The following is a 227,720-nucleotide window of genomic DNA, read 5'->3' as shown; positions in this document are numbered from 1 at the left end:
GCCCTGGCGGTGCAGGCCGTTGAAGCGGATGCCCCACTGCTTCTCTTCGCCAAAGCGGCGGCTCAGGTCCACCGCGCCGCCCACCTGGGCGTCGGAGGCGTAATCGAGCGTGAAGCGCGTCAGGTCGGTGGCCAGCGGGCGCTTGGGCACGATGTTCACCACGCCGCCCACACCGCTGTTCGGCGACATGCCATACAGCAGCGCGCCGGGGCCCTTCAGCACTTCCACGCGTTCGATGTATTCGGTGAACAGGTGGTAGTTCGGCGACACGCCATAGACGCCATCGAACGCAATCTCGGACAGATTGCCCTCGTTGATCGGGAATCCGCGAATGAAGAACGAGTCCGTGACGCCACCGGTCTGCCCGGTGAAGCGGACCGAAGGGTCGCTGTTCAGCACGTCAGCCAGCGTCACGGCCTGTTGATCCTCGATGCGCTGGGACGTGTAGTTGGTGGTGGCGAACGGCGTGTCCAGCACGTCCTTGTTGCCCAGCATGCCCATGCGCCCGCCGCGCGCCACCTGACCGCCCGCGTAGGCCGGCGGCAGGTCGCCCTCGGTGGTGGCGGAGACCGTGACGGCCGGCAGCGTCGGCGCGTCCGGGGCGGCGGCCGGCGCGGTGGTCGGCGCGGTTGTTGGAGCGGCGGCCGGCGATTGAGCCTGCGCGGCCCCGGCGATCAGGCCAAGACACAGGACGGCGCCGTGCACGGCCAGTGTCAGCGGCGTGAGCTGCGGCGCGCTGCCAAGGCGGGGGGTACGGGCGATAGTGGCAAGACGGTTGACGAGCATGATTCCCTGTTCCGGTATGAATGGAGTTCCTGAAGAACAGGCCGGACGAGAATCCAGATCCCCTCAACATTTCTTGATTTTTTTAGCGAGACGGCCACGGCTAGCCGCCACTGCCATCTTGCGGCCCCACCACGACCCAGAAGCGGGTGCGATAGGACACCCTGACCGGCAAAGTCTGGGACAGGAAGGCCAGCGCCCTATCGGTATCGTCGACGTGATAGGCGCCGGACACCCGCAGGTTGGCCACCCGTGGATCGCAGACGAGGCGCCCGGTCCGGTAGCGCGCGAGTTCGGCGAGCACATCGGCAAGGCGCATGTCGTTGCCGGCGATCACTCCTTCCGCCCACCCATCGGCCGCGAACGGCTGGGCCGGGGCCAGCGCGACGCTGTCCTCGGCCAGCCACCACGTGGTGCCCGGCCGGGCGATGTCGCCGGCCCCGCCGCCACCCGGATGCAGCGCCACGGCGCCCTCCTGCACGCTGACGCGGGAGCGGTCGCCGTCGAGCCGGACCATGAACCGCGTGCCCAGCGCACGCATGCTGCCGGATGGCGTGCGGACCCAGAATGGGCGGTCGTCGTGCCCCGTCGTGACGAGGATTTCGCCCCGGCGCAGCGTGATCACGCGGCGGTCCGCCTCCAGCGCGATGCCGACGGCGGTATCCGTGTTCAAGACCAGCGTGGTGCCGTCCGCCAGCCGCAGCGTTCGTTGCTCACCCGTGGCGGTACTCGCGTCCGCCACCCAGCGCTGCCAGGGCGCCAGCTCGCGCACGCCGGACGCGGCAACGACGCTCACGCCTGCCAGCGCCATCACGCGGAGTACCTGGCGGCGCTTGCGGGCGCGCGCGGCCCGGAGGGCATCGGCGGACTGGAGGGTATCGAGGGCCAGCCGGGACGGCACGCCGGAAAACTCCGCCCGCATCGACTGGATGCGCCGCCATGCCTGACCGTGGAGCGGGTCCGCCTGCAGCCATTGCTCGAACGCCCGCTGCGCGGCGGGGTCGGGCTCGCCAAAGTTGAGCTTGACTGCCCAGTCGATCGCGCGATCGACGATAGGCAGGGGAATGGATGGCGCGTCGGCCTCAGACATCGAAACGCATGGCGTAGCACTGCCGCAGCGCCGCCGCGACGTAGCGCTCGGCGGTGGCCAGCGAGACGCCCATGCGCTCCCCGATCTGCCGGCAAGTCAGCCCTTCGAGCTGCGCCCACAGGAACGCGGTGCGCACCTTGGGCTTCAGCGAATCGAGCATGCGGTCGATGGCGATCAGGGCTTCGAGGAACTGGAGCCGGCTTTCCGGGGATGGCGCGTGGGCCTCCGGCAGTTGGGCGAGGGTCTCGAGCCAGGCGGTCTCGAGTTCCCGGCGCCGCCACAGGTCGATCACCAGACCGTTGGCGATGGCGCTCAGGTAGGTGCGCGGCTCCTGCACCTTGCAGGGCTGCCGGCACAGCAGGCGCACGAAAACGTCCTGCGCGAGGTCGGCCGCATCGCAGGCATTGCCAAGCTTGCGACCGAGCCATCCCTGCAGCCACCGGTGGTGGCCCTGGTAGAGCGCGTCGACGTGTTCCTGGATTGCGGGTTCAGCGGCGGCAGCCATGCGCCCTCTGGAGTGAAATGCCTGGCGCAGCCAAACACAAATGAGAATTGTTCCAATCTTAAAAGATGGGCAAGCCCCCGGCAAGCGCGCCGCCGCCGCTTCGCGCACAAACAACGCTTTGGCGTGGGCGATTCCGGGAACGCAAGCGGCTTTGCGGTAAAATAGAATGATTCTTATTTAGTACTGCCCTGCCATGGATGTACGCCCCAGCATCCTCCTGGTCGACGACCACAAGAACATACGTGACCCATTAGCCACCTATATGCGCCGCTTCGACTTTGAAGTCGAGGCAGTGGAGGATGGCCGGGCCATGCGCGAACGGCTGGAGGCGCGCAGTTTCAGTCTCATCGTGCTCGATGTGATGCTGCCCGGCGAGAACGGCCTGTCGCTGTGCCGTTATGTGTCCGAACATCTGCGCACCCCGGTGATCCTGCTGACCGCCGTGACCGATCAGGCGGATCGCATCGCCGGACTGGAAATTGGCGCGGACGACTACGTGGTCAAGCCCTTCGACCCCCGCGAACTGGTGGCCCGGATCCGCAGCGTGCTGCGCCGTAACCAGGCCCCCGTACTGCCCGCCGATGCCTGGCGCGCGCCGGCGCCTTCCGAAGTCCGCTTCCTCTTCAGCGGGTGGACTCTCGATACCCGCGCCCGCGAACTGCGCAATCCCTCCGACGAGGAAGTGCCGCTCAGCACCGCCGAATATCACCTGCTGCGCACCCTGCTGGAGCACCCCAACCGCGTGCTGAGCCGCAGCCAGATCCTGGACCTGACCCAGCGTACCGACACGGTGGCCTTCGATCGCAGCATCGACAGCCAGATCAGCCGGCTGCGCAAGAAGCTGGAATGCGACCCCCGGCGCCCGGCCATGCTGAAAACCGTGCGCGGCGACGGCTACCTGCTCGCCACCCGGGTCACGGTCGAAAAATCATGAAGTGGTTGCCGCGCAGCCTGTCCGGGCAACTCGTGGCGTTGTGGTTGCTGGCGATGCTGGCCGCCCATGTCATCGCCGTGCTGGTGCTGTCCTGGTGGCGTGCCGACAACGAGACCATCCACCCCTTGTACGTCCGCTCGATCGAGACGCGGATCCAGTCCGCCTACCGCGCGGTGGGCCGTTCGGCCGATCCGGACATGCTGCTGGAGGACATCAGCCTGCCGGATTCCACGTTCCGGCTGGCCACCGCGCCGCGCCCCGATCATGCCGATCATGCCGATCATGCCGATATCGCCGAGCCGAGCGACCAGGAACGCGCGCTGGCGCAGCGGCTGCGCACCCTGCTCAAGCTGCCGGCCGATGGATCGGTCAAGGTCCATCTGCGGCAGGTGGAATCCGCCCAGCGCGTGGCCGGCAACAGCAACTGGCTGGAGCGGGAATTCCGCGGCACGCACGCGTGGGCGCTCGATGTCGATCTCAAACTCGCCGACGGGCAATGGCTGGAGAGCCGGCACTGGCCCACCATGCTGCCCGCCCACTGGAGCCGGGTGCTGACCTTCTCGCTGCTGGTGGGCATGCTGCCCACGGCGCTCATTGCGCTGCTGTTCGGGCGGCGCATCATGCGGCCGCTCCGGCTGCTCACGGAAGCCTCCCGACGCGTCAGCCGGGGCGAACAGGTGGTGCTGCCCCGGCCGGACGGGCTGAGCGGCGTGCGCGAGATCACCCAGGCATTCAACGACATGCAGGAGAACCTGGTGCGCTTCGTCAACGGGCGCACGCAGATGATTGCCGCCATCGGCCATGACCTGCGGACGCCGCTGACCTCGCTGCGCATCCGGGTAGAGCTGATCGACGATGCCGAACTGCGCGAGGCCATGATCCAGACGCTCGAGGAAATGAGCGTAATGGTGGAGGAAACGTTGCAGTTTGCCCGCGACGATGCCCTGCAGGAGGCCACGCAGGACGTGCCGATCGGGGAACTGGTTGGCGACGTGGTGGACAGCCACCGCATCCAGGGCCGCGACGTCGCCTGGAGCGCGCACGTGGATACGGCGGCGTTCTACCGCTGCCGCCCCGTGCATCTGAAGCGCGCGCTGAACAACCTGATCGACAACGCCGCGCGCTACGGCGCCGTGTGCGTCACGGTCCTGGCGGACACGCTGGGCCAGACCTTGCGGATCGAGGTCGACGACAGCGGCCCCGGCATCTCGCCGGAACATCTGGGCCGGGTCTTCGAGCCGTTTGCCCGGCTGGACTCCGCACGCAGCATGGACACGGGTGGCATGGGGGGCGGACTGGGCCTCGGGCTGGCCATCGCCCGCTCCTGCATTCGCGCACATGGCGGAGACGTCACATTGCAAAATCGCCGGGAAGGCGGCCTGCGTGCGGTGATCGAACTGCCGAACTAGGCGCCGGCCCGCCGCCRTCGCTTTTCACAGCGCTGCAACATTTCGCCACAATCGAACAAACTCGGACAACATTAAATGCTAATCATTCTCATTTTGACGTGATGACTAGTGCCCGCCTTATCGGCGGCGATGTGCATTCCACCTTCTGACGGGGAAGGTCTCTGGTCCAGTTTGGGCACGGCAGAACGTCAAGTCCGTTGTCAATCAAGCTGGAGTCACAGTGCAACAAAAAGCAATATCGGGCGCGATCCGCCTGCTGGTCTCGGGCGCCTCCGCAGGCCTGGTCATGACCGCCACCACCCTGCCGCTGGCCGTCCACGCCCAGACGGCAGGCAAGGAAGACGCGCCCGCCGGCACGGCCAAGCCCAGCAACGTCCTGCCCCCGGTCACCGTGGTCGGCCAGTCCTCGCGCAACACCAACGAGGCGACGCTGGGCATCTCCCGCCTGCAGGACACGGTCAAGGAAACGCCGAAGACCATCAACGTGGTGCCGCAGGAGATCATCGAGCAGCAGCACGCCACGTCGCTGGAGCAGATCCTGAAGAACGTGCCGGGCATCACCATCTCCACCGGGGAAGGCAACGGCGGCCAGAACGGCGACCAGTTCCGCATTCGCGGCCTGTCGGCCAAGGGCGATATCTACGTCGATGGCCTGCGCGACTTCGGCGCCTACAAGCGCGACGCGTTCAATACCGAGAGCGTGGAAGTCATCAAGGGCCCGTCCGGCGAGAGCTTCGGCGTGGGCAACATCGGTGGCCTGATCAACCAGACCACCAAGAAAGCCAACCTGAACACCAGCACCAGCATCGACCAGGGCTTCGCCACGGACGCGACCTATCGCACCACGCTGGACAGCAACTTCCGCCTGAACGATACGACGGCGCTGCGCGTGAACGGCGTGTTCCAGAACGGCCGCGTGGCCGATCGCGATCACGTGGACGACGACCGTCGCGGCGTGGCCATCGACTTCGGCACGGGTCTGGGCACCAGCACCGAATGGCACCTTAACTACTCCTACCTGCACCGCAGCGGCGCGCCGGACTACGGCGTGCCCGTCGCGGCCGGTGCCGACGGCATCTATCGCCCGCTGACGCAGTACGGCGTGCCGGGCATCTCGTCCTCCACCTCGTACATCCGCAACACCGACCGCGACACCACCGACGCGCACATCGTCTCGTCGAACTTCTTCACGCGCCTCGACAACGGCATCACCATCAGCAACGACACGCGCTTCAGCTTCTACGAGCGCGACTTCTCGTCGACCGCCCCGGCCGCCCTGTCCTACGCCAACCTCCAGTCCCTGATGGCAGGCCGCAACGTGGCCCTGTCCTACGGTGCCGGCGGCGGCTCGAGCTACCTGCAGCGCGGCTGGGGCGTCCAGAACGTGCTGAGCGCCAAGGGCGAGTTCCATACCGGCAGCTTCCGCCACAAGGCGATGGTCGGCCTGGACACCATGTACCAGCGCGATCACCGCGACCAGGGCACGTGGACCGGCCGCATGAACAACCAGACGGTGGTGAACCCGGTCTTCTACAACAGCCCGAACGCCACGGTGGCCTACAACAGCACGCGCGATGCCAACGCCATCGACGTCGGCGTGTTCATGAACGATCGCGTCTGGCTGACCGAACAGATCTCGGTGCTCGGCAGCCTGCGCTGGGATTACTTCCGCAGCGAGTACGCCACGAGCGCCTCGTCGCTGGGCGGCGCCGCCGACTCGAAGAAGCTGAGCCCGGCCATCAGCGCGATCTGGGAGCCGACCAAGGACTACATGTTCTACACGTCGTTCTCGCGCACGTATCGCCCGGTCGGCACGGACATCGCCGTGGCGGTAGGCGGCGTGGCCTCGGAAGTGCCGCAGAACGGCGTCAACAGCGAGCCGGAACGCGCGGACACCATCGAAGTGGGCGCCAAGCTCGACTTCCTGGACAAGCGCCTGGGCGTGACCGGTGCCCTCTTCCAGACGAAGAAGACCAACGCCTACACGGTGGACCCGACCACCGGCGACATCACCAACGGCTTCTCCGATACAGGCGAAGGCCGCCGCATCCGTGGCCTGGAACTGGGCCTGAGCGGGCGCATCGTCGGCGGCTGGACGGCCAACGTGGCCTACGCCTACCTGAACGGCGAGGTCACGTCGGCCTCCACCGCTTCCACGGTGGGCAACGTGGCGCCGGGCGTGGCACGTCACAACGTCACGCTGTGGACCGCGTACGACATCCCCCACTCGATCCTGCCGGTGCCGGGCCAACTGACCATCGGCGGCGGCCTGCAGTACGCCACCGGCTATTGGGCCGATTCGGCGAATACCACCAAGATGCCGGACAACTTCTCGCTGGATGCCATGATCGGCTACAAGCAGGGCAAGTACCGCATCTCCCTGAACGGCTACAATCTCACGAACCACCTGAACTACCAGTCGTCGTTTGGTGCCGTGCGTGCCGTGCCGACCTCGCGCCGCACGTTCCTGCTGAACGTCGGCATGACGTTCTAAGCTGAAGTACCGGGCCGGCCGGACAGCCGGCCCTCACCGTTTCATCGTCTCAAACGCCATGCTTGTCCAGATTCCCGATGTGCTGACCCCTGCCGAGATCCAGTATTGCCGAGGCCGCCTCGAGCAATCGCAATGGATCGACGGGCGCGTGTCGGCCGGTGACCTCGCCGCCAGGGCCAAGCGCAACCTGCAGATTCCCGTCGAGAGCGCCGAGGCGCAGGAACTCGGCGAACTCGTTCTCAATGCCCTGGGCCGCAGCGAGCGCTATCACTCCGCCGCGCTGCCGCTGCGAGTGCTGCCGCCGATGTTCAATCGCTACGAAAGCGACATGACCTTCGGCAACCACGTCGACAACGCCATCCGCACCGTGCCCGGCACGGGCGGCATGCGGATTCGCGCCGATGTGTCCAGCACGCTGTTCCTGTCCGATCCGGACGAATACGATGGCGGCGAACTGGTGATCCAGGATCTCTACGGCTCCCACTCGGTGAAGCTGCCGGCGGGGCATCTGGTGGTCTATCCGGCGTCCTCGCTGCATGCCGTGACGCCCGTCACGCGCGGCGCGCGCTGGGCGTCGTTCTTCTGGGCTCAGTCGCTGGTCAAGGACGAGGGCCAGCGCAGCATGCTCTACGAACTGGACCTGGCGATCATCGAGATCCGCAAGGAACTGGGCGATGACAAGCCTGCCGTGCTGTCCCTCGTCAACCACTATCACAACCTGCTCAGGCGCTGGTCCGAGCTGTGAGCGCGATGCAGATTCCCCCGGACACCGTGTCGCTGGGCGACTATGAGCGCCACTTCCACGCACGGGTGGAGCCGTCGATCCGGGCCTACATCGCCGGGGCGGCGGCGGATGGCATCACGCAGCGCGAGAACGGCGCCGCATTCCAGCGCCTGCGGCTGATGCCACGGGCGCTTGTCGAACTGTCGGGAGCGTCCGCGCAGCAGACCCTGTTCGGTGAAGCCCTCGCCTATCCGATCCTGATGGCCCCCACCGCGTACCACAAGCTGGTGCACCCGGACGGCGAACTGGCCACGGTGCAGGCGGCCTCGCTGACGCGCACGTGGATGACGGTCAGCACGCAGGCCAGCGTGACGCTGGAGGAAGTCGCGCGTGCCGCGACGGTGCCGCTCTGGTTCCAGCTCTATTTCCAGACCCGGCCGCAGGACACGCAGGCGCTGGTGCGCCGGGCCGAACAGGCCGGCTACAAGGCGATCGTCCTGACCATCGACGCCGCTGTCAGCGGCATCCGCAATATCGAGCAGCGTGCGGGATTCCGCCTGCCGGACGATGTCCGGCCGGTGAACCTGGACGCCTTTCCGCCGAATCCGCCCGCCCGGGCCACGCACGGCAGCCCGGTCTTCCAGGGCATGCTGGACCACGCGCCCACCTGGGCCGATGTCGAGGCGCTGTGCCGGCAGACGGCGTTGCCGGTGCTGGTCAAGGGGCTGCTCAATCCGGCCGATGTCGGCCCGGCGTTGGACGCCGGCGTCTCGGGCATCATCGTCTCCAACCATGGGGGCCGGACGCTGGACACCGTTCCCGCGACCATCGACTGCCTGCCCGCCGTCGCCACGGCGGTGGCCGGCCGCGTGCCGGTGCTGCTCGACGGCGGCGTGCGGCGTGGGACGAATATCGTCAAGGCCATCGCACTCGGGGCTTCGGCCGTCCTGGTCGGACAGCCCGTACTGCATGCGCTGGCCGTGGGCGGCATGCCCGGCGTGGCCCATATGCTGACGTTGCTACAAGCCGAACTGGAAGTGGCCATGGCGCTGGCGGGTTGCCCCACGCTCGCAGCCATCGGCCCTTCCAGCGTGCTCTAACGGCCCTCTGCCAGCAGCCGCGCCAGCGCCGGTGGCAAGCCCGTGTTGGGCTTCTGCGGGGGCCGCGCGAAGCTGCCCTCCCGCGCGCTGCCGGCCTGCAGGGCCACCAGCGACTCGCAGTGCCGCACGGCGCTGCTCACGCCATCCACCACGGGCACCGGAATCTTCCCCTTGAGCGAGCGCGCCAGCCCGGCCAGCGGCGCACCGGCCACGATGATCACATCGGCGCCGTCCTCGCGCACCGCTTGCAGGCTCATCGCCTCCAGCCGTTCCGCATGGTCCTCCTGCACGCTGCCGATATCGCGCAGCGGCGACTGCAAGGAGCGGATGCTGGCCAGGCGCGACGTCAGGCCATTGGCGGCCACGCACTCCCGATACCACGCTTCAATGCGATGCGAAATCGCGATGATCGAGAAGCGCTGCCCCAGCAGGCAGGCGCTGGCCAGCGCGGCTTCGGTCATGCCGACGACCGGCACATCGAACAGCTCCTTCAGGCCGGCCAGACCGGGATCGCCGAAGGCGGCGACCACCAGCCCGTCGAACTGGCCGGCATGCTCGGCCGCCGCGCACGCGGTGGCATAGCCGCCCACCAGCGCCTCGAAGCGGGTTTCGATATAGGCCACGCCAAACGCCGCCGTGGCCATCGTGATGCGGGTGTCCGGCGCGGCGGTACGCTGCGCCTCCGCGTGGATCAGGTCGGTCACCGACGCGCTGATATTGGGATTGACGATCAACAGGTTCATGGTTTGCGCCATCAGATCTCGGGTTGGCCCGCTTCGAGGAACCGGCCACGGCCGGCCGTCGGTTCCAGGTATTCGCCATTGCGCACGATCATCTCGCCCCGCGAGAACGTGGTCATCGGCCAGCCGGTCACCTCGATGCCCTCGTACGGCGTGTAGTCCACGGCGTGGTGCAGGTTGCTGTTGGCGATGCGCACCTGGCGCGCCGGGTCCCACAGCACGATGTCGGCATCGGCGCCAATCGCGATGGTGCCCTTGCGCGGATAGAGCCCGTACAGCTTGGCTGGCCGGTACGCCGTCAGTTCGACGAACTGGTGCAGGGACAGCTTGCCGCGCGCCACGCCATCGAACAGCAGCGGCAGGCGGGTCTCAATGCCTGGCACGCCGTTGGGGATGTGGTCGAACGGTTGCGCCGTCCCGCCGAGCTTCTTGCCCTCGGGATCGTCGTAGTTGAACGGGGCGTGGTCGGACGAGAACACGCTGAACACGCCGTTGGCCAGCGCGCGCCACACGGCGGCCTGGTTCTCCGGGTCGCGCGGCGGCGGGCTGCACACGCACTTGGCGCCTTCGTAGCCGTCGTCGCCGGGCAGGCCCATGTCTTCGGCGGTCAGGTACAGGTATTGCGGGCAGGTCTCGGCGAGGATCTTCATGCCACGGCCCTGCGCCCAGCGGATCTGCTCGATGGCTTCCTTGCCGGACACGTGCACGATCAGGATCGGCACATCGACCAGTTCCGCGAACGAGATCGCGCGATGCGTGGCTTCCCGCTCCACCACGGCGGGGCGCGCCAGCCCGTGGAAGCGCGGCGCGATGCGGCCTTCTCCCACCAGCTTGTCGGTCAGCCACGAGATGCAATCGGCATTCTCGGCATGCACCATCACCAGCGCCTTGTTCTGGCGGGCCACGTCCAGCACTTCCAGCATTTCGCGGTCCGACAGCTTCAGGTCGTCGTAGGTCATGTAGACCTTGAACGAGCTGTAGCCCTGGCGGATCAGCGCCGGCAGCTCGTCCTGCAGCACGGCGGGCGTCGGGTCCGCCACGATCAGGTGGAAGGCGTAGTCGATCACCGCGCGGCCCTCGGCGCGGCGATGGTAGTCGGCCACCGCCGCACGCAGCGAATGGCCCTTCTCCTGCGCGGCGAACGGGATCACCGTGGTGGTGCCGCCGCACACCGCCGCGCGCGTGCCGGTGAAGAAATCGTCGGCCATGCGCATGCCTTCCGGCATGGGCTGGTCCAGGTGGCAATGGCCGTCGACGCCGCCGGGCAAGGCCAGCAGGCCCGTGGCGTCGACTTCCGTTGCGGCGGCGGGCAGGTCGTGCCCGAGCGCCACGATGCGGCCGTGGCGCACGCCGATGTCACAGCGGAAGCGGTCCGAAGCGGTGACCACGTCCGCATTGCGGATCACGAGGTCAAGAATGTTGTCTGCAGGCATGGTCATCCCTCCGTTACGCGTCCTTCATTACTCGACTTCGCGGAACAACCGGCCCCAGCCCTTCAGGGCGCGGGTGTCCACGCCGGCCAGGCGCAGCGACTTCCACACGACCGTGGAGATCGTGTCGTAGAGCGGGATGCCCGTCTCGGCTTCCAGTTCCTCCGCCAGATGGGCGGCGTGCAGGTTGGTGCAGAACGTGGAGATGGCCTGCACGTTCTCCTTCGCCAGCGCGCGCACCATCGTGCGGATGGTGTCTTCCTCGACCTCGGCGAAGCTGTAGTTCACGTGGAGGTCCAGGTGGCGCTCCGCCGAGCAGTCGATGCCGCTGCGCTGGTAGTTGGCGATGATGCGCTGCTGCACATCATCGAGATAGGGCGTGGCCAGGCCGAAGCGGCGCGCGCCGGTCTTCTCGAGGATTTCGTTCAGGGCCAGGACCGAGGTAGTGGCGGGAATGCCGGTGGCTTCGGTGATCTGCTTGCACAGCGCCTGGTCACGGTCGAAGCCGAGCCAGCCGGACGACGTGCCGTTCCACGCAATCACGTCGACACGGGCATCGGCCAGCAGGCGGGCCGCCGCGAGGATCTTCTCCAGGTCGAACTGACCCAGCGCCTGGTCACGCAACGAAATCTCGGTGACAGTGAAGCGCGAGAAATGCGCGCTGACGTTGGGCAAGCCGCTGACCATCGCGCTGGTAATAGGCTCCAGCGCGGTGTTGGAAGACGGCGTCAGCATGCCAAGGCGAATCTGTTTGCTCATGGTTGGTTCTCAGGAGTTTGCGGGCACCGTCTGGGAGCGGCGCCTCTGCGGGTTGTATTGGTTTTATTGTTCGGGCTTGTCGTTGAAGGCGAGCTGCGTGCCGGGCACGCCCTGGCTGGTACGCGCCAGCTCCAGTTCCCGCTTCAACGCGGCTTGTCGCGCGGCGTCCGGCTTAACGGTGTTGCCGGCCTGCAGCGCGGGAAGCACGTAGTCGTTAACCATCTGGCGATAGAGGTCCAGGTACTTCGCATCGCGCAGGCCGCCCTGCGTCGACATGATGCTGTTCATGACGATCACCGCGTTCTGCTTGGGCAGCACCGTGATGAACTGGCCCTTGTAGCCCATCGCGCTGAACTCGCGCTCGCTCTTGACGATGTTGTTGACCCAGCAGTAGTAGCCATAGTCCCCGGCGGGGCCGGACGGCGTGGTCATCTGGGCCACCCACGAGGCGGGCACGATCTGCTGGCCGTTCCAGCTGCCCTGGTTCAGCATCAGCATGCCGAGCCGGGCCATGTCGAGCGAGCGCAGGCGCAGCCCCCAGCCACCGGACACCGCGCCTTTGCCGTCGGCACCGTCCCAGCGGTAGTGCGACATCCCCAGCGGCTTGAACAGGCGCTGCGCGGCGTACTGCTGCTCCGGCATGCCCGTGACCTGGCTGATCGTGGCGCCGACCAGCACCGGGTTGACGTCGATGTAGTCGAACTCCGTGCCGGGCCTGGCGCGCACACTGGCCGAGGCGGCCACCTTGAGGCGGTCCGGCACGCCGTAGTACAGCGTGTCGGTGCCCTCCACCAGCTTGTACGACAGCCCGCTCGACATCGACATCAGGTGCCGGAGCTGGATCTGCTGCTTGTCCGCCAGTGACGGGGCCAGGTCGGGGCGCGCGGCGGCCAGCCTGGGGGCCGGCGCGTCGCTCGCGCTGAGCTTGCCGTCGCCGACCAGCGTGCCCACCAGCAGCGCGCTGATGAACTTGGTGACGGAGTAAAGCTCGTGGTTGTAGTCCCGCGAGAGGCCGTCGCCGTAGCGCTCGAACACAATCTTGCCGTCCTTGATGACGAGCAGGCTGCGCACGTCGAGCTTGTCGCGCCGGATCCATTCGGACAAGGCGACGAGCCGCGTGGAATCCACGCCGACCGACTCGGGCTGTGCCGTGGGAATGCCTTCGACGGTGGCAGTGGCGGTGCCGGCCATGGCCGGCTGGGCCAGCAAGGCGCCAGCGGCCAGCAGCGCCGCCACGACAGGGTGGAATCGTTGCATGATGGTCTCCTCCAGACCGATGCCCGTCAGACCGGGATCTTCTTTTCGTAGTCGATAGCCGTGGACGACAGCAGCAGGCCCACGCCGGCGGCGGCAAAGAACATCAGCGCCAGGAAGTACGAGCCGGTGAACTGCACGATCATGCCGACGATGATCGGCACGCAGATGCCGCCGATATTGCCACCGAGGTTCATCACGCCGCCCAGGAAGCCGATCTTGTCACGGGTACCCAGGATCGACGGGATGCACCAGAACAGGCCGCACCAGCGCAGGAAGAACAGCGTGGAGGACAGCAGGGCCACGACCACGGTGGCGTTGGTGACATAGGCCACGGAGAAAATCGACACGGTGGCGACCACGGCGGCGATGCCGAACAGCGTACGCATCACCACGTTGGGGCGGCCGCCGGCCTCCTTCCACTTGTCCGCGATCCAGCCGCCGATCAGTTCGCCGACGAAGCCGCTGAAGAAAATGATGAAGCTGGCACCGCCCATCGCCTTGATGTCGAACCCGTGCACCTTGTTCAGGTAGTTGGGCATCCACGTCAGCAGGCCGTAGAACACGGTGTTGAAGCACATCCAGCCGATGGCCATGCACCAGACCGAGCGGTACTTGAAGAAATCGAGCGAGCGGCCCGACAGGTTGGCCGGCTCGGCGCGATGCTCGCTGGCCTGGGCTTCCTCGATATAGCGGGCCTCGAGTTCGTTGACGCCCGGGTGCTGGCGCGGGGAATTGCGGATGTACCACCAGGCCACGGCGCCGGCGATGACGGTGCCCACGCCGGCGACGACGAAGGCCAGGCGCCAGGAGTCGAGCGCGGCAATCAGCCAGGTGATGATGATGGCGCCCAGCGCGGCACCGAGCGGCGCGCCGCCATCAAGCAGCGTGGCACCACGGCCGCGTTCGTTCTGCGTCATCCAGATGGCGTTGAGCTTGCCGCCGGCCGGATAGATCGGCGCCTCGGCGGCACCGAGGCCCAGGCGGGTCAGCAGCAACGTCGTGGCGCTGGTGCACACGGCGGCCATGGCCTGGAACGCGCCCCAGAACACGGTGGCGCAGGCAATCACGATGCGCGGCTTGTACTTGTCCGCCAGCATGCCGCCCGGCACCTGCATCAGGGCGTAAGTCCAGAAGAACGAACTGAGGATCAGGCCCTGCATGGTGGGACTGAGGTCAAACTCCTTCGCGATCAGCGGCATGGCCACGGACAACGACGCGCGGTCGATGTAGTTGATCGCGATCAGGAACAGCATCATCAGGAAGATCTTCCAGCGGACGGTGCTGCGCGGGGCCGGCATGGTGGCGGCGGCCTGGCTCGTGGATGGCATGACGGGGGTCTCCTTGCTCCTTGGTGCTGCGTTGTCGAGGCGTTTCTAATCCGGGTGTCGCGCAACTGTGACGGAGTATAGGATACGTAATCTGTAATTACAACGCGCGTAAGTCATTGATTTATATGCATAGGGTAAGCACCAATTCCGGGTGTGATACGCTTCGCTTCAGTGCAATTTCCCCATTCTGGTGATGTCCGTGACACAAGCGCTGCCCAAAACTGCCCGACTCCGCACACTTGGCATGTCCGCCGAAATCGCGGCGCGGCTGCGCACGATGATTCAGGAGGGCGAGCTGCCGCCCGGGGTCCGCATGGACGAGAAAGCGTTCTGCGAAGCGTTCGACGTGTCGAAGACGCCCCTGCGTGAGGCGCTGAAGGTGCTGGTGTCCGAAGGGCTGGTGCTGCATCGCCAATACATCGGCTATCGCGTGGCGCCGCTGGACCTCGAGGAACTGCGCGAAACCTTTGAAACCCTGCACGGGCTGGAAGCCCACGCCGGGGGACTGGTGGCGCGGCGCATGAGCGATGCGGCGCTGGCGAAGATCGAGCGCAAGCACCAGTCCATGATCGACGCGCATGCGGCCGGCCGGCGCACGGATTACTTCCGCATCAACCAGGAAATCCACCAGCTGATCGTCGATAGCGCGGACAACGCCGTGCTGTCCGGCATCTACGCCACGCTGATGAGCAAGGTGCATCGCGCCCGGGGCGCGGCCAACACCGAAATGCTGCGCTGGCAGGAATCGCACGAGGAACACGAGGCCATCATGGCCGCCCTGCGCGAAGCGGGCCGCCCACGACTGCCGCAGATCCTGCGCGAGCATTCCGAAAATACCGCGAAGGAAGTCCTGCGGGTACTCGAGCAGACCCTGGCCGAACCTGCCGCGCGGGTGGCCGGCGCCTCGCGCTAGCGCCTCGACGATCCAGTGCTACTACGGCAACGGCCGCACGGTGATTGCCACGGTGATTGCCACGGTGAGCACGCGCTGGTAAGCCGGCGCGGCAGGCTTCACCGCACCTGCAGGCGGTCCAGCCGCAGCCGATGCCGGGCGTCGGTCAGCCGCCACGCGGCCAGCCAGGCGGCCAGCACCACCGCCAGCAGGCTGCCGCCGGCCAGCAGGAACATCAGCAGGATCTGGTAGCGTGCGGCGTCGATCGGGTCCATCCCCGCGAGGATCTGGCCGGTCATGATGCCGGGCAGCGTGATGATGCCGGCCGCCGCCATGGTGTTCACGGTCGGCAGCAACCCGCTGCGCACGGCCTGGCGAAGGATGGGGCGCAGGGCCGTGTGGCGGTCGTCGCCCAGTGCCAGCCGCGCGTCGATGGCCTGGCGCTGGTGCCAGGCGGCCGTGAAGGTGGCCTGCAGCGTCAGGCTGGCGGCATTCATCGCATTCCCGAGGATGATGCCGGCCAGCGGGATGGCGTGGCGGGCGTCGTACCACGGTGAAGGCCGCAGCGCCGTGACCAGCGCCAGCACCGTGATGACCAGCGTGGGCACGCTCACCGTGGCCAGCCCRATGATGAACTGCCAGCGCGCATCGAAGCGGCGCTCCTGCCGGCTGCCGGCCTCGCGCGCGGCGGCCAGGATCATGGCCAGCACCACCACCAGCGTCACCCACGGCGACGACAGCTCAAATACCGCCCGCAGGATCAACCCCACCAGCATCAGCTGCACCACCATGCGCACCGCCGCCCACAGCAGGGTGCGATGGATGTGCAGGGACATCACCAGCGACAGCGCGGCGCCCGCCACGATCAGCAGGCTGGCGAGCACCAGATCGCCCGTGGTCAACAGGATCGGACTCATGGGGACACGGCCTCCAGCCCGTTCTGGCACAGCCGGAACTGCGCATTGCGCAGCCGGGCCGCCTGTTCCTCGTTATGGGAGACCACCAGGAGGCCGATGCCTTCGGTCATCACCCGCTTCAGCACCGCTTCCACGGCGAGCGTGGTATCGCGGTCCAGCGCGGACGTGGGCTCATCGAGCAGCAGGAAGCGCGGCCGGCGCATGACAGCCCGCAGCAACGCCAGGCGTTGCCGCTCGCCGGTGGAGAGATGGCTGACGGGGGCCGCGAGGATGTCCGCGCGCAGGCAAAGATGCCGGGCCAGTTGGTCGAGCCGGGGGTCGATCGCGTCCTCTTCGCCGAAATGGGCGCGCACATCGTCGGCCCACCAGCCCGACTCGGCGGCCACATAGATGACCTCGCGCCGCCAGGCCGGTCCGCTCAGGGCCTCGCGCGACAGATTGCCGAGCCGCACGTCGCCGTCATTGGGGTCGAGGTCGGCAATCATGCGCAGCAAAAGGCTCTTGCCGCTGCCGGACGCGCCAGACAGCACCGTGCACTTGCCCGGCGGCACGTCGAAGGTATAGGGACCCCGGCCATGGCCGGTCAGGTTGTGGATATGAAGATGACCGTCCATCGGGCGCACGGGTGAGCGTCGGCACAGTTGTGGGGACCACAGCCTACCGCGATTTCCTTAAGCGCAGATTATCGGTCCGCGCGGTCTTGCTCTCATCGCCCACCCGCCCTTTTTGTTGGTCAGTCGACGGTGATGTGGTTGGTGCGGATCACGTTGCCCCAGACCGAGACATCGTCGCGCACGGTCTGCGCGAACTGCTCCGGCGTCTTGACCGGCGGCATCGCCATATTCAGCAGCAGGAAGCGCTCGCGCATGGCCGGGCTGGTCAGGATCCGGTTCACCTCCGCGTTCAGCCGCTGCACGATGGCGGCGCTAGTGCCCGCCGGCGCGAACATGCCGTACCAGCTATTCGTCTCGAATGGATAGCCCTGCTCGGTCATGGTCCGCACCTCGGGCGTGGCCGGCCCGCGCCGGGTGCCGCTGATGGCCAGCGCGCGCAGCTTGCCGGCACGGATCAGCGGCACCGACGAGGAGGTATCGACAAAGGCCACCCGCACGATGCCACCCTGCATGTCGTTCAGGATCTGCGGCACGGTCTTGTACGGCACATGCCGGAGGCGGATGCCCGTCTGCATCTTCAGGGCCTCCATGGTCAGATGGCCGCCGGAGCCGATGCCCCACGACGCGTAGTCGTAGGCGTCCGGCCGCGAGCGCACGTGCTCGACGAAGGACTTCAGGTCGCGCGCGGGGAAGTCCGGCGTTACCGCCAGGAAGTTGCCGCCGCCGCCGACCTGCACCACGGGGATCAGGTCGCGCAGCCCGTCATACGGCATCTTCGGCTGCAGGGTCTGGTTGATGACCACCGTCGCCGCGTAGGTGAACAGCAGCGTATGGCCGTCCGGCGCGGCCTTGGCCACGATGTCATTGCCGATGATGCCGGTGGCGCCGGGCTTGTTGTCGATCACGAAGGACTGGCCGAGGACCTTGCCGAGCTGGTCGGCGATAGGCCGGGCGAACAGGTCCGGACCGCTGCCGGCGGACCCCGGCACCACCAGCCGCACCGGGCGGGACGGCCACGGGTTGGCGGCACGGGTCGCTCGGATCGGATTCACGGCGGCGGCGAGCCCAAGCATCGCCATCGACTTCAGCAGCCTGCGGCGCCCGGCGTCTGTGTCGTCGTCATCGGGAAGGGAAAGGAGTCGTGTCATCGCCATCCCTCAATGCATGCCGAAGTTGTCATCCACAGCCGTCGCGCCCGCCTCCAGCACCGTGGCCGCAGCCACGTACAGGCTGCGCGACACGTAGCTCTGCACCTGTTTGGCCCGTGCGCGCAGCCATTCCGCCTTGAGCTGGCGCGCCTCGACCACGTGCGGCGCATCGCCGGGCGCCAGCGCCAGCAGGTCGATCACATGCAGCGCCAGTTGCAGGTCGCCACGCGCGGCCAGCGCCTGGGCATGGCGCACCACCGCGCCATGGTTGTCGATGGCCGCCGCGATCTCGCTGGCCACCTGCTGCGGCGGGGCTGGATGCAGCGTGGTGGCGTTGCGGTCCCACCAGCCATTTTCGGAGCGATAGATATCGCGGGCGATATAGCTCGGGTCGCCGTAGGTCGGCCGCATCCACGGCTGCTCGAACAGGTCCGGCGGCGGCCGCAGCGCGGCCAGCATCTCCCGCTCGTTGCAGCCGGCGTTCATCAGGCGGACGACTTCCTGGCGCATCCAGCGCAAGGCCCGCGCCGTGTGCAGCAGCACGTGCTGGCAGATGTCCTCCCCTTCCAGCGTGGCGCCGAACTCGCGCACCACGGTCTGCGGGCGCAGGCCGGCCAGCCGCTCCAGCGTCTCGGCCCAGCGCACGGTGTCGCGCATGGTGCGGAACGGGGTGCCGATATTGGGAATGGAATCGATGATGGCCGGGCCGCCATAGAGCAGCCGCCGGCCGGGCAGCCAGACCGCCACGGCGTCGTCGGTCTCGGAGGGTGCCCAAAGAATCTCCGCGCGCTGTTCGCCATGGCCCACGGTCATGCCGTCCCGGAACGTCTCGGACGGCGTGGTATGCCGCAGCTTGCCAGCGAGTGCCCCGGCGCGATGCCGGAACTGGATCTCGGCCATGCGCTCCTGCAGCCGCTGCGTTTCGCGGTAGCGGCTCTGGCGCGCCAGCACGTTCACATGGGCCAGCACACGCGGGGCCGGTTCGCCGCGCTGCGCGGCATGGTCGATCCACTGCTGCACGCCGGCGTTGTAGCCGAGGTGGCCGTGGCTGTAGCAGAGCGCGATCACCGGCAGTTCGGTCTGCGTGCGCAGCGCCTCGATCATGCCGGCCGTCACGGACCCGCCGGGGCCGCTGTCCACCACCAGCAGGCCGTCGCCGACGTCAGCGACGAAGGTCTGGCCCTGTCCATGCAGCAGCCAGACACCCTCGGCAATGCGGTCGATCCCCTTGCCGGTGATCAGTGCGGCCGGACGATCCTCGATCTCGTTCATGGCATCCCTCCCAGTTTGGCGAAGGGATATTCACGCGCAGACGGCGCACTATCGTCAGTGGGGAAAGTCCCCGGCCGGCACGGCGCGCAGCCTGCGGCGCCAGCAACAGCGCGCCCTGGCGGTGGATCGGAAATATTCGCTGTGAACCGCCGGTTATCACCTGCGTGGCGCAGGGAGTTCCCGGCGCGCGGTGGCTGCGCTAGCCAGCCGCCATCGGGGCGATCGGGGCGATCGGGGCCGGGGTGGCGCGGGCCGCAGGTGCCGGGTGCGGCACCTGTCGCCGCAGCGGGCTGTCCGGCATCTTGCTCATGTAATGCACCTCGCGGCGCAGCAGGGTGGCGAACTGCTCCGCCACCGGCGTCATCGGCGAATCGGCGCGGTAGATCAGGCTGACCGCATGGCTCGGCAGCGGGTCTTCGATCGGCAACGCCACCAGACCAGCCGTGGCCAGGCGCCCCGGCACCAGTTGGCGCGGCAGCAGGCACAGCAGCGAGCGGTCCTGCAGCAGCGTCTGGATCATGCCGATGGTGTCGCAGCGCACCGCCACGCGGGGCAGCGGCAGGTCGAGCGCGCGGAAGGCGTCCAGGATCGCCGCGCCCGGGCCCTGCATGCGCCGACCGGTCAGCACCCAGTCGGAATTGACCAGCTCGCGCAACGTCCGCGCATGGCGCAGCGGATGCTCCTGATGCGCCACCACCACCGAATCGTTGTGGTACAGCGTCTCGCAGACAAATTCGCGTTCGATGCCTTCATCGGGAATCGGGCTCACCGCCATGTCCATCACGCCGGCGCGCAGGTCGGCCAGATGCTCGGGATAAACGCCGCTGTCGATGCAGACCTGCACGTCCGGATGCTGGGTGCGGAAGCGCTTCAGCACCGCCGGCAGCAGCAGGTTGGCCGGCCCGCCCGTGGCGCCGATGCGCACCGTGCCGTTGCGCGTGCCCAGCATCTGGGTCATCTCGTCCGTGGCCTTGCGCGCCTCGGTGGCGATCAGGCGCGCCCGGCGCAGGAACGCATCGCCAAAGCGGGACAGCACCACGCCGCGCGTGGTGCGCGTCAGAAGTGGCACGTGCAGCTCTTCCTCGAGCTGCCGGATGCTCTTGGTGATGGCCGGCGCCGACACGTCGCGCACCTTGGCGCCGGCGCGAATGCTGCCGCTTTCCGCCACGGCAATGAAATCCTGCAATTGGCTCAGACGCATGACTCGCCTCCTCCCGAAAGACCGTGTGATAACGCCCTGCTCCGCGAGCATAGCGGGATTTGCGGGCATCAGTGATAACCCGAGGTGCTAACCGTGGGTTCACACACCGCGTGTTGCGGAGGCTATTGGCATTGCAATGCGTGGCCCATCATCCCCTTCCATCGATGCCCCGCATCGTCATGAAACGAGAGATCGATGGCAATTCCAGAAGACCTGCCCCTGGCAGGCATCCGCGTGGCCGAGTTCGGCCAGTTCATTGCCGCCCCCGGCGCCGCGATGATGCTGGCCGACCTGGGCGCCGATGTGATCAAGGTGGAACCGCTGCGCGGAGACAGCGCGCGGCGCTTCGACGGTACCAGCTCGCAAAGCCCGATGTTCCTGGCCTACAACCGTGGCAAGCGCGGCATGGCGCTGGACCTGCGCCAGCCGGCGGGCGCGGAAGCCGCCCGCCGGCTCGCCTTGTCTTGCGACGTGGTGCTTCACAACGCGCGGCCGGGGACGATGGAATCGATCGGCCTCGACGCCGCCACGCTGCGCACCGCGAAACCGGCGCTGATCCATGCCTCCGTCACCGGCTTTGGCACGCGCGGTCCGTCGCGCCTGCGGCCCGGGCTCGACATCGCGGCCCAAGCCGAAAGCGGCATGATGTCGGTGACAGGCGAAGCGGGCGGCCAGCCCCTGAAGGCCGGCTTCGCCCTGATCGACGCCGCCACGGCGCTCGCCACCTCGAACGCCATCCTCGCCGCGCTGTTCCGGCGCCTGCGCACCGGCCAGGGCGAAACCATCGAGACCTCGCTGCTGACCGTGGGCATCCAGCTCCAGGCGCAACTCTGGTCCGAATACCAGTGCTCGGGCGCCCTGCCGGTGCGCAGCGGCAACAGCCAGCCGAAGGCGGCGCCGGCGGCGGATGTTATCGCCGTGGCCGATGGCCATATCGTGCTGTCGGCCTATCTCGACGAACACTGGGCGCGGCTGTGCGATGCCATCGGACAACCCGCGCTGGCCCAGGATCCGCGTTTCGCGAGCAACCCGCTGCGGGTGAAAAACCGCCCTGCCCTGCTGGACGTGCTGCACGCCGCCCTGCGCGGCTACACCGGTGAACAAGCGCGCGCGCTGCTGGAACGCCATCAGGTGGTGGTGGGCGTGGTGCGCGACTACCAGCAGGTGGAACGCAGCGCCGATGTGCTGGCGAGCGGCCTGCTGATGCGCGTCGGCGACGGCCTTGGGGGCGAGATCGCCCTCCCGGGCCTGCCCTTCACGATGGCCAGCCTGCCTCCCGCCGCCACGCCCGCCGTGCCGCGGCTGGGCGAGCACACCGCAGCGGTGCTGCGCGAACTCGGCTATGACGACGTCGCGATCCGCACGATGGCGCAGGCACGCGCCATCGCCATTGAATCGCTCGACACCACGGAGGCCAGCGCATGACAGCCGACACCCCCATCCTGATCGACCGGCACGAGGGCTGGGCCGAGATCACGCTGAACCGGCCGGAAACCCGCAACGCCATCGACATGGCCACCGCCGAAGCGCTCGGCGAGGCCATCGAAACGCTCGAACGCGAGCCCGGCTTGCGGGCGGTGGTGCTGCGCGGCGCCAATGGCGCGTTCTGCTCCGGCCTCGACTTGAAAGCGTTGCAGGCCCATCCGGCCGGCATGAACGGCTTCGCAGCACGCTGGGACCGCGTGCATGGCGGCCTGATGCGCAGCCGCAAGGCGTGGATCGTGGCGCTCGAACGGCACGCGGTGAACGGCGGCGCCGCGCTGGCGCTGGCTGGCGATCTGCTCGTCTGCGGGGAGCGCGCATTCCTGCAGATCGCGGAGGTGCGCATCGGCATGAATGCGCCGCGCAATATCGCGTGGCTGGCCCTGCGGCACAGCGAGGCCGTGGCGGCCCGGCTGTGCCTGCTGGGCGAGCGCGTGCCGGCCAGCGACCTGCTGCGGCTGGGCATCGCGACGGAAGTCATTGCCGACGCGGACGTCGTCGCTCGCGCCCAGACCTTGGCCACCACGATTGCCGGCTTCCCCGCCGAAGCGGTGGCCGCCATCAAGGGCAGCCTGCGCGCCGCCAGCACGCGCCGACCGCCGGCCGAATGGTTCGATGCCTGCGCCGACAAGGAGACCCCTCATGGCTGAGTTCGAAGCACTGCGTCACGAGGTCCGCGCCTTCGTGGCGGAAGCCCTGCCCCCGCCCGTGCGCGAGAAAGTGCGCCTCGGGCTGGAAGTCAGCAAGGACGAGATGATCGACTGGCAGCGCCGGCTGGCCGCGCGCGGCTGGCTCGCGCCCCACTGGCCCCAAGCCTGGCAAGGGGCTGACTGGAGCGCCGCGCAGCGCGCCGTGCTGCAGGAAGAGCTGGTGCTGGCCCACGCGCCGGAGACCGGTGGCATCTCGATCGAAATGATCGGCCCAATCCTGATCCGCTACGGCACGCCCGCGCAGCAGCAGCATTTCCTGCCGCGCATCCTCAATCTCGAACACTGGTGGTGCCAGGGCTACTCGGAGCCGAATGCCGGCTCGGATCTCGCCTCGCTGGGCACCCGCGCGGTGCGCCGCACGCGCCCGGACGGCACCGAGGTCTACGTGGTCAACGGCAGCAAGATCTGGACGTCCTACGCCCAGTACGCGGACTGGATGTTCTGCCTCGTGCGCACCGACACCGAGGCGCGCGCCCAGCAGGGCATCAGCTTCCTGCTGATCGACATGCGCAGCCCCGGCGTCAGCGTACGGCCGCTGATCGGCATTCACGGCTGGCACCTGTTCAATCAGGTGTTTCTCGATGACGTGGAAGTGCCGGTGGACATGCGCGTCGGCGAGGAGAACGCGGGCTGGTCGATCGCCAAGTCCCTGCTGGAACATGAGCGGCTGAACCTCGCCCGCGTGGCCGAGAATCGCCGGCGGCTGGCCAAGGTGCGGGCGATTGGCGCCGAGGTGGAGGAAGCCGGCGAACCGCTGATGCGCCGCCCGTGGTTCGCGCGGCGGCTGCGGGAACTCGAAGTGCGGCTGGAAACGCTGGCCGCCACGGTGCTGCGCTTCCGGCGGCTCGAACGGGCCGGCGGCGCACTCGGCCCGGAGACCGGCATGCTCAAGCTGATCGGCAGCCGGCTGATCCAGGACATCGAGAACCTTGCGGTGGATGCGCTCGGCCCGGACACGCTGGCCTATGACCGCGCCGCGCACTTCGAACCGCCCGCCACGCAGCCGGATCGTTCGCAGTACGCGCCCGCCGCCTCGGCGCGCCGCTTCGTGACGCGTGGCTACACCATCGCCGGCGGATCGAGCGAGATTCAGCACGAATTGCTCGCCAAGCAGGTACTCGGACTCTGAGGGACGGCACCTCCACACGACATGACAGGACACTCAAGCATGGAAGACCGCGACGACGCGCGCATCGAAGAGCGCCGCATGCTGCAGGAAAGCGTGGAGCGCTTTGTGGCGCGCGGCTATGACTTCGCGCAGCGCCGGGCCGCGCTGGCAGAGCCCGATGGATTCTCGCGCAAGCATTGGCGCACCTTCGCCGAGATGGGCTGGCTGGCGCTCGGCCTGCCGGAAGCCTGTGGCGGACTCGGTGACGACATGGATCAGGCCCTGCTGGCCGAGGCGCTGGGACAGGCCATGCCGGCCGAGCCGTGGCTGGCCAACGTCGCCCTGTGCGCGCCGCTGCTGGCGAACGCCGGCAGCGCGGCGCATCTCGCCATGGCCGAGGCCATCGCCGCCGGTGAGAGCTTCGCCGCGCTGGCCGCCTTCGAGGTGCAGGGCCGCCACGACGCCTTCGACGTCACCACGCAGGCCGAACCGCGCGGCGCGGCGCAGTGGGTGCTCGACGGCAGCAAGACGCTCGTGCTCGGGGGCGGATGTGCCGATGTGCTGCTGGTCCTGGCCCGTACCGAAGGCACACGCCGCGACCGCCAGGGGCTGACCCTGTTCGCGGTGCCGGCCAGCGCGCGCGGCGTCAGCGTGCAGGCGTTACCCACCTACGACGGCCGCCAGACCGCCACCGGGACGCTGCGACGCGTGCTGGTGGCGGACGACACGCGCATCGGCCCGGTCGGCGCGGCCTGGCCGATGGTGCAGGCCGCCATCGACCGCGCCACCGTCATGGCCTGCGCCGAAGCGGTGGGCGCGATGACGCGGGCCTTCGCCCTGACACGGGAGTACGTGATGACGCGCCAGCAGTTCGGCCGCCCGCTCAGCGCCAATCAGGTGATCCGGCACCGGCTGGTCGACCTGTTCGTCAGCATCGAGCAGGCCCGCGCCATCACGGAAGCCGCCGCCGCCACCTTGCAGGCCGATGACGCCACGCGCATGCGCGCGGTGTCCTGCGCGAAGGCGTTCGTTTCCACGGCCGGGCGCGCGCTCGGCGAAGACGCGGTGCAACTCCATGGCGCTGTGGGCATGACCGACGAGATGGAGGTCGGCCACTGCTACAAGCGGCTGGCCGCGCACGCAAACCTGTTCGGCGATGCCGACTGGCACCTCGCCCGGCTGGACGCACTCGAATCCGCCGCCCCGGCATCCGCCTGAGCGGCATTCACCCGGGCCCACTGCATGTGGGCCCAACCACGACATGCCGGCAACGTACCGGCTTGCGCGGCCAATGCGCCGCGACGGAGACAGCATGATGAAAAGCCAGCACACTGGCACGCGCGGGGTGTTACCGACCCTTGCCTCAACGTTCGCCACGCTCGCCACGTTGTCCGGCCTGGGCCCCGCGCTGGGCCATGCCGAAACGGCGCCCTACCCCAATCGGCCCATTCGCATGATCCTGCCGTCTGCGGCCGGCAGTGTGACGGACCAGACCGCACGTCTCGTGGCCGAGCGACTGTCGATTGCGCTGAAGAAGCCGGTGGTGGTGGATAACCGCCCGGGCGCCAACGGCATCATCGCCAGCGAGATGGTTTCCCGCGCCGAGCCCGACGGCTACACGCTGCTCTTCACCTACTCGGCCACGCTGACCGTGAACCCGTGGATCACGGCCAACCTGCCCTACGATCCGCTCAAGGACTTCACGCCGATCGCCCGGCCCAGCGCCCCCGGGGGCAACCTGCTCGTCGTCACGTCCACCCTGCCCGTGCACAACCTCAAGGAGCTGATCGCCTACGTCAAGGCCAGCCCCACGGAGCTGGCGTACTGCTCCTGGGGCGTGGGCTCGGGCGGCCACCTCACCATGGAGTACCTGAAGGCCAAGACCGGCATGCGCCTCCGGCACGTGCCCTACAAGAGCGCCGTCCAGTGCACCAACGACCTGGCGGCCGGGCACGTGACGATTGCCTTCACCGATTCGCTCTCTGCCGTGCCGCACCTGAAATCGGGCCGCATCCGGGCCGTGGCCGCCTCCGGCCCGGAGCGGGGGCTGACCACGCCGGACGTGCCCACCATGGGCGAACAGGGCACGCCCTTCAATCAGGCCAGCTGGCTAGCGCTGTTCGGCCCGAAGAACCTGCCGGCGCCGATCGTCAATCGCCTCAACGCCGAGGTGAACCGCATCCTCCAGTCCCCCGAGGAACAGCAGCGCTTTGCCGCGATGTACCTGAAGCCGGGCAAGCCCTCCACGCCCGGCGAACTCGGTGAGCTGGTGCGCGCCGACCTTGGGGCTTGGGGCGAGGTGGTGAAGGTGTCCGGCGTAACGCCTCAGTAACCGAACGTCAAAGCACAACATCCAAAACAAAGAACGGGAGACAGCAATGAGAGAGAAGTCGAGCCGCTGGCGAAGCGTGCAACGTGCCATCGGCATGGGGCTGGCCGTGGGATGCGGCAGCGCATCTGCGGTGACCGTGCAGTTGTTCGGTGTGGTCGATGCATCGATCGAGTACGCCAAGGGGTCGGAGAGCGTGGTGCGCATGCGCGAGGGCCAGCAGGCCGCGTCGCGCTGGGGCCTGCGCGGCATCGAGGATCTGGGCGGCGGCACCAAGGCCAACTTCCTGGTCGAATCGGGCTTCAATATCGACACCGGCGTCGAGTTCTTCGGCAATGGCCGCCTGTTCGGCCGCCAGTCGTGGATGGGACTGTCCAACGAGACGTGGGGCGAGTTCCGGCTGGGCCGCCAGTACACGCCATCGTTCTACGCGCTGCTGCGGCTGGACCCGTTCCTGCTCAACGGCATGGTGTCGCCGTTCAACCTGCTCAGCGCCACGGCGTCGCAGGGCACGGGCCAGGTGGCCTATGGCGCGCGCTTCGACAATGCCGTGCAGTACTTCTCGCCCACCTGGGGCGGGTTCTCGTTCGGCGCCGCGGTGGCGCCGGGGGAAGTACCCGGCGCCCCGCGCTCCGGCACGAACTTCGGCATGAACGTGGCCTATGAGGCCGGCAACGCCTACGCGTTCTACAGCTATCAGGGGATGTACACCGGCGCGGCCACGCCGCAGGTGGAGACGGCGCTGACGTCCAACCACTTCGTCGGCGGCTCCTACCGCTTCAAGCCGGTGGAAGTCGGCGTGCTGTTCAGCACCGCCAACAGCCGCCTGCCCAATACCCGCGTGGCACGCCACTATGGCGTCACGTTCAACTGGAACGTCACCGCGAGCGACACCTTCAAGGCCGCCGCGCTCAAGCGGCAGGTGCTCGGCGGCGGCGAGCGGCCATGGTCGATGACCATCGGCTGGGACCACGACCTGAGCAAGCGCACCACCGCCTACCTGCGCGCGGTCTACGTCCACAACAGCCCGGGCGGCAGCGTCTCCAACAACAGCATCGCGATCGATCCGGGCAGCGGCGATGACGCGCGCTCGATCAGCGTGGGCCTGCGGCACCGCTTCTGACGCCAGCGGCAGGCACGTCGGCGGGCCGGTATCGGAACGCCGGCGATCGGTCTATATTTCTGCAAAAGCGGTGCCCCACGCCGCGCCATACGGAGACAACATGCTGGATCTGGAACCCTTGCTGCGTCCACGCTCGATTGCGGTCATCGGCGCCTCCACACAACCCGAGAAGGTGGGCGGCATGCCCATCCGCCTGCTCGGCGAACTCGGCTATGCCGGCCGCGTCTATCCGGTGAATCCCGGCGCGGACACGGTGCAGGGGCTGCGCGCCTATCCCACCATCGACGCCATCGGCGAGCCGGTGGACCTCGCCATCGTGGCCGTGCCCGCCGCCAGCGCGGCGGACGTGATGACGCAGCTTGGCCGCGCCGGCACCCGCGCTGCCGTGGTGTTCACCTCCGGCTTCGCGGAAGTCGCCGGCGGCGCGGCGCTGCAAGAAACGCTGGCGGCGAACGCCCGGGCGCACGGCGTGCAACTGCTCGGCCCCAACTGCCTCGGGGCGATGAACCTGCGCGCGCGCATGTTCGCCACGTTCTCGCCCATCCCGCTGACCGGCGTGCCGCCCGTGGGCGAAGTCGGTCTGGTCAGCCAGAGCGGCGCGTTCGGCGCGTATGCGTTTGCGCTGGCGCGCGAGGCCGGGCTTGGCCTGAGCCACTGGGTCACCACCGGCAACGAAGCCGGCGTGCAGGTAGCCGATGTGATCGAATGGCTGGCGCACGACCCCGACACCCGGGTGATCCTGACCTATATGGAAGGCGCCCGCGACGGCGCACGGCTGCGCCGCGCGCTGGCAGCCGCGCGTGACGCCGGCAAGCCGGTGGTGATGACCAAGGTCGGCACCACAGCTGCCGGCGCCAGCGCCGCGCAATCTCACACCGCCAGTCTGGCGGGAGAGGATGCGGTCTATCAGGCCGTGTTCGACGAATACGGCGTGCACCGCGCGCCAACGCTGGAAGCGTTCTTCCGCCTCGGCTACACGCTGGCGCGTGGGCGCCGGCCTGCGCGCTGGCACGCGCGCGGCGGCTTGCCGGCCGATGCCGTGGCGCCGGTGGCCATCGTCACGGTCTCCGGTGGCGTCGGCATCATGATGGCGGACAGCGCCGAGTCGCTGGGGCTACCGCTGCCGCCCATGCCCGACGCAGCCGCCCACGCGTTGCGCACCGCGATTCCGTTCGCCAGTACCGCCAATCCGATCGACGTGACCGGACAGGTCGTGTCGCAGCCGAAGATCTTTCTCGATGCGCTGGCCGGCGTGGCGCGTTGCGGCGAGTACGGCAGCGTGGCGGCGTTCCTGGCCGGCGGCGCCAACGCGCCCCGCCTGTGGACCGAGTTGCAGCAGACCGTGGCCACGCTGGCCACGGAAGCGGAGTCCGCCCCGCTGCTGGTATCGGGCGTGATGGACGACGAGAAGCGCGCCTGGCTCGAATCCCGTGGATGTTTGGTGTTCCGCGAACCGGCTCACACGATGGAAGCGGTGGCTACGCTCGCAAAGGCGGCGGCAATGGAAGCGTTGGCTGGCGTCCCGGCTGAGGACAGCTCGAAGCCCGCTGCCATCGCCCCGCCCGATTTCCCCGATGACGCTACCGCGCTGTCAGAAGCCGAAGCGATGGCGTGGCTGGCCGAAGCCGGCGTACCGGTGGCCGCGCATGGCGTGGCGCACGACACCGACGAAGCCGTGCGCATCGCGGAATCGCTCGGCTATCCGGTGGCCGTGAAGCTGTGCTCGCGCACCATCCTGCACAAGAGCGACATTGGCGGCGTGGTGCTCAACCTCAAGGACGCAGCCGCCGTGCGCGACGCCTTCGCGCGCGTGCAAGCCGCCGTGCTGCAGTCGCGCGATGCCGATGGCCAGCCCGCGCACTTCGAAGGCGCCATCATCGCCCGCATGGTGCGCGGCTGGGGCGAGATCATGGTCGGCGTGCGGCGCGATCCCGTGTTCGGCCTCGTCGCACTGGCCGGCATCGGCGGCACGGCCGTCGAGATTTTCCGGCAGATGGCGTTCGGACTCGCCCCGCTGAGCCGCGCCCGCGCGCGCGCCATGCTCGCACAGAGCCGGGCGGAGGCGCTCTGCACCGGGCATCGGGGCCACCCGCCCCTCGATCTCGACGCGGTGGCGGAGGTGCTCGTCAAGGTCTCCCGCGCCGCTGCCGCCCTCGGGGACCGGCTCGATACGCTGGAGATCAACCCATTCATCGTCGGCGCCGATGGCCTCTGCGCCGCCGACGCCGTCATCACGCTCCGCCAACCCGGCTGACTCCATTCCCCCTTGCCCAACGACATGAACCATCCCGCACCGCCCGTCTTCGCCGCGCCCGTCCATGCCAGCCCGCAGGAGGCCCTGGTCGCCGCCGCCGCGCTGCCGCTCGTGATCTACGGCTATCCGCTGATCGAAACGCTGCGCACCTGCCGCCTGCAAACTTCCGTCGATGCGCCCACGCGCTATGGCCGCGCGCCGATGAACACGCTCTCCGCCAGCGCGCGGCTGTGGACGCACGAAGACCGCGACATCGTGACGCCCGCCAATGACCTGCTCTACTTCTGCGGCTGGCTGAATCTGGCCGATGGTCCCGTCACGCTGCGCGTGCCGCCGCTCCCTGATGCCGACCGCTACTACGTCATCGAACTGCTCGACGCCCACACCAACAACTTCACGAACCTCGGGCCGCGCAACGTGCCGCTCACCGGTGCGGACGTGCAACTGCTCGGGCCCGGACAGCAGCCTTCGGGCGCGCACGCGCAGGTCGTACACGCGCCGACCTCGCTGGTCTGGCTGATCGGCCGCGCGCTGGTGCAGGGCCCCGACGACCTCCCGCGCGCCTATGCGTTCGAACAGGGCTTCGAGATCCTGCGCAGCGCGGGGCCGGCGCGCCCCGCAAGCGTTCAGCAATGGCAGGACAGCGGCGACGCGGCCATCGACTTCTTCCAGAACCTGTACCGCGCGATGGGCGATTTCCCGCCCGCGCCGGCCGAACAGGGACTGTTCACGCTGCTGCGCAAGGCGGGGCTGCGGCTCGGGGAGGATGTCGACTTCGCCTCGCTGCGGGCGTGGGTCGTCGCCGGCCTGCGCAGCGCCTACCAGCAGGGCCTGGCCATCATCGAGGCACACACGCGCAGCCAGGGCCACAAGGCCTGGGGCTACAGCATGCGGCTCGGCACCTATGGCGACGACTGGCTGTTGCGCGCCTGCACGGCCATGAAGGGGCTGGGCGCGCTGCGCGCGGACGAAGCGGTCTATGCCATGGCAGACTTCGACGCCGATGGCGAGCGGCTCGATGGCCGCAACGCCTACGAGCTGCGCTTTGCGCCGGGCATGCTGCCGCCGGCCGATGCGTTCTGGTCGGTGTCCCTCTATGGCGAGGACCGTTTCTTCACTGCCAACGCCATCGGCCGCTATGCCGTGGGCGACCGCACGCCGGGCCTGCGCATGGAGGCCGATGGCACGCTGGTGATACCGGTGGGCCACGCGCGGCCCACGCAGGATGACAACTGGCTGCCGGCGCCGGCAGGCCCGTTCTACCTGATCCTGCGGCTCTATCATCCGGCTCAGGCATTCATGGAAGGCCAGTACACGATTCCCGCCGTGCGCCGCGCCGGCTGAGCAGTCCATCAGAACAAGACAGGAGACACCATGCCCCAAGAGGTAACCGGCACACCCGCGCTGGCGCGCGATGCCGTGATCTACACGCTGCCGCTGTACGAGATGGCGCGCATGCGTGCGGCCACGTGTCCGCGACGCAACCGCGCCGGCAAGTTCGCTGGCGACGGCCCCGAATCCACGCTGCGCTGGATCAACCACGTGATCCACACGCGCGAGCTGCTGGGCCCGCAGCACCGGCAAGTCGTCACGCCGAACAACGACACGCTCTACACCAACGCGTGGCTCGATCTCTCGCAGGGGCCCGTTGTGCTGCATGTGCCGGACTTCAACGGGCGCTACTACGTGCTTGGCCTGCTCGACTTCTACACGAACCCGTTCGGCTATATCGGCAGCCGCACCACGGGCACGGCGGCGGGACGCTTCCTGCTGCACGGGCCGTCGTGGCGTGGCGAGGTGCCGGCGGACATGCAGGCCGTGCCCTGCCCGACCGATGGCGTCTGGATGATCGGCCGCCTGTTGGTGGATGGCGATGCGGACCTGCCGGTGGTGCACGCGCTGCAGGACGCCATGCACCTGACCACGCTCGATGGCGCCGACGCCGCGCAGCCGTTCGATACCGGCATGCATCCGGCCGAGCAGCTCGGGGATCCGCAACGCTTCGCCGAAGTCGTCGCGCGGGCGCTGCGCGAGAATCCTCCCCCGGCTGCCGAGGCGGGGCTGGTGGCAAGCTTCGCCAGCGTCGGCCTCGGTCCGGATGTCGTGCCCAATGCCAGCCAGCGCGATGGGCTGGGCGCGGCGCTGCACAACGTGCTTGAGGCGCTGGCCGTGCCCCAGTCTTCGGACATGGGCGGCGGCTGGGCGATGTCGGTCGAAGTCCGCGACTCGTATGGCGACAACTTCGCACAGCGTGCGCACGTGGCGCGCAACTATATCGGCGCATTGGGCGTGCAGGAGGCGATGTACGTGATTGCGGACCGCAGCGGCGATGGCGAGCCGCTCGACGGCCGGCACGGATACCGGCTCGACTTCCCCGCCGACAATCCGCCGCAGGTCGGCGCCTTCTGGTCGCTGACGATGTACGACAAACAGGACTGCATGCTGGTGCCGAACGCGATCGGCCGCTATTCGCTCGGGGACCGTTCGGCATCGCTCCAGCGCGGTGCCGATGGGGGCCTCACGCTGTGGCTCTCCGCGCAGCCGCCGGCCGATCCGGCGCGGCACGGCAACTGGCTGCCGGCACCGCCGGGGCCGTTCTACGTGGCGCTGCGGCTCTACGTGCCGCAGGCCGCCCACCTCGACAAGGCCTACCGGTATCCGGTCATCCAGCGCACGGGAGGTGCCGCGTGACGCCACGACAACTGACGCGCCGCCGCCTGCTCGGCGCCATGGCCCTGGCGGGCGTGGCGCCCGCTGCGTTCGGGGAGACCTACCCCGCCAAGCCGGTGCGGCTGATTTCGCCCTACGGGGCCGGCGGGTCCAACGACACCTCGGCGCGCGTGCTGGCCGAGGCGTTGAGCCGCAAGTATGGCCAGCAGGTGGTCGTGGAGAACAAGCCCGGCGCCGGCACGCGGCTGGCCAGCGAGACGGTGGCCCATGCCGCGCCTGACGGCTACACCCTGCTCTGGGCCGCCGCGCCGTTCGCGATCAACACGGGCGCGGGGCTGTCGCAGCGGTTCGACATCCACAAGGACTTCGTCGCCGTGGGGCCGCGTGTGCTCGGGCCGATCTTCCTGATCGTCAACGCCAGCTCGCCCGTCAAGACGGTGGCGGACTTYGTGAAACTGGCCCAGAAGAAGCCCGATGGCGTGACGTTCGCCTCGCCCGGCATCGGCTCCGGCCCGCACCTGACGGCGGAACTGTTCGCGCAGCAGGCCAGGTTCAAGGCGTTGAACGTGCACTATCGGGGCGACGCCACCGCCTACACGGAACTGCTGGCCGGCCGCGTCGATGCCACCCTCACCGCGATCACCACGGCACTGCCGTTCATCCAGGCCGGCAAGCTGCGCGTGATTGCCGTGGCGGCGGAGGCCCGCACGCCGGTCTATCGGGATGCGCCGACATTCGCCGAGCAGGGCGTGCCCGGCGTGGTGGGGCACGGCTGGTTCGGAATCGTCGCCCCGGCGCGCACGCCGGCGGCCATCGTCCAGCAGGTGAACCGGGATGCGACGCAGGCGCTGGGCGACCCGGAGGTCACCAAGCGGCTGCTGGCGCTCGGGCTGCAGCCGGCGCCCGGCACCAGCGCCGACTTTGCCGGATTCATCGACAGCGAAGTGGCCAAGTGGGGCGCGCTGGTGAAGGCGCGGGGGATTGTGCTGGAGTAAGGGCGCTGTCGGGGCTACTTAGGCTGGTCCACGCGTCGCGTGGCCAGCCAACAGAGGATGGACCCGCCACAGACCATCGACGCGCCCTTCCAGAACGCGAGGGACAGCGGCGTCTGCAACAGCGCCGCCGCCAGCGCCGCAGAGAGCACCGGAATAAAGTACGAGGCGCCGGCCAGCACAGTCACGTTGCCATGCAGGATGCCGACGTTCCACGCCGCATAGCCGAAGCCCATCGCGCAGGCCGCCAGCGCCAGGTAGATCAGGCCGGCATAGCTGAACACCATCGTCTCCCCATGGGTGAACAGGTACTTGCCCCACAGGGCGAGCGCCGTGAGCATGAAGAACAGCGTGATGGCGTTCTTGCCTTGCGCGATGCGGCTGGTCACCGTGCAATAGCCGGCCCAGATCACGGCGCCGACGAACGCCAGGCCGTAGCTGAGCGGGTTGTCCTGCACGTTGCGCGCCATCTCGCCCAGATCCCAGCCCTGCTCGCCGCCGAGCACCCATGCAATCCCCAGGATCGCCATCAGGAAGCCCGGTACGATCGGCCAGTTGGCGCGCTGCCGGTTGAAGACGATGGCGGCCAGCATCGTGAAGCTTGGCCAAAGGTAGTTGACCATGCCGACCTCGATGGCCTGCCTGCCGCTGTTGGCGTAGCCGATGGACAGCGACAGGCACAGCTCGTAGGACACGAACAGCAGGCTGCCCCAGATCAGGTAGGCGCGCGGCAGCGTCCGGATTTTGACGGCGCCGACGGACAGCCAGAGCAGGGCCGAGGCCACCGTGTAGATCAGCGCCGCCCCGCCGGTGGCGCCAAAGCTCTGGCTGACGCCCCGGATCAGGCCAACGATCGAACTCCAGAGGAGGATTGCGAGCAGCCCGATCAGCGTGGCCTGTTTTCTGCTATGCGTGACTGCCATGTGTTCGGATACAACGATGTGGACGGTTGGAGCGGCATTCTAATCGTCCCGGGCAGTGGCTTCCCGAAATTGGGTCGACTGGTAGCGGGCACGGAGCGGGCACGGGAGCGTAGAATCTCGCCCGTAGACGCCACCGAGAGACGTCACGTCATTGCCCATCATTTGAGGAGATTCCGTTGAAGCCGTCGCGCACTACCCCGCACACTACCCTTCTCGCCTTGCTGCTCAGCATCGCCAGCACCGCCCACGCCGCCTACCCGGACCGTCCCATCAAGCTGATCGTGCCCTTCCCGCCCGGACAGGCCACCGACATCTTCGCGCGTGCCCTGGCCGAGAAGCTCGGCAAGCAGCTCGGCCAGTCCATCGTGGTGGAAAACCGCGCCGGCGCCGGCGGCAATATCGGCATGGAAGTGGCCGCGAAAGCCACGGCCGATGGCTACACGCTGGTCATGGGCGGCAGTGCGATGGCCATCAACCAGACGCTCTACAAGAAGATCAACTACGATCCGCGCCAGGATTTCGCGCCGATCTCCGGGGTGTTTTCGGTGCCGCTGGTCTTCCTGGCCACGCCGCAGTCGGGCTTCCAGTCCTTGCATGAACTGATCGCCAAGGCCAAGGCGGCCCCGGGCAAGTACAGCTATGCCAGCGCCGGCATCGGCGGCACGCAGCACCTGTCCGCCGAGATGCTCAAGGCGCAGACCGGCGTGTTCATCGTGCATATTCCCTACAAAGGCAGCGGCCCGGCGCAGGCGGATTTCCTCGGCAACCAGATCCCGCTGATGGTCGATTCCGTGACCGCCGCCATGCCCCTGATCCAGTCCGGCAAGGCCGTGCCGCTGGCCGTGACCACGGCGAAACGCGTGCCCCAGCTGCAGCAGGTGCCGACCGTGCGAGAAGAAGGCGTGCCGGGCTTCGAGGCGCTGGGCTGGGCGGTGATGATGGCGCCGGCAGCCACGCCGCCGGCCATCGTCAACCAGCTCAACACGGAGACGGTGAAAGCGCTGCAATCGCCAGAACTGCGCAAATTCATCACCGACCGCGGCTCCGAGCCGATGCCGATGACCCCGGCCGAGACCGGCAAGTTCGTGGACAGCGAGATCCGCAAGTGGTCGACGGTGGTGAAGCGGTCGGGGGCGACGGCGGACTGACAGACCTGGCCGCCCCATGCGGCCACCCCCCCAAAAGCCCGGCCAAAAGCCCGGCAGCCCATCAGGCTGCCGGGCTTTTTTCATTGTGGCGCCCCGGGCACCACCGCAGGAACCGGCCCCACGGATTTCTAGGGAATAACCCTTGTCTTCACCAAAATACATCACAACATGATGTATCTTTCGGAACTCCAAAAACAGAGTCGGTTGTGTCGGCGCGTTGCGCGTCGTCCGATCCGCGCGCCCCCAAGGAGACCTCGCATGCGCATACGCAGGCAGACAGACCTACTTTCCGGGCTGATGTTCGTCATCGTCGGACTCAGCTTTTCCTTCGTTGCCCGTGGCTACTCCATGGGCACAGCCGCCAAGATGGGGCCGGGCTACTTCCCGTTCTGGCTCGGCATCGTGCTGGCCTTGCTCGGCGCCGTGGTGGCGGCCGGGTCCATGTCCCGCGAAGGTGAAGCGGATCGCATGGCGCGCTGGGACATCAAGACGCTGCTGTGGATCCTGGGCTCCGTGGTCCTGTTCGGCCTGCTGCTGAAGCCGCTCGGCATGGTGCTGTCGGTGCTGGCGCTGGTGCTCGTCTCGTCGATGGCCAGCCATGAATTCACGTGGAAGGGTGCCGCGCTCAATGCCGTGGTGCTCGTGGTGATCAGTACCGTGGCATTCGTCTACGGCATCAACCTGCAGATGCCGGTGTGGCCGGCGTTCCTGATCAACTAGGAGCCATGGAATGGAGTTGCTCAGTCATCTCGCGCTCGGCTTTTCCACGGCGCTCTCGCTACAGAACGTGGCCTATGCCTTCCTGGGCTGCGTGCTGGGCACGCTGATCGGCGTGCTGCCGGGTCTGGGGCCGCTGGCGACCATCGCCATGCTGTTGCCCATCACGTACACGCTCCCCCCGGTGGCCGCGCTGATCATGCTGGCCGGCATCTACTACGGCGCGCAGTACGGCGGTTCCACCACGGCCATCCTGGTCAACCTGCCGGGCGAGTCGTCCGCCGTGGTGACCACGCTGGACGGCTACCAGATGGCGCGCCGCGGCCGTGCCGGCGTGGCGCTGGCCACCGCCGGGCTGGGTTCGTTCTTCGCGGGCAGCGTCGCCACGCTGATCCTGGCCGCGTTTGCCACGCCGCTCTCCGAGCTGGCGTTCAAGTTCGGGCCGGCGGAGTACTTCTCGCTGATGGTGCTCGGTTTGATCGGTGCGGTGGTATTGGCATCGGGCTCGCTCGTCAAGGCAGTGGCCATGATCGTCCTTGGCCTGCTGCTCGGCCTCGTGGGCACCGACGTGAACTCCGGCGCCGCGCGGTTTTCGTTCGATGTGCCCGAGCTGACCGATGGCATCAGCATCACCGCGCTGGCGATGGGACTGTTCGGCTTTGCCGAGATTATCGCCAACCTGGAGCAGAAGGAACACCGCGAGACCTTCACGGACCGCGTCACCGGACTCTTCCCGAGCAGGGAGGATTTCCGGCGCATGATCCCGGCGGTGTTGCGCGGCACCCTGCTGGGCTCGGCGCTGGGCATCCTGCCGGGCGGCGGTGCTTCGCTGGCCTCGTTTGCGGCGTACTCGCTGGAGAAGAAGACATCGAAGTACGCCCATGAGTTCGGCAAGGGCGCGATCGAAGGCGTGGCGGGTCCGGAATCGGCTAACAACGCTGCGGCGCAGACGTCCTTCATCCCGCTGCTGACGCTGGGTATTCCGCCCAACGCCGTGATGGCGCTGATGGTGGGCGCGATGACGATCCACAACATCCAGCCCGGCCCGCAGGTGATGACCAGCAACCCGGCGCTGTTCTGGGGCCTGATTGCTTCCATGTGGATCGGCAACCTGATGCTGGTGGTGCTGAACCTGCCGCTGATCGGCGTCTGGGTCAAGCTCCTGACGGTGCCGTATCGTTTCCTTTATCCGGCCATCCTCGTGTTCTGCAGCATCGGCGTGTACTCGGTCAACAACACGGTGTTCGATGTCTTCGCCGCAGCGGCTTGCGGCCTCATCGGCTATGTGTTCCATAAGCTGAAGTGCGAGCCGGCGCCGCTGCTGCTCGGCTTTGTGCTCGGGCCGATGATGGAGGAGAATTTCCGGCGCACCTTGCTGCTGTCGCGCGGCGACTACACGGTGTTCACGACGCGTCCGTTGTCGCTCGGGCTGTTGATAGCGGCCGCGGCGCTGGTGGCAGTCGTGGCGCTGCCCGCGATCAAGGCCAAGCGCGAGGAGGCATTCCAGGAGGAGTAAACGCGAACGCGGACAGGCCGTCAGGCGCTGTCCGCGTTTGTCACTTCTGGGGGTGCTGGCTTTCCAGCAGTTCCACCAATGCCACGATGATCTGGTTGACCGGTGTCGGCACGCCCCGCGCGTTGCCGCGCCGGACGATGGCGCCGTTCAGGGCCGCGATCTCGCTGGCGCGGCCCCGGGCGAAGTCCTGCGCCATCGACGAGTACTGGCCAAGAGGGATGGTGCGGCGAATCCGTTCAAGCTGGCCATCCGCATCGAGGTCGATGTCGACGCCTTCGGCGTGCGCTACCGCAAGACACTCCGCGATGAGGTTGCGCATCGCTTCCTCGGCGGACGCCACGCCGCGAATCTCGCCGTAGGGCAGGTTGACGATCGCGGACAGCGCGTTGTAGGCGCAGTTCAGGATCAGCTTCTCCCAGAGTGCGCGCGCCACATTGGCCGAGACCACTGTGGGCACGCCGGCGTCGTGGAACAGGCGCGCCACCAGCTCGCTGCCCTGCTCCTGCCCGATCACCAGGTCACCCCGGCCGTGATGCCGGAGGTGCCCATCGCCGGCCATCTCGCTGGCGACGTAGACGGCGGCGGGTATCACTGGGCGTGCCAGCACCTGCTCCAACTGCCCTGCGTTGTCGATGCCATTCTGCAGGGACACGACCAGCGCTTCGCGCTTCAAGTGGCTGCGGATCTCGTCGGCAACCTGCTCGGTGTCGACGGATTTCACGCAGACCAGCACGATATCGGCGTCCTCCACGGACGCCGCGTTGGCGCTTGCCGCGATGGTCACCTGTTCATCGAACAGCCTGGATTCGAATCGCAGGCCACGCGCCCGGATGGCATCGACATGCCGCGGCCTGCCAATCAGCACCACATCCTGACCGGCCCGCGCCAGCATCCCGCCATAGAAGCAGCCCACCGCACCTGCGCCAATCACCGCGATTTTCATGTGTCGTTCCTCGCATGGTTTGGGAATGCCTGCGCAGCGGACTGCCCTGCCGCCTGCCTTACTGCAACCTGTCTTACTGCTTCTGCACCGTCTGCACGGCGTCGAGAATGACCTTCGCCACATCGGCCGGCCGGGACTGCTGCGGCACGTGGCTGGTCGGCAGCGTCGTCACCTTCGCGCCGATCTTCTTGGCCATTTCACGTTCGAGCGCGGGCGGGATCATCCGGTCGTTCTGGCTGACGATGTACCAGGAGGGCCGCGTGGTCCATGCGGCGACGGTGGTCTTCTCGCCAAACGCCTTCGCCTGGATCGGGCCCTGCGTGGCGGCCATGACGCGCGCCTGGGCGGCCGGCACGTCCTGCGCGAAATCGCTGGCCAGCGCCTCGGGCGGCAGCGAGAGGTAGCCCTCCGCATCGGCGACGATCTTGCCGATACCCGGCGCGGGCGGGTGAGCCTTGCCCGCTTCCTCCGTGGACTGGCCCGCATCCGGTGCGAAGGCGGCCACGTAGACGAGCGCGGACACCTTGTCGACGGCGCCCGCCTCGGTAATCACCGTACCGCCCCACGAATGGCCGACCAGCACGACTTTGCCGGGTTGGTTGTTGATGGCGCGGCGCGTGGCCGCCACGTCGTCCGCCAGCGAGTTGAGCCCGTTCTGCACGGCCTGCACCCTGACACCCTTGGCCTGCAGCAGCGGAATGACCTTGGCCCAGTCGGAGCCATCGGCAAACGCGCCGTGCACGATCACGACCGAGGTGGGGGCCTTCTCTGCTGCGTAGGCGGCCGAACCGGCCGAGAAAGCGAGGGCCGCGACGGCCAGCGATGCAAGCGTGCGAGTCAACATGTCGATCCTTTCAATGGGTGATGGGACACAGGCGGCGGCGTTGCGTGGCTGCCGTCTGCCATGCATGCATTGAATCGCGCCCATGTATCGCCCCCGTGTGATGAATGCATGGATGGGTATGCGGATGTATCGGCGGACAGCCCGGATACATGCCGATACAAAGGCTCGGCTCCCCGCATCCGCAGTGCCCGATCCACAGCGAGCCGGATGCTACCGGAATCCGCCGCGCGATGCGCTGAAGCGCCTTTTGCAGCAGGCGCCTCCGCGAAAGGTGCCTGATTCGCTACAAAGGTTGCGGGGGCTCGGCGCGACATACTGCAAGGCAGAACAGGCATTCCGCGCCTTTGCATTGGGCGGGATGCAAGCGCAAAATCCCCCCACTTCATATTTCGATCCTGGACGCGGCCCCGCCGCCAGGGACCCGCTCGTGCGCTTTGATCTCGTTGACCTGAAGCTTTTCACCCATATCGCGGAGGCCAGCAGCCTCACTCGCGGCGCCGAACGCTCCCACCTCTCGCTCGCGGCGGCCAGTACCCGGATCAAGAATCTGGAGGAACACGTAGGCGTGAAGCTGCTGAGCCGGAGCAGCCATGGGGTGAAGGTCACCGGCGCCGGGGAGACGCTGCTGGCCCATGCGCGGCGCGTGATTCGCCAGCTCGAACAGCTCAGTGGCGACCTTCAGGAGTACGCGTCCGGCGTGAAGGGCCATGTGCGCGTGTTCGCCAATACCACGGCGATGAGCGAGTACCTGCCCGCCGTGCTGCGGACCTATCTGGTGAATCATCCTGATGTGACGATCGACATGCAGGAGCGCCTCAGTCCGCACATTCTGCGTGCGGTGCAGGAAGGCGCCGTCGATATCGGCATCGTCGCGGGGAATCTCCGTGCCGAAGGGGTGGAGATGATGCCCTACCGGAATGACCGCCTCGTGCTGGCGGTGGCACTCAGCCGCCCGCTGGCGCAGCGCAAGCGCGTGGGCTTCATCGAGGCGCTGAAGTTCGACATCATCGGCCTGCCCGAGGCCAGCGCCATCCATACCTTCCTGCAAGGCGCCGCCGCTGACCTCCAGCGCTCGCTGCGCTGGCGGGTGCAGGTCAGCAATTTCGAGACGGCCTGCCGGATGATCGAGGCGAACGTGGGCATTGGCGTGCTGCCGGAGAGCACGGCCGTCCGGCACGCCAAGTCGATGGCGCTGAGCATCGTCCAGCTTGAGGACGACTGGGCGGAGCGCCGCCTCCAGATCTGCGTGGCGGACCTGGCCGCGCTGCCGCTGTTCGCCCGCAAGCTGGTCGATCTGCTGGTCGAGGACGGCCAGGGCCGCCAGGACTAACGTGGCGGCGGGCGCCTACCCCTGCACGGCCAGCATTTCCCTTAGCTGGTGCTTGAGCAGCTTGCCGCTGGCTGTCTTCGGAATCGCGCCCAGGCGCAGGTAGCGCTCCGGCCGCTTGTAGGGCGACAGCCGATCCATCACGAAGGCACGCAGCGCGTCCGCGTCGAAGCTCTCCCCCTCCTTGATCTCGACGAAGGCCACCACTTCCTCGTTGCCGTCCGACGTCGGCACGCCGACCACCGCCGACACCAGCACCGCCGGATGGGCGTTCAGCACCGACTCCACCTCGATCGGATAGACGTTGAAGCCCGAGCGGATGATCAGGTCCTTGGTCCGGCCGACGATGTATAGCGCGCCGTCCGGCCCGAGCCGGCCGATATCGCCGGTATTGAGCCAGCCGTCCTCGCTGATGACCTGCCTGGTCAGTTCCGGCGCGAGATAGTAGCCAAGCATGACGCCCGGCCCCCGGACCCAGATTTCGCCCGGCGTGCCCGTCTCCACCGGCTGGCCATCCGCGCCGATCAACCGCACTTCGGCCCCTTCCACGATCTCCCCCGCCGCGCAATCGGTGCGCGGGCGATCCATATGGGTGACGAACAGCGAGCCGGCGTACTCGGTCATGCCGTAGCCGTGATGCAGCGGCTGGCCGAACATGCCCTCCACTTCCTGCTTGAGCGTGGGGTCGAGCGGCCCGCCGCCGGTATACAAATAGCGCAGCCGGGTGGAGGCCAGCCGTTGCACCCCGGCCGCCCGCAGATGGGCGAGGATGCGGTGGAACATCGTCGGCACGCCTTGCAGGATCGAAATCGACCCGGCTTCGATGGCCTGCGTCACATCGGCCGCATTGAAGCGGGACGACAGGTACAGGCTGGCGCCCGCCTGGAAGGTGGCGAGCAGCACCGTGCCCATGCCGAAGATGTGCGACATCGGCATGACCGCGTAGGCGCAGTCGTCCGGCACCATGCGCCGCGACGCCACGGTGACCCGCGCGAAGTGCAGCAGGCCGCGATGCGACACCATCACCCCCTTCGGCTGGCCGGTGGTGCCCGAGGTGTAGATCAGCGCCGCCACTTCCTGCGCCAGTGCCTCAGGCACGCGCTCGCTGGTCGGGTCCACCGCGCCGGCCATCAGCGGGCCCAGGCCCGGCGGCGCGGTTTCCCGGGCGCGGTAGGTCACGCCGTGCCGCAGGGCATCGGGCGAGGCGCCATGGGTGAACAGCATCAGCCGGGGCCGGCAATGCGCGCGGATGACCTCCACCTCCCGCTCGGACAGCCGCGCATTGACCACCACCGGCCACGCGCCGATCTCCGACAGCGCGAACAGCAGCGTCACCACGGACAGCGAGTTCTCCGCGACGATCATCACCCGGTCGCCGCCGGCCACGCCCTGCGTGCGCAGATACTGCTGCGCGGCCTCGATATCGGCCCAGAGTTCGCCATAAGACACGGCGCGCCCTTCCTCCACCACCGCCGGGCGGTCAGGCGTGGCGAGCGCCCAGTGACGGGGGATGTCGCTGATGCGTTGGGCGGGGGTTCGGTCCGAACACATGTCTGGGTCTTCCTCGATCAATGAAGGCTGGCTTTGGCTTGAGTGCCGCCAGTGTAGGGGCGGTGCATCTGGCGTGCAACGGACAAGGTCGATTGCCGCTCAGAACGAGCGCGGCAGGCCCAGGATGTGCTCCGCCACATAGGAGTAGATCAGGTTCGTGGAGATCGGCGCCACCTGATAGAGGCGCGTCTCGCGGAACTTGCGCTCGATGTCGTACTCGCAGGCGAAGCCGAAGCCGCCGTGGAACTGCAGGCAGACATTGGCCGCCTCCCAGCTCGCCTTGGCGGCCAGGTACTTGGCCATATTGGCCTGCGCGCCCATCGCCGCGTGCGCGTCGTACAGTTCGCAGGCCTTCCAGCGCATCAGGTTGGCGGCTTCCAGTTCGATGAACGACTCGGCAATCGGGAACTGCACGCCCTGATTCCGCCCGATGGGCCGGTCGAAGACCTGGCGCTCGGTCACGTACTTGGTCACGCGGTCCATGAACCAGTAGCCGTCGCCGATGCACTCGGCGGCGATCAGCGTACGCTCGGCGTTCAGGCCGTCGAGGATGTACTTGAAGCCCTTGCCTTCCTCGCCGATCAGGTTCTCCTCGGGGATCTCCAGGTCCTCGAAGAACAGCTCGTTGGTCTCGTGGTTGACCATGTTCGGGATCGGGCGCACCACCATGCCCTTCTTCTGGGCCTCGTGCAGGTCCACCAGGAAGATCGACATGCCTTCGCTCTTCTTCTTCACCTCGTCCAGCGGCGTGGTGCGCGCCAGCAGGATCATGAAGTCGCTGTGCTGCACGCGGCTGATCCACACCTTCTGGCCATTGACCACGTAGCGGCCGTCCTTCTTGATGGCCCGGGTCTTGATCTTGGTGGTGTCGGTGCCGGTAGTCGGCTCGGTCACGCCCATGGACTGCAGGCGCCACTCGCCCGAGGCGATCTTCGGCAGGTACTTCTGCTTCTGCGCGTCCGAGCCGTGGCGCAGCAGCGTGCCCATGTTGTACATCTGGCCGTGGCAGGCGCCCGAGTTGCCGCCGCATCGGTTGATCTCCTCCATGATCACCGACGCTTCCGTCAGGCCAAGCCCCGAGCCGCCATATTCCTGCGGAATCAGCGCCGCCAGCCAGCCGGCGTCGGTCAGCGCGTTGACGAAGGCTTCCGGGTAGGCCCGCTGCTCGTCGATCTTGCGGAAGTACTCGTCGGGGAACTCCGCGCAGAGGCTGCGCACGGCGTCCCGGATTTCCTGGAAGTTATTCGATTGGGTCTGTTCGATCATGGCGCGTCTCCCGCTTTTGTTGGCGTTGCCATGCTCGCGAGGTTTGGCGTGTGGCGCAATCAACGTTTGCGGAACCGGGCCTTTGCCGGAGCAGAAGGCAGCCCGCCAGGCAGCCCGCCAACCCGCGCCGGCACGCTGATTTCGCAACAGGCGAAGTCCGCCATTGGCATTCTCAAATAGCGCCGGCGCGCAAATGCCAACATGCTCCAGCCCATACCAAAAAATGACAAACAGGAGACACGCCGGAAATGGATGCCCACTCGGATGCCCACTCGCTGGCCGCCGCGCTGCGCGCCCTGATCCGCCCCGGCGACCGCATCTGGTGGGGCCAGGCCACCGCCGAGCCGCTGACGCTCACGCGGGCGCTGGTGGCCCATCGGCACGCCATCGCCCAGGGTGGGCGGCTGGGTGTCTTCGTCGGCATCGGCCAGTCAGACACGCTCCGGCCGGACCAGTCCGATGTGATCGACTTCTTCGGCTACGCCGCCAGCGGCCCGCACCGCCAACTGGCCCGCGCCGGCCTGCTGGACATCGTGCCGTGCCATTACTCCCACCTGCCCGGGCTGATCCGGTCCGGCACGCTGCCGGTGGACGTGGCGCTGGTGCAGGTCTCCCCCGCCGATGCGGAGGGCCGCCATAGCCTCGGGCTGGTGCACGAATACCTCCCCGCCGTGCTGGATCGGGCACGCGTGATCATCGCCGAGGTCAACCCGGACGTCCCGTGGACCCATGGCAGCCGCTCCCTGACCGCCGACGACATCGCCCTGACCGTCGATGCGCAATATGCGCCAATCGACCTCGAACGCGGCGCGCCCTCCGAGGTGGAACTGGCGATTGCCCGCCACATCGCCGGCCGGATCGAGGACGGCACCACGCTGCAGATGGGCATCGGCAACCTGCCCGAAGCGGTGCTGGCGGCGCTGCACGGCCACCGTGACCTGGGCCTGCACAGCGGCGCCGTGGGCGATGGCGTGGTGGCGCTGGCCGAGTCCGGGGCGCTGACGCACGCACGCAAGACTGTCGATACCGGCGTCGGCATCGGCGGCATCCTGATGGGCAGCGAGCGCCTGCGCCGCTGGGCACATCGCAACCCGCTGCTGCAGCTGCGCGAAACCACCTACACCCACGATCCCGAGGTACTGGCGCGCCAGCACAAGCTGGCGGCCATCAACGGCGCCATCGAGGTGGACCTGACCGGCCAGATCAATGCCGAGGTGGCCGGCGGCGTCTACATGGGCGCCGTGGGCGGCGCCGCGGACTTCCTGCGCGGTGCCGCGCGCAGCCACGGCGGCCTGCCGATCATCGCGCTGCCGGCGACCGCGAAGGGCGCCAGCCGCATCGTCGCGCAGCTATCCGGACCGGTCAGCACGGCCAGATCGGACGCCGGGCTCATCGTCACCGAATACGGCGTGGCCGACCTGCGCGGGCTGCCGCTGTCGCAGCGCGTGCGCCGCATGATCGACATCGCCGCGCCGGAACACCGCGAGGCGCTGGACCGCCAGGCCCACGCACTGCTGCGCCAGTGCGGCGCCGCGTTCGTCACCGTGCCGGCCGCCGCCTGATTGCTATCGATTCCTATCGATTCCCACCGATTTCCATCCCAGACCAGATCCACAGGAGACCCACCATGCGCAGAGCCGCAATCGTTACCCCCGTCCGCACCCCGGTTGGCACCTTCGGCGGCAGCCTGCGCCCGGTGCCCGTCGAGGAACTGGCCGCCACCACCGTGCGTGCCGTGGTGGAGCGCAGCGGCATCGACCCCGCGCGCATCGACGATGTGGTGTTCGCCCAGTCCTACGCCAACAGCGAAGTCCCCTGCGTGGGCCGCTGGGCCGCGCTGCAGGCCGGCCTGCCGGTGGAGGTGCCGGGCATGCAGCTCGACCGCCGCTGCGGGGGCGGCTTGCAGGCCGTGGTCACGGCGTCGATGATGGTGCAGAGCGGCGCCGCCGACGTGGTCATCGCGGGCGGCGTGGAGAGCATGAGCAATATCGAGTACTACACCACCGACATGCGCTGGGGCGCGCGCTCGGGCAACGTCCGCTTCTACGACCGGCTCGACCGGGGCCGCGAACGCTCCCAGCCGGTGTCCCGCTTCGGCGAAATCTCCGGGATGATCGAAACCGCCGAGAACCTGGCGCGCGACTACGGCATCAGCCGCGAAGCCGCGGACGCCTTCGCGCTGCGCAGCCACCAGCGCGCCGCCGCCGCGTGGGAAGCCGGCCGCTTCGACGCCGAGATCGTTCCCGTCTCCGTGCCGCAGCGCAAGGGCGAGGCCCTGCGCTTCGCCCGTGACGAGGGCTATCGCCCCGAATCCACCACCGAATCCCTCGGCAAGCTGCGCGCGCTGATGCCGGGCGGCACGGTGACCGCCGGCAATGCCAGCCAGCAGAACGACGCCTCCGCCGCCTGCCTGATCGTGGCCGAAGACAAGCTGGCCGAACTGGGCCTGACGCCGATGGCCACGCTGGTGGGCTGGGCCGCCGCCGGCTGCGAGCCCTCGCACATGGGCATCGGCCCGGTGCCGGCCGTGAAGAAGCTGCTGGCCCGCCTGAACCTGCGGCTGGACCAGATGGATCTGGTCGAACTCAACGAAGCCTTCGCCTGCCAGGTGCTGGCCGTGCTGAAGGGCTGGAACTGGCAGGACCAGGGCGAGATCGACAGCAAGCTCAACGTCAACGGCTCGGGCATTTCGCTCGGCCATCCGATTGGCGCCACGGGCGTGCGCATCCTGACCACGCTGCTGCACGAACTGCAACGCCGGGGCGGCCGCTACGGCCTGGAAACCATGTGCATCGGCGGCGGCCAGGGCATTGCGGCCGTTTTCGAGCGCTACTGACAACAAGAAGGATGAAGGAGACAACCATGCACACATCATTTCGACGGACCTTGCTTTCGGGCCTGATCGTTGGCGCCGCCGTGCTGGGCGCGGGCGCTGCCATGGCCCAGTCCAACCCGCCGGTCCGCCTCGTGGTGGGCTACGCGGCCGGCGGCCCGGCTGACCAGGGCGCGCGGCTGTTCGCCGCCGCGCTCGGCAAGGCCCTCAACGCCACGGTGGTGGTGGACAACAAGCCCGGCGCTAACGCCACGCTGGCCGGCCACGAGGTCGTGCGCGCCAAGGCCGACGGCAACACGCTGTGGTTCGCGGCCAGCGCCGGCATCACGGTCGCCCCCAACATCATGAAGCGCATGCCGTTCGATCCGGCCAAGGACCTCACGCCGATCGCCCCGGTGGCGCGCTACTACAACATGCTAGTGGTCAACAACAGCGAGCCGTTCACCTCCACCAAGGAACTGGTCAGCTACGCCAAGGCCCATCCGGGCAAGCTCAGCTACGGGTCGTCGGGCGTGGGCAGCTCCAACCACGTGGCCGCCGCGCTGTTCGCCCGGCAGGCCAATGTCGAGCTGAACCACATCCCGTACAAGGGCAACGCGCCGGCCATGACGGACACCATCGGCGGCCAGATCGACATGCTGTTCGACATCATCAGCACCGCCAGCGGCTACGTGAACGGCGGCAAGGTCCGCGCCATCGCCGTGGGCTCGCCCAACCGCAGCCCGGCGCTGCCCAACGTGCCCACCTTCCGCGAATCCGGCATTGCCGGCCTGAAGGACTACGAGGCCGGCGGCTGGTACGCCGTCTACGCGCCCAAGGGCCTGACGCCCGAGGTCACCCAGAAGCTGACCGTCGCCGTGAAGCACGCCGTGGCCGACCCGGACCTGCGCAAGCGCTACGCCGAACTGGGCTACGAGCAGTGGAACGGCACCACCGAGGATCTCGTCAACACCGCCGCACGCGAACGCACCCAATGGGCCAGCGTGCTGCAGGGCGTGACACTTGACTGACCGAGACGAAGCAAAGGACGACCAACCATGATCCGCGATAACGACACCCTCGAAGCCCTGCTCGACAGCGTGCGCCGCTTTGTGCGCGAGCGGCTGGTCCCGGCCGAGGCACTCGTGGCCGAGACCGACGAAATCCCCCAGGACATCGTGCAGGACATGCGCGAGATGGGCCTGTTCGGCATGACCATTCCCGAGCGCTTCGGCGGCCTGGAACTGACCATGGAGGAAGAGGCCCGCGTGGTGATGGAGCTGTGCCAGACCGCGCCGGCCTTCCGCTCGCTGCTGGGCACCACGGTCGGCATCGGCTCGCAGGGCATTCTGATGGATGGCACGCCCGAGCAGCAGGCCGCCTGGCTGCCCCGGCTGGCCACGGGCGAGATCCTCGCCTCGTTCGCGCTGACCGAGCCGGACGCCGGCTCGGACGCCGGCTCGCTGCGCACCTCCGCCGTGCGGGATGGCGACGACTACGTCGTCAACGGCACCAAGCGCTTCATCACCAATGCGCCGCAGGCCGGCATGTTCACGCTGATGGCGCGCACCGATCCGTCGATCAAGGGCTCGGCCGGCGTCTCGGCCTTTATCGTCGATGCGAAGTCGGCGGGCATCAGCTTCGGCAAGCGCGACGTGAAGATGGGCCAGAAAGGCGCCCATACCTGCGACGTGATCTTCGAGAACGTGCGCGTGCCGGCTGCCAACCTGATCGGGCTCAAGGAAGGCCAGGGCTTCAAGACCGCCATGAAGGTGCTGGACAAGGGCCGCCTGCATATCTCGGCCGTCAGCGTGGGCGTGGCAAAGCGCGTGCTGCGGGATGCGCTCAACTACGCCGTCGAGCGCCAGCAGTTCGGCCAGCCGATCTGCGACTTCCAGCTGATCCAGGCCATGCTGGCAGACAGCCAGGCCGAACTCTACGCCGCCGAGTGCATGGTGATCGACGCCGCACGCCGCCGCGACGAAGGCCGCAACGTCTCCACCGAAGCCTCCTGCTGCAAGCTGTTCGCCACTGAAATGGTCGGCCGCGTGGCGGACCGCGCGGTGCAGATTCTGGGCGGCGCGGGCTATATCGCCGAGTACGGCATCGAGCGCTTCTACCGCGACGTGCGCCTGTTCCGCCTCTACGAAGGCACGACGCAGATCCAGCAGGTCATCATCGCCCGCAACATGATCCGCGACGCGCGCAACGGCTGAGCCCCATGACCACACCCCAAGCCCAGATCCACCCCGACCTACCCCACCCGTCCCCGCAGACCGGCGCCCTCAGCCACCTGCGCGTGCTGGACCTCTCGCGCGTGCTCGCCGGCCCCTGGTGCACCCAGAACCTGGCCGACATGGGCGCCGACGTCATCAAGATCGAGAAGCCGGCCGAAGGCGACGACACCCGCCTCTGGGGCCCGCCCTACCTTACCGGCGATGACGGCCCGACCGCCCAGGCCAGCTACTTCGCGGCGTGCAACCGCAACAAGCGCTCGGTGACCGTGGATATGTCCACGCCCGACGGGCAGGCCATGATCCGCGAGCTGGCCAAGCAGAGCGACGTGGTGGTCGAGAACTTCAAGACCGGCGGCCTCAAGCGCTACGGGCTCGACTACGAGACGCTCAGCGCGCTGAATCCGCGCCTGATCTACTGCTCGATYACCGGCTTCGGCCAGACCGGCCCGTACGCGGCCCGCCCCGGCTACGACCTGCTGGTGCAGGCCATGAGCGGGCTGATGAGCATCACCGGCCATGCGGACGGCGAGCCCGGCGGCGGCCCGATGAAGGTGGGCGTGGCCGTGATCGACCTGTTCACCGGCATGTACGCCACCACGGCCATCCTCGGCGCGCTGGAAGCCCGCCACCACACCGGGCGCGGCCAGTGCATCGACGTGGCGCTGCTGGACGTCGCCATGGCGGTGCTGGCCAACCAGGGCGCCGGCTTCCTGAACGCCGGCAACGTGCCCACGCGGCAGGGCAATGTGCATCCGAGCGTGGTGCCCTATCAGGACTTCCCGACGGCCGATGGCAACATGCTGCTCGCCATCGGCAACGACGGCCAGTTCGCCCGCTTCTGCGAGGCCGCCGAGGTCGACTGGGCGACGGACGCGCGCTTCGCCACCAACAGCGCCCGCGTGACCCACCGCAAGACGCTGATCCCGATGATGGTCGCCGTCACGCGCGGCAAGCCCACGAACGACTGGATCCGCCTGCTGGAAGCCAAGTCCGTGCCGTGCGGCCCCATCAACAACGTCGAGCAGGCGTTCGCCGATCCGCACGTGCAGCACCGTGGCCTGCAGATCGAGCAGGAACGCTATCGGGCCGACGAACCGCGTGCCGGCGACCCGGTCAGCCGCGTGCGCACCACCGCCAGCCCGCTGCGGCTCTCGGACACGCCCACCACGCTGCGCTACGCGCCACCGGCGCTGGGCCAGCATACGGATGAGGTCCTGCGCGACTACCTGCAACTCGCCCCGCAGGACGTGGCCGCGCTGCGGGCCAGGGGCGTGGTGTAGCGGCACGCCGACAAAATCCCCGGTCAGGCGCCCTTGACCTGCGCGATCACCACCAGGATCACCGCCGCATTGCCAGGCTGCTGGGTCTGGGAATAGGCGGCGCGGGCATGGCCGGCGCGTTCGCCCAGCACCTCGGCGAAGAGGTCGGACGCGCCGTCGAGCACCGCCGGCTGGTCGAACGACCCCGGCGCGCTCGTCACATGCCCTTCCAGCCGGACGATGTGATCGAGCCGGTCGAACCCGCCCAGATGGGCGTGGATCTGCGCCAGCACGTTCAGGGCGGCCAGCTCGGCCGCCTGCCGGCCCTGCGCCACGGTCAGGTCCTTGCCGACCTGGCCCTGCCAGACCACCTTGCCGTCCTGCAACGGCAGCTGGCCGGAAATGAACAGCAGGTCGCCGGCACGGCTGACGGCGGTATAGCTGCCCAGCGGCTGCGGGGGCGGCGGCAGCGTCAGGCCGCGCGCGGCGAGTCTGGATTCGACGGTCATGATCAAGCTCCTATATCGATACAGCGGTTCCTTGGAAGCCACTATAGGAGCGCGCCATGTGCCGATAAACCCGCTGGGCAGAACTTGAATTGATACACGGCGGAACAAGTCCGCACGGGCCGGCCCCGCAAAGCGCACATGCCGATTTGCTTCCGTTCGCCACCGAACACAGAAATGTTTCCTTTGGCATTTTTATCATCTATCCCTGATGAGATTCCCGGCCAAAGGAGCCAGCATGCGCAGATCCACGCCGCTTGGCATGCTGGCCGCCTGCCTGTGCGCCGGCCTCGCCGCCTGCTCGCCCTATCTCTACAAGTCCGAAGTCGAGAGCTTCCGCGCCGGGGTCAATGACCTCGCCACGGCCTACCAGTCCGGCACCAAGGGCGTGGCGGCGGAGCGGGCTGTCATCCAGCAGACACAACTGACGCCAACGCGCACGCGCGTGGCGCTGAGCCCCGGCTGCGCGCTGCCTGCCACGGTCTCGGCCGCCCCAGCGGCGGATAACGCGCTGCCCTGTGCCCTGCAGCCGGCCGACCCGGCAATGGCGCCGCGCCAGTCGGCCCCGCGCGAGTCCACCTCCGCCGCGCCGCTGATCCACGCGCTGCGCGACTACGCCGATGCCCTCGCCGCCATCACCAACGCCCAGGACCAGGAGGCGCTGGAGGCCGCGAATTCCAAGCTGACCGGCTCGCTCGCCGGGCTGGCCAACACGGCCAAGGTGGGGCTGCCGAACGAGTTCGGCGCGATTGCCGGGCTGGCGTTCAGCGTGGGCGTGGCCACGCTGAACCAGCGGCGCTTCGACATGCTCAAGCGCGGCGTGACCGCCGCCAACGAGCCGGTTGCCGTGCTGGGCGATGCCATGGGGCAGGCGCTGGACACCCTGCGCAAGGCGCGTGCCGACGGGCTGCTGCTGGCAGGCACGACCCTGGCCGGCCAGATCAACGCCAAGATGAGCCCGGACGACTACACGGCCGCCCTCACGACCTTGCAGGCGAAGACGGATGCCATCGAAACGCTCCGGCGCACCAACGCGCGCGCGGCGGCTGACGACATGGTCAAGGCGCATGCGGCGCTGGCGCAGGCGCTCAACGACGACACCCGGCAGGTGGCCGCCGTGGTCACCGCCCTGAAGACGTTCCGCGAGAAAGCCCGCGCGGTTCAGGAAGCCTTTGCGAGCTGATCGGAGACAGACATGGCCGAATGTGGAGCCTTCGCGTTTGGGGTGGTGCTGGGCTGGTTCGTGTACTTCACCAATCGCTACCGCAAGGGGGATGTGCAGTTCAGCGACCTCATCGCGCTGCTGGGCGTGATTGGCGGCGCAGCCGTGACGGCGCTGTTCGGCGGCGCCAGCGGCACGCTGTTCGGCTACTACGGCGTGGGCCTCGCGGTGGGCTTCTTCGCCTACTTTCTGGTGCTGGTGTTGATGGTGGCGCGCTCGGACCAGTTCGACGCCACCTGGTTCCTCGACGGGCGCCGCAAGGCGCTGCCCGATGGCTGGGTCATCCCGGGCGACGTGCGCGCGACGACCGCCCCCATGGCGCCCCAGCGCCCCGGGCCGAGTGCCGCCGCCCCGATGGCCTTCGGCGCGCCCGAGCCGGTCGGCCCATCCACCGAATCCCCCCGCGCGCGCCTGAACGCCGCCCGCGACCAGACCCTGACCGCGTTGACCGTGGCGCAGCGCGAGCTGCTGCGCCGCATCGGCCTCGCGTCCACGGACGCCGAGCGCAACAGCCTCCAGGCCAGTCTGGTCGACATCACCGATCAGCTCGACACGCTGGCGCAACTGCGGCTGAAAGACATCCTGGAATCGGACGAAGTGCGCGCCAGCCTGAAAACGCTGGAGGGCATCACCAGCGACCTCACGCGCACGGCGGGCGAAATGCGCCAGGCCACGGACGTCCTGACCAAGGCGTCGCAACTGATCGACCGTGCCACCAAGGCGGTGGGGGTTATCACAAACCTTGTGGGTGGGATTTTGTAGTCAAAAATGGAGCATGCACCATGAGCAACGACAAGCGTTTCTGCGCCGGCTTCCCGATGACGAACGGCGTGCCCGGCAAGATTGCCATGTTGACCGGCAAACGGTGGCAGCCGGGTACGGTACTCACCATCAGCTTCCTGTCCGGCTCCCGCGCGCTCCAGGACCGCGTGATGAACGCCGCCAATATCTGGCTGCAATTCGCCAACCTCCAGTTCGATGTCCGGGACAGCGGCCCGACCGACATCCGCATCGACTTCCTGGAGGGCAAGGGCTCGTGGTCGTTCATCGGCACCGACGCCCGCCTGATCCAGGCGCCGCAGCCAACCATGAACTACGGCTGGTTCACCGACGACACCGAGGAAGACGAAATCCTGCGCGTGACGCTGCACGAGTTCGGCCACGCCATCGGGCTGATCCACGAGCACCAGAACCCGCTCAATGCCATCCAGTGGAACCGCGAGCAGGTGATCAAGGATCTGTCCGGCCCCCCGAACAACTGGGACAAGGCCACCATCGAAAACAATATGTTCGCGGCGTTCAATGCCGCTGACGTGGCCGGCACGGCGGTGGACCCGAGCTCGATCATGATGTATCCGATCCCCCCCGCCTGGACGCTGAACGGCGTGACGGCCGGCATGAACTCGGCGTTGTCCGAGTCGGACAAGGACTTCATCCGCCAGGCCTATCCGCAGTAGGGCCTGCCCGCCGCGCCATGAATGCCGACGACCAAGCCATCCTGATCGGGATCAATCATTACCCGCAGCTCGGCGAGCCGGGCGCGGACGCGAATCTCCACGGGCCCGCGAACGATGTCGATGCGGTGAAGGCGTGGCTGATGGACCCCAACGGCGGCGCCTTCGCCAGCGAGGACCAGATCCAGGTGATCAAGTCCCGCCTGACCGAGGCGGGCGACACCGCGCTGCCGACCACCGACGAAATCGAAACCGCCTTTGGCCGGCTCAACGCCATCGCCCGGGAGAACCAGGCCAAACGGCGCGGGCTGCGGGTGGGCCGCCGGCTGTATATCTTCGTCTCCGGCCACGGCTTCTCGCCGGGCCGCGAGCGCGGCTGCCTGTTCGCGGCCAACGCCAGCGCCACGCTCGGCACCTTCAACGTACACGCCACGGGCTGGCTGAGCTGGCTGCAGGACGCCGGCTACTTCCGCGAGTTCGTGCTGTGGATGGACTGCTGCATGAACCGGGTCTCCTTCCTGCAGCCGCGCGACCCGCAGCTCTCCCCGGTACAGGCCACGGACCCGCCGGCGGCCACGTTCGTCGCCTTCGCCGCGCAGCGCCCGCTCAAGGCCATCGAGATCGGCATTCCCGAAGATGGCGACAAGATCCACGGCGCCTTTACCTGGGCGCTGCTGCAAGGGCTGCGCGGCGCGGCATCCGACGCCAACGGACGCGTCACCGGGCGCAGCCTGGCGGACTGGCTGCGCAACGCCCTCTGCGCCCGCATGACGCCGGCGCATCTGCGCGATGGCGACGTGGCCAAGGAGCCGGAGATCGTGCAGGAAGATGCCGGCCTGATCTTCGCGCGCGGCGTGGCGCCGCCGCGCTACACGGTCACGCTCACCCTGCCGCCCGAGGCCGCCGGCAAGCCGCTGCGGCTGTGGTCTGGCACGCCGCCCCGCGCGGAGGCGATGACCGCGCAGCCCGCCATGACCTTGCCCCTGTCGCCGGGCCTGTACGTGGTGGAGGTGGCCGAAGCCGGCCTGCGGCAGGGATTCGACGTGACCAACGATGTGTCGATTGCCATCACGGCATCCGGCCCGCCCGTCACGCAGGCCGCCGACGGCACGATGTTCCCGCTCGACATCGACCCGGCCGACCCCGCCGCCGAGATCTTCGTCATCGACAGCCGCTTCTCGCTGGTCGACAACGGCATGTCGAAGCTCTCCACGCCGCTGCCGTTCGGGCTGTTCAAGATCAAGACGCGGATCGGGCGCAGCCTGGCGCAGCACGTGATCCTGCTCGACAGTGACCGCCCGCCGCTGGCCGTCGCGCAGATCGCCAAACCCGCCTCGTCGGTGCTGCCGCCGGTGGGCCTGCCGGAGGACGGCGCCCAGGAGCGCGACCGGCAGGTGGCGCTGGCCACCGCACTGCGCCTGCAGAGCGAGGGCGACGGCAAACAGGCCACGCTGATGGTCATGGCGCGCGCGGCGAGCAGCGCCGAGGTGCCCCAGCAGAACATCGCGCCCTGGCGGGACGTGCAGGTGGTGGATGCCGACGACAACCTCGTCATCAGCATGGAGCGCGGCAGCGCGCGCAACACCGATGCGGACTCCCACGCCTGCGCCGTGCAGGCGGTGACGCCCGGCGCCTACTACCTGCGGCAGAAGGTGGACAACGGCCCGGTCATCGAACAAAGCCTGATCGCCTGCGAATCGTGGGGGCTGGAAGCCTACGTCCTGCGCCGCACGCAGCCCGGCGAGCATGCGCCCAGCGCGCGGCCCCGGGTGTCGCTGATGATGCGGCGGCCAGACCAGCAGCCCGATGCCACGCTGGAGAAGATCATCGAGACCGCCCGGCTGGCGCTGGCCGATGAGCGGCGCATCCTGAGCCCCGAGCTGGAGGACATCCTGCTGCGCAACTGCACCAACCCGATTGCCGGGATGATCGGCGGCCATCTGCTGCTGGTGGAGCGGGAGCGCGACCCGGGCCGTGACATGTCCGGGCTCGATGTGGTGGTGACGCGCCTGCGCAAGCTGGTGGGCGATCACCATCCCGATGTCGCCGCGCTCGGCCAGCAATGCGCGACGGCGAGCCTGCGGCGCTTCGGCCCGCTGACCGGCCCGCCGATGTTCCAGCGGAGCTGGAAGCTGCTGGTGACGGCGGCGCAGCGGCGCGAGGACTGGATTCCCGAGGCGATGTGGCGGCGCGTGGTGGCGCAGACCGCCCTGCCACCGCTGATGGTCTGGGCTGCCGACGACAGCGTGCGCCAGACCGCCACCGATAGCCTGCGCACCGTGCCGGCCCGGGCACTCCGCGCGAGCGTGCCGCCTGCGGGCCTGCGGGTGCTGACGGCCTGAAGGGAAAGAGGAAGGGAAACAGGAAGGGAGAGAGGAAGGAAGAGAATGACGGCGAGGATCAAAACCACGGGCAGACCCTGCCCCCCCGCCTCGGGGAGGTCTGAAGCTGGCCTCCGGCGCCATGATCGCGCATCGCTCGACTGCACTGACACGGAGACCGGAATGCTACGCAATACCTTCCCGACGCGGTGGCTGGCCGCCGCCATCCTGCTGGGTGCCCTACCCGCCACGGCACCCACCCCCGCCCATGCCGAGGCTTACCCCGAGCGGCCGGTCAAGATCGTCTCGGTGACCAGCGCCGGCACCGGCATCGACGACTACACCCGCCTGCTCGCCAAATACCTGCACAAGAAGGCCGGGCGCAGCTTTATCGTCGAGAACAAGCCCGGCGCCAACACCATCATCGCGGCGGACTACGTCGCCAAGTCCGCACCGGACGGCTACACGCTGCTGTTCGCGTCGGCCTCCACCATGGCGGCCAACCCCTACCTGTTCAAGTCGATGCCGTACAGCCCGCGCGACTTCGTGCCCGTGGCGCGCCTCTCCACCGTGCCCGTGGCGCTGGTGGTATCGGCAAACTCGCCCTACCGCACCGTGGCCGACCTGACCGCCGCCGCGCGCGCCAAGCCGGGCACGCTCAACTACGGCACCAGCAGCGCCGGTTATCGCGTGATGCTGGCCGCCTTCAACGATGCCGCCGGCATCCGCACCCAGGACGTGCCCTACAAGGGCATGGCCAACCTGCTGCCCGACCTGCTCGGCGGCACGCTGGACTTCACCGTGCTGGAGATCTCCGCCGCCGTGCCGATGATCGAATCACGCAAGATGCGCGCGCTGGCCGTGATGAGCGACCGCCGCGTGCCGATCATGGGCGATGTGCCGACCATGGCCGAAGCGGGCCTGCCGGCCATCACCGTGGTGAGCTGGACCGGCCTGTTCGCGCCCAAGGGCACGCCGCCCGAGGTGCTGGACAAGCTGCAGGCCTGGACGCTCGAATTCGTCAATTCGCCGGAAGCCGCCGCCCACCACGCCCAGCGCGGCACCAATGCCTACCCGGCGCCAGGCGCGCAGCTGGCCCGCGCCATCGTCGAGGATCAAGGCAGCTGGCAGCGCATGATCAAGCTGGCGGGGATTCAGCCCGAGTAGGCGGCGCCGCGTTCGGCGAATCGGGCGTACTCGTCCGGCGGCACGAACAGGCCGCCGGTCGTCCACACCAGATGGGTGGCCTGCGGCATCACCGTGTCCAGGGCGTGCCGGGCGAGGTAGGCGCGGCCGGCTGCGCTGTCCGTCAGCATGCGCGGCCCGCTGAAGCCGGCGGCGGCGGATGGCTCGATCCGCAGCCCTTCCGTCTCGCGCACCCGGTGCAGGTCCAGGAACAGCCGTTCGTCCGGCACCGTGCACACCCCGGCCAGCAGCGGGCCCATGGCCTCCGCGGCCAGCTCGGAGGCGCGCGGCACGGCCAGCCCATCGGCCTCGGTGCGATTGGTCAGGCCCACGTCATAGACCGAGGCGCCGGGCGCCAGCATCTCCACGAGGAAACACGGCGACTGGGTCGGCTCGACAAAGCACGCATGCACGTGCGGGCCATACAACTGCCAGAGCCCGAAGGCGATGCCAGCCGGCGCGCCGCCCACGCCGCACGGCAGGTAGACGAACAGCGGATGGTCCGCGTCCACGCGCAGGCCGGCCGCTTCGAGCTGATCGTGCAGATGCAGCGCCGCAGCGCTGTAGCCGAGCAGCAGCGAGAGCGAGCGCTCGTCATCGACGAAGTAGCAGTGCGGATCGCCCTCCGCCTCGCGCCGGCCAGCGGCCACCGCCGCCGCGTAGTCGCCCGTGTGCTCGACCACCTCCACGCCCCGCGCGCGCAGGCGCGCTTTTTTCCATGCCTTGGCGTCGGCGGACATATGCACCGCCGCCCGGAAACCCAGCGCCGAGGCCATCACGCCGATGCTCAGGCCCAGGTTGCCGGTGGACCCCACCGCCACCTGATAGCGGCCGAACAGCGCGCGCGCCGGGGCGTCGGCCAGCACGCCGTAGTCGCCATCCACATCGACCAGCCCGTGGCGCAGCGCCAGCGACTCGGCGAACTCGAGCACCTCATGAATGCCGCCGCGCGCCTTGATCGACCCGGCGATGGGCAGGCTGTGGTCGGCCTTGATCCACAGCGAGCCGTGGCGGGTGGGCAGGCCGAGCGCCTGTTGCATGTCCGGCGCGCCCAGCAGATCGGATTCGATCCGCCCCGCGCTGGCCTCCAGCTCCGGGAACAGCCGCACCAGCAGCGGCGCGAAGCGGGCGAACCGCGCCTGTGCTGCACGCATATCAGCTAGACTAATGCGCCGCCCATCCACCACGGTCTGGACGTCGGCCTCCGCGCTGCGGTGCGGATTCGTCCACATCAGCGGTCGGGCGGCTTGCAGGTCGGCCAGCAATGCAGCCGAAATCGAGGACAGATGGAGCGTCATGGCAGGCGGACGAGAAGGAGACCACTCATTGTTGACGCCCCCGCCCCGCCCGACAAACGATTTGTACTGATCCATCCATTAGTTTTGCTGATGACAAACACCCTCAACGCCTCCGTCCTGAGCTGGCTGCGCTGCTTCGAGGCGGCGGCGCGCCATGGCAGCTTCACGCTGGCCGCCCGGGAGCTGTGCGTGACGCAGGGCGCGGTCAGCCAGCAGGTGAACAAGCTGGAACAGTGGCTCGAACGGCCACTGTTCGTGCGCACGCCGCGTGCGCTGGTGCTGACGCCCGAGGGCGAGCGGCTGCGCGGTGTGGCGCGCGAGTCGTTCCAGGCGCTGGATAGCACGCTGGCGCAACTGCGCAAACCCGGGCATCGCCCGCCGGTGGCGCTGTCCTGCTCGCCCTCGTTCGCCATGGTCTGGCTCACGCCGCGCCTGGGCGACTTCTTCCGCCAGCACCCGGAGATCGGCCTGCGCGTGCATGGCGAGTTCCACGCGCTGGATCGTTCGCGGATGCTGCGCGAGGGCATCGACGCCGCCGTGCGCTTCGACCCCGGCCACTACCCCGACCTCCGCGCCACGCCCTTCCTCGACGAATGGCTGCTGCCGGTGGCCAGCCCGGCCTATCTGGCGGCCAACCCGGCACTCCGTTCGCCGGACGGCCTGCGCGCCTCGATGCTGCTGCACGACGCCAGCCCGTGGGAAGGCGCCGGCGAGAGCCACGAATGGCAGGTCTGGCTGCGGCACGCGGGCGTGACGCTGCCCGACATGGCGGGCGGCCAGCACTTCAACCTGTCCCAACTGGCCATCGGCGCGGCACTGGCCGGCCAGGGCGTGGCCATGGGCCGCACGGCGCTGGTCCTCGACGAACTGGCCTCGGGCCGGCTGGTGGACCTGTGGGGCCTGCATGTGCGCAGCGAGGCCGCCTACCACCTGGTGCGCGCCCACACGCCGACTCATTCCGCACAGGTGGCGGATGTCGAAGCCTGGCTGCTGGCCGAAGGTGCCGCCTTCGACACGGCACGACGGCGCCTGCTGGCGCTGAACGGTTCAGCCCCCAAATAAGCGTAACTTGGAAGCCGGCTTTTAATCGGTTACATTGGATCGGCACAGGAGAACGCCATGCCCGCCTCGAACACCCCTCCCCCCAAACCTGCCAATCCCGCGGCCACCCCGGAAACCGGCCCCCGCCTGCTGGCCGATCACGTTGCGCTGGACCTGCTCAATACCATCGAACGGGCCGACACCACGCCGCGCGACCACTGGCAGACCGATGCCGATGTGCTCGCCTGGCTGAAACAGGTGGCGCTCTGGCCCGGCGACGATCGCGCCGCGCCGCCCAAGGGGCTGGCGACGGCGGCACGCGCGCTGCGCGAGGCCGTCCGGCTGATTGTGGCCTGCAAGGCTGACGGCAAGGCCGGCGGCAAACCGGATCTGGCGCCGCTGAATGACGCGCTGGCGGCCGGCGGCAGCCATCTGGCCGTGCATCCGCTGCCCGACGGCGGCGTCCGCATCGCCCGCATCCACGCCGCCGGTAACGCCGCGCAATGCCTGGTGCCGCTGGCGGAAGCCGCCGCCGACCTGCTCGCCCACGGCGACTTCGGGCGGGTCCGCCAATGCGAGAGCGACGAATGCACGCTCTGGTTCTATGACCGCACCAAGTCGCACCGGCGCCGCTGGTGCAGCATGGCGGTCTGCGGCAATCGCCACAAGGTCGCCGCCTTTCGCAAGCGCGAGGCGGCTGCCGATGAGGACGCTGCATGACGCCATGCCATCGGGCATTCGTTGGTAACCGTTAAAATTAAGTTTGACAGGTTACAAAATTGGCATACACTTCGGAACCAAGCCGATGACGGCCCTCGTTCCCGCTTCCGCTTTCGCTTCCGGAGAATTGCCATGACTGCCAGCCCTCAGGTCCACATCCGCTACGCCGACGCCGACGGCGTGCGCGTCTTCTACCGTGAAGCCGGCGACCCGCAGGCGCCCGTGATGCTGCTGCTGCACGGCTTTCCGACCTCGTCCCACCAGTTCCGTCACCTGATTCCGCAACTGGCGAGCCATTTCCGGGTGATCGCCCCAGACCTGCCCGGCTTCGGCTTTACCGAGGTGCCGGCCGCGCGCCAGTACCGCTACACCTTCGACAACCTCGCCACCACGCTCGGCGCCTTTGTCGATGCCCTCGGGCTGGAGCGCTATGCGATGTACGTGTTCGACTACGGCGCGCCCACCGGCTTCCGGCTGGCCGTGGCCCACCCCGAGCGCGTGACGGGCATCGTCTCGCAGAACGGCAACGCCTATCTCGATGGGCTGGGCGATGCGTGGGCGCCGGTCCGCCAGTACTGGGCCGAGCCCAGCGCGGCCAACCGGCAGGTGCTGCACGACGCCATGCTCCATCTGGAAGGCACGAAGTGGCAGTACGTGCACGGCGTGGCCGACCCGGACAGCGTGGCGCCCGAGTCGTACACGCTGGACGCGGCGCTGCTGGAACGGCCCGGCAACAAGGACATCCAGCTCGACCTGTTCCTCGACTACGCCAACAACCTGAAGCGCTACCCCGATTTCCAGGCGTTCTTCCGCCAGGCGCAGGTGCCTACACTGGTAATCTGGGGCCGCAACGATCCGTTCTTCATCCCGCCCGGCGCCGAGGCGTTCCGCCGCGACAACCCGACCGCCGTGGTGGAATTGCTGGACACCGGCCACTTCGCGCTGGAGACGCATGGCCAGCACATCGGCCAACGGATTCTCGACGTGCTGGCTCGCTAATTCGCCGCTAACCCCCTCCCTCTTTGCCCTATGAAGCGCCAATTCGACGACCTCCAGCTCGGCAGCATCGAACTGTTCTGCCTGGCCGCGGAACTGAGCAGTTTCACCGCGGCGGCGGTGGCGGCGGGGGTCACGCCGGCGGCGGTGAGCCGCAGTGTGTCGCGGCTGGAGGAGCGCCTGGGCGTGCGGCTGTTCGTGCGGACCACGCGGCAGATCCGGCTCACGGACGAGGGGCGGGTCTATTTCGAGCAGAGCCGGCCGGCGCTGGCGCAGCTGGTGGACGCCGAGCGCCAGATCAGCGGCCAGCACGGCACGCCCGCCGGGCGGCTGCGCATCAGCCTGCCCACGCCCTACGCCCACTATCGCGTGCTGCCGGTGCTGCCGGCCTTCCGCGAGCGCTATCCCGAGGTGGACGTCGAGATCCATATCAGCAACCGCAATGTGGACTTTGCCGATGACACCTTCGACCTCTCCGTGCGCGGCCGGGCGCCCGACGACTCCACGCTGATCGCCCGCAAGCTGGAAGACGCCGAGATGGTGGTGGTGGCCACGCCCGCCTACCTGCGCAAGCACGGCACGCCGGCCACGCCGGACGACCTGCCGGCGCACGAATGCATCCAGTTCGATGTCCCGAGCAGCGGCCGGCGCCTGCCATGGATCTTCCAGCAGGAGGGCGAGACCCTGGAGATGGTGACCGCCGGCGCCTATGGCACGGCCGAGGACGCACTGGGCGGCGCCACGCTGGCCCGCGCCGGTGCCGGCCTGTTCCAGACCTACCGCTTCGTGGTGGAGCAGGACCTGCGCGACGGCACGCTGGTGGAGGTGCTGCAGGCCTACGGTGGCTGCACGCGGCCCTTCATGCTGCTCTACCCGCACGCGCGCCACGTCTCGCGCCGGGTGCGGGCTTTCGTCGATTTCCTCGTGGACAAGTTCGCGGCTTGATCCAGGGTAAACCCCTAGCAACGCTCGCCGCGTCGGCGACATGTCTGTCTCGCGTCTCTCCTAGACTGAAGGTCTTTGTCACTCCATCTAGAAAAGGAAGACCATGGCCGCGATCGAAGTGAAGGTGCCGCAGCTCTCCGAATCCGTTTCCGAAGCCACGCTGATCCAATGGAAAAAGCAGGCCGGCGAGGCCGTGACCCGCGACGAGATCCTGGTGGAACTGGAGACGGACAAGGTCACGCTGGAGGTGCCTGCGCCCGCCAGCGGCGTGCTGGCCAGCATCGTCCACCCGGACGGCGCGACCGTGCACGCCGACGAGGTGATTGCGACCATCGATACGGAAGGCAAGCCGGGGGTGACTTCGGCCCCGGCTACCGCCGCAGCGCCGCCCAAGGCCGCACCCGCTCCCGCTGCGGCCTCCGCCCCGGCCGTGCAGGGCGGCGGCGCCGGTGCTGCCGCTTCCGCCACCGCTGACTTCGACGTGATCGTGATCGGCTCCGGCCCCGGCGGCTACATCGCCGCCATCCGCGCCGCGCAGCTCGGCAAGACCGTGGCCTGCATCGAGGAATGGAAGGACCCGGCCGGCAAGCCCCGGCTGGGCGGCACCTGCCTGAACGTGGGCTGCATTCCGTCGAAGGCGCTGCTGGCCTCGTCCGAGCACTTCGAGCAGGCCCAGCACGGGCTGGCCGAGCACGGCGTGCAGGTCAAGGGCGTGACGCTGGACCTTGGCACGATGATCGCGCGCAAGGCCGCCATCGTGGACAAGTTCACAGGCGGCGTGGAGTTCCTGTTCCGCAAGAACAAGGTCACCTGGATCAAGGGCCACGGAAAGTTGCAGAGCCGCGCGGACAACGGCGTGGTCACCGTGGAAGCCAGTGAAGATGGGGGCGGGGGCGGGGGCGGGGGCGGGGGGGCGGCCAAGGCCAAGACCTACACCGCGCGCAACGTGATCATCGCCACCGGCTCCCGGGCGCGCCACTTGCCCAACGTGCCGGTAGACAACGTCATCGTCTCCGACAACGAGGGGGCCCTGTCCTTCGATGCGGTGCCCAAGAAGCTCGCCGTGATCGGCGCCGGGGTGATCGGGCTGGAACTGGGCTCGGTGTGGCGCCGGCTGGGTTCGGAAGTGACCATTCTTGAGGCGCTGCCGACCTTCCTCGGCACCGTGGACGAAGCCATCGCCCGGGAGGCCGCCAAGCAGTTCAAGAAGCAGGGGCTCGCCATCCACCTCGGCGTGCAGATCGGCGAGATCAAGCGCAGCGGCAAGGGCGTGAGCATCGCCTACACCGACCAGGACGGCAAAGCGCAGACACTGGACGCGGACCGGCTGATCGTCTCCATCGGCCGGGTGCCGAACACGGACAACCTCGGGCTGGAGGCCGCGGGGCTGGCCGCCGACGCGCGCGGCTTCGTCCCCGTGGACGATCACTGCCGCACGTCGGTGGCCGGCATCTACGCGATTGGCGACGTGGTGCGCGGCCCGATGCTGGCCCACAAGGCCGAGGACGAGGGCGTGATGGTGGCCGAGGTGATCGACGGCCAGAAGCCGCATATCGACTACAACTGCATTCCGTGGGTGATCTACACCGAGCCGGAGATTGCCTGGGTGGGCAAGTCGGAGGCGCAGCTCAAGGCCGAGGGCCGCGAGATCCGCACCGGCCAGTTCCCGATGTCGGCCAACGGGCGCGCGCTGGGCATGGGCCGGCCGGACGGCTTTATCAAGATGATTGCCGACGCGAAGACGGACGAGCTGCTGGGGGTGCATATCATCGCCGCCAATGCGTCCGACCTGATCGCGGAGGGCGTGGTGGCGATGGAGTTCAAGGCGGCGTCCGAGGACATCGGCATGATCAGCCATCCGCATCCGTCGCTGTCCGAGGTGATGCGCGAGGCCGCGCTGGCGGTGCAGAAGCGTGCGCTGAACATGTAGCGGCCCGGTGATAAGCTGCGGGGCATGGACGCCAAGACCGCTCCGCCGCCCCCAGCCACCCACCTCGACGACCTGCTGCTGTTCCTCCACGTAGTGGAGGCCGGCGGCTTCAGCGCGGCCGAGCGCCAGACCGGCATCGCCAAATCCCGCCTCTCGCGCCGCGTGGCCGAGCTGGAGCGCGCGCTGGGCGTGCGGCTGCTGCACCGATCCACGCAGGCGTTCGGGCTGACGCCCGTGGGCGAGGCCGTGGCCGGCCATGCGCGCCAGGCGGCGGCCCATGTGGCCGAGATTGGCGCGCTGACGCGCCAGTCGCTGGCCGAGCCGTCCGGCGTGATCCACCTCCACACCTCCGTACTGATTGCCGAGACCACGCTCGCGCCGATCCTGGCCGCGTTCGCGCGGGCGCATCCGCAGGTGCGCGTGCAGCTCACGCTGTCCAACCGCTTCGTGGACCTGACCGAGGAGCGGCTCGACCTCGTGATCCGCGCGGCGGTGGTGCCGCTGGCCTCGGAGGACGTGGTGGCGACGCCGGTCGCCACGTCGCGCTCGCTGGTGGTCGGCCATCCTGACCTGTTCCGCGACGCCGGCCTGCCCGCCTCGCTCGACGCCCTGGCCGGCTACCCCTGCCTGGCGCAAGGCACGCTGGCGCAGCCGCGCCCGTGGCAGTTCGTCGACGATGCCGGCGAGCCGTTCGACTGGCCGATCACGCCTGCGATTGCCGTGGACAACCTGATGGCAATGCGCGAACTGGCGATGCGCGGCGCCGGGCTGGCGCAGTTGCCGATGACGATGTGCCGGGACGCCATCGAAGCCGGCACGCTGGTGCCGGTGCTCGGCGCGGTACGCTCGCGCGATGCCACGATCTACGCGATGTACCCGAGCCGGCGCGGCATGACCTCCGCCGTGCGCGCCCTGCTGGCCCTACTCCGGGAGCAGTGGCCCGACGAGGGCTGACTCCCTCGCCCACCCGTTCCAGAATCGGAACGCGACGTTCCAGTCTTCCAGCTTCCCGCACCGGGGGCGCCCCGCTACCTTGTCCGTCATCGACAACCTGGTAACGGAGCAACAATCATGTCCCTGCAAGACAAGGTAGCGGTGGTCACGGGCGCCTCGCGCGGCATCGGCAAGGCCACGGCGCTGGCGCTGGCGGCGCGCGGCGCCCACGTGGCGGTGGTCTACAAGGCGCAACGCGCGGCGGCGGAGGCCGTGGTGGCCGCGATCCGGGCCGCCGGTGGGCAGGCGGACGCCTTCCAGGCCGATGTGGCCGATCCGGCCTCGGTGCGCGCGCTGGCGCAGGCGGTGGGGCAACAGCACGGGCGCATCGACGTGCTGGTCAACAACGCCGGCGTGTTCGGCGCCCGCCCGCTGGCGGAACTCGACGCGGCATTCTTTGCCGAACAGTTCGACAACAACGCGCTCAGCGTGATGCTGACGACGCAAGCCTTCGCCCCGCTGTTTGGGGATCATGGCGGCAGCATCGTCAACGTGTCGAGCAACCTCGCGCACGCGCCCACCGCGCCGACCAGTGTCTACTCGGCCAGCAAGGCCGCCGTGGACGCCCTCACCCGCGCCTTCGCCATGGAGCTTGGCGCGCGCCGCATCCGCGTCAATGCCGTCGCCCCGTTTATCACGCGCACGGACATGACCGCGGGCATTCCCGACGACGAACGGCGGCACCTCGCCGCCGAAACCCCGCTGGGCCGACTGGCCGAGCCGGAGGACGTTGCCCGTGTGATCGTGGCGCTGGCGTCTCCGGACATGGCCTGGGTCACCGGGCGGTCGATCCTTACCGATGGCGGCTTCACCGACTGACGCCGCCATCCCCCTCAGGAGTTTCCTCCCCCATGTTGTTGCCGATTCTGCTGCTGGCTGCGGCCGGCTTTACCGTGCTGACCACGGAATTCCTGATCGTGGGCCTGCTGCCCGGGCTTGCGCGCGACCTCCACGTCAGCGTGGCGCAGGCCGGGCTGCTGGTCTCGCTGTTCGCCTTCACGGTGGCCGTCACCGGCCCGCTGCTGACCGCGCGCGTGGCGGCGCACATCGGCCCACACACCGGCCCGCACGCGCGGCGGCGCGTGTTCGTGGTCATCCTCGTGCTGACCGCGCTCTCGAACGCGCTGGCGGCGATGGCGCCGAACCTCGGCGTGCTGGCCATCGCGCGGCTGGTGCCGGCGCTCGGCGTGGCCGTGTTCTGGTCGCTCGCCTGCGAGACCGCCGTGGCGGCGCTCGGCGCGGCCCGGGCCGGGCGGGCGTTGTCGATCATGGCCTATGGCATGGTCGGTGCCACCGTGTTCGGCATTCCGCTCGGCACGCTGATCGGCGATGCCTTCGGCTGGCGCACCGCCTTCGGCGTGCTGGCCGCGCTGGCGCTGGTCAAGGCGCTGCTGCTGACGCGCCTGCCGCCCACCGCCGCCACCCCGCCGCTGCCGTTCGCGGCGCAGCTACGGCTGGCGCGGCAGCCGGCCATCCTCGGGCACGTGGCGCTGTCGGTGCTGTCGTTCACGGGGATGTTCATCGCCTACACCTATCTGGCCGATTTCCTGGAGCGGCTGGGCGGGCTGTCCGGGCCGGCGGTGGGCTGGACGCTGATGGCGTTCGGCGCGATGGGGCTGGTCGGCAACCATTTCGGCGRCCGGCTGGTGGACCGCAGCGCCCTGCGCGCGACGCTGGTGTTCAGCGGCTGGCTGGCACTCAGCCTGGCGCTGGTGGCGTGGGCCGCGCCGTGGTCGCCCGCCCTGTTCGCGGTGCTGGCGGTCTGGGGCATCGCGCAATCGGCGCTGTTTATCGTCAATAACGTCCGGCTGATGCAGGCGGCACCCTCGGCGCAGGCGCTGGGCTCCGCGCTCAATATCTCGGGCGCGAACGCGGGCATCGGCATCGGGGCCATCCTGGGCGGGCGCGTGATCGACGGGCCCGGCATCGCATGGATCGGCGTGGCGGCGGCAGTCGTGGTGGCGGGGTCGGCGGTGCTGGCGTGGCGGTTGCTGGGGCGACCGACCGCGCCTGCCGTCAATCGGCGGTCGAGGCGTGACGCTTGCGATAGTCCGCAGGCGTCACCCCCACCACGCGCATGAACGCGCGGCGCAGCGTATCGACACTCGAAAAGCCGCACTCACCCGCTACCTGCTTGGGCGCGAGGTGGCCGGCCTCCAGCAGTTGCCGCGCGGCAGTCACGCGTGCTGCTTCTACCCAGCTGGCCGGCGTGACGCCGACTTCCTCGCGGAACAGCCGCGTCAGGTGGCGCGGACTCACGCCGACGCGCGCGGCGAGGCTGGGCACATCGTGGGAATCCGCCGGATGCGCGGCCACCCAGCGCTGGAGTTCCTGCAAGGCCGAGCGGTTGGCCAGCGCGGGCGCCGCACTGCGGCGGAACTGCGCCTGCCCGCCGGGCCGCTTGAAGAACATCACCAACTGGCTGGCCACGCGCATGGCGAGTTCGCGCCCGAGATCCTCTTCGACCAGCGCCAGCGCAAGGTCCAGCCCCGCCGTCACGCCGGCCGCCGTGCGCAGCTTGCCGTCGCGCACGTGGATGGCGTCGGCATCCACGGTCACGCCCGGGAAACGCGCCGCCAGCCGGTCCGCGCCCGCCCAGTGCGTGGTTACGCGCCGCCCCTCCAGCAGGCCGGCATCGGCCAGCAGAAAGGCGCCGCTGCACACCGAGCCGTAGCGGCGCGCGCGCGGCGCCACGGCGCGAATCCAGTCCAGCACGATCGGTTCGGTCGGGGTCTCGCCCGCATGTGGCGCACCCGCCACCAGCACGGTATGGGGACGGGACAGCGCCGCCCCGAGCGGGTCTTCCTCGACCAGCAGATCCGCCAGCAGCCGGACGCCTGACGAGGCCCGGATCGGCCCGCGCCGCACGCCAACCACCTGGAGTGCATAGACCTGCCGGCCGGCCTGGGCATTGGCTTCCGCGAAGACGTCGAGGGGCCCGGAGACATCCAGCAACTGCACGCCTTCGATGGCCAGCAGCACGATGGTGCGGGGGGTGGTCATGGTGAAAAATCCCTGAGCATTGCTGTCGCGTCGCGATCCGTCCGGTTTGGCCCAAAACGTCGCACTACGACGATTGAAGACATGGTACTCCCGCTCCTACACTCGTTTCAACCCCAAACGAAAGGAGCCAGCCATGCAATTCACCCTGGGCGACATCGCCATCCCTGACAGCCAATTGGCCCGCGACATCACGCAACTGGTCCGCGACACCGAATCCACGCTGCTGTTCAACCACTCGAGCCGCGTGTACTACTTCGCGGCGCTGGCCGGCAAGCAGCGTGGCCTGCCATACGACCCCGAACTGCTCTACGCGGGCACGATGTTCCACGACATGGGCCTGACGCCGGCGCACAGCAGCCCGGACAAGCGCTTCGAGGTGGATGGTGCCAACGCGGCGGCGGACTTCCTGCGCAGCCGTGGCATCGCGCAGGCGGACATCGACAAAGTCTGGACAGGTATCGCGCTGCACACCACGCCCGGCATTCCCGAGTTCATGGACCCGGTGGTGGCGCTGGTGACGGCTGGCGTGGAGATGGACGTGCTGGGCATCCGCTACGAGACGTTTGCCGATGAAGACCGCGAGCGCGTGGTGCAGGCGTATCCGCGCACCCCGCACTTCAAGGAAGACATTATTCAAGCGTTTTACGATGGCATTCGCCACAAGCCGGACACCACGTTCGGCAACGTGAAGGCGGATGTGCTGGCCGACAAGGACCCGCACTTCCATCGCGGCAATTTCTGCAGCGTGATCCGCTGCTCGCACTGGCACGGCTGAGGCCCGCGCGCCCCCCGCTCTCTATATCTATATAGAGAGATAGCGGCTCACCACGGCGCGGAGGGTCTGGAAGCTGACCGGCTTGGACAGCACCGTATCGATGCCGGCCCGGAGGCAGGCCAGGCGCGCCTCCGGGCCGGCCGTGGCCGTGATGGCGACGATGGGCAGCCGCCCGGCGCGCTTGCCGCCCTCCGCCGCCCGGATCCGGCGGGCCAGCGCCAGTCCGTCCAGCCCCGGCAGGCCCAGGTCCGTCAGCAGCAAGGCGGGCCGTGGGTCCTGCTGCACGGCGGCCCACGCTTCCTCGCCGGAACGGCAGGGCTGGGCCACGCAGCCGCCGATGCCGGCGAGCTGGTCCTCCAGCACCAGCAGGCTGACCGGATGGTCCTCGGCCACGACGATGCGGGGAACGGGTAGCTGGGAAGACTGGGAGGGGGCAGGCACGGCGGCGGCAGGCAGGTGGCAGAACATGCTGTCATCCTGCCTGCGGAAGTCGCCGCAGAGGTGCGGAAATTTCTGCAAATGGCTGCGGAAATTTCCGAAGATGGTGTCCGATTTGTTACGACACCGCGTTGCGGAGCGGCGTCTGCGTGATCCAGCGGCCCAGGTTGTCGAGGAAGATCTCGACCACGCGCGCCGCGTTGCCATCGGAAAAGCCGGCGCTGTGCGGCGTGGCGATGACGTTGGGCAGCGTCCAGAGCGGCGAATCCGCAGGCAGCGGCTCGTGGGCGAAGACATCGAGATAGGCACCCGCCAGCCGGCCGCCCTGCAGCGCGGCGATCAACGCCGGCTCGTCCACCACCTCGCCACGCGACACGTTGACCAGCCGCGCGCCCTTCGGCAGGCTGTCCAGCGCGGCGGCGCTCAGCAGCCCGCGCGTTTCATCCGTCAGCGGGCAGGCCAGCACCAGCCAGTCCGTGCGCGGCAGCACCGCCGGCACATCGGCGAAGGTCACGGTCTCGAAGCCCTCCCCCGCCGGCGTGGCGCGCTGGCGCACCACCACCACCGACATCCCGAACAGGCGCAGCACCGCGCCGATCTGCTGGCCGATCGGCCCCCAGCCGACGATGGTCGCCGTCTGGCCGTGCAGGTCGCGCGGCATGTCGGCGCCCATCAGCGGGGCCCAGCGGCGTTCACGCTGGGTGGCCAGCATCTGCGGCAGGTGCCGCGCCAGCGCCAGCAGCCCGGCCAGCGCCGTCTGCGCCACCACGCTGGCATTGGCACCCGACGAAGTCGTCACCGTCACCCCCTGCTGGCGCAGTTCGCCGAACACCGGGCGGTCGGCGCCGGCCGAGTGCGTGTGGGTCCAGCGCAGCGAGGGCGCCTCCAGCATCGCGGTGTAGAAGCGCCGCGTGGCCGGTTGCACCTCGTGCTTGGTCGAGCGCCCCGTCACATCGCGCGAGACGAAGGCGATGTCGGCGTCGATGGGCCGGGCGTCGTCCACGGCCGGCGGGGCCACGGGAACCCAGTCCCGGCCTGCCATGGCGGCGGCGATGGTGGCGGTGATCGCGTCGCCATGGGCGCGCAGCGCCGCTTCGGAGAGCAGGATGCGCACGGGCGCAGCGGAGGCGGAGGAGGCAGCGGATGCAGTCATGGCGTCAGTCTACCGTCGCTCCCGAGGCTTTGACGACCACCTTCCACTTGTCATACTCCTTGCGCGTGAACTTGCCGAACTGCTCGGGCGTGCCGCCCACCGGGTCGGCGCCCTCGCGGATCATCTGCGCCTGCAGCGACGGCAGCACCTCGTTCACGGCCTGATTCACCTGCGTGATGACGGTCTTCGGCGTGCCCTTGGGCGCGAAGATGCCGAACCACGAGCCGGCCTCGAAGCCCGGGAAGCCCTTCTCGGCCACTGCCGGCACCTCCGGCAGCGAGCGCGAGCGCTTGGCGCTGGTCACCGCCAGCGCGCGCAGCTTGCCGGCCTGGATGTGCGAGATCACCGACGGAATCGTCGCGAACATGAACTGGATGCGGCCGGACAGCAGGTCGTTCAGGGCATCGGCGCCCTTGTAGGGCACGTGCGTGGCCGGCGCGCCGATGCGCTCCGACAGCATGAAGCCGGACAGGTGCGACGAGGTGCCCACGCCCGTCGAGCCATAGTTCAGCTTGCCCGGATTGGCCTTGATGTAGGCGACGAACTCCTCGAAGGTCTTGGCCGGCACCGAGGGATGCACCACCAGCACGTTCGGCACGTCGGCGATCTGCACCACCGGCACGAGGTCCGCCAGCGGGTCGTAGTTCAGCTTCTTGTAGAGCGTCTGGTTGATCGAGATCGGGCCGACCGAGTCCACCAGCAGCGTGTAGCCGTCCGCCGGGGCGCGCACCACGTACTCGGTGCCGATGTTGCCGCCCGCGCCGGGGCGGTTTTCCACCACGAACGATTGCTTGAAGCGCTGGCCCAGGTGCTGGCTCACGCTGCGGGCCAGCATGTCGGTGGTACCGCCGGCGGTGAAGGCCACCACCACGCGCACGGGCTTGGTCGGGTATTCGTCGGCGGCCTGGGCGGGGGCGGCCAGGGTGACCAGCGCGGCGCCGGCAGCCAGTGCCGCGCTCAGGTAGGGGGTCAACCATCGACCGGGGGCGAATCGAGGCATGTTGGTTCTCCTGTTGATGCGGCAGCCGTCTTCGCGGCCGCCGTCGTGGTGATAAGACGCAAAAATCAATGCTTAGCCGAAGTCGTACAGCCGTGCCGGGTTGTGCACCAGCACGCGCTCGCGGCTGGCGGCGTCCGGCAGCCAGCGCGCCAGCAGGTTGAACAGCACGCCGTCGTCAGGCATCTGGGCGGACTCGAAGTAGTTGATGTGCGGCCAGTCGGAGCCCCACACCACCTGCTCCGGGTTGGCCTGCATCAGCGCCGCGACGAAGGGATCGACCTGTTCGTACGGCGCGCCGGCGGGCTGGAGCCGGTCAGCGCCCGAGATCTTGGTCCAGGCCACCCCTTCCGCCAGCAGCGCGCAGAGCGCCTGGAAGCCGGGGTCCGCTACCCCGCGCGAGGTGGCCATGCGGCCCATGTGGTCGATCACCAGCGGCAGGCCCAGCGCCTTGAGGCGCGGGCCCAGCGTGACGAGGTCCGGCGCATGGATCCAGATCTGCGCGTGCCAGCCACGCGCGGCGAGGCGCGGGGCCAGCGCTTCGAGCACCTCGATGCCCACGCCGTTGCGATACACGGCGTGGCCATCCACCTGATACAGGTTGATGCGCACGCCGCGCACGCCGGCGGCGTGCCAGGCGTCCAGCTCGGCGTCCGTGGTGTCCGGCGACGGCACCACGATGCCGCGCAGGCGCGTGGGGTACTGGCGCAGGGCGTCGGTCACCACGCTGTTGTCGGTGCCGCTGGCGCTGGCCGTGACGAGCACGCCGCGCGTGAGCCCGAGTTCGTCCAGATGGGCGATAAAGGCGTCGGCGGGATGCTCGGCCGGCGTGTAGCTGCGGTCCATCGCGAGCGGATAGCGCGCGAACGGGCCGAACACGTGGGCATGGCTGTCACAGGCGCCGGCGGGCGCGCGGAACACCGGTGCGGTGAGGGTCTGGAGCGGGGGCAGGCAGGGGCGGGTCATGGTCGATGGCGTCCGGTCGATACGTTCGGCGTTATTCCGGGGCCTTCAGGCGCCCGGCGGCGGCCAGCGTCTGCGCGCGGGCATCCTCGCGTTGCAGCGAGGCCAGCAGTTCCTGCGGCGACGAGGCCTGCGCCACGCTGCCCACGGTCAGCAGGCGGCTCTTGACGGCGCCTTCGGCCAGCACCTTGCGCAGCGCGCTGTTCAGCGTCTCGATGACCGCTGCCGGCGTGCCGGCCGGGGCCAGCAGGCCCGTGGCCGTGGTCGCCTCGAAGTTGGCCAGCCCGGATTCGCGCAGCGTGGGCACCTTCGGCAGCGCGGCATCGCGCTCGCGCGACATCACGGCCAGCGCACGCAGGGCGCCGGACTGGATATGCGGTGCCGAGCTGGTGAGCTGGTCCACCACCATGTCGATCTGGCCGCCCATGAGGTCGATCAGCGCCGGCGCGGAGCCTTTGTAGGGCACCTCGTTCAACTGGATCCTGGCGGCGTCCTCGAGCTGGAGCGTGGCCATGTGGTTGGTGGTGCCGGGGCCGGCGTGGCCGGTGGTGGTCTTGCCGGGGTTGGCACGCGCGTGGGCCAGCAGCGCGCCGATGTCCTTGAAACGCGTGTCGTTGCCCTTCACCACGATCACCAGCGCCGTGGTGGACACCAGCCCCACCGGGCTGAAGCTGGCCAGCTTGAAGCTGGTGCGCGTCATCTTCGGCAGCACCACGATGGCGTTGGGCGTGGTCACCAGCAGCGTGCTGCCGTCCGGCTCGGCGCGGGAGACCGCCGTCGCGCCGATCACGCCGCCAGCGCCGGGCCGGTTATCGACGATGACGTTGCGGCCGAGGCTCTGCTCCAGCGCCGGGGCGATGGCGCGGGCCACCACGTCCAGGTTGCCGCCCGGGGCGAACGGCACGACCAGCGTGATCGGCTTGTTGGGCAGGCCGCCTTGCGCGCGGGCCGACATGACATAGGGGGCGACGCCGAGCGCAAGCATTTGCGCCAGCAGGGTTCTGCGTTTCATACATCTCACTCCGTTCAGGGCTTTCTTCTGACCTGATTCATCGTTCAAGGCGAGGCCGCCCTGCAATCCCGTTCCATGCGGCCCCTGGGGGACTCCGCCGCCGTCTGATTTACGTCTTAGTCGCGGTAGCTGGGGTCCAGGCGATCGAGCTTGCGCAGCAGCGCCGGCCATTCCATCACGCCGTACGGACGGCGCGTGCCGGGCTGGTAGTTGTTCCAGGTTTCCTGCAGCACGTCTGCCGGCACATCGCGCAGCGGCGTGCTGCACGACATCGCGGCCACCTGCGAGCGGCAGGCCAGCTCCAGGCGGTGCATCCAGTTGAAGGCTTCGCCCACGGTGTTGCCCACGGTCATCGCGCCGTGGTTGCGCAGGATCAGCGCCTCGCCCGTGCCCAGGTCGGCAATCAGCGATTCCTGCTCGGCGGTGTCGAGCACCACGCCCTGGTACTCGTGATAGCCGATCTTCAGGAAGCGCATGGCGGTCTGGGTGATCGGCAGCAGCCCGCAGTCGAGCGAGGAAATGGCCATCGATGCCCAGCTATGGGTGTGGATGACACACGCCACTTCCGGGCGCGCGTGGTGGACGGCGCTGTGGATCACGTAGCCGGCCTTGTTGATGCCGTAGCCGAGGTCGCCGAAGTCCGGCTTGGCGAGGATCTTGCCGTCGTGGTCCACCTTGATCAGGCTGGACGCGGTGATCTCCTCGTACATCATGCCGTAGGCGTTGATCAGGAAGGCGTTCTCCTCGTCCGGCACGCGGACGGAGATATGGTTGGCCATCATGTCTGCCATGCCATACAACTCCACGAGGCGGTAGCAGGCGGCCAGGTCCACGCGGGCCTGCCACTCCGCCTCGCTGCACTGGCCGCGCATCGACGGAATGTTCAGCACACCGGGCTTTGTCATGATGAGTCTCCTTTGGGGATGGTTGGATTCTGTGCGAGCTTGTCAGTCTGCGCCGAGCGCGAGATCGCTAGGCCGACGCTTCTCGATATTCCACTTCAGCAATGCCGCGCTGCGGAAGATGCCGTGGGCGAACTTGCCATACGGCAGCGTCAGGAACAGCGCCATCACGATGCCCAGGTGCACGGCCAGCAGCGCGGCCATGGCGGATGTGTCGCGCCAGGCCAGCAGCGCCAGGCCGCTGGCGCTGGTCAGGAACAGCAGCGCGATGAAGCCACGGTCCATCGGGCGCTGGCTGGCATCGCCCGTGTTGGGGTCGCGGCGCAGGTTCAGCCACAGCAGGCCGGCCGGGCCGACCAGCAGCCCGATGCCGCCCGCGATGCCCAGCAGCACCGGCAGGCTCGTCACCGGGTACGGCGCGTGGTAGTCCAGCAGGTAGTGGTACAGCGTGGCCACCGTGGTGGCGGCGAAGCACAGCATGAAGCCGTAGAACGTGAAATGGTGGAAGCGGCGGCGCGCCAGCGTGAAGGCATCGTCGGCATTGTTGCAGCCCTGGCCATGACCGCCGTCGAGGTACTTGAGCCGCAGCGCGTCGTGCGCGGCGCCGCCAACAGCCGAACCGCGTGACTCGCCCGGCCGCGTGCCCGGCGAGACCTGCCGCCAGAAGCGCGTGACACCCACGCCCAGCGCGCCGATCGCGAACAGGAACACCACGCCGAACATCGCCGCCAGCAGGTTGTGCGGGAAGATCGCGTAGAAATTGCCGGCCAGCGGTGCATGCAGCAGGCTGCCGCGCATGGCGAGCACCATCAGCAGGAACAGCGCCAGCCCGCCGGACAGCGCCAGCGCCGTGGTCAGGCCGGCGCGGCGGTACAGCCCGCCCAGCGCAGCCGGGAACGCGTAGTCGCCATAGGTCTGCACGCGCACCTTGGCCATCGCCTGGGGGATGTTCACCGCGAACTCGTGCGGCGGCGCGTACTGGCAGGCGTGGTAGCAGGCGCCGCAGTTGTGGCAGAGGTTGGCCAGGTAGTGGATGTCCGCCTTCGGGAATTCCAGCCGGCGCGTCATGGCCGGGAACACGGCGCAGAAGCCCTCGCAATAGCGGCAGGCGTTGCAGATCTGCAGGGTCCGGGCGACTTCGCCCTCGTCGGCGGTCAGCGGCAGCACGCCCTGTGCCAGCGCCGCCGCCTCGCGCGTCAGCGCTTCAAGATGTTGCATGGTCGAATTCCTGTGATGCACGGGCGCGTTGGCCCTTTGCCGGGGCGAGTGCCGCCTTGGCTGCCTGCGTGCCGGCGATGCGGCCGAACGCCGTGCCGATGGCCATCCCCACGCCGGCCGTATAGCCCTTGCCGAGCACGTTGCCGGCCATCATCTCGCCGGCCACGAACAGGTTGTCGCTGGGCTGGCCGCCGAAATGCACGGCCGAATCCTCGTTCACCTTCAAACCCAGGTAGGTGAAGGTGATGCCGGGGCGCAGCGCGTAGCCGTAGAACGGCGCGGTATCCAGCGGGCGGGCCCAGTGGGTCTTGGACGGGGTCACGCCCTCGGTGTGGCAGTCGTCGAGCACGGTGTGGTCGAACTTGCCCACGCGGCAGGCGGCGTTGTAGTCGTTGATCGTGCGCATGAAGGTGGCTTCGTCGAGGCCGAGCTTGCGCGCGAGTTCCGGCAGCGTGTCGGCCTTCACGCCCGGGAACACTGGCGGCATGAAGCGGCCCACGGCCTTGGCGTCGATGATCGAGTAGCCGATCTGCTGCGGCTGCTGGGCCACCAGCCGGCCCCAGATCGCATAGCGCTTGGGCCAGAAGTCCTCGCCTTCGTCGTAGAAGCGCTCGGCATTGGCGTTCAGCACCACGCCCAGGGACACGCAGTCGATCCGCGTGCAGATGCCGCCGTCGTAGAGCGGCGCGCGGGCGTCGATGGCCACGCAGTGCGACTGGGACGGATCGCCGATGGCATCCGCGCCCGCCTCGATCATGTATTTCAGCAGCACACCCATGTTGAAGCGCGTACCACGGATCAGGAAGTTGTCCGCCGGCCATTCGCCGCGCTCGTTCTGGCCCCAGGCCTCGCGCAGCCATTCGCGGTTCGACTCGAAGCCGCCGGCGGCCAGCACGCAGGCGCGGGCCTCGATCCGCTCGGCGCCGATGCGCGCCGCCACGAAGCGGCCGCCATCCAGCTCGATGGCATCGACCGGCGCGTTGTAGCGGATCTGCACGCCGAGCTGCTCGGCGCTGCGGTAGTAGGCGTTGACAAGGGCCTTGCCCCCGCCCATGAAGAAGGCATTGGTGCGCGCCACGTGCAGCGCGCCCGAGAGCGGCGGCTGGAAGTGGACGCCATGGCTGCGCATCCAGTCACGGCAGTTCGACGAGGCCCGGATGGCCATCCGGGCCAGCCGCTCGTCGGTCAGCCCGCCGGTGACCTTGAGCAGATCCTGCCAGTACTCCTCCTCGGGGTAGGCATCGATCAGCACGTCTTGCGGCGCGTCATGCATGCAACGCAGGTTACGGGTGTGCTGGGAGTTGCCGCCGCGCCATTCGCGCGGGGCGGATTCGAGCAGCATCACGCTGGCGCCGGCCTCGCGGGCCATCAGCGCAGCGCACAGGGCAGCGTTGCCGCCGCCAATCACAAGGACGTCGATCATGGCCGGGCGCCCTCGCGGGGAGTTTGAGTGGGGTTGGACACGACTTTTTCTATGGCTTCGGGAGTCTGAGCCGGACTGTATCCGCCCGCCGGACCGCTGCTAACCCCTTGATGGGCATGGGGGTATCACGATTTGTGATGGGGGTCCGGGGAAGTTCCGGGCGGGTCCGGGGAAATTTCAGAGCTGTCTCATAGGCAAGGGGCTCGCGGTGGGGGAAAGTTGCGTTGGCGGCACCTTCCAGGTGCCCGCTTCCCCGACTTTTGGAGTCCAAGACCATGAACGAACATCCCACCGACCCGGCCACCCTTCCCGAGCCGCCCAAACCCTTGACGATTGAGGAAATAGACGATGCCATCGGCGACGCCATTGTTGAATCGGTGCTCCGGAAACTCAATGGGCCGTACGAGGACGACCCGGACGACGGGCCGCTGAGCCCCGAGGAAATCGCGGACATTGAGGCGCGGCTGGAAAAGGTGTTGCAGAGATATGCTGCGGAGGAGCGCCAATGATAGGACTCGACACTTGTGTGCTAGTCCGGCACTTCACGCAAGACGATACCCCTCAGGCTCGACACGCCAGCCGCGTGATCGCATCGTTTTCCAGTGGGTGCCGCGGTTTTGTGCCGCTGGCCGCCCTCGTTGAACTCGTCCGGGTGCTCAAGAAGCGATACGCCTTCACCCGCAAGCGCATCACGCGCGTGCTGGTGGCCTTCCTCGAATCCCACTGGATCGTCCTGGAATCGTACGCAACCGTATGCCGTGCCATGGTCCGCTACGGGAAGACAGGCATCGACTTCGGCGATTGCGTCATTCGGGAAAGCTGCCAGAGCATGAGATGCAGATTCATCTACACGTTCGACAGGCGCGCGTCACGCGTGCCTGGCTTCCGCCGCGTTCCAGACTGAGCCGCATGTCACCCCTCGATCAACCGCGCCCCTCTCCACCCCCCGGACTTCACCAGTCCGCGGGCGGTGTCGGCCAGCACCACCCGCAGCGCCAGGGCGGCGGGCGACAGTTCGTCGTCGGACAGGCTGCACAGCAGGTTGCGTCGGCCCACGCTCGGGTCGTCGATCTGGGCGAGGTGGAAGCGCGTGGCGGCGTCCGGGTACCGTCCTACCGCCGCCCAGGGCTGGAGCGTGGCGCCGAAGCCCATGTCCACGGCGGACATCAGCATCGCCAGCGAGTCCACCTCCTGGATCACGCGCGGCGCCACCTTGGCGCGGGCGAACGCGGCGTCCAGCGTGCTGCGCAGGCCGTGCACGCCGGTCGGCATGATCAATGGCACCTCGGCAAGGTCCGCCATGCCAAGCTGGGTGGGCGGCTCCGCCTTGCCCTGGGGCAGCGCCTGCCGGGACTGGATCAGGAACAGCGTCTCCTCCAGCAGCGGCAGCACGGTCCAGCGCCGGGCGGCATGCGTGTCGAACAGCACCGCGAGGTCGAGCTGGCGGGCGTTGAGCATGGCGGTCAGGTGGCCGGACAGGCTTTCGACGATATGCAGGCGCACATCGGGGTAACGCTCCCGCATGGCGCGGATCAGCGGCACGCCGATCACCGACGCCGTGGTCGGCGCCAGCCCCACGCTCACGGTGCCGGAAAGGCGCGCGTGATGGGCCGCGCGCCGCGCCTGCTCGGCATGGCGCAGCGTCAGCTGGGCTTCGTGGAAAAAGGCCAGGCCGGCCTCGGTGGGGGTCACGCCCTGCGGCGTTCGGCGCAACAGCCGGGTGGAAAGCTCGCCTTCGAGCCGGCTGATCTGCTGGCTGACGGCCGACTGCACCATGTCCAGCTCGAGCGCGGCACGGCTCATGCTGCCAAGCTCGACCACCCGGACGAAATACTGAAGCTGGCGCAGTTCCATCGGTCTCCCCCGTTCTCGCGGATCCCTGCCGCGCCGGCGGGATTCGACCTGTTGTTCCGGGGTCTTATACCAGATGTACGGGGGCCGCGCGTGGCGCGGGCACCCCGGGCGCCGTCAGGCTTCGTCGGCGCCGCTGTACCAGTCCACGGTCTGGTCGAGGTAGACCAGACCCTTGGCCGCGAGGGCCGGGCGCATGTTGTACATGTCCACGCCGAGTACGCCGGAGGCGAGTTTGTCGCGCTTGGACAGCTCCAGCGCCTCGCGCTCGGCCGCCTTTTGCGCGATGTCCTGCGCCTGCGGGCGCGCCACCACGACCACGCCGTCGTCGTCCGCCACGATCACGTCGCCCGGCCGCACAGTGGCGCCGGCGCAGACCACCGGCACGTTCACGGCACCCACGGTTTCCTTCACGGCGCCCTGCGCGTGCACGGCGCGGGACCAGACCGGGAAGCCCATCGCGTTGAGGGTGCTGACATCGCGCACGCCGCCGTCGATGATCAGGCCGCGCGCGCCGCGTGCCTTCAGCGACGTGGCCAGCAGGTCGCCGAACAGGCCATCGGTGCAGTCGCTGGTCAGGGCCACCACCAGCACGTCGCCCGGCTGGATCATTTCCACGGCCACGTGGATCATCCAGTTGTCGCCGGGGTGCATCAGCGCGGTCACGGCGCTGCCGGAGATCGCCGTGCCGGACTGGATCGGCCGCAGGTACGGCTTCATCAGGCCGGTGCGGCGCTGCGCCTCATGCACCGTGGCCACGCCCAGCTTGCCGAGCGACTCGATCGCGGCGGGTGCCGCGCGCAGGATATTGCGGTAGGCAATCGTCTTCATGCCAGCACCTCCGAAACTTGGGGAAACACGCGTGCATAGCCTTCGCCGTACTGCACCTTGCGATCGGAATTCCGCGTGGCCTGCGCCCCGCGCTGGAGCGCCACCCTGGTGTAGTACTCCCACAGGTGCTCCTGCGCGGCCATGGTCGTGAACGCGCGCTGCTTCTTCTCCCAGACAGAGGAGATGTCCAGCAGCACGTCCGGCTTCCAGTTGCACTGCTCAGGCTGGTGCGGCTCGAACAGGAACACCGGCGGCGCGCCGATCACCGGCACTTCGGGCTTGTAGCCGTGGGCCTGGGCGATCACGCGTGCCTCTTGCGCCACATGCGTGGCGAGCGGGTGGTCGAAGTTGTAGATGTCCTCGCGCGAGTGGCTCAGCACCAGTTCGGGACGGATGTCGCGGTAGATGTCGGCCAGACGCAGCAGCGCCTCGTCGGGCACGCGCATCGGATAGTCGCCGAGGTCGAAGCACTCCAGCGTGCCACCGAGGATCTCGGCGGCGCGCTGCGCCTCTTCATGACGGGCGGCCTTCACGCGGTCCATCGTCATGCCCGGCTGGCGCCACATCTTGGCCGATTCGCCGCGCTCGCCGAACGACAGGCAGACGATGCGCACGTGGTAGCCGCGCTCGGCGTAGAGCGCGATGGCGCCGCCGGCGCGCCAGACGAAGTCAGCCGCGTGGGCGCTGACAACCAGGATGGACGGCTGGGTAGCCGCGGCCGTGGCAGTGGAAGGAGCAGTGTTTTGGGACATACCTAATACCAGTCAGGGTGAGACTCAGTCGGCCGTGATACCGGCCTTGCGGATAACGCCCGCCCAGGTCGTGGTTTCGGTGCGCACGAACTGGCCGAAGGCTTCCGGCGTGCCGGGCAGGATGGTCACGCCCAGTTGGGTGAGCTGCTTGCGCACGTCGGCGTCGGCCAGCGCGGTGTTGGCGGCGGCATTGAGCTGCTTGATGATCGCGGGCGGCGTCTTGGCGGGCGCCACGAGGCCCCACCAGACCGAAGCGGTGAAGTTGGGCAACCCTTCCTCGCGCGAGGTCGGCACGTCCGGCAGCAGGGCCGAACGCTTGGCGCTGGCCACGGCCAGCGGGCGCAGCGTGCCGGCGTGGATATGGGTGATGACCTCGAGCGGGTTGATCGGCATAAAGGTGATCCGTTCGCCGAGCAGGTCGGTGATGGCGGGGGCGCCACCCTTGTACGGCACGTGCAGCACGTCGATGCCGGCGGTGTCCTTGAGCATTTCGCCGGCCAGATGGCCGGAACTGCCGTTGCCGGCGGACGCGTACGCCAGCTTGCCGGGCTGGGCCTTGGCCTGGGCGACGAGGGTCTTCAGCGAGTCGATCTTCGACTTGGCCGGCACCACCACGACCAGCGAGGCCTCGCCCACGCGCGCCACGGGCGCGAAGTCGGTGGCGGGGTTGAAGGACAGCTTGGCGAACAGCGCCGAATTGGTGGCGAGGCTGTTGGACGCCATCATGATCGTGTAGCCGTCAGCCGGCGACTTGGCGACGATGTCCAGGCCGATATTGGTGCTGGCGCCCGGGCGGTTGTCGACGATGATCGGCTGCTTGAGCGCCTGGCTCATCTTCTGGCCGACGGCGCGCGCCACGATGTCCACCGCGCCGCCAGCGGCGTACGGCACGACCAGACGGATGGGCTTGTCCGGATACGCCTCGGCGGCCTGCGGGGCCGAGACGGCCAGGCCAAGGGTGGCGGCCAGCAGCGTGGCGAGCGAGTTGATCAAGAACGGGCGGCGCGCGCCCTGCGAAACACGACGACGAGCGGACCCGCGCATTGTCTTCTCCAGGTTTCTTTTAAGTGCGCCCATTCTGTGCAGCCGTCGTGATACTGTCCAATATGTTTTCAGATGGCTTGTTATTTCGATTTCGAATCATGGACTTTCGCCAACTCCGATATTTCGTGGCCGTCGCCGAGGCGTTGAGCTTCAGTGAAGCCGCCCGCAAGCTGCATGTGAGCCAGCCGCCACTCAGCATCCAGATCAAGGCTTTGGAGGAGGAATTGGGCAGTGCGCTGCTCGAACGCTCCCGCCATCACGTGGCGCTGACGCCCGCCGGGGCGCTGTTCCTGGACAAGGCCCGCGATGCGCTGGCCACGCTGGATCAGGCGCGCGAGGTGGTGAAGCAGGTGGCATCGGGCGATGCCGGGGAGATTCGGGTGGGATTCACGGCATCCGTGCCGATGCATGACGTCTTTCCGCGCGCCGTGCATCAGTTCCGCGAGGCACACCGCAACGCCACCCTCCAGTTGGTGCATATGTCGACCGGGCAGCAACTGCAGCAGCTTGAGCAGGGCGAGATCGATATCGGCTTCCTGCGGCCGTCGCCACAGTTTCGGCCACCGGCCAGCATCACGGTGCGGGAGGTGCTGGCAGACCGCCTCGTGGCCGTACTGCCGGTCAGCCATGCGCTGGCGCGCGAAGGGAGCGATGACCGGGATGGCGCGGCAGGTATCGACATCGCCGAGCTATCCGCCGAGCGCTTCCTGCTATTCCCGCGCGGGCTGGGCTGCGGGCTGTTCGACCATGTGACCACGCTGTGCAACCGGGCCGGCTACGCGCCCAACGTCGCGCAGGAGGCGCGCGAGGCCACGACCATCATCGGGCTGGTGGCCAGCGGCGCCGGGGTGTCGGTGCTGCCCGAGATCTACGCGCGCACCGGCATTCCCGGCGTGGCCTACCTGCCGCTGGCCGGCCCGGACGCCGGCAGCCGGGTCCTGATGGCCCACCGCGCCGGCGCCCTGTCGCCAATCATGGCGCGGTTTATCGGCTATTTCTGATCGAACGGACGAAGCGATCAGGCCCGTGCCTTCTCGGGCCGCTGCGAGAACGTCCGCTCGAACACCGATTCGGCGATGCGGTTCTTGAGGATCTCGATCGACCCGCCGGCGATCATCCAGCCGCGGCAGCGGCGCTGGCAGTACTCCACCAGCGCTTCCTGGCTGTAGCCCATGCCGCCCATCACCTGGATGGCCTCATTGGCGATGTCGAAGCCAGCCTGGTTGCAGAACGCCTTGGCAATCGCGGTTTCCTCGGCGGACGGGATGCCGCTGTCGGCATTGGCGGCGGCACGGTAGAGCAGCAGCTGGCCGGCGTCGAGCTTCATCTTCATCTCGGCGAACTTCCATTGCAGGCCCTGGAACTCGCACAGCAGGCGTCCGAACTGCTTGCGCTGCATGGCCCACTGGCGCGCTTCCTCGTAGGCATAGCGGCCCAGCGCCAGCGAGCGCGCCGTGTTCCCCATCCGCTCCACGTTGAAGCCGGCAATCTGCTTCTTGAAGCCGCCCTCGCCCAGCAGCACGTCCTCGGGCGCCACGTACACATCGTCGAAATAGATCTGTGCCCACTCCTCGCCCGACATGAACTTCGAGCGCTGGCCGATGCGTACGCCCTGCGCCTTGGTGTCGATCAGCACCGAGCCGATGCCGCCCACGCCCGGGCCGAAGCGCACGTAGGCCAGGATCACGTCCGCATGGGGGCCGTGTGTGGTGAAGACCTTGCTGCCGTTGATGCGGAAGCCCGCGCCGTCCGGCGTGGCGCTCGTCTTCAGCTCGGTCACGGCGGAGCCGGCCTCCGGCTCGGTCATGCCCACCGAAATCAGCGCGCTACCTTCCAGCAGCGGGGCCAGCCACTTGGCCTTCTGCGCCGCCGAGCCGTACTCGGCCAGCACGCGGATCGCGCCGAAGTTGCCGGCCTGGATCACGTCGGCACTGCGCGGGCAGTGCGCCGCCACGGCCTGGATGGCGATGATGGCGTCCATCAGCGTGCCACCCTGCCCGCCGTCGGCCTCGGCAATGGTGATGCCGAGCAGGCCCTGCGCGGCCATCTTCTTCGCCACGTCCCAGGGGTAGGCATCGGTATGGGCGCGCTGGTGGGCGCCGGGGCGCAGTTCCTTCTCGGCGAAGCGGCTGACGGCGTCCTGAAACTCCTGCTGTTCCGGGGTGAGGGTGAAGTTCATGTTGAGTCTCCGAATTTTAGAAATTTGTGATGATTACGACGCATCTGGCGTGGCGCTGAGCCGCAGCACGCAGTCGACACCGACCACGCCCTCGGCGCGCACGAACAAGGGGTTGATCTCGGCTTCGTCGATGCGCACGCCCTGCACCACTGCCAGCCGCGAGAAATCGACGATGGCGCGCGCCAGCGCATCCACATCGCCGCGGGGCAGGCCCCGGAAGCCACGGATCAGGCGTGTGGAACGCACCTCGCCGATCATGTCGCGGGCTTCTTCAAGGCTGACCGGCGCCGGCCGCAGGCTCACGTCCCGGTGCAATTCCGCCGTGATGCCGCCCGCGCTCAGCATGACCATCGGGCCGACCAGCGGGTCGTGCCGATAGCCGAGCATCAGTTCCAGCAGCCGGTGTTCCATGCGCTGGACCAGAATGCCGTCCAGCCGCGCGGCGGGGGCGCCCCGCCCGGCGTTGTCGACCAGCCGCGCCGCCGCGCGGGCCAGTTCCTCGTTGTCCCGCACGCCCACTTCCACGCCGCCGATTTCGGTCTTGTGCAGGATGTCGCGCGAGCAGATCTTGGCAACCACCGGGTACGGCACCGCGTGTTGCAGCGCGTTGGGCTGCACCAGCGCCATCGGGGCGATCGGCACGCCCAGTTCGCCAAACGCGGCGGCGGCTTCGAACTCGGACAGGTCGCCATGCGTCGGCAAGCTAGCGGGCCACGCCACGGGCTCGGGCGGCGTGCCAGCGTCCAGCGGCGTGCGTGCGGCGCGGAACAGGCAGGCCAGGGCGTCCGCGCAGGATTCGGGCGTGCGGAACGCCGGCACGCCGGCTTCCTGCAACAGCGTCAGCGACTGTCCGGCCTCCGGGGCCAGGAAGGCCAGCAGCGGCTTGCCCTGCACCGCGGAGGCCTCGACGATCGGCCGCACCGCGTACGCCGGGTGGAACTGCGCCGACGAACCCGCCACGCACAGCACCGCATCGCACCAGTCACTCTGGAGCATCTGCTCCACGAGGTCGCGGTACTGCGCCGGCGAGGCGGCCAGCGTCAGGTCGAGAATCGGCGTCTGGCGGATCTTCAGGCCCCGCGCGGCCATGTGTTCGATGAACGCCGTGGGCGGCGCCACGGCCTCCACATCGGCCAGGCCGAGCCGGTCCACCACCGTGGCCGCGCCGCCGCCCGTGGTGGTGACCACCGCGATACGCGGATTGCGGTCCAGCGGCGGGATGGCGCTGGCGTAGCGGCGCGCCAGCGGTGCGGCCTCGAACAGCGTCTCCAGCATCTCCACGCGCATCGCGCCGTGCTTGCGCAGGAAGGCATCCACGGCGGCGTCGTTGCCAGCCAGCGCGCCGGTGTGGGACTGCGCCAGCGCCTCGCCCTGCGCGGAGCGGCCCAGCTTGTAGACCAGCACCGGCTTGCCGGCGGCGCGGGCGCGGCGCAGGGCCGGGCCGAGCACGGCGGCGTCGCGGATAGTCTCCAGGAACAGCAGGATCACCTCGGTGGCGCTGTCATCGACCATCAGGTCGACCAGTTCGCCCACGCCGATGTCCGCCTCGTTGCCCACCGACACCAGCTTGGCGAAGCCCAGCCCGCGCGCCGCGCCGCGCGACAGCAGCGCGCCCAGCATCGACCCGCTCTGCGAAATCACGCTGATGCCGCCCGCGTGCAGGGTGTCGGTCTCCAGCACGGCGTTCACGGACAGGATGGCGCCGCTGTGCACGTCCACCACGCCGATGCTGTTCGGGCCGAGCAGCCGCACGCCCAGCTCCCGGGCGCGCAGTGCCAGCGCCTGCTGGGCGGCCATGCCGGCCTCGCCAAGTTCGGCAAAGCCATCGGAAAACACCGTCACCACGCTGGCGCCGCGCGCGGCGCATTGCTCCAGCACCTCGGGCACGTGGCGGCCCGGCACCATCACAAAGGCATGGTCGATGGTCTCCGGCAGCGCGGCCACGCTCGGGTAGGCGGGCAGGCCCATCACCTCGGTGCGGCCCGCGTTGATCGGGAAGATGCGGCCCGAATAGCCGTGCTTGCGCATGAAGCGCAGCGGCCGGGCGGTGTTCTTGCTCTCGTCGGCCGAGGCGCCCACCAGCGCCACGGCGGCTGGCGTGAACAGCGCCCGGGCCAGCGCGCTGCCGGTCACCGTCGCGTCCGGCGCCACGTGTTCGTCCACTCTCGTCATATCGGTATCTGTCTGTAGGGTTGCGGGTCAGCCGGCGCGCAGCTGGCCGAGGCCGAGCGCCCGCACCGGGCGGTCGCCGAGTTGCCAGAGCGCGTCGAGCAGGCGTGCGGCGGGGCCGGCGCCGATCACGGGCGCGCCGAGTTCCATGAATTTGTCGGTCAGCATGGCGTCGTCGAGCGGCGCCTCGGGGTCGCCCCGGCGGTACGGGGCGAAGTGGGTGTGCCGGCTCCCATCGGCCATCTCGATCTCCACGCGCGCGGCGCGCTGGCGCGGGAAGGCGGCGGTCAGATCGGCGTCGGCGGTCAGCGTGATGCGGGCCATCAGCGCGCGGATGGCGGGGTCGGCCATGCGCTGGGGCTGGAAGGCATCGAGCCGCACGGCGCCGTGCAAGAGCCCGTGCGCCACCACGTAGGGCAGGCTGAAGCGGGCCTCGAAGGCGGTGGTCGGCTGGAAATTGCCGGTGACGTCGAGCGCCACCTGGTAGGTCGCCACGCGTACGGCGGCGATGCGAGCCGGATCGAGCCCGTGGTCGCGCACGATCTGCATCGCGGCATCGATGGCGGCGAAGGTGTGGCCGCAGCAGCCGTGGTTCTTCTGGGTGATCCGCGTGATATTGAAGTCGGTGCCGAGGCCGGCGGTAACGTCGCGCCAGTCGGGCTTGCCGCACAGCGCGGCGCCAAAACCGGCGTCGCCCTCAAGGATGTCGTGCACGCCGTTCACACCATGCGCGGCGGCCTGGGCTGCCTGCACGCCCACCTGCGCGGCGTGGCCGGCGTGGAGCGCCTTGGTCATGGCATCGGAGCGGAACGCCTGCTGGAGGCCGGAGGCGAACGTCGTGGCGGTGGCCATGGCGTCGGCGGCCACGCGTGCATCGCCCGGCGCCGCCAGCAGCGCGCCGGCCGCCGCCGCGCCCAGGCAACCCACCGTGCCGGTGGTGTGGAAGTAGCGATAGTGCGCCGGCTGGATCGCGGCGCCGATGCGCGTGGAGACCTCGTAGCCGGCGATCACGGCGCGCAGGAAATCGGTGCCGCTGGCGTCGGCCTGCTCGGCCAGGGCCAGCGCCGCCGCGATGGTCGGGCAGCCCGGGTGATAGACGGCATCGCGGAAAATGTCGTCGAATTCGGCCGCGTGGGACGCGCTGCCATTGATCCACGCCGCCAGCGCCGGAAACGCCGTGGTGGCGTGGCCGACCACCGTGGACGCGCCCACGCCCAGTTCCGCGCTGTGGGCCCGCACCAGCGGCTGCCCCGGCGCCATCGGTACGCCAGCCAGCAGCGCGGCGAACCAGTCGATGACCGCGCGGCGTGCGTGATGCAGCACCGGAGCGGGCAGCTCCGCCGTGGCGGCACGGCTCACGTAGGCGGCGAATTCGTCTATCAGCATGTGTTGTCTCCTTGTTCCGGGGCGCCTTTCTCCCCTCTCCCTCTGGGAGAGGGGTCGGGGGAGAGGGACGGCGTATCGTCGATGCGATACCGCGCATTCCGCTCCTGCCMTCTCCCCCGGCCCCTCTCCCGCAAGCGGGAGAGGGGAGAAAAGCGGGGCGCCTCAATGCCTCACATGGTAGGGACGCCGCCGGCGCGAGCTTTGACATTTGGAGAACGCTCCCGCGCCGCGCCGTGTATTCCGGGGTATGCGGGGCCGGTGCATACTCCGCAGGCGCGCCGTGCGCCGATGCCGTGCGATTCCGGGAAAACCCGCATCGCCAGATCCGCCGCCCGGCCGCGCGCCCCGGAACCCTTTCCGTCTGGAGAACGCCCGCGCCCATGGACATGGATATCCCCTCGCTCGCCATCCTGATCGCCGCCGTCGAGGAAAAAAGCCTCTCGCGCGCCGCGGAGCGCGAGAACCTCGTCACTTCCGCCGCCAGCAAGCGCATTGCCGAACTGGAGCGCCGCGCCGGCACCGCCCTGCTGCGCCGCCATGGCCGGGGCGTGGAGCCCACGCCGGCCGGCGCCATGCTCTACCAGCGCGCCAAGGCCATCGTGCGGAGCGTGCAGCTCGCGCAGGATGCGCTGGCGGCCTACTCCACCGACGGCATCGCCAAGATCCGCCTGGCCTCCAACCGTTCCACAGTGCTCCAGTTCCTGCCGACCGACATCAGCGGCTATCTCAAGCACGACCCGGAGGCGCGCATCGACCTGGTGGAGTCCTTCAGCATGGATATTCCGCGCATGGTCTCCAATGGCGACGTGGACATCGGCATCTATCACGCGCGCAGCCCCAGCCCCGGCGTGTACTCGCTGCCGTACCGCAAGGACCGTGTGGGGCTGGTGGTGCCGCGCGGGCATCCGCTGGAGGCCAAGGGCGCGCTGCTGCTGGAAGAGGCGCTCGACTACGACTTTCTCGGCTACTTCCCCCGGCATACCTTCGATGCCTTCCTGACGCTGGTGTCCGGCACCATCTCCCGGCCGCTGACCGTGAAGACGCAGGTGTCGAACTTCGAGGCGCGCTGCCGCATGGTGCGCGAGGGGCTCGGGATCGCCGTGGTGCCCGAGGGCATCGCCCGAAACTATCTGGCGATGATGGGCCTGTCCCTGCTGACGCTGAACGATGCCTGGGCGGTGCGGGATTTCTACGTGTGCGTGCGCGACAAGGACTGCCTGCCGGCGGGCGTGGGACGGCTGCTGGAATACCTGAGCCGGTGCGCGGCGATGGAGCAGCACTTCCAGAAACCGAGGTAGGGGGCATTCCCCCGGGCGGCCCAATCAGGGTTTTCCGCCATGCGCGCAAAGAACGCTGCGTTGCTCTTTTTTCAAAGCTGGCGGCTGGCGGCTTCCTAACATGGCTGACATAACGACACGATTCGGAGACAGCCATGAACAAGATCCTGCGGCGCACGGCCGCCGGCCTGCTGCTGTGCTGCGCCGCCACGGCGGGCGCCCAGCAACCCTACCCGTCCAAGCCGGTGCGCATGGTGGTGGCCTTCACCGCCGGCGGCACCACTGACATCCTGGCGCGCGAAGTCGCCCAGCAGCTTGGCCAGACGCTCGGCCAGAGCGTGGTGGTGGAGAACCGGCCCGGCGCCGGCGGCAATATCGGCACGGACTACGTCGGCCGCAGCGACCCGGACGGCTACACGCTGCTGGCCACCTCGGTCGGCCCGGTGGCGATCAATCCCACGCTGTACAGCAAGCTCAAGGTCAATCCGCAGACCGACCTCGCCGCCGTGGCGCCCATCGCGGACGTGCCGAATGTGCTCGTGGTCAGCCCCACGCTGCCGGTGAAGACCGTGCAGGAACTGGTGGCCTACGCCAAGGCCCACCCCAACACCCTGAATTTCAGTTCGACGGGGGTGGGTACGGCGGCGCACCTCTCTGGCGTGCTGTTCAACGAACGCACTGGCGTGAAGACCACTCACGTGCCTTACAAAGGCGCCGATGCCCTGAACGACCTGCTGGCCGGCCGCGTGCAGTTCATGTTCGCGACGATTCCGTCGGTGATCTCGCACATCCGCGGCGGCGCGCTGCGTCCGCTGGCGGTGACCTCGCGCAAGCGCTCCGCCGCCCTGCCGGAGATCCCGACCATGGCCGAAGCCGGCGTGCCGAACCTGGTCACCGGTGCGTGGTTCGGGCTGTTCGCCCCCAAGGGCACCCCGAAGGCCATCGTCGCCACGCTCAACAAGGCGGTCAACGATGCACTGAACAAGCCGGAAGTGCGCACGAAGATGTCCCAGCAAGGCGCCGAGGCCATGCAACTGGCCCCGGAAGCCTTCGGCAAATTCGTGCTGGCGGAATACGAACAGTGGAAGCCCGTGGTGATCCAGTCGGGGGCGCGGATCGATTGATTGGCGGGGCTACCCCCCCACCCCAACCAACCCATCCGCCCGGAACATCGACTTGATGCCCCTCACCGCCTGGCGGATGCGGGATTCATTCTCGATCAGGGCGAAGCGGACGTATTCGTCGCCGTAGTCGCCGAAGCCGATGCCCGGCGATACCGATACCTTGGCCTTTGCCAGCAGTTGCTTGGCGAACTCGAGGGAGCCCAGCGCGCGGTAGGGTTCGGGGATGCGGGCCCAGATGTACATCGACGCCTTGGGGATCTCCACCGGCCAGCCGGCTTCGATCAGGCCCTTGGCCAGCACGTCGCGGCGGGACTGGTATTGGGCGGCGATGTCCTTCACGCATTGCTGGTCGCCCTCCAGCGCGGCAATTGCCGCCACCTGGAGCGGCGTGAAGGTGCCGTAGTCGTGGTAACTCTTGATGCGCGTCAAGGCGGCCACGAGGTCCGGGTTGCCGACCATGAAGCCAATACGCCATCCCGCCATGTTGTAGCTCTTGGACAGCGTGAAGAACTCCACCGCGATGTCCTTGGCCCCCGGCACCTGCATGATCGACGGGGCCTTCCAGCCGTCGAACACGATGTCGGCGTAGGCCAGGTCGTGGACCACGAAGATGTCGTGCTTGCGCGCCAGCGCGATCACCCGCTCGAAGAAGTCCAGCTCCACGCAGGCCGCCGTCGGGTTCGACGGGAAGCCCAGCACGATCATCTTGGGCTTGGGATAACTGCCCCGGATGGCGCGTTCCAGTTCGGCGAAGAAGTCGATGCCGGGCGACAGCGGCACCGAGCGGATGTCGGCGCCGGCGATCACCGCGCCGTAGATGTGGATCGGGTAGCTCGGGTCCGGCACCAGCACGGTGTCGCCCCGGTCCAGCGTGGCCAGCATCAGGTGGGCGAGGCCCTCCTTCGAGCCGATGGTGACGATCGCCTCCTTGTCCGGATCGATCTCCACGTCATAGCGCTCGCGGTACCAGTGCGAGATGGCGCGGCGCAGCCGGGGGATGCCCTTCGAGGCCGAATAGCCATGCGTGTCCGGCCGCTGCGCGGCATCCACGAGCTTGGCCACGATATGAGGCGGCGTGGCGCCATCGGGGTTGCCCATGCTCATGTCGACGATGTCCTCGCCACGGCGGCGGGCGGCCATCTTGAGCTCGGCGGTGATGTTGAAGACGTACGGGGGAAGGCGATCGATGCGCGCAAAGCGGCGCTTGCCGGAATCGGCAGTCATGGCGGGAGTCCTTTACGTAAGCGCCCGGAACCGTCCGAGCGACGTCGGCGGCCGTTGTCTCGGCCACCGGGAATCGATCTTATCCAGCCTTGCCCGTTTGCACAACGGGCTTTTTTACTACAGCAGCCCGCCGGGCACCTTGGTGGGACGATCCGCCGGCAGGTGCCGGACGATGCAGTCGAGCGCGGCGGCGTTGGCCTTGTCGCCACCCATGGCGCCGGCGATGGAACTCCGGTACTGCGGCACGCTGATGCGCTGGTAGTAGAGCCGCGAGGTCTGGTCGAGCCAGAACACGTAGTCGCTGTCGCTGTCGTCGCCGCCGCTGCGCAGCCACTCGCCCAGCGGGTGCGAGCCGAGGCGCGTATTGGCGCATGCCTTCTGCACCGTATCGAGATAGGTGTTGAAGCCCTTGGCTTCGACATTGCGCACGGCGTCTGGGGCGCAGGCGGCCACGGTCATCGACACCACAGCAGCAATCGACAGCAAGGTTGGGCGCTTCAGCGGCATGGCACATCCCGGGCGGTTGGCATGCCGCCAGTGTAGGCGAGGCCCGCCGCCCGGCCAAACCCGACCCGCTTAATCGTCGAGCGTCTCGTGCACCGCCGCGTTGCCACGCTTCCAGTAGGCCGATGCGCGGATGCGGGCCTTGTCCACGCCGCGCTCGCCCACCAGATGTTGGCGCACGGCGCGCATCGCGGCGCCCTCGCCGGCCGCCCAGACATAGCCCTCGCCATCCGGCAGGTCCACCGATTGCAGCGCCGGCGCCAGCAGACTACCTTCGGGCTGGTCTTCCCGATGGAGCCAAAGCACCTGCGCGCGCGGCCCCACGGCGAGCGGGATCTGCGCCTTGGCGCTGGGCACCTCGGCCACCACGATCACCTGGGCATCGGGCCCCAGTTCCTCCACGCGGCGGGCGATGGCCGGCAGCGCCGTGTCATCGCCGATCAGCAGGTGCCAGTCGAATTCAGTCGGAATCACGAACGAGCCGCGCGGGCCGCCCACGCCCAGATACTGCCCCGGCCGGGCCTGCGCCGCCCATGTGGAAGCGGGGCCATCGCCATGGAGCACGAATTCGATGTCCAGCTCGCGCGCCACGGGGTCGTAGCGGCGCGGCGTATAGTCGCGCGCCTGCGGGCGCGGCTGGCCTTCGGGGAACACGATGCCGTCCGGGCCCACCACCGGCAGCACCGGGCGCTCGGCGCCGGGCGCGGGGAAGAACACCTTGATATGGTCGTCGAAGGAGCTGGAGGTGAAATCGGCCAGATCGTCGCCACCGAGCGTCACGCGCAGCAGTTGCGGGGACAGCAGTTGGGTGCGCAGCACCTGGAGCAGGCGCATCTTGAGCGGATGGCGCACGCGCTGGACCGTCAGGTCACGGGAAATCGTCATGGAATACCTTGTATTAGGGTTCAGGGCTGGCCGGCTTCGATCTCGTCGGCGGCGCGGGCCAGGATGGCGGCGATGCGGCGCTGTTCGTCGGCGGAGGCCTCGCTGCGCTGGGTCAGCGCGCGCTTGATGCGCAGGCGCGCCTCGACGAACTCGGGCAGCCAGCCGCCCTGCTCCGGCTCGCGCTGGGGCTCGCCGCTCATGGCGCGGCGCATGAAGTCCATCTTGCGCGCCACGTGGCGCAGCCGGGCGACCATGTGCTCGAGCCGCTCGCGGTTCTCGGCCAGATAGGCGCGGCCCGCATCGGCCAGTTCATAGCGCTTCTTGTTGCCTTCGGTGATGACCGTGGCGTAGCCGAGGTCTTCGAGGAAGGTCAGCGCGGGATAGACCACGCCCGGGCTCGGCTTGTAGAAGCCCCCGGTGCGCGCCTCCAGCGCCTTGATCAGCTCGTAGCCGTGCGACGGCTTTTCCTCGAGCAGCGACAGCAGCAGCAATTGCAGGTCTTCCGCGCTGAACTTGCGGCCCCGGCGCCAGCTATCGCCATCGAAACCATCGCCGCCCTCAAAATCCGGGCCGCCGCCCTGGGACCAGAAACCGCCGCCCCGGCGGGACATGGCGTGCTTGCCGAAGCGGTGGCCGCAGCCGTCGTGGGCGCGGTGATGATGGTGGTCACCGAAGGGAGAACCGAAGGGAAATCCAAAGAGATGTCGCATGCTGCACTCCGTTGCCTGGGTACGAATATATCGTACGACGTATCGTAAGATATATATCGTACGATATAAAGTCAAGCCCAAAGCGATTCTGCCTTTGCTGTCACAATGCGACGCAAACCACGGAGGAGACGCGATGCCTGACAAGAAAGCCATCCTGGTAGTCGGTGCCGGAGACGCCACAGGGGGGGCCATTGCCCGCCGCTTTGCGCGCGAGGGCTATATCGCCTGCGTGACCCGGCGCAGCGCGGACAAGCTCGCGCCACTGGTGGACCAGATCCGCGCCGAAGGCGGCGAGGCCCACGCATTCGGCTGCGACGCCCGCAAGGAAGAAGACACCGTGGCGTTGATCGAACGCATCGAGCGCGACATCGCCCCGCTGGAAGTGGCCGTGTTCAACATCGGCGCCAACGTCAACTTCCCGATCCTGGAGACCACCTCGCGCGTCTACTTCAAGGTGTGGGAGATGGCCTGCTTCGGCGGCTTCCTGATGGGCCGCGAGGCCGCGCGGGCGATGCTGCCGCGCCAGCGGGGCTCGATCTTCTTCACCGGCGCCACGGCCAGCGTGCGCGGGCGCGATGGGATGTCCGCGTTCGCCGGCGCCAAGCACGCGTTGCGGGCGCTGGCGCAGAGCATGGCGCGCGAACTGGGGCCGCAGGGCATTCACGTGGCGCACCTGATCGTCGATGCCGCCATCGACACCGCCTTTATCCGCGAGACCTTTCCAGACCGCTACGCGGCCAAGGCGCGCGACGGCATCGTCAATCCCGACCACATCGCCGATACCTACTGGATGCTGCACCAGCAGCCGCGCGATGCCTGGACCCACGAGCTGGACATCCGCCCGTGGATCGAGCACTGGTAGCCCCACCCCGCCGCCCCGGACAACCGTCACAAACTACAACGGAGACATGCGATGACCAAGCAGGTGGAGTTCTTCTTCGACTTCGGTAGCCCCTATTCCTACCTGGCGTACAAGGAACTGCCGCGCGTGGCGGCCCGCACCGGTGCCACCATCGTCTGGCGCCCGATGCTGCTGGGCGGCGTGTTCAAGGCGACCGGCAACCACAGCCCGGCCGACATCCCGCTCAAGTCGCAATGGTCGAAGACGGATACCGAGCACTGGGCGCGCCGCTACGACGTGCCGTTCCGCCACAACCCCCATTTCCCGATCAACACGCTGGCGCTGATGCGCGGCGCCATCGGCTACCAGCGCCAGGGCCCGGACGCCTTCGCGCGCTACGTGGACGCGATCTTCCGTGCGATGTGGGAGGACGGCCGCAACCTCAACGATCCGCAGGAGATCGGAAAAGTGCTGGTCGATGCAGGGATGGATCCCCGGCAGGCGCTGGCCATGCTCGATGACCCCGAAGTCAAGGCCGAACTCAAGCGGGTGACGGAGGAAGCCGTGGCGCGCGGCATTTTCGGCGCGCCCAGCTTTATCGTCGATGGGGAGCTGTTCTGGGGCAACGACCGCCTGCTGTTCGTCGAAGAACGGCTGGCGGCGTAATGCCTGCTAATTAATACAGTTTCAAGCCGCCAGACGGAACACCGTCACGGCCGCCGCCAGCTGGTTGGCCTGCGCTTCGAGCGAGTCGGCCGCCGCGGCGGCCTGCTCCACGAGTGCGGCGTTCTGCTGGTTGACCTGCTCCATCTGGGACACCGCCTCGCTGACCTGCGTGATGCCGCTGGACTGCTCCTGCGACGCCGCCGAGATCTCGTTGACGGTGGCCGCCAGCCGCTGCACCGCGCCGACGATCTCGCCGATGGTGTTGCCGGCCTGCTCCACCTGGGTGCTGCCGGCGTCCACGCGTTCCACCGACGAATCGATCAGCGCCTTGATTTCCTTGGCGGCGCCGGCGCTGCGCTGCGCCAGCGCGCGCACCTCGCCCGCCACCACGGCAAAGCCCCGGCCCTGCTCGCCCGCGCGCGCCGCTTCCACGGCGGCATTCAGCGCGAGGATGTTGGTCTGGAAGGCAATGCCGTCGATCACGCCGATGATGTCGACGATCTTCTGCGAACTCGTGTTGATGTCGCTCATGGTCTGCACCACGCCGCGCACCACGTCGCCGCCGCGCTGGGCGAGGTCCGCCGCGTCGCGCGCCAGCGCGCTGGCCCGGGTGGCGCTCTCCGCGTTATTGCCCACGGTGGAGGTCAGTTCCTCCATGCTGGCGGCGGTCTGCTCCAGCGCCGACGACTGTTCCTCGGTGCGCGAGGACAGGTCGGTATTTCCCGCCGCGATCTCGCGCGCGCCGGTGGTCACGGCATCGGAACCCGCGCGCACCTTGCGCACGGTCTCGGTCAGGCCGGCACGCATGCGGGCGAGCGCGTCCAGCAGTTGCCCAATCTCGTTGCGGCCAGCCGGCGGCACGGTCATGGTCAGGTCGCCATCGGCCACGCGCATGATCAGTTGGCAGGCGGCGTTGAGCGGCGCCACCACCAGCCGGCGCAGCGCTACGTGCACCGCCACGATCAGCAACACCGACGCCACCAGGCCAATCCCCACCAGCACCAGCACGCGCTGGAAGCGGTTGCGGCCCGTAGCCACGGCCTCGTCGTTATGCTGTTCGGCGAATTTCTGGAAGCGCTCCACGCCGGCCGAGTACTTCCCGCCGGAAGCGGTGATGTCCTTGTCGTTGATCGCCGCGTAGGCCGCCGGATCATTGTTGCGCAGTGCCTCGAGCGCGCGCTGGACGGCATCCATATGGGCACGGCCGGCGCCGATGATCTCGTCGCGCGCGCCGGCTTCCAGGCCCTCGATGGGCGCGGCCTTCTCGAAGGCGTTCAGCTCATCGGCGGATTTGCGCATCGACTTCTCGGCGCTGGCGATGGCGTCGGCGTTCACCGCGCCGGACTCCTTGGCGGAGCTGTACGCGCGGGTCAGGGCCGAGCGCGCGCGCGTCATGTCCTTATAGGCGTCGTTGATCAGCAGCGCGCGCGTGGCCACCACGTGAATGCGCTCGGAAGCGCCGCTTGCTGCACGTAGCTCGGTCACGCCCAGCGCGGCGCCAAACAGGATCATCAGTCCGAAGACCACCAGGGTGGCCAGCAGGCCATGGCGAATACTGAGGTTATTCATGGGGCAGGTTGTTCGTTGGATCGATGGAGTACCGATCAGGCTTAACGACCCACCCCCTTAAACCTTGAGCGACGCCTGCACGCCATTTGCGTTACATCAAATTGCGAGGTTGCAAACCGCTCAGACGTAGGCGATCAGCCGGCCCGCGCAGATCACCAGCCCCCAGGTCAGCAGCGACACCATGGCACAGGCGCGCGCCCCCGTGGGCGGCGGCCGGCCGATGTCCCAACTCGCGCCGGCGGGCGCGGCATGCAACTGCCGGTAAGGCCCCTGATGGAACCAGAGCGCGTTGGCCAGCCCGAGCCCGATCAGCACGATCTTGATCAGGAAGGCGCGATTGACGATCAGTTCATCGGCATGCGCCAGGAACAGCAGCGCCCCGCTGGCCACCACGGCGAGAAAGCCCGCCACCGAGGCCGGCAGCGCATGGCGCAGCAGCGTGGTGACCGGCAACTGGCGCCCCAGCCCGGCCAGCCGCAGGTCCACCACGACGATGGACCCGAACAGCAGCGCCATGCCGGCCAGATGCACGATCTCGATGATCGGATACGCCCAGGACGACGCCCGCAGCGCCACCGAGAGCGGCCACGCGGCGAGCGTGGCGCCCCACTCGCCAAGTGCCTCCATCGGCACTCAGCGCAGTTCCACGGTCTGGCCGCCGTCGAGCGTGATGCGCTCCACGCGCATCTCGTCGGCCTTTTCCTTGCTCTGGTAGCCGACCATGGTCACCTGCTTGCCCACGGCCACCTTCTCCTGCGTGGCGCCCCGCGACTCCATGCGCGACACCGGCGCCAGCACGGCGAACCAGCGCTTGCCCTCCGCATCCACGCGGATCGTGGCGTGCGGGTTCTCGTAGTGGCTCTCCACCACCTTGCCGGTCACGGTCAGCGGCTTGGTCTGGTCATAGGTGGACCAGCCATGATGGGCGATGGCCGGCAGGCTGGCCATCGCGAGCAGGACGGCGGCGAGGCGCAGGGGCTTCGAGCGGAACGTCGGTAGATGCATGGTGACCTCCAGGGTGACTACGGGTAGATACAGGGTGGATGGATCAGTGCAGCGTCGAACTGGCTGCCTGCGCCTGCGACGTCCGCCGTGCGCGGCCGGCCAGCGCAGCGAGGCTCGGGTTCATCGGCTTCAGCGCGGCACGCTCGGCCACCAGCGCGGCGGCGAGGTTGGCGTGGCGGCCGCGCAGGGCCGCTTCGATCAGGGTCAGCGCGAAGACGTCGCGCTGGGCATGGCTGCCGCCGAAGCGATGGGTGAGAATGCGCACCGGCATCAGCAGCGTCACCGTGGCGGCATAGTCGCCGCGCGCGAAGGCGATCATCGCGTCGGCCACGGGCAGGCCCACGTCGCGCGACATCATCGCATTGGTGCCCTGCCCGATCGCCGCGCCCGCCATGGCCGCGCGGATCTCGGCCACGGCGTCTTCGCGGCCCGCGCCCAGGCACGCCATGATGGCGTGCACATCGTTGAAGGCGTAGTAGCCGGCGGCGCCGCGCGTGTACCAGTCGTCGGCCAGCGCGGCCCAGCGCGCGCCCGCGTCCACACCGCGCAGGTGCAGGCGCCACAGCAGCGCGGCACCATCGACCAGATCGAGCGCAATGGCCGGCGCGGGCCGGTTGAGGTGCGCGTCGTAGAGCGCCAGTACCTCGTCGTAGCGCTCCTGCTCGAGCAGGAACAGGGCCAGATGCCACCAGTTATGTACCGCCAGCATGTTGTCTTCGGACCAGTCCGATACGCGCGTGTGCAGCCAGGCCGCGCCATCGTCCAGCCGGCCCTGCATCTCCATCACATGCGCCACGGCGTGGATCGCCCACGGATCGCGCGGGTTCAGCGCCACCGCCTCGCGGCCACGCGCCTCGGCGTCTTCATAGCGATTGGATTCCTCGAGCCCGAAGGCATGCATGCCGAGCAGGTAGCCGTAGCCGGGCACATCCTTATCCCAGTGGGGCAGTACCTGCGCGATGCGGTCGCGCAGCATCGACGACTGGCCGAGCAGGAAATCGCCCAGATGAGCCACCTGCACGGCGAGGATGTCGCGCGGATAGTCGATGGCGATGTCGCCGTAGGCCTGCACCGACTCGGCGAACCGCCCATCCAGCCAGGCGCGCGCGGCGGCCAGATGGCGGCGCTCGCGCGGGTTGGCGCGGTCGCCCAATGCCTCGCCTGCCTCCACGCTCTCGCGCAGCAGCGGCACGGCGGTGCCGTCGCCCGAGGTCACCATCAGCGCGGCGCGCAGCGCGTGGCCCATGGCGAAGTCGGGGTGTTCGGCCAGGGCGGCATCGACCGCCGCGAGTGGATCGCCGTAGTAGCCATGCAGAAGCGCCAGCCCGGTCTCGTAGTGCGCGAGCGCTTCGGGATGATCAGATGTGACCTCCAGGCCTCTTGCATCATGTGCCATGGCGCCCTCCCGGTTTGGGTCCGCATCGGCGCGGACTTCCTCATCGTAGTGGAATCGCGCGTGCTACGCTTCCGCTCCGGCCCCATTCATCACATCTTCGCTGCTCATGCCCCTGCCTTTCGATTTGCCGCCCGCCGCCACCCCTGGCCAGTCCGTCGATGCCATCGACACACCGTCCCTGATCGTCGACCTCGACCCCTTCACGCGCAACGTGGCGCGGATGCAGGACGCCGCCGACCGCGCCGGCGTGAAGCTGCGCCCGCACGCCAAGGCGCACAAGTGCCCCGAGATTGCGCTGGCGCAGATCGCGCGCGGCGCGGTGGGCATCTGCTGCCAGAAGGTCAGCGAGGCCGTGCCCTTCGTGGCGGCCGGCGTGACGGACATCCATATCAGTAACGAGATTGCGTCGCCGGCCAAGGCGGCGCTGCTGGCCGAGTTGGCCCGCCATGCGCGCCTCAGCGTGTGTGTGGACGATGCATCACAAATTGACGTCCTGGCGGTAGCCACCGTAGCCGCCGGCACACAGCTCGATGTCTTCATCGAGATCGATGTCGGCCAGGGCCGCTGCGGCGTGGCCGATGCCCCGGCGGCCATCGCGCTGGCGGAAAGAATCGCCGCCCAGCCCCGCCTGTCCCTGCGCGGTTTGCAGGCGTACCACGGCGGTATCCAGCATCTGCGCGACTGGGCGGCCCGCCGCAACGCCGCCGCGCAAGCTGCCGAACGCACCGGCGCCGTGCTGGCGAAGCTGGCGGCAGCGGGCGTGCAGTGCGAGGTGGTAACGGGGGGCGGCAGCGGCAGCGTGGAGTTCGACCTCGGCAGCGGCGTCTACACCGAGATCCAGCCGGGCTCGTACGTGTTCATGGATGCCGACTACGGCAGCAACGCCTATCCCGGTGCGCTGCGCTTCGAACACAGCCTGTTTATCGCCACGACGGTGATGAGCGTGGCCGCCGGCGACCGCGTCATCCTCGATGCAGGGCTGAAGTCGATGGCGGTGGATTCGGGGTTGCCGTGGATCTGGGCCGATGGCGCGGCGTCCGAGGCGCTGGAGTACGTGGCGGCGAACGACGAGCATGGCATCGTCAAACCCCGCCAGGCGGGCAACGTCGCCGCCCTGCCGGCGCTGGGCAGCCGCGTGCTGCTGGTGCCGGGTCATTGCGACCCGACCCTCAATCTCTACGATGCACTGGTGACGGTGCGCGGCGGCGTGGTGGAAGCGGTGTGGCCGGTGGCCGCGCGCGGCCTCAGTCGCTGAGGGGGTGAGCTAGGCGAGCTGGGCGGCCAGCTCGTTGAGATCGGCCGTGGTCCATTCGCGGCCGGTCCACGCCTCGAAGCGCAGTTCGGACAGCGGAATCTCGGTCAGCGTGCCGATCCAGTCGGTGGGCGCCGCGCCGCAGCGCAGGCCGGCGGCGACCATCGCCATGGCATCGGGCACTTCGATATCGGCCACGCGCGTGACCGTCGGCCACGGCAGCAGGCGCGAGTCATTGGCGGCGATGCCAAACCGGTAGAGCCCAAAGCGCGCATGCAGGGCAGCCCGCGAGAGCGCGTGACGCGCCTCGCTCAGGCCATCGTCCTGGGTGGCGGATGGATCCCATTGCTGATTGCGCGAAAACCAGAGGATGTCGTGCTCGCCCGGACGCGCGGGACGGCCGTGGGCCATCGCGGGCCGCAGCCGTCCCGACCGCGCAATTGCGGCCAGTGGCGTACCCACGGTGTAATGCCAGACGTAACGTGATTCGGTGTTCATGTACCGCTCCTGCAAGCCCTTCCGCATTGCAGAATGGGGGCGGAAAGCCTTGCTAACAAGCAAGGTCATGCCACGTTGCAAGTGCAACAAAAATGCGTTTGTGGGGGGGCTATCCAATGTGCCGGTCCTGCAGCCCGGTCTGGGCAAGGATCTTCCCGAGTCCGGCAGTCTGACAGGTAAACGGGATTCGGGGGCAAATTGGAGGAAACCTTCCAAACACCATAGCACAGGACTTGGTGCGACGCAGCAACTGACGCCGTCAAATGTGCGTCAGGCGCCCTTTGGGGCCAAATCCGCGAATGTCCGTATCAGGATTCTTGGGGCATATGTCACCGCCGGGACAAGGCGGGACCGTACGCTGCGAAGCGCATCGCGAGCCACGCGAAACGACGCGAGCAACGCATAGGGCGCTTGACGGCCCCCGTCCCTCCCCACCGCAAGAGAATCCAGACCATGCACGACATCCGCACCCTTGCACGCCTTGCCCACGTGCGGCCACCCAAAGCCCCGCGCCCCCTGGCCGGGCTGGCCGCCGCCCTGCTGCTCTGCGCGGCGCTGACCGCCTGTGGCGGCGACGACACCCCGCCCACCCCCGGACAACCGGGCGGCGGCACCCCGACCCAGCCGGGCGAGCCCACGGTCAAGCCCCAGATGAAGTGCGCGCCCTGAAGCGCCGCGATCCCACCTCCTCGAATCCAGAACCGCTCAGGGCAGAACTCGACATGAACTCCAGCAGCCGACGCAATTTTCTCAAGATGGCAGGCGGCAGTGCCGCCGCAACCGCCGCGCTCGCCGCGTTTCCGCCGGCTATTCGCCGCGCACTGGCCATTCCGGCCAACAACGTCAACAAGTCGATCCAGGACGTGCAGTACGTGGTGATCCTGATGCAGGAAAACCGCTCGTTCGACAACTACTTCGGCACCTTCAAGGGCGTGCGGGGCTTCGGTGACCGCTTCCCGATCCCGCTGCCGGGCGGCCGCAACGTCTTCCAGCAGACCTACGCCAGCGGCAACACCAACCGCGTGGTGCTGCCGTACCACCTGGACAGCACCGCCGGCAACGCCCAGCGCGTGAGCGGCACCCCGCACAGCCAGCCGGACGGCCAGGCCGCCTGGGACCTGGGCCGCATGAGCGCCTGGCCGACCTCCAAGCAGCGCCAGTCGATGGGTTACTACAAGCAGAAGGAGGTGGAATTCCAGTTCGCGCTGGCCGACGCCTTCACGCTGTGCGATGCCTACCACTGCAGCTTCCACGGCGGCACCAACACCAACCGCCTGTTCCACTGGACCGGCACCAACGACCCGTTCGGCCAGAAGGGCGGCCCGGTGATCGACAACAGCGGCGACTCGCTCGACGCCACCGGCATCAACTACACCTGGACGACCTACCCGGAACGCCTGCAGACCGCCGGCGTGACCTGGAAGGTCTACCAGAACATGCCGGACAACTTCACCGACAACCCGCTGGCCGGCTTCGCCCAGTACCGCGCCGCCAACGCCGCGCTCGGCAACGCGGCCAACGGTGCGCCCTACCCGGCCTACACGGCGGCCAACGACACCGTGAACCCGCTGTTCAAAGGCATCGCCAACACCATGCCGGACGGCGGCTTCCTGCAGTCGCTGCGCGACGACATCGCCGCCGGCACGCTGCCGCAGGTATCGTGGATCGTGGCACCGGCCACGTACTCGGAGCACCCGGGGCCGTCGAGCCCGGTCCAGGGCGCCTGGTACACCCAGGAGGTGCTCAACGCGCTGACGGCCAACCCGGACATCTGGAGCAAGACCGTCCTGCTGATCAATTTCGACGAAAACGACGGTTTCTTCGACCACGTGCCGCCGCCCTGCGCGCCGGCGCTGGATGCGGCGGGCAAGCCCGTCGGCGCTACCACGATGGACGCCGCCACCGAGTACTACAGCGTGGACAAGACCCCGTTCGGCCCCGGTCCGCGCGTGCCGATGTACGTGGTGTCGCCGTGGAGCCGTGGCGGCTGGGTCAACTCGCAGGCGTTCGACCACACCTCGGTGCTGCGCTTCCTCGAGCAGCGATTCGGCGTGCAGGAGACCAACATCAGCCCCTATCGCCGCGCGGTGATGGGCGACATGATGACTGCGTTCGACTTCATCAACCCGAACGGCACCACGTCGATCTCCTTCACGGGCCTCGACAAGACCGGCGCGGACGCCCAGCGCACCCAGCAGGAAGCGCTGGCGCAGATTCCCACCCCGACCGTGGCGGCGCAGACCATGCCGACGCAGGCCAGCGGCACGCGGCCCTCGCGCGCGCTGCCGTACACGCTGCACACCAGCGGGCTGGAAGATCCGGTCAACCGCGCCATGGTCCTCAAGTTCCGCAATGACGGCACGCAGGCCGCAGTGTTCCATGTGTACGATCGCCTGCACCTGGGCAGCGTGCCGCGCCGCTATGCGGTGGAGGCGGGCAAGGGCATCGACGCCACCTGGGATGTCTACGCCACCGACAGCGGCCGCTATGACCTCTGGGTACTGGGCCCGAATGGCTACCATCGCGCCTTTATCGGCGACGTGAGCGCCCAGAAGGAAGCCGGCGGCGGCGCCGCGCCGGAGATCCGCGTGTGCTACGAGGAATCCGACGAGCCCAAGGTCTGGCTGACGCTGATCAACCGCGGCACGACGGCCTGTACGTTCACGGTGGTGCCCAACGCCTACCGCACGGACGGCCCGTGGACCTTCGAGCTGCCCGCCGGCAAGGAACTCGACCAGCCCTTCCCGGTGAAGTCGCAGGGCAACTGGTATGACTTCACGGTGACCACCCAGCAGGGCGGCTTCTCGCGCCGCTTTGCCGGCCGCCTGGAGAACGGCACCCACACGGTGTCCGATCCGGCGATGGGGAGCTAAACCCGCGTCCGGCGTTCTCCCCTCTCCCTTTGGGGAGGGGGGAACGCCGTCATACTCACCACTGTCACATTGCCGGGCTAGGCTCGCGGGTTCGTCCTGAACTCGATGGGAGCCCCATGCTTGGCGATCTGCTGATGACGTTCTATGAAGTGGCGCGACAAGGCAGCATCACGAGCGCGGCCCGGCAGCTGCGCCTCAGCCAGCCCACCGTCACCGGCCGCATCCGCCAGCTGGAAGTGCTCTACGGCGTGGAACTGTTCCACCGCCGCGCCAGCCGGCTCGACCTCAGCGACGTCGGCGTGGCCCTCATGCCGCTGGCCGAGCAGATGATGCAGCAGGAGGGCGAGGCCGATTTCCTGCTCCGCAACGCCGGCAACCTGCGGCTGGGCAGCCTGCGGATTGGCGCCACTGGCCCCTATTACATCCTGCGCAGCGTGGCCGCGTTCCGGGAGCGCTACCCGGCCGTGGCGATCAGCATCGAGATCGGCAATTCCCGGCAGATGCTCGACGCGCTGTTCGAATACCGGATCGATGCCGCGGTGTCGTCGCACGCGGTGGACGACGACCGGCTCTCCCGCGTCATGCTCGCCGCCGACCCGATGGTGCTGGTCGCCCATCCGCTCCACCCGCTGGCGCGCCGTCCGCGTGTGGAGGTGGCCGAACTGGCCACCTGCCACCTGATCGTGCGCGAACAAGGGTCGATGACCCGCGAGGCCACCGAGGCCGCGCTGGGCGCGGTGGGCATCGACCTCCCGCCCCATACCGTGATCGGCAGCCGCGAAGCCATCTGCGAGGCGATCCGGCACAACCTCGGTGCCAGCGTGATGCCCGTGGGCGAGGTCCCGCGCGACCCCGCGCTCTGCGTGGTGCCCTTCGCCAGCCAGGCGCCGGTCATCCACGAATATCTCTACAGCCTCAAGATTCGCAGCGGGACACGGCTGGTGCGCGCGCTGCTGGATTGCCTGGTCCTGCCGGGCAGCGCGGCGCAACGGCATTGCGAGGTTCTGCAACCTGCACCTATATTGAACTGAGTTGACCTGAGTTGACTGAGTTGACCTGAGCCTCAYGCCCCCACCGCACCGCCCCCAAGGACCCCCTCCGCCGATGACCGACCCGGGCCGCCCCAGCTTTCCCGAGTACGACCAGCTGCTGACGCTGCTGGAATTGGGCGCCCCGTGGTTCCGGTCGCGCGTGGCGTGCGAGGTAACCGTGGACGGCCGCTCATTTGGGGTCCATGTGGCGGCGCTGGGCACGGACGCGCCCGACGCGCCGGCCATCGGCATCTTCGGCGGCATTCACGGGCTCGAGCGCATCGGCACTCAGTTGGTGCTGGACTACATGCGCTCGCTGCTGTGCCGCCTGCAATGGGACGAACTGCTCCACCGCGAGCTACAGGACGTGAAGCTGGTCTTCATGCCGATCGTCAACCCCGGCGGCATGTACGCGGCCACGCGCGCCAATCCCCGGGGTGTGGACCTGATGCGCAACGCGCCGCAGAACGCCGATGCGCGCGTGCCCTTCCTGGCCGGCGGGCAGCGCCTCGGCGCCTGGCTGCCGTGGTATCGCGGCCGCGCCGGCGCGCCGATGGAGCCCGAGGCCGCCGCGCTGCTGCGCGTGGTGGAGGACGAACTGCTGGGCCGGCCCCTCAGTTTCGCGGTGGATTGCCATTCCGGCTATGGCTGGCGCGACAGCATCTGGTTCCCCTACGCGCGCACCCACGCGCCGATGGCGCACCTGCCCGAGATGTACCTGCTCAAGACCATGTTCGAGCAGGCCCACCCGCACCACGGCTACGCCTTCGAACCCCAGAGCCATCAGTACCTGCTGCACGGCGACCTGTGGGACTACGCCTACGACCGCGCGCCGGCGGGCACGTTGTTCCTGCCGATGACGCTGGAGCTGGGCTCGTGGCTGTGGATCAAGAAGAATCCCCGCCAGCTTTTCTCGCGCGCGGGCATTTTCAATCCCATCAAGGCTCACCGCACGGCGCGCGTGCTGCGCCGGCACGTGAGCCTGTTCGACTTCCTCGGCCGCACCGCCTTCGCCCCGGAGCGATGGCTGCCCCAGGGCGACCATCGACAGCAGTTGCTGGCGCAGGCAAGCGCGCACTGGCAAGACCGGAAACCGGCACCATGAACCCGTGGATCTTCCTGCGCGGCCTCACCCGCGAATCGCGGCACTGGGGCGACCTGCCGGCGCTATGGACCGCTCGCGGCCTGGGCCACCCGTCCCTGATCGACCTGCCCGGCAACGGCACCGCCCGCCACGCGATGGTGCCCGTCGACGTGCGCGGCATCATGGAAGCCGTACGCGCCACGGCCCGCGCCGGCGGGGTGGCCGCGCCATGCCGCATCCTGGCGATGTCGCTCGGCGCCATGGTCGCCACCGAATGGGCGCAACGCTACCCCGGGGAAGTGGCCGGACTGGTGCTGATCAACACCAGCATGCGCCCCTTCAGCACCATGCCGCAGCGCCTGCGCCCCCAGAACTGGGCCGCGCTCATCGGCATGGCCAACCACTGGCAGGACCGCGCCCGCTGCGAGCGCACGGTCCACCGGCTGACCTGCGAACGGATGGACACCCGCGACGCCGACCTGGCGGAGTGGGTCACCATCGGCCAATCCGCCCCGGTCATCCGCGCGGCGGCCCTCCGCCAACTGCTGGCCGCCGCCCGCTACCGGGCAACCCCCTCCGCCCCGCCCTGCCCCACGCTGATCCTCTCCTCGGACGCCGACCGTCTGGTCAACCCGATCTGCTCGACCCGCATCGCGGCGGCCTGGCAGGCGCAGCACCTCCGCCACCCGTGGGCGGGACATGACCTGCCGCATGACGATGGGGGGTGGTTGTGCGCGATGGTCGAGAAGAACGGTCCTCTTTGATCTGCTGCCGGGACACGGCGTCGAGGCGCGTTGCCTGTTCGGGTGCAATTCCCAGTTCGAGAAACAAAAACCGCCGGAGGCCTTGCGGCCATCCGGCGGTTTTTTATGCAGCGACTACGTCAGGCGCAGGTCTTGCCGAGCAGTGCGGCGGCGCGTTTGTTGCACAGGGCGCCGAGCAGGGTTTCGGCGGCGGCTTCGAGGCGCTCCTGCGTGCCGAACAGGCGTGCGGCGATCAGGCCGCTTTGGAGCGCGCCATACAGTACTTGCGCGAGCATTTCGGGCGGCACGGGGTACAAGGTCTCGCGCTGCTCCTGGCCACGTTCGAGCAGCTTGGCGAGCCAGGCCTCGTTGATGTGATAGAAATCCTTGAGCACCTTGTGCACGGGCTCGGGCAGGGACAGCACCTCGGTGGAGAGCATGCCGGCCAGGCAGATCTGGTCAGATCCGCAGGTGGCGCGCAGCGGCTCCAGGTACTGGCGGGCCTGTTCCAGCACCGGCAGTTCGGGGTCGATATTGCGCAGGCGCTCGACGATGCGCGCGCTGTATTCCTTCACCGCTTCCAGGACGAGGTCGTCCTTGGACGGAAAGTAGTAGTGGATGCTGGAGGTCTTGACCCCCACCAGCTCGGCCAGATCGCGGTAACTGAAGCCATTGAAACCACGGCGGCGAATCAGTACCAGCGTGTGTTCGAGCAGCTGCTCACGGACGGGTTGGGTTTTCATGGGGCAAAGTTTATCTACACGCAGATAGATACTCAACCGGGATTACCCCGATGTCAACGTCAGGAAGGCCGGCACCCTTTTGGGGCGCCGGCCGGTACCGCTTGCCGCGATCCGCGGCGGGGCGATGGTAGAAATGGTTTAAGCGGTTTCGACAGCCGAATCATCCGCGCGGCCCGGTTCGGCGGAGACGCCGGTGCGGTCGCGGCCGGCCACGGTGTGGGTGCCGTCGGTGTACGGGTCGAACTTGCCGGCGCGGGCGCCATCGGAGAACGGGCTGCGCTGATCATTCACGCGGGCGCCGTCCACGAACGGGTTGCGGGGGCGATGTACGTCGCGGGCACCGTCGCTGTACGGGCTGCGTGCGTCGTTCACGCGGTAGCCGTAACCGTAGGCTTCACCGGTCTGGTTGCTGGCGGGAGCGGCCTGGGCAGCGCCCGTGACGAAGGCGGCGGCGAGAGCGGCGGCACTGAGGATGGTCTTGGCGTTCATGGTGAAGCTCCTTGTATTGGCTGCGTTTGCCGGGGCTACCTTCCGATGCTATCTACCACTAGATAGATGTTTTGGCTCTGGAAGGCCCCGTTCGAGGTCTTGCTCAGACCACCGCTTGGTTTGTGCGGCGAGTCCATGGGTTGGATAGTATCTACTGGTAGATAGACAAGCAAGGCGAATCTGGGGATCGCGCCGAAAACTTATTTATGAGGCCGATAGCCTGTCTCTCTTGCGGCCGGCGCCCCGGCCCATCGGGTGCTAGGCTTATCACATCCCCCGCGCCCCCGGCCCGCCATGTCTGCCCCGCTGCCCACCCCGCCCGCTGCTGGCTCCCGTCCCCTGAAACGCTGGGTTGCCGGCGTGGCTGGCGTCGCAGTGGCCGCAAGTCTAGGCCGCTGGCTGGTCTTCCGGATGATGGAACGTGACGCTTTCGTCACCATCCCGATCGGGGATGTCACCCCCGACCACCTCGGCGTGCCGTCCCGCCAGTACACCTTCGCCAGCGGGGATCGCTCGCTGCACGCCTCGTTCGTCGCCGCGCCCGATCCGAGCGGCCCGGCGCTGTGCGTGTTTCACGGCGATTCCGAATCCCTGACCGACTGGGCGCCGGTCCAGGCCATGCTCCACGCGGCCGGCATCGGCTCCTTCGTGTTCGATTACAGCGGCTATGGCGCGAGTACCGGGCGGCCCTCGGTCCGCAACCTGCGTCAGGACGCGCTGGCCGGCTACCTCCAGTTCATCGCCGCCACGCCCGATGCGGCGCGGCGCCACGTGATGGGCTATTCGCTGGGAAGTGGGATTCTGCTCGATGTGATTGGCCGGCTGCGGCCCAGCCCGGACGGCGCCGTGATTGGCGCCGGTTTCCGCTCCGCGCGTGCGGCGGCGGTGGTCACGGGGCGGGTGCCCGCGTGGCTGGCGTGGATGCTGCCGGAGCCGTGGAACAACGCCGCGCGCATCCGCAAGCTGCGCATGCCGCTGCTGCTGATCCACAGCCGGCAGGACCAGACCATCCCGTTCAGCCATGGCGAATATCTGGCGCGGATGGCGCGCGCGCCGAGCCGGCTCGAGATCTTCGAGGACCTGCCCCACAACGCCGCCATCGAACCTGCGCACGCGCAGGCGTTCTGGGCGCCGGTGATCGCCTATCTCCAGAGCGGCGACCTGGGCGTCGCCGCCGCGCCGGACATCGCCCCTTAGATATTAGGTATCAGATATGAGTAAAGTCAGGCGCGCGCCAGCCTGGCCTGGACGCCTAGCGACTGGCGTGCCGCCGGCCGGACCGGCTCGTCGTCGAGCTTGAACTCGCCCACCACATGCTGGAGTTGCTGGGCCTGCTCGGCCAGCGCCGCAGACGCCGCGGCGGCCTCTTCCACCAGCGCGGCGTTCTGCTGCGTCACCTCGTCCATCTGCGCCACCGCCTCGTTGACCTGCTCGATGCCGCCGCTCTGGTGCTCGGAGGCCTCGGCGATCTCGCCCAGGATCTGGGTCACATGCCGCACCGACTGGACGATTTCCGCCATGGTCTGACCGGCCTGCCCCACCAGCGACGAGCCCGACTCCACCTGCCGCGCCGAATCGTTGATCAGCACGTTGATTTCCTTGGCCGCCGCCGCGCTGCGCTGGGCCAGGGTGCGCACCTCGCCCGCCACCACGGCGAAGCCGCGCCCCTGCTCACCCGCGCGTGCCGCTTCCACGGCGGCGTTCAGCGCCAGGATATTGGTCTGGAAGGCGATGCCCTCGATCACGGCGATGATGTCCGTCACCTTGCGGGAGCTGGCGCTGATGGCCTGCATGGTCTCCACGACATTGCCGACGATGGCGCCGCCGCGCTCGGCCACGCCAGACGCGGACGCCGCCAGCCCGTTGGCCGTGCGTGCGCGCTCGGTGTTCTGCTTCACCATGGCGGTCAGCTCGCTCATGCTGGATGCCGTTTCCTCGAGCGTGGCGGCCTGTTCCTCGGTGCGCTGGGACAGATCGGTATTGCCAGCGGCAATCTGGTGCGACGCCGACGAGATCGAATCGCTGGACGCCTTGATGCGCGTGACCAGGTCCGTCAGCATGTCCTCCATCTCGCCCAGCCCGCCCAGCAGGCGGCCGAAATCGCCGCCCCGCTCGGTCTCGAATTCCTTGCTGAGGTCGCCCGCCGCCACGGTTTCGGCGATGAACTCGGCCTCCTTGAGCGGGATCTCGATGGCGCGCGTCAGGCGGAACCAGCACACCACGCTAGCCAGCAGCACGGCGCCGCCCAGGCCCCAAATCCAGGTGCGGGTGTTGTCCTCGTTCGGGGGCACAGCCTGAGCCGTGGCGGCGGGCTTGTCCGGCGCGGCCGCCGCGCGCTGCTCCAGCTCGCCAATGCGCCCGAGCGCCAGTGTCATCATGACCGCCACCAACAGCACGACCACGCCAAACGCCGCGCCCAGCCGCGTGCGCATACTCAAGTTGTCCCAAGCCATGATGCCGTCCGCTCCTCGTAGTGCCCCGCTGTTCGTCGTTGCGTGTCGGGGCTATCGATGGGCTAACGGCCAGTCGGGTCCGGGACTTTAGGCCGGGCATGCCCCACGGAAGGGGGATGTGGCGCAAGGGTGGCTTTTAGTCGAACTTAGTCGATCAATGCGGCGGCGTCGCGGTAGTCGGCGTCCCACGCCGTGGCCAGCGCGCGGCAGCGGCCGAGCGCCACGGCGCGTCGCTCCACGTCGACGACCACCACGTGATCGGCCCAGGCGGGCCGGGGCGGCAGTTCACCGCTGCGCCCATCGGTCAGCAGCCAGAGCCAGCGCCGCTGCATCGGCCGGTGGCGGGCCTGCGCCTCGAGCAACTGGCCGGCGCGCGCCACGCCCAGCGCCAGCGGGGTGCCGCCGCCGCCGGCAATCGGGCGGATCCAGTCGGCGTTCCAGTACCGTGCGCGCGACGGCGCGAGCCGCACTTCGGCCTGCTGTCCGGCAAAGCAGACCAGCGCCACGTCCGCGCGGGACTGGTAGGCGCGCTCCAGCAGCCGCACGAGCACGCCCTTGGCCAGCGCGAGCTGCTCGCCCTGCGTCATCGAGCCGGAACAGTCGAGCGCCACGCAGTGGAGCACGCCAGCGCGTGCATCGGCCCGCCGGTGGCGCAGGTGCTCGGCGGCCAGCCGCGTCTGCCGCTTGGCCGCCAGCGTGCGCGGCCAGTGGATGCGCGCCCCGGGCACGCCCGCGCCCGGTGTGGCGGGACGTGGCATCGGACGCGGAGTCTGCCACCGGTTGCCGCCTTGCCGGACCTGCCCGGCGGCCTGCCGGTGGCTCAGGCTTTTTTTGGCGGGCGATTCCCGAAGGCGCGCAGCGGCTTGATGCTGGCGATGCCGGCGGCGGTGTCAGCCGGGGGCGGCATGGCGCCCCACGGGTTGTCCTGCGGCGCGGGCGCCGTGGCACGCTCCCCGGCCGAATCCACTTGGCCAGCTTCGGGGGATGCCGGCGACCCCGCATGGCGACGATGATGGAGCACCAGCTCCGCCACGGCATCCACATGCGCCACGGTCACCGCCGGGGCGCCGTCCCACGCGGCCAGCGCGCGTGCGGCGCGCAGCATGACGAGGTCCGCCCGCACGCCATCCACCGCCGCCGCCAGGCACAGCGCGCTGACATGGGCGTGCACGGCATCGGAGAAATCCAGCCCGCCGAGCGCGCCGCGCGCCCGGGCGACCTGCGCCGCCAGCGCCTGCTGGGCCGTCGCCACGGCGGCACGGAACGCCTCCGGGTCGGTATCGAACGCCAGCCGGGCGCGCACGATGGCCTGCCGCGTGGCCGGGTCGGCGTAGTTGTCGAGCGCCAGCGCGAGGCCGAAGCGGTCGAGCAGCTGCGGGCGCAACTCGCCCTCCTCCGGATTCATCGTGCCGACGAGCACGAAGCGCGCCGCGTGCTGATGGGACACGCCATCGCGCTCCACCACGTTCACGCCGCTGGCCGCCACGTCGAGCAGCTGGTCCACCAGCGGGTCCGGCAGCAGGTTGACCTCATCCACATACAACACGCCCTCGTGCGCGCGCGCCAGCAGGCCCGGCGCGAAGCGCACCTCGCCCTGCTGCAGCACGTGGCTCAGGTCCAGCGTGCCGGTTAGCTGTTCCTCGCTGGCGCCCAGCGGCAGCGTGACGAAGTGGCCATGCGGCAGCAGCTCCGCCAGCGCGCGCGCCGCCGTGGACTTGGCCGTGCCGCGCGGCCCGGTGACCAGTACGCCGCCGATGCCGGGATCGACGGCAGCCAGCAGCAACGCCTGTTGCAGCCGCGCCTGGCCGACCAGGGCGCTGAACGGAAACGGATGTCGCACGACGGTGACGGGACTCATAAGGATTGACCTTCGATGCGCTGCTCGTTATCGAGCAGATGTTGTTCGATCCGGCCGCGCTGGGCGCCCGGTTCTTGCCAGAGCCCGCGTTCCATGGCCTCCAGCAGCCGCTCGCAGATGCCTTGCAGCGCGCGCGGATTGTGCCGGGCGAGGAATTCGCGATTGACGGGGTCGTGGACGTAGGCGTCCGCCACCAGCGCGTACTGGTGGTCGCCCACCACGCGCGTCGTGGCATCGTAGCCGAACAGGTAGTCCACGGTGGCGGCCATCTCGAACGCGCCCTTGTAGCCGTGCCGGCGCGCGCCATCCATCCACTTGGGATTGACCACCCGCGCCCGGATCACGCGGGCGATTTCCTCGCCCAGCGTGCGCACGCGCGGCGCGGCCGGGTTGGCGTGATCGCCGTGATAGATCGCCGGCTGTTCGCCGCCCAGATGCCGCACGGCGGCCACCATGCCGCCCTGGAACTGGTAGTAGTCGTTGGCGTCGAGCAGGTCGTGCTCGTGGTTGTCCTGGTTCTGCACCACGGCGTCGACCTCGGCCAGCCGGGTGGCGAAGGCGTCACGCGCGTCGATGCCACCGGCACGCTGCCCGTAGGCGTAACCACCCGCGTGCAGGTAGGCGTGGGCGAGGTCCGCGTCGTCCTGCCACTGGCGGCCGTCGATCAGGGCCTGGAGGCCGGTGCCGTAGTCGCCGGGTCTTGCGCCGAAGACGCGCCACCCGGCGCGCTCGCGCGCCTCGTCCGGCGCGGCGCCCTCGGCTTGCAGCCGCGCCTGCTCCGCCAGCACGCGGGCGCGGATCGGGTTGACGTCCGCCGGCTCGTCGAGATCCGCCACGGCGCGCACGGCGGCGTCGAACAGCGCCACGAGGTTGGAGAAGGCATCGCGGAAGAAGCCGGACACGCGCAGCGTCACGTCCACGCGCGGGCGGCCGAAGTTGGCCATCGGCAGGATCTCGAAGTCCACCACGCGATGGCTGCCCTGCGCCCACTTGGGCCGCACGCCGAGCAGGGCCATGGCCTGGGCGATGTCGTCGCCGCCGGTGCGCATGGTCGCCGTGCCCCAGACCGACAGGCCCACCGCGCGCGGATATTCGCCGTGTTCCTGCAGGTGCCGTTCGATCAGCAGGTTGGCCGCGCGCAGGCCGAGCGTCCACGCCGTGCGCGTGGGCACCGCACGGGTATCCACCGAATAGAAGTTGCGGCCGGTGGGCAGCACATCCGGCCGGCCGCGCGAGGGCGCCCCGCTCGGGCCGGGTGGCACGAAGCGCCCGGCGAGGCCGCGCATTAGCTGCGTCAGTTCCTGTGCGCCGCAGGCGTCCAGCCGTGGCGCCACTTCCTGGCGCAGCCGGGCGAGAACCTGCGCGGTGTGCGGCAGGGGTGCCTCGTCGTCCAGCCCCCCGTCAAGCAGGCGCAGTGCCAGCATTTCCAGCCGCTCGCGCGTGTCGCCATGGTGGCGCCACGGGCCGGCGTCGATGTCCGCCAGCAGCGCCGGGCGTGGCCCCAGCCACGGCGCGGCCCAGTCAGCGTCGAGCGGGTCGAAGTCGTCGCCCAGCGAGAGGTCGGCGCCCATCGCCGACAGCAGCCCCGCCCGGGCGTCCCGGCCATCGCCCACCGGAAAACGCGCCAGCGCCGCCAGCGTGTCCCGGCGCTGCACGCCGGCCGGAGACTGGCCGAACACGTGCAGGCCATCGCGGATCTGCGACTCCTTGAGTTCGCACAGCCACGCATCGGTGCGATTCAGCAGCGCGTCTTCCTCCTCGCCGCCGGCCGGCGCCGCCAGCCCCAGTTCCGTGTGCAGCTGCTGGCCGACAATCGTCGCCAGGATCTCCTTGCGCAGCAGCCGGGCGCGGCGCGCGTCCACGGTCAGCGCCTCGTAGTACTCGTCCACCTGCCGCTCCAGATCCTGCAGCGGCCCGTAGTTCTCGGCGCGCGTGAGCGGCGGCATCAGGTGATCGATGATCACGGCCTGCGTGCGGCGCTTGGCCTGCGCGCCCTCGCCCGGATCATTGACGATAAACGGGTACAGGTGCGGCAGCGGACCGAGGATGGCGTCCGGCCAGCAGGCGTCGGAGAGCGCCACGCTCTTGCCCGGCAGCCATTCGAGGTTGCCGTGCTTGCCCACGTGCACGATGGCGTCGATGCCGAACACGTGGCGCAGCCAGAAGTAGAACGCGAGGTAGCCGTGCGGCGGCACGAGTTCGGCATCGTGATAGCTGGCGTAGCCATCCAGGCCATCGCCGTCCACCCCATAGGCGCGCGCGGGTTGAATGCCGACGAACACCTGCCCGGTGCGCACGCCGGCGATCATGAAGCGGCCCTGACGCACCATCGGGTCGGCTTCGGGCGCGCCCCAACGCGCGGTCATCGCGTCCTGAAGCGCCGCCGGCAGCGCCGCCAGCCAGCGCCGGTAGTCGTCCACCGTCACGCTCTGGAACGCGGGCCGCACGGCGTGCTGGTCGAGGTCGTTGGTGATGCCGCGCGTCAGGCCCTGCATCAGCGCATCGCCGTTCTCCGGCAGCGCGTCGATGGCGTAGCCCTCGGCATGGAGGGCGGCCAGGATGTGCACGACCGACGCCGGCGTATCGAGCCCCACGCCGTTGCCGATGCGCCCTTCGCTGGCCGGATAGTTGGCCAGCACCAGCGCCACGCGCTTCCCGGCGTTGGGCAGCGTGCGGAGCCGGCACCAGCGGTGCGCCAGTTCCGCCACAAAGCGCACGCGCTCCGCGTCCGGCTGGTATTGCACGATGTCCGCCTCGGTGTGCGGGCAGCGGTAGGCCAGCCCCTTGAAGCTGACCGCGCGCGTGATGATCCGCCCGTCGACCTCGGGCAGCGCGATGTGCATCGCCACGTCGCGCGTGCCCAGCCCCTGGCTGTCGGCCAGCCAGTCCTCGCGATTGCCGCCGCTCAGGATCACCTGGAGTACCGGGGCATCGTTGGCGAGCGGGGCGTCCGCCTCGCCATCGACGCTGTCGAGCGAGGCGACGGCGAACGCCGTGGTGTTGAGGACGAGCGCCACCTCGTGCGCATCGCACAGGCGCTGGAGCACTTCACGGCAGAGCGGTGCCTTCAGCGAGGTCACCGCCAGCGGCAGCGGGCGCAGGCCGGCATCGAGCAAGGCATCGGCGATGGCGTCGAAGACGGCCGTGTTGCCGGCCTGCAGGTGCGAGCGGTAGAACAGCAGCGCCACCACGGGGGCGTCGTCGGCCAGCCCGTGGGCGGCCCAGCGCGCGGCCCAGTCCTCGACGGTGGCGACCGTCCGTTCCGGGTGATGGATGGCGGCTTCGGGCAGCACCTGCGGCGGCAGCGCGGGTGTGCCCCAGCCGAAGGCATGGTGAGCCAGACAGCGGAAAAACTGCTCGGCGTTGCCGGCGCCGCCTTCGCGCAGGTAGTGCCAGAGCTGATGGGACAGCGCGGCGGGCGCGTTGCCGTGCCGGGCGAGGTTGTCGTCCTCGGCCAGATCGCCGGACCCCATCACCAGCAACTGGCCACGCGCGCGGGCCAGTTCCGGCAGCCGCTCCAGCCCGTAAGCCCAGTCGTTGACGCCGCCCAGATGGTCCACCACCACCACGCGCGCGTGCTGGAGCACTTCGTCGATATAGAGATCGAGCGAGGCCGGCTGGCGCAGGTACATCTGGTTGGCCAACCGCACGGACGGGTAACCGGGGCCGAGGCGCGGCACCGCGCCGGCCAGCAGCGACAGCGTGGTATCTGCCGCGCTTAGGACGACGATCTCGCCGGGCGTCTGCGCGATGCGCAGCACGACAGCGCTGTCCTCGACAAAGCCGCCGGGCCGGGTGGACAGCAGGTGCATGGGTCAGCGCGCCGACAGCGCGGCGCTGCCGAGGAAGCCGGCAACGAGGGTGGCGGGGATCATGGCGGTGTGCATGCGGAATCCAGTGGCGGGGCGGGTCGCGTGAAGGCGATCAGGATAAAGAGATGTGGGGTGGCTGTCCATCGGCGGCGGACGACGGTGATGGCGCCGCGCGCCGCGCCCGACGCCATTCCCGGAAGGCGCCCAGCGCGATGGCGAGCAAAGCCAGCGCCAGCGCTATCGGGCCATGGTGCGAGCGGGCGGGCGATGCCGCCGCTACCGGCGCCACGCGCGGAACGAGGTGTCGACCCGTCACCGACTGGGCGCGGTCGGCCTGTGGCGATGGGGCGGGTGCTGGCGCGGGCGCGGGCGTCGGCGTCGGCGTCGGCGCAGCCTTCGCCGTCATCGACGGCCGCGCCACCGGCCCCGGCGCCACCACCGCATCGGCCAACTCCCGGCCCAGCGCGTGCAGCAGCGCCGGGTCCACCCGCGCCGCCCGGCCCGCCTGCGCGATGTGCGCCATCAGCACCGGGTTGCCGCAAGTATTGGCCGTGCACGAGAGGCCGTCCCGCCGCACGGCATCCGCGTAGCGGCGCAGCAGCTCGGCGCGTTCTTCGTCCGTGAAGCGATAGCTGCCCTGCCGGTCCACCTCGAGCAGCCGCGCCAGAATGCCCTGCTGCGCGTGCGGATTGGCCTGCCGGAAGAAGGCGTCCATGCCGAGGCCGAGCTTGTCAGCCACGTAGACGTCATAGGTGCGCTGCCAGAACTCGCCCGGCATCTGCTCCGGCACGGTGGCCTGGAAGCCGTAAAGATGCTCGATCTCCTTATACATCTCACGCGCGCCGGCATAGCCCGAGCGCTGCATCGCGCCGATCCACTTCGGGTTCCATTGCCGCGCATTCAACTCCGTGGCCAGCCATGTGCGGGCATCCACGGTATCCGTCTCGCCGGCGCGGCGCAGGTTGTGCAGCCAGAAGCGCGGCGCCTGCCCGCGCACCGCGCGCGTGGCGGCGGTCAGGCCGCCGGCGTACTGGTAGGTATCGTCGTTGTCCAGCGCGCCGTACAGCGTGCTGGTGCGCGAGAACAGCACGGCCTCGTTCGAGGCCAGATGGCTCGCCAGCGCATCCGGCGCGCTGGCGCCCCAGCCTTCGGCCGAATAGGCGAAGTTCATGTAGCGCAGGTACTGCCGCGCGAGGGCGTCCGGGCCGTCCTGCGCATCGCGGCTCTGCTCCACCATCTGCTGCACGCCGATGGCGTAGTTGCCGGGCTTGGCGGCGAACACGCGGGCGCGGGCCAGTTTGCCGGCGGTGTCCGGGTCCGTGCCCCGGGCGACCAGCGCGGCGGCCACCGTGCGGTCGTGACGGCTGATGGCGTTGTCGCCGGCGGCAGCGGCCAGCCGCGCGGCCTTGTCAAGCAGCGCCACCTTGTCGCCAAACCCATCGCGGTAGATGCCGGAAATCGTCAGTAGCACGTTCACACGCGGCCGGCCCAGTTCGGCATCGGGAATCAGCCGCACGTCCTCCACGCCGCCGCGCGCGTTCCATACCGGCGTCACGCCCATCAGCCAGAACGCCTCGGCCTCCATCGCGCCCTGATGCCGTTCCGTTTCGCCGTACCAGAGCACCATCGACACCGACTCCGGCAGCCGCCCCGTTTCCTGCCGATAGCGCGCCAGCGTCTGCGCGGCCATGGTCTTGCCGAGCGCCCACGCTGCCGGCGTGGGGATCTTCGCGCCATCGAAGGCATGGAGGTTGCGGCCCGTGGGCAGGCCGTCGGGCGTGCGCACGGGGTCACCGAGCGGCCCGGTCGGCAGATAGCGGCCCGACAACACGGTGACGAGGCCACCCAGTTCGCCCCGGGGCGATGCGCGCAGATCGGCCAGCCATTGCCGGGCGAGTTGGAGCGCGGCCCGCACAGCAGGCGCCTGATCGTCGGCCAGTCCGTCCAGCGACGGCGCGCGGCCGGCGACCAGATCCTCGGCCCAGCCGTGCACCCGGGCGTCATGGGCGGAATTGCGCAGTTGGGACGACAGCAGCAGCGCCAGCGCGTCCGCCTGATCGGCCTCGGGCGGCATCTCGCCGAGCGCGTGGATGCCCAGCGGCATCGGCTCGGCCTCCACCTTATGCAGGAAGGCGTGCAGGATCGGCTCGATCTGCGCCCACGGCGCGTCGGCATCGAGACCCAGTTGCTGGTCGAGCTTCAGCGTGCGCATCTGGGCGATGGCCTGCTGCCGGTACTGCGCCGATAGCTCGGGCGAGCTGCCCCGCGTGGCCTCGGCCTGCTCGATGGCTTCGTCGAGCTGCGCCAGCACGGGCGGCTGGCCGGCGCTGGCCAGCAGCGGCGACAGATGGCTCACCAGCACGGCGGCGCTGCGGCGCTTGGCCTGGACCGCCTCGCCGCCGCCATCCTGGATGTAGACGTAGGCGTTGGGCAGGTCGCCGAGCAGCACTTCGGCGCTGTCGTCACCGGCCTGCCCCACCTGCTTGCCCGGCAGCCACTCCAGCGTGCCGTGCCGGCCCACGTGCACCATGGCATCGGCGCCGAAGGCATGGCGGTACCAGAGATAGGCCGCGAGGTAGGAATGCGGCGGCGGCGTGATGGTGTCGTGCGAGGTATCCATCGCGCGCGCGAAGGTCGAGCGCAGCGGCTGGGGGCCGACGAACACATTGCCGAAACGCAGGCCCGGAATCACGAAGGCCGGCTCGCCCTGTGGGTCGCGCGCCACCATCAGCGGATTGCGCTCGGGCGGGCCCCAGGCCTGCGTGACGGCGGCGCGGAAGGCGGGCGGCAGCGCGTCGAACCAGCGCCGGTACTGCGCCATCGGCAGCAGCGTGACGTGGCCGCCGCGCACCATGCGCGCCAGCTCGCCGGGCGACCAGGTTTCGATGTTGCGCCCGTTCGCTTCCAGCAGCGCGGTCAGCGTGGCGGTGTCTGGCAGCTCATCGCCCGTTTGATAACCCGCCGCGCGCAGCCGCTGCAGGATCTGCGTGAGCGACGGCAGCGTGGCCAGGTAGCTGGCGCCGAGATTGCCGCGCCCGGGCGGGTTGTTGTAGTAGAGCACCGCCACGTGCTTGCTGGCGGGCGGCTTGTCCTGCAGCGCGATCCAGCGGCGCACGCGCGCCACGATGGCGTCCACGCGCTCGGGCACCGCCGCGCTGCGCTGGCTCCCCTCCCCGCCTTCCTGCGTGGCGAACAGGATCGGCTCGGTCGCCCCGCTGCGCTCGGGCGCGGTCAGCAGCAGCGGCAGCCGCTCCCCGGCGATGCCACGCACATCGGCACGCCAGCCGGCTTCGCTGTCGCGCGTGGCAATCAGGTTGATCGTGTGCAGGCCGTGCCGCGCCAGCCAGTCCTTGTCCTCGGCGCGCGGAATGGTCAGGTTCAGCGCCAGCAGTGCGCGCAACGGCGACACGCCATCCTGCGTGACCAGCGCATCGAGCCCGGAAAGCGGCCAGCCGAACACCGGCACCGCGCCCACGCCCTGGCGCTCGAGCGCGGCGATCAGGGCGTCGATATGGGCGAGGTCACGCTGGCGGTAGTGGGTGGCGTAGAAGGCGATGCCGACCAGCGGCGCGCCGTCGGCAACGATGCCGGCCTGCCGGTACCACTTGAGGTAGTCCGCCAGCGACGCGAACGGCTGCGCCGCGCGGGGATGGTAGATGCCGGCCGCCGGCGCAGGGCGCACGGCGGGCACGGCGATCACGTCCTGCGCCGGCAGCCCTTGCATGCGCTGCCGCGCCGCCACGGCGAGAGCGAGGAAGGCGGCGAGGTTGTCCACGCCGCCCGCTTCCCAATAGGGCTGCGCGGCATCGGCAACATCGCGCCGGGCCGCTACCGGGCCCCACGCCGCATCGACGCTCTCCGCCGGGGCGCCGAAGACCAGCGCACCACGCGCGGCGGCCTGGCGCACGCCGGGTGCCATCGCGCGCAGCACCGCGGTCGGGGCAAATCGTGCATAGATGACATCGGCGTGCGCCAGCGTTGCGGCGTCCGGGGCATCGGTGCGGAAGGTGAACATGGCCAGCGCGTTGCCGTGCGCAGCGCGGAAGGCGGCTTCGGCGGCGGGCAGCAGGTGGGCGTTCGACGTGACGACAAGCACGCGCACCGGCGCGGCAGCGACCGCGGCGACTGCAGCTACCAACGAAGTGGGCAGCAGCAGGCAGCAGAGCAGCGCGAGCCACAGGCGCAGGCAGCGGGCGACGGCAGGATGGGGAGTCACTCGGAGGGGGTAGGATGGCATGACGGGCAGCACACTGCACATCGCGGAAGCGGCTGGCCCGGCATTTTACCCGCAGTGGATGCGGCAGCCGCGCGCCATTCGTACGTATGTTTGATGCGTGCAGATCACCTGCTGTTGCGCGCCACCCACGCGGGTGTTGTTTTTTTCATCGGATGGGCGCCGGCGGTCCGCTTTGCAATGTTGACCATGACAGGCAATTACGTCACACAGCCGCCGGTAGTAATCACAAAGTATGGCGCCGGAATCGCCCCGGATCGCGCCCGGATCCCCGCAATCACGAGGCGGGAGGCCAATGGGCGAACAATCTACTCATCCAGGTAAGTGGCGGCAATCATCCTTGTGGGCGACGCCACATGCATTGTGGTGACCCATCGTGTACCTCGCGGCGAATCGACTATATTTGACCTATGGCGCGCACATCCCGAATCACCCAGCCGTAAGACAGCCCTGGAGGTAACTGCCATGCGTTCGCTTGCCAACTTGTTCAGTCCGCCGACGCCAGAGAAGATCGCCGAGAAGGAACTGCAAGACATGAGGCTGACGCTTTTTCAGGCAGAGCGTCGCCTGCTGGAAGCGCAGATGCAAGTCGATTACTACCGCAACATGATCTCGTTCCTCGAGGAAGTGGGCGCGACCGGTGTCGAAGGCGTGGCGGACCGTCGCCATGCGGCCATGTCGCCGACCCCCGGGGCACCCGCCCTGCCGCCGGCCTCGCAGCCCGCGCGCGTGGCGCCGGGCCTGACCACCGTCCCCATCGTACCCTCGGCCGCCTGACCGTTCCTTCGCCCGGCCGGCATGCCCGGCTGTGCGATACTCGCCGCGTTCGATGCCATGCCGCCCCCACTCCGGGGCGGCATGCGCACGTCTGCACCAGACTTCAAGGAACCGGCCCATGAGCACCCTTCTGCCCGCGATTGACCTCGAGACCGCGCCAAACCCCACGCACAGCGTGATCTGGATGCACGGCCTTGGCGCCGATGGCAACGATTTCGTCCCCGTCGTGCCCGAACTGGGCCTGCCCGCCACGCTGGCGGTGCGCTTCATCTTCCCGCATGCCCCGGCGATTCCCGTCACCTGCAACAACGGCTACGTCATGCCGGCCTGGTATGACATCTATTCGCTCGACGAAGCCGGCCGGCGCGCCGACGAGGCGGGCATCCGCACCTCGTGCGAGGCCATCCGCGCGCTGATCGCGCGCGAGAACGCGCGCGGCGTGCCGACCAGCCACATCGTGCTGGCCGGGTTCTCGCAGGGCGGCGCCATCGCCTACACCACGGCGCTGACGCACCCGGAGACGCTGGCCGGAGTGATCGCGCTCTCGACCTACATCCCCTCGCCGGACCTGATCGCCGCCGAGGCCACGCCCGCCAATGCCGCCACGCCGGTGTTCGCCGCGCACGGCACGGAGGACGACGTGGTGCCGCTGGGCCTGGGCACGCGCGCCCGGGACTTCCTCACCGCGCGGGAGCAGCCGGTGGCCTGGCACACGTACCGCATGCCGCACTCGGTCTGCCTGGAAGAAATTGCCGATATCGGCCAGTGGCTGCGCGAGCGGCTGGCATGATTCCCACCACGCCCCCGCCCCGCATCGATTTCAACACCCGCAAGGCGCTGCTGTTCGCGCTGACGGCCGAGCGGCTGGCAGCGTTCTACGAACACGGCAAATGGATGACCGACGCGCAGGGCGCCACGCTGGCCGGGATGTGGCTGTCGCGCTCCAAGCTGCAACTGGCGCTATCGGAACGGCGCCTGCTCTCGGAGCTGAGCGATCAGTTCGCGCGCCAGTTGTCCGAATCGCTCTCGCGGGAAGCCGGCCTCTACGCGACGCACGAGATGATGGAAGCGCTCGATCCGAACTACCAGTCCGCCTTCGCCCATGACATGCTGGACGAATGCGAACGGCTGCTTCATGAGAACGGCGTGACCGAGTGAGAGCTAGGGCTCAGACCGGGCTCAGACCGCGCGGCGCACCGGATTGAGTGCCTCGCCGTCCAGTCGCCGGAACACGAAGGCCGACAGCAGCGTGATGATGCCCACCGCCAGGAAGGCCAGCCGATAGGCGGGCGCGGCCACGCCCAGCTCGTTCGAGAACAGGCTGACGAGCCCGCCGCCAATCGTCACGCCCAGGCCGATGGCCAGCATCTGCACCATCGAGAACAGGCTGTTGCCGCTGCCGGCGTCCTCGCGCGAGAGGCCCTTCAGCGTCACGCTGTTCATGGCCGCGAACTGCATCGAGTTCGAGGCCCCGAACGTGGCCAGTTGCAGGATGGACAGGGCCAGCGGCCAGCCCGGCGACATCGCCGCGAACGAGGCAATCGAGGCCCCCACGATCAGCGTGTTCACCAGCAGGAAGTTGTCGTAGCCGTAGCGGTTGACCAGCGGCACGATCCAGCGCTTGGACACGGTCCCGGCCACCGCCACCGGCAGCAGCATCAGGCCCGAATGGAACGGCGAATAGCCGAGCTGCAACTGCATCAGCAGCGGCAGCAGGAACGGCACCGCGCCGGAACCGATGCGGCAGACCAGATTGCCCACCAGCCCCACGCTGAAGTTCGGCTCGCGGAACAGCGCCAGCCGGAACAGCGGCGTGGCGTGCCGGCGTGCATGCGGGATATAAAGCAGCGCGGCGACGATGCTGACGGCGGCCAGCCCCAGGCTCCACAGCAGCGCGTGGGATGCGCCGTGCGGCACGTCCAGCGCCAGCGAGAACGCCACCATGCATAGCGACAGCAGCCCGCAGCCGACCCAGTCGAACGGCGGCGCCACGCCGGCCTCCCCCGCCGGCAGGTAGCGGCGCACCGCCAGCAGGCCCACCAGCCCCACCGGCACGTTGATCAGGAAGATCCAGTGCCAGGACGCGCTCTGCACCAGCCAGCCGCCCAGCACCGGGCCGAAGATCGGCCCCACCTGCCCGGCGATCGACACGAACGCCAGCGCGGCGATGTACTGCTCGCCCGGGATATTGCGCAGCACGGCCAGCCGGCCGATCGGCAGCAGCATCGAGCCACCCACGCCCTGCAGCACCCGCGCGATCACCAGTTGCGTGAGCGTATGGGCTGTGGCGCAGTAGATGGAGCCGAGCACGAAGATCAGGATGGCGCAGAAGTACACGCGCCGCGTGCCGAACTTGTCGGCGAGCCAGCCGGAGGCGGGGGTCAGCATCGCCATGGTCAGCGTGTAGGCCACCACCACCGGTTTGAGGTCGAGGGGCTTTTCGCCGAGGCTGTGCGCCATCGAGGGCAGCGCGGTGTTGACGATGGTGGTGTCCAGCGTCTGCATGAAGAAGCCGGCGAAGACGATCCACAGCATGGCCTTCTGCGAGGCAACGGCTGGGCTGGCGGGGGCTGAAGCGGTGGTCATGGTGATTCTTTGTAATCCCTGGTCGGCAGTGGCCAGGAACAATGGACCTTATGGTAAACACCGGGCTGCCCATCGGGAACCCCTCTGGCGTTATTGACTGCAATCGGAAAAGCCGATGACAATGGCCCGATGCTCAATCCCGTCTGGATCCAGACCTTCGCCACCGTGGCGACGGCGCGCAGTTTTACCGATGCTGGCCGCCAGCTCGGCCTCTCGCAATCGTCGGTCAGCGACCATATCCGCCGGCTCGAAGACAGCGTGGGGCGGCGCCTGTTCGTGCGCGACACCCACTCCCTGCGTCTGACTGCCGATGGCGAAGCGCTGCTGGTCCACGCCCGGCTAATCCTGGAGGCGCTGGCGCGCGCAGAATCGCAGTTCAGCGCGCCCCGGCTGCGCGGCCGCGTGCGGCTGGGCACCTCGGACGACCTCGCCCAGGGCCCGCTGCCCAATGTGCTGGCGGCGTTCCGCGACACCCATCCCGACGTGGAACTCGAAATCACCATCGGCATGACCGGCAAGCTCTATGAATTGGTCGATGCCGGCATGCTGGATCTGATGATCGGTAAGCGGCGCGAGGGCGACCGGCGCGGCGTGTCGCTGTTCCGGGGGCCGCTGGAATGGCTGGCCCGGCCGGGCACGGTGATCGACGTGCGCCAGCCGCTGCCGCTGATTCTGGTGAACGAGCCCAGCGTCACGCGCTCGATTGTGCTCGCCACGCTGGCCAAGGCCGGCTGGCCCTGGCGCGTGGTCTGCGCCAGCAGCAGCCACTCCGGCTGCATCGCGGCCGCGCGCGGCGGGCTCGGCATCACCGTGCGGGCGCATGCGCTGGCGGGGCGCGGGCTGGTGCCGCCCGTCAACAGTCAGGAGTTGCCGGCGCTGCCAGAAGTGGAATTTATCTCGCTGGCGGCTGGCCGCCTGTCCGAGCCGGCGGAGACGCTGCTGACGCTGCTGCGCAAGAGTGATCTGCGCGCATCGCGCCTGGATTGAGGCGTCAGCAGCCCGCTTCGTCGCCGATTCAGCCGAGCGTGCGCATCGCCTGATAGGCCGTGAGCAGGTGGTAAGGCGTGGTGGACGGCATTTCGGCGCGCACCACCTCGCCGTCCGGCGCCACGCATTCGTGCCAGCCATCGGCATGGAGAAAACGGCTGCGGAAGCGGTCGATCCACTGCTCGAGTTCGATCAGCGGCGCCGCGTCTTGCTCCACGGTGCCCTTTACGGCCAACGCGCGGGCGAATTCGGTCTGGGCCCAGATCCGCTGGGTACCGTCCTGCAGCGTGCCGTCGAGATCCAGCGCTGCGCTGACACCGAGTGTGTCATTGATCACACCATGGGTGCGTGCGAAGTCGTACGCGCGGCGCAGCGAGGCCGGCAACGGCGTATCGGCGAACAGGGCCGGCGCCATCATCACCAGCGAATACCACTCGAACTGATGTCCCGGCTCGATCCGGTTGCCGGGCGTGCCCTGCGGCTGCTCGGCCACGCAGCCATTGGCGGGATCGACGAAACGCTCCGCCACGGCCGCCGCCATCTCTGGCAGGCGGGCGGCGAACCAGCTATCGCCCGTGACATCGCACGCGGCGAGGTAGGCCTCCGTCAGGTGCATGACCGGGTTCTGGAGCACGCCGCCGCCGTTGACCGCAAAGTTGGGCGACAAAGCCGCGTGATAGAGGCCGTTTCCGTCGCCGAATCGATTTTCGATCACATCCACGGTGCGACGCAGGGTCTCGAGCGCTGCGGCGCTGCCCCCGGCGCGATGGTAGTGGGCGCAGGCGAAGACCACGAAGGCGTGGGTGTAGAGGTCGCGCGTGGTGTCGCGCGGCGCGCCATCGGCATCGGTGCTGTAGATCCAGCCGCCTGCGCCATCACCGAAATAGTGCTGGAGCGAGGCGAACAGCGTATCGGCATGCGCGAGGTGGCCGGCGGTGGCGAAGACGTACAGTTGCCGCGCGCAGGCCATCGCCCGGAAACGCTTGTCTGGCAAGGGCTGGCTGGTGGCGCCATCGAGCGCCTCATGCGCCAGCCGGAGGTCTGCCCGCCAGCCGGGACCGGTCCAGGCGGGCAGAATGGCCGTGTCGAAATGGGCGATCAGCGAGGCGATCCGTTCGGAAAGTGTCGGAGAGGCGAGCATTGGGGGTGAGCGAAATGCGGGCGCTGCCGCGTTGCGCGGCCACTGCCCAGGCGACACAAGATACTGGAAATGACAGGGCGGCGGAAGGCGCCAGGCGCCGCGCGCGCCGCACGCCGGCAGATGACACTGGCAAAGCGGCGATGCGGTGCTATGTTGAAAGTCCACCACCGGTCGTAACTCTGCCCTCCGGGAGAACCGCCATGTCCGCTCATTCCACGACAATCGCCGACCACCGTCGCACCCTCGTGATGCATGTGATGGAAGATCCACCCGGACGCTATACATGGCGCATCGTGGTGGAGGAGAAATGCGGAGGCGCCGAATGCGACAGCATGATCGAGGCGGCCACCGACTACGGCTCCCAGGCTGAGGCCGAAGCGGCCTGCTGGGCCGCCGGCAACAGCATGCTCGACGGCCAGCGCGCGGCAAGCGAACTGCCCGGCATGTATCCGAAGGACATGCGCCATTAGACGCATCGAACATCCGTTTGGCAGGCATTAAGCGACGTTAGCGCTTGTTTGCCCTTGATCCACCGTGGCCGCCGGCCTAGTCTGAAAGCGTGGCGGCACACGGCACGGGACGCTTTGTCCCGTTTTTTCCCGTATGCCTCTCGGAGAAAAGCGATGGACAAGCCCACTGTCAGCCCCCGCCGCTTTGTCGAACTGATGAACGAGCGGCTCGCCCGGCATCCTCTCTATCGTGAAGGGATGCACGTCTACGCCATCCCGCCCCATTCCGACCATCCGCGCAGCCTGGTCTGCGTGGGCCCGCGCGGCACCGAGGGCATCTGTGCCACCATCGAGAACATCGTGCGGGGCGAATGCGATGTCTTCCCCGAATTCCCGCCCGACCCGCATCGCCGCCCCGGACACGAATCGCGTGCGCGGTAAGACAATTCGCCGAAATCCCGCTTCCGGCAGTGCGCCCCCGAAAAAATCAGGCCACCCTGGCCTGCGATATTGACCGGCCCTAGATACAATGGCCTCCGCATCCCCTGCCCGGAGCGCCAATGAAAAGAGCTTTCGAAGCCGATGGCAGCGTCGCGGACCTGCCATCCGCCCCTGCCGACACCGCCAGTTCGCCGAGCCCGTCTGCCCCCGCCAACGCTGAGGCGCGTGCCGCCGCCGTGGCGGCGACCATCGCCCGCACAGCGGTGGAGCAGGCCGACCATGCGATGCGCCACTGGACCGATCCCTTGCCGGACCGGCTCCGCATCGGCTCTCCCGAACACCTGCGCATGTTCTGCAACATGCTGCTGCAGACCCACAACCCCTACAAACCGTCCGTGATCGACTGGCCGGTGCTGCCGCCCGATGCGCTGCGCCGGGTGACCTCGCTGCCGATCTGGGACATCGCCGTGCAGACCGAGGGCCGTGCGTCCATCCGCGTGCACAGCTATGCACGCACCGTGCGCGACCCGCTGCTGCGCAGCGCGCTGGAGATGGATGCCGACGAGGAAGCGCGCCACAAGGTGGTGCTGGCCAAGCTGGTGGAGGCGTATGGCATCACGCTGGCGCCCGAACCCGAGTACCTGCCGCCCGCCGACCCCGAATGGGGCTGGCTGGTGACCGGCTACAGCGAGTGCATCGACAGCTTCGCCGCGTTCGGGCTGTTCGCCGCCGCCAAGGACTCCGGCTTCTTTCCGGCCGAGCTGGTCGAGACATTTGAGCCCGTGATCCAGGAAGAAGGCCGCCATATCCTGTTTTTTGCGAACTGGGTGGCGTGGTACCGCGCCAGCCTGCCGTGGTGGCGCAAGCCCGCCTTCGCCTGGAAGGTCTGGCGGGTCTGGTTCTTCCTGATCCGCGAGCGCATCGGCATCGCGCGCGGCATTGACGTGGATGTGGACGGCGCCGCCCAGGATGCGAATTTTCCGATGAACGCCGCCGACACATTGGGCCAGACGCTCTCCCCCGGCGCCATGATCGACCTCTGCCTGGCCGAGGACGCGCGGCGCATGGCGGGGTATGATGCGCGGCTTCTGCGCCCGACCACGGTGCCCCGGCTGGCCCGGCTGGTGCGCCGCTTTCTCAAATGAATCTGGAATTGACGCACGCCATGGCGTTTGGATTGTCCCTGCTGGTCCTGCTGATCTGGTGCGTGCTGGTCTTCGCCCGCGCCGGCTTCTGGCGCGTGCGCAAACCCGCGCCCTCCCCCCGCCCCGCCGCGTGGCCGCCCGTGGTCGGCATCATCCCCGCCCGCAATGAGGCCGATGTGATCGGCCGCGCCGTGACCGGCGTGCTGGGCCAGCACTATGCGGGGCGGCTCCACCTGATCGTGGTGGACGACCATAGCAGCGACGGCACCGCCGATATCGCCCGCGCCGCTGCGCTGTCGATCGGCAAGGCCGACCAGCTCACCGTGGTGGCGGCACGCGACCTGCCTGCCGGCTGGAGCGGCAAGGTCTGGGCGCAGTCCGAGGGGCTGGCCGCCGCCGACGTGCAGATGCCGGACGCCGGCTTCGCCTTCCTCACCGACGCCGACATCTGGCATGGCCCGGAAACGGTGACAGAACTGGTGGCCCGCGCCGAGCACGAGCGCCGCGACCTCGTTTCGCTGATGGTGCGCCTGCGCTGTGAATCAGCCTGGGAACGCATGATCGTGCCGGCTTTTGTCTTCTACTTCGCCAAACTCTACCCGTTCGCGCGGGTGGCAGACCCGTCGAGCCGCGTTGCGGCGGCGGCGGGTGGCTGCATGCTGGCGCGGCGCTCGGCGCTGGCCCGTATCGGCGGTTTCCATGCCATTCGCGGGGAGTTGATCGACGATTGCAGCCTGGCGGCGCGGATCAAGGAAGGCGGCCCGATCCGGCTCGATCTGGCGGACGACAGCGTCTCGCTGCGTCCCTACGACGACTGGGAAAGCCTCTGGAACATGATCGCGCGCAGCGCCTACACCCAGTTGCACTACTCGCCCTGGATGCTGGCCGGCGCCACGCTCGGCATGATCCTGACCTACCTGGCCCCACCGGTGCTGGCGCTGGCCGGTGGCGCCGCGGTGTGGCCGGCGTGGCTGGCGTGGATTCTGATGGCGGTCAGCTATCGGCCGATGCTGCGCGAATACCGGCAGCCGGCCTGGCTGGCACCGCTGCTGCCGCTCACCGCGCTGTTCTATCTGGGCGCGACGCTGGATTCGGCGCGCCGTTACTGGCTACGCCGGGGCGGCCAGTGGAAAGGCCGCGCCCAGGCGCCGATCCGCTCGTGAGCGCGATCGCCCTATCTGTATCTAATAGTGCTAGTTGAGATAGCCGGCCTCGCGGAACCAGGTCAGGGCGTCACGCAGCCCCTCCTGATACGGCCGCGGCGTGTAGCCAAGTTCGCGCCGCGCCTTGTCCGACGTGAAGAACATCCGGTATTGGGACATCTTCAGGCCGTCAACGGTCACGAACGGCTCCTTTCCGGTGAAACGCGCCACGGTCTCGGCCACCCGCGCCAGCGGGTACAGCGGCCAGCGTGGCAGTTGCACGGTGGGCGGCTTGCGGCCGGTCATGCCGGCGATGTCCTGCAGCATCTGCTGCAAAGTGACGTCCTGACCACCCAAAATATACCGTTCGCCGATCTTGCCGCGCTCCAGCGCCAGAAAGTGGCCCGTCGCGACGTCATCGACATGGGCGAGGTTCAGGCCGGTATCGACGAACGCCGGGATCTTGCCCGTGGCCGCCTCGACGATGATCCGCCCGGTGGGCGTCGGCCGTACATCGCGCGGGCCGATCGGCGTGGACGGATTGACGATGACCGCCGGCAAACCCTCGGCGACCAGGCGCTCCACTTCGCGCTCGGCCAGCACCTTGCTGCGCTTGTAGGCGCCGATGGCCTCGTGGCCGGCCATGGCAGCCGTCTCGTCCACGGGCGCCGTGGCGCCGGCCACCCGGAGCGTGGCCACGCTGCTGGTGTATACAATGCGCTCCACGCCGGCCTGCCGGGCGGCTTCCATCACGGTGACGGTGCCATCCACGTTGGATCGGACGATTTCCTCGGGATCGGGCGCCCAGAGCCGGTAATCGGCCGCCACGTGGAACAGATAGCGCACGCCCGCCATCGCGCGCGACATGGACGCCGCGTCGCGCATATCGCCCTCCACCACCTCCACAGGCAACCCGGCAAGGTTGGCACGCGGGCTGGTGGCCCGCACCAGCACCCGGACCTGGAAACCCCGGTCGAGGGCCTGCCGCATCACAGAAGAGCCAAGAAAACCCGACGCGCCTGTCACCAAAATGCAATTGTTAATTTCAGTTCCCCTGTCTACAGATTGCCATTTTGGGCCGTTAAGGCCCTAAACCACGCGCATTGTGACCCAAAAGCCCGTGTTGGCCGCAGCCAACGTGCCAGACAGAAATTTCTGCACCGGTATATAGTAACCACCGTGAGCCGGAAAGTGATGCCGGCATACCAAGATAAGAAAATGTTGAATATTCGTCAGTGGGTCGGGGGGCCGTCCCTATGCAGGTAATACTCGCCCAGCCTCGGGGCTTCTGTGCCGGCGTGGTCCGTGCGATCGAGATCGTCGACCGCGCGCTGGTCAAGCATGGCGCTCCCGTCTACGTTCGGCACGAGATTGTCCACAACAAGCACGTGGTGGAAGGCTTGCGGCAGAAAGGCGCGCGTTTCGTCGAGGAACTGGAAGAAGTGCCCGGTGGCGCCGTCACCATCTTCAGCGCCCACGGAGTCTCGCGGGAAGTCGTGGCGGACGCCCGGCACCGAGCGTTGCACGCCATCGACGCGACCTGCCCGCTCGTCATCAAGGTGCATACCCAGGGCCGCCAGTATGCTGCGGCCGGCCGTCACGTGATCCTGATCGGCCATGCCGGGCACCCGGAGGTGGAAGGCACGATGGGCCAGATCCCCGGCAAGGTGATCCTGGTCCAGAATGAAGCGGAAGTCGCCACGCTGGACCTGCCGATAGATGCCCCCGTGGCCTATATCACGCAGACCACGTTGTCCGTGGACGACACCCGTAATATCATTGCGGCGCTCGCGGCGCGCTTCACCAATTTGGTCGGGCCGAACACGCGCGACATCTGCTACGCCACCCAAAACCGCCAGAGTGCGGTGCGCGAGATGTCGTCGCGGGTGGATGTGATTCTCGTGATCGGGGCGACAAATAGCTCCAATTCCAACCGTTTACGCGAAATTGGCACGGAAAGCGGCGTGCCGAGCTACCTGATTGCCGATGGCAGCGAGCTGGATCCCGCCTGGGTTCGGGACGCCGATGTCGTGGGCATTACCGCGGGGGCCTCGGCGCCCGAGGCGATGGTGGAAGACGTGATCGCGGCGTTACGCCGACTCGGGCCGGTCGAGGTATCGACCATGGAAGGCATCGTGGAACACGCGGAATTCCGCCTGCCGGCCGAATTGGCCGACACAGCACTGGCACAACCCGCCAGCAAGACAACCGAACAGCGCGATGCGCGCCTCGCCGACCAGACGGCGGCAGGCTGAACCGCACCGCCGAACCCTCACAGGAAGCACCCCTTGGCCATTCCGTTTCTGCAGGTCGCCCGCGTTGGCGCCTATATTGCTCGCAAGCACCTCTCCGGGCAAAAGCGCTACCCGCTCGCCCTGATGCTGGAACCCCTGTTCCGCTGCAACCTCGCCTGCTCCGGCTGCGGCAAGATCGACTATCCGGATCCCATCCTGAACCAGCGCCTGTCCGTGGCGGAATGCCTGCAGTCCGTGGACGAGTGCGGCGCGCCCGTGGTGTCCATCGCCGGCGGTGAGCCGCTGCTGCACAAGGACATGCCCGAGATCGTGCGCGGCATCATCGCCCGCAAGCGCTTTGTCTACCTGTGCACCAACGCGCTGCTGATGGAGAAGAAGATCGACCAGTACGAGCCGAGCCCGTACTTCGTGTGGTCGATCCACCTCGACGGCGACCGCGAGATGCATGACCACTCGGTCAACCAGGAAGGCGTGTACGACCGCTGCGTGGAAGCCATCCGCATGGCCAAGGAACGCGGCTTCCGCGTGAACATCAACTGCACGCTGTTCAACGACGCCAAGCCGGACCGCGTGGCCAAGTTCTTCGACTCGGTCAAGGCGATGGGCGTGGACGGCATCACGGTGTCGCCGGGCTATGCCTACGAGCGCGCGCCGGACCAGCAGCACTTCCTGAACCGCAACAAGACCAAGCAGCTGTTCCGCGACATCCTGTCGCGCGGCCGTGCGGGCAAGAACTGGGCATTCAGCCAGTCGACGATGTTCCTGGACTTCCTGGCCGGCAATCAGACCTACAAGTGCACGCCCTGGGGCAACCCGGCGCGCACGGTGTTCGGCTGGCAGCGCCCGTGCTACCTGGTGGGCGAAGGCTACGTGAAGACCTTCAAGGAACTGATGGAAGACACGGACTGGGACGCTTATGGCGTCGGCAACTATGAAAAGTGCGCCGACTGCATGGTCCACAGCGGCTTCGAAGCCACCGCCGTGGCCGACACGTTCTCGCATCCGCTCAAGGCGCTGGGCGTGACCCTGCGCGGCGTGAAGACGACCGGCGCCATGGCCCCGGACATCTCGCTGGACAAGCAACGCCCGGCCGACTACGTGTTCTCGCGCCACGTCGAGATCAAGCTGGCCGAGATCGGCAACCTGAAGAAGGCTCAGGGCAGCCGCGCCGAAGCCGTGCAAGCGACGCATTGAGCGCAATCCCGCAGTCGAAGCTTTTTTGGCTACAATCGTAGCCGAAAATGCTTCAATCTCTTTCCGACACCCTCTTCAGCCAATACCGGCGCCGTGTTCTGGGCCTGCTTCTGCTCCGCCCGGAGGCGTCGTATCACGTCCGAGAGATTGCCCGCCTGACCGGCACGGCGCCCGGCACCCTCCATAAAGAACTGAGCAAGCTGGCGGAAGCCGGCATCCTCACGCGTACGCCCCAGGGCAACCAGGTGCTTTATCGCGCGAACCGGGCTTCCCCGGTGTTCGAGGAACTGGCCGGGATCATGCGCAAGACGTCCGGCGCAGTCGAGGCCTTGACGCTTGCCCTCGCGCCAGTCGCCGCCTCAATCCAGGCGGCGTTCATCTTCGGTTCCGTGGCAGCGGGCCGTGACGTGGCCGACAGTGACATCGACGTCGCCATCATCGGGTCTATTACCTTTCGGGACAGTGTTCAGCTACTGTATCCGGTACAGTCGTCGCTCGCCCGCGAGATCAACGCAAAGGTGTTCTCCGCGGAGGAATGGCAATCACTCGTCCAGCGCCGGGATCCGTTCGTCGTGGATGTGGTTGCGAAACCGAAGCTTTTCCTGATCGGCAACGACGATGACCTTGGAGAACCTGCTGGGACTGAGCCTTGACGCGACTGCGCCAAGCCGGGAGCAAATCGAACGCCTGCTCGGTGCCGCGCGGCGCAACCTCGCCGACGCCCGGATCGAGGCCGTCAGCCACGAAAACCGCTTCGATGCCGCTTACAAGGCCATCCTGCAGTGCGCCATGGCCGCACTCAACGCCCGCGGCTACCGCACGCTGACCAGCCGACCCGGCCATCACCAGACTGCGCTGCAGACGTTGAGCCTGACCATCAGCCTGGCCGCCGAGCGGCTTATCGTGCTTGATGCACTGCGCAAACAGCGCAACCTTTCCGACTATTCAGGGGATCTGGTGCCGTTGTCCGCCGTGCGCGAATGTATCGCCTGCGCCGCGGAACTACTGGATGACGTGACCGGCTGGCTCCGGGGTCATCATCCCCAATTGATGGGATGACGGCCACCGAGGCCCGCCCTTCACCGCTCAAGCCACCTAGGACCGATTAAGCCGCCGCCCGGGCGTTGTGATTGGTCAGATACTTGATCAGGCCGTCCACGCCGTCGCGGGCGACGATGTCGGCGAACTGCTTGCGGTACACCTCGATCAGCCACGCGCCCATCATATTGATGTCGTAGATTTTCCAGCCGTCGTTGCCGCGCTGGAGGCGGTAGTCGATCAGCATCTCGTCGCCATTGTTCAGCACGCGGGTGGCCACCACGGAGTCGTTGGCGCTGCTGCCAGCCTTGGCCGGCTTGTAGGTAAATTTGGGACTCTGGTCACGCAGTTGCGAGAGCGAAACCGCGTAGCTGCGCACCAGCAGGGCCGTGAATTGCTCCTGGAGTGTTTTTTGCTGTTCAGGGGTAGCCTGCTTCCAGGCATTCCCGACCGCGAGGCGGGTGGTGCGGCCGAAATCCGTGTAAGGCAGGAACTCACGCTGCACGACGGCGGTAATTTTTGCCAGATCGCCGCTGCGCGTCTCGGGATCGGCCTTGATCTTGGCAATCACGCCTTCGACGGCGGTTTGCACGAGCTTGTCAGGTGACGTCTGGGCGTGCGCGGTGCCGATCATCGCTACGGCCGCAATCGCCACGGCAACGGGGGCAATCGCGGGAGCAATGATGGCGCTGGGAAATTGTCGGTTCATGAGTCTCCGATGCAGGGATAATCGACCACAGGGCCAGTCGGCCCAGTATATAGCGGATCGCGGCGCGGCCGGACCGCGGCGGGTGCGGAGAAGCCGCTGCCAGCGGCTATACTCCGGGCTGCCGCCTCCGTGCGCCCCGGCCGGGCCGGGTGCCAGAACCCCACGCAAATGATCAGATCCACGCTGACCCGTATCGTCAAGTTTTCCACCGTTCGCGCCTGGACCGTGATCGGCGTCTCGCTGCTGCTCACCATTGCCAGCGGCGTCTACATGGCGCGCAACTTCGCCATCAATACCGATATCAGCCGCCTGCTGGAGTCCGACGCGCCGTGGGCGCAGAACGACGCGGCCATCAGCGACGCGTTTCCGCAGCGCGACAAAATGATCCTGGCCGTGGTGCAGGCCCCGGCCAAGGAACTGGCCGACGCCGCCGCCAACGAGCTGGCCGACGCCCTGCGCCAGCAGCCGCAGCGCTTCCGCGCAGTAGGCCAGCCCGGCGCGGGCGCCTTCTTCGAGCGCAACGGCCTGCTGTTCGCCGATACGGCTTCGGTCAACGACATGGCCGCCAAGCTCACCCAGGCGCGACCGCTGATCAACAACCTCGCCCATGACCCCACGCTGCGTGGGCTGTCCGACCTGCTGACCACCACGCTGACCCTGCCGCTGCAACTGGGCCAGATCAAGCTGGGCGATATGGAGAAGCTGCTGGCGGCCAGCGCCACCACCGTGGACGGCGTGCTGGCCAACAAACCCGTGGCGCTGTCCTGGATGGGGCTGGTCGACGACAGCCTGAAGCCTAATGCCGATGGCCGGGCGTTCAGCTTCGTCACGCTGTCGCCGGTGCTCGACTTCAGCGACCTCAAGGCCGGCGCCGGCGCCAGCGAGGCCATCCGTCGCGCCGCCGCCGATCTCAAGCTCGACCAGCGCTATGGCGCCGCCATCCGTCTCACCGGCCCGCAGCCGCTGGCGGACGACGAATTCGCATCCGTGAGCGAAGGTGCCGTGCTCAACGGCCTGCTCACGCTGGTGGTGGTCATCGGCATTCTCTGGATGGCGCTGCGTTCCGCGCGCCTGATCGTGGCCGTGCTGGCCAGCCTGGTGGCCGGCCTGCTGATGACGGCCGCGCTGGGCCTGATGATGGTGGGCGCGCTGAACATGATCTCGGTGGCGTTCGCCGTGCTGTTCGTCGGGCTGGGGGTGGACTTCGGCATCCAGTTCGGCGTGCGCTACCGTGCCGAGCGGCACGAGCACGACGACCTCGACGAAGCCCTGCGGCTGACCGCGCGCGACGTCGGCACGCCGCTGACGCTGGCCGCCGCCGCCACTGCCGCCGCGTTCTTCTGCTTCCTGCCCACCGACTACCGGGGCGTGGCGGAGTTGGGCAAGATCGCCGGCGTGGGCATGTTCATCGCCTACGCCACCACGTTCACGCTGCTGCCGGCCCTGATCCGCGTGCTGCGCCCCAAGGGCGAAGCCGAGTTGCCCGGCTTCGGCTGGTTGGCCCCGGCCGATGCGTTCTTCGAGCGCCATCGCAAGGGCGTGCTGGTGGGCGTGCTGGTGCTGATCATCGGCGGCGCCCCGCTGCTGCCGCACCTGAAGTTCGATTTCGATCCGCTGCACCTGAAGGACCCGCATTCCGAGTCGATGTCCACGCTGCTGGCGCTCAAGGATGCCCCGCAGGCCGGCACCGACGACGTGAAGGTGCTGGCCCCGTCCCTGGCCGCCGCCCAGCGCACCGCCGACAAGCTCAAGGCCCTGCCCGAGGTGGAGCGCGTGGTCACGCTGCGCACCTTCATCCCTGACGACCAGGCGCCGAAGCTGGCGATCATCGCCGGGCTGGCGAAGACGATGATGCCGGCGCTGACGCAATCCCCATCCGCGCCGGCTGACGATGTGCGGCGCGTGGCATCACTGCGCAACGCCTCGCGCCAGCTCGACCTGGCCGCGCTCGATCATCCCGGCCCGGGCGCGGAAGCCGCCGCGCATCTGTCGCGTTCCCTGAAGAAGCTGTCCGATGCCGAACCCGCCACGCGCGATCGTGCCGAGCGCGCCATCGCCCTGCCGCTGCGGCTTGCGCTGGCCACGCTGCAACGTTCGCTGCAGCCGGAGCCGGTGTCGCAGCAGACCCTGCCGCCGGAACTCCTGCGCGACTGGCTGGCCCCGGACGGCAAGGCGCTGCTCAGCGTTACGCCCAAGCTGCCACCGCCAGGCGTCAAGAACGAGGCCGCGCGCGCCGCCGCGCTCGACCACTTCCTGGACGTGATGGCCCGCGTGCAGCCCGATGCCACGGGCGGCCCGATCGCGATCCGCGGTTCGGCGGACACGATCATGACCGCGTTCAGCCATGCTGGCCTATGGGCCGTGCTGTCGATCACGGTACTGCTCTGGATCACGCTGCGGCGCATCGGCGACGTGCTGCGCACGCTGATTCCGCTGCTGGTGTCCGGCATCGTCACGCTGGAGCTGTGCGTGGTGTTCGGCATCGCGCTGAACTTCGCCAACGTGATTGCGCTGCCGCTGCTGCTCGGCATCGGCGTCGCGTTCAAGATCTACTACGTGATTGCGTGGCGCAACGGCAAGACCAAGCTGCTGCAATCGAGCCTGACGCATGCGGTGCTGTTCAGCGCCGCCACCACGGCCACGGCGTTCGGCAGCCTCTGGCTGTCGCACCACCCGGGCACGGCGAGCATGGGCAAGCTGCTGGCGCTGGCGCTGGTGACCACGCTGGCGGGCGCGGTGTTCTTCCAGCCGATCCTGATGGGCCGGCCGCGCCGGGCGCCGGTGGGGCGCCATGACCCGCTCGGCCCCTCGCTACCCCCCTTGACGGTGGCTACGACGCTGGGGAATTCCGCCGATAACCACCATGGGGCAGACAACGGGAATACCAGGCGGTAAGTGGCGGTGATGCGGTATTGTTGCCTGCCGCCGCCCTTGAAGTACCGGCGGCCGGCCCCCATAACCACAAGAAATCAAGAAAGACCAACCGTCTCACCATGCTCTCCCGTCTCCCGCTCATGCCCGGCGCCCGCCATCTTCCGGTTTCCCCCTCTGTTCCCCGCTCGATGGGCCGCTCGCGGATCGCCAGCGTGCTGGCCGCTACCGCCCTCTCCGCCCTGATCACGGGCTGCGCCTCCGGTCCGCAAGCCAACCCCGACGATCCGCTCGAGCCGATGAACCGCGTGACGTTCAAGGTCAACGACACGGTGGACCAGTACGTGGCCGTGCCCGTCGCCAAGGGCTACAAGGCCGTGACGCCCGAGCCGGTGCGGCTGGCCGTGACCAACTTCTATTCGAACCTCGCCGACGTCGGCAACTTCGCCAACAACCTGCTGCAAGGCAAGGGCACCGCCGCGGCGGAGACGCTGATGCGCGTGGCGATCAACTCGGTGCTCGGCATCGGCGGCCTGATCGACATCGCCACGGCGGCCGGCATCGAGCGCCATTCGCAGGATCTGGGGCTGACGCTGGGCGTGTGGGGCTTTCCGCAGGGGCCGTACATCGTGCTGCCGCTGTTCGGGCCGAGCACGGTGCGCGATGGCATCGGGCTGGCCGGCAGCTTCTACCTCGACCCGGCGCACTACCTCGACCCGGCATGGCGCAATTCGCTGTTCGCGCTCAACGTGGTGAACGTGCGGACGAACCTGCTCGGCGCGACGGACCTGCTCTCGCTGGCGGCGCTGGACAAGTATTCCTTCGTGCGGGATGGCTATCTGCAGCGCCGCCGCTACCTGCTGGGCCAGGGCGGCGACGATCTGCCGTCGTATGACGATGAGGATGAGGGCACGCCTTCGGACGTGCCGAAGCGGATCAAGCCGGATACGCCGGCTTCCCCCGATGCATCGGCCAAGCCGGACGCCGACGGCGCCAAGCCCGAACCCACCCCACCGGTGCCGGCCGCCACGCCGGCGCCTGCACCGGGGATGGCGAAGTAAAAAAAGCCGTGTCCGCGCCGAGGCCAGCGCGGACACTAAAGCCTCGGATGCGGAGTCCGTGGCCCCACCCATCGTAGGCAAGTTCGGCTCTGCCGATTGCCAACAATTGTGTCGGCGCGGCCGGATCAGCCGGCGCGGCGGCGCAAGGGCAGCAACAGCGTGAAGGTGGCCCCGGCGCCGGCGGCGCTGTCCACCATGACGCGGCCGCCGTGCCGCTCTGCCACGGTCTTCACGAACACCAGCCCCAGCCCGCTGCCGCCCGGCGCATCGGCGCCCGGCGCATGCACGCGGCGGAACGGTTCGAACAGGCGTGCCTGATCCGCGTAGGAAATCCCAGGGCCGGAATCCGACACCGCCACCGCCAGGAACGGCCCCATGCGCCGCAGTCGCACCGACACCGGTTTGCCCGGCGGCCCGAACTTGATGGCATTGCTGACCAGATTGGCGATGGCGCGCACCAGCAGCACCGGCGCGGCACGCAGGGTCTCACCCTCCGCCTCCAGACTCAGTTGCAGCTCGATGCCGCGCGCCTTGGCCAGCGCCCAGAGTTCATCAGTGGCATCCAGCACCAGCCCGGTCAGCTCCACCTCGGCAAATTCCAGCCGCTCCGAGTCGGCCTGCGCCAGCCGGATAAAGTCATCGGCCAGCGCCAGCGTGCGGTGAGCGTGCTCGGCGATGCGGGCCAGCAGCACCTCCGGCGGCAGCGCGCGGTTGGGCCGCGACTGCATGTCGATCAGCGCCAGGATCGACGCCTGGGGCGAACGCATGTCGTGCGACAGGAAATGCAGCATCTGGGCGCGCTGGCGCTCGGCGCGGCGCACCGTGGTGATGTCGATCAGGCTGACGATGGCCCCGGGCGGGCAGCCCGCCTCGCCCTGCAGCGGCGCGCCGTGGAGCAGGAAGCGGCGATCGTCCTCGGTGGCGAGTTCCACGCCCTGGGAATCGTCGGACGACATGACCGGCGCGTGGGAATCCAGCACCGCGCAGAGCCCGTCCCAGTAGGCGAGGCCGGGGCCCGGCACCGGGAACAGCGCTTCGATCAGGTCCGGCAGGCCCGGCGGCGCGAGGCCGCCATAGGCATCTTCGGGGAAATCGGGGAAATCGAGGGATGCGCCTGCCCCCAGATCCTCGATGCCGGACAGCATGGCAGGCGCCAGCGCCACCGCGCGGCGGTTCGCCACGAGGATGCCACCGTCGATATCGACGATCACCGTGGCCTCGGGCAGGTTCTCGAGGCCGTCGAGATACCGGGGCAACGGCGGCGCCTGGCTACGCATCAGGCTGCCCTGCGGCCAGCGTGCTGGCCTCCTCGAACCGGTAGCCGTGCGAGTAGACGGACATCAGCCGCACGCCGTTGTCGGGCCGCATCTCCAGCTTGATGCGCAGCCGCGAGATATGGGTGTCCAGCGTGCGCGAGCCGGCCTCCATGGCGCGGCCCCAGACGGCCTGCTCGATCACCTCGCGCGAAAGCAGCCGGCCGATATTGCGGAACAGGAACAGCGCGAGGTCGAACTCGCGCGGCGACAGTTCCACCAGCGTGCCCGACAGCGTGATGGATCGACGGCGCGCATCCACTACATAGCGGCCCTGGCGCAGCAGTTGATCGTCATGAGGCACCGCCGGATAGGCGCGGCGCAGCAACGCACGCACCCGGGCCACGAATTCGGCGGGGCGCACCGGCTTGGCCAGGTAGTCGTCGGCGCCCACGGCGAGGCCGGCGACGATGTCGGATTCATCGATCCGGCTGGTCAGGAACAGGATGGGCGGCAGCCGGCCGGCATGCTGGCGCACCCAGTTCACGACTTCGTAGCCGCTCATGTCGGGCAGTTGCCAGTCGATGACCAGCAGGTCGAATACCTGGTCGCGCAGCGCGCGCAGGAAATCCGATCCGGCGGCGAAGCTCGTACAGGTAAAGCCGGCCTCCTCGAGCAGTTGTCGGATCTGTGCGGCCTGGCTGGGGTCGTCCTCCACGGAGGCAATTCTCATACATCCCTCTGATGACTACCGCCGATGTGTGGCGCGGCCGCGTCATGTTACCCAAACGCACGATGGCGCGTCGAGGCTCCGTTCGGGGGGCATGCACCAGTGTTGCGGCGCCGCCGCGACGGCGGGGGATGGCGCGCGGCAAGCGCAGCCATAGGGCCACATTGGGCCACATTGGGCCGGCACGTTTGAAACGATGGCTGGCGAGGCGCACGCAAGCGCCCCGCCGCGTGTAAAAGCTACAACAACCCTCCCCTGCCCGCTCCGCCCTACTGCAGCATGTAGGTCTCGTACTCCAGGCGCTCCAGCTTGCGGTCCAGCAGGTACAGCGCCAGCGCCACCACGATCAGCAGCGACACCGCGAACCCGTAGCCATACCAGGCCGGGCCCAGCTCCAGCGTGAGTCGGGTCAGCACGAAGTTCAGCACCACGAAGGTCCCGGTCAGCAGCAGCACCTCGCGCCGGCGGTCCAGGTAGAAGTAGATGTTGAGCACGCCGAGCAGCACCACCTGCAAGCTCGCGCCGATCACGTCGACATAGAGCAGCGGCAGGTACAGCTCGGAGATGCCCAGCAGCCGCAGCACCCACGGCCCGACCACGAACAGCAGCAGCGCCGCGATGGCCTGCACCTTCACGATCTCGTACAGCCCCAGGCGGATGGTCTGGACCATCGTGTTGCGCATGTCCTCGATGTGCTCGAGCGAACTGCCGCCGCGCACCGCGTTGTAGAACGCGTCGTAGTACTCGACGAAATCGGTCTCGATACGCACCAGGAACACGGCCATGCCCGGGATGATGGCGAGGTAGGCCAGGAACACCGGGATGTCGTAGATGATGGACGCGTGCAGCGGGCCGATCACCTGCTGGCCCGTGGACGGCGCGTACCAGAACATGAACTTGTCCATCCAGATGCCGAGGTTGTAGAACAGGCCGATGGCCACCAGGCTCGGATAGGCGTAGCGCTTCTGGAACACCTCGAACGACATGAAGCGCTGGCTGGTGTAGTTGCGGTAGATCAGCGTGATCATGCCCACCAGCAGGCAGAGCTGCCCCACCACGAAGCCGGCCAACAGCCCCTCCAGCCCGCGCGAGCGCAGCGCCAGCGCGCCCAGCACCGTGATCGTGTAGCCGACGAAGAACGTCCACACGATGGCCTTGTACTGCTTCATGCCCGACAGGAAGATCGCCGCGATCCAGATATTGCTCATGATCACGAAGCCCGCGATCATCAGCAGCCGGTACAGCACCGACTGCTCCGGGAACGCCCAGACCGCGCAGCCCACGCCGATGGCGCCGGCCAGCCCGGTGGAGAGCAGCGCCACCGCGTGGTAGTTCGACAGCACGAGGTGGTCGCGCCGCTCGAACAGCCGGTCGGAGGTGAAGCGCGTGAACGACAGCTGCATCGGCCCGGTCAGGATCAGGCTGCAGGCAATCAGGTAGGTCACCGACACCTGGAATTGCGTGATCAGCATCCCCGGAATCACGAAGCCGATGCTCAGCAGGCCGATCAGCAGGATGCCGAGGATCGACAGCACCCACGGCCCGGAGCTGATCACGCCGGCGTAGGCGTAGGCGCTCAGCATGCCGGACAGGCTGTCGCGCCGGAGCATCTTGCGGAGTTCGAAACCAATCCCGGCCATGTCAGCGTCCTCCGTGCACGGGGCACTTTGCCGGATTGCCGGCGGGCGCGACCCCATCCGTGCGCCCCGCGTGATCGGGCTTGTCCATCAGCGACGCATACAGCGTGCGATAGCTGCCCACCATCTGTTCCTGCGTGTAGTAGCGCTCCACCCGGGCGATGCCGGCCGCCTGGGCAGCCTGCCAGCGCGGCGGGTCGGTGAGCAGTTCCAGCGCGGCACCAGCCAGTGCGGCCGGATCGGCGATACGGACCACGCCGCCCGCCGCGCCCAGCGCTGCATCCTCGCCCGGCAGGCCGAAGATCAGTTCGCGGCACGAGCCCACGTCAGTCGTCACGCACGGCACGCCCGCCGCGAAGCCCTCGAGCACCACCAGCGGCAGCGCCTCCGAGATCGAGCTGAGGATCAGCACGCCCACCTTCGGCAGGAGTTCGTCGATCTTCTGGAAGCCGAGGAACTTGACCTTCTGGCCGAGCCCCAGGCTTTCCGCCAGGCTGCGGCATTCCTGCGCGTACTCGGGATCCTCGTCCTCGGGGCCGGCGATCCAGCCTTCGGCGTCCGGATACTCGCGCACCACGGTCAGCATCGCGCGGATAAAGGTCTTGATGTCCTTGATCGGCACCACGCGGCCGATCAGGCACAGCACCGGCGGCACGCCCGGCGCCCGCTGCGTGCGCAGCGCCGACAGCCGCGGCAGGTTAATGCCGTTCGGGATATTGCGCGTGCGGGTTTCCACCGCGCCATCGGCCACCTGGCGGCGGCGGTTGCCCTCGTACAGCGCCACGATCTCGTCGCCGGCGTCGTAGCAGACCCGGCCCAGCGTCTCGAAGAAACGCACCCACAGCTCGCGGAAGTAGCTGATCTGGGAGATGTCGCGCTCGAATATGTTGCGGTTGTCCCGGATCCACTGGCTCTGGAACAGGTCGATCTTGCGTTCCTTCGTATAGATGCCGTGCTCGGACACCAGCAGCGGCCGCCCGCTGCGGTAGCGCAGCATCGCGCCCAGAAAGCCCGCGTAGCCGGTGGACACCGTGTGGTACATCTTCGCCGGGATCAGCGAGTCGGCAATCCGCACCAGCTGCCACAGCGGCTTGTGCATGATGCGGATGGTCCAGAAGTAGTCCGTGAACGACGGGTCCGTGCAGAACTGCCGATACTGCTCGGTGATCGTCTGCCAGGCGCGGCGGCTGTAGAGGAAGGCATCTTCCGACAGCGCCCCGCCCTCGCGCAGCGCCGGCATCAGTTCGCGGATCAGCTCCCCCGCCTCCTGTTCCTTGCCGGGCTCCCGCAGCATTTCGTGCAGCGCGTCGGACTTCTCGAAAGCCTTCGGGTCGCCCGCGCTGCCGTGCACCATCGGCGGCGGCGGAAAGTCGTACAGGAAATGGGTTTCCAGATGCACGACGTTGTCCGGCAGCGCGTAGGCCATCTCGCCATAGTCCTGCCGGCGGCTGCCGATAAAGACGATGCCGAAGCGGATGTCCGGGAAAGCGCGGATCATCTGGTTGACCCAGCTGGACACGCCCCCGCTCACATACGGGAACGTGCCTTCCAGCAGCAGCATGACGTCGGCGGACGTTCCCTTGACCAGTATTTCACTCATGATTGCCAGTACCGCAACAGGGGCCGCACCAGTGGGAGCGGCGAAGGACTGTCGAAAGCCGCCATCAGGCGATGCACGGCGGCGTAGTCGCGTTCCAGGTAGGCGGCTTCCGCCAGCAGCGGCAGCACGCGCTCACGCGCGAAGCCAAGCGACTCGGCCCGCGTGAGCCACGCGCGCGCCTCGGCCGGCGCATTGCGCGTCAGCGCCAGCCGGCCGCGCATGTACCAGAGCGCGGCGTTGGTGTCGTCGGTCTCCAGCGCGGCGCTGGCGTAGCGCTCCACCTGGCTGGCGGTATAGCGGTAGACATCGCCCTGTACCAGGTTCTGGTAGATCAGTTCCCAGTAGAGGTCGGCCAGCCGCTTGTTGATCTCGCCGCGCGCCTGGGGCGTGTCGGCGGCTTCCAGGCGCGGCAGTTCGGCCAAGATCTGTTGCGTCAGTTGTTTCTCGGCGCCGTCGAGCATGCCGTAGGCGAGCAGGCGGATATCGTCCGTGCTATCGGCCAGCAGTTCGCGCAGCACCGGGCTGGCCGTGCGCGTGGGCATGGACTGCATGGCCACCAGCGCGTTCATGCGCTCCGGCAGCGGCGCGCGGGTATTGCCAAGCTGCGCGCGCAGGCGCGCCCCGCCACCGTGCGTCACGCGCTGGATCAGGTGGGTGACGAAGGCCGGCAGCGCTACCGAGGCAATGCCGGACGCATCGCGCCGGCCCGGGAACAGCCGCGCGAACAGCAGGCTGCCGAGGCAGACCAGCGTGCCGCCGAGCGGCACGAAGAAGCAGAACGCGGCGAGGTAGGCGTAGGTCCACGCAAACGGCGCGCGGAAGCGGCGCGGCAGCAGACGCCACAGCGCCAGCCCCAGCAACCCGGAGGCCGCCGCCTGCAGGGCGAAAAATGCCAGCAGCAGCGGCAGGCCCGTGCCGCCCTGAAACAGCAGCGCCAGCGCGGCGATCTGGAAGGCGGTGCCGCCGAAGGTCAGCTTGCCCATGCGTCAGCCCGCCTGCGTGCCGGCCGAAGCCGGCACCGGAGCGTTGTTGCCGGCGGCGCCAGCTACCACGCCGGGGGCCACCGAGCGCGGCGCCGTGGCATCGGTCGCCGTGGCGCCATCGATCTGGCAACGCTGCAACAGCCGCACCAGCGCGTCTTCGGCGCCGGTGGCCGGCACGGTCAGCGAGTACACGCCGATGTGCGAGGTGGCGAAATCGGTGCCGAACTGCGCGCGCAGCATGTCTTCGATCCGCACCAGATAGGCCGAGACGGCCTGGCTGTCGGACAGCGGCATCAGCGTCAGCATGGCGCGCTGGCGCGGGCTGCGCGCGGGCCAGGCCACGTCCAGCGCCCGGCGGCTGCGCACCACCTGTTCGAACAGCGCGTCGCGGGCTTCGTCGAGGTCGAACACCAGCGCCACCACCGAGCTTTCGACGCCGGTTTCCTGGCGCAGCCGCGATAGCCGCGCGTAGTCGAGCGCAAACGCGTACGGAATCGCCGGCATCAGCGCCTGGATGCCGTGCGTGGCCTGCCCGTGCTCCACGCCATCGGCGTAGTAGCCCATCAGCACCATCAGCAGCTGGAGGTTTTCATAGGTCAGCGAGAGGAACGGCATGCGCTCCACCACCAGCACGCCGATCAGGCGGTCGGAACCAGCCAGCACCGGCGCCACGGCGACGTAGCGGGTCTCGGCGTCCTGCTGCAGGCCCGAGGAACGCAGGTGGGCCAGCTCGCGCGTGTCGAGGCAATGGCGCACCAGCGGGTCGTCCAGGTTCAGTTCGAAGGCCGGCCCGATGCTCGCGGCGGCCTGCGGCGAGATGCGCTCGCCATCACACGCGAACAGCGCCGCGCCTTCGATCTGGCAGGCCTGCGCCACCACTTGCAGCATCGGCTGCGCGCCGGGCAGCGTGGTCTCGGGCTGGTCCACCCCACCCCGGGCCGCGTCGCCCATGGCGACGGCCCGCATCTGCGAGAGCGTGTCGCGCAGCGTGGTCGGGCGTGCCAGCAGGTCGTTCTCCAGCCGCGCGTGGGAAATGCGCAGCAGGTAGTGGTTCTTGGTCAGCGCGGCCAGCCGCTCGTCCAGATAGCGGTTGACGGCGCGAGCGCGCGCCAGCCGCGTGCCCCACACATCGCCGAACTGGCCCGAGATCAGCACCAGCAGCAGGCCGCCCAGGAAGAACATGCGCGGGAACGCGCTGGTGTAGCTGCCAAGCGCTTCGAAGACAAACCAACCGCCCAGCAGCATCAGCACCGAGCCCACGCCGATCAGCGTGCCATAGCGCAGCGCCAGGATCACCGGCAGCAGCCACGCCCAGGGAAAGCCCATGCCGAGCAGCAGCGGGTTCTGCGGCAGCACCAGATAGGCCAACCCCATCGCGACCACCATCGTGGCGATCAACTCCAGCACCGCAGCCGGCCCGCTCACCGCGGGCGCCAGCCAGCGCGCATAGCGCCCGCCGAGGCCGATCCCCTGCCCCTGGCGCCTTTTTTCCGCAGAATTCCCCACGCGTGTCACCTGTCCTTTTCTACAGCGTCCGAAAACGCGATCAACCCTGCATCAGCGGTGCCAGCAGGCGGCGCAGCAGCTTCTGCGCGGTGCCCGACAGCGAGGCGCGGCTCCAGCCGCTGTCGCTGCCCGTGGCCGACCACACCACCTGGCCGCTGGCCACGTCGATCAGTTGCAGCGAGATGCCCACTGCCGGTTCGCCATCCACGCCGACTTTATAGCGCCATTCCTGCACCGCGCCGGTCAGCGCGTAGCGGGCGCGCTCGCCCCGGGCCCATTCCAGCGCCTTGCCCACCGACTCGCGCTCGGCCGGCTCGAACAGCGTTTCCGGGTTCAGCGAAGCCGGGTAGCGCTTCAGGTTGGCGATGCCGCCGGTCTTCAGCAGCGATTCGGCGATGGCTTCGGCGCGCAGGCCGGCCTGCGGCGTCTCGGTGTAGTTGACAATCGGCAGCACCGCCACCGTGTCGCCGGGCGACATTTGCGGCGCACGGCCCACATCCGTCACCGCGCAACCCGCCAGCCACAGTGCCGCGCCAACGGCACCGATCCATGCTGCCATCCGCCCGATGCGGCCCTTGCCAGTCATTGTCTTTTTCATGGGATTCCCCTCGTTTACCTTGAAAACCTTCGTCGTCAATCGTCAGTACAGCCAGCGATAGCGCAGGCCGACCTCGGTCAGCGGCGTCCCGCTGGTGCGGGCCGCGGTGTCGTGCGAGATATACAGCGCCAGGTGGTCGTTGCCGAACACCGACCCGGCCAGGCCTGCCTGCCCGTGGAAGTTGTGGCCGGCGCGCGAGTCGTACAGCGCCCCCACCTCCGCGAACGGCCGCCACTTGCGCGTGTATTCGGCGAGCAGATCGGTGCCGAAGCCGAACAGCACGCCGGTCTGCGTGAAGCTCTGCGGCATGTAGAACGCGGTGTTCGCCTCGTCGTCATCGGCCGGCATCAGCCGCTGCAGGGCCGGCGTGAGCGTGCCGCTGTTGCGGGTGTAGATGCCGCGCGTGGCCACGGCGCGTACCGTGTAGTCCGGATACTGCGTGCGGATGCGGTAGCCGGCCTCGACGTCGAACAGCAGGCCATGGCCCAGCGCGCTGCGGTCCTGGCCGTAGAAATGGCTGTACTCGAAGCGTCCGCTGATGAACTCGCGCAGGCCCAGCCGCCACGTGGCGCCGGCGCCCAGCACATCCTTCATGCCGCCCACGCGCAGTTGCGACGACTCGTCGGCCTGCTGGTTGTAGCCGGCCAGCGTCGTGAACGACACCCGGCTTTCCAGATTCCACTGGCCGGTCATGCGCGCGGTGGTGAAGCTCTCCAGGCCGTCGCGGCGGCCCACGCCTACCAGCCAGCGCTTCTGCGAGTCGCGGTAGTCCAGCGTCAGCTCGGCGCGGCGGTCGCCCGCCGGCACGTTGGCCAGCTGGGTCGGATCGGTGCTGCGCTGGTCGCGGAACACGCCGCGCAGGCCCACCGCGTAGCCGTCCCACAGCCGGGCACCGGCGCCCAGGCTGTATTCGAAGTATTCGAGCGGCTTCTGGTGCTGGAAGGTCACGCGCGGCTCGATGGCCTGCGCGTTGAACAGCAGCGCATCCTGCAGGGTCTCCTGCAGGGTGTCGTCGGTGCGGGCCAGCTCCTGGGTCTCGAACGCCTGGGTCTGCGCGGCCGAGATGCGGTCAAGCTGGCGATTGGCCTCGATCTGGCTCGCCACGGGCACGCGGCCCGCCTGGCGCTCCATGATGCGGTCCAGCGCGTTCAGGTCGTTGTTGTCGAGCGCGATCGACACTTCGGCGTACGCCGGCCGCTGGAGCGTCTTGACGTACTGCCGCGCCAGCCACGCGCGGGCCAGCTCGTTCGACTCCGACGACATCGCCCAGGCTAGCGCCACCTCGCGGCTGGCGGCCGAGATCAGGCTCTGGCGACGGCGCTCGCGCTCGGTCAGTTCGGCGGGCGGCGCCACCACCAGCGGCGGCAGGCCCGGCACCTCGCCTAGCTTCGACGCACCGGTGACCGACGGCAGATCCCCCGGCGACTGACGGCGCGCAGCCACTTCCGCGCGGTCGCGGCGCAGCATTTCGATGACGAGGCTGCGCGAGACATCGCCCGACGCGAACACCTGGCCCAGCGCCACCGTCTGGCGGCGCAGGTCCGCGCGCGCCGGGGCGCCCTGCGCGTTTTCCTCGTCTTCGGGGTCAGTGGCCGCGTCGTCCTCCTCGCCGGCCTGCGGTGCATCGGCACCCTGCAGCCCGGCAGGCGACCACGCTTTGTGAAGGTCGATCCACGCCTGCTTGCGGATGCGCCACGCCATCTGCGTCTGGCCGATGGCCTCGTACGCATCGGCCAGCAGGCCCAGCCAGAGCGGATCGGCGCTCTTGCCCATCTGGATCTTGTGCAGGTAGTGCAGCGCCGTGCGGCCGTCCTGGAAGCGCATGGCGCCGGCGGCGTAGGCGCCCCAGAGACCGGGATCGTCCTCGGCCTCGGGCTTCAGGCGCAGCATCACGGCGCGCACTTCGCTGTCCGTGCCCATGTCGACCAGCGCCCACAGCAGCGCGGCGAAGGTCTCGCTGTCCGCATCGGGCTGGCCCACCGCGTGGCGCAGGTCGGCCAGCGCGTGCTCGCGGTCGCCGGTCAGGCGCCAGTATTCGGCGCGGCGCATCAGGAACGTGGCCGATCCTTCGGCGTCGCGCTTCTGCTCCGGCGTCAGGCTGGCGAACAGCCGCTCCACGCGCACGTAGGCATGGGCACGCGTGTAGTAATAGATGGCCAGTTCGAGCTGCTCGCGCTTGCCGCCCTTGCGCCAGCCGGCCTCGGCAATCCGGCCGGCATCGATCGGCGTCTTGTCGTAGTACTGGATCAGGTTCGAGAAATCGGCTTCCTCGGTATCGCGCACTTCGGCCAGACAGTCGTTGCGCGCGGCGCCGGGCGGCATCGTCATGCAATGGTCGTCGTGCGTGTTGCTGACCGCGATCATCATCTGGCGGTAGCCGTCCGCGAGCAGGTCGTCGCGCTGCGTCAGCCGCGCGAGGTCCGTGTAGGTGCGCCAGTACAGCAGGTCGCGCGGGCCGGCCTTGGCGCGCGCGGGCAGCATCGCGTCCATGGCCTGCGTCAGCCGGCCACCCACGTAGAGCATATTGGCGCGCTTGAGCGCGTACTCGGGCCGGGGGCCGAAGCGCTGTTGCAGCTGGCCGTACAGCTCGAAGGCACGGCCGTCGCGGCCTGCGCGCTCGGCCAGCTGCGCGTTACGCTCCATCACCTCGCGGGCGTGCGGGCCGCTGCTCAGGGAATCGAGGAAGGCCATGCCGGCCTCGGGCTCGCCCAGCCGCTCGTAGGCAGCCACCACCTCGTCGATGGTCTTCAGGTCGCCGCCGCCGGCGCGGTGCCGCAGCGCCGCCAGATAGGCGCGGTCGTCGGACAGGCCCGGGGCCAGCCGCATGACGTTGTTCCACGCGCGCTCGTCGTTGGTGGCCTGGGCGTACTGGAGCCAGCTTTGCAGCGCGATCATCGGCTGGCGGTTCCATTCGGCCACCTGCGCCAGCCGCTCACGCCAGACCGGCTCGTTCGGCAGCTTCTGCACGGCGGTCTGCGCCACGCGCTGCGCCTGGTCGAGCTTGCCGGCGGCCAGGAACACGCGATAGGCGAGATCGTAGTCGTCGGCATTGAACGCCTTGCCTTCGGCTGCCGCAGCCGCCACTTCGGCCTTGGCCGCCGCCTGGGCGTCGGCCTGCGAGACATTGCCGGTGTCCGCCACGTGGCGCACGCCAAGTTCGCCGGCTGCCGCCAGCTTGTCGCGCAGCTTCACGCCGCGCGGGCCGTCGAGGAACACCACCTCGCGGGCCAGCCACGGCTCGGTGTCGGAGACACGGCGCAGATGGGCCTGCGCGAGCAGCGTCGCGCCCATCGGCTTGTTGGCCGACAGCTTCAGCAGCCGCTCCACGTACTTCGCCGCCACCTCGGGCTTGCCCGCCGCCAGCGCCAGCTTGGTCAGGTAGCGCAGCACCTCGGCATCGTCGAGCAGCTTGCCGCCCCGACGCTCGGCTTCCGCCAGCGCTTCGTCGAGCAGGTTGCCCGATTGCAGCGTCTGCAGCGCCTGCAGGAACAGCGTGCGCTGCTCGTACAGGTTCTTGGCGCGCGCCTGGGCGTCGAACAGCGCCTGGGCGGAGTCGCGATAGTTGCCGCCGGCCAGCGCGATGCCGGCGAGCTGCTTGTTGTAGAAGTCCGCGTTGCCGGGGTCACGCACGGCCAGTTCGCGGAACAGCTTGCCGGCCGGGTCCGCCGCACCGATCTGGCGCGACTGCGTGGCCAGCGCCTGCAGATCGGCGAGCGACCACTTGCGCATCTGCGCCGGCGTGGTGGCGTCCTTCAGCAGGTCGTTCATCATCGCCAGCCGCCGCGCGCGCTCGGGCGTCTCCGGCAGCGCCGCGTAGGCGCGCTGCTGGGAGATCTCGATCCGGGTGCGCAGGATCGGGCCACTCAGGTCCGCACCCTGCACCGCCTGCATGCGGGCGAGCATGGCCTCGGCGTCGTCGAGCCGGCCGCTGCGGGCGTACTGCTCCGCCAGCACACCCATGAAACTGGTGTCGTTGGGGGCCACGCGCGACCACGCCTCGAGGTAGGCCACGGTCAGGCCGTCGACGGTGCGGCCCTGGCCGAGCAGGCGCTCGCGCAGCGTTTCACGCGGGAACATCAGCGCCAGCCCCACCCCCACCATGGCGGTGAAGGTCAGGACCAGTGCGGGCGGCAACAGCCGCTCGCGCTCAGCCGGCGCAGCGGACTTCGACTTGTTGCTGGACATGGATCGGATCATTCACCGCGGGGGTATCGATACGCAGCGTGTTGCGCTCGCGCACACCGGCCACGGGCTTGCCGTCGACCGTCACACTGCACTGGCCGGCGTTGGCCAGCCGGAAGAAGGGCTTGTAGTAGCCGCTGAAACGGAAGCGCGTGACCTGGCCGTCGCGCTGCCAGTCGCGCACCAGGCCGTTGGCCTCGGGGATCTCGGGCACGGCGCGCGTGGCGGCCGGCACGATCTGAAAGCGTGCATTGCCGCCGTCGAGGTGGACGTAGGTACCGCCGCCCGGCGCCGGCGACGAGCCGGTCACGCCGCGCGCGGTGGCCACGTCCGGCACGCCCGTGCCGTTCCAGCGCAGGTTGCGCAGGTTGCCATCGCCCCGCACCACCCAGGCCCCGGCGGCCGGCGCGCCCATCTCACCATTCTCACCATTCGCGCCCTCGCCCAGCTCGCGCGCCACGGCCATGCCCTGCCAGTCGATGACCTTGAGCACGTAGTCGGTGGAATGGATCGGCAGCAGCGGCTGCGTGAGCACGTAGTCATAGACCTTGCGCAGCGCCCGCAGCGACGCCACCTTGGTGCCCGAATAGCTGTGGTAGTAGATGTTCACGGCCTTGAAGCGGTACGGCTTCTCGGTCAGCTCGTAGGTCTCGATCACGCGCTCGAAGCCGTAGTACGGGCCGTGCCACAGGTTGGTGTAGATGTTCTCGTTCTGGTTGGTCGCAAAGACCTGGAAGGTGTTGTCGGCCTTGTGGATGCCCAGCGGCGCAATCGCGGTCCAGCTCGGGTTGCTGCGCGTGATCATGGTGTCGCCACCATTCATGTTCAGCACGCCGGCCTGCTCGGTCAGCTTGAGTGCCTCGGGCGGGGCCTGGCAGTCGCCGGGCCACAGCACCATCTTCACCGGCTTGCCCGGGGGCGCCAGCACCTTGTTGATATAGTCGATCGACCCGCCGATCTCGCGGTTCAGGTCCATCTTGTAGCCGGGAATCGCCAGGTGATAGGCCTCGTCGCCCTCCTGGATCCGGGCGTCGTTCTCGTGACCGGGCACGGTGCGGCCCCACTCGAACGGGTGCGAGTAGGTGTGGCTGGCCACTTCCACGTAGGGCTGGGCGAAGATCTTGCGGGCGATCGGCTCCAGCTCGGCCGTCAGCTTCGGGTACATGCCCGACTTGCCCACCTCGCCCTCGATCACGGACATCGTCATTGGCAGGCGGTATTTGTCGAAGATCTCGCGGAACAGCACCTCGCCCGAAAAACCGCCGCCGGGGATCTCGGCCTTGGAGGCAAAGCCGTCGCCATCGATATGGATGGTCAGCAGGCGGCGGCCACTCTCCGTCGTGGAATCGGGGACGGGCATCTGCGGCAGGCGCAGCGCCTCGCGCAGGAACTGGAGCGGCTGGATGGTCCAGCGGTCCTGGTCGGTCGCCACGTTCTGGCGCACCGCGTATGGGCCTGTGACGTATCCGCCCCATGGCGTGATGGCAGCGGCGTCGAAGGTCAGCGTGCCCGATCGCATGCGCAGCAGCGACCGCGTGTTGGCGGCGCCGTCCTGCACCTGCACCGGCACGGCCTCCGTGCGGTCTGGGGCGACCGGCATCTCGAAGCCCACCATCGGGTCCTTCGACACAATCGACACCGGCCCGGAAACGCGTCCCTTCACCGGCTTCAGCCCCAGCGTACGCGCCAGCGAGCCGGCCACGGGGGCGCCGAAGCCGTTCATGAAGACCACGGGCACACCCTGGGCGATCTGCTTCTCCACCCAGGCCAGGAAACGGCCGGGCTGCTGGGTGAAATAGCCGTTGGACCAGACCACCACGCCGGCATAGCGGTCCGGGCCAATTTCGGGCAACGGATCGCGCGTCTCGGCGAAGTCCACCCGGTAGCCCAGGTAATTGATCGGCATGGAGACGAAACGCACGCCTTCCGTGTTGTCGATGGCCACGCCGGGCTCGCTCTCCTGCACCACCAGCACGCGGCGCGGCATGACCTCGATCTGGCCGACGCCCACGGTCTGCAAGCCGGAATCGGTCACGTACGGCGTGATGCCGAGCGCGCGGATGCGGCGCGCGGTGTCACGGGCGCAGCGGCGGTCGGTCGGCGGGCAGTAATCGATGGAAATGACCGGCAGCTTGTACTGCTCGCGGATGACGCGGGCCTGCGCCAGCAGCCAGTCGCGGTCCTGCTGGCTGACTTCCGTATAGCGGCCCTGCGCCTGGTTCCAGCCCCGGAACAGCGATTCGAACACCACGCCGTAGACCAGGCTGTGGACCTGCGGCAGGATCTCGAAGCCCCGGTTGAACAGCAGCCGGGCCTCGGGGTAGCGGGCCTTGATGGCCTGGATCACACGCACCATGCCGGCTTCCTGCCGGGCGCGCTCGGCGTCGGTCTTGGCCACGAGGTGATAGGAATCCATCGTATCGAGGAAGAAGCCGCGATAGCCGCGCTCCCACAGCGGGGCGATGACCTTGTCGACATAGAATGCCGGCCAGCCGTCGGCGGCCTGGTCGACCACGCGTGCCTGCCAGGCGTCGTTGCTGCCCACCAGCCAGTTCTTGGGGATGTCCGGGAAGTAGGCCCGGCTGGGCAGCACCTCGCCCAGGCTCACGTAGGCGAACCACGCCGTCTGCGGCGTGGAGACGCGGCGCGGATCGAAGCCGCTGTCGGGCTCCACCACGGCAACGTCGAAGGCCTGCAGGGCGTCCACGGGGGGCTTGCTGCCGTAATGGAAGGCGACGTTGGGCGCGGCCGGCCGGGCCAGATCGGCCGCCGGCTGGGCCTGAACCGCCGTCGAAGGCGTCAGCGTGCCCAGCACCACGCCGAGCGCGGACGCCAGCACCGCCACGACCGCCATGGCGCGTTGCCATGGGGCGGCGGCCCGTGACGGCGCCTGGCTGGCATCGCCGGCATGGCCGAAAAGTCCCCGGATTGAACGTTGCACTTGCTTCACTGGCTGTTATCCGCTTCTTCTGTTATGCCTTGGGCGCGCCGTTGGCGGCGCTGCCCGCGCGATGCCCGTCCCCGTGGCCATCGATACGGGATTTTCCCTAATGTGCCGGGCAAGGGGCGATGCTAGGGCATTCGCTGGGAATGGATTGTGAAAAATTGTGGCGGGAGTCCGTCCAGCCCGGATATGGGCCGATGTGGACCGAGGCAGGCCGACCCTGGCGACGCGCGCATGCACGTCCGGTCGGCCAGGCTATGGCTCGATTGACATGAAAATCCCCGTTCTACGTTCAAATTGCGCCTTGGGCGCGCGCCGCCTGGTGTCCAGACGACGTTGTTTTCTATTGGCGGCAATTGTCGTGGCATCCTCCGCCAAACGCCATAGTCCATATGGAGTACAGGAGTTTGAAGCATTCGGCGCCATGGCGGGAAGGGGGCCACCGAACTGCCCGGCGGAACGGAATCGCGCGAATTCGTACCGACTATCGATACTCGGTATGCGGATAACCCTGTCTTACCATCGTCCAAGGTGTTGAGATGTCAGACAAAACCGTGTTCGATGTAGAAAACTCTAATATCTGCTGTTTGCATGCCGAAATACCGTTAGGGGCTTAGTCCGATTGACACGCGAAAAAAAACCGGCAGAATGGGTCCTCGCATGCGCACTGCCCTCTAACGAATTTTTCGACGCGGGCTGTTGCGAAGATCATGCCTCGTCGGGCGATTACGCTCATCTGAAATTCAAGGTTGGAAAGATATATGGAAACCGGTACCGTTAAGTGGTTCAACGACGCCAAGGGCTTCGGCTTCATCACCCCGGACGCAGGCGGCAACGACCTGTTCGCGCATTTCTCGGCGATTGAAGGCAATGGCTTCAAGTCGCTGAAGGAAGGCCAGAAGGTCCGCTACGTCAAGGCAATGGGCCAGAAGGGCGAACAGGCCACGAAGATTCAGGCAGTTTGATAACCGCCTGAAGCGCCCGGCAATATCTTGCCTGGGAAGCCCCGCCACTGGCGGGGCTTTCTGCTTTTTGCACTCTTGATAATGTATGGCTTTGGGAACGTTTCCCGGGGCATCTGTTTTAGTTCTCGTATACCCATATTCCATGTCGCGGGAATGACTACGCGCATTGCCGGGACAGAAATCTTCGGCGCCCCTGTCTCAGATCGGGCCCGACGCCAGCCGGCGCCAGACCCGGAGCAGGCGCCAGTCAGGCCGCGATGGCCTTGACTTCCATATATTCAGCCAGCCCGTAGCTGCCGAACTCGCGGCCATTGCCAGACCGCTTGTATCCGCCGAATGGCGCGCCGCTGTGCGGCTGGGCGCCGTTGATCCGCACCATGCCAGCCTGCAGACGTCCCGCCACGCGGCGCGCCCGGGCCGGATCGCCCGACCAGACATAGGCGGCGAGCCCATATTCGGTGTCGTTGGCGATGGCAATCGCCTCTTCCTCCGAGTCATAAGGAATGATCGCCAGCACCGGGCCGAAGATCTCCTCGCGCGCCACGGTGGCGTCGTTGCGGACGTTGGCGAAGACGGTCGGCCGCACGAAATAGCCCGACGCCAGCCCTTCGGGCCGGCCGACACCCCCCGCCACCACCTGCCCGCCCTCCTCGATGCCAATGCCGATCAGGCGCTGGACCTTCTCGAACTGGGCCCGGTTGGCCATCGAACCGACCTTGCTGTCGGGCTGCGTCGGGTCGCCCACCTTCAGCGCGGCGACCGTGGCCCCCGCGATGGCCACGACCTGCTCGTGCAGATGGCGCGGCACCAGCATACGCGTAGGCGCCACACAGGTCTGGCCGGAGTTGATCATGCAGCTGATCACGCCGTCCGAGACCGCCGCGCGCAGGTCCGCATCGTCCAGAATCACGTTGGCCGACTTGCCGCCCAACTCCTGGAGCACGCGCTTGACCGTGCCGGCGGCAGCCGCCGCCACCTCGATCCCGGCCCGCGTGGAGCCTGTAATCGAGATCACATCGACGTCATGATGGCGCGACAGCGCCGCGCCGACCGTCGGCCCATCGCCATAGACCATATTGAAGACCCCCGCCGGCACCTCGGCTGCGTGCACGATCTCGGCGAAGATCCGCGCATCGAGCGGCGCCAGCTCCGACGGCTTCAGCACCACCGTGCACCCCGCCGCCAGCGCCGAACCCACCTTGGTGGCGATCGTCGTCACCGGCCAGTTCCACGGCGTGATCAGCGCGGCCACGCCAATCGGCTCGCTGACCACCTCGGTGCCACCCAGCTGCCGGGTAAAGTCCGCTTCCTTCAGCGCGGCCAGCGCCGACTCCAGCATCTGCAGGCCGAGCGGCGCCTGCTTGACCTTGCACAGCCATTGCGGCGCGCCCATCTCGTGGTGGATGGCCAGCGCGATATCGTCCATGCGCGTCTTGTACAGCGCGATCAGCCGCGTCAGCACGTCCACGCGGGCTTCGCGGGTGGTGGCCGACCAGGCCGGGAAGGCCGCCCGGGCCGCCGCCACGGCGGCATCGACATCGGCCGCGCCGCCCATGGCCACGTGGCCAATCACCGCCTCGGTGGCCGGATTGACGATGTCGAAGCGGCCGGCGCCCGCCGCTGGCGCCACCCATTGGCCGCCAATATAGAAATGGTCGAGCTGATACATGCGCTGTGTCTCCCTGAGGGTTGGACTTCGGGTGTTTGAAACGAGGATGCCCGGCTCACTGCTCGCAGGTGGCGAGCTTGCGGGCCGCGACGATGGCTTCGTAGCGGCTGGTCACCTGCAGCTTGACGAAGATCTTCTTGAGGTTCCACTTGACCGTCTGCACGCTGATGTTCAGCGTCAGCGCAATCCGCTTGTTCGACATGGACTGTTCGAGCAGCGCAAGCACCTCCTGTTCGCGCCGGGTGAGTCCCGGCGTGGCGGCGATGGTGCGCACCGGCGCGGCGGGTGCCGGCGGGGGTGAGGCGGGCAAAGCGGTCGAAACGGTCGAAACGGGCGCGGGGGCCATGGCTGGCGCCGAGACACCGCCCGACTCGCCCAGCAGCGCGCGCACATGGTCGACCAGCGCCGCGCCACCATGCGTGGCGGCGCGCAGCAGCATCGGGTGCAGGCCGGCGCCCTCCTCGATCAAGGTGCGATGGAGCCCGAGCCGGTAGCACGTGGCCACGGCCGACTGCGCGCAAGCCTGGGCCTGTGCGCTGCGGCCCAGCGCTTCAAGCGCGCGGGCTTGTAGCAGGTCGGCCACGGCCTGCAGGCGCTCGCACCCGCGCACGGCAGCAAACCGTCGCAGCGTCTCCAGCGCGGACAGCGCCTCCTGCGGAGCGTCCTGCGCCAGCGCCAGCCGCGCGCGTCCCAACGCCGCCGTCGCGCCAATCTCCACATCGTGAATGCCATCGCCCGGATGCCGTGCCGCGTAGCCGTCGAGCACCGCCTGCAGGGCCTGCGCGTGACGGCGGTCGCCATAGGACAGCACCAGCCGCTGCTGTTCGGCGACCATTGCCACCACGCCGCGATCCATGCCCGTCGCCCGGAAATGCGCCTCCGCGCGCGTGAAGTAGGCGAGCGCATCCTGCGGGGCCTCGCGCAGGGCCTGGATGCGGCCGAAGACGCGCGCGGCGCGCACCTTCAGTTCCGCCGAGGCCCCGCGCAGGCGCACCCGGCACGCCGCCAGCGCGGCGTACGCCTCGTCCAGGCGGTCGAGTTCGAACCATGCCTGCGCCACCACGCCGGCGCAAAGGGTCGCGCAGAGCGCCCCGCTGCCGTGGATGGTCCGCGCGCGGCGCAGCGCGGTGGCGCCGATGCGCTCCGCCTCGAGTGCGTTGCCTTCGCGCATCGCCACGTTGGCCGCCGCGGCCGCCGCCACCAGCGCCAGCTCGCCACGGCCGGTGCGCGTGGCGCGTGCCGCCGGGGCGCTGTACAGGCAGCGCGCCGCCAGATGGTGGCCCTGTGCCGAGAGCCAGTGCAGGCGCACCGCCAGTTCAACATCCTCCAGCCCACCCGGCAGCGACCGCGCCGGGATCGCATCCAGCCCCTGCAAGGCGGCGCGCGCGCTGGGCTCGTCGTCGCCATGGGTGGCCAGCACGGCGCGCAGCAGCAGCCGATGGCGCAGCTCGATGGGGTCTTCGGCCAGGCCGTCGGCTTCCGCCGTGGTCTCCAGACGCGTGAGCCAGCGTTCGGCAAGGTCCATGCGCGCGGTCAGCGCGGACGCCCACGCGCCCATGCGCAACAGGCGCGGATGGGCCGCCATGCGGTTTCCGCCTACGCTTTCGGTCCAGCGCGCCACCACGCCGAGGTGCGCCAGCGAATGCGCCGGCGGCAGCCCGCCATCGACCAGTTGCGTGGCAAGCTCCAGGTCGTCGCAGAGCGCGGCGCTGCGCATCGCGTCGGCGAACCGCCCCTGCTGCACGAACCAGAGCGCCGCGCGGCGGTGCAGTGGCTTCGGGTCGATGCCCGCCTGCGCCCGGCGCTTGTCCAGGTAGGCGACGAACATCGGATGGAAGCGATACCACGCCAGATCGTCGCGGCGGTCCACGCGCCGCAGGAACACGTGGCGCCCCAGAATCTGGTCGATCAGGGTCGCGGCATCGTCGCGGCTGGTGACGAATGCCGCGAGGTCAGCCTGGAAGCTGCGCAGCACCGACACATGCAGCATGAAGTCGAGCAACTCGGCCGGCAGTTCGTCGATGACCTCCTCCGACAGGTAAGCCTCCAGGTTGCCGCCGTCGCCCACGCGGGCCGGCATATCGCCGGCGCTATCGCAGGCGGCGTCGCGCGTGCGGCCCGCCAGCCGTACGCCCACCGGCCAGCCTTCGGTAATCTCGTGCACCTGCCGCGCCACCTCGGCATTGGCCGGCACGCCGGCACGCGCCGTCAGGAAAGCCGCCGTCTCGTCGAAGTCGAACGTCAGTTCGGCCCCGTCGATTTCCACGAACTCTTCCATGGCCCGCAGGCGCCCGAGCCGCAGCGCAGGCACGGTGCGCGAGGCGATCACCAGATGCAGGCCGGGCAGGATGGCGTCGGTCAACGCCTGCACCAGCGTCAGCGTGGCGGGGTCCTGCACATGATGGAAATCGTCGATCATCAGGTACAGGTCGGCCGGCGTGCGCGCGAGCACTTCCAGCAGCGACGCGATCAACGCCTCGCTGCCCTCCCCGCCCTCGCCAGCCTCGATGGCGAGGCCCGCGTGCCCGAGCGCCCCGGCCAGAATGGCGCGGAACGTCGGCAATGCGCCATCCTGCATGGCCAGCGTGAGCCAGGCCACGCGCGCGCCGGCCTTGTCGAGCCGCTGGCGCCACTGCGCCATCAGCGTCGTCTTGCCGAAGCCGGCGCCGCCCGTGAGCAGCACCAGCTTGCGGTCGCTGGCGGCCTGCAGCCGGCCGATCAGCCGATCGCGCGAGATCGCGTCGCTTGCGGGGCGCGGCGGCACGATCTTGGGCAGGATGCAGGGAGACGCGACCATCGACGTCTACGACTTCCAGTGGCGTTTGCGCAGCTCGTTCTTGAGCACCTTGCCGACGCTGGACAGCGGCAGGCCGTCGACGAACTCGGCGCTGCGCGGGATCTTGTACCCCGCGATCAGCTCCCGGCAATGGTTCTGGATCGACTCGAGCGTGGCTTCCGCGCCCGCCTTCAGCACCACCACCGCATGCACGGACTCGCCCCACTTCTCGTGCGGCACGCCGATCACGGCGACTTGCGCCACCGCCGGGTGGCTCGCCAGCGCGCGCTCCACCTCGGCGGAATAGACGTTCTCGCCACCGCTGATGATCATGTCCTTCATGCGGTCGACCAGGAACACGAAGCCGTCCGTGTCCATGTAGCCGCCGTCGCCGGTATGCATCCAGCCGTTGCGCACGGCCTCCGCGGTCGCTTCCGGCTGGTTCCAGTAGCCGAGCATCACGTTGGGGCCGCGCACGGCGATCTCCCCCACCGTGCCGCGCGGCACCTCGCGGCCCTGCTGGTCGACGATCTTCACTTCCACCATCGGCGCGGGGCGTCCCACCGAGTGCATCTTGCCGCTCGCCAGGGCGGCCTCACTGTGATACTCGGGGCCGAGCAGCGTGGCCACCGGCGCCAATTCGGTCATGCCATAGCCCTGCGCGAACTGCGCGTTCGGGAACGCGGCCCGGGTACGGGCCAGCAGCGCGGGCGTCATCGGCGAAGCGCCGTAGCGGATCAGGCCGAGCGACGACAGGTCGAGATCGGCCGAGCGCTGCGGATTCTGTTCGCGCCAGTCGAGCCCCATCTGGATCATGGTCGGCGCCAGCAGCACCGAGGTCACGCGGTCGCGCGCAATGGTCTCCAGCATCTGGCCCGGATCGAAAGCCGTCATCGGCACGTGCGTGCCACCGACCAGGAAGACGGCGTTGATCGCCGCGAAACACGCCAGGTGGAACATCGGCATGACGTGCAGCATCACGATGGTTTCGTCGAAAGTGCCCGTCATCGGCTGGTTGCAAGCCGAGGAAACGAGGTTCGTGTGGCTGAGCATCACGCCCTTCGGGAAGCCCGTGGTGCCGCCCGTGTAGAAGATGCCGGCCAGGTCGTCGCCGTGGCGGTAGGCGTCTTCCACCGGTTCGCTGTCGGCGACCAGTGCCTCGTAGTTCAGCATGCCCTCGGGCGTCTCACCGTCGCCGGCGTAGATGACGTGGCGCAACGTCGGGCATTCGGCGGCCACCTTGCGGGCGACGACCGTGAAGGGGTCGTCGACGATCAGGACGGCGGTGCCCGAGTCATTGAACGAATACAGGATCTCGGCCGCGCTCCAGCGCGTGTTCACCGGATTGAGCGCCGCGCCGGCCCACGGCACGGCCATGTAGTACTCGATATAGCGGGCCGAATTGAGCGAGAACATCGCCACGCGCTCGCCGTCGGTCACGCCGAGCTTCTTCAGCGCGCCGGCCAGCCGCGCCACGCGGTCGGCCAGTTCGGCATAGGTCTGGCTGCGGCCCTGGAAACGCACGGCCGTCTTGTCCGGCCGTTGCTGCAGCGATCTGTGCAGCGATTGTGTCATGTACATGCGATGTGTCTCCGTCACCAACCGAGAGGGGCGGTAGCGGCCTCTTGTCGGGCCGCTCTGTGGGTCTTCCGGGTGCAGCCGGGCTTAGAAATTGCCGCCGGGGCCACCACCGCAGTAGACGACCTGCCCGGACAGGAAGTTCGACTCCGGCGTGCAGAACAGATACACGGCGCCAGCCGCTTCTTCCGGCTTGCCGGCGCGGCCCAGCGGCGTCATGCGGCTCACGCCGTCGAGCATCGCCTGCTGCACACCGACCTTGATCTCGCGGCCTTCGATGGTGACGGTCTTGCTCTGGTCGCCGGCCAGTGCCTGCGTCAGGCGCGTTTCGATCAGGCCGAAGGCCACTGCGTTCACGTTGACCTTGAGGCGGCCCCATTCCTTGGCCAGGGTCTTGGTCATGCCCAGGATGCCGGCCTTGGCTGCCGAGTAGTTCGACTGGCCCGGGTTGCCGCCCGCCGCGCCGGACGAGATATTGACGATCTTGCGGAACACCTCGCGGCCCTCGGCCGCTTCGGCCTTGGCAGCGGCGCTGATCACCGGCTGGGCGGCGCGCAGGATGCGGAACGGCGCGGTCAGGTGGCAGTCAAGGATGGCATACCACTGCTCATCGGTCATCTTCTGGATGACGTTGTCCCAGGTGTAGCCGGCATTGTTGATGATGATGTCGATGCCCTTGTGGTGCTCGACGGCTGTCTTGACCAGGCGGTCGGCGAAATCGGGAGCAGTGACGCTGCCGACGCATGCCACGGCTTCGCCACCCTGCGCGCGGATCAGCTCCACCACTTCGGCGGCCGGATCGGCATCCAGGTCGTTCACCACCACGCGGGCACCTTCGGATGCCAGCTTCAGCGCCACTTCACGGCCAATGCCACGGCCCGAGCCGGTGACGATGGCGGACTTGCCTGCGAGTTTGCTCATGTCTGTTCTTCCTGTATCGATTCGTCTGGGGTGCGATGGGGAGCCGGCTTACTTCAGGGCGACGATGGCTTCGCCCAGCAGCTTGTCCTCGCCATACTGGTTGGCGCAGCGCAGCGCCACCTTCACGCGCTGCTCGCCATCGGCCTCGAATTTCTCGGTCACCACGCCGGTGCAGGTGGGCTGATTGCCCAGGTGCGTGATGCCGGTGAAGCGGATGGCCACATTGCGCACCTGCGTCTGCGGCACCCAGCCGGTCAGCAGGCGGCCCAGGTAGGCGGCGGAGAGCATGCCGTGCGCGAACACGTCCGGCATGCGCGCCTTGCGGGCGAAGTCCAGATCGATGTGGATCGGGTTGTGGTCGCCGGAGGCGCCGCAGTACAGCGCCAGCGTGGTGCGGTTGATCGCCGGCAGGGCCAGCGGCGGGAGTTGGTCGCCAACCTTCACATCGTTGAAACGGGGGGCTTGCATGGTCGTTGTCTCCTTAGCCACGGCGTTCCACGAGCGTGCCGCGCATGTCGGCCACGTGCTCGCCACGTTGGTTGGTCACACGCGTCGTGTTGACCACGAAGTGCAGCGCGCCGCCCTTCTTGTCGTACACATCGGTCACGGTGGTTTCGAAATGCAGCGTGTCGCCGGCGTAGGCCATCTGGTGATAGTCGAACGCCTGCTCGGCGTGCAGGATGCGCGCGAGGTCCAGCTTCAGCAGGCCCATGCGGTCCACGCCTGCCGAGACGTCACTGTTCAGGCACATCAGGAAGGTCGGCGGCACCGGCAGCGTGGGATGTCCGGCATCCCGCGCGGCGGCTTCGTCGGTGTAGATCGCATCGGTCTCGCCGATGGCCTTGGCGAAGAAGCGCAGGCGCCCCTTCTCGACCTCTATCGAGCCCTTGCCCAGGCCGAGCCCGATCATGCTCTTGTCTGCCATGTTCTTGTCTCCTCTTCGATTGGACGGTTCAGCCGCGGCCGTAGAGCGTCACCACGCAGGCGCCGCCCAGGCCGAGGTTGTGCTGCAGCGCGAGCTGCACGTTCTCCACCAGGCGCTTGTCGGCCGTGCCGCGCAGCTGGTTGGTCAGTTCGTAGCACTGGGCGAGACCCGTCGCGCCCAGCGGATGGCCCTTGGAGAGCAGGCCGCCCGACGGATTGGTGACGACCTTGCCGCCGTAGGTGTTGTCGCCGTCCATCACCATCTTCTCGGCCTCGCCCACCTTGGCGAACCCGAGCGACTCATAGGTCAGCAGCTCGTTGTGCGCGAAGCAGTCGTGCAGCTCGCAGACCTGGATATCGGACGGGCTCACGCCAGCCTGCTCGTAGACGGCCTTGGCGGCGTTCTGCGCCATGTGGAAGCCCACCAGGCGGATCATCGACGGCGGCGCGAAGCTGTCCGGCACGTCGGTGGTCATCGACTGCGCCAGGATGCGCACGTCGGTACGCAGGTTGTGCTTGCGCGCGAAGGCCTCGGTACAGACGATGGCGGCAGCCGCGCCGCACGTCGGCGGGCAGGCCATCGAGCGCGTCATCACGCCCGGCCACATCACCTTCTCGTTCATCACGTCTTCCGGCGTCACCACGTCGCGGAACACAGCGAGCGGGTTGTTGGCGGCGTGACGGCTGGCCTTGGCGCGGATTCGGGCGAAGGTCTCCAGCTTGGTGCCGTACTGCTCCATATGCTCGCGGCCGGCGCCGCCGAACAGCGTCAGCGCGCGCGGTACGCCGGCATCCACGGCGTCCTGGATCAGGTGGCCGCCAATCGCGGTGAAGCCATCGAGCGGACCCTCGCGGTCATCCCACTTGCCCTTGAGCGCGCCCGGCTGCATGAATTCGAAGCCCAGCGCCAGCGCGCATTCCACCGCGCCCGACTCCACGGCCTGGCGCGCCAGGAACAGCGCGCTGGAGCCGGTCGAGCAGTTGTTGTTGACGTTGACGATGGGAATGCCCGTCACGCCCACCTTGTACAGCGCGGCCTGGCCGCAGGTGGAATCGCCATAGACGTAGCCGACGAAGGCCTGCTGGATCTTGTCGTACGGCAGGCCCGCATCCTCGAGCGCCAGCTTCGCCGCCGTGGCACCCATCACGCTGTACGACTCGCTCTGGCCCGGCTTCTTGAACGGGATCATGCCGACCCCGGCAACCACTGCATGCTTTGACATTGCCTTGTCTCCTCGCTGGTCTTGTTGTGCTTACATCTTGCGCGTGATGAGTTCACGCATGACTTCATTGGACCCGCCATAGACGCGGGCGATGCGCATGTCCACGAACGCCCGGGCGATCGGGTACTCAAGCATGTAGCCGTAGCCGCCGTGCAGCTGCACCATGTCGTCGATGCACTTCCACAGCACCTCCGTCGAGTACAGCTTGGCGATCGCGGCTTCCTCGCCCGAGAGGCCCCGGCGCATGTGCTCGCCGAGGTAGTAGTCCACCATCGTGCGCAGCGCCACGGCATTCGCCTTGATATCGGCGAGCTTGAACTTGGTGTTCTGGAAGTCCCAGATCGTGCCGCCGAAGGCCTTGCGGTCCTTCACATACTCGACGGTCTGGGCGAGCAGACGCTCCAGCTTGGAGGCGGCGCCCACGGCGATGATGAAGCGCTCCTGCGCCAGGTCGTGCATCAGGTAGCCGAAGCCCTTGTTGACCTCGCCCAGCAGGTTGCTGGCCGGCACGCGCACGTTGTCGAAGAACAGCTCGGCGGTGTCCTGCGAGTGCATGCCCACCTTGTGGAGCTTGCGGCCCCGGCGGAAGCCCTCGCGGTTGGTCTCCACCATGATCAGGCTCACGCCCTTGGCGCCGGCGGCGGGATCGGTCTTGCAGATCACCATCACCATGTCCGAGATAAAGCCGTTCGAGATGAACGTCTTGCTGCCGTTGATGACCCACTCGTCGCCGTCCCGGACCGCCGTGGTGCGGCAGGCCTTGACGTCGGAGCCGCCGCCGGGCTCGGTGATCGCCACGGCGAGAATGGTCTCGCCGGCGCAGACGCCGGGCAGCCAGCGCTGCTTCTGCTCCTCCGTGCCCAGCCGCGCGATGTAGGGCGCGACGATGTCCGAATGCAGGCCGAAGCTCACGCTGACGCCCACGTCGGCCATTTCCTCGGCGATGATCGCCGCGTGGCCGAAGTCGCCACCGCCACCGCCATACTCTTCCGGCAGGGACGTGCCCAGCAAGCCTTCGCGCCCGGCCTTCAGCCAGGTCTCGCGGTCGACGATGCCGTCGGCCAGCCAGGATTCCTGACGCGGCAGACATTCACGCTCGAGGAAACGGCGCACGGTGGTGCGGAACTGCTCGTGATCTTCACGATAAACATTACGAACGACTTCCACGAAGACTCTCCTGTTCGGAATTGACAAGCGCCTGGCGGCTCCCGGGCTGCCTGCGGTGAGCGAAATGATGCGGGGCCGCATTGCGCACCACCCCTCCCCGAATCGGGTAGTCGCCACCGCCCTGCCCCCCGGCGCCGCGCCCCTCCCCAAACCGGGGAGGCCGCACCCCCCTTCCCCCCCTCCATCATCTCCGTCAGGCCGCGCGTGCCCCCAACGCCGCGCCGACCATAACCAGAAGAGGAGGTGTGCCGTGGAAGTAACCCGTACCGTTTTCCGTGAAGACCACGAAATGCTCCGTGAGAGCGCGCGGCGCTTCTTCGAGCGCGAATGCGCCCCGCGCCAGGCGCAGTGGGACGCGGACGGCCGCGTGGACCGCGAGAGCTGGCTGAAGGCCGGCCGCGAAGGACTGCTCTGCGTGGCCATCCCCACCGAATACGGCGGCGGCGGCGGCGATTTCGGCCACTCGGCGGTCGTGCTCGAGGAAACGCACCGCGCCGGGATCTCGGGCTCGGGGTTTTCCCTGCACTCGGACATCGTCGCGCCCTACATCGCGCGGCTGGGCACCGAGGAACAGAAGCAGCGCTGGCTGCCCGACATCTGCGCCGGCAAGACCATCCTCGCCGTGGCGATCACCGAGCCCGGTGGCGGCTCCGACGTCAAGGCCTGCCGCACCACGGCAGTCCGGGATGGGGACGAGTGGGTCATCAACGGCAGCAAGACGTTCATCTCGAACGGCACGAGCGCCGACATGATCATGGTGATCTGCAAGACCGATCCGGCGGCCGGCGCCAAGGGTGTCAGCCTGATCATGGTGGAGACCAACCGCGAGGGCTTCCGCCGGGGCCGCAAGCTCCACAAGGTGGGCCAGCCCGCCGCGGACACCGCCGAACTGTTCTTCGACAACGTACGCGTGCCGGCCAGCAACCTGCTGGGCGAGGTGAACCAGGGCTTCGGCTACCTGATGCAGGAGCTGGCCCAGGAGCGCCTGATCATCGCGCTCTACGCCGCCGTGGCGCTGGAGCGCCTGCTTGGCATCACGGTGGACTATGTGAAGGAGCGCAAGGCCTTCGGCGGCACGATCTGGGACTTCCAGAACACCCGTTTCAAGCTGGCCGACGCCAAGGCGCATGCCGTGGCCATCCGCACCATGGTCGACTACTACCTCGGCGAGCACCTGCGCCGCAAGCTGACCGTGAACGAGGCGGCCATCGCCAAGATGCACGCCACCGAGACGCTGTGGAAGTGTCTGGACGATATGGTCCAGCTCCATGGCGGCTACGGCTACATGCTCGAGTACCCCATCGCGCGGGCCTTTACCGACTACCGCGTCTCACGCGTGGTGGGCGGCGCCAACGAGGTCATGCGCGACCTGATTGCCCGCAAGCTGTAACGGCGGGCGGCTCCCCCCTATAGAGAGAGGATAGATATGAGCGAGAAAGTCATCATCGGCGGCGTGGGCATGATCCCGTTCGCCAAGCCCGGCGCGAGCGCCAGCTACACCGACATGGGCGCCGAAGCCGTGCGCCGCGCGCTGGCCGATGCCGGCATCGGCTACGAGCTGGTCCAGCAGGCTTATGCGGGGTACGTCTACGGCGACTCCACCTGCGGCCAGACCGCGCTGTACGAGGTGGGCCTGACCGGCATTCCCATCGTCAACGTCAACAACAACTGCTCGACGGGTTCCACCGCGCTGTACCTGGCCCGCCAGGCCGTGGCGCTGGGCGATGCCGACTGCGTGCTGGCGCTCGGCTTCGAGCAGATGCAGGCCGGCGCGCTGAAGTCCCACTGGGACGACCGCCCGCCCACGCGCGCGCGTTTCCAGCCGATCCTGAAGAAGCTGACCGAGGACGTCACGGACATTCCCCAGGCCCTGCGCAGCTTCGGCGGCGCGGGCCGCGAGCACATGCAGCGCTACGGCACGCGCATGGAGACCTTTGCCGCCATCCGCGCCAAGGCCAGCCGCCACGCCGCCAACAACCCGCTGGCGCTGTTCCGCAACGTGCTGACCACCGAAGACGTGATGAACGACAAGGTGATGTGGCCCGGCGTGATGACCCGCCTGATGGCCTGCCCGCCGACGTGCGGCGCCGCCGCCGCGCTGATCGTCTCGGAGCGCTTTGCCCGCAAGCACAACCTGCGTTCGGATGTGGTCATCGTGGCCCAGTCGATGACGACGGACCCGGTGGAATCGTTCGATCCGCCCTCGATGATCAGCTACGTCGGCGGCCATATGGCCCGCGCCGCCGCCAAGCAGGTGTACGAGCGTGCCGGCATCGGCCCGCAGGACATCGACGTATGCGAGTTGCACGACTGCTTCGCCCAGAACGAGCTGCTGAGCTACGAGGCGCTCGGCTTCTGCCCCACCGGCGAGGGCGAGAAGTTCGTGATGGACGGCGACAACACCTATGGCGGCAAGGTCGTGACCAACCCGTCCGGCGGCCTGCTCTCGAAGGGACACCCGCTCGGCGCCACCGGGCTGGCCCAGTGCTACGAACTGACCCATCAGCTACGCGGCACGGCCGACAAGCGCCAGGTGGAAGGCGCGCGCCTGGCCCTGCAACACAACCTCGGTCTTGGCGGCGCGTGCGTGGTCACGCTCTACGGCAAGAACTGACGCTACCCATCTACAAGAGACAAGAGGAGTCACACCATGAGCAGGAAACTGGAAGGCAAGGTCGCCATCGTCACCGGTGCGGGACGCGGCATCGGCCGCTGCATCGCGCTGAAATTCGCCAATGAGGGCGCCAGCGTGGTCGTCAACGACCTCGACGCCGCCCCGGCCAACGAAGTCGTGGCGGAGATCCGCGCCGCCGGCGGCCAGGCGTTGGCCTTTCCGTGCAACGTCACGGCGCCGGACTTCGGCGACCGCCTCGTCAAGGCCACGCTGGAATCGTTCGGCGGCATCGACATCATCGTCAACAACGCCGGCTACACCTGGGACAACGTGATCCAGAAGATGAGCGACGAGCAGTGGGACGCGATTCTTGACTGCCACCTCAAGGCGCCCTTCAACCTGCTGCGCGCCGCCCAGCCCTACTTCCGCGAGGCCAGCAAGGCCGAGGCGGCGGACGGCCGCGAGGTGTTCCGCAAGGTGGTCAATATCTCGTCGACCTCCGGCACGCAGGGCAACGCCGGCCAGGTCAACTACTCGGCCGCCAAGGCCGGCGTGATGGGCATGACCAAGACGTTGGCCCGCGAGTGGGGCCGCATGAAGGTCAACGTGAATTGCGTGGCGTTCGGCTTCATCGCCACGCGCCTGACCGAGCCGACCGCCGAAGAGAAGACCGTCAGCATCGAAGGGCGCGACATCAAGGTCGGCGTGAACCCGGACCGCATCGTGCAGGCCAGCAAGGAAATCGCACTGGGCCGCCCGGGCACGCCCGAGGAAGCCGCCGGTTCGGTCTTCATGTTCTGCATCCCCGAGTCCGACTACGTCACCGGCCAGACCATCATCTGCGGCGGTGGGCGCGGCGGGTTCTGATCCCCACGCTCCAATGAGAACGGGGCGCATGCCACTGCGGCATGCGCCCCGTTTTTCATTCCCTGCCCCGCGCGCTCAGACCGGGCGGTCGCCGATGATGGTGGCGCGGTTCATATGGCGCGGCGCCGGGAAGTAGTCCTGCACCGCATAGTGCTGCGTGGAGCGGTTGTCCCACAGCGCGATGGTGTCCGGCTCCCACTTCAGGCGCACCTGATACTCGGGCGCGGCGGCCTGGCGGAACAGGTATTGCAGCAGGTCCAGCTCTGCGGGACGGAAATCAGAGCCGATGCGGTACGGCTGCACCTTGCTGAAGTTGTCGAAATGGGTGGTGAAGCCTTCATTGACAAACAGGATCTTCTCGCCAGTCTCCGGATGGGTGCGCACCACCGGATGCACCATCGGCGGATACAGCTTGCGCAGTTCCTCGACCTTGGCGTCGGAGAGGGCCTGGCCGAAGGTCGGCATGGCGTCATGCACGGCGCGCAGTCGGGCGATCTTCGTCTTGATCTCGTCCGGCAGGTTCTCGTACGCCGCCACCATGTTCACCCAGATGGTGTCGCCACCCACCTCCGGGCAGCTCACGCAGCGCAGCATCGAGCCCATCGACGGCACCTGGCGCCACGTCACGTCGGAGTGGTAGAGGTTTTCGCGGCCACGCGCGCTGCCGTCACGGCCAAACACCACCAGTTCCGGGTGCTCCGGATGATGCGGGATCATCGGATGGACCTCCAGCTCGCCGAATCGGCGCGCGGCGGCCACGTGCTGCGCCGGCGTGATGTGCTGGTCGCGGAAGAACAGCACCTTGTACAGCAGCAGCGCGCGGCGCAGGGCGAGGTGGGTCTCTTCATCGAGCGGCCGGGCGAAGTCGATGCCGGTGATCTCGGCGCCGATCGTCGGGGTGGAGCGGCGCACGCCAAACGGCCAGGCTTCGGTGTCCTGGGCGGGGGTCCGCGCGGGGGGCGCGTCTTCGGCGACGGCGGTTGCTGCAGGTTGCATGGTTGTCTCCTCGTTTTATCGTCGTGGGAATGCAGCCCCGCGCGGACGTGCGGGGCGGTTTAGCTGTCGAACACGATCACCGAGCGCGCCAGTTCGCCACGCCGCAGCTCGTCGAAGGCCTCGTTGATCTGCTCGAGCCGCAGGCGGCGTGAAATCATCTGGTCGAGATGCAGCTTGCCCGCCATGTAGAAATCGACGAGGCGCGGCATATCCACCGGAAAGCGGTTGGACCCCATCATCGAGCCCTGGATGCGGCGCTCGTACAGCAGATGGAACGGATCGATCTCCAGCTTGGTGCCCGGCTTGATCATGCCGATGACGGTGGCGGTACCGCCACGCCGCAGCATGCCGAAGGCCTGCTCGGCAGTGGCTTTCAGGCCGATGCACTCGAAAGCGTGGTGCACGCCCTGCCCGGTCAGCTCCCGCACGGCCGCGACCACGTCGATGTCCTTCGCCTGGATCAGGTCCGTGGCGCCGAACTGCCGCGCCAGTTCCAGCTTGCTGTCGAGCATGTCGATGGCGATGATCCGCCCGGCGCCGGCCAGCGCCGCGCCGTTGATCGCGGCCAGCCCGATGCCGCCGCAGCCGATCACGGCAACCGTCTCGCCGGGCGCCACCTTGGCGGTGTTGACCACCGCGCCGGTGCCCGTGGTGATGGCGCAGCCGATCAGCGCGGCGCGGTCCAGCGGCATGTCGCGCCGGATCGCCACGCAGGCGTGTTCGTGCACCAGCATCTGCTCGGCGAAGGCCGACAGGTTGGCGAACTGCGGCATCGGCTTGTGCTGGTAGGCCAGGCGCGGCTCGTCGCCCTTGGACCGGCGGGTGTCGGGGGACTCGCACAGCGACAGGTGCCCGGTCAGGCAGTGCTCGCAGTGGCCGCAGTAGACCGACAGGCAGGTCACCACGTGGTCGCCCGGCTTGACGGTGCGCACCTCCGAGCCCACCTGCTCGACCACGCCGGCGGCCTCATGGCCCAGCACCACCGGCGCCGGGTGCGGAAACACGCCGTCGACGAAATGGAGGTCGGAATGGCAGACGCCGACGGCGCGGGTGCGAATCAGCACCTCGCGCGGGCCGGGCTTGGCGATGGCGATGTCCTCGATACTGAGGGGTTGGCCGGGACGATGGAATACCGCAGCTTTCATGGCTGAACCTCTAAATGCGATGGGACGGACAAACAGGCGGGCATGCCGAAAGAGATGCCGGAAGGACGCCCGCCCACGGATCTGGACGTTACAGCGGTGCGACGGCGTCACCCCTCCCCGGTACGGGGGGGTGGGGGGTGGCGGTGCAGCGGTACGGCGGAACTACTGGGAAGACGGACGGCTGGCGGACGGCTTGCCGCTGGCGGGCGCATCGGCGGCGAGGTCGCGCAGCAGCGCCACCGCCTCGTCGCGTCCGCTCACGCCCAGTTTCATGAAGATATTCTTGAGGTGCCACTTCACGGTCTCGGGCGAGACTGCCAGCGTGCGCGCCACCATCTTGTTCGACATCGCCTGGGAGATCAAGGTCAGCACCTCGGTCTCGCGCTCGCTCAGGGCCTTGATCGGCGCGGAGCGGCGGGCCGGCGCGGCGGGCGCCTCGCGCTCGCGCCAGCGGCCCGATGCCTCGAGCAGCCGCTTCGTATAAAACGCCAGTACGGGATCGAGCGTGCCTTCGGCCAGCACCGTGCGCAGCAGCGTGACGCCGCCCGAGGTGGCATCGAGCAGGCTGCGCAGCAGGCCCAGCCGGTGGCCCAGGCGCAGCGCCTCGACCAGATGTTCCCGCGCGGCACGGCCATTGCCCCGGCCGTTCTCGGCCACCGCGCATTGCATATGGACGATGGCGCCATGCCGGCCGCGCGACGCCAGCACCGGGCTGGAGAGCATCGGGTGGAGCCGGGCCAGCGCCCCGTCGAAATCATGCCGATGCAGGCACAGGCCGATGCAGGCCAACTGCGCGTGCGCGGCGATCTCCCACACATCGGTCCGGCCCGCGTTGACGGCGGCCAGCTTGCGCACGCGCTCGATGGTCGCCTCGGCCAGATCGGTCTCGCCTTCGCGCAACTGCCAGCGGGAGCGCACGTTGAGCGCCATCACCAGCAGGCGGTCGAGGTTGTTGCGTACCGCGTAGTCCTCCAGGCGGTCCAGGCAGGCCGCGGCCTCCAGCCGCCGGCCAGCCACGCGGTGCGACAGCGACAGCATCAGCAGCGCGCGCAGCGTCGCATCCGGCACCGACACCGTTTCCAGCTGGCCAATCCACCGCTCCAGCAGCGTGCAGACGGCGTCGATCTCGTTGAGTTCGTAGAACGTCTCGCTCAGCAGCACCGCCGCCATGTGGGCCACGCCGACGTACTCGGCGCCAAGCTGGTCGGCCTCGTGCAGCACCTGCCGGAACACGGGCTCGGCCTGGAGCATCCTGCCTTCGATCGACAGGCTCAGGCCGGACAGGCATCGCCCGATCAGGTTGCTGAGCATGCCGCCACCGCCGTGATGCGTGCCATCGGCCAGTATCTGGCGGGCGCGTTCGTACTCGCCCCGATGCATGTGCAGCCAGCCCAGCACGTTGGCGCGCGAGGTCAGCACGAAATCGTCGGCATCGGGCGGGGCGGCTTCGAGTTCGGGCAGCAGGGCCACTGCTGCGCCGATATCGTCGCGCATCAGCGCCATGGCCCCGCGCAGCACGATGACCGCGAAGCGCTCGCGGGCGCCCAGCGCGGCGGCCTGGGCTTCCAGCCGGGGGATGGCCCGCGCGGTGGCGTCCAGCCTGAGCGAGCGCAAATCCACGTGGGCCTGCATCAGCTGCAGCGCGAAGCGCGACTCGATCTGCGCGACGGGCAGCAGGCGCAGCAGGCCACTCAACTGGCGGAAACTACCGCGCGCAAGCAACTCGGGCGCGCAGGTCTGGATGGCGTCGGCCGCCGCGCCGGCCTCGCCGGCCATCACCGCGTGCCGGACCGCCTCCTCCACCTGCCCGCGCTGCTCGAACCAGCGCCACGCCGCCGCGTGCAGCGCATGCTGCCGGGCCTGCGGCATGCGCGCCACGCGCGCCAGCAGCACCTCGCGCAACAGCGGGTGCAGCCGATACCAGCTTTCATGGTCGTGGCCGCTGACCTGGATGATGAACAGGTTGCTGCTGTCCAGCCGCACCAACCGGGTGGTCATGCGCGCCACGGCGCGCGGCTCGCCCACCAGCGTGGCGCACAGCGGCGCGCAGAAGCGGCTGCAGATGGCCACGCAGGTCAGCAGTTCCTGGTCGTCCGTGCCAAGCTGGCGCAGCACCTCGTGCTCGAAATAATCGGCAAAGGCGCTGGCGTCGCGCAGCGTGCTGGTGGAACCGGGGAAGAAGCCCGGCGTGCCGGTGCCGTGCTTGGCCTTGATGTCGAGCGCAAACAGCTGCAGGCCGGCGATCCAGCCATCGGTCAGCTCGTGCAGACGGCGCGCGTCACGCGGCGAGATCTCGCCGAGCTGGTCGCGCAGGTAGGCTTCGGACTCCTCGGGGCTGAAGCGCAGGTCGCGCAGGTCCAGCGTGGCCACCAGTCCCTGCGAATCGAGCCGCGCCAGCGAGAGCGGCAACGCGGCGCGCGAACAGAGCACGATGTGCAGGTGCGGCGGCGCATAGTCGAACAGCCATTGCAGCATCTGCCAGATGCGGGCGTCCTCTAGGAGGTGCACATCGTCCAGGATCAGCACGAGGTCGCGGGGCTGCGCGGCAATGGCCTCGATCAGCGTGACCACCCAATGCTCGATGGCCGAGGCATCGCTGCCGTCGCCCACCAGCGACGCCGCGTCGCGGACGATGTCGGCATCGATCAAGCCGATGCTGGCGAGCAGGCAATCGAAGAAGCGGGCCGGATCGTCGTCCTCCTCGGACAAGGACAGCCACGCCACCTCGAAGCCGAGCGACACCAGCGACTGACGCCAGCTGACGAGCGCGGACGTCTTGCCGCACCCGGCCGGCCCCTGAACGATTACGCAGCGCTTGTGCCGCGCTTCGAGCAGGCGCGCCGCAAGGGCCTCCCGCGCCAGCGGGCGGCGGGCGGGCCGTGGCGGTACCAGCTTGGTACCGGCGATGGGCTCGAAGTTGCGCGCGGAAGCCTCCGACAATGGCTTCGGCGCCGGGTCATACGAAGACATGTGTGTCGATTGTGCCGGGCTCGTCACCCAGGCAGGAGTTCTGCGCGATGGGAAGTCCGCATTATAGAGACGCGCCACCGGCCGGACCATCGGGGTCAGTCTGGAGGCCGCGCCGCGCCTGGGTTTCCGGCGCGCACGGGGGCCCGGGCCTCCCCAACGTCCACCCGGACCGGGTGGGTCGTGACGCGCAGGCGCCGTGCATGATGGCGTCGGCGGCAGGGATCCCCTTCCCGCCGCAGCGCCAAAAATCACGATGCGCGGCCTGACCGCGCCGACCAGGAGACACGATGTTCAAGAAGACCTGCATGCTCGTACTGGCATGCCTCGCCCAGGCCGCGGCGGCGCAAGCGCCCTACCCCAACCGCCCGATCACCTTCGTCCTGCCGTTCACCCCGGGCGGCGCCGCCGACATTGTCTCGCGCGCGCTGGCCGATGACATGGGCAAGCGCCTCGGCCAGCCGGTCATCGTCGAAAACCGTCCCGGCGCGTCCGGCATGATCGGCACGAATGTGGTGGCCAAGGCACCTGCCGATGGCTACACGGTCAGCATCACACTGACCCAGGCGATCCTGAACAATCAGTTCCTGTATACGAAGCTGCCGTACGACACCCGCAAGGAACTGGCCTTCGTCACCGAGATCTGCACCGCCGGCGTGTTGCTGGTGGCCAGCCCGAACGTGCCGGCCAAGGACATGAAGGAGTTGCTGGACTGGACCGCGCACCACCACGCCAGCTTCGGCTCGTGGGGGGTGGGCTCCTACGGCCATCTGGTCAGCTCGCACCTGGCCCGCACGCGCAAGGCCGACATCACGCACGTAGCCTACAAGGGCGAGGCACCGATGATCCAGGACCTCGTGGGCGGCCAGATCGACCTCGCCTTCGTCTCCGCCTTCGCCGCCAAGCCGTTCGTCGAAACCGGCAAGCTCAAGGTGCTGGCGGTGGCGTCGGACCGCCGCCTGCCCGGCCTGCCCAACGTGCAGACGCTGGCCGAGGCCGGCCTGACCGATCCGGAGTTCCAGGTCACCGGCCGCGTGGTGATGATGGTGCCGGCCAACACGCCCGCCCCGGTCGTCGAAAAGCTGGAAAGTGCTGCACGCGCCGCGATTGCCTCGGAGCCGATCCGCGCCCGCATGCGCGCCATCGCCATGGAGCCGATCGGCAACAGCAGCAAGCAGGCGCTGGCCAACTACGAGGCGATGTACCCGGTGCAACAGCGGCTGGTGATGAGCACGGGCGCCCGGCTGGACTGACCCCGCTACCTACCCGATGCGGGGGGGAGGGGGTGGGAGGGCCTGACCGTAACCTAGGCCCCTCCTTTCATCCAACGGTAGAAACACATGTTGTCTGGCATCAGGATCGTGGAAATCTGCGGTATTGGCCCGGGGCCGTTTTGCGCCATGCATCTGGCAGACCTCGGCGCGGATGTGATCGCGGTGGAACGCAGCCTGCCCGCGGGCACGGGTACGGGCACGCCACCCCCCGCAGGCAACGTGATCAACCGCGGCAAGCGCTCGGTCGTGGCCGACCTCAAGACGCCGGAAGGCCGCGAACTGGTGCTGCGCCTGATCGAGGACGCCGACGCGCTGATCGAAGGCATGCGCCCCGGCGTGATGGAGCGCCTGGGCCTGGGCCCCGATGCCTGCCACGCGCGCAATCCCCGCCTGGTCTACGGCCGGATGACCGGCTGGGGCCAGTCCGGCCCGATGGCGCAGGCCGCCGGGCACGACAACAACTACATCTCGCTGTCGGGCGCGCTGTACTACAACGGCGGGCCGGTCGAGCCGCCCTCCTCCGCCATCACCGTGGTGGGCGACATCGGCGGCGGCGCGCTGTATCTGGCGATTGGCCTGCTGTCCGGCATCCTCAACGCGCGCGCCACGGGCAAGGGCACGGTGGTCGATGCGGCCATCGTCGACGGCTCGGCGCACATGCTGCAACTGCTGCTCGCCACGCAGGCCAAGGGCTTCGTCACCGGCCAGCGCGGCGACAACATCTTCGACAGCTCGCATTTCTACGCCACCTACCGCTGCGCGGACGGGCACTGCATCACGGTCGGGTCGATCGAGCCGCAGTTCTACGCGCTGCTGCTGGAAAAGCTCGGCGTGGCCGAGGATCCGCGCTTCGCACGGCAGTGGGACCGCAAGCGCTGGCCGGAACTGCACCGGCACTTCGCGGAACTGTTCGCCAGCCGCACCCGCGCCGAATGGAGCGCGCTGCTGGAGAACACGGACGTCTGCTTCGGCCCGGTGCTGAGCCCCGAGGAAGCGGCCAGGCACCCGCACAACGTGGCGCGTGGCGTCTATGTGGAGAGCGAAGGCCGGCTCCAGGCCGCGCCGGCGCCGCGCTTCGACGGCGAAGCGCGCCAGCCCGGCGCCATCCCGACGCACGGTCAGCATACGGCCGAAATCGCGGCCGGGCTGGCGCAAGGCGCCGCCAGCGTCTGGCGTTCTTCCGCCAAGGCTTGAGCGGAGCGTTGTGATGGCGAGTGCAACCCAACGCGGCGCCGCGCCGCAACCGGCCGGGCGCCTCCAGCCGAAGCTGTCCGCCCTGATCGCGGAGGTGCGCGCGGTGCGCGATGAACTGGACCGCACGCTGGCGCGGCATGGCATGCCCAGCCGCGATGCGGCGGCCTCGCGCGCGCGGCTGCTCGACCAGTGGATCCGGCAGGCGCAAGGCCGGCGGCAACTGGTCTGCCTGGCCTGCGGCGCGGAGCAGGGGCTGCTCCAGCAGGGGCATCTGGAGATCGGCCGGCGCACCGCCGCCGGCACCACGGACCGCGCCCTGCGCGCGCTCTACTGGGCCAGCGTGCAGCGATGGAGCCGCGCGCCGGGCAGCCGTCCGATGCGCGACGACACCCCGGCGACGTCTGTGGCAGCGCCATCGACATCGCCAGCCGTCGCGCCCGACATGTGTGGCGACTGCGACGACCTGCGCCAGGACATCCGCCGCTATACCCCGCATGCCGAACTGGCGCGGGACGGCGTCAACGAGCCGCCCCGGCCCCATGGGGCGGCCGAATGCCGGTATCGCTGCGGCACCTGCGCCACGCAATGGGTGCGGCGCGTGCCCCCGTTCGAACCGTTTGCCGTCTGGGCCGTGGTACCCGCCCGGCATGCGGCCCCGCTGTACCGCTGAAGCTTTCCTGAACAGGCCCTCCATCGCTGGATGTCGGTTCCGGCGATGGCCTTTACTCCGACCTCAGGGTCGGATTTTTTTTGGGCGGTGTTGGGCAAGACAGCGTGCGAAGGAGGTAAGGGTCTGCACGGATGGGTAGTGCGCAAATGCCACAGTCCGCCCATCGGGAGTGGGCAGGTTTGAAGGGCATCCGCGCTTTACTGTGCGTGCGCCGTGAAAGCGGACGCGCAGCCAGCCAATGCGCTGGTTCCTAGAACGATAAGGAGACCCTCAAGCATGAAACGGAAGTTCATTACCCTGGCAGCGCTGGCCCCGCTCGCGATCACGGCCCATGCGCAGACGAGCGTCACGTTGTATGGCGTGGTCGATGGTTCCATCGAGTACGTCAACCGGGTCGCCGCCTCGGCCGCCACGCCCAACCAGGGCGGCAGCCGCGTCGGCATGCCCTCCGTGGGCGGTCTGTCCGCCTCGCGCTGGGGCCTGCGTGGTGTGGAAGACCTCGGCGCCGGCAACCAGGCGCTGTTCGTGCTCGAAAGTGGCTTCCAGTGGGATAGCGGTTCCCTGCAGGGCGTACCGCTGTTCAATCGCCAGTCGTTCGTCGGCCTGCAGAACGATGCCTTCGGCAAGCTGACCTTCGGCCGCCAGTACACCTCGTTCTTCGAGGGCATGGCCAACTTCGCGCCGATGCGCTTCGCCGCCACGTACGAGCCGGGCATCTGGTGGATGGGCCTGAACTACCGCGAAGACAACATGGCCAAGTACATCGGCAAGTGGGGCCCGATCCAGGCCGCCGCGCACTTCTCGTTCGGCACCGGCGTGGCCGTGCAGAACGCCGCCATCGCCCTGGCCAACGGCGGCGCCGGCGAGGTGCCGGGCAACTTCAAGGACAACACCGGCTACGGCGCCTCGCTGATGTACCTGAACGGCACCGGCCTGGGCCTGGCGATTGCTGCCGACGAATGGCGCCCGGCGGCGCAGGTCGGCGCACCGGGCAAGATGACCAAGCTCGGCGCGGCGGGCCTCTACAACACCGGCCCGTTCAAGTTCACGCTTGGCTATCGCTACAACAAGGGCGAGTTCGCCAGCGGCGCCACGCTGCTGCGTGACGACTACTGGTGGGCGGGCGTGAACTACCAGGCCACGCCGGCCTGGGGCCTCTCGCTGGCCTACTACTACGCGGACGTGAAGGGCGCGCGCGCCACGGCCACAGCAGCCGAGACCAATCCGCCCAATATGCAGCAGGTCACCTTCACCACCACCTACAACTTCAGCAAGCGCACCGACGTCTATATGTCGGTCGGCTACGCCCACAACGGCGGGCTGAGCTTCGACGGCCTGGCCACGGCCTACGCCTTCAAGTACCCGACCATGTCTGGCCAGCAGAACATGGTCGGCGTCACGATCGGCGTGCGCCAGATCTTCTGACCGCCCCCCGGCCACCCGTTCTTGGGGGGACCCCCACCCCCCCGGGAACGGCATCATCCCTGACAGACCCCCACAGTCCCAAGGATGACGACCATGGCCAACGCCGTACCAGACGCCACCACGCCCCCCGGCCGTACGCTGCGGCATACCCGCAGCATCCTGTGCCGCGGCTACCTGCGCGACGATGGGCGCTACGACATCGAGGCCGAGATGCAGGACATCTCCGCCGTCGCCACCGAGCTGCCGTTCACCGACCTGCCCGCCGGCGGCCACCTGCACCGGATGCACCTGACCATGACCGTCGATGCCGGCATGGTGATCCACCACTTCGCCGCCCGTACCGAGACCGGCCCCACGCCTTACTGCGCCGAGATCAACGCCGCCTACGCCACCCTGATCGGGCTGCACATCGGCAAGGGCTTTCATCAGGCAGCCCGGCAACGGCTGGCCGGCGTGCGCGGTTGCACGCACCTGACCGACCTGCTCGGCCCGCTGGCCACCACGGCGATGCAGACCATGATGTCGATCCAGCGCGAGGAAACGCCCTGGCACACCAAGCTCCACGGCAGCACCCCGCTGCCCCAGCCCTGGGTGCTGGATACCTGCCACGCCTACCGCCTGGACGGCGAGGCCGCCCAGGTTATCTGGCCGATGCACCGCCGGGCAGCGCCGGTACGCGAGTCCACGCCGCAAGAGTGATCGTCCATCCACATATAGTGCGGATTTCGCCACATCGCTCGCTTGCAATGAAGTTGTTATAATCGCCCGACTTCAAAAAACTCCGAATCCGCGCCCCGCCCGCGGCTCCGTCCGCTCAGCGCCATCCCGCAGTTTCCATGGCAGTCCACCGGACGGCGTCTGACAGGCCCCGCGGACCCGACAAGCGTGCCGAGGAAACCCGTGGCCGGTACTGAAATCGCAACGCCAGGCGCCCCGCTCGCGGGAGCCGCCGTGTCATCGGGCAGCTCGTTCCACACGGCCATGCGCATCCTGCCCGCCTCCCAGCGGCAGGCCATGTTCGAGATCTACGCGTTTTGCCGCGCCGTGGACGATATTGCCGATGGCGACACCCAGCACGCCGACCGTCTGGCCGCGCTCGAGCAATGGCGCGCGGACATCGCCGCCTGCTACGCCGGCCGGGCGCCCGCCGCGCTTGAGCCGCTGAATGTGCAGATTCAGGCATTCAACCTCCAGCAGCAAGACTTCTGCGACGTCATCGACGGCATGATCATGGACGTCGTGTCGACCATCGTCGCGCCGGACGCCGCCACGCTGGACACCTATTGCGACCGCGTGGCCAGCGCCGTGGGCCGGCTGGCCGTACGCGTGTTCGGCATCGACGAAGCACCCGGCATTGCGCTGGCGCACCATTTGGGCCGCGCGCTGCAGCTGACTAATATCCTGCGCGATATCGACGAGGACGCCGGCATCGGCCGCCTGTACCTGCCCGCCGAGGCGCTGGCCGCCGCCGGCATCCCGATCGGCACGCCGCACGCGGTGATCCATCACCCCGCCATCGGCACGGTCTGCCAGGGCCTGGCGCGGGAAGCGCAGGCTCACTACGACGCCTCCGCCGCCATCATGGCGCGCTGCCCGGCGCGCGTGGTGCGCTCGCCGCGCATCATGTTCGAGGTCTACCACGGCATTCTCACGCGCCTGCTGGCGCGTGGCTGGCAGCCGCCGCGCACGCGTGTGCGCGTGCCCAAGGCCAAGCTCGTGTGGATCCTGCTCCGGCATGCCATTGCCTGACCCGACACACCTAATATGGAAGAGGATGGGCCGCCGCCCGGCGCGCCATCCGCAGAGAGAGAAGTGCCCCCAGAATTGATGAACCAGGCCGCAACGATCACCCGCCCCGAATTCGCCACCACCGACGCGCTGGCCGCCAGCGTGAACCGGCTCGCCCAGCCTGCCCTGCCGGACCCGCTCGACGCCGGCATCGCCCATGCCGTGGATACCCTGCTCGCCCAGCAACAGGCCGATGGCCACTGGGTCTATGAGCTGGAAGCCGACGCCACCATCCCGGCCGAATACATCCTGATGGTGCATTACCTCGGCGAGCAGGCCGACCCGGTGCTCGAGGGCAAGATCGCCAACTACCTGCGCCGCATCCAGAACGCCGATGGCGGCTGGCCGCTGTTCCACGCGGGCGCCTCCGACATCAGCGCCAGCGTGAAGGGCTACTTCGCGCTCAAGATGGCCGGGGACGACCCCGAGGCCGCGCACATGCGCCGCGCCCGCGCCGCCATCCACGGGATGGGCGGCGCCGAGGCGAGCAACGTCTTCACGCGCACCCTGCTGGCCCTGTACGGCGTGATGCCGTGGCAGGCCGTGCCGATGATGCCCGTGGAAATCATGCTGCTGCCGCAGTGGTTCCCGTTCCATCTCTCCAAGGTCTCGTACTGGGCGCGCACGGTGATCGTGCCGCTGCTGGTGCTGAACAGCCTGCGTCCGCGGGCGCGCAACCCGCGCAAGATCGGCATCGACGAACTGTTCCTGCGCCCGGCCCAGTCCACCCGGCTGCCGGCGCGCGCGCCGCACCAGAGCCCGCTCTGGGTGGGCGTGTTCCGCGCGCTGGACGCCGTGGTGCGCGTGGCCGAGCCGCTGTTCCCGCGCAGCCTGCGCGCGCGGGCCATCGAGCGCGCCCGCACGTTCACCGTGGAGCGCCTGAACGGCGAAGACGGCCTCGGCGCCATCTTCCCGGCGATGGTCAACTCGGTGCTGATGTTCGACGTGCTCGGCGTGCCCGAGAGCGACCCGGACCGCGCCATCGCGCGCCGCTCGATCGACAAGCTGCTGGTCGTCCGCGACGATGAAGCCTATTGCCAGCCGTGCCTGTCGCCGGTCTGGGACACTTCGCTGGCCAGCCACGCGCTGCTGGAAGTGGGCGAGCCGCGCGCCATCGCCGCCGCCGTGCGCGGCCTGGACTGGCTGGTGCCGCTGCAGGAACTCGACCTCAAGGGCGACTGGATCGTGCGCCGCCCGGACGTGCGGCCCGGCGGCTGGGCCTTCCAGTACGCCAATGCCCACTATCCGGACGTGGACGACACCGCCGTGGTGGCCGCCGCGATGGACCGCGCCGACAAGGGCGACCGGACCGACCGCTACAAGACCGCCGTGGCGCGTGCCTGCGAGTGGGTCGTCGGCATGCAGAGCAGCAACGGTGGCTGGGGCGCCTTCGAGCCCGAGAACACCCATCTCTACCTGAACAACATCCCGTTCGCCGACCACGGCGCGCTGCTGGACCCGCCCACGGCCGATGTCTCGGCGCGCTGCCTGGCCATGCTCTGCCAGCTCGGCCAGATGCCGGCCAACAGCGAGCCCGCCGCGCGCGCGCTGCGCTACCTGCTGGACGAGCAGGAAGCGGACGGCAGCTGGTTCGGCCGCTGGGGCACCAACTATATCTATGGCACGTGGAGCGCGCTGTGCGGCCTGAACGCCGCCGGCATCGGCGCCAACGCGCCCGAAGTGCAGCGCGCGGCCAAGTGGCTGCTGTCGATCCAGAACCCGGACGGCGGCTGGGGCGAGTCGGGCGACAGCTACAAGATCGCCTATCGCGGCTACGAGCGCGCGCCGAGCACGGCCTCGCAGACCGCCTGGGCCATGCTGGGCCTGATGGCAGCCGGCGCCGGCGACCATCCGGCGGTGGTGCGCGGCGTGGAATTCCTGCTGCGCACGCAGGCCAGCCATGGTTTCTGGGACGAGCCGTATTTCACGGCCGTGGGCTTCCCGCGCGTGTTCTACCTGCGCTACCACGGCTATGCACGCTTCTTCCCGCTGTGGGCGCTGGCGCGCTTCCGCAACCTGCTGCGCGAGGGTAACCACGCCGTGGCGTGGGGCCTGTGAGCCCCGCCCACGCCCCGGTGCTGGCGGTGAGCGGCATGCGCTTCGAGGCGCAGATCGCAGCCGGCCCCGGTATCGAAACGCTGTACGGCCGCCGTGACGCCGCGCTGGCGCGGGCCCTCGACCAGGCATTGAAGCATGGCCGCGCGGGCGGCTTCGCGGGGGTGATCAGCTTTGGCGTGGCGGGCGGGCTCGACCCGACGCTGCCGCCGGGCACGGTCATCGTGGCCACCGGCGTGCGCGCTGGCGCCGAATCGTTCCGCACCGACCCGTTCTGGAGCGCCGCCCTACGCCGCGCGCTGCCGCAGGCGGTGCCCGGCCTGCTGGCCGGCGCCGACACCGCCGTGACCACCGTGGCGGACAAGGCCGCGCTGCATGGCCTGCACGGCGCGCTGGCGGTAGACATGGAATCGCACATCGCCGCCCGCATAGCCCGCGCGCACGGCCTGCCCTTCACCGCGCTGCGCGTGGTGGTGGACCCGGCCGACCGCCCCGTGCCACCGCTGGCCGTGGCCGGCATGGGCGCCGATGGCAGCACCGATATCGGCGCCATCCTCATCGGCCTGCTCAAGGCCCCCCATCACCTGCCCGGCCTGCTGCGCCTGGGCCAGGACGCCGCGGYAGCCCGCCGCGCGCTGCAAGCCGCCCGCCGGGCGCTGGGCGAGGAATTCGGCTTGCCTGCGTCGGCGCTGGCTTAGGACTCGTCCTAACCGGCGACCGGCCAACCAACTCAGCCAAACTTCCGCGCCGCATCGCGCGCGAGGCCTGAGCCGATGCCGCCGAACAGATCCCCTTCCACGCGCTTGGCGCCCGGCAGCAGTTCCGCCAGGCGCTGGCGCAGCAGCGGCACGCTGCTGGAGCCGCCGGTGAACAGGATCGTATCGACCTGATCCGCCGTCACGCCGGCTGTGTCCAGCATGTGGCGTACCGTGCTCTCGGTCTTCGTCACCAGCTTGGCGATGGCGCCATCGAAGTCATCGCGCGTAATCAGCAGCTGGGTGTCCGGGGCGATGCGGTGCAGGTCCACCCAGGTCTTTTCTTCCTCGGACAGCGCGATCTTGGCCGCCTCTACCTGGATGGCGAGCCAGTGGCCGGCGCGGTCCTTGATCAGCCGGATCAGGCGGTCCAGCTTCTCGGTCTCGGCGGCGTCACGGTAGTTATCCATCACCAGCGACCACGCCTTGCGCGTGTAGAGCAGGTTGATGGTGTGCCAGCTCGCCAAATCGAAATACTGGCTCGACGGCATTTCCTTGCCGTTGCGTAGCTGGCTGCCCAGCCCCAGCAGCGGCATGGCGCTGGCCAGGCTCAGGGCGCGGTCGAAGTCGGTCCCGCCGATATGGACACCGCCGTTGGCCAGGATGTCGGCCTTGCGGTCGAGCTTCTTGGCGCGGTCCGGTGACAGCCGCACCAGCGAAAAGTCGGACGTACCGCCGCCAATGTCGGCCACCATCACCAGTTCCTCACCCGAGATGCCGGCCTCGTAGTCGAACGCGGCGGCAATCGGCTCGTACTGGAACGCGATCTCCTGGAAGCCCGCCGCGCGGGCGATCTCGCCCAGCGTGTCCTCGGCCAGTTGATCGGCCTTGGGGTCTTCGTCGATAAAGAACACTGGCCGGCCCAGCACCGCCTTGGTGAACGTGGTGCCGGCCGCCAGTTCGGCGCGGCGTTTCAGTTCGCCGATGAAATGGGCCAGCAGCTGGCGGAAGGGCATGGCCTGGCCCATGACCTCGGTGCTGTCGTCCATCATCGACGTGCCGAGCAGGCTCTTGAGCGAGCGCATCAGCCGGCCCTCGTAGCCGGCCAGATAGTCGCCCAGCGCGGCGCGCCCATAGCTGACCAGCGGGTCCTCGGCATGGAAGAAGATCACCGACGGGAGCGTGGTCTTGCCATCTTCCAGCGGCAACAGCACCGGCTGGTGGGGGCGCAGCCAGCCTACCGTGGAGTTGGACGTGCCGAAGTCGAGACCGCAAGCGTGGGACATTGTTCTGCCTACCTTTCAATTCTGGGCCGCTATTGTAGTGGAGCCGGACGGCTCAGGCAGACGCAATGGCCATGCCCACCCCCTCGTCATTGCCGACTTGACATGCCCCGTCGCGTCCTCCTATCCTTCGCGTGTTCCTTCTTTAAGATCGATGTTCTATCTTACAGAACTTCTCAAAGCACATCCGGACACACGAAAACCGCAGGAGACACCCGCATGTTCCGTTCCGCCCCGATCCGTTCCCGCCTTCGTTCCCGCCTCCGTTCCAGCCTTCCGTTGCCGGCCCGCGCGCTGGCGGTGACGCTGCTTGCGGCCCCGCTGCTGACCGGCGCTCCCGCCGCGCTGGCCGCCGATGCCTGGCCGAACCAGCCCGTGCGGCTGGTGGTGCCGTTCCCGCCGGCTGGCGGCACGGACGTGCTGTCGCGCCTCGTCTTCAACAAGGTCGGGGCGGCCACGCACTGGACCGTGGTGGTCGAGAATCGCGCCGGCGCCGGCGGCAATATCGGGCTGGATACGGTGGCCAAGGCCCGCGCGGACGGCTACACGGTCGGCATGGGCCAGACCGCCAACCTCGCCATCAATCCGTCGCTCTATCCCAAGATGCCGTACGACGCCGTCCGCGACTTCACGCCCGTGGTGCTGGTATCCGCCCAGCCGGTGGTGGTGATCGTGCGGCAGGATGCGCCGTTCAAGACGCTGGCCGATCTGGTGGCGGCGGGCAAGGCCAAGCAGTTGTCGATGGCCTCGGCCGGCACCGGCACCGTGGGCCACCTGACCGGCGAGATGTTCCAGCGCCGCGCCGGCATCAAGGCGCTGCACGTGCCGTATAAGGGCGCCTCCCCGGCGCTGACCGACCTGATGGGCGGCCAGACCGACTTCTACTTCGCCACGCCGCCCATCGCCCTGCCGATGCTCAAGGCCGGCAAGCTGCGCGCGCTGGCCGTGACCTCCGCCAAGCGCCTGCCGCTGCTGCCCAACGTGCCCACCGTGGCCGAACAGGGCTACGCCGGCTTCCAGGCCGAGGACTGGAAGGCGCTCGTGGCGCCCGCCGGCACGCCCGCCGAGGTGGTGCAACGCCTGAACGCCGAGGTGAACAAGGCCCTGAAGGACCCGGACACCGTGGCCAGGCTGCGCGAGGAAGGCAGCGAGCCGCGCGGCGGCAGCCCCGCCGACCTGGCCAGCGTCATCAAGGCCGAGAACACGCGCTGGGGCACCATCGTGCGTGAGTCCGGCGCCAAGGCTGAGTAATCTTTTCAAGGCAGGACCCGTCATGCAACCGCACCCGCAACCGCAACCGAACAAGCCGCTCCGCAACATCCGCGTGCTCGACCTCACCAACGTGCTGGCCGGCCCGTTCTGCTGCCATCAGCTGGCGCACATGGGCGCGGAGGTGATCAAGGTGGAGACGCCGGGCACCGGCGACCTCGCGCGCCAGCTTGGCGCCGATGCCGACCTGAACCAGCGCCTGATGGGCGTGTCCTTCCTCGCCCAGAACCCGGGCAAGCGCTCGATCACGCTCAACCTCAAGCACGCGCGCGGCAAGGAGGTGTTCCGCAAGCTCGTGGCCAGCGCCGATGTGCTGGTCGAGAACTTCCGGCCCGGCGTGATGAAGCGGCTCGGCCTTGGCCATGAAGACCTGAAGGCCGTGAATCCGCGCCTGATCTACTGCGCGATTTCGGGCTTCGGCCAGGACGGCCCGCTCTCGGACCTGCCTGCCTACGACCAGATCATCCAGGGCATGTCGGGCGTGATGAGCATCACCGGCGACCCGGAAACCGCGCCGTACCGCGTGGGCTATCCGGTCTCCGACACCATCGGCGGCATCACGGCGGCCTTCGCCATCGCGGCGTCGCTGGCGGACACCACGCGCACCGAGGGCTATTTCCTCGACGTGTCGATGCTGGAAGCCACGCTCGCCACGATGGGCTGGGTGGTCTCCAACCACCTGATCGCCGGCAAGGCGCCCTCGCCGATGGGCAACGAGAACATGACGGCCAGCCCGTCCGGCACCTTCCGCACCGGCGACGGCCTGCTCAACATCGCCGCGAACAAGCAGGAGCAGTTCGAGGCCGTGTGCCGCGTGCTGGGCCGCCCCGAACTGGCCACCGATGCACGCTTCGCGCAGCGCCAGGCCCGGCTGACCAACCGCCGCGCGCTGACCGAGGCGCTTGAGGCGGAACTGGCCCGCGAGCCCGCCACGGTCTGGTGGCAATGGCTGAACGAGGCCGGCGTGCCGGCCGGGCCGGTGCTGAACGTGCCCGACACGCTGGCCCATCCGCAGGTGCGCGACCGCGGCATGATCGGCGATTTCCCCGATGTGCCCGGCGTGGGCCGCGACATCCGGCTGGTGCGCACCGGCTTCAAGGTCAACGGGCAGGCACCCGCCGTGGACACCCCGCCACCCGAACTGGGCCAGCACACCCGCGACATCCTCGTCGAACTCGGCTACGCCGACGCCGACATCGACACCCTGAAACAGGAGCGCGCGCTATGAGCGACAAGACGATCGACGCCGGCCAGCAGGCCTCGCAGGACTGGTGGCACACCGAAATCATCGACATGAAGCCGGGCGAGATCCGCTATCGCGGCTACCCCATCGAGCAACTGATTGGCAATGTCTCCTTCGCCCAGATGATCTGGCTGATGCTGCGCGGCGACCTGCCGGGGCCCGGCCAGGGCGAATTGCTCGACGCCGCGCTGATGGCGGCGGTGGACCATGGCCCGCAGGCGCCGAGCATCGCGATTGCGCGCATGGCGGCCACGTGCGGCGTGGGGCTGAACAACGCGATGGCATCGGCCGTGAACGTGCTGGGCGACGTGCACGGCGGCGCCGGCGAGCAGGCGGTGGAGCTGTATCAGGACGTGGCGCAGCGCGAGGATGCCGGCGCCACGCGCGAGGCAGCCGTGGCGGCGGCGCTGCAGGCCTACCGGGAGCTGCGCGGCAAGTTTGTGTCGGGTTTCGGGCACCGCTTCCACCCGCTCGACCCGCGTGCGCCGCGCCTGCTGGCGCTGGTGGATCAGGCGGCCGCCGCCGGTGTGGTCTCCGGCCGCTACGCGGGCATCGCCCGCGCGGTGGAGCAGGCGCTCGGCGCCGGCCGGGCGAAGCCGATTCCGATGAATATCGACGGCGCCACGGCGGTGATCTATGCCGAACTGGGCTTCCCGGCCCCGCTCGCGCGCGGCCTGTTCTGCCTGTCGCGCTCGGTCGGCATCCTCTCCCACGCCTGGGAACAAACCCAGCAAGGCGGCCGCAACAAGGGCCCGATCCCCCGCCAGTTCATCTGGACGTACGACGGCGTGCCGCAGCGGGATGTGCCGGGCGCGCAATAGCCCGAGACGCCGTCAGCGGATCTCCGGATACTGCGTCGCCCCTGCCGCTGCCAGCGGCAGGCTGTCGTAGGCGGCCACGTCGGGCACGACGAAGCGCTGCACCACCACCGCCTCAAGCAACCCGGCGTAGCGGGCGTCCTCGTGCAGGCTGCACAGCTTGTCCACGAGCCGCTCCCGGTCCGGCGCCGGCAGGGTCTGGGCGGCTACCAGTAGCGGGATCGGCGTCCACGGCGTGACGGCGATGGTGTCCACCCCGGCCAGCCACGCCGGCTCATGCTTTCGTACGAGTTCGAGAAAATAGCTGTCGAGGGCGGTCACGTCGATCTGTCGCCCCTGCAGCGCCTCCAGCACGCGCGGCGGCGTGTCGAGCGGGCCGACCGAGGCCGAATACAGCGCGCTGCCCGACTCTCCCGCGTACGGGGCCAGCAGCAGCCGCGCCGCCTGATAGCCCGACTGCGAATGCGGCACCATCCAGCCGAAGCGCTGCCCGAAGGTATCGGGCAGGCTGCGCCAGCCGCATTCGCGCCGCACCAGCAGTTCGCTCCGATAGCGCGGCAGCCCGCCGTACGCCTCCACCGCCGGCACCGGCGCCACCAGCGGCACCACGGGCGCGACGTGTTCCGCGAACGGCAGTCCGCACATGAAGCCGCATACCAGGTCGCGCCGCTGCCACAGCGCCTTCAGGGAGGCCGGCCAGGCGTGCGGAATCACACGCACCGGCCAGTCGAGATCGGCGAAGACCTGCACGAACAGCCGCTGCCACGCCTCGGCCACTGCCGGCGTGGCGTTGTACATGCGCGTCGAGGCAACGCCGTGCGCCATCTCAGGCAAACCGCAGCGTCTGGCCGAGCCCCAGCGCCCGCGCCTTGGTCAGCATGGCATGGCCGAGCGCGATGTCCGTGGTGGACAGCCCGCGGTGCCAGAACAGGATGGTCTCGTCGTCGCGCTCGCGGCCCGGCTTCAGCCCCGCCACGATCTGGCCCAGCTCGGCATGGAGGTTTTCCTCGTTCAGCCGCCCGCTGTCCACGTGCTGGCGCAGCGCGCCGAACGGCAGCCCCTTGCGGCACTGGCCCCAGTCGTCCACCACCATCTTGCTCATGATGTCGGTCAGGGACAGCTCCACGGCGCTCATCGTGCCGTACGGAATCACCAGCGCGCCGGGCTTGATCCATTCGGTCAGCAGCATCGGCGTGGGCGCCGGCAGGCGGGAGGCTTCCACGATGATGTCCGCCCCGCGCACGCAGGACTCCCAGTCGTCAGTCACGATCACCGGCTTGCCGAGGTCGCGCGTCAGCCGGGCGGCAAAGGCGTCGCGGCTCTCCGGGCGGCGCGAATGGACGCGGATTTCGTCGAAATCGAAGATCGAATCGAGCAGCCGCACGTTCCAGTACGAAGTCCCGCGTGCGCCCACGTGGCCGAGGATCTTGCTGCCCTTGCGCGCCAGATGCCGCGCGCCGAGCGCCGTCACGGCGCCGGTGCGCATGTCGGTGATGGCCGTGGCGTCGATCACGGCCAGCGGCACGCCGTTGTCCGGGTCGAACAGGTTCAGCAGCGCCATTTCCGACGGCAGGCCCTGCTTGTAGTTATCGACATAGTCCGAAACCACCTTCACCCCGGCCACGTGCAGCGGCTTGATAAAGCCACGCAGCACGTTGAAATGGCCCTTGTCCGACGACTCCGGCACCAGGTGCACGCGCGGCTCGATCACGGTCTCGCGGCGGCCCTGCGCGGCCAGCGCGCCTTCCACCGCCGCCAGGATCTCGGCATCGGTCAGCGCCAGTTCGGCCACGTCCGGCCCGTTCAGGTAGGTCAGGTACAACTCTTTCACGGCGGTCTCCTTACTGCATCGGGGGAATGTTGGCGCGGTGCACGATGGCGCGCCATTTGAGCGTCTCGGCGGCGATGGTGCCGCCGAACGCCTGCGCGCTGTTGCCCACGGGCTCCAGGCCCAGCGCGTCGAGTTTTTCTTTCACATCGGGCTGGCGCAGCACGGTGGCCACATCGGCCTGCCATTTCTGGACGATGGCGTCCGGCGTGCCCTTCGGCGCCACCAGCCCGTACCAGGAGGTCACGTCGAAGCCCGGATAGCCCGATTCCGCCACCGTCGGCACGTTCGGCAACTGCGGCAGGCGGCGCGGGCTGGCCACGGCCAGCGGCACCAGCTTGCCGGTGCGGATGTGCTGCAACACCGTGGAAATCCCCCCGAACATCATCTGCACCTGCCCGGCCAGCACGTCGTTGAGCGCGGGCGCCATGCCGTTGTAGGGCACGTGCACCATCTTGATACCGGCCTCCAGGTTCAGCAGCTCGCCCGCCAGATGCGCGCCGCTGCCGTTGCCGGGCGAGGAGAAATTGAGTTCGCCCGGGTGGGCCTTGGCGTAGCTGACCAGATCCTTCAGCGAGCGGGCGTGGACGGCCGGATTCACCACCAGCACGTTCGGCGACGCCGCGAGCATGGTCACGGGCACGAAGTCGCGCGTCTCATAGCCGAGTTTCGGGAACAGGATGGGGTTCACGGTCAGGTTGCCGGCCGGGGCCAGGCCCAGCGTGTAGCCGTCCGGCGCGGCGCGGGCCACGGCCTCCATGCCGATATTCCCGGCGGCGCCGGGCTTGTTGTCCACCACGATGGACTTTCCCCACTTCTCGCCCAGTTTCTGGCCGATGAGGCGCGGCAGCGCGTCCGCCACGCCGCCGGCGGCGAATGGCACGATGATCCGCACCGGCTTGGCGGGATAGGTCGAATGGGTGTCCGGCTGCGCGTTGGCTGGCGCCGCCCATGACAGCGCTACCGGCAGCAGCCATGCCGCTGCCAGCCTGAAAAGATGACGATTCACTGCGGGCTCCCCGTGCTTTGCGATCGCGATGCTGCCGCCGTGACAGCGCTTCCGGCTTGTCTTCGGCAGCAGCTTGTATAGACTGATCTTATCGATCCTGTCTGATACTGTATAGACAACTTTTTGCAGATCGAAAAGCGGTTTCCGCATAAGCGGCGCAATCCCCGCGTCATCCCTGTGTCGCGCACGGCGTTGGTGCGATGCGGCACAATGCGCGGGCATCGTCAGGGGTGGCCGGCGCCGCATTTCACCGAAGCGGACCGCGCGCACCATTACAGAGAGCCAGGAGCCTGCATGTCATCGACCCCTTCGTCGGCCACGCCGACGCCCGCCTTCCAGCGCATCAAGGACTATGTGCAGGGGGAGATCGAGGCCGGCACCTGGGGCGAGGGGGACGCCATCCCGCCCGAACTGCGGCTTGCGGCCCAGTTCGGCGTTTCGCGCATGACGGTGAACCGCGCGCTCAACGAGCTGGAGGCGGAACAGGTGCTGGTGCGGCGCAAGGGCGCCGGCACGTTCGTGGCGCCGCAGCGCTACCAGGCCACCGTGGTGGAGATCCGCAGCATTGCCGAGGAGATCCGCGCGCGCGGCCACCGCCACCGCAGCGCGCTGTTCCGGCTGGAACGCCAGCACGCCACGCGCATGCTGGCCACCCAGTTCGGCGTGGCCGAGCGCAGCATGCTGTTCCATTCGGTGATCCTGCACTACGAGAACGACGCGCCGATCCAGGTGGAAGACCGCTGGGTCAATCCGGCGCTGGCGCCGGGCTATATGGAAATCGACTTTGGCGCGGTCACGCCCAACGAGCACTTGATGCGGGTGGCGCCGCTACAGCGCGCCGAGTACCAGATCGAGGCGCAACTGCCCACGGCCGAGGTGGCGGAGATGCTGGCCATCGGCGAGGCGGAGCCGGCGCTGGTGCTGCGCCGCCGCACGTTTTCGCGCGATGCGGTGGCCTCGCTGGTGGTGTTGTGGCACCCGGGCAAGCGGTATCGCTTCGGGGGCGCGCTGGGGTAGGCCCGCCTAGGCGGCGGTGACGCAGTCCATCGACGTCGGCGCCGGTGCGGGCGCTTCCGGGGTCTCGTCGATCACCATGCTCGACCCGAGCACGAACTGGTCGCGGCCCCGCTGCTTGGCCATGTAGAGCGCGCGGTCGGCTTCGGAAAACAGGTTGCGCCACAGCGACTCGCGGCTCGTGGCGCCGCCGTGCAGCTGCGCCACGCCGATGCTGACGCTGGCATGCCCGCCCCGCCCCGGCAGTTCGATCGCCCGCACCTTGCGCAGGATGCGGTTGGCCAGCGCCGTGGCCTGCTGTTCGTCCGTGTGGGGGCAGAGGATGCAGAATTCCTCGCCACCGTAGCGCGCGGCGATGTCCGAAGCGCGGCGCGAGTTGTCCAGCGCGGCGGCAATCTCGCGCAGCACGTTGTCGCCGGCGTGGTGGCCGTGGGTGTCGTTGACCTGCTTGAAGTGGTCCACGTCGATGACGAGGCAGGACAGCGCCTCGCGCTCGCGCTGCCAGCGCGCCACCAGGCCCATGGCGGTCATGTCCAGCGCGCCGCGGTTCAGCAGGCCGGTCAGTGCATCGACCCGCGCCCCGCTCTCGTTCCGGGCGATGATCTGTTCCATCGCCATCAGGCTGAAGCCGAACAGGCCCAGCAGCACCGCCACCAGCGGCGCCAGCGGCCAGACCGACGAGGCGGTCTGGGCAAAGAACGGCACCATCACGTGCCCGTGGAATGACGCCGCCTGCCCCAGCGCCGCCACCTGGGAGCCCAGCAGCACCAGATGGGAGGCCAGCACCAGCGGCCCGCCGATGCTGGTACGGCCGCGCGCGCTGCGCAGCAGGGTAATGAGGGTGGTGAACGAGGTCATGGCCAGCACGCCGTAGCCGATGGCGTGGATCAGCAGCGGGCCGTCCGCCAGCCCGCTCATCAGCACCATCAGGACCATCACCACGGCGCCGGTGGCCCGCAGCAGCATGGCGCGCTCGGGCAGGCCGTAGTAGACCCGTACGCCGCGATAGATCGCCAGCCGGCCGACGATATAGGCGCCGGCGCCGAGGGCGCCAAGCTGGAGCGACCCGGCGCCCACGCTGGCCGCCACGACCAGCCCGGCCCCGGAAGCGATGACATGGCCGCTCGCCCACAGCCGCCCGGCCTCGTTGGCGCGCAGCGCGAGCACCAGCCCCGCCGCCATTACCAGCGTGCTGGAGAACACCACCATCATGACGACCAGAATGGTCTGCTGGGCCAGGTGCACGGATTCAACATCCTCTAAAGCTACCGGGGGCGGCTGCCGTTATTGCGGTTTACCCTGATCCTGGCCGCAAGATGCCCGCTGATAACGGGAATTGCGACCGGAGAGGCGCATCATAGCCCGTGCATGGCGTGCGGCGGCACCCCCGTTAAGCCGGGTTAGCGCGCACGCAACGTTTTGAAATTACTACGGAAATCCGTGCGGATCAGTCTTCGTCAGATGGGACGTTCTGCCCTGCGGGCACCGCCGGGGCGCGGGCCGGCTGGACTTCCGGGAAGGTGCCGCCAAGCGCCGCCGTAAGCTGGCGCGCGGCCGCGAGCACCTGATCGCGGAAGGCTTCGGAGAAACGCGGCGTCGGGCAGGTCAGCGTCAGCGCCCCCTTCAGTTCCCCGGCCGGGCCGAATACCGGCGCGGAGACCCCGGCGATGTCCGGACTGCGGTCGCCCACCATGGCAATCACCCCTTCCTCGCGGATGCGCTGGTAGATCTCGCCCCGTGCGCCCGAGAACGCCCGCAGCACCCGGCCGCCGGCGCCACGGTTGCGCGGCAGGAGATCGCCGGCGCGGATGTGGTCGCGCACGGGCTGGGGGGAATCCACGCGGTACAGGCACAGGCGGTGCTCGCCCTGCTCCACGTGGAAGGCGGCCGATTCGCGTGTGTCGCGCACCAGCTCGCGCAGCGCGGGCACCACCACCTGCTCCAGCGAGAATGACGCCGCGTAGACCGCATTGAGCCGGGCGACTTCCGGGCCGAGCCCGTAGCGGCCGTCGGGCAACCGCTGCACCAGCCGGGCATGTTCGAGGGAGGCGAGCAGCCGCAGCAGCGTGCTCTTATATAGACCGCTCCGGTGCGCCAGTTCGGCCAGCCCGAGCGCGGTATCCCCTTCCCGGAAGACCGAGAGCACGAAGAGCGCCCGATCCACGGCCACGGCGCCGCCTGCAGCGCCATGCTTGTCGGCTTCGGAGAGTTGGGCGGCTTTACGTGGCATGAGGGAGCGGCGGACGGCCGGTTGGAATGGGCGTCCACCGTATAGAACGGCCCGGGGCTTGTCAATCCGCCCGGGCTAAGGGTTTCAGCCCCGTTCGGCGCAATAGGCGGCTGTGGTGTACGGGAACGCCACCGCCGTCTGGCCGCGCAGCGCCGGGTCGGTGGCGATGACGTCGTGCAACTGGGCGCGCACCGCGTCCTGCTGCGCCGGGGGCAGCGAGGCGATGAAGCTGACCGACATCACGCGGTCCACGATGACCTGCTCCGGCGCGCCGGTGTGGGTGTAGGGGAATTCCGTCAGGCGCAGCGGCCCGAAGCCTTCGGCGGGAAAGACCCGCTTCCAGTCACCCCGGTAGTAGCGCGGGGCATCCCCTTCGAACGGGGTCATGATGGCCGTGAGCCGGGCCACCCAGTCGACCGATTCATCGCGCACGTTCCACACCAGCCCGAGCTTGCCGCCGGGGCGCAGCACGCGGCGGATCTCGGCCATGGCGGCGGGGTTGGCGAACCAGTGGAAGGCCTGCGCGCAGACCACGGCGTGCACGCTGGCGTCGGGCAGCGGGATGGCTTCGGCGGTGCCGGCCAGCACGGTGGCGTCCGGCAGCTTGGCGGCAAGCTGGGCGCGCATCTCGGCGACCGGCTCCACGGCCACCACGCTGGCGCCGGTGGCGGCCAGCAGGCGGGTGAACTTGCCGGTGCCGGCGCCGAGGTCGACCACGGACTTGCCCGGGGCGAGCCCCAGCGTGTCGTGCAGCCAGTGCGCCAGTTCGGCGGGATATTCGGGACGCCCGCGGGCGTAGGTATCGGCCTGGGCGGCAAAACCCTGGGCGGCGGCATTGTGGATGGCGGTCATGGGGGCTCCGGACGAGACCACGTACCTTACTCCGCCCCTCGCCGCCAGGCAACGGGGTAACGGGCCAACCGGGTCAGTGCTGCATGCCCCAGCGCCGTACCGTCACGCGTTCCAGCGTGGTGAAGACCAGCCCCTCCACCGCCAGCCCGATCAGGATCACCGTGGCGAGCCCGGCGAACACGCGGTCTGTGTACAGCTCGTTGCGGTTCTGGAAGATGTACCAGCCCAGTCCACCCTTGCCCGACGACGCGCCGAACACCAGTTCCGCCGCAATCAGCGTGCGCCAGGCAAAGGCCCAGCCGATCTTGAGCCCGGACAGCACGGCCGGCAGCGCCGCCGGCAGCAGGATCAGCACCACATAGCGCAGGCCGCGCAGCCCGTAGTTGCGCCCGGCCATGCGCAGCGTCTCAGGCACGCCCCGAAAGCCTGCGTAGGTATTCAGCGCCAGCGGCCACAGCACCGAGTGGATCAGCACGAAGATCAGGCTCTTGCTGCCCAGGCCGAACCAGAGCAGCGCCAGCGGCAGCAGCGCGATGGCCGGCAGCGGGTTGAACATGGCGGTCAGCGTGTCGAGCAGGTCGCGCCCGAGCCGGGTGGAGACTGCCAGCGTGGTCAGCACGAAGGCCAGCGCGATGCCCGCCGCGTAGCCCTGCACCAGCACCGACAGCGACACCGCCGCCTTGCCCGGCAGCTCGCCATTGGCGATGCCTTCGCCAAACGCCCGCGCCGTGGCCAGGAAGGTGGGCAGCAGCAGGTCGTTGTCCTGGATGCGGGCGAGGATTTCCCAGAGCACCGCCAGCGCCAGCAGGATCACCGCCTTGCGCACCCAGCCCTGCTGCCAGAGGCGGCGATGGAAGGGCAACGGCCGCGACAGCGGCACAGCGGTGAACGGCTCGAGCGCCAGTTCGTATTCAGGGCGGATGGGGGTGTCGAGGGTGGTCATATATATATAGGCGATATCGTGGCTGGGGACGCTGCCCCTCTCCCCCGGCCCCTCTCCCGCAAGCGGGCGAGGGGAGCAAAGCGGCGGTGTTCCTTCCTCTCTCCCGCTTGCGCGACGGGGAGCAAACCGGCGGTGTTCCTCCCCTCTCCCTCTGGGAGAGGGGCCGGGGGAGAGGGTGGGCGTCTCTACGAAGTCGAAACGCTACGCGTGCGCCCTGCCCCGCTCGCCGGCGGTTTCTGCCGGCTGATCGAACAGCATCTGGTGGATGCGCTGCGCGGCGGCCTGGAAATCGGCGCTGCCCTGGCTGGCCAGGCTGAACTGGTGGCTGTTGAGTTCCGCGCGCACGCGGCCCGGGTGCGGGGACAGCAGCAGGATGCGGTTGCCGACCACCAGCGCCTCCTCGATCGAATGGGTCACGAACAGCAGCGTGAAGGCGGCGTCGTGCCACAGTTCGAGCAGTTCCTCCTGCATGCGGCGCCGGGTCAGCGCGTCCAGCGCGGCGAACGGCTCGTCCATCAGCAGCACCTTGGGCCGCATCGCCAGCGCGCGGGCAATCGCCACGCGCTGTTTCATGCCGCCGGATAGCGTGTGCGGATAGGCATCGGCGAACTGTGCCAGCCCCACCTTGTTCAGGAAGTGCAGCGCCACCTCGGCGGCCTCGGCGGCGCCCATGCCGCGCGAGCGCCGCAACGGGAACATCACGTTCTGCTTCACCGTCTTCCACGGCGGCAGCTGGTCGAATTCCTGGAACACGACGATGCGGTCCGGCCCCGGCGCCGCCACGCGCCGCCCTTCCAGGCGGATCTCGCCCTCGGCTGGCGGCACGAAGCCGGCCACGGCCTTGAGCAGCGTGGACTTGCCGCAGCCGGACGGGCCCAGCAGCACGAAGCGATCCCCGCCATGCACGTCGAAGCTCACGCGATGGGTGGCACGCACCACGCGCGCGTCGGTGCGGTATTCGAGCGAGACGCCATCCACCTGCAACAGCGGCGCAGACGGTGACGAAGACGGCGACCGGCCCGGAATCACGCGCAGATGCGCGCCTGGGTGCAGCGGTTCAGACATGTCAGCTCCCTTGGGCCGTGGCCGGGTCCTGGAAGAAGTAGTCCTGCCAGGTCTTCGGCTGGTTCTTGATCGCCCCCACGCGGTGCATGAACTCGGCCAGCGCGAAGGTGTTCTGCGGCGTGACCTTGAACTGCACCTGCGGGTTACGCAGAATCTTGACCAGCAGCGCGCGGTCGATCTTGGCCTTGTTCACGCGGATATAGAGGTCGGCGGCGGCCTCCGGATTGGCGGTGGCGAACTGCGCGGCCTCGGCCAGCGCATCGACGAAGGCGCGGTAGGTCTTGGGGTTCTCGTTGCGGAACTTCTCGGTGGCGTAGAGCACGGTGGCGGAACTCGGCCCGCCCAGCACGTCATACGAGCTGAGCACGATGCGCGCGTTGGGGTTGCCGGCCAGCTCCTGCTCCTGGAACGGCGGGTTGCCGAAGTGGCCGGTGATCTCGGTGCCGCCGGCGATGATGGCCGCCGCTGCGTCCGGGTGGGGCACGGCCACGGTCCATTTGTCGAGCCGGTTGAATTCCTTGTCGCCCCATTGCTTGGCGGCGGCCAGTTGCAGCACGCGCGACTGCACCGACACCGTGACGGCCGGCAGCGCGATGCGGTCCTTGTCGGAGAAATCGGCAATCGACTTCACCTTGGGATTGTTGCTGACGAGGTAGTACGGGAAGTTGCCGAGCGAGGCCACGCCCTTCACGTTCTGCTTGCCGTGCGTGCGGTCCCACACCGTCAGCAACGGGCCCACGCCGGCGCCGGCGATGTCGATGGCGCCCGAGAGCAGCGCGTCGTTGACGGCGGCGCCGCCCGAGAGCTGGGTCCATTCCACCTTGACGTCCACACCCTGCTGCTTGCCGTGCTTCTCGATCAGTTGCTGGTCCCGGGCCACGTTCAGCAGCAGGTAGACCACGCCGAACTGCTCGGCAATGCGCAGGCGGCCCTCGGCGTGCGCCACGCCGGTCAGGGCGAGGCTGGCGCACTGCCCAATCAGTACGGTCAGGACGGCGGCGGCGGCGCGGCGTTTCAGGGTCGTCGAAAGAATGGACAGGGACATGCAGGGGCTCCGGATGGATTTCGGTTCGGTGTCGCGTTCAGAACGGCGTATCGCCTTCGATGGTGGTGCGGTACATCACGCGGCGCAGATGGTCGGGCGTGCCGGCGGCCAGATGCAGCAGCGAGCGGTTGTCCCAGAACACGAGGTCGTTCGGCTGCCACTGGTGGCGGTAGACGTGCGCGGGCTTCACGCTATGGGCGAACAGCTCGTCCAGCAGCGCGCGGCTTTCGTCCTCCGGCAGGCCGGCGATGCGCGTGGTGAAGTGCTCGCTGACGAACAGCGCCTTGCGGCCCGTCTCCGGATGCGTGCGCACCACCGGCTGGAGCACCGGCTTCACCTGGGCGATCTGCTCGGGCGACAGGTTGGGCCGCCACGGGCTGCGCGCCTGCAGTTCGGCGTAGCGCGCCAGGTAGGTGTGCTCGGCCTGCAGGCCCTCCACCCGGCGTTGCAGGTCGGCGGGCAGCGCGTCCCAGGCGGTGTGCATATTGGCGAACAGCGTGTCGCCGCCCTCCTCGGGCAGCTCCCGCGCGTGCAGTAGCGAGCCGAGGCTGGGCTTCTCCTTATAGGAGAGGTCGGAGTGCCAGAAGTGGCCGGCATCGCCCAGCCCGATCGGCTTGCCGTCTTCCACCACGTTCGAGACGATCAGGATCTCGGGATGGCCGGGCAACTGGAACTGGTGCAGCACGTGGATCTGCAGCGGGCCAAAGCGGCGGCTGAAGTCGATTTGCTGCGCGGGCGTGATGCGCTGGTCGCGGAAGACCACCACGTGGTGGTCCAGATGGGCGCGATGGAGGCGCTGGAAGTCCGTCGGGGACAGCGGCTGGTTCAGATCGAGCCCAATCACTTCCGCACCAAGCGCGGCGTCGAACGGGCGGATCTCGAAATCCTGGAGGGTGGCAGTCGTCATGGCAATGCGCTTCTCGGCTTCTTGGGGGACCGGGGAACGGGAGGGGAACCGGGTACAAGCTATGCACTGTAAAGAGCGGGCGATATCGGAACAACGAATGAAATCGCGCGCGGTTATGCGGTTGTCGCATATGGCGCCAATCCGCATAAGCAAAGGCGGGAAGCTTCGTTCGCCACGCGGGCGCTGGCGGCTAGGCTGGCGGGTTAGACACCCACCCGAACGAAGGAAATCCGCCATGTCGCACGAATCTGACGCCACCCGCGACCCCACCCGGCGCCGCCTGGTCCTGGCCGGCCTGGGGAGCGCCGCGCTCCCGCTGCTGTCGACCCTGTCGAGCCTGTCGCACGCGGCCGATGGCGCCGAGACGCTGCGCATCGGCTACCAGAAGTCCTCCACGCTGATGATCTGGCTGAAGTCGCGCGAGACGCTGGAGAAGGCCCTCGCCCCGCTGAAGGTGAACGTGCAGTGGCACGAGTTCACCTCGGGCCTGCCGTTGCTGGAATCGCTGAACGTCAACAACCTCGACCTCACCGCCGATGTGGCGGACGCGGTGCCGCCGTTCGCGCTCGCCGCCGGCGCGCAGCTGACCTACTACGCCATCGAGACGCCCTCGCCCACGGCGCAGGCCATCGTGGTGCGGCAGGACTCGCCGATCCGCACCGTCGCCCAGCTCAAGGGCCAGCGCGTGGCATTCGCCAAGGGCGCGGGGGCGCACTACCTGCTGGTGGAGGCGCTGGCCGAAGCGGGGCTGTCCGTGCGCGACATCGAACCGGCCTACCTGACGCCCGCCGACGCCCGCGCGGCCTTCGAGCGCGGCAGCGTGGCGGCCTGGGTGATCTGGGACCCGTTCCTCGCAGCAGTGCAGCGCCAGGCCAATGCCCGCATCCTGCGCGATGGGACGAAGCTGGCCAGCTACCGGCGCTTCTATCTCGCCGCCACGCCGTACGCGAAGCGTCGGCCCGACGTGCTGGCCGTGGTCTATGACGAACTGCGCCGTGCAGGCGACTGGATCAAGCGCAACCCGGGTCCGGCGGCGGCATGGCATGCGCCGCTGATCGGGCTCGACCCGGCCACCGTGGAGGCCGCCAACCTGCGCCGTACCTATCAGGTACAGGCCGTGGACGCCGCCTCGCTCGAGGAACAGCAGCGCATCGCCGACGCCTTCGCCGCGCAGTCCATCCTGCCGAGGAAAGTGACCGTGGCGGCCTCGCCGGTGTGGAAGCCGGTGTAAGGCGCCGAAGTCAGCCGTCCTCAGTCCCCCCGGTAAGCCGATCCGCCGCCCCGTGCGGCAGCGCACGCCCGCTCCCCGCATCCGTGCCCTACACTCGAAGGCAGCAGCGTCCACAAGATGCTGCGCCGCACAGGGCACCGCGAACCTGACAGGGTTCCAACACGGGGACATCCACATGGACACTGTTGCGCGCTTCGAGATCGGCTTTACCCGCTACCTTTCCGCCCAGGGCACCGCCAGCCCAGACCTTCCCCCCTTCGCCCGCGACCCGGCCGCGCTGCTGCCGCTGTATCGCGCCATGGTGCTGACCCGCCAGTTCGACCTCAAGGCCATCGCCATGCAGCGCACGGGCCAGATCGGCACGTTCGCGTCCGCGCTCGGGCAGGAAGCGATTGGCGTCGGAGTGGCCTCCGCCATGCTGCCGGACGACGTGCTGGTGCCGTCCTACCGCGACCACGCCGCGCAGTTTGTGCGGGGCGTCACCATGACCGAGAGCCTGCTGTACTGGGGCGGCGACGAGCGCGGCAGCGGCTTTGCGGCGGCGCCGCATGACTTCGGCAACTGCGTGCCGATCGGCACCCAGGTGGGCCAYGGCGCCGGCGTGGCTTATGCGTTCCAGCTGCGCGGGCAGCCCCGCGTGGCGGTGACCATCGTCGGCGACGGCGGCACCTCCAAGGGCGATTTCTACGAGGGGATGAATATGGCCGGCGCGTGGCACGTGCCGCTGGTCATCGTCGTCAACAACAACCAGTGGGCGATCTCCATGCCGCGCAGCAAGCAGACCGCCGCGCAGACGCTCGCCCAGAAGGCCATCGCCGCCGGCATTCCCGGCGAGCAGGTCGATGGCAACGACGTGATCGCGGTGCGGCACCGCGTGGGCGAGGCGATCGACCGCGCCCGGGCCGGCGGCGGCCCCACGCTGATCGAGGCCGTGACCTACCGGCTGGGGGACCACACCACGGCCGACGATGCCTCGCGCTACCGCGACGAAGCAACGGTCAAGGCCGCCTGGGCGCAGGAACCCATCGTGCGGTTGCGCGACTACCTCGCCGCGCAGGGCGCCTGGGACCCGGGCCGGGAGGAGGCGCTGATCCGCGAATGCCAGCAGGCCGTGGCCGCTGCCGTGGACGCCTACCTGGCCCTGCCGCCGCCCGACACCGGCGCGATGTTCGACTGCCTCTACGCCACCCTGCCCGCCGCGCTGGAAGCCCAGCGCGAGGTGGCGCGCCAATATCAGACGACCCCGCCAGGAGCCCATCATGGCTGAACTGCATCTGGTGGAAGCGGTGAACCTGGCGCTGGCCCACGCGCTGGCGCATGACCCGGACGTGGTGCTGCTGGGCGAGGATATCGGCGTCAACGGCGGCGTGTTCCGCGCCACGGTGGGCCTGCAGGCGCGCTTTGGCGAGGCGCGCGTGATCGACACCCCGCTGGCCGAAGGCGGCATCGTCGGCGCGGCCATCGGCATGGCGGCGATGGGACTCAAGCCGGTGGCCGAGATCCAGTTCGCGGGCTTCATCTACCCGGCCATCGACAACATCCTCAACCACGCCGGCCACATGCGCCACCGCACGCGCGGCCGGCTGGGCTGTCCGATGGTGGTGCGCGCGCCGAGCGGGGCCGGCATCCACGCGCCCGAGCATCATTCCGAAAGCCCCGAGGCGATGTTCGCCCACATGCCGGGCATCCGCGTGGTCATGCCGTCCTCGCCCGCGCGGGCCTACGGGCTGCTGCTGGCGGCCATCCGCGATCCGGACCCGGTGATCTTCCTGGAGCCGACGCGGCTCTACCGGCTGTTCCGGCAGGAGGTACCCGACGATGGCGAGGCGCTGCCGCTCGACGCCTGCTTCACGCTGCGCGACGGTGCCGACCTCACGCTGGTGAGCTGGGGCGCGATGCTGCAGGAGACGCTGGCCGCCGCCGACCAGCTGGCCGACGAAGGCATCGGCGCCGCCGTGATCGACGTGGCGACGCTGAAGCCGCTCGACATGGACACCATCCTCGAATCCGTGGCCCGCAGCGGCCGCTGCGTGATCGTGCACGAGGCGCCGCGCACGGCGGGGCTCGGCGCGGAGATCGCGGCCAATCTGGCCGATGCCGGCCTCTATTCGCTCAGCGCGCCGGTGCAGCGCGTGACCGGCTACGACACCGTGGTGCCGCTGGCCCGGCTGGAGCACAGCTACCTGCCCTCCGTGGCGCGGATTGTCGATGCCGCGCGGCGCGCGCTGGCGGCCTAGGAGACGTTCATGCGGACCTTCAAGCTGCCCGATCTGGGCGAGGGATTGCAGGAAGCGGAGATCGTGGCGTGGCACGTCAAACCCGGGGACAGCGTGGCGGCGGACGAGCCGCTGCTGTCCGTGGAGACCGCCAAGGCCATCGTCGAGATTCCATCGCCATTCAGCGGCCAGGTGGCCAAGCTGTTCGCGCAGCCGGGCGATATCGTCCACCTCGGCGCGCCGCTGGTGGGCTTCGAGGGGGTCGGCAGCGCCCAGGACGATGCCGGCACCGTGGTGGGCGCGGTGAAGGTCGGCACGCAGGTGCTGGCGGAAGCCGCCGCGCCGCTCGGTCCGGGTGGCGCGCACGGCATCAAGGCCACGCCGGCGGTGCGGGCGCTGGCGCGCAAGCTGTCGGTGGACCTCGCCATGGTCACGCCCTCCGGCCATGACGGCCTGATTACGGCCACGGACGTGCAGCGCGTGGCCACCACGCTGGCCGATCTCGGCCCGGCCGAAGTGGTGCGGGGCGTGCGCCGGGCGATGGCCCAGAACATGGCCCGCGCACAGAGCGAGGTGGCGGCGGCCACGGTCATGGACGATGCCGACCTGCACGCCTGGCAGCACGATGCAGGCCCGGGCAACGACATCACGATCCGGCTGGTGCGCGCGCTGGTGGCCGGCGTGCATGCCGAGCCGGGGCTCAACGCGTGGTACGAGGGCCAGAGCGGGCGGCGCCATGTGCTGGAGCGGATCGACGTCGGCATTGCTGCCGACCTGCCCGAGGGTCTGTTCGTGCCGGTGCTGCGCAACGTCGGCAAGCGCGACGCCGCCGACCTGCGCACCGGGCTCGACCGCATGCGCGCGGACATCATCGCGCGCACCATCGCCCCGGAGGAGATGCGCGGCAACACCATCACGCTGTCCAACTTCGGCATGATCGCGGGCCGCTACGCGGCGCCGATCGTGGTGCCGCCCACGGTGGCCATCCTTGGCGCCGGGCGTATACGTGACGAAGTGGTGGCGGCCGGCGGCCAGCCCGCCGTGCATCGCGTGATGCCGCTCTCGCTGACCTTCGACCACCGCGTGGTCACGGGCGGGGAGGCGGCGCGCTTCCTGCGCGCGGTGATCGCGGACCTGGAGCGGCCGGCGTAGCGCCGCCCTTCCCCCCTCCGAAATGTGACGCCGAGACTACGCCGACCATACACCAGTGGAGGGAGTTTTTTCACCGTGTAATTCCTATACTGGAGTTCCCCGGCGACGCCGGCAGCCCAATCATCCACCTGGCCCTGACTGAAACAAGGAGTGCGACATGGCAATTCGACTAGGCGAAGAAGCCCCTGACTTCACCGCTGATACCACGGAAGGCAAGATTCGCTTTCACGAATGGATGGGTGACAGCTGGGCGATCCTGTTCTCGCATCCGAAGGACTTCACCCCGGTCTGCACGACCGAGCTGGGCTACATGGCCAAGCTCAAGCCCGAGTTCGACAAGCGCAATACCAAGATCATCGGCCTGTCGATCGACCCGGTTGACGACCACCAGCGCTGGGCCAAGGACATCGAGGAGACCCAGGGCAGCGCGGTCAACTATCCGATGATCGGCGACGCGGACCTGCACGTGGCCAAGCTGTACGACATGATTCACCCCGAGGCTAGCGGCGGCAAACGCACCGCCGTGGACAACGCCACGATCCGCTCGGTGTTCATGATCGGCCCGGACAAGAAGGTCAAGGCCATGCTGGTCTATCCGATGAGCGCGGGCCGCAATTTCGACGAGGTGCTGCGCCTGCTGGACTCGCTCCAGCTCAACGCAAAGCACACCGTGGCCACGCCCGTCAACTGGAAACCGGGCGAGGACGTGATCATCCCGACATCGGTCTCGGACGACGATGCGAAGAAGAAATATCCACAGGGCTTCAAGACGCTGAAGCCGTACCTGCGTACGGTGGAGCAGCCGAAGTAAGCGACTGATGTAAACAGCGGAGAGCCGGGGCGGGCGGGCGAAGAATGCGAACGAGAGCTATCCACAGTTCCAGTGGATAATCGCCCACCCCGCGACCCGCAAACCCGCGCCAGCATTGGAAAGAGCTGGACTGCCCGATTTTTATGCAACTGGTTTCGGAGAGGGGAGGCGTTGCTCCCCTCGCCCGCTTGCGGGAGAGGGGTTGGGGGAGAGGGCAAGTGGTTCTCGATGCGACACTGCATGTTGAACCGCCGGCCCTCTCCCCTGCCCCTCTCCCAAAGGGAGAGGGGAAAAGACGCGTTTACGGATGGCGGGCCATCACGCCGCGGATGGTGTCCGCGAGATCCTTCGCCAGGAATTTCGACACATAGGCATCGGCGCCGACCTTGCGCACGTGCTCCTCGCTGGCCTCGCCGGAGAGCGACGAGTGGATGACCACCGGCAGGGACTTGAGCCGTGCGTCGCTCTTGATCTTGCGCGTGAGCGTGAAGCCGTCCATCTCGGGCATTTCCAGGTCGGTCAGCACCAGCGCGATCTCGTCGCGGATGGTCTTGCCCTGCGAGGCGGCGAGATCGGCGATGCTGCCCAGCATCTCCCATGCCTCCTGGCCCGTCTTGGTCATCACCACCTGCACGCCCATCGCCTTCAGGCCGTTCTCGATCAGGCCGCGCGCCAGCGCCGAGTCATCGGCGGCCAGCACCTTGGTGCCAGGGCGCAGGTTCAGCGCCGGGCCCACGGTGGCTGGGTCCACGTCCGGCTGGCGGGTGGGCAGCACATCGCGCAGGATCTGCTCCACGTCGAGCACCTGCACCAGACGCGGGTTCTCGCCGCCGACATCGAGCTTGGCGATGCTGGTCACCAGCCCGCCCTTGACGCTCGTCTCGGCCGAGATCACCTGGCTCCAGTCCAGGCGCACGATCTCTTCCACGGCTTCCACGGCAAAGCCCTGGGTGGAGCGCGCGTACTCCGTCACCAGCATGATGTTCAGGCCGGACTTCGGCTGGCACTCCAGCAGGCGCGGCAGGTCGATCACGGGAATCACCTGGCCCCGGATGTCGGCCATGCCGAGGATGGACGGCTCGGCGCCCACCACGGTGGTCACCGACGGCATCACCAGGATTTCGCGGACCTTGAATACGTTGATGCCGAACAGTTCGGATTGCCCGCTGTTCGCCGCGTCGCCAAGTCGGAACAACAGCAGTTCGAACTGATTGTTGTTGGTCAGGTTCGTGCGCTCGTCAATGTCTCTCATCGCGCTGGTCATCGTGCTTGCTCCGCTGCTGGCTGGGGGTGACTATGGGTAAATGGACAGGTGTTGCCAAAGGTCTATCGGCGCCGCCGCCGGGACCTTTAGCGATCCCGCCCGCTTTCCGGCAGGATGCCCCGGCCATGTGACCGGAACCTACCTTCCAGGGCCCATCGAAGGCCAAAATCGCCGTCCGGCCGTCCACCGAGGGAAATCCCTGAGCCTCCGGAAGCACCGCAAACCCGTGGTTATTCGGCGCCCCGCATGTTCCGCATCGCGCCCCGATGATGAAAGCGGCGCAGCGCTCCCCTACCGTTGAGCCTCGCCGGATCCTGCCCGCCAGAGGCAGCCGACCGGCCACCGGCCCCCGGGCCGGACACCGAGGAAAGAGACGCCCGCACCCCGAGCACCGATGCCACCGGGACCTCCGCCCTCGCACCCAGAACCACGTGAGACAAGCTGACGCCGTATCCGTACGCGGACCGGCGCGGCGCCCCTGCAAGGAGGCAGACCATCATGATCGAACAGCCGTATCCGTCCGTCACGGACGTGGATGACGTAGCGCACGCGCAGGGCACGCGCGCCGGCCGCGCGGGAAAAATCGACGAGTATTTCCAGATCAGCGCACGCGGCAGTACGCGGCGCCGCGAGGTGGTGGCCGGCACCACCACCTTCATGGCGATGGTCTATGCCGTGTTCGTGGTGCCGGGCATGCTCGGCAAGGCCGGCTTCGACACCAGCGCGGTGTTCGTGGCCGTGTGCCTGACCACGGCCTTCGGCTCGCTGCTGATGGGGCTCTGGGCCAAGCTGCCCATCGCCATCGGCTGCGCCATCTCCCTCACCGCCTTCATGGCCTTCGGCCTCGTGCTCGGACAGAAGCTCTCTCCCGAGGTGGCGCTCGGCGCCGTGTTCCTGATGGGCGTGGTCTTCACGGCGATCTCGGTCACCGGCGTGCGCGCCTGGATCCTGCGTAACCTGCCGGCCGGCGTGGCCCATGGCGCGGGGATCGGCATCGGACTTTTCTTACTGCTGATTGCCTCGAACGAGGTCGGCCTGGTGGTCAAGAATCCCGGCCCCGGCCTGCCCGTGCAACTGGGCCACATCACGGCGTTCCCGGTGGTGATGTCGGTACTCGGGCTGGCGGCGATCTTCGGCCTGGAGCGCCGTCGCGTGCCGGGCGGCATCCTGCTGGTCATCATCGTCATCTCGGCGCTGGGCCTGATGTTCGACCCGGCCGTGAAGTACACCGGCGCGTTCGCGCTGCCGAGCCTGTCGACGCCCGGCCATGCCTCGCTGATCGGTGCGATGGACATCCGCGGCGCGCTGTCCGCCGCCGTGCTGCCCAGCGTGCTGGCGCTGGTGATGACCGCCGTGTTCGACGCCACCGGCACGATCCGCGCGGTGGCCGGCCAGGCCAACCAGCTCGACGCCACCGGCCGCATCCATAACGGCGGCCGCGCGCTGACCGCCGACTCGGTCAGCTCGATCTTCTCGGCGATGTTCGGCGGCGCCCCGGCGGCGGCCTATATCGAGTCCACCGTGGGCGTGGCCGCCGGCGCGCGCACCGGCCTCGCAGCGGTGACCGTCGGCGTGCTGTTCCTGGCGGTGATGTTCTTCTCGCCGGTGGCCGGGCTGGTGCCGTCGTACGCCACGGCGCCTGCGCTGATGTACGTGGGCTTGCTGATGCTGTCCAGCGTCAGCCGCCTGCATATGGACGATCTGGTCGATGCCATGGCCGGTCTGGTTTGCGCGGTCTTTATCGTGCTGACCTGCAATATCGTCACCGGCATCATGCTCGGTTTCTGCACGCTGGTGATTGGCCGAATCGTCTCGGGCGAATGGCGCAAGCTCAATATCGGCACCGTGGCCATTGCCGTGGCGCTGGCCGCCTTCTATGCCGGAGGCTGGGCAATCTAAGAAATGTCCGATCCCATCGGTCAACGATGTGTGCAGTACCACCCTGGGTAACCAGTGGAATTCGCAGCCCCCGGAGTCTTTCCCTCCGGGGGTTTTTTTCTTGCCGAGTCGCCAAAAATATCAGTGCCGCCAATCCTGCGCGGCGCCTGTCATGCGCGGCGATTTTCGCTCCACGATTTCGGCATTGGTCGAGATTCGTCGGCATTCGTCGAAATGCATCGACATTGAAATTCGTTCAAATCCGAAAATACGGACTCGCGTAGTCCGATTCAGATCCCACATCTGGAACAAACGTTTTTCATTAGGAAAATCCGTTTATCTTTTGTAATATTTTATGGGACGACTAGTCACGACAATAGTCAGCAATGTCCTGTAACATGCCGCGAACAACAATCTGAACGGGGATCCAAAATGCCGACCTACAAGCAACTACTGGCTGAAAAAGAAGCACTGGAAGCCAAACTCAGCGAGGTGCGCGCCAATGAAGTCTCTGGCGTCGTGGCGCAGATTCGCCAATTGATGGCCGATTACGACCTGACGGTCGACGATATTGCGCCGAAGCGCCGTCGTGGTCGTCCCGCTGGCAGCGGTGCCAGCCCGGCACGCAAGACCGCAGCGCTGCCCCCGAAATACCAGGACCCGAAAACCGGCAAGACCTGGTCGGGCCGTGGCCGCGCCCCGGCATGGCTGGGCAAGCGCCCCGAGCGCTTCCTGATCGAACAAGCCTGAGTTCGATATTCCTCTCGATAAGCGCTGACGCTTATTGCCCTGCGCGCGCCGGCTCAACGCCCGGCGCGTCGCAAATCAACTCCTTTCGCAACGCCCGGAATCCCTGCTGGCTGGTTTCCTGCACCAGATTGGCCCCGCCATCGGGCCTTGGCTGCAGGCGCAGCACGCGCGCCGCGCATTGGCTCGCCGCTTCATCGCGCGTATAGCGGATTTCATATTGCGCGCCTGACTGCGGAATGAATGACACCCCCGCCGCGCAGCGTATCTCTTCGGCCGGCGGCGCCGCCATCGACGTCACCGCGACATACACCCGTTTGCCGACCGCCACCTTGCGCTCGCGCGTCTGCGCGGGCGGCTCGGGAGAACTGCCTGCCATGTCCAGCCCCCGGTCTCGCCCCATCGCGGCGAGCTGCTTGCCCATGCCGGCCAGCACCAGCGGCCGGGCCGGCGTCGGGCACTTCGCCGGGTCCACCACGCTGAAGGTGGTGTTCTCATCGGTATTGGTCAGCAGCCGCACGCTGGCATAGGGGGCGCCCGAGGGCACGCGGTACTGGGCCACGCAGCCGGACAGGCCGGCGCCAGCCACAACCACGAGAAACATCGGGAAAACCCTTGCCGCAACAAGCCGGATCTTGCGCATAGGAAGCACGAAGCTGACAGTTGACCGAGGATGGTGGCACAGCATAGCCGCAGGAGGCGCTTTTGGGGCGTGGTCTGGCCCACGTTGAGGATATCCACAGGTTCTGTGGATATCCTGTGGCGTCGCGCCCCCGGGGCCGCGTCTGTGCGTTACCCCACCGGACTGCTCAAGATTTAAGCAGTTTGTCTCGTGACCATCACCCAGCCCGGGTGCCATCGACCCCGCCATCGCCCCAGCCGGCCGCCCAGGGCGGGGCGTCGCCCCACTGTTGGGCGAGGAAATCGACGAAGGCCCGCACGCGCGGCGGCACCAGCCGGCGCTGCGGCATCACCGCGTAGATGCCGCTGTCGGCCAGCGGGTAGTCGGGCAGCACCGGCACCAACCGGCCAGCCCGCAGGTCGGCGCTGACATGCCAGACTGAATGCATGGCGATGCCGAAGCCGGCGAGCGCCGCATCGGCCAGCAACTCGCCCGTATTGGCCTCCACCCGGCCCTGCACGCGCACGGCCACCTCGCCGCCGGCGCCATCGCCCATCCGCCAGACATCGGAGCGGCCCTGGCTGCCGACCAGGATCAGGCATTGATGATGGGCGAGGTCCTGCGGCGTCTGCGGCCAGCCATGCTGCGCCAGGTAGTCGGGCGAGGCGCACAGCAGACGCTGGTTGTCCGCCAGCTTGCGCGCTACCAGCGTGGAGTCCGCCAGTGTGCCGATGCGGATGGCGAGGTCGAAGCCGCTGCTGACCAGATCGAGTACATGGTCGGTCAGGCTGATGCTGAGGCGCACGCCGGGATGGGCGCGCAGGAAATCCGGCAGCAGCGGCGACAGATACTGCCGGCCGAACGAGGCCGAGGTGGTAATCCGCAGCACCCCGGTCACGCCGGCGCCCGCCTGCCGCAGCGAGCCGGACAACGCCTCCAGGTCTTCCACCAGCGCCCGGCCCTGCTCCGCCAGCACCGCGCCTTCGGGGGTGGCATGCAGCCGCCGGGTCGTGCGATGCAGCAGGCGCACGCCCAGGTCGCGCTCCAGCCGTTGCAGCCGCTGGCTGGCCACGGCCACCGAGAGGTCGAGGCTGCGCGCCGCCGCGCTGATCGAGCCGAGGTCCAGCACGCGCAGAAACAAGCCGATGTCGCCAATCCGGTCCATGATCCGATCCGATTCTCAATGATTTCTTGAAACTGATTCTGGATCTTGCCCGTTTTTCGGAAGCTGCGAAAGGCCGACACTGGCGCCTTCCAGAATCCGTCCCCAACTTCCCGACATGGCCGCGCCCCTCCCTTCCACCCCCGCCACCGGCCCGTCCTCGCGGATGCCCGTGGCGCTGTATGCCCTGACCGCCGGCTCGTTCGGCATCGGATGTGCCGAATTCGTCATCATGGGGCTGCTACTCCAGGTCTCGGCGGACCTCGGCGTGACCATCGCCGCCGCCGGCATGCTGGTCTCCGGCTACGCGCTCGGCGTGTTCGCCGGGGCGCCGGTCCTCACGCTGCTCACCCGCCGCATGCCGCGCAAGGCCGTGCTGCTGGTGCTGATGGCGATCTACACCATCGGCAACGCCGCCTGCGCGCTGGCGCCCGACTACACCACGCTGATGATTGCGCGCGTGGTGACCTCGCTCACGCACGGCACGTTCTTCGGCGTGGGCGCCGTGGTGGCCACCGGCCTCGTGCCCGCCAACCGCCGCGCCTCGGCCATCTCGGTGATGTTCTCCGGCCTCACGCTGGCCACGCTGCTCGGCATGCCCGCCGGCGCCTGGCTCGGCCTGCACTTCGGCTGGCGCAGCACGTTCTGGGCGATGACCGTGATCGGCCTGGCCTCGCTGGCGGTGATCGCCCTGCTGGTGCAGCGCAGCCGCGACGACGCCGCGCCGGCCCGCCTTGCCGACGAACTGCGCACCATCGCCCGCCCCCAAGTGCTGCTCGGCCTGCTGATGACGGTGCTGCAATCGGTCGGTATCTTCGCGGTGATTACTTATGTGCAGCCGCTGTTGACCCGGGTCTCGGGCTACGGCGAGGCGGCGGTGTCGCCCATCCTGCTGCTGTTCGGCGGCGGCATGATCATCGGCAATATCCTCGGCGGACGCATGGCGGACCGGCGTCCCACGGGTGCGCTGCTGGGCTCGCTGACGGTGCTGACGCTGGTGCTGGCCGCGATGACGCTGGCGCTCCACCAGCCAGTGGCGGTGGTGGCGTTCGTCGGCGCGCTGGGCGTGGCCGCGTTCGCCACGGTCTCCCCGCTGCAGCTGCGCGTGATGCGCCACGCCCACGGCGCGGGCCAGAACCTGGCGTCGAGCTTCAATATCGCCGCGTTCAACCTCGGCAACGGCATTGGCGCGTGGCTCGGTGGCGTGGTGGTCGACCACGGCCCGGGGCTGACCGCGCTGCCGTGGATCGCGGCGCTGGCGCCGCTGGGCGCGCTGGGCATCGCGCTGCTGGCCGTGCGGGCCGAACGGCGGAGCGATGGCGGTCAGGCCGCCGGGCTGGCCCCGGAGGCATCGTGACTGCCTGACCCGCGTTCTCGAATTTGTCCGATCGATAACCACCAACCGGACTAGTTCCATCGACAGGGGCCACCCGCCCCGCCCGCTCCCCGGCCGGCGAATAGGCACGGCAGGCAGCCGTGCCTACGCTGGGGGCCATCCCTTGTTGTCCATTAGGACCTCTCGATGGCCTCCCCCTCATCCTCGTCCTCTCCCCCCTCCTCCGCCGTCCTGCACGACGCGCCGGCGATCTCCCTGCGCGCCAACGGCGTGCTGGCCTCCAGCACGTTCGCGTTCACCATCTGCTTCGCTGTCTGGATGGTGTTCGCCGTGCTCGGCATTCCGCTCAAGCAGCAGCTTGGCCTGAACGACACCGAATTCGGCCTGCTGGCCGCCATGCCGGTGCTGAGCGGATCGCTGATCCGCGTGCCGCTGGGCATCTGGACCGACCGCTACGGCGGCCGCATCGTCTTCTTCCTGCTGATGCTGGCCACCGTGGTGCCGATCTGGCTGCTCGCCTATGCCACCACCCTCTGGCAGCTGCTGGCGCTTGGGCTGCTGCTCGGGCTGGCCGGCGGCTCGTTTTCGGTGGGCACGCCCTATGTGGCGCGCTGGTTCCCGCGCCATCGGCAGGGGCTGGCGATGGGCATCTTCGGCGCCGGTAACTCCGGGGCCGCACTAACCAAATTCGTCGCCCCGGCGCTGATCGCCGCCGCCGGCACCTGGACCATCGTGCCGAAGGTCTACGCGGTGGCGATGCTGGCCACGGCGCTGCTGTTCTGGGTCTTCTCGGCCAGCAACCCGGCGCACCGCGTGGCCGCCAGCAGCGCCGGCTGGCGTGCCCAGATGGCCATGCTGCGCGACCCACGGGTCTGGCGCTACTCCCAGTACTACTCGGTGGTGTTCGGTGGCTACGTGGGGCTGGCGCTGTGGATGACGCGCTACTACATCGGCGAATATGGGTTCGACATCCGCATCGCCGCCTTCCTGGCCGCGTGCTTCTCCCTGCCCGGCGGCATGCTGCGCGCCATCGGCGGCTGGATCTCGGACCGCTACGGCGCCCATCGCACCACCTGGTGGGTGATGTGGGTGAGCTGGGTTGGCTTCTTCCTGCTCAGCTACCCGCAGACCGACCTCGTGATCCAGACCGCCAACGGTCCGCTGGCCTTCCACCTCGGCCTGTCCCCCACGCTGTTCACGGTGCTGCTGTTCGCGGTGGGCATCGCGTTCGCCATCGGCAAGGCGTCGGTATTCAAGTTCATCGCCAATGACTTCCCGCAGAACATCGGCGCCGTCTCCGGCGTGGTGGGGCTGGCCGGGGGGCTCGGCGGCTTCATCCTGCCGATCCTGTTCGGCGCGCTGGCCGACCTGACCGGCGTGCGCAGCAGCTGTTTCATGCTGATGTACGGCACCGTCTGCGTGAGTCTGGTGTGGATGCACTACAGCCATCGCGGCGCCGCCCCGGCGGTGGCCTGAATCTTTCCCACCTTCCCCCCTTCGACGAGATAACGCCATGAGCACCTCCGTACTGACCCGCTGGGAACCTGAAGACCCGGCGTTCTGGAAATACCAGGGCGCGCGCATCGCCTACCGCAACCTCTGCATCTCCATTCCCGCGCTGATGCTGGCCTTCGTGGTCTGGATGCTCTGGAGCGTGGTGGCCGTGAACCTGGACCGCGCCGGCTTCCACTTCACCGGCAACCAGCTGTTCTGGCTGACCGCCCTGCCGGCGCTGTCCGGCGCCACGCTGCGCATCTTCTACTCCTTCCTCGTGCCGATCTTCGGCGGGCGGCGCTTCACCGCCATCTCCACCGCGCTGCTGCTGATTCCGGCGCTCGGCATGGGCTTCGCGCTGCGCGACCCGTCCACCAGCTACCCGACGCTGCTGGGGCTGGCCCTGCTGTGCGGGCTGGGCGGCGCCAACTTCAGTTCGTCGATGGCGAACATCAGCTTCTTCTTCCCGAAGGCGCGCAAGGGGCTGGCCACGGGCCTGAACGCCGGCATCGGCAACCTCGGCGTCTCGATCGTGCAGTTCGTGACACCGGTGGTGGTGTCGGTGGCCGTGTTCGGCGCGCTGGGCGGGGCCGGGCAGGAATACGCGGCCAACGGCGCCACGCAACAGCTCTGGCTCCAGAACGCGGGCTTTATCTGGGTGCCGTTTATCGCCGTGTCGGCGCTGGCGGCGTGGTTCGGCATGCACGATATTGCCGACGCGCGCGCCTCGTTCGCGGAGCAGGCGGTGATCTTCCGGCGCCGCCACAACTGGCTGATGTGCTGGCTCTACGTGGGCACCTTCGGCTCGTTTATCGGGTTCTCGGCCGGGCTGGCGCTGCTGACCAAGTCGCAGTTCCCGAACGTGAACCCCACGGCCTACGCCTTCCTGGGCCCGCTGGTCGGCGCGCTGACGCGCCCGGTGGGCGGCTGGCTGTCAGACAAGCTCGGCGGCGCGCGGGTCACGCTGTGGAGCTTCCTCGGCATGATCGGCGGCGTGGTGGCCGTGCTGGCGGCGCTGCCGCACAACGGCACGGGCGGCAGCTTCAGCGGCTTCCTGGGCGCGTTCATCGTGCTGTTCGCGCTGACCGGCATCGGCAACGGCTCCACCTTCCGCATGATCCCGGTGATCTTCCTGACCGAGCGCCTGCGCGCCGCCGGCCCGGGCGCGCCCGCCCAGCGGGTGGCCGTGCAGGACGCCGCCCGGGAATCCGCCGCCGTGCTCGGCTTCTCCGGCGCCATCGGCGCGTACGGCGGCTTCTTCATCCCCAAGAGCTTCGGCACCGCGCTGGAGATGACCGGCGCGCCGGACGCTGCGCTCCATCTCTTCATCTTGTTCTATATCAGCTGCGCCGCGATTACCTGGTGGTGCTACGCGCGCCGCAACGCGGCCATGCCCTGCTGATTCCTGCTTCACCCGCGCGTCAACCCCGCCCGTCGGCATAGTTCTTCCGGACGATGCCGACGGGTCCCGCCTAGGCCGATCGCCGTCGTCTCCCCTGCTCCACCAGCGAATGGCCTGCGCGGCACGCGCTCCGTAAGCTGCAAGTGTCCCTGCTGGAGCCAAACCATGAGTCATTTCCTCGATCGACTGAAGTTCCTGTCGCGCGTCACGTCCACCTATGCCGACGGCCACGGCGCCGTGGTCAACGAAGACCGCAAGTGGGAAGACGGCTACCGCACCCGCTGGCAGCACGACAAGGTGGTGCGGTCCACCCACGGCGTCAACTGCACGGGCTCCTGCTCGTGGAAGGTCTACGTCAAGAACGGCCTGATTACCTGGGAAACCCAGCAGACCGACTACCCACGCACGCGCCCGGACCTGCCCAACCATGAGCCACGCGGCTGCCCGCGCGGCGCCTCGTACAGCTGGTACGTCTACTCCGCCCAGCGCGTGAAGTACCCGATGATCCGCGGCCGGCTGATGGCCATGTGGCGCGAGGCGCGCCAGACCATGGACCCGATCGCCGCCTGGGCCTGGATCAGCCAGGACCCCGAACGCGCCGCCCGCTACAAGAGCGTGCGCGGGCTGGGCGGCTTTGTCCGGGCCGACTGGGCCACGGCCACCGAGATCATCGCCGCCGCCAACGCGTTCACGGTCAAGCAGTACGGCCCGGACCGCGTGATCGGCTTCTCGCCCATCCCGGCCATGTCGATGGTGTCCTACGCGGCCGGCGCGCGCTACCTGAGCCTGCTCGGCGGCGCCTGCCTGTCCTTCTACGACTGGTACTGCGACCTCCCGCCGGCCAGCCCGCAGACCTGGGGCGAGCAGACCGACGTGCCCGAGTCCGCCGACTGGTACAACGCCACCTACCTGATGGTCTGGGGCTCCAACGTGCCGCAGACGCGCACGCCGGACGCCCACTTCTACACCGAGGTGCGCTATAAGGGCACCAAGACCGTGGCGGTCTCGTCCGACTACGGCGAGATGGTCAAGTTCGGCGACATCTGGCTCGCCCCCAAGCAGGGCACCGACGCCGCGCTGGCCATGGCCATGGGCCACGTCGTACTCAAGGAATTCCACGTGGGCGGCAAGTCCGCCTACTTCCGCGACTACCTGAAGCAGTACACCGACATGCCGATGCTGGTGCGGCTGCGCGAGCAGGACGGCACGCTGGTGCCCGATCACTTCCTGCGCGCCTCCCATCTCGACGGCAGTCTCGGCGAGTCCCGGCATGCGGAGTGGAAGACGCTGCTGATCGACGATGCCAGCGGGGAGGTGACTGCCCCGAACGGCTCGATCGGCTTCCGCTGGACGCCCGGCGACGACACGGCCGGCCGCTGGAATCTGGAGCTGCGCGACAGCCAGGACGGCAAGACGATCGATCCGCGCCTGTCGCTGCTCGGCCAAGAAGACACCGTGGCGGAAGTCGGCTTCCCCTACTTCGGCGGCGAGCATGACGCGCTGCTGCGCCGCCGCGTGCCGGTGCGCCGCCTGACGCTGGCCGATGGCAGCACGGCGCTGGTCGCCACGGTCTACGACCTGCAGCTGGCCAACTATGGCGTGGACCAGGGCCTGGGCGGGCCGAACGTGGCGACCTCCTTCGATGACGACGTGCCCTACACCCCCGCCTGGCAGGAGAAGCACACGACCGTGCCGGCCCGCCTGGTGACGCAGGTGGCGCGCGAGTTCGCCGAGAACGCCCACCGCACGCAGGGCAAGAGCATGGTCATCGTCGGCGCCGCGCTGAATCACTGGTACCACAACGACATGATCTATCGCGGCATCATCAACCTGTTGATGATGTGCGGCTGCATCGGCAAGAGCGGCGGCGGCTGGGCGCACTACGTGGGGCAGGAGAAGCTGCGGCCCCAGTTCGGCTGGGCGCCGCTGGCCTTCGGGCTGGACTGGTCGCGCCCGCCGCGCCAGATGAACGGCACCTCGTTCTTCTACAACCACACCAGCCAGTGGCGCCACGAGAAGCTCGCCGTGGACGAGATCCTCGCGCCCACGGCGGACAAGGCGCGCTACGCCGGGCTGTCGCTGCTGGACCTCAACGCCAAGTCGGAACGCATGGGCTGGCTGCCGTCCGCGCCGCAATTGGGCGCCAATCCGCTCGATGTGGTGGACGCCGCCGAGCGCGCCGGGCAGGACCCGGTAGCCTATACCGTCGACCAGCTCAGGTCCGGCGCCCTGCAATTCGCCTGCGACGACCCCGACAACCCGGCCAACTTCCCGCGCAACATGTTCGTGTGGCGCTCCAACATCCTGGGGAGTTCGGGCAAGGGCCATGAGTACTTCCTCAAGTACCTGCTCGGCACGCAGAACGCCGTGTTCAGCGACGAGCGCGACGCCATCCGCCCGAGCGAGGTCAACGTCCGCCCGGCCGCCGAGGGCAAGCTGGACCTGCTGACGGTGCTCGACTTCCGCATGAGCACGACCTGCCTCTACGGCGACATCGTCCTGCCCACGGCCACCTGGTACGAGAAGGACGACCTGAACACGTCGGACATGCACCCGTTCATCCACCCGCTCTCCGAGGCCGTGCAGCCGCTGTGGGAGAGCAAGACCGACTGGGAGATCTACAAGGCCATCGCCGAGAAGTTCAGCGAGATTGGCGGCCCGTACCTGGGCACGCGCAAGGATCTGGTCTGCACGCCGCTGCTGCACGACACGCCGGGCGAGCTGGGCCAGCCCTTCGAGCCGCGCGACTGGAAGCACGGCGAGTGCGATTTGATCCCCGGCAAGACCGCGCCGTCGATGACCGTGGTGGAGCGCAACTACGCGGATCTCTACAAGAAGTTCACCTCCGTGGGCCCGCTGCTGGACAAGCTCGGGAACGGCGGCAAGGGCATCGGCTGGGATACCAGGCACGAGGTGGCCGAACTGGGCCACCTGACCCAGACCGTGACCGCGCCCGGCGTCAGCTACGGTCGGCCCCGGCTGGAGACGGCCATCGACGCCGCCGAGATGATCCTGACCTTCGCGCCCGAGACCAACGGCCACGTGGCGGTGAAGGCGTGGGAGGCGCTGTCCAAGATCACGGGCCGCCCGCACGCCCACCTGGCACTGGGTCGGGAGCACGACAAGATCCGCTTCCGGGACGTACAGGCCCAGCCGCGCAAGATCATCTCCGCGCCGACGTGGTCCGGGCTGGAATCCGAGGAAGTCAGCTACAACGCCGGCTACACCAATGTCCACGAGCTGATTCCCTGGCGCACGCTGACCGGGCGCCAGCAGTTCTATCAGGACCACCGGTGGATGCTCGACTTCGGCGAGGGCGCCTGCGTCTACAAGCCGGCCATCGACACCCGCACGGTGGCGCCGATGCTGGGCCGCAAGCCCAACGGCAACCCGGAGCTGGTGCTGAACTGGATCACCCCGCACCAGAAGTGGGGCATCCACTCCACCTACTCGGACAACCTGCGCATGCTCACGCTCTCGCGCGGGGGGCCGCACGTGTGGATCTCGGAGGCCGAGGCGCGCGCCAACGGCATCCGGGACAACGACTGGGTGGAGGTCTTCAACGTCAACGGCACGCTGACCGCCCGGGTGGTGGTGTCCCAGCGTGTGCCGCAAGGCATGTGCCTGATGTATCACGCGCAGGAAAAGATCGTGAACGTGCCAGGCGCCGAGATGAGCGGCATGCGCGGCGGCATCCACAACTCGGTCACGCGGGCGGTCACCAAGCCGACCCACATGATCGGCGGCTACGCGCAACTGGCCTACGGCTTCAACTACTACGGCACGGTCGGCAGCAATCGCGATGAATTCGTGATCCTGCGCAAGATGAACAAGGTGGACTGGATGGATACCCCACTGCCCCAGTCCGCACAAGAAGAAGGAGCCCCGCGATGAAGATCCGCGCCCAGGTGGCCATGGTGCTGAACCTCGACAAGTGCATCGGCTGCCATACCTGCTCAGTGACCTGCAAGAACGTCTGGACCAGCCGCGACGGCGTGGAGTACGCCTGGTTCAACAACGTCGAGACCAAGCCAGGCATCGGCTACCCCAAGGAATGGGAAAACCAGCGCAAGTGGAACGGCGGCTGGCAGCGCCAGCCCGACGGCTCGCTCACGCCACGCCAGGGCGGCCGCGCGCGCATTCTGTCGAACCTGTTCGCCAACCCGAACCTGCCGCAGATCGACGACTACTACGAGCCGTTCACCTACGACTACGAGCACCTCCAGAAGGCGCCGCTGATGCCGACGCCGCCTACCGCCCGGCCGGTGTCCGTGCTGACGGGCAAGAAGATGGAGAAGATCGAATGGGGGCCGAACTGGGAGGATGACCTCGGCGGCGAGTTCGCCTCGCGCAGCCGCGACCAGCTCTTCGAGAACGTGCAGAAGGAGATGTACTCGACCTTCGAGAACACCTTCATGATGTACCTGCCCCGTCTGTGCGAGCACTGCCTGAACCCGGCCTGCGTGGCGTCCTGCCCGAGCGGCTCGGTCTACAAGCGCGAGGACGACGGCATCGTGCTGGTCGACCAGGACAAGTGCCGTGGCTGGCGGATGTGCATCTCTGGTTGTCCATACAAGAAGATCTATTTCAACTGGCAGAGCGGCAAGGCGGAGAAGTGCACCTTCTGCTTCCCACGCATCGAGGGCGGCCAGCCGACCGTCTGCTCCGAGACCTGCGTCGGTCGCATCCGCTACCTCGGCGTGATGCTGTACGACGCGGATCGGATCGCCAGCGCCGCCGGCGTGGAGGACGAGCGCGACCTGTACCAGTCCCAGCTCGACGTCTTCCTCGACCCGAACGACCCCACCGTGCAGGCCGAGGCGCTGCGCCAGGGCATTCCGCAGAGCTGGCTCGATGCCGCGCGCAAGTCGCCGGTCTACCGCATGGCCTGCGAATGGAAGATCGCCTTCCCGCTGCATCCCGAATACCGGACGCTGCCGATGGTCTGGTACGTGCCGCCGCTCTCGCCGATCCAGTCGGCGGCGGAAAGCGGCTTCATGGGCATGAACGGGATGATCCCGGACGTGCAGAGCCTGCGCATTCCGCTCAAGTACCTCGCCAACCTGCTGACCGCCGGCGACGTGGCGCCAGTGCTGACCGCCCTGCAGCGCATGCTGGCCATGCGGGCGTTCAAGCGCTCGGAAGTCGTGGATGGCGAGGCGGACCTCGCCGTGCTGCGGCAGGTGGGGCTGACCCCGGTGCAGGTGGAGGACATGTACCGCCTGCTGGCCATCGCCAATTACGAGGATCGTTTTGTGATTCCATCGTCACACAAGGAAATGGTCGAGGACAGCTTCAACGAGAAAGGCAGCTGCGGCTTCACGTTTGGCAACGGCTGCTCGGGCGGTACGTCCGAGGGCTCGCTGTTCGGCAAAAAGCCGCAGGGCAGCGTGGTCTTCGCGGACATGCCCAAGTCGCGCAAGAAGCCGACCGAAACCTGCTGACACCTGCTGATACCGGAGCCATCATGACCCTCTATCCCGTGCTCAGCGCCTTGCTGGGCTACCCCGAAGCGCCGCTGCAGGCGGCCATGCCCGAGATCGAACAGGCGCTCGACGCCTGGCCCGCCGCCCGCGCGAGGCTGGCCCCGCTGACCGGCCCGCTGCGCGACAGCCCGCTGATCGCGCTGCAGGAGCAGTACGTGGCCACCTTCGACCGCAATCCCGCGCATTCGCTGCACCTGTTCGAGCACGTCCACGGCGAGTCCCGCGACCGGGGGCAAGCCATGGTCGATCTGATCGACGAATACCGGCGCGCCGGCTTCGAGCCGGTGGCGAACGAGTTGCCCGACTACGTGCCGCTGTTCCTGGAGTTCCTCGGCGCGCTGGCCGATGACGGGCAGGCGCAGCGCGCCGAGCAGTTGCTGGGCGAGGCCATCCACGTGCTGGCGGCCATCGGCGACCGGCTGGCGCGCCACGACAGCCCGTACGCGACCGTGTTCACGGTGCTGCGCTCAATGACCAGCGTGCAGCCCGAGGCCCGGACCGACCCGCCCGTGCGCGACATGGACGAAGCGCTGGAACTGTTCGGCCCCGGCACGGATGGCGTGGAGCCGTTGCTGGCGGCGGCCATGCCGGCTGAACAAGTGGTGCGCTTCCACGACCGGCGCGCCCCCTCCCCCCAATGACCTCCCTGACGACGCAGGCGACCACCATGTCATTCGCCCACCAGTTCCTCTTCGGCATCTACCCGTATATCGCCGCCGCCCTGCTCCTGTTCGGCAGCCTGGCGCGCTTCGAGCGCGAGCAGTACGGCTGGAAGGCCGACAGCTCCCAACTGCTCTATCGCGGCAACCTGCGGCTGGGCAGCATCCTGTTCCACGTTGGCATCCTCGGGCTGTTCTTCGGCCATCTGGCGGGCCTGCTCACACCCGTGGCCGTGTGGGACGCGCTCGGTGTCTCCCACACGCTCAAGCAGGCCGTGGCGATGGGCGCCGGCGGAGTCATGGGCACGATCTGCCTGATCGGCCTGCTGATCCTGTTGCATCGGCGCTTCACCAACGCCCGGGTTGCCGCGGTCACGCGTACCGGCGACAAGGTGCTGCTGCTCTGGCTGCTGGCGACCTTGCTGGCCGGGCTCTCGACCATCTTCGTGTCCGCCGGCCATATGGACGGTCACATGATGGTGCAGCTGATGACCTGGGCCCAGCACATCGTCACGCTGCGCGCCGATGCGCCCGATTTCATCGCCGATGCCCCGCTGCTGTTCCGCGTGCATCTGTTCCTCGGTATCTCGCTGTTCGCGATCTTCCCGTTCACGCGGCTGGTGCATGTGTGGAGCGGCTTCGCCTCGGTCACCTACCTCGGACGGGCCTGGCAGCTCGTGCGGGGGCGCTGATCCGCGCTTGATGGGGGTCAACGGGGCGGCCGGGTATCCGGCTCATCATGGCGGGCACGCAATCCTGCCCGCTGCTCCGGATATCGCCATGATCGACGAGACTGCACTCTACCAACGCCTTCGGCAAGATTTCCCGCTGGAGCCACGGCCCTACCGGTGCCTGGCCCGGGCGCTCGGCCTGTCCGAGCATGGCCTGCTGTCGCTGCTGGCGCGCGACGTTGGCAGCGGCCGCATCAGCCATGTCGGCGCCCGCTTCGCGCCGAACGCCATCGGCGCCACCACGCTCGCGGCGCTGTCCGTGCCGGCGGCGCGGCTGGAGAGCGTGGCGCGGCGACTCAACGCCGACCCGGCTATCGGCCATCACTACTGCAGAACCGGCCACCGCTACAACCTCTGGTTCGTGGCCGGTGCGCGCGATGCCGACCACCTGGCGACCGTACTCGACGGCATTGGCGCGGATGTCCACCAGACGCCGCTCGCACTGCCACTGGAATGTGAATACCACGTCGATGCCGGGGTGCCACTGCGGCCCCTGATGACCGATGCCGACTGGCGGCTGGTGGCAGCGCTGGAAGACGGCCTGCCGCTGACGCCCGAGCCCTACCACGCCATGGCGCGTGGCACGGGCATCGGGCTACACGAACTCTGGCGCCGGCTGGCGCATTGGCGCGAGGCCGGCGTGATCCGCCGCTTCGGCGCCATTCTCCAGCCGGGCCAACTCGGCTTCGTGCATAACGCGATGTGCGTATGGAATGCGCCCGACGCACGTGTGGATGTGCTGGGCAAGCGGCTGGCCCGCCTGCCCGCGGTGGCACTCTGCTACCGGCGCGCGCGCCGAGGTGCGGCATGGCCCTTCAACCTGTTCGCGGTGGTGCGGGCGCGCAGCGCGGCAGACCTCCAGGCGACGCTCGATGGCTTCACGGCGATGCCCGCGCTCGCCAACCTCCCCGGTGCCGTGCTCCGCGCCCGTTGCTGCTTCAAGCCACGCGGCGTGCGCTACGGCGATCTGGCGCCCGAGGCCTGACGGGCCAGCCCGTCGCTCTCACGCGGCACGGACTTCGGGAAACAGCACCGCTAGCCGCGCCACCCAGGGCTCGACCCAGGCCGGACGCGGCGTGGCGTCGAGCCAGTACTTGACCTCCAACCCCAGCGCGGTGTCCCCGCAAATCGAGAGCCGGCGCTGGAAGAACAGCGTGTCGGTATCGGCATGGCCGGCGAGCAGTTGCAGGTAATCGGCGGCGCGGGCGCGCAGCGTCAGCGCCGGGGCGGGTTCAGGATCGAACGGCCCCATCCGGAACACGCCCCCTGCACAGCGGAAACGCAGGTCCAGCCCGAGGTCTTCCACCACGAGCAGGAAGGCATGACCGTCCAGCGCGGACGGTGGCTGCAACCAGCCGGCGCGGCGCGCGGACTCCAGCGCCATCACGAACGGCAGGGCCTGCGCAGGGGCGGGCAGGCGGCGATGGATGCGGGCAATCAGGGAAGAAGAATTCATCGATGGTCTTGGGGCAGTCATGCGGGCGCGCCGGCTATCCAGGCAATGCCGGGCTGGCCGGTCCAGTAGCCGTTGCTCGCCGAGGCGCCGGCGGGCACGATGCCGCTGGGCGCGGCGCCGGTGCGGCCATGACGCACGGCGTCTAGCAGCGCTATGACGTCCAGCGTGCCCACGGCGTGCGGGCTGACGCGGACCACATCCACGCCCATCGCCTGAATCTCCGGCAGGTGCGCGCACAGGTCCAGGCAGCTTGCGGACTGAGTCTGGATGCCGTTCAGGGCGAAGAACGGCTGCCCTTCGCCCGTGCGGGCGACCAGCCCGTCCGGGTAGTCGAGGCAACGGAACTCGCAGGCATCCTTGCGCAGGCGGTGATGCCGGGCCGTGAAGCAACGCGCGGAGATCGCCAGCGGCATGCGGCCCCAGATCATCGCTTCGATCTGCATGCCGGCTGGCCGCGCCGCCGCCAGCGCGGCCAGCGCCGCGTGGTCCATCTCGACCGGCGCCACGACCCCGCGCGCGCCCAGCGAGCCCAGCCACGTCGCCGTATCGGCGTGATAGACGTTCAGATGCGGCCCGGCGACGAACGGCCGCCCGCGCCGCGCGCGCACCGCGCCAAGATCGTTGGCCTCCACGAGGAACTCGTCCTGCTCGCAGACGCGGCGCATGGCCGCGATGTCGCTGTCCGATTCGACCAGCACCGGGGTGGACAGCACCACCTCCTTGCCGGCATCGCGCAGCATCCGCGCCACGTCCAGCCAGTCGGCATGGCGCAATTCGTGGCGGCGTGTGCAGACGGCTTCGCCAAGATAGACGCGCTCCACGGGGGCGTCTGCCACATCGGCATAGAAGCGCAGCACGTCCGCGCGGGGCCAGTAGTAGAGCAGCGGGCCGAGCGCGATGGTCAAGGAATAGGGGGAAGTGGATGTGGTCATGGTGGGTGGGGTGCGGACGGTTTCAGCGCCACGGACGGTCATAGGCGCCCTGGGTCACCTGGTCGCCCTCGGCATGGCGCCCCAATGTAGCCTGCCATTCCTGGCGCGGCACGAAGCGCCGGGGGTCGCGCCAGGCGTCGTCGATGGCGGCGCGCAGCACGCCCACCACATCGCCCACGTAGCGCGGGCTGCGCTGGCGGCCCTCGATCTTGATGGCGGCGATGCCGATGTCGATCAGCGCCGGCAGCAGCGACAGCGCGTTGAGGCTGGTGGGCTCCTCCAGCACGTAGCCGTGCTCGCCCTCCACGGTGAAACGGCCCTTGCACAACGTGGGGTAACCGGCCGGCTCGCCGGGCGCGTAGCTGTCGATCAGGATGCCGGAGAGCCGCGCGTGCATGGTGCCGTCCGCCTCGTCCCAGCGCACGGCGTGGGCCGGCGAGCAGACGCCACGGTTGTTCGGCGAATCGCCGGTCGCGTACGAGGACAGCAGGCAGCGGCCCTCGGCCATCACGCACAGGCTGCCAAAGCCGAAGACCTCAAGTTCCACATCGGTCTGCCTGGCCAGCTTGGCGATCTGCGCCAGCGTCAGCACGCGCGGCAGCACCACGCGCCGGATGCCGAAGCGCTCGCGCATCAGCGCGATGGCATCGGCATGGGTGGCCGAGCCCTGCACGGACAGGTGCAGGCGCAGGTCGGGGTGCTTCTCCGCCGCGTAGGCCATCAGGCCGGGGTCGGCCATGATCACCGCGTCGGCGCCCAGCACGGCGGCGGCGTCCACGGCGCGGTGCCAGCGGTCTACCTGCCCCATCTGCGCAAACGTGTTGATGGCGAACAGCACTTCGGCGCCGCGCGCGCGGGCTTCGGCCACGCCGGTGCGGATGTCGTCCTCGGAGAAATTCAGGCCGCCGAAGTTGCGCGCGTTGGTGGCATCGCGCAACCCGAGGTAGATGGCGTCCGCGCCGTGCTGCAGCGCCATGCGCAGGGCCGCGAGCGAGCCGGCGGGTGCCACCAGTTGGGGCCGGCGGGGCTGGCGGCGCGATGGCTCGGTTGGGGGTGTTGGCGCATCGGGCACATCATGCACGTCGGGCGGGGAGGCATCCATGGCGAAAATGCGCGGTGCGGCGCATGGGGTAGCGATCGATCAAGGATGCTAGTCATGCCCATCGAGGGAACCTTTGACCCCGCGCAAACCCCGGCTGTGTTCTACCCGTCTCGTTCCGCCGAACTAGGTCCTCGGAACGGGCCGCCGATCCCCCGCAATTTGATCTGGCGCAAACTGCCACCCCGATGCGCGTGAGACGCTGGGCCGTTTTTTGCCCCTCCTGACTTCGGATTTCCTCATGACACATCGATGGCTCAACCTGGCCGGCCGCAAGCTGCTTCCTATCGTGCAGGGCGGCATGGGCGTGGGCATCTCCGCGCATCGGCTGGCCGGCACGGTGGCCCGCCACAACGCCATGGGCACCATCGCCAGCATCGACCTGCGCCATCATCACCCCGACCTGATGGCCGCCACGGCCAAACGCGACAAGGCGGCCATCGAACACGCCAACCTCGTGGCGCTGGACCGCGAGGTGCGCGCGGCGAAGGACTTGGCGGGCGGGCAAGGGATGGTCGCCGTCAACGTGATGAAGGCCGTTGGCGCCCACGCGGCGCTGGTCCGGCAGGCGTGCGATAGCGGCGCGGATGCCATCGTCATGGGCGCCGGCCTGCCGCTCGACCTCCCCGAACTGACCGCCAATCACCCGAAGGTGGCCTTGATCCCGATCCTGTCCGACGCCCGTGGCGTCAGCCTCGTGCTGCGCAAGTGGATGAAGAAGGGACGGCTGCCCGATGCCATCGTGATCGAACATCCCGCGCATGCCGGCGGGCACCTCGGCGCCTCGCGCATGGAGGACATTGGCGATGAGCGGTTCTCGTTCGCGCGCGTGCTGGACGAATGCCGCACGCTGTTCGCCAGCCTGGGGCTGGCCTGGGAGTCCGTGCCGCTGATCCTGGCCGGCGGGTTGGGCCACCACGGCAAGCTGCATCACTGGCTGGCGCAGGGCGCGGCCGGCGTGCAGGTCGGCACCGCCTTTGCCGTGACCGAGGAATGCGATGCGCATCTGGCTTTCAAACAGGTGCTGGCTTCCGCGCCGCAGGAACAGATCGGCGAATTCACGAGCGTGGCGGGACTGCCGGCGCGCGCGGTGCTGACGCCGTGGCTCAAGCGCTATCTCTCCCGGGAGTCGGCGCTCCAGGCGCGCGCCAAGGTGCGCGAGTGCCTGGAGGGCTTCGACTGCCTGCAATCGTGCGGCCTGCGCGACGGCGTGGCGCGCATCGGCCAGTTCTGCATCGACCGCAAGCTCTCGCAGGCGCTCAAGGGCGACGTGGAGCGCGGCCTGTTCTTCCGGGGTAAGGGCACGCTGCCGTTTGGCGACGCCATCCGCCCCGTGGCGGACCTGATCCACTACCTGATGTCGGGCGAAAAGCCGGCGGGGGTCGCGCCGGCCTGATTGGGCTGTTGCCGGAATGCGAATCCCGCGTAAGTTCCCGTCCCATCCGTCGGCGATTTGATCCAGCGCAGGAAACGGCGCAATCGCCGGTACCAGAATGGCAGCTGTCCCCACGCCCTGCCCTCGCCCCCACAACATGCCAGCCCCCTTTCCTGACACCGCGTTCGATGCGCACGCGGACCCCCATGCCACCTCGGCGGTCGGGCTGCCGGGGCTGCGCCACCGCCTCTCCACCCGCATCATCTCGCTGTCCCTGATCTCGCTGCTGGTTGTCCTGACGATGATCGGCGGCACATTGTGGCTCTCCTGGAACCTCGAAGGCGCCGGCGCGGCGATCAACGACGCTGGCAGCGTGCGGATGCGCGCCAACGCGGTGGCGATCGAACTGACCCGCGCCCGCGCCCATCAACCCCACGCTCTTGTGCCACGGATCGCCCAGCTGGACGAGACGCTGGCGCAACTGCGCCGGGGCGACGCCACACGACCGCTGTTCCTGCCCGCCGTGCCGGCCATCCACGACCAGCTCGACCGCGTGGCACGGGCATGGGACGACCGGATGAAGCCGCTGGCGGAGCAGGACTTGAACGCGCCCGACGGCACATCGCTCACCTATGTGGCCGCGCTGTCGGATTTCGTCGCGCAGGCAGACCATCTGGTGCGCATGATCGAGGCCGACAACGCGCGCAAGACGGACCTGCTGCGCATGTCCCAGGCCGCACTGGCCGCCATTGCCTGCATGGGCACCGTCGCGGTCATCTACCTGCTCTATCTCTGGATCATCCTGCCCGTGCTGACGCTGCAGGATGGCCTGCGCCGCATGGCGGCCCGCGAATTCTCGCTGCGCCTGCCGGTCACCAGCCGTGACGAATTCGGCACATTGAGCACCGGTTTCAATCGGATGGCGGCCGAACTCCAGGAACTCTATCGGGGGCTCGAAGCCCGCGTGGCCCAGAAGACCGCCGAACTGGCCAGGCGCAACCGCGACCTCGAGACGCTCTACGACATCGCCGCCTACCTGAACCAGCCGAACGAGGCCGAGGCGCTGTGCCGGGGCTTCCTGACCCGGATCATGCGGCGCCTGGACGCCGATGGCGGCAGCGTGCGCATGCTCGATGCAGTGCCGGAGAACCTCCACATGGTGGTTTCCGAAGGGCTGCCCGCCACGCTGGTCGAGCAGGAACAGCGCATGGCGGCCGATGCCTGCCACTGCGGCGCGGCCACGCGGCAGCGCGTGGTCGCCTGGCCGTCCGCAACCCACGCACTGCCCTCGCCGCCGATGGCCTGCGGCTTCGGCGGCTTCGCGGCGTTCCGCATCGACACGCCGCGCGGGGTGATCGGCATGTTTTCGCTCCACTTCCGCTCGCCACGGGTGCTCAATGCATCCGACCGGCAACTGCTGGAGACGCTGGCGCAGCACCTGGGCGTGGCGCTCGAACACCAGCGGCTGTCCGCCACCGCGCGCCAGTTGGCCGTGGTGCAGGAGCGCAACCTCGTGGCGCAGGGCTTGCACGACAGCATCGCCCAAGGCCTGAACTACCTGAACCTGCAAGCCCAACTGCTGGAAGATGCCGTCTCGCGCGGGGCGCTGGCCGATGTGGCGGCGATCGTGCCGATGCTCCGTTGCGGGGTGGACGAAAGCTACCAGGATGTGCGCGAGTTGCTGCTGAACTTCCGCACCCGGCTCACGCAGGGCGAGTTGCGGCAAGCGGCAGAAGACACCGTGGCGCGCTTCCGGCGGCAGTGCGCCACCGAGGTGCGGCTGGAGGTGGAGGGCTACGACAACGCCCGGCCGCTGCCGCCCGATGCCCAGTTGCAGGTGCTGTTCGTGCTACAGGAGGCGCTCTCCAACGTGCGCAAGCACGCGCAGGCCGGCCACGTGCTGGTGCGGCTGCAAGGCGGGCGCGACCTCGAACTGGTGGTGCAGGACGATGGCGAGGGCTTCGATGCCGCCGGGCTCGCCACGCGCTGCGAGATGCAGGTGGGTCTGCACATCATGCGCGAGCGCGCCGCGCGGCTCAACGCGCAGTTGTCGATCGATTCCGCGCCCGGGCGCGGCACCCGCGTGGCCCTGCGCGTGCCCGGCGCCCATGTGGCCGGCGAAGCCAACGAAGCCACAGCGCCCAACGAAATCAACGAAGCGAGTCTCCAGCCATGACCATCCGCATCCTGCTGATCGACGATCACACGCTGTTCCGTTCAGGCATTCGCGCGCTGTTACAGCGCCAGCCCGATTTTGCCGTCGTGGACGAGGCGGCCGATGGCGTGGAGGGGCTCAAGCGCGCCAAGCAGCATCGCCCCGACGTGGTCCTGCTGGACCTGAACATGCCCGGGCTGTCCGGGCTGGAGACGCTGGCCCTGCTGGCGCAGGACCTGCCGGACACGGCAGTGCTGATCCTCACCGTCTCCGAGGAAGCCGAGGAACTGGCCAGCGCGCTGCGCGGCGGCGCCCGGGGCTATTTGCTAAAGAATATCGAGGCGGATTTCCTGGCTTCGGCCATCCGCCGCGCCGCATCCGGCGAGCCGGTGATCTCGGATGGCATGACGGCCAAGCTCGTGGCGCAGTTCCGCGCGCCGGCGCAGCCTTCCGCACCGCCTTCTCCGAGTGCCGAGGACGGCGCGCGGCTAACCGTGCGGGAGCGCGAGATCGTACGCGGGCTGACCCGGGGCGAGAGCAACAAGCAGATCGCGCGCGACCTCGGTGTGGCCGAGAGCACGGTCAAGATCCACGTGCAGAACATCCTCAAGAAGCTGAATCTGGCCAGCCGCGTACAGGTGGCGGTGTTTGCGGTCGAGCATGGCCTGACCGCGTGATGGCTTCCCCGGTGGCGGACGTTACCGCCGGGCGCCAAGCCTTGCCGACAGTTGGTCCGCCAGCGCCCGTACCTGCTGGCCGATGCGGTCGCCGGTGGCCGCATCGATCTCGTTGGTCAGGTAGCTGACCGCGATGGCGCCCGCTGCGCACGGGGCGGCCGCGTCGAACACCGGGGCGCCGAAGCACGTCATGCCCTCGCGCATCTGGCCGTTGTCGGTCGAATATCCCACCTCCCGCACCTGGGCCAGTTCGGCCTGCAAACCATCCACATCGGCCACGCTGGCCCGCGTGAGCGGCGGCGGCATGCCCGGCGCGAACAGGTCGCGCACCTCGGCCGGCAGCAGGGTGCTCAGCATCGCCTTGCCCGTGGCCGTGTAGGGCGCCGGCAGGCGCATGCCGATGCGGAACGTGACGCCGAGCGGGCGGTCGCCGTTCTGGCAGGCCAGGTAGACCACCTCCGCACCATCGAGCATCGACAAGGTGACCGTGGCGTCGTGGAAGGCATCGGTCTGCTCCCAGAGCGCGCGGAACTCGCTCGTCATCTGCGTCTGCGACAGGAAGGCGTTGGCCCAGGCCATCACGTGCGGGCCCACCGCCATCGCCCCGTTGGGCAGGCGCTTGAGCAGTTGCAGCTGCACGAGGGTGTCGCACATGCCGTGGAGGGAACTCTTGGGCGCGCCGGTCAGCCGGGTCAGGTCGGCCAGCGTCAGCGGTTCCGGGGCGGCGGCCACGGCATCCATGACATGTACCGCGCGCACCACCGCCGGCGACGTGGACTTCAGCGACGGCGCGGCATCATCGGCGGGAGCGTTGTAGGCGGACTTGGGCATTGGGCAATACGGAAGAGTTGGGCGGATTGTACCGGCTGCGCGGAACGCTTCCGGGCGGTTGGCAGTCTGCCGTGCATGGGCGTATCATACGCTCACGTTCGACATACCGAATATCGTTCCATCTATTGAACGATATGAATCAACCCGCTCAGGAAAGCCGCCATGCAACTCAAGGATCCCTCGCTTCTGAAACAGCTGGCCTATGTGGATGGCCAATGGATTGGCGCCGACTCCGGCGCCACGTTCGACGTCACGGACCCGGCCACCGGGGAGGTGATCGCCAAGGTGGCCGACCTGGGCGCGGCCGAGACCGAGCGCGCCGTCGCCGCCGCCGAGGTAGCGCAGCGCGCCTGGGCCGCCAAGACCGGCAAGGAACGCGCCAACCTGCTGCGCCGCTGGTTCGACCTGATGATCGCCAATACGGACGATCTGGCCTACCTGATGACGCGCGAGCAGGGCAAGCCACTAGCCGAGGCGCGCGGCGAGATCGCGTACGCGGCCAGCTTTATCGAATGGTTTGCCGAGGAAGCCAAGCGCGTGGACGGCGAAGTGCTGGCCACGCCGGCCGCC

The 227,720-nt window shown here is 68.6% G+C and carries 196 protein-coding genes (2 of these 196 running past the window's edge); 102 read left to right on the top strand and 94 right to left on the bottom strand.

Annotation, left to right across the window (positions count from 1 at the left end; translation table 11 throughout):
- The 3 genes from AC1DFU_RS03535 to AC1DFU_RS03525 all read right to left on the bottom strand — a co-directional run.
- Positions 1–786: the beginning of a TonB-dependent receptor gene (locus AC1DFU_RS03535; RefSeq protein WP_441592942.1), read on the bottom strand. The gene continues 1,455 nt to the left of window position 1, outside the view; 786 of the gene's 2,241 nt are visible here — the first part of the coding sequence; the start codon lies at positions 784–786; the stop codon falls past the left edge of the window.
- Positions 787–886: 100 nt separating this feature from the next.
- Positions 887–1,873 (bottom strand): FecR domain-containing protein, encoded by a 987-nt coding sequence (locus AC1DFU_RS03530; protein ID WP_092297405.1) that lies wholly within the window; start codon positions 1,871–1,873, stop codon positions 887–889.
- Positions 1,866–2,378, bottom strand: coding sequence for a sigma-70 family RNA polymerase sigma factor (locus AC1DFU_RS03525; protein ID WP_441592941.1), 513 nt, complete (start codon positions 2,376–2,378; stop codon positions 1,866–1,868). Before AC1DFU_RS03525 ends, AC1DFU_RS03530 begins: the two co-directional genes overlap by 8 nt.
- A gap of 193 nt (positions 2,379–2,571) precedes the next feature.
- On the opposite strand from AC1DFU_RS03525, the gene AC1DFU_RS03520 reads away from it, so the two are divergent.
- The 5 genes from AC1DFU_RS03520 to AC1DFU_RS03500 all read left to right on the top strand — a co-directional run bounded on the left by AC1DFU_RS03520 (position 2,572) and on the right by AC1DFU_RS03500 (position 9,039).
- Positions 2,572–3,312 carry a response regulator gene (locus AC1DFU_RS03520; protein ID WP_092297398.1) on the top strand — a complete coding sequence of 247 codons (741 nt, stop codon included), beginning with the start codon at positions 2,572–2,574 and terminating at the stop codon, positions 3,310–3,312.
- Positions 3,309–4,721, top strand: a complete 1,413-nt coding sequence (locus tag AC1DFU_RS03515) for an ATP-binding protein (RefSeq protein WP_177219964.1) — start codon at positions 3,309–3,311, stop codon at positions 4,719–4,721. Before AC1DFU_RS03520 ends, AC1DFU_RS03515 begins: the two co-directional genes overlap by 4 nt.
- 220 nt (positions 4,722–4,941) lie before the next feature.
- Complete coding sequence (locus tag AC1DFU_RS03510; RefSeq protein WP_441592940.1) at positions 4,942–7,215, top strand: TonB-dependent receptor; 2,274 nt, start codon at positions 4,942–4,944, stop codon at positions 7,213–7,215.
- A gap of 58 nt (positions 7,216–7,273) precedes the next feature.
- Complete coding sequence (locus AC1DFU_RS03505) at positions 7,274–7,960, top strand: Fe2+-dependent dioxygenase (RefSeq protein WP_092297391.1); 687 nt, start codon at positions 7,274–7,276, stop codon at positions 7,958–7,960.
- Positions 7,961–7,965: 5 nt separating this feature from the next.
- Positions 7,966–9,039, top strand: coding sequence for an alpha-hydroxy acid oxidase (locus AC1DFU_RS03500; protein WP_441592939.1), 1,074 nt, complete (start codon positions 7,966–7,968; stop codon positions 9,037–9,039).
- On the opposite strand, the gene AC1DFU_RS03495 is transcribed toward AC1DFU_RS03500, so the two are convergent.
- The 5 genes from AC1DFU_RS03495 to AC1DFU_RS03475 form a co-directional block, all read right to left on the bottom strand.
- Positions 9,036–9,782: an aspartate/glutamate racemase family protein gene (locus AC1DFU_RS03495; RefSeq protein ID WP_441592949.1), complete on the bottom strand. Its 747-nt coding sequence runs from the start codon at positions 9,780–9,782 to the stop codon at positions 9,036–9,038. The genes AC1DFU_RS03500 and AC1DFU_RS03495 overlap by 4 nt on opposite strands.
- Before the next feature lie 11 nt (positions 9,783–9,793).
- Positions 9,794–11,212, bottom strand: coding sequence for a dihydropyrimidinase (gene hydA / locus AC1DFU_RS03490; RefSeq protein WP_092297468.1), 1,419 nt, complete (start codon positions 11,210–11,212; stop codon positions 9,794–9,796).
- A 27-nt stretch (positions 11,213–11,239) separates the two neighbouring features.
- Positions 11,240–11,968 carry a maleate cis-trans isomerase family protein gene (locus AC1DFU_RS03485; RefSeq protein WP_092297385.1) on the bottom strand — a complete coding sequence of 243 codons (729 nt, stop codon included), beginning with the start codon at positions 11,966–11,968 and terminating at the stop codon, positions 11,240–11,242.
- Between the two features lie 63 nt (positions 11,969–12,031).
- Complete coding sequence (locus AC1DFU_RS03480; protein ID WP_441592938.1) at positions 12,032–13,225, bottom strand: serine hydrolase domain-containing protein; 1,194 nt, start codon at positions 13,223–13,225, stop codon at positions 12,032–12,034.
- A 26-nt stretch (positions 13,226–13,251) separates the two neighbouring features.
- Complete coding sequence (locus AC1DFU_RS03475; RefSeq protein WP_092297379.1) at positions 13,252–14,553, bottom strand: MFS transporter; 1,302 nt, start codon at positions 14,551–14,553, stop codon at positions 13,252–13,254.
- A 193-nt stretch (positions 14,554–14,746) separates the two neighbouring features.
- Here AC1DFU_RS03475 and AC1DFU_RS03470 point away from each other — a divergent pair, with 193 nt between their 5' ends.
- Complete coding sequence (locus AC1DFU_RS03470) at positions 14,747–15,466, top strand: GntR family transcriptional regulator (protein ID WP_092297376.1); 720 nt, start codon at positions 14,747–14,749, stop codon at positions 15,464–15,466.
- 98 nt (positions 15,467–15,564) lie between these two features.
- On the opposite strand, the gene AC1DFU_RS03465 is transcribed toward AC1DFU_RS03470, so the two are convergent.
- The 5 genes from AC1DFU_RS03465 to AC1DFU_RS03445 form a co-directional block, all read right to left on the bottom strand.
- Entirely contained in the window at positions 15,565–16,362 is a 798-nt protein-coding gene (locus AC1DFU_RS03465) for an ABC transporter permease (RefSeq protein WP_441592937.1), read from the bottom strand.
- Positions 16,359–16,976 (bottom strand): ABC transporter ATP-binding protein, encoded by a 618-nt coding sequence (locus AC1DFU_RS03460; RefSeq protein ID WP_092297370.1) that lies wholly within the window; start codon positions 16,974–16,976, stop codon positions 16,359–16,361. Before AC1DFU_RS03460 ends, AC1DFU_RS03465 begins: the two co-directional genes overlap by 4 nt.
- A gap of 119 nt (positions 16,977–17,095) precedes the next feature.
- Positions 17,096–18,124: a Bug family tripartite tricarboxylate transporter substrate binding protein gene (locus AC1DFU_RS03455; RefSeq protein ID WP_092297465.1), complete on the bottom strand. Its 1,029-nt coding sequence runs from the start codon at positions 18,122–18,124 to the stop codon at positions 17,096–17,098.
- A 9-nt stretch (positions 18,125–18,133) separates the two neighbouring features.
- Complete coding sequence (locus tag AC1DFU_RS03450) at positions 18,134–19,396, bottom strand: alkyl sulfatase dimerization domain-containing protein (protein WP_441592936.1); 1,263 nt, start codon at positions 19,394–19,396, stop codon at positions 18,134–18,136.
- A 199-nt stretch (positions 19,397–19,595) separates the two neighbouring features.
- Positions 19,596–20,597, bottom strand: coding sequence for a LysR family transcriptional regulator (locus tag AC1DFU_RS03445; RefSeq protein WP_255370897.1), 1,002 nt, complete (start codon positions 20,595–20,597; stop codon positions 19,596–19,598).
- Positions 20,598–20,792: 195 nt separating this feature from the next.
- On the opposite strand from AC1DFU_RS03445, the gene AC1DFU_RS03440 reads away from it, so the two are divergent.
- The 10 genes from AC1DFU_RS03440 (at position 20,793) to AC1DFU_RS03395 (ending at position 33,268) form a co-directional block, all read left to right on the top strand.
- Positions 20,793–22,022 (top strand): CaiB/BaiF CoA transferase family protein, encoded by a 1,230-nt coding sequence (locus AC1DFU_RS03440; protein ID WP_441592935.1) that lies wholly within the window; start codon positions 20,793–20,795, stop codon positions 22,020–22,022.
- Positions 22,019–22,729 (top strand): enoyl-CoA hydratase/isomerase family protein, encoded by a 711-nt coding sequence (locus AC1DFU_RS03435; protein WP_092297361.1) that lies wholly within the window; start codon positions 22,019–22,021, stop codon positions 22,727–22,729. The genes AC1DFU_RS03440 and AC1DFU_RS03435 overlap by 4 nt, the downstream gene beginning before the upstream one ends.
- Positions 22,722–23,918, top strand: a complete 1,197-nt coding sequence (locus AC1DFU_RS03430; RefSeq protein ID WP_441592934.1) for an acyl-CoA dehydrogenase family protein — start codon at positions 22,722–22,724, stop codon at positions 23,916–23,918. The genes AC1DFU_RS03435 and AC1DFU_RS03430 overlap by 8 nt, the downstream gene beginning before the upstream one ends.
- A gap of 39 nt (positions 23,919–23,957) precedes the next feature.
- The gene (locus AC1DFU_RS03425; RefSeq protein WP_255370895.1) at positions 23,958–25,115 is read left to right on the top strand and encodes an acyl-CoA dehydrogenase family protein; all 1,158 of its coding nucleotides are present in this window, start codon (positions 23,958–23,960) and stop codon (positions 25,113–25,115) included.
- Positions 25,116–25,212: 97 nt separating this feature from the next.
- Entirely contained in the window at positions 25,213–26,229 is a 1,017-nt protein-coding gene (locus AC1DFU_RS03420; protein WP_441592948.1) for a Bug family tripartite tricarboxylate transporter substrate binding protein, read from the top strand.
- 46 nt (positions 26,230–26,275) lie between these two features.
- Entirely contained in the window at positions 26,276–27,349 is a 1,074-nt protein-coding gene (locus AC1DFU_RS03415; protein ID WP_441592933.1) for a porin, read from the top strand.
- A 100-nt stretch (positions 27,350–27,449) separates the two neighbouring features.
- On the top strand, positions 27,450–29,603 hold the full coding sequence (locus AC1DFU_RS03410) for an acetate--CoA ligase family protein (protein ID WP_477159820.1): 2,154 nt from the start codon (positions 27,450–27,452) through the stop codon (positions 29,601–29,603).
- 24 nt (positions 29,604–29,627) lie between these two features.
- A complete protein-coding gene (locus AC1DFU_RS03405; protein ID WP_441592931.1) occupies positions 29,628–30,947 on the top strand; it encodes a DUF1254 domain-containing protein in 1,320 nt (439 codons plus the stop codon).
- A 30-nt stretch (positions 30,948–30,977) separates the two neighbouring features.
- Positions 30,978–32,294: a DUF1254 domain-containing protein gene (locus AC1DFU_RS03400; protein ID WP_441592930.1), complete on the top strand. Its 1,317-nt coding sequence runs from the start codon at positions 30,978–30,980 to the stop codon at positions 32,292–32,294.
- Complete coding sequence (locus AC1DFU_RS03395) at positions 32,291–33,268, top strand: Bug family tripartite tricarboxylate transporter substrate binding protein (protein ID WP_092297346.1); 978 nt, start codon at positions 32,291–32,293, stop codon at positions 33,266–33,268. Before AC1DFU_RS03400 ends, AC1DFU_RS03395 begins: the two co-directional genes overlap by 4 nt.
- A 14-nt stretch (positions 33,269–33,282) precedes the next feature.
- Here the strand turns inward: AC1DFU_RS03395 and yddG are convergent, their stop codons facing one another.
- Positions 33,283–34,188 carry an aromatic amino acid DMT transporter YddG gene (gene yddG, locus AC1DFU_RS03390; protein WP_092297343.1) on the bottom strand — a complete coding sequence of 302 codons (906 nt, stop codon included), beginning with the start codon at positions 34,186–34,188 and terminating at the stop codon, positions 33,283–33,285.
- 176 nt (positions 34,189–34,364) lie between these two features.
- Between yddG and AC1DFU_RS03385 the strand changes: the two genes are divergently transcribed.
- The 3 genes from AC1DFU_RS03385 to AC1DFU_RS03375 all read left to right on the top strand — a co-directional run bounded on the left by AC1DFU_RS03385 (position 34,365) and on the right by AC1DFU_RS03375 (position 37,569).
- Entirely contained in the window at positions 34,365–35,336 is a 972-nt protein-coding gene (locus AC1DFU_RS03385) for a Bug family tripartite tricarboxylate transporter substrate binding protein (RefSeq protein ID WP_441592929.1), read from the top strand.
- A gap of 258 nt (positions 35,337–35,594) precedes the next feature.
- Positions 35,595–36,056: a tripartite tricarboxylate transporter TctB family protein gene (locus tag AC1DFU_RS03380; protein ID WP_441592928.1), complete on the top strand. Its 462-nt coding sequence runs from the start codon at positions 35,595–35,597 to the stop codon at positions 36,054–36,056.
- A gap of 10 nt (positions 36,057–36,066) precedes the next feature.
- Entirely contained in the window at positions 36,067–37,569 is a 1,503-nt protein-coding gene (locus AC1DFU_RS03375) for a tripartite tricarboxylate transporter permease (protein ID WP_092297334.1), read from the top strand.
- A gap of 40 nt (positions 37,570–37,609) precedes the next feature.
- On the opposite strand, the gene AC1DFU_RS03370 is transcribed toward AC1DFU_RS03375, so the two are convergent.
- The gene (locus AC1DFU_RS03370; protein ID WP_441592927.1) at positions 37,610–38,512 is read right to left on the bottom strand and encodes a ketopantoate reductase family protein; all 903 of its coding nucleotides are present in this window, start codon (positions 38,510–38,512) and stop codon (positions 37,610–37,612) included.
- A 73-nt stretch (positions 38,513–38,585) separates the two neighbouring features.
- Positions 38,586–39,356 (bottom strand): alpha/beta fold hydrolase, encoded by a 771-nt coding sequence (locus tag AC1DFU_RS03365; protein ID WP_092297328.1) that lies wholly within the window; start codon positions 39,354–39,356, stop codon positions 38,586–38,588.
- A 427-nt stretch (positions 39,357–39,783) separates the two neighbouring features.
- Between AC1DFU_RS03365 and AC1DFU_RS03360 the strand changes: the two genes are divergently transcribed.
- Entirely contained in the window at positions 39,784–40,686 is a 903-nt protein-coding gene (locus AC1DFU_RS03360) for a LysR family transcriptional regulator (protein ID WP_441592926.1), read from the top strand.
- Positions 40,687–40,701: 15 nt separating this feature from the next.
- On the opposite strand, the gene AC1DFU_RS03355 is transcribed toward AC1DFU_RS03360, so the two are convergent.
- Both AC1DFU_RS03355 and AC1DFU_RS03350 read right to left on the bottom strand, forming a co-directional pair.
- Positions 40,702–42,234, bottom strand: a complete 1,533-nt coding sequence (locus AC1DFU_RS03355) for a class I adenylate-forming enzyme family protein (RefSeq protein WP_441592925.1) — start codon at positions 42,232–42,234, stop codon at positions 40,702–40,704.
- 99 nt (positions 42,235–42,333) lie between these two features.
- Positions 42,334–43,500 (bottom strand): acyl-CoA dehydrogenase family protein, encoded by a 1,167-nt coding sequence (locus tag AC1DFU_RS03350; protein WP_441592924.1) that lies wholly within the window; start codon positions 43,498–43,500, stop codon positions 42,334–42,336.
- Positions 43,501–43,748: 248 nt separating this feature from the next.
- On the opposite strand from AC1DFU_RS03350, the gene AC1DFU_RS03345 reads away from it, so the two are divergent.
- From AC1DFU_RS03345 to AC1DFU_RS03325, 5 genes are all read left to right on the top strand, one after another.
- Positions 43,749–45,062, top strand: a complete 1,314-nt coding sequence (locus AC1DFU_RS03345) for an acetyl-CoA hydrolase/transferase family protein (RefSeq protein WP_441592923.1) — start codon at positions 43,749–43,751, stop codon at positions 45,060–45,062.
- A 65-nt stretch (positions 45,063–45,127) separates the two neighbouring features.
- Positions 45,128–46,336, top strand: a complete 1,209-nt coding sequence (locus tag AC1DFU_RS03340; protein ID WP_092297314.1) for an acetyl-CoA C-acetyltransferase — start codon at positions 45,128–45,130, stop codon at positions 46,334–46,336.
- Between the two features lie 26 nt (positions 46,337–46,362).
- Entirely contained in the window at positions 46,363–47,343 is a 981-nt protein-coding gene (locus tag AC1DFU_RS03335; protein ID WP_441592922.1) for a Bug family tripartite tricarboxylate transporter substrate binding protein, read from the top strand.
- Between the two features lie 27 nt (positions 47,344–47,370).
- Positions 47,371–48,528 (top strand): acyl-CoA dehydrogenase family protein, encoded by a 1,158-nt coding sequence (locus AC1DFU_RS03330; RefSeq protein ID WP_092297308.1) that lies wholly within the window; start codon positions 47,371–47,373, stop codon positions 48,526–48,528.
- Between the two features lie 5 nt (positions 48,529–48,533).
- Positions 48,534–49,829, top strand: coding sequence for a CaiB/BaiF CoA transferase family protein (locus AC1DFU_RS03325; protein ID WP_441592921.1), 1,296 nt, complete (start codon positions 48,534–48,536; stop codon positions 49,827–49,829).
- Between the two features lie 23 nt (positions 49,830–49,852).
- Here the strand turns inward: AC1DFU_RS03325 and AC1DFU_RS03320 are convergent, their stop codons facing one another.
- A complete protein-coding gene (locus AC1DFU_RS03320) occupies positions 49,853–50,317 on the bottom strand; it encodes a RidA family protein (protein WP_441592920.1) in 465 nt (154 codons plus the stop codon).
- 235 nt (positions 50,318–50,552) lie between these two features.
- Here AC1DFU_RS03320 and AC1DFU_RS03315 point away from each other — a divergent pair, with 235 nt between their 5' ends.
- The 5 genes from AC1DFU_RS03315 to AC1DFU_RS03295 all read left to right on the top strand — a co-directional run bounded on the left by AC1DFU_RS03315 (position 50,553) and on the right by AC1DFU_RS03295 (position 56,478).
- On the top strand, positions 50,553–51,497 hold the full coding sequence (locus tag AC1DFU_RS03315; protein ID WP_092297299.1) for a hypothetical protein: 945 nt from the start codon (positions 50,553–50,555) through the stop codon (positions 51,495–51,497).
- A 12-nt stretch (positions 51,498–51,509) separates the two neighbouring features.
- Entirely contained in the window at positions 51,510–52,298 is a 789-nt protein-coding gene (locus tag AC1DFU_RS03310) for a hypothetical protein (RefSeq protein WP_441592919.1), read from the top strand.
- Between the two features lie 20 nt (positions 52,299–52,318).
- Positions 52,319–52,993 carry a matrixin family metalloprotease gene (locus AC1DFU_RS03305; RefSeq protein ID WP_441592918.1) on the top strand — a complete coding sequence of 225 codons (675 nt, stop codon included), beginning with the start codon at positions 52,319–52,321 and terminating at the stop codon, positions 52,991–52,993.
- 17 nt (positions 52,994–53,010) lie between these two features.
- Positions 53,011–55,332, top strand: coding sequence for a caspase family protein (locus tag AC1DFU_RS03300; RefSeq protein ID WP_441592917.1), 2,322 nt, complete (start codon positions 53,011–53,013; stop codon positions 55,330–55,332).
- Between the two features lie 162 nt (positions 55,333–55,494).
- Complete coding sequence (locus AC1DFU_RS03295; protein ID WP_441592916.1) at positions 55,495–56,478, top strand: Bug family tripartite tricarboxylate transporter substrate binding protein; 984 nt, start codon at positions 55,495–55,497, stop codon at positions 56,476–56,478.
- Here the strand turns inward: AC1DFU_RS03295 and AC1DFU_RS03290 are convergent.
- Complete coding sequence (locus AC1DFU_RS03290) at positions 56,466–57,794, bottom strand: D-serine ammonia-lyase (RefSeq protein ID WP_441592915.1); 1,329 nt, start codon at positions 57,792–57,794, stop codon at positions 56,466–56,468. The genes AC1DFU_RS03295 and AC1DFU_RS03290 overlap by 13 nt on opposite strands.
- Before the next feature lie 90 nt (positions 57,795–57,884).
- Here AC1DFU_RS03290 and AC1DFU_RS03285 point away from each other — a divergent pair, with 90 nt between their 5' ends.
- The 8 genes from AC1DFU_RS03285 (at position 57,885) to AC1DFU_RS03250 (ending at position 66,500) form a co-directional block, all read left to right on the top strand.
- Positions 57,885–58,856, top strand: coding sequence for a LysR substrate-binding domain-containing protein (locus tag AC1DFU_RS03285; protein WP_441592914.1), 972 nt, complete (start codon positions 57,885–57,887; stop codon positions 58,854–58,856).
- 57 nt (positions 58,857–58,913) lie between these two features.
- Positions 58,914–59,555 carry a CGNR zinc finger domain-containing protein gene (locus AC1DFU_RS03280; protein ID WP_441592913.1) on the top strand — a complete coding sequence of 214 codons (642 nt, stop codon included), beginning with the start codon at positions 58,914–58,916 and terminating at the stop codon, positions 59,553–59,555.
- A 132-nt stretch (positions 59,556–59,687) separates the two neighbouring features.
- A complete protein-coding gene (locus AC1DFU_RS03275) occupies positions 59,688–60,554 on the top strand; it encodes an alpha/beta fold hydrolase (protein WP_441592912.1) in 867 nt (288 codons plus the stop codon).
- Positions 60,555–60,584: 30 nt separating this feature from the next.
- Positions 60,585–61,496: a substrate binding domain-containing protein gene (locus AC1DFU_RS03270; RefSeq protein WP_441592911.1), complete on the top strand. Its 912-nt coding sequence runs from the start codon at positions 60,585–60,587 to the stop codon at positions 61,494–61,496.
- Between the two features lie 103 nt (positions 61,497–61,599).
- Entirely contained in the window at positions 61,600–63,426 is a 1,827-nt protein-coding gene (gene lpdA / locus AC1DFU_RS03265) for a dihydrolipoyl dehydrogenase (protein WP_441592910.1), read from the top strand.
- Between the two features lie 24 nt (positions 63,427–63,450).
- Entirely contained in the window at positions 63,451–64,380 is a 930-nt protein-coding gene (locus tag AC1DFU_RS03260) for a LysR family transcriptional regulator (RefSeq protein WP_441592909.1), read from the top strand.
- A 117-nt stretch (positions 64,381–64,497) separates the two neighbouring features.
- Positions 64,498–65,238, top strand: coding sequence for an SDR family NAD(P)-dependent oxidoreductase (locus tag AC1DFU_RS03255; protein ID WP_441592908.1), 741 nt, complete (start codon positions 64,498–64,500; stop codon positions 65,236–65,238).
- A gap of 32 nt (positions 65,239–65,270) precedes the next feature.
- Complete coding sequence (locus AC1DFU_RS03250) at positions 65,271–66,500, top strand: MFS transporter (RefSeq protein ID WP_477159847.1); 1,230 nt, start codon at positions 65,271–65,273, stop codon at positions 66,498–66,500.
- On the opposite strand, the gene AC1DFU_RS03245 is transcribed toward AC1DFU_RS03250, so the two are convergent.
- Positions 66,436–67,422 (bottom strand): GlxA family transcriptional regulator, encoded by a 987-nt coding sequence (locus AC1DFU_RS03245; protein WP_441592906.1) that lies wholly within the window; start codon positions 67,420–67,422, stop codon positions 66,436–66,438. The two genes, AC1DFU_RS03250 and AC1DFU_RS03245, sit on opposite strands and share 65 nt — an antisense overlap.
- A gap of 133 nt (positions 67,423–67,555) precedes the next feature.
- On the opposite strand from AC1DFU_RS03245, the gene AC1DFU_RS03240 reads away from it, so the two are divergent.
- On the top strand, positions 67,556–68,197 hold the full coding sequence (locus tag AC1DFU_RS03240) for an HD domain-containing protein (RefSeq protein WP_092297263.1): 642 nt from the start codon (positions 67,556–67,558) through the stop codon (positions 68,195–68,197).
- A 27-nt stretch (positions 68,198–68,224) separates the two neighbouring features.
- Here the strand turns inward: AC1DFU_RS03240 and AC1DFU_RS03235 are convergent, their stop codons facing one another.
- The 8 genes from AC1DFU_RS03235 to tcuA form a co-directional block, all read right to left on the bottom strand.
- A complete protein-coding gene (locus AC1DFU_RS03235; protein ID WP_092297447.1) occupies positions 68,225–68,665 on the bottom strand; it encodes a response regulator in 441 nt (146 codons plus the stop codon).
- A gap of 88 nt (positions 68,666–68,753) precedes the next feature.
- Positions 68,754–69,788: a D-2-hydroxyacid dehydrogenase gene (locus tag AC1DFU_RS03230; RefSeq protein WP_092297260.1), complete on the bottom strand. Its 1,035-nt coding sequence runs from the start codon at positions 69,786–69,788 to the stop codon at positions 68,754–68,756.
- 4 nt (positions 69,789–69,792) lie between these two features.
- On the bottom strand, positions 69,793–70,788 hold the full coding sequence (locus AC1DFU_RS03225; protein WP_092297257.1) for a Bug family tripartite tricarboxylate transporter substrate binding protein: 996 nt from the start codon (positions 70,786–70,788) through the stop codon (positions 69,793–69,795).
- Between the two features lie 72 nt (positions 70,789–70,860).
- Positions 70,861–71,751, bottom strand: coding sequence for an amidohydrolase family protein (locus tag AC1DFU_RS03220; RefSeq protein WP_092297254.1), 891 nt, complete (start codon positions 71,749–71,751; stop codon positions 70,861–70,863).
- 31 nt (positions 71,752–71,782) lie between these two features.
- Positions 71,783–72,760, bottom strand: coding sequence for a Bug family tripartite tricarboxylate transporter substrate binding protein (locus AC1DFU_RS03215; protein WP_092297251.1), 978 nt, complete (start codon positions 72,758–72,760; stop codon positions 71,783–71,785).
- 116 nt (positions 72,761–72,876) lie between these two features.
- Complete coding sequence (locus AC1DFU_RS03210; protein WP_092297248.1) at positions 72,877–73,665, bottom strand: class II aldolase/adducin family protein; 789 nt, start codon at positions 73,663–73,665, stop codon at positions 72,877–72,879.
- A 42-nt stretch (positions 73,666–73,707) separates the two neighbouring features.
- Positions 73,708–74,880 (bottom strand): tricarballylate utilization 4Fe-4S protein TcuB, encoded by a 1,173-nt coding sequence (gene tcuB, locus AC1DFU_RS03205; RefSeq protein WP_092297245.1) that lies wholly within the window; start codon positions 74,878–74,880, stop codon positions 73,708–73,710.
- The gene (tcuA, locus tag AC1DFU_RS03200; protein ID WP_092297242.1) at positions 74,867–76,303 is read right to left on the bottom strand and encodes an FAD-dependent tricarballylate dehydrogenase TcuA; all 1,437 of its coding nucleotides are present in this window, start codon (positions 76,301–76,303) and stop codon (positions 74,867–74,869) included. The genes tcuB and tcuA overlap by 14 nt, the downstream gene beginning before the upstream one ends.
- Positions 76,304–76,578: 275 nt before the next feature.
- Here tcuA and AC1DFU_RS03195 point away from each other — a divergent pair, with 275 nt between their 5' ends.
- Both AC1DFU_RS03195 and AC1DFU_RS03190 read left to right on the top strand, forming a co-directional pair.
- On the top strand, positions 76,579–76,812 hold the full coding sequence (locus tag AC1DFU_RS03195) for a hypothetical protein (RefSeq protein WP_092297239.1): 234 nt from the start codon (positions 76,579–76,581) through the stop codon (positions 76,810–76,812).
- Positions 76,809–77,207 carry a PIN domain-containing protein gene (locus AC1DFU_RS03190; protein ID WP_441592905.1) on the top strand — a complete coding sequence of 133 codons (399 nt, stop codon included), beginning with the start codon at positions 76,809–76,811 and terminating at the stop codon, positions 77,205–77,207. Before AC1DFU_RS03195 ends, AC1DFU_RS03190 begins: the two co-directional genes overlap by 4 nt.
- Positions 77,208–77,215: 8 nt before the next feature.
- Here the strand turns inward: AC1DFU_RS03190 and AC1DFU_RS03185 are convergent, their stop codons facing one another.
- The 4 genes from AC1DFU_RS03185 to AC1DFU_RS03170 form a co-directional block, all read right to left on the bottom strand.
- On the bottom strand, positions 77,216–78,157 hold the full coding sequence (locus AC1DFU_RS03185) for a LysR family transcriptional regulator (protein WP_092297234.1): 942 nt from the start codon (positions 78,155–78,157) through the stop codon (positions 77,216–77,218).
- Positions 78,158–78,271: 114 nt separating this feature from the next.
- Positions 78,272–78,985 carry a 4-carboxy-4-hydroxy-2-oxoadipate aldolase/oxaloacetate decarboxylase gene (locus tag AC1DFU_RS03180; RefSeq protein ID WP_092297231.1) on the bottom strand — a complete coding sequence of 238 codons (714 nt, stop codon included), beginning with the start codon at positions 78,983–78,985 and terminating at the stop codon, positions 78,272–78,274.
- The gene (locus AC1DFU_RS03175; RefSeq protein ID WP_441592904.1) at positions 78,982–79,737 is read right to left on the bottom strand and encodes a PIG-L deacetylase family protein; all 756 of its coding nucleotides are present in this window, start codon (positions 79,735–79,737) and stop codon (positions 78,982–78,984) included. The genes AC1DFU_RS03180 and AC1DFU_RS03175 overlap by 4 nt, the downstream gene beginning before the upstream one ends.
- Positions 79,738–79,761: 24 nt before the next feature.
- Entirely contained in the window at positions 79,762–80,781 is a 1,020-nt protein-coding gene (locus tag AC1DFU_RS03170; RefSeq protein WP_092297225.1) for a Bug family tripartite tricarboxylate transporter substrate binding protein, read from the bottom strand.
- A gap of 98 nt (positions 80,782–80,879) precedes the next feature.
- On the opposite strand from AC1DFU_RS03170, the gene AC1DFU_RS03165 reads away from it, so the two are divergent.
- A complete protein-coding gene (locus AC1DFU_RS03165) occupies positions 80,880–81,782 on the top strand; it encodes a LysR family transcriptional regulator (RefSeq protein ID WP_441592903.1) in 903 nt (300 codons plus the stop codon).
- Positions 81,783–81,799: 17 nt separating this feature from the next.
- On the opposite strand, the gene AC1DFU_RS03160 is transcribed toward AC1DFU_RS03165, so the two are convergent.
- The 3 genes from AC1DFU_RS03160 to AC1DFU_RS03150 are packed head-to-tail and all read right to left on the bottom strand — an operon-like array spanning position 81,800 to position 86,515.
- A complete protein-coding gene (locus AC1DFU_RS03160; protein WP_441592902.1) occupies positions 81,800–82,960 on the bottom strand; it encodes an acyl-CoA dehydrogenase family protein in 1,161 nt (386 codons plus the stop codon).
- A 33-nt stretch (positions 82,961–82,993) separates the two neighbouring features.
- Positions 82,994–85,132 (bottom strand): acetate--CoA ligase family protein, encoded by a 2,139-nt coding sequence (locus AC1DFU_RS03155; RefSeq protein ID WP_092297217.1) that lies wholly within the window; start codon positions 85,130–85,132, stop codon positions 82,994–82,996.
- A gap of 27 nt (positions 85,133–85,159) precedes the next feature.
- Complete coding sequence (locus tag AC1DFU_RS03150) at positions 85,160–86,515, bottom strand: MmgE/PrpD family protein (protein ID WP_441592901.1); 1,356 nt, start codon at positions 86,513–86,515, stop codon at positions 85,160–85,162.
- Between the two features lie 386 nt (positions 86,516–86,901).
- Between AC1DFU_RS03150 and AC1DFU_RS03145 the strand changes: the two genes are divergently transcribed.
- Positions 86,902–87,813 carry a LysR family transcriptional regulator gene (locus tag AC1DFU_RS03145; protein WP_092297444.1) on the top strand — a complete coding sequence of 304 codons (912 nt, stop codon included), beginning with the start codon at positions 86,902–86,904 and terminating at the stop codon, positions 87,811–87,813.
- 134 nt (positions 87,814–87,947) lie between these two features.
- Complete coding sequence (locus AC1DFU_RS03140) at positions 87,948–88,916, top strand: Bug family tripartite tricarboxylate transporter substrate binding protein (RefSeq protein WP_441592900.1); 969 nt, start codon at positions 87,948–87,950, stop codon at positions 88,914–88,916.
- Between the two features lie 9 nt (positions 88,917–88,925).
- Here the strand turns inward: AC1DFU_RS03140 and alaC are convergent, their stop codons facing one another.
- The 4 genes from alaC to AC1DFU_RS03120 form a co-directional block, all read right to left on the bottom strand.
- Positions 88,926–90,140 carry an alanine transaminase gene (gene alaC / locus AC1DFU_RS03135; RefSeq protein ID WP_092297207.1) on the bottom strand — a complete coding sequence of 405 codons (1,215 nt, stop codon included), beginning with the start codon at positions 90,138–90,140 and terminating at the stop codon, positions 88,926–88,928.
- A 117-nt stretch (positions 90,141–90,257) separates the two neighbouring features.
- A complete protein-coding gene (locus AC1DFU_RS03130; RefSeq protein WP_092297204.1) occupies positions 90,258–90,647 on the bottom strand; it encodes a hypothetical protein in 390 nt (129 codons plus the stop codon).
- Between the two features lie 69 nt (positions 90,648–90,716).
- Positions 90,717–91,529 carry a siderophore-interacting protein gene (locus AC1DFU_RS03125; protein ID WP_092297201.1) on the bottom strand — a complete coding sequence of 271 codons (813 nt, stop codon included), beginning with the start codon at positions 91,527–91,529 and terminating at the stop codon, positions 90,717–90,719.
- Between the two features lie 20 nt (positions 91,530–91,549).
- Positions 91,550–92,239, bottom strand: a complete 690-nt coding sequence (locus AC1DFU_RS03120) for a PadR family transcriptional regulator (protein ID WP_092297198.1) — start codon at positions 92,237–92,239, stop codon at positions 91,550–91,552.
- A 133-nt stretch (positions 92,240–92,372) separates the two neighbouring features.
- On the opposite strand from AC1DFU_RS03120, the gene AC1DFU_RS03115 reads away from it, so the two are divergent.
- On the top strand, positions 92,373–93,101 hold the full coding sequence (locus AC1DFU_RS03115) for an SDR family oxidoreductase (protein WP_441592899.1): 729 nt from the start codon (positions 92,373–92,375) through the stop codon (positions 93,099–93,101).
- 51 nt (positions 93,102–93,152) lie between these two features.
- Entirely contained in the window at positions 93,153–93,746 is a 594-nt protein-coding gene (locus tag AC1DFU_RS03110; RefSeq protein WP_092297192.1) for a 2-hydroxychromene-2-carboxylate isomerase, read from the top strand.
- Positions 93,747–93,767: 21 nt separating this feature from the next.
- On the opposite strand, the gene AC1DFU_RS03105 is transcribed toward AC1DFU_RS03110, so the two are convergent.
- The 4 genes from AC1DFU_RS03105 to AC1DFU_RS03090 form a co-directional block, all read right to left on the bottom strand.
- Positions 93,768–95,315, bottom strand: a complete 1,548-nt coding sequence (locus AC1DFU_RS03105) for a methyl-accepting chemotaxis protein (protein ID WP_092297189.1) — start codon at positions 95,313–95,315, stop codon at positions 93,768–93,770.
- Positions 95,316–95,435: 120 nt separating this feature from the next.
- The gene (locus tag AC1DFU_RS03100; protein ID WP_441592898.1) at positions 95,436–95,942 is read right to left on the bottom strand and encodes a DUF6644 family protein; all 507 of its coding nucleotides are present in this window, start codon (positions 95,940–95,942) and stop codon (positions 95,436–95,438) included.
- Between the two features lie 6 nt (positions 95,943–95,948).
- Complete coding sequence (locus AC1DFU_RS03095; RefSeq protein WP_441592897.1) at positions 95,949–96,320, bottom strand: DUF6152 family protein; 372 nt, start codon at positions 96,318–96,320, stop codon at positions 95,949–95,951.
- A 43-nt stretch (positions 96,321–96,363) separates the two neighbouring features.
- Positions 96,364–97,716 carry a tetratricopeptide repeat protein gene (locus tag AC1DFU_RS03090; protein WP_441592896.1) on the bottom strand — a complete coding sequence of 451 codons (1,353 nt, stop codon included), beginning with the start codon at positions 97,714–97,716 and terminating at the stop codon, positions 96,364–96,366.
- 106 nt (positions 97,717–97,822) lie between these two features.
- Between AC1DFU_RS03090 and AC1DFU_RS03085 the strand changes: the two genes are divergently transcribed.
- Positions 97,823–98,971: a DSD1 family PLP-dependent enzyme gene (locus AC1DFU_RS03085; protein WP_441592895.1), complete on the top strand. Its 1,149-nt coding sequence runs from the start codon at positions 97,823–97,825 to the stop codon at positions 98,969–98,971.
- 9 nt (positions 98,972–98,980) lie between these two features.
- On the opposite strand, the gene AC1DFU_RS03080 is transcribed toward AC1DFU_RS03085, so the two are convergent.
- Complete coding sequence (locus AC1DFU_RS03080) at positions 98,981–99,466, bottom strand: hypothetical protein (RefSeq protein WP_092297174.1); 486 nt, start codon at positions 99,464–99,466, stop codon at positions 98,981–98,983.
- A 453-nt stretch (positions 99,467–99,919) separates the two neighbouring features.
- On the opposite strand from AC1DFU_RS03080, the gene AC1DFU_RS03075 reads away from it, so the two are divergent.
- The 5 genes from AC1DFU_RS03075 (at position 99,920) to AC1DFU_RS03055 (ending at position 105,218) form a co-directional block, all read left to right on the top strand.
- The gene (locus tag AC1DFU_RS03075; RefSeq protein ID WP_255370894.1) at positions 99,920–100,135 is read left to right on the top strand and encodes a hypothetical protein; all 216 of its coding nucleotides are present in this window, start codon (positions 99,920–99,922) and stop codon (positions 100,133–100,135) included.
- A gap of 53 nt (positions 100,136–100,188) precedes the next feature.
- On the top strand, positions 100,189–102,339 hold the full coding sequence (locus tag AC1DFU_RS03070; RefSeq protein ID WP_441592894.1) for a phosphocholine-specific phospholipase C: 2,151 nt from the start codon (positions 100,189–100,191) through the stop codon (positions 102,337–102,339).
- Positions 102,340–102,455: 116 nt separating this feature from the next.
- Entirely contained in the window at positions 102,456–103,370 is a 915-nt protein-coding gene (locus tag AC1DFU_RS03065) for a LysR substrate-binding domain-containing protein (protein WP_092297168.1), read from the top strand.
- Between the two features lie 73 nt (positions 103,371–103,443).
- A complete protein-coding gene (locus AC1DFU_RS03060; protein ID WP_441592893.1) occupies positions 103,444–104,475 on the top strand; it encodes a M14 family zinc carboxypeptidase in 1,032 nt (343 codons plus the stop codon).
- Positions 104,472–105,218, top strand: coding sequence for an alpha/beta fold hydrolase (locus AC1DFU_RS03055; protein WP_441592892.1), 747 nt, complete (start codon positions 104,472–104,474; stop codon positions 105,216–105,218). The genes AC1DFU_RS03060 and AC1DFU_RS03055 overlap by 4 nt, the downstream gene beginning before the upstream one ends.
- A 119-nt stretch (positions 105,219–105,337) precedes the next feature.
- Here AC1DFU_RS03055 and AC1DFU_RS03050 read toward each other — a convergent pair whose 3' ends face one another.
- The gene (locus AC1DFU_RS03050) at positions 105,338–105,940 is read right to left on the bottom strand and encodes a TetR/AcrR family transcriptional regulator (RefSeq protein WP_092297160.1); all 603 of its coding nucleotides are present in this window, start codon (positions 105,938–105,940) and stop codon (positions 105,338–105,340) included.
- A gap of 138 nt (positions 105,941–106,078) precedes the next feature.
- Complete coding sequence (locus AC1DFU_RS03045; RefSeq protein WP_092297157.1) at positions 106,079–106,429, bottom strand: hypothetical protein; 351 nt, start codon at positions 106,427–106,429, stop codon at positions 106,079–106,081.
- 375 nt (positions 106,430–106,804) lie between these two features.
- On the opposite strand from AC1DFU_RS03045, the gene AC1DFU_RS03040 reads away from it, so the two are divergent.
- A complete protein-coding gene (locus AC1DFU_RS03040) occupies positions 106,805–107,626 on the top strand; it encodes an alpha/beta hydrolase (RefSeq protein ID WP_477159819.1) in 822 nt (273 codons plus the stop codon).
- A 26-nt stretch (positions 107,627–107,652) separates the two neighbouring features.
- Here AC1DFU_RS03040 and AC1DFU_RS03035 read toward each other — a convergent pair whose 3' ends face one another.
- The 5 genes from AC1DFU_RS03035 to AC1DFU_RS03015 form a co-directional block, all read right to left on the bottom strand.
- The gene (locus tag AC1DFU_RS03035; protein WP_369823496.1) at positions 107,653–108,882 is read right to left on the bottom strand and encodes a methyl-accepting chemotaxis protein; all 1,230 of its coding nucleotides are present in this window, start codon (positions 108,880–108,882) and stop codon (positions 107,653–107,655) included.
- A 146-nt stretch (positions 108,883–109,028) separates the two neighbouring features.
- Complete coding sequence (locus AC1DFU_RS03030) at positions 109,029–109,640, bottom strand: vWA domain-containing protein (protein WP_441592890.1); 612 nt, start codon at positions 109,638–109,640, stop codon at positions 109,029–109,031.
- Between the two features lie 62 nt (positions 109,641–109,702).
- Positions 109,703–110,740: a magnesium chelatase ATPase subunit I gene (locus tag AC1DFU_RS03025; protein ID WP_441592889.1), complete on the bottom strand. Its 1,038-nt coding sequence runs from the start codon at positions 110,738–110,740 to the stop codon at positions 109,703–109,705.
- Positions 110,737–114,552, bottom strand: coding sequence for a cobaltochelatase subunit CobN (gene cobN, locus AC1DFU_RS03020; RefSeq protein ID WP_441592888.1), 3,816 nt, complete (start codon positions 114,550–114,552; stop codon positions 110,737–110,739). The genes AC1DFU_RS03025 and cobN overlap by 4 nt, the downstream gene beginning before the upstream one ends.
- 112 nt (positions 114,553–114,664) lie before the next feature.
- A complete protein-coding gene (locus AC1DFU_RS03015) occupies positions 114,665–118,789 on the bottom strand; it encodes a cobaltochelatase subunit CobN (RefSeq protein ID WP_477159818.1) in 4,125 nt (1,374 codons plus the stop codon).
- A gap of 462 nt (positions 118,790–119,251) precedes the next feature.
- On the opposite strand from AC1DFU_RS03015, the gene AC1DFU_RS03010 reads away from it, so the two are divergent.
- The 3 genes from AC1DFU_RS03010 (at position 119,252) to AC1DFU_RS03000 (ending at position 120,721) form a co-directional block, all read left to right on the top strand.
- Positions 119,252–119,563 carry a hypothetical protein gene (locus AC1DFU_RS03010; protein ID WP_092297134.1) on the top strand — a complete coding sequence of 104 codons (312 nt, stop codon included), beginning with the start codon at positions 119,252–119,254 and terminating at the stop codon, positions 119,561–119,563.
- A gap of 118 nt (positions 119,564–119,681) precedes the next feature.
- Entirely contained in the window at positions 119,682–120,353 is a 672-nt protein-coding gene (locus AC1DFU_RS03005) for an alpha/beta hydrolase (RefSeq protein WP_092297131.1), read from the top strand.
- Complete coding sequence (locus tag AC1DFU_RS03000) at positions 120,350–120,721, top strand: hypothetical protein (protein WP_177219960.1); 372 nt, start codon at positions 120,350–120,352, stop codon at positions 120,719–120,721. Before AC1DFU_RS03005 ends, AC1DFU_RS03000 begins: the two co-directional genes overlap by 4 nt.
- Before the next feature lie 21 nt (positions 120,722–120,742).
- Here AC1DFU_RS03000 and mdtD read toward each other — a convergent pair whose 3' ends face one another.
- A complete protein-coding gene (mdtD, locus tag AC1DFU_RS02995; RefSeq protein ID WP_441592886.1) occupies positions 120,743–122,149 on the bottom strand; it encodes a multidrug transporter subunit MdtD in 1,407 nt (468 codons plus the stop codon).
- A 129-nt stretch (positions 122,150–122,278) separates the two neighbouring features.
- Here mdtD and AC1DFU_RS02990 point away from each other — a divergent pair, with 129 nt between their 5' ends.
- Positions 122,279–123,136, top strand: coding sequence for a LysR family transcriptional regulator (locus AC1DFU_RS02990; protein WP_092297125.1), 858 nt, complete (start codon positions 122,279–122,281; stop codon positions 123,134–123,136).
- Between the two features lie 28 nt (positions 123,137–123,164).
- Here AC1DFU_RS02990 and AC1DFU_RS02985 read toward each other — a convergent pair whose 3' ends face one another.
- Entirely contained in the window at positions 123,165–124,277 is a 1,113-nt protein-coding gene (locus AC1DFU_RS02985; RefSeq protein ID WP_441592885.1) for an AGE family epimerase/isomerase, read from the bottom strand.
- Between the two features lie 200 nt (positions 124,278–124,477).
- Here AC1DFU_RS02985 and AC1DFU_RS02980 point away from each other — a divergent pair, with 200 nt between their 5' ends.
- The 4 genes from AC1DFU_RS02980 to AC1DFU_RS02965 all read left to right on the top strand — a co-directional run bounded on the left by AC1DFU_RS02980 (position 124,478) and on the right by AC1DFU_RS02965 (position 127,475).
- Positions 124,478–124,747 (top strand): hypothetical protein, encoded by a 270-nt coding sequence (locus tag AC1DFU_RS02980; RefSeq protein ID WP_441592884.1) that lies wholly within the window; start codon positions 124,478–124,480, stop codon positions 124,745–124,747.
- Between the two features lie 153 nt (positions 124,748–124,900).
- The gene (locus AC1DFU_RS02975) at positions 124,901–125,167 is read left to right on the top strand and encodes a hypothetical protein (protein WP_092297117.1); all 267 of its coding nucleotides are present in this window, start codon (positions 124,901–124,903) and stop codon (positions 125,165–125,167) included.
- 236 nt (positions 125,168–125,403) lie between these two features.
- Positions 125,404–126,312, top strand: coding sequence for a ferritin-like domain-containing protein (locus AC1DFU_RS02970; RefSeq protein WP_211943569.1), 909 nt, complete (start codon positions 125,404–125,406; stop codon positions 126,310–126,312).
- 20 nt (positions 126,313–126,332) lie between these two features.
- Complete coding sequence (locus AC1DFU_RS02965; RefSeq protein ID WP_441592947.1) at positions 126,333–127,475, top strand: glycosyltransferase; 1,143 nt, start codon at positions 126,333–126,335, stop codon at positions 127,473–127,475.
- 30 nt (positions 127,476–127,505) lie between these two features.
- Here AC1DFU_RS02965 and hpnA read toward each other — a convergent pair whose 3' ends face one another.
- A complete protein-coding gene (gene hpnA, locus AC1DFU_RS02960; RefSeq protein WP_092297111.1) occupies positions 127,506–128,498 on the bottom strand; it encodes a hopanoid-associated sugar epimerase in 993 nt (330 codons plus the stop codon).
- A gap of 212 nt (positions 128,499–128,710) precedes the next feature.
- Between hpnA and ispH the strand changes: the two genes are divergently transcribed.
- The 4 genes from ispH to AC1DFU_RS02940 are packed head-to-tail and all read left to right on the top strand — an operon-like array spanning position 128,711 to position 131,962.
- Positions 128,711–129,709 carry a 4-hydroxy-3-methylbut-2-enyl diphosphate reductase gene (ispH, locus tag AC1DFU_RS02955; RefSeq protein WP_092297108.1) on the top strand — a complete coding sequence of 333 codons (999 nt, stop codon included), beginning with the start codon at positions 128,711–128,713 and terminating at the stop codon, positions 129,707–129,709.
- Between the two features lie 33 nt (positions 129,710–129,742).
- A complete protein-coding gene (hpnH, locus tag AC1DFU_RS02950; protein ID WP_092297105.1) occupies positions 129,743–130,903 on the top strand; it encodes an adenosyl-hopene transferase HpnH in 1,161 nt (386 codons plus the stop codon).
- 47 nt (positions 130,904–130,950) lie between these two features.
- Positions 130,951–131,556, top strand: coding sequence for a nucleotidyltransferase domain-containing protein (locus tag AC1DFU_RS02945; protein ID WP_441592883.1), 606 nt, complete (start codon positions 130,951–130,953; stop codon positions 131,554–131,556).
- A complete protein-coding gene (locus tag AC1DFU_RS02940) occupies positions 131,522–131,962 on the top strand; it encodes a DNA-binding protein (RefSeq protein ID WP_441592882.1) in 441 nt (146 codons plus the stop codon). The genes AC1DFU_RS02945 and AC1DFU_RS02940 overlap by 35 nt, the downstream gene beginning before the upstream one ends.
- A 46-nt stretch (positions 131,963–132,008) precedes the next feature.
- On the opposite strand, the gene AC1DFU_RS02935 is transcribed toward AC1DFU_RS02940, so the two are convergent.
- The gene (locus AC1DFU_RS02935) at positions 132,009–132,650 is read right to left on the bottom strand and encodes an MlaC/ttg2D family ABC transporter substrate-binding protein (protein WP_092297096.1); all 642 of its coding nucleotides are present in this window, start codon (positions 132,648–132,650) and stop codon (positions 132,009–132,011) included.
- A 168-nt stretch (positions 132,651–132,818) separates the two neighbouring features.
- Here AC1DFU_RS02935 and hpnN point away from each other — a divergent pair, with 168 nt between their 5' ends.
- Positions 132,819–135,545, top strand: coding sequence for a hopanoid transporter HpnN (hpnN, locus tag AC1DFU_RS02930; RefSeq protein WP_441592881.1), 2,727 nt, complete (start codon positions 132,819–132,821; stop codon positions 135,543–135,545).
- Between the two features lie 167 nt (positions 135,546–135,712).
- Entirely contained in the window at positions 135,713–136,582 is an 870-nt protein-coding gene (locus AC1DFU_RS02925; protein ID WP_092297090.1) for an MlaA family lipoprotein, read from the top strand.
- Positions 136,583–136,707: 125 nt separating this feature from the next.
- Here the strand turns inward: AC1DFU_RS02925 and AC1DFU_RS02920 are convergent, their stop codons facing one another.
- The 9 genes from AC1DFU_RS02920 to AC1DFU_RS02880 form a co-directional block, all read right to left on the bottom strand.
- On the bottom strand, positions 136,708–137,838 hold the full coding sequence (locus AC1DFU_RS02920) for a sensor histidine kinase (protein WP_441592880.1): 1,131 nt from the start codon (positions 137,836–137,838) through the stop codon (positions 136,708–136,710).
- A gap of 13 nt (positions 137,839–137,851) precedes the next feature.
- Positions 137,852–138,568, bottom strand: coding sequence for a response regulator transcription factor (locus tag AC1DFU_RS02915; protein WP_092297083.1), 717 nt, complete (start codon positions 138,566–138,568; stop codon positions 137,852–137,854).
- Between the two features lie 266 nt (positions 138,569–138,834).
- Positions 138,835–140,205, bottom strand: coding sequence for an exopolysaccharide Pel transporter PelG (gene pelG / locus AC1DFU_RS02910; RefSeq protein WP_441592879.1), 1,371 nt, complete (start codon positions 140,203–140,205; stop codon positions 138,835–138,837).
- A 1-nt stretch (position 140,206) separates the two neighbouring features.
- The gene (gene pelF / locus AC1DFU_RS02905; protein WP_441592878.1) at positions 140,207–141,802 is read right to left on the bottom strand and encodes a GT4 family glycosyltransferase PelF; all 1,596 of its coding nucleotides are present in this window, start codon (positions 141,800–141,802) and stop codon (positions 140,207–140,209) included.
- Positions 141,799–142,785, bottom strand: a complete 987-nt coding sequence (locus AC1DFU_RS02900) for a tetratricopeptide repeat protein (protein ID WP_092297074.1) — start codon at positions 142,783–142,785, stop codon at positions 141,799–141,801. Before AC1DFU_RS02900 ends, pelF begins: the two co-directional genes overlap by 4 nt.
- Before the next feature lie 3 nt (positions 142,786–142,788).
- A complete protein-coding gene (locus AC1DFU_RS02895) occupies positions 142,789–144,291 on the bottom strand; it encodes a PelD GGDEF domain-containing protein (protein WP_092297432.1) in 1,503 nt (500 codons plus the stop codon).
- Positions 144,292–144,331: 40 nt separating this feature from the next.
- Positions 144,332–144,889 (bottom strand): penicillin-binding protein activator LpoB, encoded by a 558-nt coding sequence (locus tag AC1DFU_RS02890; RefSeq protein WP_092297071.1) that lies wholly within the window; start codon positions 144,887–144,889, stop codon positions 144,332–144,334.
- A gap of 42 nt (positions 144,890–144,931) precedes the next feature.
- Positions 144,932–149,074: a tetratricopeptide repeat protein gene (locus tag AC1DFU_RS02885; RefSeq protein ID WP_441592877.1), complete on the bottom strand. Its 4,143-nt coding sequence runs from the start codon at positions 149,072–149,074 to the stop codon at positions 144,932–144,934.
- Complete coding sequence (locus AC1DFU_RS02880; RefSeq protein WP_441592946.1) at positions 149,037–151,925, bottom strand: bifunctional glycoside hydrolase/polysaccharide deacetylase family protein; 2,889 nt, start codon at positions 151,923–151,925, stop codon at positions 149,037–149,039. The genes AC1DFU_RS02885 and AC1DFU_RS02880 overlap by 38 nt, the downstream gene beginning before the upstream one ends.
- 851 nt (positions 151,926–152,776) lie before the next feature.
- Here AC1DFU_RS02880 and AC1DFU_RS02875 point away from each other — a divergent pair.
- The gene (locus tag AC1DFU_RS02875; RefSeq protein ID WP_039009350.1) at positions 152,777–152,980 is read left to right on the top strand and encodes a cold-shock protein; all 204 of its coding nucleotides are present in this window, start codon (positions 152,777–152,779) and stop codon (positions 152,978–152,980) included.
- A 247-nt stretch (positions 152,981–153,227) separates the two neighbouring features.
- Here AC1DFU_RS02875 and AC1DFU_RS02870 read toward each other — a convergent pair whose 3' ends face one another.
- From AC1DFU_RS02870 to AC1DFU_RS02835, 8 genes are all read right to left on the bottom strand, one after another.
- Positions 153,228–154,649 carry an aldehyde dehydrogenase family protein gene (locus AC1DFU_RS02870; RefSeq protein ID WP_441592876.1) on the bottom strand — a complete coding sequence of 474 codons (1,422 nt, stop codon included), beginning with the start codon at positions 154,647–154,649 and terminating at the stop codon, positions 153,228–153,230.
- A gap of 55 nt (positions 154,650–154,704) precedes the next feature.
- On the bottom strand, positions 154,705–157,446 hold the full coding sequence (locus AC1DFU_RS02865) for a winged helix-turn-helix domain-containing protein (protein WP_441592875.1): 2,742 nt from the start codon (positions 157,444–157,446) through the stop codon (positions 154,705–154,707).
- 6 nt (positions 157,447–157,452) lie between these two features.
- Positions 157,453–159,006, bottom strand: coding sequence for a long-chain-fatty-acid--CoA ligase (locus AC1DFU_RS02860; protein WP_092297057.1), 1,554 nt, complete (start codon positions 159,004–159,006; stop codon positions 157,453–157,455).
- 84 nt (positions 159,007–159,090) lie between these two features.
- Positions 159,091–159,924, bottom strand: a complete 834-nt coding sequence (locus AC1DFU_RS02855) for an SDR family NAD(P)-dependent oxidoreductase (RefSeq protein ID WP_441592874.1) — start codon at positions 159,922–159,924, stop codon at positions 159,091–159,093.
- Positions 159,925–159,972: 48 nt separating this feature from the next.
- On the bottom strand, positions 159,973–160,392 hold the full coding sequence (locus AC1DFU_RS02850; protein ID WP_092297051.1) for a MaoC family dehydratase: 420 nt from the start codon (positions 160,390–160,392) through the stop codon (positions 159,973–159,975).
- A 13-nt stretch (positions 160,393–160,405) separates the two neighbouring features.
- Positions 160,406–160,849: a MaoC family dehydratase N-terminal domain-containing protein gene (locus AC1DFU_RS02845; protein WP_092297048.1), complete on the bottom strand. Its 444-nt coding sequence runs from the start codon at positions 160,847–160,849 to the stop codon at positions 160,406–160,408.
- 28 nt (positions 160,850–160,877) lie between these two features.
- Positions 160,878–162,071, bottom strand: coding sequence for a lipid-transfer protein (locus tag AC1DFU_RS02840; RefSeq protein ID WP_477159817.1), 1,194 nt, complete (start codon positions 162,069–162,071; stop codon positions 160,878–160,880).
- A gap of 30 nt (positions 162,072–162,101) precedes the next feature.
- The gene (locus tag AC1DFU_RS02835) at positions 162,102–163,238 is read right to left on the bottom strand and encodes an acyl-CoA dehydrogenase family protein (protein WP_092297042.1); all 1,137 of its coding nucleotides are present in this window, start codon (positions 163,236–163,238) and stop codon (positions 162,102–162,104) included.
- Positions 163,239–163,488: 250 nt separating this feature from the next.
- On the opposite strand from AC1DFU_RS02835, the gene AC1DFU_RS02830 reads away from it, so the two are divergent.
- From AC1DFU_RS02830 to AC1DFU_RS02820, 3 genes are read left to right on the top strand one after another with little or no spacing between them, the layout of a single operon-like run.
- Positions 163,489–164,628 carry an acyl-CoA dehydrogenase family protein gene (locus AC1DFU_RS02830; protein ID WP_092297040.1) on the top strand — a complete coding sequence of 380 codons (1,140 nt, stop codon included), beginning with the start codon at positions 163,489–163,491 and terminating at the stop codon, positions 164,626–164,628.
- A gap of 36 nt (positions 164,629–164,664) precedes the next feature.
- Positions 164,665–165,852, top strand: coding sequence for a lipid-transfer protein (locus AC1DFU_RS02825; protein WP_092297037.1), 1,188 nt, complete (start codon positions 164,665–164,667; stop codon positions 165,850–165,852).
- A 36-nt stretch (positions 165,853–165,888) separates the two neighbouring features.
- Positions 165,889–166,719: an SDR family NAD(P)-dependent oxidoreductase gene (locus tag AC1DFU_RS02820; protein WP_092297035.1), complete on the top strand. Its 831-nt coding sequence runs from the start codon at positions 165,889–165,891 to the stop codon at positions 166,717–166,719.
- Positions 166,720–166,794: 75 nt separating this feature from the next.
- Here AC1DFU_RS02820 and AC1DFU_RS02815 read toward each other — a convergent pair whose 3' ends face one another.
- The 3 genes from AC1DFU_RS02815 to AC1DFU_RS02805 form a co-directional block, all read right to left on the bottom strand.
- On the bottom strand, positions 166,795–167,715 hold the full coding sequence (locus AC1DFU_RS02815; protein WP_441592873.1) for a TauD/TfdA dioxygenase family protein: 921 nt from the start codon (positions 167,713–167,715) through the stop codon (positions 166,795–166,797).
- Between the two features lie 59 nt (positions 167,716–167,774).
- Positions 167,775–168,860: a Zn-dependent alcohol dehydrogenase gene (locus AC1DFU_RS02810; protein WP_092297031.1), complete on the bottom strand. Its 1,086-nt coding sequence runs from the start codon at positions 168,858–168,860 to the stop codon at positions 167,775–167,777.
- A gap of 162 nt (positions 168,861–169,022) precedes the next feature.
- On the bottom strand, positions 169,023–171,830 hold the full coding sequence (locus tag AC1DFU_RS02805) for a winged helix-turn-helix domain-containing protein (RefSeq protein WP_441592872.1): 2,808 nt from the start codon (positions 171,828–171,830) through the stop codon (positions 169,023–169,025).
- A gap of 287 nt (positions 171,831–172,117) precedes the next feature.
- Here AC1DFU_RS02805 and AC1DFU_RS02800 point away from each other — a divergent pair, with 287 nt between their 5' ends.
- The 8 genes from AC1DFU_RS02800 to AC1DFU_RS02765 all read left to right on the top strand — a co-directional run bounded on the left by AC1DFU_RS02800 (position 172,118) and on the right by AC1DFU_RS02765 (position 180,931).
- Positions 172,118–173,080, top strand: coding sequence for a tripartite tricarboxylate transporter substrate binding protein (locus tag AC1DFU_RS02800; protein WP_092297028.1), 963 nt, complete (start codon positions 172,118–172,120; stop codon positions 173,078–173,080).
- Positions 173,081–173,167: 87 nt separating this feature from the next.
- Positions 173,168–174,295, top strand: a complete 1,128-nt coding sequence (locus AC1DFU_RS02795; RefSeq protein ID WP_441592871.1) for a CaiB/BaiF CoA transferase family protein — start codon at positions 173,168–173,170, stop codon at positions 174,293–174,295.
- 13 nt (positions 174,296–174,308) lie between these two features.
- A complete protein-coding gene (locus tag AC1DFU_RS02790; RefSeq protein ID WP_092297023.1) occupies positions 174,309–174,965 on the top strand; it encodes a hypothetical protein in 657 nt (218 codons plus the stop codon).
- 276 nt (positions 174,966–175,241) lie between these two features.
- Positions 175,242–176,390: a porin gene (locus AC1DFU_RS02785; RefSeq protein WP_092297020.1), complete on the top strand. Its 1,149-nt coding sequence runs from the start codon at positions 175,242–175,244 to the stop codon at positions 176,388–176,390.
- Between the two features lie 93 nt (positions 176,391–176,483).
- Complete coding sequence (locus AC1DFU_RS02780) at positions 176,484–177,089, top strand: DUF2889 domain-containing protein (RefSeq protein WP_441592870.1); 606 nt, start codon at positions 176,484–176,486, stop codon at positions 177,087–177,089.
- 201 nt (positions 177,090–177,290) lie between these two features.
- The gene (hpnD, locus tag AC1DFU_RS02775; RefSeq protein WP_441592869.1) at positions 177,291–178,139 is read left to right on the top strand and encodes a presqualene diphosphate synthase HpnD; all 849 of its coding nucleotides are present in this window, start codon (positions 177,291–177,293) and stop codon (positions 178,137–178,139) included.
- 78 nt (positions 178,140–178,217) lie between these two features.
- Entirely contained in the window at positions 178,218–180,236 is a 2,019-nt protein-coding gene (gene shc, locus AC1DFU_RS02770; protein WP_441592868.1) for a squalene--hopene cyclase, read from the top strand.
- A complete protein-coding gene (locus tag AC1DFU_RS02765) occupies positions 180,233–180,931 on the top strand; it encodes a phosphorylase (RefSeq protein WP_477159846.1) in 699 nt (232 codons plus the stop codon). Before shc ends, AC1DFU_RS02765 begins: the two co-directional genes overlap by 4 nt.
- Before the next feature lie 32 nt (positions 180,932–180,963).
- Here AC1DFU_RS02765 and AC1DFU_RS02760 read toward each other — a convergent pair whose 3' ends face one another.
- A complete protein-coding gene (locus AC1DFU_RS02760; protein ID WP_092297010.1) occupies positions 180,964–182,214 on the bottom strand; it encodes an Hsp70 family protein in 1,251 nt (416 codons plus the stop codon).
- 216 nt (positions 182,215–182,430) lie between these two features.
- Between AC1DFU_RS02760 and AC1DFU_RS02755 the strand changes: the two genes are divergently transcribed.
- The 3 genes from AC1DFU_RS02755 to AC1DFU_RS02745 are packed head-to-tail and all read left to right on the top strand — an operon-like array spanning position 182,431 to position 185,544.
- Positions 182,431–183,462, top strand: a complete 1,032-nt coding sequence (locus tag AC1DFU_RS02755) for a Bug family tripartite tricarboxylate transporter substrate binding protein (RefSeq protein WP_092297006.1) — start codon at positions 182,431–182,433, stop codon at positions 183,460–183,462.
- 22 nt (positions 183,463–183,484) lie between these two features.
- Positions 183,485–184,708: a CaiB/BaiF CoA transferase family protein gene (locus AC1DFU_RS02750; RefSeq protein WP_441592867.1), complete on the top strand. Its 1,224-nt coding sequence runs from the start codon at positions 183,485–183,487 to the stop codon at positions 184,706–184,708.
- Positions 184,705–185,544, top strand: coding sequence for a citryl-CoA lyase (locus AC1DFU_RS02745; protein ID WP_441592866.1), 840 nt, complete (start codon positions 184,705–184,707; stop codon positions 185,542–185,544). Before AC1DFU_RS02750 ends, AC1DFU_RS02745 begins: the two co-directional genes overlap by 4 nt.
- 12 nt (positions 185,545–185,556) lie before the next feature.
- Here the strand turns inward: AC1DFU_RS02745 and AC1DFU_RS02740 are convergent, their stop codons facing one another.
- The 3 genes from AC1DFU_RS02740 to AC1DFU_RS02730 are packed head-to-tail and all read right to left on the bottom strand — an operon-like array spanning position 185,557 to position 188,378.
- The gene (locus tag AC1DFU_RS02740) at positions 185,557–186,366 is read right to left on the bottom strand and encodes a phosphate/phosphite/phosphonate ABC transporter substrate-binding protein (RefSeq protein WP_441592865.1); all 810 of its coding nucleotides are present in this window, start codon (positions 186,364–186,366) and stop codon (positions 185,557–185,559) included.
- A gap of 1 nt (position 186,367) precedes the next feature.
- Complete coding sequence (locus tag AC1DFU_RS02735) at positions 186,368–187,372, bottom strand: ornithine cyclodeaminase family protein (protein ID WP_441592864.1); 1,005 nt, start codon at positions 187,370–187,372, stop codon at positions 186,368–186,370.
- Between the two features lie 10 nt (positions 187,373–187,382).
- A complete protein-coding gene (locus tag AC1DFU_RS02730; protein ID WP_255370889.1) occupies positions 187,383–188,378 on the bottom strand; it encodes a Bug family tripartite tricarboxylate transporter substrate binding protein in 996 nt (331 codons plus the stop codon).
- A gap of 294 nt (positions 188,379–188,672) precedes the next feature.
- On the opposite strand from AC1DFU_RS02730, the gene hutC reads away from it, so the two are divergent.
- Positions 188,673–189,395, top strand: a complete 723-nt coding sequence (gene hutC, locus AC1DFU_RS02725) for a histidine utilization repressor (RefSeq protein ID WP_092296988.1) — start codon at positions 188,673–188,675, stop codon at positions 189,393–189,395.
- Between the two features lie 6 nt (positions 189,396–189,401).
- On the opposite strand, the gene AC1DFU_RS02720 is transcribed toward hutC, so the two are convergent.
- The 7 genes from AC1DFU_RS02720 to AC1DFU_RS02690 all read right to left on the bottom strand — a co-directional run bounded on the left by AC1DFU_RS02720 (position 189,402) and on the right by AC1DFU_RS02690 (position 196,434).
- Positions 189,402–190,637: a GGDEF domain-containing protein gene (locus AC1DFU_RS02720; RefSeq protein ID WP_092296985.1), complete on the bottom strand. Its 1,236-nt coding sequence runs from the start codon at positions 190,635–190,637 to the stop codon at positions 189,402–189,404.
- Positions 190,638–190,839: 202 nt separating this feature from the next.
- On the bottom strand, positions 190,840–191,622 hold the full coding sequence (locus tag AC1DFU_RS02715; protein ID WP_092296982.1) for an IclR family transcriptional regulator: 783 nt from the start codon (positions 191,620–191,622) through the stop codon (positions 190,840–190,842).
- 84 nt (positions 191,623–191,706) lie between these two features.
- Positions 191,707–192,474 (bottom strand): class I SAM-dependent methyltransferase, encoded by a 768-nt coding sequence (locus AC1DFU_RS02710; protein WP_441592863.1) that lies wholly within the window; start codon positions 192,472–192,474, stop codon positions 191,707–191,709.
- Positions 192,475–192,547: 73 nt separating this feature from the next.
- Positions 192,548–193,417: an ABC transporter permease gene (locus AC1DFU_RS02705; RefSeq protein ID WP_092296976.1), complete on the bottom strand. Its 870-nt coding sequence runs from the start codon at positions 193,415–193,417 to the stop codon at positions 192,548–192,550.
- 201 nt (positions 193,418–193,618) lie between these two features.
- The gene (locus tag AC1DFU_RS02700) at positions 193,619–194,482 is read right to left on the bottom strand and encodes an ABC transporter ATP-binding protein (protein ID WP_092296973.1); all 864 of its coding nucleotides are present in this window, start codon (positions 194,480–194,482) and stop codon (positions 193,619–193,621) included.
- A 1-nt stretch (position 194,483) separates the two neighbouring features.
- Entirely contained in the window at positions 194,484–195,527 is a 1,044-nt protein-coding gene (locus AC1DFU_RS02695; protein WP_255370888.1) for an ABC transporter substrate-binding protein, read from the bottom strand.
- Between the two features lie 37 nt (positions 195,528–195,564).
- Positions 195,565–196,434, bottom strand: a complete 870-nt coding sequence (locus AC1DFU_RS02690) for a TauD/TfdA dioxygenase family protein (protein WP_441592862.1) — start codon at positions 196,432–196,434, stop codon at positions 195,565–195,567.
- 235 nt (positions 196,435–196,669) lie between these two features.
- Here AC1DFU_RS02690 and AC1DFU_RS02685 point away from each other — a divergent pair, with 235 nt between their 5' ends.
- The 5 genes from AC1DFU_RS02685 (at position 196,670) to AC1DFU_RS02665 (ending at position 201,844) form a co-directional block, all read left to right on the top strand.
- The gene (locus AC1DFU_RS02685; protein WP_092296967.1) at positions 196,670–197,665 is read left to right on the top strand and encodes an aliphatic sulfonate ABC transporter substrate-binding protein; all 996 of its coding nucleotides are present in this window, start codon (positions 196,670–196,672) and stop codon (positions 197,663–197,665) included.
- Positions 197,666–197,840: 175 nt separating this feature from the next.
- Positions 197,841–198,932 carry a pyruvate dehydrogenase (acetyl-transferring) E1 component subunit alpha gene (gene pdhA, locus AC1DFU_RS02680; RefSeq protein WP_092296964.1) on the top strand — a complete coding sequence of 364 codons (1,092 nt, stop codon included), beginning with the start codon at positions 197,841–197,843 and terminating at the stop codon, positions 198,930–198,932.
- Positions 198,925–199,902: an alpha-ketoacid dehydrogenase subunit beta gene (locus AC1DFU_RS02675; RefSeq protein ID WP_092296961.1), complete on the top strand. Its 978-nt coding sequence runs from the start codon at positions 198,925–198,927 to the stop codon at positions 199,900–199,902. Before pdhA ends, AC1DFU_RS02675 begins: the two co-directional genes overlap by 8 nt.
- A gap of 9 nt (positions 199,903–199,911) precedes the next feature.
- Positions 199,912–201,033, top strand: a complete 1,122-nt coding sequence (locus AC1DFU_RS02670; RefSeq protein WP_441592861.1) for a dihydrolipoamide acetyltransferase family protein — start codon at positions 199,912–199,914, stop codon at positions 201,031–201,033.
- Positions 201,034–201,190: 157 nt separating this feature from the next.
- Positions 201,191–201,844 carry a peroxiredoxin gene (locus AC1DFU_RS02665; RefSeq protein ID WP_092296955.1) on the top strand — a complete coding sequence of 218 codons (654 nt, stop codon included), beginning with the start codon at positions 201,191–201,193 and terminating at the stop codon, positions 201,842–201,844.
- Positions 201,845–202,145: 301 nt separating this feature from the next.
- On the opposite strand, the gene AC1DFU_RS02660 is transcribed toward AC1DFU_RS02665, so the two are convergent.
- Complete coding sequence (locus AC1DFU_RS02660) at positions 202,146–203,108, bottom strand: chemotaxis protein (protein WP_092296952.1); 963 nt, start codon at positions 203,106–203,108, stop codon at positions 202,146–202,148.
- A 498-nt stretch (positions 203,109–203,606) separates the two neighbouring features.
- Here AC1DFU_RS02660 and AC1DFU_RS02655 point away from each other — a divergent pair, with 498 nt between their 5' ends.
- Together AC1DFU_RS02655 and AC1DFU_RS02650 are read left to right on the top strand one after the other, a co-directional pair.
- A complete protein-coding gene (locus AC1DFU_RS02655) occupies positions 203,607–205,007 on the top strand; it encodes an NCS2 family permease (protein ID WP_441592860.1) in 1,401 nt (466 codons plus the stop codon).
- Positions 205,008–205,418: 411 nt separating this feature from the next.
- Positions 205,419–205,736 carry an H-NS histone family protein gene (locus tag AC1DFU_RS02650; RefSeq protein ID WP_092296944.1) on the top strand — a complete coding sequence of 106 codons (318 nt, stop codon included), beginning with the start codon at positions 205,419–205,421 and terminating at the stop codon, positions 205,734–205,736.
- A gap of 31 nt (positions 205,737–205,767) precedes the next feature.
- Here AC1DFU_RS02650 and AC1DFU_RS02645 read toward each other — a convergent pair whose 3' ends face one another.
- Together AC1DFU_RS02645 and AC1DFU_RS02640 are read right to left on the bottom strand one after the other, a co-directional pair.
- Entirely contained in the window at positions 205,768–206,376 is a 609-nt protein-coding gene (locus AC1DFU_RS02645; RefSeq protein WP_255370887.1) for a hypothetical protein, read from the bottom strand.
- Positions 206,377–206,572: 196 nt separating this feature from the next.
- Entirely contained in the window at positions 206,573–207,520 is a 948-nt protein-coding gene (locus AC1DFU_RS02640) for a LysR family transcriptional regulator (RefSeq protein WP_441592859.1), read from the bottom strand.
- A 115-nt stretch (positions 207,521–207,635) separates the two neighbouring features.
- Here AC1DFU_RS02640 and AC1DFU_RS02635 point away from each other — a divergent pair, with 115 nt between their 5' ends.
- From AC1DFU_RS02635 to ahbB, 8 genes are all read left to right on the top strand, one after another.
- Positions 207,636–208,874, top strand: coding sequence for an MFS transporter (locus tag AC1DFU_RS02635; RefSeq protein WP_441592858.1), 1,239 nt, complete (start codon positions 207,636–207,638; stop codon positions 208,872–208,874).
- 165 nt (positions 208,875–209,039) lie between these two features.
- A complete protein-coding gene (locus AC1DFU_RS02630; protein ID WP_092296934.1) occupies positions 209,040–210,329 on the top strand; it encodes an MFS transporter in 1,290 nt (429 codons plus the stop codon).
- 37 nt (positions 210,330–210,366) lie between these two features.
- The gene (locus AC1DFU_RS02625) at positions 210,367–211,749 is read left to right on the top strand and encodes a NarK family nitrate/nitrite MFS transporter (protein WP_092296931.1); all 1,383 of its coding nucleotides are present in this window, start codon (positions 210,367–210,369) and stop codon (positions 211,747–211,749) included.
- Positions 211,750–211,914: 165 nt separating this feature from the next.
- Complete coding sequence (locus tag AC1DFU_RS02620; protein ID WP_441592857.1) at positions 211,915–215,643, top strand: nitrate reductase subunit alpha; 3,729 nt, start codon at positions 211,915–211,917, stop codon at positions 215,641–215,643.
- Positions 215,640–217,193, top strand: a complete 1,554-nt coding sequence (gene narH, locus AC1DFU_RS02615; RefSeq protein ID WP_092296925.1) for a nitrate reductase subunit beta — start codon at positions 215,640–215,642, stop codon at positions 217,191–217,193. The genes AC1DFU_RS02620 and narH overlap by 4 nt, the downstream gene beginning before the upstream one ends.
- 23 nt (positions 217,194–217,216) lie before the next feature.
- Entirely contained in the window at positions 217,217–217,876 is a 660-nt protein-coding gene (narJ, locus tag AC1DFU_RS02610; protein WP_441592856.1) for a nitrate reductase molybdenum cofactor assembly chaperone, read from the top strand.
- 26 nt (positions 217,877–217,902) lie between these two features.
- Positions 217,903–218,586: a respiratory nitrate reductase subunit gamma gene (gene narI / locus AC1DFU_RS02605; protein ID WP_441592855.1), complete on the top strand. Its 684-nt coding sequence runs from the start codon at positions 217,903–217,905 to the stop codon at positions 218,584–218,586.
- An 88-nt stretch (positions 218,587–218,674) separates the two neighbouring features.
- Entirely contained in the window at positions 218,675–219,610 is a 936-nt protein-coding gene (gene ahbB / locus AC1DFU_RS02600) for a siroheme decarboxylase subunit beta (protein WP_092296919.1), read from the top strand.
- An 18-nt stretch (positions 219,611–219,628) separates the two neighbouring features.
- Here ahbB and ubiT read toward each other — a convergent pair whose 3' ends face one another.
- The 3 genes from ubiT to ubiU are packed head-to-tail and all read right to left on the bottom strand — an operon-like array spanning position 219,629 to position 222,115.
- On the bottom strand, positions 219,629–220,081 hold the full coding sequence (gene ubiT, locus AC1DFU_RS02595; RefSeq protein WP_092296916.1) for a ubiquinone anaerobic biosynthesis accessory factor UbiT: 453 nt from the start codon (positions 220,079–220,081) through the stop codon (positions 219,629–219,631).
- 17 nt (positions 220,082–220,098) lie between these two features.
- Positions 220,099–221,013, bottom strand: a complete 915-nt coding sequence (locus AC1DFU_RS02590; protein WP_092296912.1) for a U32 family peptidase — start codon at positions 221,011–221,013, stop codon at positions 220,099–220,101.
- 22 nt (positions 221,014–221,035) lie between these two features.
- On the bottom strand, positions 221,036–222,115 hold the full coding sequence (gene ubiU, locus AC1DFU_RS02585; protein ID WP_441592854.1) for a ubiquinone anaerobic biosynthesis protein UbiU: 1,080 nt from the start codon (positions 222,113–222,115) through the stop codon (positions 221,036–221,038).
- A gap of 238 nt (positions 222,116–222,353) precedes the next feature.
- Here ubiU and AC1DFU_RS02580 point away from each other — a divergent pair, with 238 nt between their 5' ends.
- The 3 genes from AC1DFU_RS02580 to AC1DFU_RS02570 all read left to right on the top strand — a co-directional run bounded on the left by AC1DFU_RS02580 (position 222,354) and on the right by AC1DFU_RS02570 (position 226,319).
- Positions 222,354–223,508: an NAD(P)H-dependent flavin oxidoreductase gene (locus AC1DFU_RS02580; RefSeq protein WP_092296906.1), complete on the top strand. Its 1,155-nt coding sequence runs from the start codon at positions 222,354–222,356 to the stop codon at positions 223,506–223,508.
- A 136-nt stretch (positions 223,509–223,644) separates the two neighbouring features.
- Complete coding sequence (locus AC1DFU_RS02575) at positions 223,645–225,663, top strand: type IV pili methyl-accepting chemotaxis transducer N-terminal domain-containing protein (RefSeq protein ID WP_441592853.1); 2,019 nt, start codon at positions 223,645–223,647, stop codon at positions 225,661–225,663.
- The gene (locus AC1DFU_RS02570; protein WP_441592852.1) at positions 225,660–226,319 is read left to right on the top strand and encodes a response regulator; all 660 of its coding nucleotides are present in this window, start codon (positions 225,660–225,662) and stop codon (positions 226,317–226,319) included. The genes AC1DFU_RS02575 and AC1DFU_RS02570 overlap by 4 nt, the downstream gene beginning before the upstream one ends.
- A 21-nt stretch (positions 226,320–226,340) precedes the next feature.
- Here the strand turns inward: AC1DFU_RS02570 and AC1DFU_RS02565 are convergent, their stop codons facing one another.
- Positions 226,341–227,150, bottom strand: a complete 810-nt coding sequence (locus AC1DFU_RS02565) for an IclR family transcriptional regulator (protein ID WP_092296894.1) — start codon at positions 227,148–227,150, stop codon at positions 226,341–226,343.
- 162 nt (positions 227,151–227,312) lie between these two features.
- On the opposite strand from AC1DFU_RS02565, the gene AC1DFU_RS02560 reads away from it, so the two are divergent.
- Positions 227,313–227,720, top strand: partial view of an NAD-dependent succinate-semialdehyde dehydrogenase gene (locus AC1DFU_RS02560; protein ID WP_092296891.1) — the start only. Its footprint extends 1,041 nt past the window's final position; only the first 408 of its 1,449 coding nucleotides appear in the window; its start codon is at positions 227,313–227,315; the stop codon falls past the right edge of the window.

This window comes from Cupriavidus sp. 10L45 (assembly GCF_056395225.1).
This window is presented reverse-complemented; position numbering and strand designations above follow the sequence as displayed.

What these genes read in the sequence shown, in the direction of transcription:
- AC1DFU_RS03530 (WP_092297405.1), bottom strand. Translation starts at nt 1,873, where the DNA reads ATGTCTGAGGCCGACGCGCCATCCATTCCCCTGCCTATCGTCGATCGC.
- AC1DFU_RS03525 (WP_441592941.1), bottom strand. Translation starts at nt 2,378, where the DNA reads ATGGCTGCCGCCGCTGAACCCGCAATCCAGGAACACGTCGACGCGCTC.
- AC1DFU_RS03520 (WP_092297398.1), top strand. Translation starts at nt 2,572, where the DNA reads ATGGATGTACGCCCCAGCATCCTCCTGGTCGACGACCACAAGAACATA.
- AC1DFU_RS03515 (WP_177219964.1), top strand. Translation starts at nt 3,309, where the DNA reads ATGAAGTGGTTGCCGCGCAGCCTGTCCGGGCAACTCGTGGCGTTGTGG.
- AC1DFU_RS03505 (WP_092297391.1), top strand. Translation starts at nt 7,274, where the DNA reads ATGCTTGTCCAGATTCCCGATGTGCTGACCCCTGCCGAGATCCAGTAT.
- AC1DFU_RS03500 (WP_441592939.1), top strand. Translation starts at nt 7,966, where the DNA reads ATGCAGATTCCCCCGGACACCGTGTCGCTGGGCGACTATGAGCGCCAC.
- AC1DFU_RS03495 (WP_441592949.1), bottom strand. Translation starts at nt 9,782, where the DNA reads ATGAACCTGTTGATCGTCAATCCCAATATCAGCGCGTCGGTGACCGAC.
- hydA (WP_092297468.1), bottom strand. Translation starts at nt 11,212, where the DNA reads ATGCCTGCAGACAACATTCTTGACCTCGTGATCCGCAATGCGGACGTG.
- AC1DFU_RS03485 (WP_092297385.1), bottom strand. Translation starts at nt 11,968, where the DNA reads ATGAGCAAACAGATTCGCCTTGGCATGCTGACGCCGTCTTCCAACACC.
- AC1DFU_RS03480 (WP_441592938.1), bottom strand. Translation starts at nt 13,225, where the DNA reads ATGCAACGATTCCACCCTGTCGTGGCGGCGCTGCTGGCCGCTGGCGCC.
- AC1DFU_RS03475 (WP_092297379.1), bottom strand. Translation starts at nt 14,553, where the DNA reads ATGCCATCCACGAGCCAGGCCGCCGCCACCATGCCGGCCCCGCGCAGC.
- AC1DFU_RS03470 (WP_092297376.1), top strand. Translation starts at nt 14,747, where the DNA reads ATGTCCGTGACACAAGCGCTGCCCAAAACTGCCCGACTCCGCACACTT.
- AC1DFU_RS03460 (WP_092297370.1), bottom strand. Translation starts at nt 16,976, where the DNA reads ATGGACGGTCATCTTCATATCCACAACCTGACCGGCCATGGCCGGGGT.
- AC1DFU_RS03455 (WP_092297465.1), bottom strand. Translation starts at nt 18,124, where the DNA reads ATGACACGACTCCTTTCCCTTCCCGATGACGACGACACAGACGCCGGG.
- AC1DFU_RS03450 (WP_441592936.1), bottom strand. Translation starts at nt 19,396, where the DNA reads ATGAACGAGATCGAGGATCGTCCGGCCGCACTGATCACCGGCAAGGGG.
- AC1DFU_RS03445 (WP_255370897.1), bottom strand. Translation starts at nt 20,597, where the DNA reads ATGCGTCTGAGCCAATTGCAGGATTTCATTGCCGTGGCGGAAAGCGGC.
- AC1DFU_RS03440 (WP_441592935.1), top strand. Translation starts at nt 20,793, where the DNA reads ATGGCAATTCCAGAAGACCTGCCCCTGGCAGGCATCCGCGTGGCCGAG.
- AC1DFU_RS03435 (WP_092297361.1), top strand. Translation starts at nt 22,019, where the DNA reads ATGACAGCCGACACCCCCATCCTGATCGACCGGCACGAGGGCTGGGCC.
- AC1DFU_RS03430 (WP_441592934.1), top strand. Translation starts at nt 22,722, where the DNA reads ATGGCTGAGTTCGAAGCACTGCGTCACGAGGTCCGCGCCTTCGTGGCG.
- AC1DFU_RS03425 (WP_255370895.1), top strand. Translation starts at nt 23,958, where the DNA reads ATGGAAGACCGCGACGACGCGCGCATCGAAGAGCGCCGCATGCTGCAG.
- AC1DFU_RS03420 (WP_441592948.1), top strand. Translation starts at nt 25,213, where the DNA reads ATGAAAAGCCAGCACACTGGCACGCGCGGGGTGTTACCGACCCTTGCC.
- AC1DFU_RS03415 (WP_441592933.1), top strand. Translation starts at nt 26,276, where the DNA reads ATGAGAGAGAAGTCGAGCCGCTGGCGAAGCGTGCAACGTGCCATCGGC.
- AC1DFU_RS03410 (WP_477159820.1), top strand. Translation starts at nt 27,450, where the DNA reads ATGCTGGATCTGGAACCCTTGCTGCGTCCACGCTCGATTGCGGTCATC.
- AC1DFU_RS03405 (WP_441592931.1), top strand. Translation starts at nt 29,628, where the DNA reads ATGAACCATCCCGCACCGCCCGTCTTCGCCGCGCCCGTCCATGCCAGC.
- AC1DFU_RS03400 (WP_441592930.1), top strand. Translation starts at nt 30,978, where the DNA reads ATGCCCCAAGAGGTAACCGGCACACCCGCGCTGGCGCGCGATGCCGTG.
- yddG (WP_092297343.1), bottom strand. Translation starts at nt 34,188, where the DNA reads ATGGCAGTCACGCATAGCAGAAAACAGGCCACGCTGATCGGGCTGCTC.
- AC1DFU_RS03380 (WP_441592928.1), top strand. Translation starts at nt 35,595, where the DNA reads ATGCGCATACGCAGGCAGACAGACCTACTTTCCGGGCTGATGTTCGTC.
- AC1DFU_RS03375 (WP_092297334.1), top strand. Translation starts at nt 36,067, where the DNA reads ATGGAGTTGCTCAGTCATCTCGCGCTCGGCTTTTCCACGGCGCTCTCG.
- AC1DFU_RS03370 (WP_441592927.1), bottom strand. Translation starts at nt 38,512, where the DNA reads ATGAAAATCGCGGTGATTGGCGCAGGTGCGGTGGGCTGCTTCTATGGC.
- AC1DFU_RS03365 (WP_092297328.1), bottom strand. Translation starts at nt 39,356, where the DNA reads ATGTTGACTCGCACGCTTGCATCGCTGGCCGTCGCGGCCCTCGCTTTC.
- AC1DFU_RS03355 (WP_441592925.1), bottom strand. Translation starts at nt 42,234, where the DNA reads ATGTGTTCGGACCGAACCCCCGCCCAACGCATCAGCGACATCCCCCGT.
- AC1DFU_RS03350 (WP_441592924.1), bottom strand. Translation starts at nt 43,500, where the DNA reads ATGATCGAACAGACCCAATCGAATAACTTCCAGGAAATCCGGGACGCC.
- AC1DFU_RS03345 (WP_441592923.1), top strand. Translation starts at nt 43,749, where the DNA reads ATGGATGCCCACTCGGATGCCCACTCGCTGGCCGCCGCGCTGCGCGCC.
- AC1DFU_RS03340 (WP_092297314.1), top strand. Translation starts at nt 45,128, where the DNA reads ATGCGCAGAGCCGCAATCGTTACCCCCGTCCGCACCCCGGTTGGCACC.
- AC1DFU_RS03335 (WP_441592922.1), top strand. Translation starts at nt 46,363, where the DNA reads ATGCACACATCATTTCGACGGACCTTGCTTTCGGGCCTGATCGTTGGC.
- AC1DFU_RS03330 (WP_092297308.1), top strand. Translation starts at nt 47,371, where the DNA reads ATGATCCGCGATAACGACACCCTCGAAGCCCTGCTCGACAGCGTGCGC.
- AC1DFU_RS03320 (WP_441592920.1), bottom strand. Translation starts at nt 50,317, where the DNA reads ATGACCGTCGAATCCAGACTCGCCGCGCGCGGCCTGACGCTGCCGCCG.
- AC1DFU_RS03315 (WP_092297299.1), top strand. Translation starts at nt 50,553, where the DNA reads ATGCGCAGATCCACGCCGCTTGGCATGCTGGCCGCCTGCCTGTGCGCC.
- AC1DFU_RS03310 (WP_441592919.1), top strand. Translation starts at nt 51,510, where the DNA reads ATGGCCGAATGTGGAGCCTTCGCGTTTGGGGTGGTGCTGGGCTGGTTC.
- AC1DFU_RS03305 (WP_441592918.1), top strand. Translation starts at nt 52,319, where the DNA reads ATGAGCAACGACAAGCGTTTCTGCGCCGGCTTCCCGATGACGAACGGC.
- AC1DFU_RS03300 (WP_441592917.1), top strand. Translation starts at nt 53,011, where the DNA reads ATGAATGCCGACGACCAAGCCATCCTGATCGGGATCAATCATTACCCG.
- AC1DFU_RS03295 (WP_441592916.1), top strand. Translation starts at nt 55,495, where the DNA reads ATGCTACGCAATACCTTCCCGACGCGGTGGCTGGCCGCCGCCATCCTG.
- AC1DFU_RS03290 (WP_441592915.1), bottom strand. Translation starts at nt 57,794, where the DNA reads ATGACGCTCCATCTGTCCTCGATTTCGGCTGCATTGCTGGCCGACCTG.
- AC1DFU_RS03285 (WP_441592914.1), top strand. Translation starts at nt 57,885, where the DNA reads ATGACAAACACCCTCAACGCCTCCGTCCTGAGCTGGCTGCGCTGCTTC.
- AC1DFU_RS03280 (WP_441592913.1), top strand. Translation starts at nt 58,914, where the DNA reads ATGCCCGCCTCGAACACCCCTCCCCCCAAACCTGCCAATCCCGCGGCC.
- AC1DFU_RS03275 (WP_441592912.1), top strand. Translation starts at nt 59,688, where the DNA reads ATGACTGCCAGCCCTCAGGTCCACATCCGCTACGCCGACGCCGACGGC.
- AC1DFU_RS03270 (WP_441592911.1), top strand. Translation starts at nt 60,585, where the DNA reads ATGAAGCGCCAATTCGACGACCTCCAGCTCGGCAGCATCGAACTGTTC.
- lpdA (WP_441592910.1), top strand. Translation starts at nt 61,600, where the DNA reads ATGGCCGCGATCGAAGTGAAGGTGCCGCAGCTCTCCGAATCCGTTTCC.
- AC1DFU_RS03260 (WP_441592909.1), top strand. Translation starts at nt 63,451, where the DNA reads ATGGACGCCAAGACCGCTCCGCCGCCCCCAGCCACCCACCTCGACGAC.
- AC1DFU_RS03255 (WP_441592908.1), top strand. Translation starts at nt 64,498, where the DNA reads ATGTCCCTGCAAGACAAGGTAGCGGTGGTCACGGGCGCCTCGCGCGGC.
- AC1DFU_RS03245 (WP_441592906.1), bottom strand. Translation starts at nt 67,422, where the DNA reads ATGACCACCCCCCGCACCATCGTGCTGCTGGCCATCGAAGGCGTGCAG.
- AC1DFU_RS03240 (WP_092297263.1), top strand. Translation starts at nt 67,556, where the DNA reads ATGCAATTCACCCTGGGCGACATCGCCATCCCTGACAGCCAATTGGCC.
- AC1DFU_RS03235 (WP_092297447.1), bottom strand. Translation starts at nt 68,665, where the DNA reads ATGTTCTGCCACCTGCCTGCCGCCGCCGTGCCTGCCCCCTCCCAGTCT.
- AC1DFU_RS03230 (WP_092297260.1), bottom strand. Translation starts at nt 69,788, where the DNA reads ATGACTGCATCCGCTGCCTCCTCCGCCTCCGCTGCGCCCGTGCGCATC.
- AC1DFU_RS03225 (WP_092297257.1), bottom strand. Translation starts at nt 70,788, where the DNA reads ATGCCTCGATTCGCCCCCGGTCGATGGTTGACCCCCTACCTGAGCGCG.
- AC1DFU_RS03220 (WP_092297254.1), bottom strand. Translation starts at nt 71,751, where the DNA reads ATGACCCGCCCCTGCCTGCCCCCGCTCCAGACCCTCACCGCACCGGTG.
- AC1DFU_RS03215 (WP_092297251.1), bottom strand. Translation starts at nt 72,760, where the DNA reads ATGAAACGCAGAACCCTGCTGGCGCAAATGCTTGCGCTCGGCGTCGCC.
- AC1DFU_RS03210 (WP_092297248.1), bottom strand. Translation starts at nt 73,665, where the DNA reads ATGACAAAGCCCGGTGTGCTGAACATTCCGTCGATGCGCGGCCAGTGC.
- tcuB (WP_092297245.1), bottom strand. Translation starts at nt 74,880, where the DNA reads ATGCAACATCTTGAAGCGCTGACGCGCGAGGCGGCGGCGCTGGCACAG.
- tcuA (WP_092297242.1), bottom strand. Translation starts at nt 76,303, where the DNA reads ATGATCGACGTCCTTGTGATTGGCGGCGGCAACGCTGCCCTGTGCGCT.
- AC1DFU_RS03195 (WP_092297239.1), top strand. Translation starts at nt 76,579, where the DNA reads ATGAACGAACATCCCACCGACCCGGCCACCCTTCCCGAGCCGCCCAAA.
- AC1DFU_RS03190 (WP_441592905.1), top strand. Translation starts at nt 76,809, where the DNA reads ATGATAGGACTCGACACTTGTGTGCTAGTCCGGCACTTCACGCAAGAC.
- AC1DFU_RS03185 (WP_092297234.1), bottom strand. Translation starts at nt 78,157, where the DNA reads ATGGAACTGCGCCAGCTTCAGTATTTCGTCCGGGTGGTCGAGCTTGGC.
- AC1DFU_RS03180 (WP_092297231.1), bottom strand. Translation starts at nt 78,985, where the DNA reads ATGAAGACGATTGCCTACCGCAATATCCTGCGCGCGGCACCCGCCGCG.
- AC1DFU_RS03175 (WP_441592904.1), bottom strand. Translation starts at nt 79,737, where the DNA reads ATGTCCCAAAACACTGCTCCTTCCACTGCCACGGCCGCGGCTACCCAG.
- AC1DFU_RS03170 (WP_092297225.1), bottom strand. Translation starts at nt 80,781, where the DNA reads ATGCGCGGGTCCGCTCGTCGTCGTGTTTCGCAGGGCGCGCGCCGCCCG.
- AC1DFU_RS03165 (WP_441592903.1), top strand. Translation starts at nt 80,880, where the DNA reads ATGGACTTTCGCCAACTCCGATATTTCGTGGCCGTCGCCGAGGCGTTG.
- AC1DFU_RS03160 (WP_441592902.1), bottom strand. Translation starts at nt 82,960, where the DNA reads ATGAACTTCACCCTCACCCCGGAACAGCAGGAGTTTCAGGACGCCGTC.
- AC1DFU_RS03155 (WP_092297217.1), bottom strand. Translation starts at nt 85,132, where the DNA reads ATGACGAGAGTGGACGAACACGTGGCGCCGGACGCGACGGTGACCGGC.
- AC1DFU_RS03150 (WP_441592901.1), bottom strand. Translation starts at nt 86,515, where the DNA reads ATGCTGATAGACGAATTCGCCGCCTACGTGAGCCGTGCCGCCACGGCG.
- AC1DFU_RS03145 (WP_092297444.1), top strand. Translation starts at nt 86,902, where the DNA reads ATGGATATCCCCTCGCTCGCCATCCTGATCGCCGCCGTCGAGGAAAAA.
- AC1DFU_RS03140 (WP_441592900.1), top strand. Translation starts at nt 87,948, where the DNA reads ATGAACAAGATCCTGCGGCGCACGGCCGCCGGCCTGCTGCTGTGCTGC.
- alaC (WP_092297207.1), bottom strand. Translation starts at nt 90,140, where the DNA reads ATGACTGCCGATTCCGGCAAGCGCCGCTTTGCGCGCATCGATCGCCTT.
- AC1DFU_RS03130 (WP_092297204.1), bottom strand. Translation starts at nt 90,647, where the DNA reads ATGCCGCTGAAGCGCCCAACCTTGCTGTCGATTGCTGCTGTGGTGTCG.
- AC1DFU_RS03125 (WP_092297201.1), bottom strand. Translation starts at nt 91,529, where the DNA reads ATGACGATTTCCCGTGACCTGACGGTCCAGCGCGTGCGCCATCCGCTC.
- AC1DFU_RS03120 (WP_092297198.1), bottom strand. Translation starts at nt 92,239, where the DNA reads ATGCGACATCTCTTTGGATTTCCCTTCGGTTCTCCCTTCGGTGACCAC.
- AC1DFU_RS03115 (WP_441592899.1), top strand. Translation starts at nt 92,373, where the DNA reads ATGCCTGACAAGAAAGCCATCCTGGTAGTCGGTGCCGGAGACGCCACA.
- AC1DFU_RS03110 (WP_092297192.1), top strand. Translation starts at nt 93,153, where the DNA reads ATGACCAAGCAGGTGGAGTTCTTCTTCGACTTCGGTAGCCCCTATTCC.
- AC1DFU_RS03105 (WP_092297189.1), bottom strand. Translation starts at nt 95,315, where the DNA reads ATGAATAACCTCAGTATTCGCCATGGCCTGCTGGCCACCCTGGTGGTC.
- AC1DFU_RS03100 (WP_441592898.1), bottom strand. Translation starts at nt 95,942, where the DNA reads ATGGAGGCACTTGGCGAGTGGGGCGCCACGCTCGCCGCGTGGCCGCTC.
- AC1DFU_RS03095 (WP_441592897.1), bottom strand. Translation starts at nt 96,320, where the DNA reads ATGCATCTACCGACGTTCCGCTCGAAGCCCCTGCGCCTCGCCGCCGTC.
- AC1DFU_RS03090 (WP_441592896.1), bottom strand. Translation starts at nt 97,716, where the DNA reads ATGGCACATGATGCAAGAGGCCTGGAGGTCACATCTGATCATCCCGAA.
- AC1DFU_RS03085 (WP_441592895.1), top strand. Translation starts at nt 97,823, where the DNA reads ATGCCCCTGCCTTTCGATTTGCCGCCCGCCGCCACCCCTGGCCAGTCC.
- AC1DFU_RS03080 (WP_092297174.1), bottom strand. Translation starts at nt 99,466, where the DNA reads ATGAACACCGAATCACGTTACGTCTGGCATTACACCGTGGGTACGCCA.
- AC1DFU_RS03075 (WP_255370894.1), top strand. Translation starts at nt 99,920, where the DNA reads ATGCACGACATCCGCACCCTTGCACGCCTTGCCCACGTGCGGCCACCC.
- AC1DFU_RS03070 (WP_441592894.1), top strand. Translation starts at nt 100,189, where the DNA reads ATGAACTCCAGCAGCCGACGCAATTTTCTCAAGATGGCAGGCGGCAGT.
- AC1DFU_RS03065 (WP_092297168.1), top strand. Translation starts at nt 102,456, where the DNA reads ATGCTTGGCGATCTGCTGATGACGTTCTATGAAGTGGCGCGACAAGGC.
- AC1DFU_RS03060 (WP_441592893.1), top strand. Translation starts at nt 103,444, where the DNA reads ATGACCGACCCGGGCCGCCCCAGCTTTCCCGAGTACGACCAGCTGCTG.
- AC1DFU_RS03055 (WP_441592892.1), top strand. Translation starts at nt 104,472, where the DNA reads ATGAACCCGTGGATCTTCCTGCGCGGCCTCACCCGCGAATCGCGGCAC.
- AC1DFU_RS03050 (WP_092297160.1), bottom strand. Translation starts at nt 105,940, where the DNA reads ATGAAAACCCAACCCGTCCGTGAGCAGCTGCTCGAACACACGCTGGTA.
- AC1DFU_RS03045 (WP_092297157.1), bottom strand. Translation starts at nt 106,429, where the DNA reads ATGAACGCCAAGACCATCCTCAGTGCCGCCGCTCTCGCCGCCGCCTTC.
- AC1DFU_RS03035 (WP_369823496.1), bottom strand. Translation starts at nt 108,882, where the DNA reads ATGGCTTGGGACAACTTGAGTATGCGCACGCGGCTGGGCGCGGCGTTT.
- AC1DFU_RS03030 (WP_441592890.1), bottom strand. Translation starts at nt 109,640, where the DNA reads ATGCCACGTCCCGCCACACCGGGCGCGGGCGTGCCCGGGGCGCGCATC.
- AC1DFU_RS03025 (WP_441592889.1), bottom strand. Translation starts at nt 110,740, where the DNA reads ATGAGTCCCGTCACCGTCGTGCGACATCCGTTTCCGTTCAGCGCCCTG.
- cobN (WP_441592888.1), bottom strand. Translation starts at nt 114,552, where the DNA reads ATGCACCTGCTGTCCACCCGGCCCGGCGGCTTTGTCGAGGACAGCGCT.
- AC1DFU_RS03015 (WP_477159818.1), bottom strand. Translation starts at nt 118,789, where the DNA reads ATGCCATCCTACCCCCTCCGAGTGACTCCCCATCCTGCCGTCGCCCGC.
- AC1DFU_RS03010 (WP_092297134.1), top strand. Translation starts at nt 119,252, where the DNA reads ATGCGTTCGCTTGCCAACTTGTTCAGTCCGCCGACGCCAGAGAAGATC.
- AC1DFU_RS03005 (WP_092297131.1), top strand. Translation starts at nt 119,682, where the DNA reads ATGAGCACCCTTCTGCCCGCGATTGACCTCGAGACCGCGCCAAACCCC.
- AC1DFU_RS03000 (WP_177219960.1), top strand. Translation starts at nt 120,350, where the DNA reads ATGATTCCCACCACGCCCCCGCCCCGCATCGATTTCAACACCCGCAAG.
- mdtD (WP_441592886.1), bottom strand. Translation starts at nt 122,149, where the DNA reads ATGACCACCGCTTCAGCCCCCGCCAGCCCAGCCGTTGCCTCGCAGAAG.
- AC1DFU_RS02990 (WP_092297125.1), top strand. Translation starts at nt 122,279, where the DNA reads ATGCTCAATCCCGTCTGGATCCAGACCTTCGCCACCGTGGCGACGGCG.
- AC1DFU_RS02985 (WP_441592885.1), bottom strand. Translation starts at nt 124,277, where the DNA reads ATGCTCGCCTCTCCGACACTTTCCGAACGGATCGCCTCGCTGATCGCC.
- AC1DFU_RS02980 (WP_441592884.1), top strand. Translation starts at nt 124,478, where the DNA reads ATGTCCGCTCATTCCACGACAATCGCCGACCACCGTCGCACCCTCGTG.
- AC1DFU_RS02975 (WP_092297117.1), top strand. Translation starts at nt 124,901, where the DNA reads ATGGACAAGCCCACTGTCAGCCCCCGCCGCTTTGTCGAACTGATGAAC.
- AC1DFU_RS02965 (WP_441592947.1), top strand. Translation starts at nt 126,333, where the DNA reads ATGGCGTTTGGATTGTCCCTGCTGGTCCTGCTGATCTGGTGCGTGCTG.
- ispH (WP_092297108.1), top strand. Translation starts at nt 128,711, where the DNA reads ATGCAGGTAATACTCGCCCAGCCTCGGGGCTTCTGTGCCGGCGTGGTC.
- AC1DFU_RS02945 (WP_441592883.1), top strand. Translation starts at nt 130,951, where the DNA reads ATGCTTCAATCTCTTTCCGACACCCTCTTCAGCCAATACCGGCGCCGT.
- AC1DFU_RS02940 (WP_441592882.1), top strand. Translation starts at nt 131,522, where the DNA reads ATGACCTTGGAGAACCTGCTGGGACTGAGCCTTGACGCGACTGCGCCA.
- AC1DFU_RS02935 (WP_092297096.1), bottom strand. Translation starts at nt 132,650, where the DNA reads ATGAACCGACAATTTCCCAGCGCCATCATTGCTCCCGCGATTGCCCCC.
- hpnN (WP_441592881.1), top strand. Translation starts at nt 132,819, where the DNA reads ATGATCAGATCCACGCTGACCCGTATCGTCAAGTTTTCCACCGTTCGC.
- AC1DFU_RS02925 (WP_092297090.1), top strand. Translation starts at nt 135,713, where the DNA reads ATGGGCCGCTCGCGGATCGCCAGCGTGCTGGCCGCTACCGCCCTCTCC.
- AC1DFU_RS02915 (WP_092297083.1), bottom strand. Translation starts at nt 138,568, where the DNA reads ATGAGAATTGCCTCCGTGGAGGACGACCCCAGCCAGGCCGCACAGATC.
- pelG (WP_441592879.1), bottom strand. Translation starts at nt 140,205, where the DNA reads ATGGCCGGGATTGGTTTCGAACTCCGCAAGATGCTCCGGCGCGACAGC.
- pelF (WP_441592878.1), bottom strand. Translation starts at nt 141,802, where the DNA reads ATGAGTGAAATACTGGTCAAGGGAACGTCCGCCGACGTCATGCTGCTG.
- AC1DFU_RS02900 (WP_092297074.1), bottom strand. Translation starts at nt 142,785, where the DNA reads ATGGGCAAGCTGACCTTCGGCGGCACCGCCTTCCAGATCGCCGCGCTG.
- AC1DFU_RS02890 (WP_092297071.1), bottom strand. Translation starts at nt 144,889, where the DNA reads ATGAAAAAGACAATGACTGGCAAGGGCCGCATCGGGCGGATGGCAGCA.
- AC1DFU_RS02885 (WP_441592877.1), bottom strand. Translation starts at nt 149,074, where the DNA reads ATGTCCAGCAACAAGTCGAAGTCCGCTGCGCCGGCTGAGCGCGAGCGG.
- AC1DFU_RS02880 (WP_441592946.1), bottom strand. Translation starts at nt 151,925, where the DNA reads ATGGCGGTCGTGGCGGTGCTGGCGTCCGCGCTCGGCGTGGTGCTGGGC.
- AC1DFU_RS02875 (WP_039009350.1), top strand. Translation starts at nt 152,777, where the DNA reads ATGGAAACCGGTACCGTTAAGTGGTTCAACGACGCCAAGGGCTTCGGC.
- AC1DFU_RS02870 (WP_441592876.1), bottom strand. Translation starts at nt 154,649, where the DNA reads ATGTATCAGCTCGACCATTTCTATATTGGCGGCCAATGGGTGGCGCCA.
- AC1DFU_RS02865 (WP_441592875.1), bottom strand. Translation starts at nt 157,446, where the DNA reads ATGGTCGCGTCTCCCTGCATCCTGCCCAAGATCGTGCCGCCGCGCCCC.
- AC1DFU_RS02860 (WP_092297057.1), bottom strand. Translation starts at nt 159,006, where the DNA reads ATGTACATGACACAATCGCTGCACAGATCGCTGCAGCAACGGCCGGAC.
- AC1DFU_RS02855 (WP_441592874.1), bottom strand. Translation starts at nt 159,924, where the DNA reads ATGAGCAAACTCGCAGGCAAGTCCGCCATCGTCACCGGCTCGGGCCGT.
- AC1DFU_RS02850 (WP_092297051.1), bottom strand. Translation starts at nt 160,392, where the DNA reads ATGCAAGCCCCCCGTTTCAACGATGTGAAGGTTGGCGACCAACTCCCG.
- AC1DFU_RS02845 (WP_092297048.1), bottom strand. Translation starts at nt 160,849, where the DNA reads ATGGCAGACAAGAGCATGATCGGGCTCGGCCTGGGCAAGGGCTCGATA.
- AC1DFU_RS02840 (WP_477159817.1), bottom strand. Translation starts at nt 162,071, where the DNA reads ATGTCAAAGCATGCAGTGGTTGCCGGGGTCGGCATGATCCCGTTCAAG.
- AC1DFU_RS02825 (WP_092297037.1), top strand. Translation starts at nt 164,665, where the DNA reads ATGAGCGAGAAAGTCATCATCGGCGGCGTGGGCATGATCCCGTTCGCC.
- AC1DFU_RS02820 (WP_092297035.1), top strand. Translation starts at nt 165,889, where the DNA reads ATGAGCAGGAAACTGGAAGGCAAGGTCGCCATCGTCACCGGTGCGGGA.
- AC1DFU_RS02815 (WP_441592873.1), bottom strand. Translation starts at nt 167,715, where the DNA reads ATGCAACCTGCAGCAACCGCCGTCGCCGAAGACGCGCCCCCCGCGCGG.
- AC1DFU_RS02810 (WP_092297031.1), bottom strand. Translation starts at nt 168,860, where the DNA reads ATGAAAGCTGCGGTATTCCATCGTCCCGGCCAACCCCTCAGTATCGAG.
- AC1DFU_RS02805 (WP_441592872.1), bottom strand. Translation starts at nt 171,830, where the DNA reads ATGTCTTCGTATGACCCGGCGCCGAAGCCATTGTCGGAGGCTTCCGCG.
- AC1DFU_RS02800 (WP_092297028.1), top strand. Translation starts at nt 172,118, where the DNA reads ATGTTCAAGAAGACCTGCATGCTCGTACTGGCATGCCTCGCCCAGGCC.
- AC1DFU_RS02795 (WP_441592871.1), top strand. Translation starts at nt 173,168, where the DNA reads ATGTTGTCTGGCATCAGGATCGTGGAAATCTGCGGTATTGGCCCGGGG.
- AC1DFU_RS02790 (WP_092297023.1), top strand. Translation starts at nt 174,309, where the DNA reads ATGGCGAGTGCAACCCAACGCGGCGCCGCGCCGCAACCGGCCGGGCGC.
- AC1DFU_RS02785 (WP_092297020.1), top strand. Translation starts at nt 175,242, where the DNA reads ATGAAACGGAAGTTCATTACCCTGGCAGCGCTGGCCCCGCTCGCGATC.
- AC1DFU_RS02780 (WP_441592870.1), top strand. Translation starts at nt 176,484, where the DNA reads ATGGCCAACGCCGTACCAGACGCCACCACGCCCCCCGGCCGTACGCTG.
- shc (WP_441592868.1), top strand. Translation starts at nt 178,218, where the DNA reads ATGAACCAGGCCGCAACGATCACCCGCCCCGAATTCGCCACCACCGAC.
- AC1DFU_RS02760 (WP_092297010.1), bottom strand. Translation starts at nt 182,214, where the DNA reads ATGTCCCACGCTTGCGGTCTCGACTTCGGCACGTCCAACTCCACGGTA.
- AC1DFU_RS02755 (WP_092297006.1), top strand. Translation starts at nt 182,431, where the DNA reads ATGTTCCGTTCCGCCCCGATCCGTTCCCGCCTTCGTTCCCGCCTCCGT.
- AC1DFU_RS02750 (WP_441592867.1), top strand. Translation starts at nt 183,485, where the DNA reads ATGCAACCGCACCCGCAACCGCAACCGAACAAGCCGCTCCGCAACATC.
- AC1DFU_RS02745 (WP_441592866.1), top strand. Translation starts at nt 184,705, where the DNA reads ATGAGCGACAAGACGATCGACGCCGGCCAGCAGGCCTCGCAGGACTGG.
- AC1DFU_RS02740 (WP_441592865.1), bottom strand. Translation starts at nt 186,366, where the DNA reads ATGGCGCACGGCGTTGCCTCGACGCGCATGTACAACGCCACGCCGGCA.
- hutC (WP_092296988.1), top strand. Translation starts at nt 188,673, where the DNA reads ATGTCATCGACCCCTTCGTCGGCCACGCCGACGCCCGCCTTCCAGCGC.
- AC1DFU_RS02715 (WP_092296982.1), bottom strand. Translation starts at nt 191,622, where the DNA reads ATGCCACGTAAAGCCGCCCAACTCTCCGAAGCCGACAAGCATGGCGCT.
- AC1DFU_RS02710 (WP_441592863.1), bottom strand. Translation starts at nt 192,474, where the DNA reads ATGACCGCCATCCACAATGCCGCCGCCCAGGGTTTTGCCGCCCAGGCC.
- AC1DFU_RS02705 (WP_092296976.1), bottom strand. Translation starts at nt 193,417, where the DNA reads ATGACCACCCTCGACACCCCCATCCGCCCTGAATACGAACTGGCGCTC.
- AC1DFU_RS02700 (WP_092296973.1), bottom strand. Translation starts at nt 194,482, where the DNA reads ATGTCTGAACCGCTGCACCCAGGCGCGCATCTGCGCGTGATTCCGGGC.
- AC1DFU_RS02695 (WP_255370888.1), bottom strand. Translation starts at nt 195,527, where the DNA reads ATGTCCCTGTCCATTCTTTCGACGACCCTGAAACGCCGCGCCGCCGCC.
- AC1DFU_RS02690 (WP_441592862.1), bottom strand. Translation starts at nt 196,434, where the DNA reads ATGACGACTGCCACCCTCCAGGATTTCGAGATCCGCCCGTTCGACGCC.
- AC1DFU_RS02685 (WP_092296967.1), top strand. Translation starts at nt 196,670, where the DNA reads ATGTCGCACGAATCTGACGCCACCCGCGACCCCACCCGGCGCCGCCTG.
- AC1DFU_RS02675 (WP_092296961.1), top strand. Translation starts at nt 198,925, where the DNA reads ATGGCTGAACTGCATCTGGTGGAAGCGGTGAACCTGGCGCTGGCCCAC.
- AC1DFU_RS02670 (WP_441592861.1), top strand. Translation starts at nt 199,912, where the DNA reads ATGCGGACCTTCAAGCTGCCCGATCTGGGCGAGGGATTGCAGGAAGCG.
- AC1DFU_RS02665 (WP_092296955.1), top strand. Translation starts at nt 201,191, where the DNA reads ATGGCAATTCGACTAGGCGAAGAAGCCCCTGACTTCACCGCTGATACC.
- AC1DFU_RS02660 (WP_092296952.1), bottom strand. Translation starts at nt 203,108, where the DNA reads ATGACCAGCGCGATGAGAGACATTGACGAGCGCACGAACCTGACCAAC.
- AC1DFU_RS02655 (WP_441592860.1), top strand. Translation starts at nt 203,607, where the DNA reads ATGATCGAACAGCCGTATCCGTCCGTCACGGACGTGGATGACGTAGCG.
- AC1DFU_RS02650 (WP_092296944.1), top strand. Translation starts at nt 205,419, where the DNA reads ATGCCGACCTACAAGCAACTACTGGCTGAAAAAGAAGCACTGGAAGCC.
- AC1DFU_RS02645 (WP_255370887.1), bottom strand. Translation starts at nt 206,376, where the DNA reads ATGCGCAAGATCCGGCTTGTTGCGGCAAGGGTTTTCCCGATGTTTCTC.
- AC1DFU_RS02640 (WP_441592859.1), bottom strand. Translation starts at nt 207,520, where the DNA reads ATGGACCGGATTGGCGACATCGGCTTGTTTCTGCGCGTGCTGGACCTC.
- AC1DFU_RS02635 (WP_441592858.1), top strand. Translation starts at nt 207,636, where the DNA reads ATGGCCGCGCCCCTCCCTTCCACCCCCGCCACCGGCCCGTCCTCGCGG.
- AC1DFU_RS02630 (WP_092296934.1), top strand. Translation starts at nt 209,040, where the DNA reads ATGGCCTCCCCCTCATCCTCGTCCTCTCCCCCCTCCTCCGCCGTCCTG.
- AC1DFU_RS02625 (WP_092296931.1), top strand. Translation starts at nt 210,367, where the DNA reads ATGAGCACCTCCGTACTGACCCGCTGGGAACCTGAAGACCCGGCGTTC.
- AC1DFU_RS02620 (WP_441592857.1), top strand. Translation starts at nt 211,915, where the DNA reads ATGAGTCATTTCCTCGATCGACTGAAGTTCCTGTCGCGCGTCACGTCC.
- narH (WP_092296925.1), top strand. Translation starts at nt 215,640, where the DNA reads ATGAAGATCCGCGCCCAGGTGGCCATGGTGCTGAACCTCGACAAGTGC.
- narJ (WP_441592856.1), top strand. Translation starts at nt 217,217, where the DNA reads ATGACCCTCTATCCCGTGCTCAGCGCCTTGCTGGGCTACCCCGAAGCG.
- narI (WP_441592855.1), top strand. Translation starts at nt 217,903, where the DNA reads ATGTCATTCGCCCACCAGTTCCTCTTCGGCATCTACCCGTATATCGCC.
- ahbB (WP_092296919.1), top strand. Translation starts at nt 218,675, where the DNA reads ATGATCGACGAGACTGCACTCTACCAACGCCTTCGGCAAGATTTCCCG.
- ubiT (WP_092296916.1), bottom strand. Translation starts at nt 220,081, where the DNA reads ATGAATTCTTCTTCCCTGATTGCCCGCATCCATCGCCGCCTGCCCGCC.
- AC1DFU_RS02590 (WP_092296912.1), bottom strand. Translation starts at nt 221,013, where the DNA reads ATGACCACATCCACTTCCCCCTATTCCTTGACCATCGCGCTCGGCCCG.
- ubiU (WP_441592854.1), bottom strand. Translation starts at nt 222,115, where the DNA reads ATGGATGCCTCCCCGCCCGACGTGCATGATGTGCCCGATGCGCCAACA.
- AC1DFU_RS02580 (WP_092296906.1), top strand. Translation starts at nt 222,354, where the DNA reads ATGACACATCGATGGCTCAACCTGGCCGGCCGCAAGCTGCTTCCTATC.
- AC1DFU_RS02575 (WP_441592853.1), top strand. Translation starts at nt 223,645, where the DNA reads ATGCCAGCCCCCTTTCCTGACACCGCGTTCGATGCGCACGCGGACCCC.
- AC1DFU_RS02570 (WP_441592852.1), top strand. Translation starts at nt 225,660, where the DNA reads ATGACCATCCGCATCCTGCTGATCGACGATCACACGCTGTTCCGTTCA.
- AC1DFU_RS02565 (WP_092296894.1), bottom strand. Translation starts at nt 227,150, where the DNA reads ATGCCCAAGTCCGCCTACAACGCTCCCGCCGATGATGCCGCGCCGTCG.